Here is a 230,686-nt window from a genome sequence, read left to right as displayed (position 1 = left end):
GCTTCTCATCTTTGTACTGTTTCATGTGGACGTTACAATTGGCTATAGGAGATAAATAGAATGAATTTAGAGGGGCGGAGTTGTTATCTTGCAAACGAAGACGATATTACAGACCATCATTGAAGACGAGGGATCACGAGATTATCCGCTTTTTAGACAGTACTGTGAGAGAAAAGAGCAGGGTCTGCGTAAAGATGCGCTTAAAGTTCTTCAGTCCTTTATTGCGGAGATGAAGGAGAACGAGGTTGAAGCAAAGCGTGTATTTGTTGCTTGGCTGTTTGAGTGGATTGAACGGTTTGAGGATGGTCATCATTTGCTTGTGTTTCCATTGGTAAATGAGGTGATTCAGCCCGTTCTGCAAGAGTGGGAGAATGTTGATCCAATGGATGTGAGACCATATCGCTGGCAAGGCTTGTACGTGCATCAGGGAGAAGGGCTGCCTTACTTATTGAAGGCACTAGAGCTTGGAGGCAGCAAGGAGCAGCGTGTGATAGTTCAAATTTGTGAAACCTATCTATCGGCCTTATGGTATTCGTTTCATCATATACATGAAGATCTTTATTTAAGCACCTATGAGAAAGATGAAGAGCGAATTCAGGGCATTGAAGATGTCATGACACTGATTGAAGATAAGAGGATTCGTACCAATGTTGAAAAACATTCGGTCTACTATAACCAGCTTTTATCGGATTGGAAGGAATTTCAGCAGACGGAGACAAGAGGCTTTATGAAATGGTGTGCGGAGCGTAAGAAGCCCTATGAGTGGGTAGAGGCATTTTATTATCATCAATAGATGAGGAAACGGCAGAATTCATTCTGCCGTTTTTTTACTTATGCCATATTCGCTCTATTTCTACATGATCTGGTCTAAAATATTGCAGAACATAGACATCTGGATTGCTTAGCTGATCCCACTCCTTGAATCCAATCGTGGGATCGGCGTGTTTTAGAAGCAGGCTCATAATATTGCCATGTGTGGCGAATAAGGTATGATCTTTTCCTAATTTTATTTGTTCATAGAGTGCCTCTACAATACGGTTCATCGCTTCTTGGCTCGATTCTCCGCCTTCACAGGTCATATGTAAGTCCGAAAAACTGAGCTTTAGTTTCTCATACCAATCGTCCATTGGTTTGCTGCTTAACACACGTTCAGAAAGACGCTGATCAATTTGTACCTCGAGCTGTTTCACATGAGCAAGGGGCTCAGTGGTTTGGATCGCTCGTTTATAAGGACTTGAGATGATCTGATTGAGGTGGATACCGGAAAAGAACTGTGCTAGTTCGTGAGATTGTGCGATGCCTTGAGGCGTTAAAGACGCATCCTCGGATTGTCCATTTGCTTGGCAATGTCTGACGATATAATATGTTTTCATGGGGCACACCTCTCATCGAGTATAAAAAAATCATCCAGGATTGGATGAGGATTCATGAAGGTCTAGGTTCATTTGTTCGGATCTGTTTCTTTATAGGGATCTGTTAGCTTCGAGGTTAGGTCTAAGTTGAACAAAAAATCGTCTACGGTGTCTGTGCCAAAGGGAAGTGTGGAGAAGTTGATTGGGATGCTGCCTTCTTGCTTTTCTGAAGTGACCTGCTGTTTAGGCTGCTTTTTTCTCCAGTACTTAAACAAGCGCATGTAAAGCCCCCTTTTCTATGAAAAAGATGGATTTATACATAATATACGGGGAGAGTTGTCCAGGCGTCAAATGTTTTCTTAGAGAACGATGAAAAGAGCCACAGGAAAGTGCAGCTCTTTTTGTACATTTACATAGCACGACGTAATGCTTTCAGCACTTTACGTTCGCATTTTAAGTTATATCGCTTGTGATGGAGTTTATCCGTGTTACATCTGCCAATGACTTGTCTGACATCTGGATGATAAATGATGAGATTCCTGAAAGTTGGATCATTTAATAACGTGTGAAACCAGCTGAATTTTTTGAGATGCGCTGCATTTCTAGAGATATCCTCTTCATCTACCTGTAGAAAAGGGATATACACAGCAAGTGAAAAGATATCGAAAATGAATCCCATTTTGGTTCCTCCCCCCATATTATTTCCTACGCTTAGAAGAAGGAAAGGTTTCATTCAATAAACCTTTAAAAACAATCCCAGTGCATCAACCATTCTTTTTTGTCTTTGTCGTAATAGAAATACATCGTGCCGTTATCACCAATCATAAACCGAGGTTTTTCTTCTGGGGCGATTTGCAGCATGAATTCTCCTGGTTGATGACGGGGTGGGGATTGAATATATGCGCCATATCCATCGATTTTTGTGAATGAATAATTTGTGTATTGCTTAAAGAAGTGTTCTGTCGCTTCCTCACTTTCATTTACTTCTGATAAATCAACATATGACCACGCTTTTTCCCAGCAAGGGAAGTCCTTTTGCTCACTTTCATTCCATTGAATTTGAAAGGGTTTGAGTCCTCTCACTTCTTCTGGAGTCTCAACTACTTCGAATCCTTCCATAGTTGCGTATTCAATAAGCTTCCAGCCTTCGCCGTTTTTGGTGATATCAATCGGAAGTGCTTTCTGATTAAGAAAGATTTGAATCATCTTACATTCATTGAATCCGTTCATTCCTCCTGGCACTTCAGGTAAATAAATTTGTAAGATCGGAATCATGACACCATCTTGATCTGCTGGCCAGCCTTGATCGGGGTGGATGAAGAAATGACCGGCAAACCAGCTGTGTGCTGCTGGATCAGGACGAAAACCGCCAATCTTAGCCACGATGGGTGTTTTTCCTAGTTGTTCTAATTCGTGAAAAGCCTTTATCTCCATTACTTATCCCTCAATCTTTAGCCAGCAATGTGGGCATCTTGAAACGTGCCATTGATATTGCCTGAGACAATGATGACATGTCCCCAAAATAAATCACCGTCATGACAGTACACTTCAAACTCTCCATCTGGGTAAGCATGAAGGCTTTCGAGTGAGATGCGGCTCATAAATTGATCCAGTGTGAGCTCTTCTTGTTTTTCAGCGGAGTCATCTTGTGCCTGCCAGTCTTTAGCTAGTTCAATCAGTTGATTTGCTGCAAATGATTTAATGGAAGAGTTCCATGTGGTCTGCTCTTCCATGAGTTGTCTAGCGGTTCGAAGAGAGTCGTTTACTTTTTCATCTTCTTCGAGGTTGAAGTAGAGCAGGCAATCTTGATTGCTCCATTGGATCGTTGTTTCAAATAAGTCTAGTCCTTTCACTAATTCAAAGGTGCCCAGCATGTCATCATGGTAAAAGACAGGTTTTTGAGCTTCTTCTCGTATCTCTTGAAGCTCTTGATCCTGTGTATCTGTATCGATGAGTGATACAAGCATGAACTCACCTTCACCTTTTCGGACCTGAAGTGTCACGATTGATTCTTTATGTAATTGTGCCTGCTTTTCCCGCAAGCCCTCTTCATCTGTTAACCAGCAGAGCCTTATGTTTTCGGTTGTGATGAGGTCTTTTTCCTTCCATGCAATCAGTGGAATAGAAGCGGTCCAAAGAGATTCCTGTCCGGTTTTTCCTGCGCCTACTCCTGAAGGTCCTGTGACAACAATGATGTGATCTATTTCTTCTGAAAATCTTTCTTTAAATGCGCTTATTTGTTTGTTATTCTTCATGTGATGTCCTCCAGCCTGCTTTTTGAAAATCTATATCTTTATCACACCGCACATCAGGAGGAGAAATCAAGCTTTTTTTTGCTTAAAACTTTTTTAGATTGACAGAGGGAGAGAAAATACATGGATTGCTGGAGGGTGAGTCACAATAAAAAACAAATGGATTATGTATCGAATTTTGTATAAATTTAGGTGAAAGAGTCGAAAGGCCTAGGTGATTCTTCCTTTTCTTTATAATTACTTTGACACGAATAGATGAAAAAAGTAAAGTAGTACTGAGTGATTTACAAACCCTTCTTCATCCACTAAAACATGAAGTGTGTGTAAATGAAGTGTAAATGGATATTTTTCCTTTTATTTACTCGTATTTTTTTTGAAACCTTTGAAGCTTCTCATACGTTATATTAAAGGAGCACATATATCCGGCGGAAACAGAGCATCGGAATGCTTGGTGAAGAAGATTTACATTTGCAAAATCAATGTAAATTTTTTATGATTTCATTTAAATCAGAACGATAACTAAGAAAGAAGAGGTTTTATGAAAAAAATATTTGCGAACAAATATAGCTTTTTTGTATTGGCTGTCCTTTTATTTTGGGCGAAATCGTACGCTGCCTACAAAATGGACTTTAATTTAGGAGTGAAAGGTTCTTTTCAAGAGGGGCTTCTCTTATTAAATCCATTTAGTTCAGCCATTGTGTTTTTGGGACTGGCTCTCTTTTTGAAGGGTCGTAAATCTGCCATTGTTTTAATTGTTATTGACTTTATTATGACCGCACTTTTATATGCGAATGTAGCGTACTACCGTTTCTTTGATGACTTTTTGACTTTCTCCACAATGAAGCAAGCAGGCAATCTTGGAGGAGGCATGACTGGCGGCGTATTATCTAGTATTAAGCCGCATGACCTTTTGTATTTCCTTGATATCATTATCTTGATTGCGATTGTGATTTGGAGACCAGAAGTGAAGAAATTCCAAATGAAAAAGACATTTGCACTGCTGATTGTGGCTGCAGGTGTAGGACTGTTTTTTGTAAACCTTCATTTAGCTGAAAAGGACCGTCCAGAATTATTAACAAGAACATTTGATCACAAGTATGTTGTCAAATACTTAGGTGTTTATAATTATACGATTTATGACGGAGTACAATCAGCACAAAATGCAACACAGGTAGCAAATGCGAGCAGTGAAGATTTAACGGATGTTGTAAACTATACGGCTTCTCACTATGCGAAGCCAAACGCAGAGTATTTTGGTAAAGCAAAAGGGAAAAACATCATTAAAATCCATTTAGAAAGCTTCCAGTCTTTCTTAATTGACTACAAACTAAATGGAGAAGAAGTGACGCCGTTTTTAAACAAACTAGCTCATGGTAAAGAGGATTTTACGTATTTCGACAACTTCTTCCATCAGACAGGTCAAGGAAAGACAGCTGATGCTGAGCTAATGATGGATAATAGTATGTTCGGCTTGCCAGAGGGAGCAGCGTTTGTGACAAAAGGTGAAAATACTTACCAATCACTCCCTGCCATCCTAGATCAAAAAGCAGGCTATACGAGCGCAGTGCTTCACGGGGACTATAAATCTTTCTGGAACCGTGACACGATTTATAAGCATATGGGATATGATCAATTCTTCGATGCTTCATATTACAACATGGATGAAGAAAATCTTGTGAATATGGGTCTGAAGGATAAACCATTCTTCAAAGAATCAATCCCGATGCTAGAATCAATGAAAAAGCCATTTTATGCACATTTAATGACATTGACTAATCACTATCCATTTAATTTAGATGAAAAAGATGCGACAATTGCTAAGGCAACAACTGGTGACAAAACAGTAGATAACTACTTCCAAACAGCAAGATATCTAGATGAGTCATTAGAGCAATTCTTTAAAGACTTGAAAAAATCAGGTATGTATAAAGACTCGGTCATTTTATTATATGGTGATCACAACGGTATTTCTGAAAACCATAACCGTGCAATGAGCGAAATTCAAGGGAAAGAAATTACACCTTATCAAAACGCACAAAACCAGCGTGTACCACTCATGATTCGTATTCCTGGCAAACAGGGCGGCGTGAACCATACGTATGGTGGTGAAGTAGACGTGATGCCTACGCTTCTTCACTTACAAGGTATTGATTCAAATGAGTATGTGAATTTTGGAACAGATCTATTCTCTAAGAAGCATGATCAAACTGTTGCATTCCGTAACGGAAACTATGTGACACCAAAATATACACTCGTAGATAACACTGTCTACGATACAAAAACAGGTAAAGTTGTGAAACAAAATAAAAAGACAGAGGCGATTAAAGCCCGTGTCGATAATCAGTTAAGCCTTTCAGATAAAGTGCTTTATAGGGATCTTCTTCGATTCCATAAGCTGTCTGACTTTAAACCAGTGAATCCATCTGATTATTTCTATGGTAAATCAAAAGAAAAAGAAGAGGATTCTTCTGCTAAGTAACTGAGTTTTGGGCAAGCACAGAAGGGTGCTTGCCTTTTTCTCTCTCACCGCTTGATTTGTTGGCAAAATATGTTTATATTTAGGGTGATACAAGCGTGATGCTGGCGTGCAGCTGGCGGAACTCATTTCGTCCTAGGGGATTTCAGGAGGAGCTTATGACAACAAATACAAAAACACAAAAAAAGAAATCAGAAGTATGGGGCTGGCTCAAAGCGATCTTAATCGCATTCATCGCTGTTTTTATCATTCGTAACTTTTTATTCGCACCGTATATTGTAAAAGGGACCTCTATGGATCCAACATTGCATAATACAGAGCGGGTTTTTGTGAATAAAACGGTTGATTACTTCGGCGATTACAAACGGGGACAGATCATTGTTCTTGATGGGGAAGATCGCAGCACTCATTATGTAAAACGATTAATTGGTTTACCCGGTGATAAAATTGAAATGAAAAATGACCAGCTATATGTCAATGGACAAAAAGTGGCGGAGCCTTACTTAGCGTCAAACAAAAAGAAAGCAGCCGCAGATGGGACCTTGCTGACACCTGATTTTGGTCCTCTTACTGTTCCAAAAGGAAAGTATTTTGTCATGGGTGACAATCGTCAAAACTCAATGGACAGCCGCAATGGCTTAGGTCTTTTTACAAAGAGTGATATTCAAGGAACCACTTCATTTGTGTTTTACCCTTTCCAAGACATTCGACTTCTCAATGATTAATGACTCATAAAAAAAGCACACAGAGGTGTGCTTTTTCTATTTCATTCAGCATGGCTTTTTGTGATCGCCTGTTCAAGATCTGCAAAGATGTCTTCAATCGCTTCTGTTCCAACAGATAAACGAATGAGTTCTGGTGTGACGCCTGTCGCTTTTTGTTCTGCTTCACTTAATTGTTGATGTGTTGTGCTGGCAGGATGAATGATCAGTGATTTAGAATCGCCGACATTTGCGAGGTGTGAGAAAAGCTTAACGGAATCAATGAGCTTTTTACCAGCAGCTCGCCCACCTTTAATACCGAATGTGAGAATGGCGCCTTGTCCTTTTGGCAAATAGGTTTGAGCAAGCTCATAAGATTCATGGCTTTCAAGACCTGGGTAGCTTACCCAATCTACAAGAGGGTGATCTTGTAAAAATTGCGCTGTTTTTAACGCATTTTCACTATGACGCTCGAGACGCAAATGCAAAGTTTCTAGGCCTTGCAGAAGTAAAAATGAGTTGAAAGGTGACAAGGCTGCTCCTAAATCCCGTAAGAGCTGCACACGTGCTTTTGTGATATAAGCGGCTTCTCCAATTGCTTCGGTATACGTCAGGCCGTGGTAACTTGGATCTGGTTCAGTCAGCCCTTTGAACTTATCACTGTCAGCCCAAGGAAACTGGCCGCTATCGACAATGACACCGCCGATTGATGTACCATGACCGCCAATGAATTTCGTAGCGGAATGGACGACAATGTCTGCACCAAACTCGATCGGTCTTAATAAATAGGGGCTTGCGAGCGTATTGTCCACAATAAGCGGAATATGGTGCTTGTGTGCAATGGCTGAGACGGCTTCAATATGTAGAATGTCGCCTTTAGGATTCCCAATGCTTTCTGCATACACTGCCTTCGTTTTGTCTGTAATCGCTGCTTCGAGTTCTTCCAAGTTGGATGAATCAACAAATTTCACTGTAATGCCGAGCTTTTTGAGTGTATGGGCAAATAAATTGTACGTGCCTCCATAAAGGCTGCTGGAGGATACAATTTCGTCACCAGCTCCTGCAATGTTTAAAATAGAATAAGTTGTCGCTGCTTGTCCAGAAGAGACAGCAAGTGCACCAATGCCGCCCTCAAGCTCAGCGATCCGTTTTTCAAAGACGTCATTTGTAGGGTTCATAATGCGAGAATAAATATTTCCGGGTTCCTGCAGTCCAAATAAATTCGCCGCATGCTCACTATCTCTAAAACCGAAAGAGCTTGTTTGGTAAATAGGCACGGCTCTTGAATAGGTTGCTGAATCAAGCTCCTGACCTGCGTGAATGGCTTTTGTTTCTAAACGGAATGGACGTTCTTCTGACATGTGTGTATCCTCCTTTTGTTAGATAAAACCAACTACTTTGATAAGAAATATTTAATAAGACTATAAATCTTGTTTCATGCCTGGTCAATCATTTTTTAGATAAATCTGAAAAAATAATCAATAAAGTTGATGAACTTTTTTATTTCAATTGGAAGGGTGTATATGTTGGTGAAAAGAGAGATTGTTTCCTTAGAGAGTGCGGATCAGTTTTTTTAGAAAGCAGCAAATCATTCAAGTGTTGTTTGAAAAGATCATGCTCGCCATCGTTTTAGATGAATTCTATAAGCGATTAATCTAATTTGAAGCACAAAGAATGCCAGCTGGTGGAATCATGGGGAAAGCCTATGCTGTAGGTTGCTTTTTCATAGAAAGGAGCGTGTCATATGTTGGATGTTACTCAAGAAGGCAAGGGCTTTTTTCCCAATGATCTCTCTTGTATATACATATTTTAAGTGACAAGAGAAGAAGGAAAATATGCTCACTTTTTTGTCGGAATTATCAGTAAATATTTCATAAATGGAGTTATAACGACATATAATCAGGACTTTTATATCTGATATATCGGGGGAATTCTTTCTATCTCACAAAAAAGAAAGAATATATAAAGGAGATGATAAAAATGGCCTATTTCAAAAAAAGAAGAAAAAAGAGGGTTTAATTGCCATTATATGGGTTTGGTGGTTCTTATGGAGTGAAAAAACCTAGTTAATAAGAGAGGGGTTATACACTTAAAAGTGAATAATTGAATAAAAAGTCACATTTTACCCAAAAGTATGTTCGGTCAAAAATGGGATCTTCTGTTGATGTTTGGAGAGTGACGCCTATGATACGATCATCATAAGCTGGGAGGTGAAAAGTATGACTTATGCAGCGCCGCAAGTTGACTATTCCACTATGGAACCTGCTATTATGGACCAAGCTTGGTTCTTAGTATTTGTTGCTGTCCTTCTTGGATTGGGAGCAACAGTTGTTCTAGGAGCAGCAGTTTGGTGTTTAGCAAACGGCAAGGGTAGCTTTACAGGAGCCGTTCAGTGGGAAAGTGGCTTAAAAGTCCAAATTGAATGTAAGTAGCTATACTTAGGATTCATCTTTTTACTTCTATGAAATGACACCAGGGCTAAACCGTCTGTGGCGGGCGGTTTAGCCTGATCTGTTTTTAAAGAATATGCAGACACTTGGAGGTTATATGTTTACGATCGAGAATTTAACTAAGACGTATAAAAATAACGTGACTGCTGTCAATGATTTTCATCTACAGATCGACCCTCATCAAATCGTTGCTGTTGCTGGACCGAATGGTTCCGGTAAAACAACGATGATTAACTGTATACTCGGCATCATTAAGCATACAGAAGGAACGATTCTCTTGCAGGACGTCACAAATGACGAACCATCCTTTAAAAAACAAGTAGCCTATGTTCCAGATGATCTGCTACTCCCTGAAGCTTTGACTGGTGCTGAATATTTAGATTTTGTTTCTTCTATGTATGAATGTAAAACAATTCATAGAAGAAATCAACTAATTGAACTGTTTGATATGGACTCGGCTTTATCAAGACCGATCGAAACCTATTCACATGGTATGAAAAAAAAGACACAGCTGATTGCCGCCTTTATGCTTGATAGTCAATTGGTGATCATGGATGAGCCCTTTAGAGGACTTGATATTGAAGCGGTTATAAACACAAAGAAACTGATGAAGCGTTATGCCGAGCACCATGGTGCGATCTTGCTTTCAACGCATGATATGCTTTCAGCGGAAGAGCTGTGCCACAAAATCGCCATTATTTCTAAGGGAAATAAAATGGATGAAGGAACGGTCTCAGCCTTAAAGGAGAAGTATCAATCAAGCACATTGGAACAGGTGTTTCTGAAAGCTTCAATGTTAAGTGATAGGGGTGCACATTTTGATGAAATCATTAATCATTTCTAGAATGATGCTTAAAATGTGGCAGCAGGAGATGTATAAGCTCTTTGATACTCAGACGAAGCGGATCATTGTGATCTTATTCTTTTTGTTTGCCGTCACAATGGGCGCCATCATCGGATACAGTTTTACGGGTGTCTTTATGAAGGCTTTCTTAAATGGAGATGAACGTTCACTTGGATTACTCGTTGTGTCAATGGCGATCAATGCATCCATATTTACAAGCTTGTTATTCATTTTGATCAAGGTCAGAACGCCTGAGCAAGACCGTTTTTCTATGCAGCTCAGCTGGTTCCCGCTTTCTACCTTTCAGAAAAGCCTTGGATACTTTATTCCGATGGTGACAGTGGTGGCAGGACTTGTGTTATTTTTTATCGGTATCCTGCTTTTACCTAACTTTATTGCCCAGGGAATAGGTATTTTCTTTATCTTTACGTTCTTTTTAATGGTGATTTTGCAATCGCTTTTTGTGTTAATGCTTCTGCAACTCATTTATAATATTACCTATTTGGTCGTTCTGAAATTAAAATTACCGTTGCAAAAATTTGCAGCGATCTTTGTTTTATTAGCACTGGTTGTGGCGTATGGAATGACGCATTTTGATATCAGTCAAATTCAGCAATCATATATACAGTTTGATTATCATTTGATGTATTTTACAACACCGTTTTTCTTAGCGGCTCAAGGAATGTCTCCTGAAGGGGTAAATTATGCAATCTTGATCCTGTTCATCCTTTTATCGGCGGGCGGCGCATTTCTTTCTCTTGCGATGATGCCAATTATGGCAGAGAAAAAAGCGTTAACCTTTTTAAACAAACTGCCGTTCTCTTCTTCAAAAAAATGGTCATTTATTGTAAAGGAAATGAAATCACAGGTGCGAAATGAAGAAAACATTTTAAACTTTCTCATTCTCCTCATTGTGATCTTATTCGTCCGTTATCAGTTTGGATTCCGCTTTGAAGAAGAAGCGTTTTTTGTTCTCTGCGCTCTTGCTGGATTAACCGCCTTCAATTCATTTGGCAATGATAAACGAATGCTGGGGATGTACAAAACATTTGGTCTAAGATCGTGGGAAGTGGCTCTGTATAAGTTTATCGGGCTTTTGCTTGTTGGTATACTGCAAATTGCGTTATTCATGCTGACAACGCTGACGCTTCCTGATCAGATTTGGAACGTATTGATTGGGGCTGCTGTTTTATGCAATGCCACTGCGCTTTTTTATGTGGTAGGTATTTTACTTCCGCTTGACCGAAACAATCCCTACACAGGTATTTTTTCATTTGGAGCACTTATTTTACTCATGATTCCGATTGTTTTTATTGGAAACTATGTCATAGGGGAGTCGAGTCAAACACTTCAGTGGCTGCTTGTAGCTACATTTGAAGGTCTGCTCATCTTTGCCATATACAAAGGTTTTTCATGGAGGTATTCACATGATTCAACTTCTTAACAATAAGCTAAAGATTGAGCGGGTACCGGCACTCGCGCCGTATGTGACCTTACAAAAGAGGCATCTCACTGATACGCAGTATGGAAGCACACTCCCGATTAATGAAAGTGCCTATCATATGTTAACGAAAGTAGATGGCAAAAGGACAGAAGCAAGTATTACCGCAGAGCTCGCCGATTTGTTTCAGGTCGATGAATCTGTGATTTCTCGTGACTTTTATCAACTGATAATGGGGTTAAATCAGCATCACTTGCTGTCTATTCATTATCAATCACCATATCGGATTGTGACAGCCTGTTGTCAATTTTTCAAACAGTATCAAGTGAAAATGAAGGAACGATTTGATTGCACTGGTCACTCGTTCCTGCACATTTTGGGGACGGCTTTGCTCATGGTGACGCGTAAAATCATCTTTTTCTGGATGCTTTTTATGGTCATGGCAGGGATCGCTTTTTTATTCATTCCTGATCAGTCGATTGCAGCCATTGCGATTTATTTTACTATTATTTATTTTGGATTAATTACCGGGACCGCCTTACATGAGGCAGCACACGGCTATGCGCATCGGAAATTTGCGGGACGGGATGGTCCTCAAGGCTTTTTTGCGAGTGATATGATGTCTGTGAAATTTGTGAGACCTGTATTAGATCCGTTTCAGAAAAAGCAAGTATGGATTACTCTGCTTGGGCCGCTTGTCCCGGGTGTGATCGGGGCAGCAGGGATCATTGTGACCGTATTATTTCTGAAAGAAAATCCAATTTCGACAGGTTTCTTTATTTTTTCAATCACGTATTTTATTCAATTACTCTATCTTCTTCCATTTATGGGGGATGGTAAATCCATTATGAAGCAGCTATTGCTTGGGGGAATGGGAGGACAACGATCATGAACGTACAGGCGATGAAACAAGGCGCTATTGTTGGTGGCTTTCTAGGATTTTTAGGCTTTCCGATGCTGACAATTGGTGTATTGTTCTATCATTTATTTCAATCAAAAACGAATGATGCCTTATTATTTAACAGTCTCGCTTTTGAGATGGAAGGTTCATCCGCATTTACTTTTCAGATCAAGCCAAACTTTTTTATTTATATGATTGTGATTTTTGCCGCGAGTTTTCTCATTGTGGCTTTCTTATCAGCAATGAAGCAGAAAAAAGCAAAAGATTAGGAGAATCCTCCTAATCTTTTTTTGTATAATCAACCAAATTTTAGTATAATAGAAAAAACATCAAAGGGGATCTCAATGTTAAAAAAATGGAGTGTTCTTATATTCACTGTTTTTCTATTAGCAGGATGCGGCGAGAAGGCCGAAGAAACCACGACAACCGAGAAGACGGTATCTACAATAAACACGGAGTCTGCTACTAAGAAGCAAGTAACCATCGAACAAATGAAACTGACAAAAAAAGAAAAAAACTTACTAGAAGCATCAGCCCCTAATGAAATGGTGGCTTTGACACTAAAAGGATTAACGAAGAAGGATAAGAGTATTACGTTTATCGGGAGTCATTACAAAAATGGTCGATTAGCTAATCAGGAAGCATCATCTGCCACCTTTACTTTACATCAGAATGGAACCGACCAAACGATGAATGTGCTCTTGCAATTAAAGCATGAGAAAGATACATATGAATCACAATTTAGTATTTGGTCAGACAAAAAGAATGAGGGAATGACGAAAGCGACATCAAGCTTCCCGTTCAAAGTAAGTGACTATGTTTTTTCTGCACAATCTGAAACTGTCAAAGTCTCTTCTGGAGGGAAGGCATTGATTGCATATACAGCAGCAATGGGGAAAGACGGGAATTCACCTATGCTTGAAGAGATTGAGAAGAATCCAAAGCAAGCACTGAAGAATAAGTCACATGCATACTTATTTTATATTCAGCTAGATAAATAACTATCGTAATATATACGGAGAATATGAAGTTTTTTGACGAAAAATCTACATATTCTCTTGACGAATTGTTAAGAAAGTTGTAACATAATAAAAGTCAACGCGATGACGTTGCTTTTGAAAAATTGATGCGGGTGTAGTTTAGTGGTAAAACCTCAGCCTTCCAAGCTGATGTCGTGAGTTCGATTCTCATCACCCGCTCCAATACATAATTTTGTTTATAACGCAGTATTTCGTTTCATAGATAAACGAAGTGTTGCGTTTTTTATTATGTCAGTATAATGTGAAAAAGCACTGTCAAGCTACAGTGCTTTTTCAATAAGTTCATATTTACTTTCTCCACCATGTATTTGTACAAACATCTTCGTCAAGGATTGGATTAGAGCTTCACTCTTTTCCCGGGAAATAGATGGCGGAAAGAGGATGATTTGCAGAATGTTTTTTGTGTCTTGAGAAATTTGTGCTTTACTTGCATGAGAAAATAATCCCTTAAGTCCCGCGTCGTCCTGCCATTCAATGTGGCCAGTCTCATGTTTTGCTAGTGAAAGCGGCTCTTCTATGCGATCAGCATCGAATGTCAGGATGGGCAAGAAATATTTTAAAGAGAAAAATATCGACAAATCCTGTACGGAATTGGTCGAGTCAATAAATTGTTCCTTTTGGATATCAGCAAGAATTGGCAGGAAAGGAACGTCTTTTAAAAGATCCGTCCATTCTTTGATTGCTGGTACTTCTTCTAAGACTTTATCTTCGTATTCAAAGAATAAAGATTCTTGAAACAGGCGTAGTCGGCCTTTTAACATTTGAGGGGATGTATCAACTTCAATATGCGAATATTCAATCTGTCCAACATGGATAGACGGGTTGTCAGGATGAGAAATTTCCATATGTATCTTCACAGTGACTCACTCCAATCGGTCATGATACACTCGTATTATACTGAAAACAACAGAAGAAACAAAGAAAGGAGGTTTGCAAGGTGATTCATGTTGGAGAATTAAAAGAAGAATTGATTCAATATGCGAAAGAAATTGGTGTCGATAAAATCCGATTTGCAAGTGCTGATACATTTGATTCATTAAAGGACCGCCTCATCTTACATGAATCGTTAGGGTATTTGTCAGGCTTTGAAGAGCCTGACATCGAAAAACGAACAAACCCTTCTTTGCTGCTTCCGAAGGCCAAATCAATTGTTGCGATAGCGCTCGCGTATCCTTCCAAAATGAAAGATGCTCCTCGAAGTACAAAGGATGCAAGAAGAGGGATCTTTTGCCGGGCTTCTTGGGGAACGGACTATCATGTTGTGCTGAAAAAAAAGCTCGATATGCTCGAGGAATTCTTGCGAAGCAAACATATCGATATACGGACAAAATCAATGGTGGATACAGGGGAACTGTCTGATCGTGCAGTAGCGGAACGCGCTGGCATAGGTTTTAGTGCAAAGAACTGTATGATTATCACGCCGGAGTTTGGATCTTATGTGTATTTGGCTGAAATGATCACAAATGTCCCATTTGAACCGGATGAAAAAATTGAAGACCAGTGCGGAACGTGCAATAAATGTGTAGATTCGTGCCCAACTGGTGCACTTGTGAATCCAGGACAGCTGAATTCTCAACGATGTATTTCATTTTTAACGCAGACAAAAGGATTTTTGCCTGACGAATTTCGTTCGAAAATAGGAAATCGATTGTATGGGTGTGATACGTGCCAAATCGTCTGCCCGATCAATAAAGGAAAAGACTTTCATTTGCATCCTGAAATGGAGCCGGACCCTGAAATTGCGAAGCCGCTCTTAAAGCCGCTTCTTACGATCAGTAATCGTGAGTTTAAGGAAAAATACGGTCATGTTTCAGGTTCATGGCGGGGGAAAAAGCCGATTCAGCGAAATGCGATTTTGGCACTTGCTCACTTTAAAGATACATCTGCCTTACCAGTGTTGATTGATTTGATGCACAAGGATCCACGGCCTGTTATTCGAGGCACGGCTGCTTGGGCAATAGGGAAAATTGGCGACGAGCAGCTGCTCCCAGAGTTGGAAAAAGCTCTTGAGCGGGAAAGTGATGAGGAAGCGAAACAAGAAATTGTCAAAGGGATTGAGTTTTTACAGACACCTTTAAATACTAAATAACATCCCTATGAACATAGAATGAACCAAACAGAGATTTTAAAAAAAGTTTGGTGGTGTCTGTGTGAAACAATTATTAGAGCAAACATTAGAAGACAGGCTTGGTTATTTATTAAATGGGAGTGCAATTAAACAGCCGCAGCTCATGTCTGATGTGGAAGCAGTTGAACGGAAAAAAGAGCTTTTTGCTAGAAGACAGGTGGAGATTGTCAAGGCGAAAGCCAAAGCAAAACTTCTTGATTCATCGATTCAGGATGACGGGGCTCAGCATGTGCAGTATCTCGCTCATCTCACTTATGTATGCAAGGATGCAGACGACTCTTTTTATTTAGAGGAGCAGGTAGAAAAAAGAGAAGCGTTCCTTTACAACGACATGCTTGTCAAAGATCGGATGATGCTAGAAAAACGGCAAATGGAAGAGCAGGTGGATGAGCGCTTTCACACCGAAGAACAGTTTGGGAGAGCCTTTCACTATGACCGGCGGGCAGCTGTGCAATATGCGGAGACGTACTGGAATAAACGAAATCCCGCCTATAAAAATTTTGAAGATAACTGCACAAATTTTATTTCACAATGCTTGAAAGCAGGGAATGCACCAACGAGAGGGTATCCGAACCGCGGATCTGGCTGGTGGGTGCGTCCTCATACGTGGAGCTATAGCTGGACGGTGGCTCATTCGATGAAAAATTATTTAGCGAATTCAAAAGCGGGTTTAAGAGCAAAGAAACTCAAAGAAGCGCAGGAGCTTCAAATTGGTGATGTCATTTGCTACGATTTTGAGGGAGATGGCAGGTATAATCATACAACCATTGTCGTCGATCATGATAAAGGCGGAATGCCTCTTGTGAATGCACAGACATATGACAGCCGTATGCGTTATTGGTCGTATGAGGATTCGACCGCCTATACACCTGCTATTCGTTATACGTTTTTTCACATTTTGGACGATGCCGCGAAGGATAGTTAATGGTATAATGTTGAGCGGAAAAGAAAATTAGAGGTGAACTTTTTTGGGACTTCATGTCGTTTTATATCAACCAGAGATTCCAGCTAATACTGGAAATATTGCGCGTACATGTGCAGCAACAAATACAACTCTTCATCTGATTCGTCCGCTTGGTTTTTCGACAGATGACAAAATGCTGAAGCGTGCAGGACTCGATTATTGGAAATATGCCAATGTGGTCTATCATGACTCGCTTGATGAATTGTTTGAGGCTCATCCGAAGGGACAATTCTTCTATATCACAAAATTTGGCCAAAAGCCGCATACGACATTTGATTACTCTCAGTTAGATGAAGACTACTTCTTCGTTTTTGGCAGAGAGACAAGTGGATTGCCGAAAGATTTGATCGAACAGAATATGGACCGCTGCCTTCGTTTACCGATGACAGAGCATGTTCGTTCTCTGAATCTATCGAATACGGCAGCAATTCTTGTGTATGAGGCACTTCGCCAGCAGCAATACCGAGATCTGATTTAAGGTCATAATGAAAGCCGGGATACCTATCTTGGCTTTTTTTATATGAGATAAGAAATATAAAGAAGGAAAATACGACCTTTTTTATACTTTTTTACATGTAAAAAATAGGTAGTATGATAGATTGTAATCGCGTTTTCAAAAAATAATGAATCCATTAAATGAGATGAAAAAGCTACTGATCACTAGTGCCATTAGCTCTGCTATTTTAATGGGGACGATTCCAGTCAGTATCCCAGGTCTCTCTCAGACGCAGGAAATAGAAGCAGCGCAATTATCGAAAGGTATCGGCGGGCGTACTTATATCAATAGCAATGGATCAATATTGGTCACAAAGATTCAACTCCCTCCCGCAATGAGTGTGTCAAATGGGACAGCTTATATTTATTCTGGATTCACAGGTTCAAAAGAAGCAGACATCGGTCTTCAATACAGTCCAACCTATAATGTGTGGAAACCTACGATGAAAGTAGGAACAAATAATCAAGAGACATATATCGAAGGAAAAAATGATTTTACGTATACAAATGGATTTAAGCCTGGAAGTACTGTGCAAATGACCATTTATAAAAACTTGAATGGACATACAAGAGCGACGTTCTGGAGGACAAATAATGTTGGTTATACCGGGCGTATCATCACAGAAATTCAAAACTCAAACATTGGCTCTGTGACTAAGTGGAAATTACTGTCGACAGTAGCAGTGACTGACGATATCTACCGGAAAGATATTCGGGCAAACTTCTCTACTCGTTTTACTGACATCACATTAGACAGTCGTGCCGTCACACCTGTGATTGATACGCAAGACTTTACGTCCATTCATGTATCAGGGAATACAGTGAATATGCAGGTGCTAAAAACAACGAATTAAATGAAAAAAAGGATGTTCCGCTAATGGAACATCCTTTTTTTCATTTACCAGGCTTGCCTTCGTAGCCAGCTGTGAAAATGGATACTAAAAACGTAATGATGACGCCCATCATAATGACCGTTCTCATATAAGCTTCCCCCTTATCCCTTTGTTTCTATCGCTGCCTGTTTCATATGGTGTGAAGTTCGCCTTGAAAAGCAAGAGAAGAAGATCATTTTTCTCCTGTTTTTCCTTTATTATGAAGGGTCTTGCGGATGGTTGTCAATTCAGTTTGCCAATTCGTCATTTTGAAGAACGAAAGCATGTAATAGGACGCCTCCGCATAGATTGTAAAACAGTATCTGATTACTTGCTTCAATCTTGAAAGAGGAGGTTCATATGGATATTTTAAAGAAAATCGAACAGCACAGAGAAGAAGAGCAGCGTCTCAAATGGGAAGGCACATTCAGCGATTATTTAGACATTATAAAGGAAAATCCACTTGTCGCTCAATCTGCTCATTCTCGCGTTTATCATATGATTAAAGACAGCGGGATTGAAGAGGAGAATGGGGTCAGAACGTACAAATTTTTTGATCAGGAACTTTTTGGGTTAGAGGAATCATTGGAAAGATTAGTAGAGGAATATTTTCACCCTGCTGCCAAGCGGCTCGATGTGAGGAAGCGTATTTTGTTATTGATGGGACCAGTAAGCGGCGGGAAATCTACGCTTGTTACTAGGCTGAAAAGAGGACTAGAAGAATATTCACTGACAGATCATGGCGCAGTCTATGCGATCAAAGGCTGCCCGATGCATGAAGACCCGCTTCATCTTATTCCGCAAAATCTGCGGGAGGATTTCTATAGAGAATATGGCATTCGTGTGCAGGGGAATTTGTCCCCTCTGAATATGATGAGGCTAGAAGAGGAATATGGCGGACGAATTGAGGATGTAAGGGTTGAACGGATCTTTTTCTCAGAGGATAAACGAACTGGTATTGGTACCTTTAGTCCATCTGATCCGAAATCTCAGGACATTGCTGATTTAACAGGAAGCATCGATTTTTCAACCATTGCTGAATTTGGATCAGAGTCAGATCCAAGGGCCTACCGCTTTGATGGAGAACTCAATAAAGCAAACCGAGGGATGATGGAGTTTCAGGAGATGTTAAAGTGTGATGAGAAATTTCTATGGCACCTTCTGTCATTAACGCAGGAAGGAAATTTTAAAGCAGGCCGTTTTGCCTTGATTAGTGCAGATGAATTGATTGTCGCTCATACGAATGAAACCGAGTACCGGTCGTTTATTTCAAATAAAAAGAACGAGGCCTTGCACTCAAGAATTATTGTGATGCCGATTCCTTATAACTTGAAGGTGACAGAGGAGGAACGCATTTATCATAAAATGATTTCAGAAAGTGATGTTTCTGATGTGCATATTGCCCCGCATACGCTGAAGGTGGCAGCGATGTTCTCCATTTTGACAAGACTCAAAGAGCCGAAGCGTTCTGATATTGATTTGGTGAAAAAAATGCGTCTGTATGATGGAGAGAGTGTCGAAGGCTTCCAATCTGCTGATATTGATGAGATGAAAAAGGAATTTCATGATGAAGGGATGAGCGGAATTGATCCGCGGTATGTGATTAACCGAATTTCCTCCACTATTATTCGAAAGAATATGGAATCGATCAATGCGCTGGATGTCCTTCGTTCGTTAAAAGAAGGACTCGATCAGCATCCGTCTATCTCCAGCGAGGACCGGGAGCGCTATTTGAATTTTATTTCTGTTGCGCGAAAAGAGTACGACGATATTGCGAAGAAGGAAGTTCAAAAGGCATTTGTGTATTCCTATGAGGAGTCTGCGAAAACATTGATGGATAATTACTTAGATAATGTCGAGGCGTACTGTAATAAAAACAAGCTGCGTGATCCGTTAACTGGTGAAGAAATGAATCCTGATGAAAAGCTTATGCGTTCAATTGAGGAGCAGATCGGTATTTCTGAAAATGCCAAAAAGGCATTCAGAGAAGAAATTCTGATTCGTATTTCGGCTTATGCGAGAAAGGGCAAACGCTTTGATTATAATTCTCATGAGAGATTGCGAGAGGCGATTCAGAAGAAGCTGTTTGCTGATCTAAAAGATGTGGTGAAAATTACGACGTCAACGAAGACACCGGATGAACAGCAGCTGAAGAAGGTCAATGAAGTAGTGGCTAGATTGATTGATGAACATGGCTATAATTCAACAAGTGCAAATGAACTTTTAAAATATGTAGGCAGTCTTCTCAATCGTTAATAAATGAAGGAGGCATTATTGGCGCACCTGCACCGGTAATGTCTTTTTTAGAAATGATCGTCAACTTGGGTGACGAGCAGCATAGGATAAAGGAATCGGTAGTTAGAAGAATTGTGCAAACAGGTGAGGAGGGGGATGGATGTCCCGGCAAGAAAAAAGTCAGTTTATTGTATCTCAGGAAGACTGGTCCCTCCATCGAAAAGGCTATGACGACCAGCAGCGTCATCAGAAAAAAGTCAAAGAAGCGATTAAAAATAATTTGCCGGATCTTGTCACAGAAGAAAGCATCATCATGTCTAATGGAAAAGATGTTGTCAAAATTCCGATTCGTTCGTTAGATGAATATAAAATTCGGTATAATTACGACAAAAATAAGCATGTGGGTCAAGGCGATGGAGACAGCGAGGTTGGAGATATTGTCGCGCGCGATGGATCAGACAGTAAGCAAGGGCAAGGAAAGGGGCAGGGCGCTGGAGATCAGGCTGGTGAGGATTATTACGAAGCAGAGGTCTCATTAATCGATCTTGAGGAAGCGCTGTTTCGGGAGCTAAAGCTGCCAAACCTTAAACAAAAGGAGCTTGACGACATCATTGTCGAGCAAATTGAGTTTAACGATATTCGCAAAACCGGGTTAACAGGCAATATCCATAAAAAACGAACGATGCTGTCGGCATTTAAACGAAATGCGATGACAGGCAGTCCTTCCTTTTATCCAATCTACCCAGAGGATATCAAATATAAGACGTGGAATGAAGTGACCAAACCAGAGTCGAAAGCCGTCGTTTTGGCGATGATGGATACGAGCGGAAGTATGGGGCTTTGGGAAAAATATATGGCGAGAAGTTTTTTCTTTTGGATGACACGTTTCTTACGGACAAAGTATGAGACGGTCGATATTGAATTTATTGCCCACCATACGGAGGCGAAGGTTGTAGATGAAGAGCATTTCTTCTCGCGGGGCGAGAGCGGAGGGACCATTTGCTCTTCTGTCTATCGAAAGGCACTAGAGCTCATAGACGAACGATACCCGCCGTCGCAATATAATATTTATCCTTTTCATTTTTCTGATGGAGACAATTTGACCTCAGACAATGCACGGTGCGTGAAGCTTGTTTCTGAAATTATGAAAAAAGCCAACTTATTCTGTTATGGTGAAGTGAATCAATACAACCGGCATTCTACATTAATGTCAGCATATAAGCATATACAGGATGAGAAATTTAAGCATTATATTTTGAAGCAAAAATCAGATGTTTTTCTCGCACTAAAAAAATTTTTTCAGCAGGAAGAAGTTCTTTCGTAAATAGCACATTTGAAAAAACCTTTCAGCATAAGGGCTGAAGGGTTTTTTGTATGGAGAAGGAAGGGATCACCAGAAAAAAAGTAAAACTTTCTCTTTGACATTTCAATTTTCATTTATTAATATTTAATCTTGTTAAATATAAGTTTTTCAAAAAAGATGCCGATCGTCTTTTCTTCTTTTTCTACTCTTTGCTCATGAGTGAACAATAAGTATAAATGGGCTGCACACCATTTTTCAGGCGGAGTAGATGAAGGAGAAATAACAGCTTTATGAGCTTGTTTCATATTCTGTCAGATGATGGGCATTCTAAGTTTGCTAAAGCAGATGACACTATATTTTTATACATGAAAGGAGAAACAAAACATGAACAGAGGGCGTTTATTGCTAACGAACATTATTGGCCTTATTGTGATTCTTGCCATTATTGCCGGAGGTGCTTATTACTACTACGAAAGCACAAATTTTGTCAAAACTGACGAGGCGAAAGTGACAGGTGACATGTATCAAATCACAGCACCAGCAGCTGGACAAATCAAAGGCTGGGATATCAATGAAGGTGACGAAGTGCAAAAAGACAGCACAGTTGCAAAAGTTGAAGGAGAAACAAAAACAAACATTAAATCAGTGGCTGATGGCACATTAGTCAAAAAAGAAGTACAAAACAATCAACAAGTGCAGCCTGGTACAGTTCTTGGTGAAACCATTGATTTAAGCAAGCTTTACATCACAGCGAATATCAAAGAAACAGATATTAAAAGTATTGAAAAAGGCGACAAAGTCGACATCGTGGTAGATGGTGATCCTGATACAACATTTGAAGGAACAGTTGAACAAATTGGTTATGCGACAAACTCAACATTCAATATGCTGCCAGCAACAAATTCAAGTGGTAACTATACAAAAGTCACACAAAAAGTAGCAGTGAAAATTTCAATTAAAAATCCATCAGACAAAGTACTTCCTGGTATGAATGCTTCTGTCAAAATTTCATCTTAATGATGTTTGATATCAAAAAATGAAAGGAGGTTGTCTGAGATGGCAAATCAACCTGCAGCAACAAAACAGGGAGCAGGCTCCTTGTCTTTACTGATCATTTTAATGGCCGGCTTGTTCGTAGCGATTTTGAACCAAACGCTTCTGAACGTAGCCATGCCCCATTTAATGACTGAATTTAATGTGAGTGCAACGACGATTCAGTGGCTTACAACAGGTTATATGCTTGTCAACGGTGTGCTGATTCCGTTATCTGCGTTTTTAATCACACGCTTTGGACAGCGCAGCTTATTTCTAGTCGCCATGATCTCGTTTACACTAGGGACCTTTATTTGCGGGATTGCGCCGAACTTTTCAACGATGCTCATCGGTCGTTTGATTCAGGCAATCGGCGGCGGTATCCTGCAGCCGCTCGTGATGACAACAATCCTTTTTATTTTCCCTCCGGAAAACAGAGGGAAAGGAATGGGGATTTTCGGTCTTGCGATGATGTTTGCTCCTGCGGTAGGACCAACATTATCTGGTTATATTATTGAACATTATTCTTGGCGTATTATGTTTTATGGACTTGTACCAATCGGAGCGATTGTCATTATCGCGGCTTTCTTTATGTTTAGAAATATTGTAGAGCCTAAAAAAATCAAGCTGGACAGCCTTGGTGCGATTCTTTCCATCGTTGGTTTTGCTTCGCTTCTATACGGAGTGAGTGAAGCGGGAAGTGATGGCTGGACAGATCCGATCGTCTTATCGACGATTATTGTTGGTGCGATTGCGATCATTCTCTTTATTTTCCAACAGCTGAAAGCTGATAATCCGATGCTTGATTTCCGCGTGTTTAAATACAGCATCTTCTCATTATCAAGTGTCATTAATATTATTATTACAGTTGCCTTATACACTGGGATGTTCTTACTTCCGATTTATCTGCAGAACCTCGTTGGGTTTACGGCATTGCAATCCGGGCTATTAATGCTTCCAGGGGCACTTGCGATGCTGATTATGTCCCCGATTTCAGGGATTTTGTTTGATAAATTTGGACCTCGTCCGCTTGCGATTGTGGGGATGCTCATTACCGTTGTCACCACATTCGAGTTTACAAGGCTGACCATTGATACATCGTATAGTCACATTGTGCTCATGTATGCAGTTCGTGCATTCGGTATGTCACTCCTTATGATGCCGGTGATGACAGCTGGGATGAACCAATTACCACAGCACTTAAACAGCCATGGTACAGCGATGTCTAATACATTAAGACAAATTAGCGGTTCGATCGGTACGAGTTTGATCACAACGATTTATACGAATCGGACAACATTCCATTATTCCAATATGGCGGATCAAACAAATACAGCGGACCCGTTCTTTATGAATTCATTCCAGGCGGCTGTGTCGAATGTGATGCATCATATGGGCATGACAGCTGAAGCTGCTCAAAAATATGTATCCACCCAGCTCTTTACGAAAGCACAGGTCGATTCAAACGTAATGGGCATCAATGATGCTTACATGTGGGTAACGTTATTCTGTGCCGCTGGTGTCATTCTCAGCTTGTTCCTGCGTGATGTACGTAAGGATAAAAAGCGAAAAGATCAGCAGCATAAAAAACAAGAAATGACACTGCTTCCAGCACCTAAGGAAGCAAACCAAGATGCAAGATAAGTGTGGAGGGACCGTACATGAAAATTTATGTCGTATACGATAGTGAAGGTGACCATACAAAAGCACTGGCAGAAGCAATTGCAGCAGGCGCAGGTGAAACAGAGCAAGCTGAAGTATTCGTCGATCACGTGAAAGATGCGGATATTCGCAAGCTGGATCAAATGGATGCGATCATTTGGGGCTGCCCTGGTCACTTTGGTACCATTAGTTCTGGGTTAAAGACATGGATTGACCGTCTTGGCTACCTATGGGCAGAGGGAAAACTGATCGATAAAGTCGGTGCCGTTTTCTGTACAACTGCTACAACGCACGGCGGTTTAGAAATGACGATGCATAATTTGATTACACCAATGTTCCATCAAGGGATGCTTGTCGTTGGCCTTCCTGGAAATGTGCCAGAGAATGCTTTATACGGCTCTTACTATGGAGCAGGTGTGACATGTCCGATTGATTCTGATGAAGTGATTTCTACAGAAGGCATTGAACTCGGCAAAGCATTAGGAAGACGTGTAGCATCAGTCACTGCGTCATTTAAGCGATAAGGAGAGGGTTCTTTTGGCGACGATTATTGTAGCGTTAGTAGCTGCTGTTCTAGTCATTATCGGATTAGTAGCGTTCAATGTCAGACACGCTTCGGTCGAGAAGAAAGAGATCAAAGAAGATGTGCCCAATCAGCCTGACGTGCCGCACAGCGAGTCAGAAGTTGCGGCGAGACCTGTAGAGCCTGAAGAAGAAGAGGAAGCGTCAAAGCCTTCTCAAACGGATGAACGATTGTCTGGCGATGATTTTTATAGACAGGCGCTTCAAAAGTTTAAGCAGCCAGAACCACCTGTCAAAGAAGAAGAACCAGAGACAAAAATGAATGATGATATGTATCGTTCTGCTTTACAGAAGCTAAAGCAGAAGGACAAATAAAAAAGAGAACCTCTCGCAGGTTCTCTTTTTTTATGGCACAAAAAAACCGCCGGCAGAAGCCGGACGGTTTTCCTTCACTCTATAAAGTGCTAAAGAGCAGATGCTCTTAAATTACGCTTTGTTAACGTTAGCAGCTTGTGGTCCACGGTTACCTTCAACGATTTCGAAAGAAACTGCTTGACCTTCTTCTAAAGTTTTGAAGCCTTCGCCTTGGATAGCAGAGAAGTGAACGAATACATCGTCTTGACCTTCTACTTCGATGAATCCGAAACCTTTTTCAGAGTTGAACCATTTTACTTTACCTTCTAACATGAAATTTCCTCCTAAAGCGATCTTAACGCTTAAATTCACTATTCTTGCTCTTACACAAACTTCAAAGACGAAAACTCTTTCAAAACTTTCTTCTTAAAGATGATACGAACAAAAATAATTACCTTTACTTTACCAGTGTTTGCGGGAAAAAACAACTGTTATACGAAAACTTTTTTAAAAATAATTAGCGCTAACAAATTGAGGAAAAAGCCTATATTAATTGGCCTCTTTTTCTCTCTGAGAAGCTCACTTGATTTCGGCCAGACTGCTTCGCTTTATAGAGCTCCTGATCAGCCATAATCGGTAATTGTTTGATGTCTGCACTTGTTCCGGGGTAATAAGCACACCCAAGTGATACTGTGATATGAATGGACATGCCATTTTGTAAATATATCGGCTGATCTGCTATTTTTCTCCGTAAGCGTTCTGCAATCTGCCATGTTTTTTCAACTGTACAATTTGGTAGAAGGACAGCAAATTCCTCACCGCCGATCCGGCCAATATAATCAGAGCTTCTTGTGTTTTTCATCAACCTTTTTCCGATTTCTTTTAAAACCATATCTCCCTCATGATGTCCATATTGGTCATTGATGGATTTGAAGTAATCGATGTCTAAGTAAATAAGGGACATTTGATGGATAGGCTGCTTAAATTTCATAGAAAAAGCATCACTTAAGACCTCATCGAACTTCCGTTTATTTAAAACACCTGTTAAAAAGTCATAATGAGCTTGGAATTTATACAAATTTAACAGCTGATATGCTTTTGTTTGATGCTCAATGACGTAAAAGTTAAACAGTCCTGCAACATATGAGAACATCCAATAGGCAGAATGGACTTCAATAGAGGTCTCATGTGCAATCGTAATAAACAAAAAAGTTGCAATCACATTGCTGATCGTAATGGACAAAAGCATTTTCGCAACTTGATTCATATGGCGCTCAGCAATTAAAAAAGAGGCTGTTGCAATGATCATCATGGAAAAAATATTGATGAAAGAACCAACGTTGGCATCAATTAATAATCGGCCAATGATCACAACACAGGCTGCAATGATGGTTTGGACGATGCCTCCATAAAAGGCCGTTAAAATAAGGGGGATATGTCTTAAATCGATGATGGCTGGACCTGCTTTGATAGAGAAGAACATTAAAAGGACACCGAGTAATCCAGAAAGAATGCCTTTGCATAGCTGTCTGAGCAGGGTATCTTCTTTCTTCAGAAAATTCTCTTTAAACACAAGCATAAATAAATAATGGAAAGTGACAAGAATTGTTAAATTAATAAAGAGGTCTCTTAGCAAAATAAAATCACCTTTTTAAAATTACTAAAATTTGTTGCAAAAGAAAAGGGGAAAAAGGATAATTAATAAAAATTTCACTTATGAGGGGATCGAAACACATGCGAGGAAAACGCTTCCCAGATGAAACGGACTGGCTTTCTTTTTTTGAAACGGAGCCTGATGAAAGGTTCGAGAGAGGTATGCCTATTGAATATCAAAACCTGACATTTCGATTTGAAAATCAAGACGAGCGCTTCGTTGTCACGATGTACCTTGGAAGTCAAGAATTTACGTTAAAGGCTGTTCGAAAAAAAGAGGCATCTGTTTTAGGCATATATGATTTTAAAACCGTGCAGCATGTAGAGATAAAAAAGGACAGGCCAAACGAGAAAGAGCTCTTAATCATAGTAGAAGCTTATGACGATTTTATCACAACAGTTGAAATCACCTTTTTACCTTTCTTCTCTGTGATGGTGAAAGAACATTTTTCAGGAGAATAAACAGGAGCCTCTATTTATGAAGGCTCCTGTTTTCTTATTTGTGCTCGATGTCATTGATTACTTGCTGGATTGATTCATCATCCATCACATTCATGACACTTTCATCAATATGGAGAGACTGTGCATAAGACTCTCTTGGCTGATGGTTTCTTGATGTCGATTGGTGCTGATTCGTATGATTTGGCTGTACAGCAGTGAATGCCTGCTTCATCATTTGTCCGATTTCCGCAGTTCCCTTTGATTCATTCTGTGCGTGTGACTCGTGACGAGATGAGTCATGGTGCTGATGGCTTTTTCCTTTCATCATTGAAGACATATTCATTTGCGTCATGCTTTTCAGCCTTCTTCGTAAAACCGGAGAAAATAATGCAATGATGGCTGTTGATACTGCAATCATTGCGCCAGTGCTCATGCCTTTTCTTTTCTTAAACAAACGAATCCCTCCATTTGATCATGATGATACTTCTTCATCATGTTTAGGATGACCAAAGCAGGCTGAATTATGAATTCATTTTATGAAATAGAAATGTGTGCATAAAAAGCCGGCTGGATGAAAAACCTATGAGCAAAAGGAGGGAATAATTGATGAATAAGAAATGGATGCTATCTTTACTACTCGTTCCAACATTGATCACCACTGGATGTGGCATGAACAACCAGGGCGATGAGCGAAGAGGAACAATGAAACGACAGTATGAAAATGTCACATATAAGAATGACAATATGAGACAGGACGAACCAAATGTTCAAACACCTCAGAAGGTCAAAGTGGCAGATAAAGCGTCAGAGCTTGTAGCCAACATGTCTGAAGTGAAAACAGCGAACGTGCTTGTCACAGGAAAAAATGCATTTGTTGCCGTTATGCTTGAAGGCGATAAAAGCGGTAATGTGACGGACGATCTGAAAAAGAAAATTTCAGACAAAGTCAAATCAACGGATCAACAAATCGACAACGTGTATGTATCTGCGAATCCAGACTTTATCGATCGTATGGAAGGATACGGAAAACGTATTAGAAGCGGAGAGCCAATTTCAGGATTTTTCGATGAATTTACTGAAACGGTTCGGCGTGTCTTCCCTGAATCAAAATAGCTACGACAAAAGCCGTATGTCATATGCGGCTTTTTTGTTTGGAACCGCACCTTGCACACCTGACTGCATAAAGTAAAAAATATATCACCTCTTGTTGATCTTTGTTTCTTCATAGAAAGAGAAAGAGGCTGCAGGATGAATTCAGGTGGGGAGCAAATGAAAGCCAAGCCGTCATTGATTCATAAAAAGCTTGTAGGCGGAATGATTGCAGCAGGTCTCATTTTTTATGCTTTCACCGCGTACTTGATTTATGTTGCGTTTCAGCTGACAGGACAATATTTAGAGCAGCAGTCTTCTCCTAAAACCATATTAACGGAGGGACTCAATAAGCAAGTTTATGAACATATTAGAATATACTATGCAGAGGAAGAGGACGCTTTTGTTGACCTGACAATCGAGGCCATGGATCAGGCAAAGAAGAGGACAGCGTCAGTGTTTCAGTTTGAAACTGACAAACCTTTAGACATTATTTATTTTGATGATAAAGAGACGATCGAGCAATTTGCCGGAATCAAGCATATTACGGGTTTTTACTCCGATCATGATCAAATGATTGGATTATATCCAGATAAACGGGAAGCATTATTGAAGAAAGAGACACTGCCTTTATACTTTTTCAACACGTTATTTATTCATGAATATGCTCACTTTGTTTTCTATGAAAAAGCTCATTCTTATGAAGTGTCTCCAGTGATCTTTCCGCTTTGGTTCCATGAAGGAACAGCAGAATGGACGGCCTATGACGTGTTAAATGCCACGTCTGAACGGTTCGACGTCATTCCCTTTCAATCTCTTCATTCCGATCAAGATTGGCAGGACGCCCGGATGACGTATGAGACAGATGTCTATTTGCAAAGCTACTATATGGTCTATGAGCTGGTGCAGCTTTACGGACGAGACATCATACATGAGATCATGCAGGAAACGGCGAAAACAGGTCAATTTGCTAAAGGCTTTGAACAGGCGACAGGGGAGCGGCTCGCAGATTTTGAAGATCAGTTTAACAAGATGTATCAAAGAAAAAACGGCTGACCAGAGAAAAGGGGTCAGCCGTTTTTTTAATGAAGGGGCTTTTGCTGATTGGCTTTGCTTGGCGGCATTTGAACCTGCCCCTGAAGCGGCGCGAAAGCTGACGTCATGGCTGTCATGTCTTGTCTGGAAAGCTGGGGAACTTGATAGTAGCCATGCTTGTTTTGATACAAGAAAATTTCATACGCCATTTCAATAAAGTTCGGGATTTGCGCAGCAAGCACACGTCTGACAACTGGATTTGTTACTTCTAATGCAGACATGGAAAGTAATCCAGCATGTGATTTGACCAGGCTGAGCATATGCCCTGTGATGCCCAAGTCTTTTACATCCTGTAATGACTGATTCGGCTTCTTCGGCTGAGAAGGCTTGATCCCATACGTCACTTGTGTGTGCTCTTTCATCATATAAGTAGCGGTTTCTTCACTAGGCTTTTGTCCAGTAGAAAAACAATCTACAGTGACATTGTACTGAGATAAAACGAATTGGTATTGTCGATCCAAGATGTCGGATAATGCAGGATCCTGAATAAACTGCCGCAGGATCATATACTGATCCAAAATATTAATCGTGCCGGCTAAAATTTCATGTAAATCGAATAACTCATGTCCGCCATGATTGAGCTCGGACTGGGGAGCGCTTCCTTGAAACATTGGTTGCTGATCGTTTTGCATTGAGATTCCTCCTTCTGTTTATACAATCTGTTTTAATGTGAGGATGTTTTCCTTCTTTCATGCAAAAACATTATTTACAATTAGAGGGTTTTCTTCCTTTTTGTCGAAAAAAAGTATCAGACGAATGAACATGGGGGTACCAGATGCAGGACAAAATCATTAATCGTTTGATAGAAGACGAACATGTGCAGGCACCAGTGATTGGCATCGGTGTTTCGCCGTTTGAACAGCATCATCTTGAGGCTTTTTTTCAATCATTTCCACATGAATTAAATGCCTCTTTTATTGTTGTGCAAAATCATGTGACGGACGATTGTATAACTGATTTGGAAGCACTTGTTTTACCGATTGGCTACCGGGCAAAAACGATTAAACATGGTGAGAAAGTCATGAAGAAGACGATTTATTTTTGTCCACAGCATGCGGTTGTGACGTTAACAGAAGATCAGCGGCTGCACCTATCAGAGCAGCTGCCGGCGTGCATGGCTTGCTCTGTGGACTTGCTTTTTCAGTCTCTTGCCAGCGTTCAAAAGGAAGAGGCTTTTGCGATTTTCTTTCAAAAAGGTCATTGTGTGGGAAGTGGCTTGCTTCAGTTGGTTGAGCAAGGCGGTACAGCTTTATCGTGCAGTGAGGTAGAAAGTGGTTTTGACACCTTGTATCAACAAACATTCAAAGACCCTTCAACCCTTGCGGCATATATCGCCAATATCATCAACGTCCCGCATGTCGATGAGGCAGATCCTGTTTTACTGAGAATTATTGAACGTCTTGAAATGTATAAAGGCATTGCCTTTTCAACCTATCAAAAGAAAAGGCTGCTATCTGTCATTCAAAAACGAATGAGGATTGCAAAAAAACGGATTTCATTATTATCAGAGTACGACTGCTTATTAGAAAGAGAACCAGATGAGCTTGATCGCCTGCACGCACAGCTTTTAAGCGGCATGACGTCTTTTTTTAGGGATATGGAGGCTTTTCGTGTATGTGAACATCAGATCATTCCGTCGACCATTGAAAATGCGGTGAAAAACGGGAAATCTCGATGCCGTATTTGGATTGCGGGATGTTCGACAGGAGAGGAGGCCTATTCTTTTACGATCTTATTTTTAGAAGAAATGAAGCGAAGACAAGTGACCATCGAACTTCAAGTATTTGCAACAGATATCAACCGGAAAGCCATTCAAACAGCTAGTAAAGGTCTTTACTCAGTAGAGTCTATGGCAAGGATGCCGGAAAAATGGCGGGCGCGATATTTCGAAAGGAAAGGTGACGCTTTTATTGTGAAGCAGTCGCTTAGAAAACATATTGTCTTTGCACCTCACAATTTATTGATCGATTCACCTTTTATCCACCTCGATTTTATCAGTTGCCGAAATGTTCTGATGTACTTCCAGCCTGAAGTGCAAAAACGAATATTGTCCCGATTCCAATATGCTTTAAAAGATCAAGGGATGTTGATATTAGGGCCAAATGAAACTGTACCCAATATCCCTCGTTTGTTTCATTTGTTCAATGAAAAATGGAACATTTACACCCATTCAAACGTTTCTAAACCACATGTCCCTTGGGCACTAAACGCTCGTGATATCGAGTTGAAAGCGCGAGCCGCACAATATATGCAAGAAGTAAGCGAGGATTATGATGCATGTATGATTATCAACGATAGTGACGAAATCCTGGCATTATCAAATGGTGCGTATTCTTTTTTAGACCATACAGAAGAGTCAGATCAAGCATGTGAATATGTAACACCTGATTATATGAAAGAGATGTTGAGTCAAACCTTTCAAAAGGTGTGGACAGACGAGACAGAGGTTGTGTCTCAACATGTTCTCATTTCGGAAAAAGGCAGCAAGCAGTATGCAGATTTTACCGTGAAAAGTTTTGACCGCCGTTTTAAGGGAGTTTACGTCATTCTCATTCGAATGAATGAGAGAGGAAAAAATCAAAATAACGGCAGGGGCAAAGGAATGTCAGATCAGAATTCAGTCTATCAACAGCGTATTGTCGATTTAGAAAATGAACTCAATGAAGTCAAACAAAAGGAGCAGGAGGCAAGGGCTCAATTAAAAGCGAAACACACGCAATTAGAGGAGTTTGAGAAAAAACACGAGCATTTTATTAATATCATAAACAACTTAAGGGTGACAAGAGAAAAACTGTACAGACCCTCTGTCAAGCCGGAGCTTGCGACGTTGTTTGTGGACAGGGACATGAATATTCGCTATTACACTCCTACAGCTGCCTCTTTATTTACTTCAGCGAAAATCAGGCATCAGCAATCCTTTCAGTCGATGGCTAAAAAGCTTACGCAGGAAACGCTCTATCATGATATCCAATCCGTCATATCGGATAGGCGCGCGATCGAACGTGAAATTGAAACGAACGAAGGAGAGCAATTCACCGTTCACATCACACCTATCTTCGATCAAGAGCATGAAGGAGCGGTGATGACTTGGATTAAAATGACCGAAGTAACGAAAATCAAACAGTCGCTTCATCTAGCGGTGACGGCGCTTGATAACAGCCATATTCATATTGTAGTTGCAACGGAGGAAGGGGTTATCCAGTGCGTGAATCAGCGTTTCTGTCAGTTTGTCCAGCAGCATGAATATGACCTGATCGGCAAAGATATTTTTTCTGTCTACCATTCGCTATGTCAATGTGATGATTTAGAGAAGCAATGGAAGGTTTGTTTAAAAGAGGGCAGCTGGACAGGTGAGCTGTACTTTCAAGATTTATCTGGGCGCGAACGATGGGAGAGAGTCTCTTTACATCGAATCGATGATCCTGACAAAATGCAGTCAACCGTGATGCGGATTTCAGAGGATATCACCAATCAAAAGCAGTCAGAAAAGATGCTGATGAAATCAGAGATGCTGTCGGCAGTAGGGCAGCTTGCAGCAGGTATCGCTCATGAGATACGGAACCCGCTGACATCGTTAAAAGGATTTTTACAGCTGATGATTCAAAGTAAGAAGTATCAGAAAGATTATGCAGATGTGATGATGTCAGAGTTTAATCGGCTCGAGTCAATTATTAATGAATTCCTCGTTCTTTCTAGAAGCAAATCGGTGAAATTTGAACCGGTACATGTCAATCTTCTGCTCGAAGAAGTGATCATGGTTGTTGAATCCCAGGCGGTCTTAAAAGGCGTGTCCATTCAGAAAAATCTGTCTCCGTCGCTCCCTAACATTCAAGGCATTCCGAATGAATTAAAACAAGTCTTCCTGAACATCCTTAAAAACGGAATTGAAGCGATGGATGGTGTGACAGGTGTCATCAAGGTGACCTCTCTCATGAAAGATCATCAAATGATGTTGATATTTGAAGACCAAGGAAAGGGAATACCAGAGGACGAAATAGGGAAGCTCGGTGAACCTTTTTATACTACAAAAGAAAAGGGGACAGGCCTTGGTTTAATGATGACCATTAAAATCATTGAAAGCCATGGCGGCACCATTCGTTTTGAAAGTAAAAGCTTTGAGGGAACACGTGTGATTATTACCTTTCCGATGAGTTAAAAAGACAAGTTTTACATGAAATCCATTCAACATCAATATTTACTTTGTACACTATGAGAGATGAAGCGCAAAGGGGAGAGGTCTAATGAAACGAATGCTATCTATTCGAATGATTTGTTGTTTGGTTTTGATGATCTTTAGTTTGCAATCCTTACTGCCTGGCATGATCACAGGAGGCGAGGTCAGTGCATCTGAAAAGAAGGAAATGGTGTGGAAGCAAAAAAAGATCGTGCAGATCAAAAAAGCCCGTCAGCTAATAGGAGAGACCGTGACGGTGAGCGGAATTGTGACAGCAGATCAATCCGCTGTAGGCAATGGGAAATTGTCCACATACATTCAAGACAAATCAGCTGGAATCAATATTTATTCAGCGCAGCCCAATCACTTCCCGGAACTAAAAGCAGGCATGAAGGTGACAGTGACTGGTAAGATCACGTCTTATAAAGGAATGATTGAAATTGTGCCAGATCAAGGCCGCCTGAAGATAGATGCTGTGAATCAAACTTTGCCAAAGGCGAAGCGAGTGTCCGTTAAACAACTAGAAACGGATCAAGCCGGTAAACATGAAGGAAGACTAGTGAAGATTAAAGGCTATGTTGAGGCAAAACCAGCGCAGCCGGCTGGCGGTGGATACAATGTGGTGATCATTGATAAAAAATACCACAGCACCATCCTGAGAGTGATGGTCGATACAAATGCTATTGATAAAGTAAAGACAGGGAAATGGTACGAGTTTACAGGGGTGTTAAGCAGGTATGATACGCTGCAGGTGCTTCCAAGACATAAGGATGATATCAAACTGCTGAAACGCCAGCCAAAGCCGCCAAAGATTAAGAAGGAATACAAAGCAACAGTTGACCGTGTGGTGGATGGAGATACGATTCATCTAAAGAAGCCTGTTCTTGGTACAACAAAGGTGCGTTTTGTGAATATGGACACGCCGGAAACGTATCATAAGCCAAAAAATGAATTAGACCAAAACCAATTGCGTTTTGGACAGCAAGCGACTGACTATTTAAAAACACTTCTTTCAAGCGGTGACCAAGTCACATTAAAGATTGGTCCTGAAGCGAAGGACAGCTATGGACGTCTTTTAGCTCAAGTGAAAACCAAAAAAGGGCTAAATACAAATCTAGAGCTTGTAAAAAAAGGATATGCCCCTACTTATTTCATCTGGCCAGTTGGAGATGAAAAGGACTATCATACGTTTCAAAAAGCAGTCAAAGAAGCAAAAGAAAAAGGACTGGGCATATGGAACGAAGCGGATCCTCTGATGGAACAGCCGTTTGAATTTAGAGCACGAGAACAGAAAAAAGGACTGACACGCTATGTTGGTGACTCAGCTGTGAAAACCTACGTGTCCCCTGACAAATGGAAAGAAATCAATGTGGATAAACGGATCTTTTTTGCTTCCAAAGAAGAAGCAGAGCAGGCTGGCTATCAGCCGGCAAAGGATGCAAGCGAAGTACCATTAACGATTTTAAGTATGAATGATTTACACGGTAAAATTGATCAAGAATACGAGCTGGATCTCAAAGGTGATGGCAGTAAAGGCATGTACGGACGAATGGATTATGTCGCGGCCTATATGAAGCAAAAACAAGCAGCACACAAAAATACGATTACGGTCCATGCTGGAGATATGATTGGCGGGAGCTCTCCTATATCTTCTCTTCTGCAGGATGAACCAACCGTTGAACTCATGGAGAACATTGGCTTTGATGTGGGCACGGTCGGCAACCATGAATTCGATGAAGGGGTCGACGAGCTATTGCGTATCTTAAATGGCGGAGAACATCCTAAAGGCACAAAGGGGTATGACGGACAGAACTTCCCGCTCGTTTGTGCGAACTGTGAATACAAGGATACAGGTAAGCCACTTTTACCGGCTTATGAAATCATCGATGTCGAAGGAATCCCAGTCGCATTTATCGGTGTTGTGACCAAGTCAGCCGCAGGAATGGTCATGCCAGAAGGGATTAAAGACATTCAGTTTACAGATGAAGTCAAAGCCGTGAATGAAGCCACGAAGGAACTAAAACAAAAAGGGGTTAAAGCCATTGCAGTTTTAGCTCATATGACAGCCTCTCAAAATGGCGATACGATCACTGGAGAGAGTGCAAAGCTTGCCAAAGAAGGTGATGATGAAATTGACGTCATCTTTGCAGGGCATAATCACGAAGTGGTCAATGGAGAGGTCAATGGGAAATTAATTGTGCAAGCCTTTGAATATGGGAAGGCGATTGGCGAAGTCAATGTGACACTTGACCGCAAAACGAAGGATATCGTCAAAAAGAGTGCAAATATCCAGTATGTAGATCAAGCTGGTATAGAAAAGGACAAGGAAGCAGCAGACATCTTGGCTCATTACGGGAAAGAAGTGGAGCCGATTATTAGTGAGGTTGTTGGAGAAGCTGGGGTCAAAATGGAAGGCGGCTATTCAAATGATGGAGACACGCCGCTCGGTAATTTGATTGCGGATGGTATGAGATATTCAATGAAAAGTGACTTTGCCATGATGAATGGAGGCGGCATTAGGCAAAACCTTGAAAAAGGGCCGATAACGTGGGGAGATCTCTTTAATATTCAGCCATTCGGCAACGTTTTAGTCAAACTGGAGATCAAGGGAAAAGACTTAGTTGAGATCATAGAAGCTCAAATTTCTCCACAATTTGGACCAGATTATAGCATTTCAGGCTTTTCATATTCCTATGATCCGGTAACATATAAAGTAGTCGACTTGAAGCTGCCAGATGGTTCAGCCGTAGCTTTCGATCAAACGTATACACTCACTGTGAATAACTTCATGGCAACTGCAACTGGCAGTAAATATGCACCAATAGGCAGACTTGGGAAAAACCCTGAAACAGGCTCAGAAGACTTAGAAGCCACTGTCGCTTTTGTCAAAAGCTTTGAGGGAGCTTCCATTGTGTATCAAAAAGAGGGGCGAATTCAAATAGCAAAACAAGAAGAAAAAGCAGCAAGCTAAAGAGCGTATCATCTAAGAGAAATGTAACAGGCAAAGGAGTTTAAGCATGAAAAAGTGGCTTGCACTGACTGTGATGACAGCCGGGATTGTTCTGCTCGGCTGGGGGATTTGGCAAATCGCCTCTACTCATCTTCAAACAGCCCAATCATTAGACGAAGCGAAGAAGGCTGTGGCGGACGATCAAGGGATGTCCAAAAAGCAGTTTGCTCCAGAAGTGGGAAAAGCTTCTGGCATCCTGACGATTCCAAAATTAAAAGCAGACCTTCCCATTGTCGAAGGGACGGATGCGGATGACCTTGCAAAGGGAGTAGGACACTACAAAGGCAGTTATTATCCTGATCAGAATGGACAAATCGTCCTATCTGGCCACCGTGACACGGTGTTTCGCCGGACAGGTGAACTGGATATTGGAGATCAGCTGAAAATCACTGTGCCGTATGGTGAGTTTGTGTATGAAATCACGCATACGAAAATTGTCGATCAGCATGATACATCCATTATTACGTTGCAGAATGAAAAGGAAGAGCTGATTTTAACCACATGCTATCCTTTTCATTTCGTCGGCAATGCACCAGAGCGGTACATTATTTATGCAAAAAGAGCGTCTGTCTAAAGAAAAAGAGCCTGCGTATGAAAGCAGGCTCTTTTGTTAATGGATGATTTGACTCATGAGCTGGTCCATATCAGGTGGTAGAGGTGCTTCTATGATCAGATGCTCACCTGTAAAAGGGTGTTTCATGTCTACTTGCTTGGCATGAAGAGCACACCTGTTGATGTAATCTCGAACTCCGTCATATAATGTATCCCCAGCTAGTGGATGCCCGAGACTGCTAAGGTGGACACGAATTTGATGCGTTCTACCCGTCTCTAATTGCAGTTTAACGGCTGTCATTTGCAGACGTTTATTCATGTCCATGACCTGAAAATGAGTCACAGCTTTTTGTCCAGTAGGGGAGATTCTTCGTCTGACTGCATGGTGTTTGTCACGGCCGATCGCTGCATCAATGGTGCCTTTCTTTTTTTTGAAAAGCCCCTCTGCGATGGCGATGTATGTTCGGCTGATTGTTTTTTTAGAAAACATTTGATCAAGAGCCGCATGGGCTAATCTATGCTTTGCAAAAATGACGGTGCCGCTTGTGTCTTGATCCAGCCTGTGGATATGTCTCACCCTCTTTTCTTCTCCATTTGCTTGAAAATGGAAGGCCACAAGGTTAGCCAGTGTGCCCGTTTGTCCTTGTTCATTCGGATGAGTTGGCCGTCCGGCAGGTTTTTGCACAATTAATAAATGCTCGTCCTCGAAGAGCACCTCTAATTCACCGTATTCTGGTGCCACATCACTTTCTTCTGTTTCAAATAAATCAATGATGATCTGATCGCCTTTACTGACTTTAGCCGCGTGATGGGCAGGCTTTTGATTTAAACGGACTTTTTGATGCTCCATCCAAAAATGAATAATTGGTTTTGATGCAGATACGGCTGTCTTTAAAAAATGACTGAGTGATGTGTAATGATACTGCTCGTCTACTTTGAGTGAGAGCGTGTGCCCTTTTATGATCATGATATCCGTTCCTCTCTATGGGTATATATAGGAAACACTTACCTTGGCGAACGCCTTTTTTTCTGTGCTATTCTGAATGGAGAAATAACGACAGAGAGGTAGATGACACGTGAGATTAATGAAAGCTGCTACAGACCTGCAAGAGCAGGCAATTGAAGAAATATCAAAGGATGTTGAAGATCTTCTTTCTCATGCTGTCAATGGACAGCAGCGGGATATGCGTCAAAAAGATCGCTCCCTTACCTTTATTGATGGCGTATATAACGGGACGATGGATGATGCTTTTCGTATTTTATCAGGACTTCAGCTATTACATACCATTATTGTAAAACCGAAACGTCATATCACCAAACGTGATCGTGAGTTATTCGAGCGAAACCGTGAGCAGGTCAATGCCTGCGGCTTTTCTTTTCCGTTTGATCTAGACGATTTTGCCAGCCGTCACCTTCAAAATGCGTAAAAGATGGTGTGAACTTCCTTGTTAACTTACAAGGCCCTCGCACATACTATTTTTAAGGGAACGGAGAAACCTTTAAGATCTGTAATACCAAACCCGCTCTTTTTCAACATTGCCTATTTCTCCACGAATCGGAGCGCTTGGATCTCTTGCAGAATGAACCGAACACGGGTAGGAGCCTGACAAAATGGTGCAGGCTCCTTTTATACATAATCATTTTAGCAGACATTCATCTTTGAAAGTCAATTTTATTCACGATATGATAGCATGGAGTATATGTTTAAGACTTTTGTAAAAAAAAGGAGTGGCCTCATTGGTAAAGGCGATTATATTTGATTTTGACGGATTAATTTTAGATACAGAAACACATGAATATGAGGTTTTACAAGAAATGTTTGCGGAGCATGAGTCAGATCTGCCTCTTTCCGTATGGGGCAAGGTCATTGGCACGCAGGCAGGCTTTAAGCCATTTGAATATTTGGAAAAGCAGCTAGGGAAGACGCTGGATCATGAGACACTCACAGCAGATCGGCGTTCTCGTTTTCAAAAAAGAATGAAGGACGAATCAGCAAGACCTGGCGTAGAAGCTTATTTAGAAGCAGCAAAGGAGCTCGGGATCAAGATTGGACTTGCTTCCAGCTCAGACTATAAATGGGTGTCAGATCACCTAAAGCAGATTGGTCTTTTCGACTACTTTGAATGTATCCGCACGTCAGATGATGTGGAAGAAGTCAAACCAAATCCAGAGCTCTATTTGCAAACCGCACGCTGCTTAGGGGTAGAGCCAAAAGATTGCGTGGCATTTGAGGATTCTGTGAATGGATCAGTAGCTGCCAAACGGGCAGGTATGAAATGTGTCATCGTCCCAAACAAAGTGACGAGCACGCTGCAATTTGAAGAATATGATGTCAGATTAGAATCCATGGCTGAAATCGAATTGCTCCAGCTATTCCATCAGCTTGAAAAAGAGGATCAGTAAGGGGGCAAAAACATCATGGCAGAAAAACTAGACTTAACGCGGTTTGAAAAAAGAATGGTGATCCGCAATATCCGTGAAGAGGATATTGACCGAATCATTGCCTTGCAAGAGGTATGCTTTCCAGGCATGGACCCTTGGAAACGAGAGCATCTTGAAAGCCACCTTGAGCATTTCCCAGAAGGACAGTTTTGTGCTGAATTCGAGGGAGAAATCATTGGCTCTTGTTCAAGTTTATTAATTAACTTTGATGAATACGATGATCGCCACACGTGGCAGGACATTACAGATGATGGGTACATCACAAACCATAATCCTGATGGGATGAATATGTACGGAATCGAAGTCATGGTGGGTCCTGAGTACCGCCGCATGAAAATTGGGCATCGTTTGTATGAAGCAAGAAAAGACTTAGCGAGAAGATTAAATTTAAAAAGCATCATCATTGGCGGACGCATTCCGAATTATCATAAATACCAAGAGGAAATGACGCCTCGCCAGTATGTGGAGCAGGTGATGCTTCACCAAATCTATGATCCCGTTTTATCTTTTCAGCTGTTAAATGAATTTAGTCTCATGCGGATCAATCCGAATTACCTGCCGGATGATAAAGCATCCAGCACATATGCGACGTTAATGGAATGGAACAATGTCGACTATCGCCCGCAATCGAAAAGATATTATAAATCGGCGTTCCCCGTTCGAATTTGTGTGATTCAATATGCGATGAAACAAATTCATTCCTTTGAGGAATTTATGAATCAGGTGGAGTATTATGTGGATGTCGCATCAGATGCATCAGCTGACTTTGCCGTATTCCCAGAAATTTTTACGACGCAGCTCATGTCTTATTTAGAAGAGCGTTCACCAAGTCTTGCCGTACAGCGGATTACGGAATATACCGAGGACTACATTAATTTGTTCACAGACCTTTCTGTGAAATATAACATTAATATCATCGGCGGGTCCCACTTTGTAGAAGAGGAAGGGAAAATCTACAATATCGCCTATTTATTTAGACGTGATGGAACGATTGAAAAGCAATATAAACTTCACATCACGCCGAATGAAAGAAAATGGTGGGGGATTTCTGCTGGTGACCAGGTCCGGGTATTTGATACAGACTGCGGCAAAATTGCGATCCAAATTTGCTACGATATTGAATTTCCTGAGCTTGCACGGATCGCGGCTGACAAAGGAGCGAAAATTATTTTTACTCCGTTCTGTACAGAAGACCGCCAAGGCTATTTAAGAGTACGTTACTGTGCACAGGCGAGAGCGGTTGAAAATCAGATTTATACCGTCATCTCGGGAACAGTTGGCAACCTTCCGCAAACCGAAAATATGGATGTTCAATATGCACAATCGGCTATATTTGCCCCATCAGACTTTGAATTTGCAAGAGATGGGATTGTAGGAGAGTGTAATCCAAACATTGAGATGGTTGTCGTTGGTGATGTCGATTTAGAAATTTTAAGAAGACAAAGGCAAGACGGGACCGTACGTCAGCTGAAAGACCGAAGAAGAGACGTGTACCATATTGAATATAAGAAATAATGAAAGGAAGCGCCTATTGTTGAGGCGCTTCTTTTTGATGACATTTTTTAAAGAGACAATGTGGCGCAATGAGCGATCGCTTTCACTGCTAAAAAAGGGACATCTGATTGGATAAGATTTTTTCGATTGACAAAGGGATGCTGGAGCAAAAGCAGAATATACTGAAAGGAGATCATGTGTTCAAAAAGGAGAGGAATATGGGGCGACAATCTAAACATCTGTATATCAATTTGCCGGTAAAGCACGTGAAGGAATCTATCGCTTTTTTTGAGCAGCTGGGTTTTGACTTTGAGCAGCAGTTCACGAATGATCAGGCGGCCTGTTTGGTCATTGATGACACGATCACCGTCATGCTGTTATCTCTTAGGCATTTTCAATCCATCTCAGAGAAACAATTAGTGGACGCAAAAGAGGCATCAGAGGTGATTATCTCTATTCGTGTCAATTCACGAGAAGAGGTCGATGAGCTTGTCGAGCAGGCAATGGCAGCAGGCGGTTCACCGTTTAAGGAGAAGCAGGATCATGAGTTCATGTATGGATGGAGCTTTCAGGATCTTGATGGTCATTTGTGGGAAGTGTTTTATATGGATGAGGAAAGAAGCGGCCTTTCATAAGGGTGCTTCTTTTTTATTGTTTATCAGTGGTATGATAATGAGGAAGCAGAAGGAATCTGGAATTCAACTAGAGAAAAGTAGGTGCAGCATGGAGTTTTTACTTGTCTTACTGCCAGTGTTCGGCATATTTCTGATTGGGTATATCGGGCAGAAGGCGATTGGTTTTGACATACATACGCTCTCATCAATGTCTTTATATTTAATGTCACCATTTCTTGCGTTTGAAACCTTTTATCAAAACAAAGTGTCGATGGACTATGTGTATTTATCCATTTTTGTTGTCGGGCTTTGTCTTGCACTTATTTTATGTGTCTTTATATTATCTCGTATTTATGGTTATTCGAATGAAACGTATTGTGCCATGATTCTGTCGTCATCCTTTATGAACAATGGAAACTACGGCACGCCCGTTGTGCTGCTTGTCTTCGGAGCAGCAGGTTTGGATATTGCGATCGTGTTGATGGTGCTGCAGCAGCTTGTCATGAGTACAATCGGCATGTATTATGCAGCAAAGGGCGGAGAGGATGCGGGAGATGGAAAGGTCGTGCTGAAAAAAGTGCTTCGTATGCCGGTTGCTTACGGGGCGCTCATCGGTCTATTATTTCAGCTGATTGACCTTTCATTACCTAAAGAGCTGATGACGGGTATTCAGCTTGTAGGGAATGCTGCCATACCGACGATTATGCTTATTTTAGGTATGCAGCTTGCCGTGATCTCTTTTAAGCAAGTGGATTATCGAAATATTTCTTATGCTGTATTGCTGAAGCTGTTTATCTCCCCACTCATCGCATTTGGCTTTACGGTTATTTTACCGGTAGATGATATGGTGAAACAAATTATGATCTTAGTGGCAGCCATGCCGACAGCAGCAAATACCACGCTGATGGCTGTACAATTTCGAACGAAGCCTGAGTTTGTCTCAAGCACGACATTTCTCAGTACAATCTTAAGTATCGTGACATTACCAGTTTTATTATGGATTTTATCCATGCACCCTCTGGGATAGGGGATAGGCGGCAAACAAAGGGGGACATATGAATGAATGTAGATGTTCATTTCCAAGTGAGTGACGTGTTGAAAACGAAGCATTTTGCGCATGCAAAAGTGTTAGCAGGGGAAAAAGGATTGTTTCGGCAGGTCAAATGGATCCATGTGTTAGAAGTGCCTGATGTAGAGGATTTGTTAAATGGAGGCGAGCTTATATTAACGACAGCCGCAGGCTTCCATGATCAACTGGATGTGTTTCAAGCGTTTTTACGGCAGCTGATTGATTCAGGGGCAGCCGGCTTGTGTATTGAATTTGTGCCGTTAAGATTCGATGTGCCGGAAGAATTGCTGATCTATGCAGAAGAAAGAGATTTTCCGCTTATTCTGTTTACAAAAGAAGTGAAGTTCGTCAACATCACGCAGCATCTTCATACGATGATGATCGAGCGTCAGTATCAAATGATGGCAGATTTAGAAGCACTATCATCAAAGCTGAATGAGCTTTTACTGACCCCGCATCCACAGATGGATATTTTGGATCAAGTGTATCAGCACGTAAGGGGGATTCTTTTACTCCTCCCTGTTCAGGGCGAGCCGATTATTTTATGTGATTCTTCCAAACCAACCGAAGAACTGGTCATGAATTATTTACAGTTTGCTTCCGTGCCAAAAGGATACGAAGTGACGCAAAAACAAGTGCTTGCACTCAAACAAACATTTGCAGATCTTGTGCTCATTCATCAAGCGGACACACTCTCTGAATTTGAACTGCTCGTGATGGATAAAGGAGCGAATGCTCTTGCCCAGCAAACATTAAGAGAGCTTTATACAGAAGAGCTGAAGAAAACAAAAGAGAATGAATGGCTGCAAAAATGGTTCCAAGAAGAGCATACAGAACGAGAGATCATAGAGCACCTTGAAGAAACAGAAGGGTTGAAAAAGCCAACTGGCTGCGTAGTTTTGCTCTTTCAAAAGCATCATCAAATCGAAGAAATCGCAGGGAATCTTTACTTTCTTGTATCTTGCCGCTCCATTTTTCAGCGTGCGGGTTTCTATCTGATTGCATATGAGCATCAAGGACAAACCTTGTTTATTTTATTAAACACGAGAAAGAAAGAGGACTGGAAAGAGCGTGCAGAAAAGGCTGCAAACGACATCAAACAATTGTATGACCGGGAGCAGCCCCGAGGGGCCGAGATCAATTTTGGTATCGGTCAATATTGTGAACAGTTTCAGCACATGAGAAAAAGCTTTCAAGCAGCCAAAGAAGTGCTGCATTTAAAAAAAGTGATGCCTCAGCGGGTGGAAAGTCCATTTTACCAAGATCTACATATGCTTCGTCTCATGCCTATGATGAAGGAAAGCGGTCTGCTTGAATGCATGGTGAAAGAGTATTTAGAGCCCGTGATTGTATACGATAATCAAAATAGCGGGAGACTCTATCAAACGCTGAATATCTTTTTACAGACAAACGGTTCTAAAAAAGAAACCGCAAGCCAGCTCTATATTGTTAGGCAAACCCTTTATCATAGACTGGATAAACTGCATGCCTTACTTGGTGAGGATATGATGCAAGCGCCGAAACGCCAGGCACTTGAATTTGCGATTCTTGCTTATGAATTCCTGCAAGGAAATCGACGTTAGCGGAGTGTGTTCAATTTGCCAAGGCATCAAGAAAAGTGTCTTATGATGGTGTTCAATCAGTTGACGATCTGTCTAATGTAATCGGCCTGCCCCCTTTTTTATAATGAAAGAAACTGTCAAGTTCCAGTTTCATATGCCTCACGTTTCATCCATATAATGAATGGAGAGGCAATGTGCTGCTTGAACTGGTCTAAGCTTCTTTAATGATGAAAACGGATACATGGGGGCGGGAAGATGAAAATACATGAGCAGGCGCAAAATCTTCAGGCGAAAGATGATCAGTTGATCTGGCATCATATGAAAGGGACAAACAAGGAAAATGAAAGTATGGTTATTCACGAGGCAGAAGGCGCATGGGTGACAGATATTCATGGAAATCGCTATTTAGACGGGATGTCAGGCCTTTGGTGTGTAAATGCCGGATATGGCCGCAAAGAGCTTGCAGAAGCGGCGTATAAGCAATTAAAGACAATGCCTTACTATCCGCTTACACAAAGCCACGTGCCGGCGATTCAGCTGGCTGAAAAGCTAAATGAGTGGCTTGGCGGGGACTATGTCATCTTCTTTTCTAACAGCGGTTCTGAAGCCAATGAAGCCGCATTTAAAATTGTCAAACAATATCATGCGCAAAAAGGAGAGAGTACAAGGACAAAGTTCATCTCCCGGTACCGGTCGTATCACGGCAATACAGCAGCTGCTCTTGCCGCAACCGGTCAAGCGCAGCGTAAATATAAATATGAACCATTAGGTCAGGGCTTTATCCACGTTGCACCTCCTGATGTGTATCGTCATCCTGAGGACCAAGAGAATTTGGCGAGTGCTGCGGCGATTGATCAGGCTATGACGTGGGAACTAAGCGAGACCATTGCTGGGGTCATTATGGAGCCGATCATTACGGGCGGAGGTATCTTAATGCCGCCAAAAGGGTATTTGAAGAAGGTCAAAGACATCTGTGAAGCTCATGGGGCGCTTCTTATCGTAGATGAAGTCATCTGCGGCTTTGGCCGGACAGGGAAGCGGTTTGGTTTTATGCATGAGGAAGTAAAACCGGATATTATCACCATGGCAAAAGGGATTACAAGCGGCTATTTACCGCTTTCTGCAACGTGCGTGAAACGAGAAATCTATGAAGCTTATGCAGGGGAAGATACGTATGACCGGCTGCGCCATGTGAATACATTTGGCGGTCACCCTGCTTCCTGTGCGGTGGCACTTGCCAACCTAGAGATTATGGAAAACGAGCAATTAGTGGAACGGTCAGATGCGCTGGGGCGAGATATGCTTGAACGTTTGCAAGAGTTAAAAGAGCACCCATTTGTCGGAGATGTCAGAGGAAAAGGCTTGCTGTTTGGCATTGAGCTTGTTCAGGATCAGCAGTCCAAAAAACCAGCTGAGCCACATGTTGTCGGTCAACTGATCGCAGAATGTAAAAAACGCGGGCTGATCATCGGGAAAAATGGTGATACAGTTGCCGGCTATAATAACGTTGCCCAGCTTGCACCGCCGCTTAATATCACAGATGATGACGCCTCATTTATCATCAATACCTTAAAAGAAAGCCTGGCACAGCTATAGCAGAGAGACTTCTCTGCTTTTTTCTATGGAATAAAAGCATGCTTTCCAGCATTGATGATGTGAGGTGAAATCGGTATTGGACACACTAGGTGTATTGAAAAATAGAAGAGTTTCTATTACTGTTAGGAGAAGACTGATCCAATACACTTTTGAAGGAGACGGCATATGAGTTTTCATGATCAACCTATTCTACCTGCTGTTCGCAATATGAAGCAATTTGAGGAATTTTTAAAAAGTCCATTTACATATGGTGTCTTACTTGATGTTCACTTAGGCCGGCTAAAGGGCATCATGAATGAGGCAAATGCTCATCACAAAAAAATGTTTGTCCATGTCGATCTCATTCACGGGATTAAACATGATGAGTATGGAACGGAATTTATTTGTCAGGAAATGAAGCCAGCAGGAATTATTTCTACTAGGTCTTCTGTCATAGTAAAAGCCAAGCAAAAAAAGGTATATGCCATTCAGCGAATGTTTTTACTTGATACGAGTGCCATGGAAAAAAGCATGGAGTTCGTCGGGAAACATCGTCCAGATTTTATTGAAGTGTTGCCGGGAGTCGTACCAGATTTAATTACAGAAGTGCGCGAGCGAGCTGGGATCCCAATATTTGCAGGTGGATTTATCCGTACAAAAGAAGATGTAGAAAGAGCGCTTGAAGCAGGGGCTACAGCTGTGACGACCTCGAATACCACCCTTTGGAAAGCGTTCCAAAAGTGAAGAAGAGAAAATGTGAATATTTATTGACAACGTTTTCATCCTCTGATACTATTGCACTAAGTTAATATCATGTGATGGAGAAACGGAGATCCACAACAGCGCTTTACTAGGTGACAAATGACCCTGATGTAAAGTATGTTTGTTGTGGATCTTTTTCTTTATCTTTTCTACACATTCATAGGGGATGGCAACTGAACCAGAGGAGGAATTTTTCATGACACCATTTTGGGGAGAAGTCGTAGGTACAATGCTGCTCATCATATTTGGAGGCGGTGTGTGTGCGGCAGTTAATTTAAAGAAATCGCTCGCATATCAATCCGGATGGATTGTAATCGCTTTCGGATGGGGATTTGCAGTGGCCATTGCAGCTTATGCAACGGGTGGAATCAGCGGAGCGCATTTAAATCCCGCACTAACAATTGGGCTTGCGCTAGAAGGAAGTTTTCCTTGGGCTGATGTTCCAATGTATATTGTTGGTCAAATGCTTGGCGCATTAATAGGGGCTATTATTGTCTTTTTACATTACTTACCGCACTGGAAAGCAACAGATGATCCAGGTGCAAAGCTAGGTGTATTCTCAACTGGTCCTGCGATTCCGCATACTTTTGCAAACGTACTTAGTGAAGTCATTGGTACATTTGTATTGGTTCTAGGAATCTTAGCGATTGGTGCAAATAAATTTGCAGACGGAGTCAATCCGCTGATTGTTGGTTTCTTAATTGTTGCAATTGGTCTTTCTTTAGGTGGAACAACTGGTTATGCAATTAACCCTGCACGTGATTTAGGTCCGAGAATTGCACATGCGATCCTGCCGATTCCAGGGAAAGGCCCATCGAATTGGAAGTATGCTTGGGTGCCAGTTATTGGTCCAATTTTAGGAGGCGCATTTGGCGGTGTTTTCTACAATGCAGCTTTTAAAGCGAACGTCACTCCAGCCTTTTGGATTGTAAGCGTTATTTTAGTTGTGGTATTGTTAGGACTCTATGTCTCTACGAAAAACCAAACAAATGCTGTAAATGAAAGTATGTAAGGGGAGGAAAACATCATGACAAAAGAAAAATATATTCTTGCATTAGATCAAGGGACAACAAGCTCAAGAGCGATCTTATTTGATCAAGAAGGCAAAATTGCACATACAGCTCAGAAGGAATTTAATCAATATTTTCCGAACCCAGGCTGGGTAGAACACAATGCAAATGAAATTTGGAGCTCTGTTCTATCGGTCATTTCAACTGCTTTAATTGAATCAGGAATTGAAGCAGATCAAATCGCTGGTATCGGAATTACGAACCAGCGTGAGACAGCTGTTGTTTGGGATAAACATACAGGCGCACCTATTTACAATGCAATTGTTTGGCAGTCAAGACAAACGTCTGGCATTTGTGAAGATTTAAAAGCGCAAGGACACAATGAAACGTTTAGAAATAAAACAGGTCTTCTCATCGATGCTTATTTCTCAGGTACAAAGGTAAAATGGATTTTAGACAATGTAGAAGGTGCCCGTGAGAAAGCAGAAAATGGCGACTTACTGTTTGGCACAATCGATACTTGGCTTATTTGGAAGATGACAGGCGGTAAATCACACGTCACAGATTATTCCAATGCGTCAAGAACGTTAATGTTCAACATTTACGATCTGAAATGGGATGAAGAATTACTTGATATCCTTGGCGTACCTGCATCTATGCTTCCGGAGGTTAAACCATCTTCACACATTTATGGTGAAACAACAGACTATCACTTCTTCGGCAGAAATATTCCGATTGCAGGAGCGGCGGGAGATCAGCAGGCTGCTTTATTCGGTCAGGCTTGCTTTGAAGAAGGAATGGCGAAGAACACATATGGTACAGGATGTTTCATGTTGATGAATACAGGGGAAAAAGCCATTAAGTCGGATCATGGTTTATTAACGACGATTGCATGGGGCATTGACGGCAAAGTTGAATATGCTTTAGAAGGAAGTATTTTCGTTGCTGGCTCAGCGATTCAGTGGCTGCGTGACGGACTGAGAATGTTTAAAGACTCGAAAGACAGCGAAGCATATGCAGAGCGCGTTGAGTCAACAGAGGGCGTATATGTCGTTCCGGCATTCGTTGGTCTAGGCACACCATACTGGGATAGTGATGTCAGAGGCGCTGTTTTCGGGTTAACACGCGGTACTTCTAAAGAGCACTTTGTCCGAGCAACGTTAGAATCACTTGCTTATCAAACGAAAGATGTGTTAGATGCGATGGAAAAGGATTCAAACATTTCATTAAAAACATTGCGTGTTGATGGCGGAGCTGTGAAGAATGATTTCTTAATGGGCTTCCAAAGTGATCTGTTGGATGTGCCTGTAGAGCGTCCAGAAATTAATGAAACGACGGCACTCGGTGCGGCCTATCTTGCGGGAATAGCAGTTGGCTTCTGGAACGACCGTTCAGACATTGCAAAACAATGGAACCTTGACAAGCGCTTTGACCCTAAGATGGAAGAGGACAGCCGTGACTCGTTATACAGCGGGTGGAAAAAGGCTGTAAAAGCAGCTCAAGCTTTCAAATAAACCAAAAGTATGGTATACTTCAAGTAAGTTAATAGAACGGTTGGAGAACTGGAGAGACCGCAGGCACCGAAGTGTAGAAATACGCTTTGGGTGTTTGCGGTCTCTTTTTCTTTACCGTACAACATGGGAGGAACAAGAGATGACTTTTTCTAGCTTAGAAAGGGAACAAATGCTGCAGGAAATGACAAAAAAACCATATGATGTGTTTATCATTGGCGGGGGTATTACAGGCGCTGGTACAGCACTTGATGCGGCCTCACGCGGGATGCGCGTTGGTCTTGCAGAAATGCAGGATTTCGCAGCAGGTACGTCTAGCCGCTCAACGAAACTAGTGCACGGTGGACTTCGTTATTTAAAACAATTCGAAGTGAAGATGGTCGCAGAGGTCGGTAAAGAGCGTGCCATTGTATACGAAAACGGTCCTCATGTGACAACACCAGAATGGATGCTTCTTCCGATGCATAAAGGCGGGACATTCGGTAAGTTTTCAACATCCATTGGGCTTAGAGTGTATGACTTTTTAGCTGGTGTCAAGCATAGCGAACGCAGAAGCATGCTAAGTGCGAAGGAAACACTTGCAAAAGAACCGCTTGTGAAAAAGGACGGCTTAAAAGGCGGCGGCTACTATGTTGAATACCGTACAGATGATGCACGCCTGACAATCGAAGTCATGAAAGAAGCTGTGAAATTCGGGGCAGAAGCGGTCAACTATGCGAAAGTAAAAGAATTTATTTATGATAAAGGCAAAGTTGTCGGTGTTGTCATTGAAGATGTCATGACGCAAAAAACCTACGATGTATATGCGAAGAAAATCGTCAATGCGACAGGTCCATGGGTCGATCAGCTAAGAGACAAGGATCACTCAAAAGAAGGGAAGCACTTACAGCATACAAAAGGTATTCACTTAGTATTCGACCAATCAGTCTTCCCATTAAAACAAGCGATCTACTTTGACACACCTGATAAACGTATGGTCTTTGCGATTCCAAGAGAAGGCAAAACGTACGTAGGAACAACAGATACAGTGTACAAAAAGCAGCTGGAACATCCGCGTATGACAAAAGCAGATCGTGATTATGTCATCAAAGCGATTCAATACATGTTCCCTGATCTCAATATTACAGAAAAAGATGTTGAATCTAACTGGGCTGGTCTTCGTCCACTCATTCATGAAGAGGGCAAAGACCCTTCAGAAATTTCTCGTAAGGATGAAGTATGGACATCATCTTCAGGCTTAATCACTATTGCTGGCGGTAAATTAACAGGCTACCGCAAAATGGCTGAGCACATTGTGAATCTCGTACGTGATGGACTGAAAGAAGAAACGGGCAAAGACTTCGGGCCATGTAAAACAAAGCATATGCCAATTTCAGGCGGTCATGTAGGCGGGTCTAAAAATATGGCATCCTTTGTCCAAGCGAAAACAGCAGAAGGAGTATCTGTTGGTTTAACAGAACCGATTGCTCAAAAACTCGCTGAAAAATATGGCTCAAACGTCAGCAGTCTCTTCAAGCGTGTAGAGCAGCTTCAAGGTGAAGCAGACAAACGAAACATTCCAGCGTATGTACTGGCAGAGCTTGTCTATGCAATCGAAGAAGAATTAGCTGTTACCCCTGTTGATTTCTTCTTAAGAAGAACAGGAAGCCTATTATTTAATATCAACTGGGCGAAAAAATATGCACAGCCTGTCGTTGACTATATGGCAGAGCGTTTTGGCTGGGATGAAGCAGCAAAACAGAAACATCAAACACAATTAGATCAACTATTCCATGAAGCAGTTGTACCACTTGATGCTGAATAAAAGAAAAGCCGATCAAAGCCGATCATGTATCGGCTTTTTTATTTGTTCAGCATTTTCTTCATCTGCCAATGATATAGCATGACATAAAGGATGATTCCATATAAAATAACAGTAGATGTATTTTATTGATGATAAGAGCTGGGAGGACGACCATGAGTTGGAAGACGAATTATGAGCGATGGATCAATGAGAAGCACCTGGATGCTGAGCTAAGGGAATGGCTGGAGGCACATCAAGATGATCAACAAGCACTTGAAGACTGTTTCTACAAAAACCTTGAGTTCGGCACTGGAGGAATGCGCGGGGAGATTGGTGCCGGCACGAACCGAATGAATGTGTACACGGTTCGTAAAGCATCTGCAGGCCTTGCTGCGTATATTGCGAAACATGGAGAGGATGCAAAAACAAGAGGCGTCGCCATTGCATATGATTCACGCCATAAATCGCCTGAATTTGCAATGGAAGCAGCCAAAACACTTGCTTCACAGGGCATTCAAACGTACGTATTTAACGAACTGCGTCCAACACCAGAGCTCTCCTTTGCTGTTCGAGAGCTGAATGCATTTGCTGGGATTGTCGTAACAGCAAGTCATAACCCACCAGAATATAATGGCTATAAAGTATATGGAGAAGACGGCGGGCAGCTGCCTCCACTTCAAGCAGATCAAGTCATTCAAGAAGTAGATGCAATAGAAAATGAATTGTCGATTTCAGTTGATTCAGAAGAAATGTTAAAACAACAAGGGCTGATCAACATGATCGGAGCAGAAATCGATCATGCTTATATTGAAAAATTAAAAACCATCAGTGTGCACCCTGAGCTGGCAGGTGAGGTCGATGTCAAAGTCGTTTTTACCCCGCTTCATGGTACGGCCAACCAGCCTGTCCGAAAAGGGCTTCAGGCTCTAGGCTATCAGCATGTGACTGTTGTGCCTGAACAGGAAAAACCAGATCCGCAATTTTCAACAGTGACATCGCCAAATCCAGAGGAGCATGCAGCATTTGAGTATGCCATCAAGCTTGGCGAAAAGCAAAATGCTGATATCCTCATTGCAACAGACCCAGATGCGGATAGGTTAGGCATTGCGGTCAGAGATCATAATGGAGAGTTTACCGTCTTAACAGGCAACCAAACAGGAGCCCTGCTGCTCCATTATTTATTGTCTGAAAAACAAAAGCTTGGTCAGCTGCCGCCTCGTCCCGTTGTGATGAAAACCATTGTCACAAGTGAGCTTGGGCGTGCTGTTGCTTCAGCATTTGGTGCCCATACGATTGACACGCTTACTGGTTTTAAATTTATCGGAGAAAAAATCAAGCAATTCGAAGAGAGCGGAGAATACACGTTTCAATTCGGGTACGAAGAAAGCTATGGCTATTTGATCGGTGACTTTGCCCGAGATAAAGATGCGGTGCAGGCTGCGCTGTTAGCTGTCGAAGTCGCTGCTTTCTATAAAAAACAAGGCAAGTCCTTGTACGACGCGCTTGTCGATATGTTCAAGGAGTTTGGATTTTACCGGGAAGGGTTAAAGTCGTTAACCTTAAAAGGAAAAGAAGGAGCAGAGCAAATTTCAGCGATCCTTCATACCTTTAGAACAAATCCGCCAGCAGCCATCGCGGGTCAGCGCATCACTGTCATCGAGGATTACCAATCAAGTCAAAGACACCTCGTTGCCGAAAAGAAAGAAGAAACCATTCACCTGCCCGCTTCAAACGTGCTGAAATATTTCCTTGAGGATGGCTCGTGGTTCTGCTTAAGACCTTCCGGCACTGAGCCTAAAGTGAAATTTTATATTGCAGTCAAAGGTACATCTTTAACAGATAGCGAAGAAAAGCTGAAGCATCTGTCAAAAGAAGTGATGAAAGTCGTTTATGAGATTGTGGAAGAAACGGCTAAATAAACAAACAAGGCCATCGTGTGAATGCATGATGGCTTTTTCTCAGTCAAAAGGATGAGAAAAAATCATCCTTTTAGAGAAAGAGCCGGCAGAATGCTCATGGTATAATGAGCGTAATGAAAAGAGAAGGCAGCAAATGCCGGGGGTAAACAGTATGGGAGAATACCAAGAGAAGGTTGAAACATTAAAAACGTTAAAAGAAATTGCTGAAAAGCTAAATGAAGGCATGGAAATGAAAGATACGCTTCATGAAGTGCTCCATATGCTGATGGATATCACAGGCTTTCATTCAGCATGGATTTATTTTATAGAAAAAGACGGCTCGTATGAACTGATGGCAGAGGTCTCCTTACCCGAAGCGCTGGCAAAGCATCAAAAGCAGCTGATGTGTCAAAACGATTGCTATTGCATCAATCGATACACAAAGGGCTCACTGCAATCAGCCACCAACATTATTAACTGTAAACGGATCGAAACGGCGATTGAGCAAAAGCTTGGGGATACAGAAGGGATTACGCATCATGCGACCGTTCCTCTCAAAGCGTGTAAGCGTACGTTTGGGTTATTAAATGTGGCGGCAAAAGGAAAAGTCACATTTAACCAGGAAGAACTGAATTTGCTTGAAAGCATTGCGCTTCAAATTGGTACCGCCATTCAACGGATGAAGCTTGTGCAAAACGAACATCAGCATGCTCTTTTGGAAGAAAGAAACCGGCTTGCACAGGACTTACATGATTCCGTCAACCAGATGCTATTTTCAGTCAGTCTGACTGCTAAAGCTGCCCGTCAAATGACTAATGATCAGAATCTAGGGGAAATGATCGATTTTATTCAGCATTTGTCACAAGATGCACTGGTTGAAATGCGGTCACTCATTTGGCAGCTAAGACCAAGAGGACTTGAAAAAGGATTCACAACAGGGATTCAAGACTATGCAAAGCTTTTAGGATTACGCTGTACATTATCGTTATCCGGCTGTATGGAGATGGATCATTCGCAGCATGAAACGTTGTTTCGGGTATGCCAAGAAGCGCTGAATAATTGTCAAAAACATGCGGAAGTAGAGGAAGTCAAGGTCCAGCTTGAACAATCAAAAGACACGTTTGAGATGAAAATCATTGACCGCGGAAAAGGGTTTCAGTATGACGAGCAAATGAGCCTCCCTTCACTTGGTCTGAAAGGCATGTCTGACCGTATCAAAAGAGCTGGTGGAACATTTTGTATAGAGTCTGAGCTCGGTAAAGGAACCACCATTCAAGTGAAGGTGCCATTTTCTCAAGAAAGGAAGGGGTCGTCATGAGAGTCGTGATTGCAGATGATCATCATATTGTGAGAAAAGGGCTTGTGTTTTTCTTGCAGACACAGCCTGACGTCGAAATCGTTGGTGAGGCTTCTAATGGAGAAGAAGCATTAGAAGTTGTCAGACAAATGCGGCCTGACATTGTTCTAATGGATCTATCGATGCCTGTGATGAATGGTATTGAAGCCACGAAACAAATGATGCTTGAAATGCCCGATACCCGCATTGTGATTCTGACAAGCTATGCGGATAAAGATTATGTTATTCCCGCTATTCAAGCAGGGGCAAAAGCCTATCAGCTCAAGGATGTAGCGCCAGAAAAACTCCTTACGACAATGATTGACGTACAAAAGGGCACCTATCAATTAGATGCTCATATCACCAACTTTCTTGTGCAGCATTTGACCGAGCCAAAAGGGCAAAAATGGAAGTTAATGAAAGAGCTGACCAATAGAGAGCGAGATGTCTTATTCGAAATTGCAAAGGGGAAAAGCAATAAAGAAATTGCCTCATCACTGTTTATTTCTGAAAAGACTGTCAAAACACACGTATCTCATGTATTATCAAAACTAGAGCTGGCAGATCGTACACAAGCGGCTCTGTATGCAGTGGATTATCAAAAAAATCAGCCGAAAGAGCTGCTATGACAGAAGGGAATTTAGTCGTTATGCTAAAACTTTTAAACGCACATTCAATTCAATGAATTGAATAAAAAAGAGCACAGATGTTGGTTTATTTGACGTGCCCTTTTGCGTGAAAAGAAGCATGTCCAGTCTAATTTCTAAGAATGAAACGATAAAAGGCTTGATGAGTATATGCTCATCAAGTCTTTTTTTATTTTGAGGGAGGTGATGAACCGGCTGAAAGGTGAATTTAAAAAAGGAGGGCACAAAGTGGAGACATATGAATTAGTGAATGGTTATCGCTATGATGACAAATTGAAAGAAAGCTTTAATGCGTTAGCGATCAATACATTTGATTTGGATTTTAGTGACTGGTATAAAAGAGGGTACTGGGATGAAAAATATATTCCTTATTCCTTTGTCCATCACGGGAAAGTGATCTCAAACGCTTCCGTCTACCTCATGTCACTGATCATTGATGGCCAAACGTATCGAGCTGTTCAAATTGGCACGGTGATGACGGATCAAGCCTACCGCCATAAAGGATTAGCGACAAAGTTAATGCAGCATATTATGGATACGTACGAAAATGACTATGATATGATTTTTCTTTTTGCCAATGACACTGTACTGGATTTTTATCCAAGATTCGGCTTTACCCGTTACCACGAAAGCGAATTTAGTCTAAATATCGGCAAAAGCGCCATTCAAATGAAAAAGGACATGCGCAAAAAGCAGCTGACGTTGGAACATGACCTGCCATTACTTGAACAGTTCGCAGAAAAACGTCAAACGGGCTCAATGAAATTAGATGCTGAGGACCATGGCAGCTTATTGATGTTTTATTTTACATTCGTTTGGCCGGATGCCATTTTCTATATTGAAGCGTTGGATACCATTGTCCTGATGAATGAAGAAAATGAAACCATACATGTCTTTGATATCATTTCTCTCCAGCCGCAAAATATAGAGGAAGTTGTTGCACATATTGTGAATGAAACGACGGAAAAAGTGATATTCTATTTTACACCTGATACGTCAATTGACGGCTTACATGTGGTTATGGCGCCAAATGACGAGGATGCGCTGTTTATTTATACAAAAAAAGAATGGGTAAAAGACCACTTTATGCTTCCAATCACTGCGCACTGCTAAGTGTATGTAAAAAGGCTGATAATCAGCCTTTTTCTTTATGTGTACATCGGTTGTGAATAAACTTCAGAAGCAGCAGCCTCTGAAGCATGGTCAATGTACTGCAGGAGCCCATATAAACATTTTTCAACATCAGCATCGTTCCGGTTAAATTGATACGCGTGTAAGAAATGCTCAATACGTTTCGAGAGCAAGTCATCTTGCGTACGTACCATAAGAATAAGTAAATTATCCCATTGCGAGCGATGCGTATAATAAAGTGCTTTATCATAATCCGCCACATTCATCAAACCTTCTCCTTTCCCTTGAGAAGTCCTCATTAGTTTGCTCGGAACATATCGACATTTTCAGGGGAAAAGTTGGTGTCCGCATTAATCATGTACCGGGAATTTTAGGCTGAATAAATGCTTCATGTATGAAAAAGGATCGACCAGCAAAACATAAACAAAATATACATGAAAGTGAGATCAATGATATTATGCAGCCGAAATGGTGGATGCCTTTTGCAGCAGGAATGGTTTTGTATGGCATTTTCATGATCTATCCTGCAACAAATGCAGCGATGCAGCCTGAAAATTGGGAAAGACTTGCGTACACAGCGTTGCAAGAGGAATATGAAGGCGCCGCTTTAAACGATTATCAATATATTGGGCGTACACAAGTAAATGAAGATCAGACAAAAGATGTGTTTCGTGTCACCGTGAAGGAAGGTTCAACGCTTTTTGCCGCACATGCAGAAATCTATTTTCAACCGGTGACCGGTCATTTGATTAGTATTAACGTATTCCGGCTATAAAAAAAAGCACCTCTAATAAAGAGGTGCTCCAGCGTGTAGACAAACCCTCGCATTCGGTGTCAGTCCTGCGTGCCGGTGCTCACGAATGTCAAATTTGCTCCGCGCCAGTACTCGTCCTTCCTAGACTGCAAAGGTTTTCTATCACGCTGAAAAGAAGACAAAGGTTAAAATAAAGATCATTTTAACCCTTTGTCAACAATATCAGCCCCACTTTATGAAGAGGGCTCATTACGGATCAATTATTTCATGCTTCCTTGAAGGTATGAGCGAATATCCACACCAAGTGAATCGGCTAATCGTTGTCCGTAGTCTTCATCTGCACGATAGAAGTTGCAGATCGCAAGTAATTTTGTTTTGTCATTTACATCTTTCAGGTCAGCTGTTAGGTTTTTGATCAATGCTTGCTTCTCTTCTTCAGAGTAGCTTCGATATTTTTTCCCAGCTTGTTTGAAATCGTTCGGTTTTTCAATTTTTTGTCTCACCATACGGTCACCGTGAAGAACTTGCTCACTTTCTTTGTAGTGAGGATTTTCTTTTGGCTGATCATCGTAACGGTTTGGTTCATAGTTAATATGACCGCTTGGACGAGTCGTTGTCATAAAGCCATCCTGCTGATTATTGTGTACTGGTGCATAAGGACAGTTCACCGGAATGCGCATGTAGTTTGCACCAAGACGATGACGCTGCGTATCAGGATATGAGAACAGACGGCCTTGAAGCAGTTTATCTTCAGATGCTTCGATTCCTGGAACAAGTGCACTTGGCGTGAAAGCAGATTGCTCTGTTTCAGCAAAGAAGTTCTCAGGATTGCGGTTGAGTGTCATGCGTCCTACTTTTTGAAGCGGATAATCTTCCTCGCTCCATGTCTTTGTTGGATCACATGGATCATAGTCAAGGTCATCATAATCGCTAAGCGGCATCAGCTGGACATATAAGTCCCATGCTGGGTAATGGCCATTTTCAATGCGGTCATACAAGTCTCTTGTCGCATGCTGGAAATCATTCGCTTGGATTTCTGCTGCTTCTTCCATAGATAAATTGCGAATACCTTCTGAAGGTCTCCAGTGATATTTCACATATTTTGTTTCTCCATATTTGTTGACCCATCTAAATGTATGCACACCAGAACCGCGCATTTCAGCGTAACTCGCAGGGATTCCTTCATCAGAGAAGAGCCATGTGAGCATATGAGTGGATTCAGGTGTTAAGGTCATAAAATCCCAATAACGGTCAGGATCTTGGATATTGGTTACAGGATCTGGCTTGAGAGAGTGAACCATATCAGGGAATTTCAATGCATCACGTATAAAGAAGATCGGCAAGTTGTTACCAACTAGATCATAGTTACCTTCTTCTGTGTAAAATTTGACAGCAAAGCCGCGCGGGTCGCGCAATGTTTCAGGTGAACCTTTAGGATGAATAACTGTTGAGAAGCGAACAAAAACGTCTGTCTGTTTTCCTTCTTCACTTAAGAAGGCAGCTTTCGTATGTTTCTCCATGCTGTTTTCAACTTCAAACACACCATAAGCGCCGGCGCCTCTTGCATGAACGACACGCTCTGGAATACGTTCACGATCGAAGTGTGCAAGTTTTTCAATCAAATGGTAATCATCAAGAAATGTAGGTCCGCGGTGACCAGCTGTTCTTGAGTTTTGGTTATCGCCAACAGGCACGCCTTGATTCGTTGTCAAATTTTTATGATTTGAATTTGTCATTCTTTTCTCCTCCTGTAAACAAAAAAATGATTTCTAGTAATCTATATACCCTAATTATATTAAATCAAACCTGATAGTCAATATTTATTTATAATAATTTTAAATTAATTATTATTACAAGAAGGTAAAGAAAAAGACGAAAGAATAGAATTCTTTCGCCTAAAGGAGGAGCTCTCTAAGAGCATCTTTGTTTTGAGTTAAATCTTTTAATGTGTATTGATCAAGAACGCGTAAGTAAGCAGTAAGTGCTTCATGAAGTACATGCTTTAATGAACAAATCGGAGAGATGATACAGCTGTTTTTCTTTGAATCAAAGCATTCAACCATGACTAAATCATCCTCAGTATAACGGACAACTTCTCCAATATTAATGCTTTCTGGGCTTTTCCCAAGCCTAATCCCGCCATTTCTTCCACGGATCGTTTCCACATACCCGCGTTTTCCAAGATGATAAATCACCTTTGTCAGATGATTTTTAGAAATGCCATAAACATCGGCGATCTGCTGAATATTTGACAGTTCATTGTTTTCTCTTGATGCTAAATAAATGAGTACTCTTAATGAGAAATCTGTATAATTCGTTAGTTTCATTTTGACGACCTCTAAACCTGATAGAGTTTTGTATCATCGTAACACATTTTAGACAAAAACTGTTCGAGAAAGTGTTAAATGTGACAACATTTAAAACATGTATTATAAATATTGCTTTTATAAGCTGTCATCCATTACGATAAAGATGTATTTAAAATACACCTTTTTGAAAGAAGGAATGACGATGTTATCTAAAGATCAAATGAATGCCATTAAACAATCAGCCCCTCTATTAAAAGCTGAGGGAACCAAACTTGTGACTGTTTTTTATCAAAATATGATTCGGCAGCACCCAGAACTACTCAATCAATTTAATCAAACAAACCTCATGAACGGAAGTCAGCCAGAGGCGCTTGCTGTGACACTATATCAAGCAGCACTGCACATCGATCGATTAGAAGAATTACTTCCTGCGGTCAAACAGATTGCCCATAAGCATGTCAGTGTGATGGTCAAAAAAGAGCAATATCCAATCGTCGGATATCACCTCATTGAAGCGATGAAAGAAGTGTTTGGTTTAACGGAAAAAGATGACACGCTTTTAGCTTGGAAGGCCGCATATGACATTATTGCAAATATTTTTATCACGATTGAAGCAGAAATGATGGAGGAGAATGTAAAGCAAACTGGCGGATGGGCAGATGTGAAGCCGTTTGTGATTAAGAAAAAGGTACAGGAATCTTCATCGCTGATCTCCTTTTACTTAGTACCAGAAGATGAATCAGAGCTGCCAATGTATGAAGCAGGCCAATATGTTACGGTACAGGCAGATATGCCGGGTGAAGCTTATATGTGCAGCAGACAATATAGCTTATCAGATCAGCATCATCCTTCTTATTACCGCATTACAGTAAAGCGTGATGGTCATGTGTCTACATTTTTGCATGATGGAATGGAAGAAGGGGACGTTCTTCAAGTGAGTATGCCACAGGGAATGTTCTGTTTGCAAGAAGACACTAAAGAGCCTGTTTATTTTATTAGTGCTGGTTCTGGTGTCACACCAATGATCGGTTTAATGAAAACAGCAGCGCAAAACAGCCAGCCATTTACGATGATTCATGCAGATCGATTAGAGGATGTAACTGCTTTTGAAAATGAATTTGAACGCGTTCTAGCTGCAGCTTCTCATGGCCGCATCATCTTATGTAATGAACAATTTGCGCAGCCTGGTAAGGGTGAGCTTGTTGAGAAGGCAGCTTCCCGCATTGACCGTCCATTCCTTCAATCAGTGATTGGAGAAGGGAAAGGCCAATTTTATCTATGCGGTTCCCCGGTGTTTACACAGGAGATGATTCACATGCTAAAAGAGCTGGGAATTCCAGAACAGAATATTCATTTCGAGTCATTCGGCGGGCAATCCACGAAAGAAATGGAAGTCGTCTAAACGAATGGCGGAACATCATGTTTTTTTAGGTGCGCTCATATAGTAGGGATAAGTCCGATGAGGAGGGATGGTTTCCTTGAGCGTATCTGAAAAACGTCTTTTACAAAGAGCCATTGATGAAATTACAGAAATTGCAGAAGGATTTGGTCTAGATTTTTATCCGATGAGGTATGAAATCTGTCCCGCGGAAATTATTTATACGTTCGGTGCATACGGAATGCCAACACGATTCAGCCACTGGAGCTTTGGGAAGCAATTTCATAAAATGAAGCTTCATTATGATTTAGGGTTAAGCAAAATTTATGAGCTGGTCATCAATTCAAATCCTTGCTACGCCTTTCTACTTGATAACAACACGCTTGTTCAAAATAAATTAATTGTGGCTCATGTACTGGCACACTGTGATTTCTTCAAAAATAATTGCCGTTTCCAAAACACAAAACGAGACATGGTAGAAAGCATGTCAGCAGCGGCAGAGCGGATCAAAGAATATGAGCATCTTCATGGAACAAAAGAAGTGGAATCCTTTTTAGACGCCGTATTGGCTCTACAGGAGCATATTGATCCGTCTCTTGTTCGTTCAAAACTAAGCTGGAATATGGACGATGAAGAAGAATATGAAGATGATAAACCAAAACGTCAGACGCCGTATGATGATTTGTGGGGAATGGATGAGCCGAAGACGCATGAGAAAAAGAAAATCGTCAAACAATTTCCACCAAAGCCGGAAAAAGATATTTTACTCTTTATTGAGGCGCACTCCCGGGAGCTAGAGCCGTGGCAGCGGGACGTCCTCACCATGCTGAGGGAGGAAATGCTCTATTTTTGGCCGCAGCTGGAAACAAAGGTTATGAATGAAGGCTGGGCTTCGTATTGGCATCAGCGGATTATGCGTGAGCTTGATTTAGATTCAAGTGAATCGATTGAATTTGCCAAATTAAATGCAGGCGTGGTGCAGCCATCTAAAACAGGCATCAATCCTTACTATTTAGGTCTGAAGATTTTTGAAGATATCGAAGAGCGCTATGACAACCCATGTGAAGAATTAAAAAAAGCAGGGGTGACAGAAGGATCGGGCCGCAGCAAAATGTTTGAAGTCAGGGAAATTGAATCAGATATTTCCTTTATTCGAAATTACTTAACAAAAGACCTTGTGATGAGAGAAGATTTGTACTTGTTTCAAAAGCAGGGGAGAGACTATAAAGTCATCGATAAAGAATGGAAGGCTGTTCGTGATCAGCTAGTCAGCATGAGGGTCAATGGCGGCTTTCCTTATTTGACCGTGATGGATGGCGACTATTTGAAAAACAATGAACTCTATATAAAACATTGGTATGAAGGCATTGAACTTGATCTGAAATACTTAGAAAAAGTACTCCCTTATTTGCATCAGCTATGGGGAAGAAGTGTGCATATCGAGTCAGTTCTTGAAGGAAAAGAAGTCATGTTTTCGTATGATGGAAAAGGGGTTCATAGGAAATATCTCGCTTAAAAAAGACCAAAAAAAGATGTCTCTTAGCAGACATCTTTTTTGCCCGTTTTATTGGTTTTTCAGCAGTTTGAAAATGTGTTTTGCTTGATCGGTGTTTTCCATCAGACCTTTTAGCTTTTGGCTTGTTGGGCCATATGCAAAGAATGGAACTTCATCACCCGTATGACCTGATGTTGTCCAGCCTGTATGTGATCTCATGTTGATCACTTCTTCAATCGCATCATCAATTTTAACAGCATCCTTTGTTTCAGAAGCCTTTTGAATGGAGGCTATTTCTTCTTTTGTAAATTCAAGATCGATATATTGTTTCAGCGCTGATTCAACAGGCATGCCGCTGACAATTTTGTTTGCAATAAAGTCAGGCGTCTTTTTCGCTGCTTTTACCGGTTTGTAATCCCAGCTGCTCGAGCCGTCTGCTCCGAAGGAAAGTCCGCCAGTTGAATGATCGGCAGTGGTGATGACTAACGTATTTTTATCCTTTTTTGCAAAACGAATGGCTTCTTCAAATGCTTTTTCAAAATCCTTCATTTCACTCATTGCACTGACAATATCATGATCATGTCCAGCCCAGTCAATTTGGCTGCCTTCAACCATAAGGAAAAATCCTTTTTTGTTTTTAGACAGCTGTTTAATGGCTGAGGACGTCATGTCTTGCAGGGAAGGGGTCTTTTTATCACGATCAATCGCTTTATCAAGACCACCGTCAGCAAAAATGCCTAGCACCTTTTGATTTTTGTTTTTTTGTAAGGCATCTTTATTGGTGACATAATCATATCCGGCTTGCTTGAATTCTTTCGTCAAATCACGATCCTTCCGGACAAAATCGACAAGACCTCCGCCAAGCATGACATCGACTGTATGCTGTTTTCCGATTTTTTCATCGAAGAAATCATCAGCGATGGCTGCTGTGTTTTTTCTCGATACATCGTGAGCCGCATACGCAGCAGGAGTGGCATTTGTTAATTCAGAGGTCACGACAAGACCTGTAGATTTTCCCTTCCGTTTTGCTTCTTCTAGAACTGTTTTTAATTTTTTGCCGTTTTTATTTACACCGATCGCATTGTTGTAAGTCTTTTTACCAGTTGCCATAGCTGTACCAGCTGCGGCAGAATCGGTGATATTGCTTTTAGAGTCGTTAGGGTATGTTTTGTGCATGCCAGTGAGGTAAGGGTCAAACGCTGTTTGTTTTGAAAGGTCTCCGTTGTGTTTAAATGAACGGTAAGTTGAAAGATAAGGAGTTCCCATGCCATCCCCGATCAGCACGATCACATTTTGCACGTCATTTTTTGGCTTCTTTTTAGCCTCTGCTTTGTCAGCCTGTCCAAATTCAATCCCTGAAAAAATGCCAATCGATAGCACAGATGCTGCCGCTACTGCAGCGATTTTCGTTTTCGAGCTTTTCAACACACTCATTCATTTTGCCTCCTCATTGTTTATGTATCGCTCTTACGTTTACAATGGTAGAGCAGAATTGTGGATTCCCATTTACAGGATCGTAAAGTTCACTTTAAAATTGTAAAGGTCCACTTTACATAGAATGGACCAAAAAGAGAAATGAATGTATCATTTATCCATGACAAGATGCGTTTATTTTGTCATGATTGTGTAATGAAAATGAAATATAAAGAACCCTAAAAAAAAATAAATTTTGCCGAATTAATAAGCATAATGTCGTAGGAAGTCAAGACTATTTCTTCTGGTATTTGATCCTTATAATAGTAAGTAGATAAAATTCGGATCACGATAGATACATACAGGAGGAACAAATGAAAAAACAATTGATCACAGCTGCAAGTGCAGTTCTACTTGGGACGACATTATTTGCCGGAGCTGCCTCAGCACAATCAGTAAAAGTTCAAAAAGGTGACTCTCTTTCTGTTCTAGCGAAAAAATACAAAACAAGTGTGAGCAAGATTAAATCAGATAATAAGCTGAAATCTAACACGATTTATGTTGGACAAACTTTAAAAGTAAATGGTACTTCCTCAAAAAAAACTACGAAAACATCAAAAACAACAACAAAAGTAAAAGCGGCGTCAGCGACAGCTACTCATAAAGTTGTTAAAGGTGATACATTATCTAAAATCGGCAAAAAGTACGGCATGACTGTAAAAGAGCTGAAATCGTTAAATAAACTCAAAACAAACCTGATCAAAATTGGGCAAAAGCTAAAGGTCAAAAAGACATCTAAAAAAGTGAAGACAACACCTGTTAAAGAAAAAACAGTTTCTGCTTCTTCTTTAAACACGTCTAAGCTTGTAGCAGATGCTAAAGCGCACAATGGCACACCATATAGATGGGGTGGAACGACACCAAAGGGCTTTGATTGCAGCGGATTTATGTGGTATATCATTAACAAACAAAAAAAGATTTCAAGACAAACAACTGAAGGTTTCTGGGGATCAATGAAAAGCGTATCAACACCAAAGGTTGGCGATTTTGTGTTCTTTACAACATATAAATCGGGTCCATCTCACATGGGTGTCTACATTGGGAACAACAAGTTTATTCATGCTGCTTCTGATGGTGTGACGATCAGTAATATGAATTCAAGCTACTGGAAGCCGATTTACCTTGGAGCGAAAACATTTGTGAACTAATTTATTCTAAGAGACTGCTTATGAAGCAGTCTTTTTTTATTTGCGCTGTAGACTTACCGTTGGGTATATTTAAGAAAACACCAAAAAGCCAGTGCTGCTTGGCGTTAGTCAAGTAACACTGGCTATTCATCTAATGAGATTTAAAAACCTAATTGAAGATCGACATCGATCGATACGATGGTGTAGACACAAACAATAACAAAGATATTCAGTACGACACCAAGGAACCCTGGGCCCGTACGGCCTTTTTTAATGAACAGTTCAATAATGCCAAATGGAACTGCGGCCATTGCAAAAGGAAGCATCTGAAAAGAATAAAATGTCACGTTGCTGATAATGGCGAGGTTCAGCATGAGCAGGGATAATATCGCTGTACCGACGGAAATCCAGCCAAATACATTATGCTCTTTAAAAATTCTTACCAATTCCATAATTCCACCTCGCTCACTTTTGCCGTTTTAATGCGTTTTGTCTTCACAAATTTCTCGATTTCTTTCGAAGGACCTGTGATCACAGAGCCATAAATCGTGACACCATTTTGGTTGATATAGCGTATTCGGTTTGACAGATCCAGTTCAGGTCTGCCAGAGATCGTTTTTGCCCAGGTTGGGTGCTGATCGACATAAGCAAGGGCATCTTTAAATTGATCTACCTCTGTTTTTGATGTGTGCTGAAGCTCTTTTAAGAATTCAGAGTCTTTCCCAGGGAAGCCGATTGGCCGCTGATTCCCGCTTAATGAATCCTCTGTTTTAATCGCATTCCAGAGCACTTTCATATCATATTTTTTAGCAAAGGAATAAACGTCCTTTGGTGTATAAGCTTTGTCATAGGATACATACACTTCACTGACTGTTCCTTCAGGAAGCTTGTCTAAAGTAGTGAGTGTTTGTTTTTTTGATGCATCTGGCTGCGCCGAAGGATGGGTAAAGAAATCCTCCGTATCGCGTGCGCTGTCACCATAATAAGAGATGGTAGGCTGCTTTAATTTATCGAAAAACATCTCGATTTGTTCACTGCCAATGGCTTCTGTTTTATTGCCAATTTGTTTTTGCAGCTTCAATTCGGTGTTCATCCCAAAAAGCTTGACTTGGCCTTTTAAATCCTTCATATCAATCGCCACGTTTGGTTTCGTCAAAGCGACGGTGACAGCGGCTGTTTCCATGAAGTGATTCCCTTTGCTCTCTGCTCCGCCCACACCGTAGTATAGATAACTTCCTAATGTACAAAGCGGTAAAATAATGAGTGTCGATATGACAGCAAGCACGGAAATCCGTAAATAAGACTTTCTTTTTCCGTATTGTAAGATGGCTTTTTGCTTTTCAGGACTGATGGAAAAATCTGTCCAATCCGAGTCGTTCAGTTCCTGACTTAAGCGTTTTTCGTTTTCTTCAAGTTCTTCTTCAAACGCCATCATTTCTTCCTCGTTCATCTCACCATTATTATATTGTTCCCATCGCTTGTTAAACTCTTCATTCATCATTAACACCTCTGTTGTAAAGTGCTTTTAGGCGCTGCCTTGCACGAAATAAAACACTTTTAAAATTTGCTTCAGTAATATTCATGACCTTGGATGCTTCCTTGTAATTCAGTTCTTTTAAATAATACAATGTCAACGCTTCCTTGTAGTTATCTGGAAGCTGCTCTAAATACATGTTGAGGACTTCTTTTATTTCAACCTGTTCAGCAGGGCTTTGTACAGACGTTTGTAAAAGGCCGCCAATTAGATCATCCGATATGGTCACTTCTTTTTTATGTTTCCTGACATAATCAATAAAAGCATTTCGTGCCACCTGAAATAACCAAGGTTTCACTTTGCTATGGTCGTAGGAATGAATATGTATATAAGCACGCATAAAGGTTTCCTGCAATAAGTCTTCTGCCAAATGTTTGTCTTTTGTCATGGAGAGCAGAAACCTGTAAACATCGTTCATATACATTTGATAAATTTCATCGATCGTCACTGATTTTTCTCCCCTCTATGTTATACACGCATAAGAAAGGCATAAAGTTGCACGAAACTTCTCAATACCGTACATTACTCATCTCTTTCGCCGAATCAAAATCATTTCTCCTTATCATAGCGAAATTTACGCCATTTATAAAGCATTTTCAATAGAACAAATCAGGAAAAAACCTTAAAAAACGACAAATTTGGACACAATTCCTCTTCTATTCTCTCCTAAAACCATGGACCTGGATACAGAAAGAACGGTGATTCTTAACGAAAAATGATGTGATGGTTTGGCTGTTTCATGAAATTTTTAGTACCAGGTAATAAAAAATTTGTTATAATAGAAACAAATCCTTCATTCTTCAAACAAAGGAAGTGCACTATGTATAAATTTTCAGGCTATACCATCAAAGTATTATTTTCTCTCCGAGGCGGAATCAAAGTATATCAAAAAGAGAATCTGCCAACGGATCGGGGGTTTGTCATTGCATGTACACATGAGGGTTTTGTGGATGTTCTTGCATTAGGCGCAGGGATTCTTCCGTTTGAGATTCACTACATGTCGAAAAAAGAATTGTTTGCAAATAAATGGATCGGTGGATTTTTAAAGAAGATTCATGCCTTTCCAGTTGATCGAGAGAATCCTGGGCCAAGCAGTATTAAAACGCCCATTAAATTATTAAAAGAGGGAAAGATCGTCGGGATTTTTCCAAGCGGAACACGTACAACAGAGGATGTACCTTTAAAAAGAGGTGCGGTCACCATTGCCCAGCTCGGTAAAGCGCCAATCGTTCCAGCAGCGTACAAAGGACCGTCCAATGCGAAAAGTCTTTTCAAAAAGGGGAAAATGCGCTTAATTATCGGTGAACCGATTGAGCAGTCAGAATTTGAGCATCTGCCGCCAAAAGAACGGTTAGGTGCCATGACGGAAGTATTAAACACGAGAATTAAAGAACTTGAAGCTCAATTAATGGAAAAGGCATAAGAAAAACGACCGCTTGCTTTGGCAAGGGTCGTTTTTTTCTTAAGAAGCGCCTTCTTCAGCGGCTTCTGCTAATTGTTCATTTAACTTTTTGACTTCGATATATACCACATGGTGTCCATCGACTTCATTAATGATAAATTCATAGCCTTGTTCACGAATGGTGTCATTTTTCTCAACTTCATATTTCTGTGTAAGGAACCATCCGCCGATCGTATCGACCTCTTCGTTATCAAGCTGCGTACCTAAGAGCAGGTTGACTTGGTCAACTAGAACCTTTCCATCAAAGATGTAATGGTCTTCTCCAAGTTTACGAACTTCGTTGATTTCATCAATATCGAATTCATCACGAATTTCACCGACGATTTCTTCAAGAATGTCTTCTACAGTCACAAGACCTGCTGTACCGCCGTATTCATCTGATAAAATCGCCATGTGTACACGTTCACGCTGCATTTTGAGCAATAAATCATGTACAGGAACTGTTTCAATCACATGAATAATCGGGTTGACAAACTTTTCGATTGTATCACTTGTAGAACACTCACCGCTAATGCAGGCAGTGAGAACCTCTTTAATGTTTAGAACACCAATCATGTTATCTTTATCGCCATCTTCAATTGGATAACGTGTATATTTCTCTACCTTGGTCACCTTCAGCATTTCCTCAATGGTAATATCATGAGGGAAGCTGACAACTTCAGTACGAGGAATCATAATTTCTTTCGCCAGACGGTCATCAAATTCAAAAATTTTATTTACATATTTGAATTCAGACTGGTTAATTTCGCCGCTTTTATAGCTCTCTGATAAAATAATCCGCAATTCTTCTTCAGAGTGCGCCATGTCATGCTCAGAAACTTGCTGAAGACCGAACGCTTTTGTTAACAAACGAGCAGATCCATTTAATACCCAGATAAACGGGAACATCACTTTGTAAAAAATCATGAGCGGTCTAGCAAAAAGAAGAGATACTTGCTCCGCCTTTTGAATGGCGAGTGTTTTTGGTGCAAGTTCTCCAACCACAACGTGTAAAAACGTCATAATACTAAACGCAATAATAAAAGTGACAATAGAACTAGCTGATTGAGGAATGGACAGCTCTACAAATAGTGGAGCAAGCATGTGCGCAATTGTTTCTTCCCCTAACCAACCAATACCAAGGGCGGTAATGGTAATACCGAGCTGACAGGCCGACAGATACTCATCAAGGTGAGTCGTGACATGCTTGACAGCAACTGCTGTTTTATTACCTTCTGCGATTAACTGATCAATTCTTGAGCTCCTTAAGCGAATGATCGCAAACTCTGATGCTACGAAAAATGCGGTTAAAGCTATAAGCAAAGCAACTATAAGTAAATTAACTATGTCCAATTAAGGCCTTCGTTCTGACTTTGAGAACGAAGGTAACACCTCCTGTTTAGTAAAAATTTTAACTTAACAGCAGTAAAAATGATTGGACAGCCGTCATCTTTTCAGGTGTAAGCTGCTCTTTTAATTTTTCACGTTGTTCTGGCTGAAGCTGCTTACAACGTACCAAAATGCGGTCCATATGCTCGTTCATCCGATCGATATCAGAGGTTAAATGGACAAGTTCATCAGGATCTTCCTTTTGAGAAGGGAATTGTTCATCTAATCTGGATTTGATGTCAGAAAGAGCCAATCTCTGCTGTTTGCAAAGAACGATTAATTGTAATCGTTTTAAAGCATGTTCATCGTAATAACGATAATTTGAGCAAGATCTAACAGGCGCAAGCAAACCTAGATTTGTATAATAATCTACAGTTCGTTTCGTCACCTGTGCAATCTGTGCTAGTTCACCAATACGATACTTTTTCTCAGCCCCATCTGAACATCTCCTCCTAACCGTCACGTTATAGTTTATGAAAATAGTTTAATATAATTCGAGTCTGAAATACAAGTTAATTGTTCATATTTCCTGCCGATATGAACATTAGAGAGGGATTTCTCAGTCTAGATTGTCCTGTCAAATTTAACATAGTGATACAGGAATTTTCAGATTATTTATGGTAAGATAAAATGAATACCGTTTCATATATATGTAGAGAAGCGGATTTATACGTGAACCGGAGGTGGTTAAGTGGGGCCCTCAATGTAGTCTTATTTAATCAGTTAACCGTTTTGCAAAATATAACATCATCAATCAGGAGGTGACTCCTTGTTCTTCTAAGAAAGAGCAAGGTTAAATGGACGATATTGTTAATCTGAGTATAGTTGGTGTTTTGATTGCTTTAACAGCTTTCTTTGTTGCATCTGAATTTGCCATAGTAAAGGTGAGAAGTTCAAGAATTAATCAGCTTGTTGCCGAAGGGTCCAAAAAGGCCATCGTGGCGAAAAAGGTGACATCAAGGCTAGATGAATATTTGTCAGCCTGTCAGCTCGGTATTACAGTGACATCCCTTGGTTTAGGGTGGATTGGTAAGCCGGCTGTAAAAGAACTTTTGGTTCGAGGTTTTGGTTTGACAAACATTCCTGATTCAGCAATCAGCCTGATCTCAGCAACACTTGCGTTCTCTATTATTACCTTTTTGCATGTAGTCGTCGGTGAGCTTGCACCAAAAACGCTTGCGATTCAAAAGGCGGAAAAAATGACGCTCTGGCTGTCAGGCCCGCTGCATGCATTTTATATCCTGATGTTCCCTTTCATTTATGTGTTAAACGGGTCAGCCCGTGTTCTAACCAAAATGATGGGCATCGATATGGGGTCTGAAAAAGAACATTCCCATTCTGAAGAGGAATTGAAGATTTTATTATCTGAGAGCTTAAAAAATGGGGAAATCAACCCATCAGAATATAATTATATGAACAAGATTTTCGACTTTGATAATCGAATTGCCAGAGAGATCATGGTACCGCGGAGAGAAATTTGTGCCATTCCAGAAGATATGCCGCTAGATGATATCCTCTCCATCATGACGCAGGAAAAGTATACACGCTTTCCCGTGTTTTCAGGGGATAAAGACCATGTCATCGGCATGCTGAACAAAAAGCAGCTCTTTGCAGATCTTGTGTATCAAGGAGAAAAAGATCAACTGAAGATTCAAGATTATATATATCCAGTGATTGAGGTCATTGACACGATTCCTATTCAGGAGCTTCTCGTCAAGATGCAGCGCGATAGAATGCATTTGGCGATTTTAACCGACGAATATGGCGGAACGTCTGGACTTGTCACAACAGAAGATATTTTAGAAGAGATTGTTGGAGATATTCGAGATGAATTCGATGAAGATGAGCAGCCGGTTATTCAAAAAAGAGCCGATCATCATTATGTTTTAGATGGCAAAGTAAGATTAGATGAAGTTCAAGATTTGATCGAAATGTCATATCATGATGAAGAAATTGATACAATAGGCGGGTTAATCTTAAAAGAGAATATTGATATCCGAGAAGGACAATCCATTTATCTTGATGATATTCGGATGAAGGTCTTGGAGATGGATGGACGCTATGTTAAAAAGATCGACCTGAAGAAAGGCGTCATATCATCAGAAAAAGGAAATGCACGCACTGGGCTTGATATAAAAGAGCCGCTGTTAGTAAATGAAATGACCTTGAGCGAAAAATAAGCTCAAGGTTTTTTTAGGTATTTAGTCTCTTTTTACGAATGTTTGTTCGAGTTATAATAAGAACAAATGTTCGATAGAGGGGGATGGACATGCTTTGGTATGAAACAGCAAGTATCACAGAGAAAAAAACCTCAATGAAACGTATTGAGTTTCATTTGAAGAATTTCAAAAATTACCAGGCAGCGATTTTAAATATCGAAAGACAGCTTGAAAAAAGAAGCCCGCATCATCTGGATCACATGACACGGAAGAAGTTAGAAGAGCAAAAAAATCAGTATGAACTCATCGTTGCATGTATTAAAACAGCATTAAAAGAGTTGGATGAAATAGAGCAGCAGCTCATCGATTACAAATATTTTCGAGATTGGCGGATGGCCAAATGTGCGATGGAAATCGGCTACAGTGAAAAAACACTCTTTTTAATGAAGCGCCAGCTCATGGATCAACTGCTCATCAGCTTAGCCGCCATTACCAATATTTAAAAAAGGTGATGTCCTATTTGATAGAACGCAGCAAAGAGACAGAAAGACCCGATGATCGTCATCAATAAGTAGACAGCAAGTTTTCCGATTTGCCGCTGCTCTAGCATGGTCGCAGACTCTACACTAAACGTAGAGAATGTTGTAAAGCCACCGAAAAAACCTGTTCCAATGATCATAAGCAGCGGATGATTGGCAGTCACGGCACCTGTCAGTATACCTAAACCGGCAGCACCTAATAAGTTGATGAGAATAATACTATACGGGAAACGAGCATGAGACTTGGTTTTCTGTATTAATTGGCTAATGAAAAAACGAAGGGCGCTGCCAATCCCGCCGGCAACAGCTGTATATAAAACGATCATTTATCTGCCTCCTCTCTGCTGCTTATTTTGATGAAAGAGCCGCTGAGCAAGCATCAGTCCACATAAGGCAGCGGCTACTCCGGCAATGACTGAGAGCAGGATGTAGATCACACTTGAGGTGAATTGCCCAGTCTGTAATAAAAGAACCGTTTCTTTAGAAAAAGTGGACATTGTCGTAAAACCTCCGCAAAATCCTGTTCCGATCAAAGCGGCAAGATATTTTTTTCCCTTCTGGAACATAAAATATCCTGTTGAAAAACCAAGAAGCAGACTACCTGTTACGTTTTCGATTAGCGTTGCATAAGGGAATGTTTGGCTGACAATCGATTGGCTTAGTTCATATCTGCAAAGTGTCCCAAGCAGTCCGCCTATAAATACAGCAAGATACGCTTTCATTTACATCATTTCTCCTTTAGAAAAAATGGCGGGTGATCCGTCACCACTCCATCAACGGGATATTTTTTGATCCGATCGGCTGTTTTTTGGTCTTTCACAGTCCATATAAACACATCCATCCCGAATGAGTGGATGCGGTCTATCCACCATCTGTTGATCAGCGTTTTCTTCATATTAAGACAATCAGCAAACGAGCTGTATGCAGTTAACTTTCTTTTCGCCAGTTTATATGCAGTAGGCTTTATAATCAAAGCTGTTCGAAGAGAAGGGGCGAAAGCTTTGATTCTTTGAAGTGCATGATCATCAAAAGATTGAATCATGATATGACGAGAATAGGCAAACCGATTGATGATGTCGACAACTGCCTTTTCAATTCCTATCTGCCGTCTTGGGTGTTTGATCTCGATCAATATCCCGATCCGCTGACTGTATCTCTCAAGAACTTCTTGTAATGTTGGAATTCGTTCATTCGTGTACTGCTGGTCAAACCAGCTTCCTGCGTCCAGTTTTTTCAGCTGATCAAGTGTATAGCTTTTGACTAAACCGTTTCCGTTCGTCGTTCGGTCAACTGTATCATCATGGATCACGACTACGTGCTGATCCAATGTGAGCTGTACATCTAATTCAATATAATCTGCACCCTGCTGAACAGCTAAATCAAACGCGGCAATTGTATTTTCTGGGGCAGCACTTGATGACCCTCTATGCGCGATAATATACACATGCTCCAGCTCCCTGACATAAGTTCTGGTCTTATCATATCAAATGCTTTACCGTTTTTCCTTCTTTACTATATGGAGGGAAGAAGAGCTGTATGTAATGGTGAATCGCATTGCTAAGAAAGTATGATGATTCAAATGTGAAAAGTTGCAGGAATATCCCAAGCCATGATTGAGTAAATCTGAAGTACATCAATTTTTCTTCGATCAATTTTGTCCAAATCGTCAGCGTTCGCCAAAATATTAGTGCTTTCGTCATGTTGACTGAAAATTCTGATGTTTTATAATGATGAAAAGGAGGCGAGATGATTGGGTAAAGGGAGAATTAGAGTGGAAGAACGTATTAAGGTCGAAACGGATGCTGAAATGTTTAAAGCGACTCTCCTTGATCAGGCTCAGAAGAAAAAGTAGTTTGCTGCCCGTCGATATGTCTCTAGCCAAAATTTCATAATTGAACATCATGCCTCGGGACTGGTCCCGAGGCTTTTTATATAGAGGTCAGACATTTATGAGAGGACATAAACGAAGGTTATATTATAAACTAGAGAGGATTGTTTTAAAGGAGAGAGACAAACATGATTACACAAAAATGGATGGATACATATTTTACAGTAGATGTTGCGATCCAAATCGGTATTAGCCTTTGTATTTTATTGCTTTTTTTATTGCTTCGGAAAGTATTTACGAAGTACTTATTTCATCTTCTCTTTAGGCTGACCAATCGGTCTAAAACGGAGGTCATTAACCAAATTGTTGTGGCTTTCGAAAAGCCAGCCAGACTGTTTTTTGTCGCACTTGGGTTATATTTTGCGTTAAGACAGGCACCATACTTTGAGCATCATATGGATGTCATCGTCAAATTATATAGATCCTCCATTATATTGATGCTGACATGGGGGCTTTGTAATTTAACCGCAGCTTCTTCTTTCTTATTTCAAAAAGTAAATTCGAAATTTGAATTGGAAATGGATGATATTTTAGCACCGTTTTTATCAAAGGTACTTCGCTTCATTATCATTGCACTAAGTATTAGTGTCATTGCACAAGAATTTAATTATGATGTAAATGGACTTGTGGCAGGTCTTGGTCTAGGTGGTCTAGCCTTTGCGCTTGCTGCCCAGGATACGGTGGCGAACTTTTTTGGAGGGATCGTCATCATTACAGAGAAGCCTTTTACAATGGGTGACTTTGTGGAGACGCCAAGTGTTCTTGGAACTGTCGAGGACATTACATTTCGAAGCACAAAGTTTAGAACACCTGCTGAAGCTGTTGTGACAGTTCCGAATTCTACGCTTTCAAAGGAACCTATCACGAACTGGACGAGAATGAATAAACGCCAAATTACGTTTTCCGTACGTGTATCCTATAATACACCAAAGGAAAATCTTGACCGATGCATCAAACGTCTCAAACAAATGCTTTATGAACATGATGGGGTGCACAAGGAGACGATCATGGTAAATCTCGATGTACTGGCAGACAGTTATTTGAATTTATTTTTCAACTTTTACACAAACACGACGGCCTGGGCTGAAAACCTTGATATTAAACAGGACATTAACTACCGTATCATGGATATCTTCCATCAAGAAGGTGTAGAATTTGCCTTCCCTGGACAGACCATTTATATGAAACAAAAAGGCGAAAAACAGCTGGGTGAATAAAGGAGGAATGGTGAGTGGATCAAACAAAGGTGGCAGCGCTAAGCGAGAAATTAACGCAGGCTTCACATATTATGGTACTTTCAGGTGCGGGTATGAGCACGGAATCAGGTATCCCCGATTTTAGATCAACGGGCGGCTTATGGACTGAAGACACCGCCCGCATGGAGGCGATGAGCCGGTCCTACTTTTTATCACACCCTCAGCAATTCTGGCCGAAATTCAAGGAATTGTTTCAGATGAAAATGAGCGGAGAGTACGAGCCCAATAGTGGACATACCTTTTTAGCCAGCCTTGAGAAACAAGGAAAACATGTGGATATTTTCACCCAAAATATTGATGGCTTGCATAAAAAAGCAGGAAGCCAGCATGTATATGAACTCCACGGCTCCATTCAAACAGCTACTTGCCCATCGTGTCATGCGACATATGAACTGCCTTATTTATTACAAGAAGAAGTGCCTGTATGTCTAAAGGTTTCCTCAGACGGACGGACATGTGGGCGTGTGCTGAAAACAGATGTTGTCCTTTTTGGAGACAGGATCAAACATTTTGATCAAGTAGAGAAATCACTTCAGCGAGCGGACCTTCTGCTCGTCATGGGGACTTCCCTAGAAGTGGCGCCAGCAAGATATATTCCAGAAGATGCCGCTCAAAATCCTTCCATCTTCAAGGTGATGATGAATTTGAGTGAAACAGAATACGATCCACTGTTTGATCTTGTCTTTCATGAGCGAATTGGCGATCTCGTGAAAGCTTTATAAATCATCAAAGACCCCGCATCCAAAAAAGGTGCGGGGTCTTTCTTTATTGTTGCAGCGGCTTCATCGATTCATCAAGGACTTCAAATGTATAGCCCTTCGCTTTTAGCTGTGTGATTAAACTGTTTAAGTATTTTGCTGTCGCTGGCTGATCGTGCATTAAGATGATTTTTGGTTCTTTTGGATGTTTTGTCTCAAGCACTTGCAGCTGATTTAATACCTCTGGTACATATTTTGAGCTTTTATATTTCCAGTCAAGACTGTCAATTGTCCAATCCCAGTATACAAAGCCTTTTTGTTTTAAACGTGCCTTTTGCTGATCCGTTAAATTTGGGGCGCTGCCATAAGGTGTTCTCACAAGATGTGTATACTCACCTGTGACAGAAGCCAAAATGCGCTGATCTTCCTTCATCTCATTGACGGGAGAATCACTTTTTTGATAAAAGCGTTTCACATCATGTGTGATACCATGAAGCCCTAACTGATGACCTTCTTGATGAAGTCTTTTCACAGCTGCCGGGTGTTCCTTAATCTGCGGCCCAAGCATAAAGAATGTGGCCTTTACTTGATGCGCTTTGAGCACATCTAAAAGCTGATTTGATGTCGCTGACGGACCATCATCAAAGGTTAAAAAGATCGTTTGATCCGTTACATGTTTGTTTGGGTTGATCTTAAAATGTGCATCTAATGTTTTCGTAGAATCATCTTTTGCTTTCAGACTTGCGCTTGTGTCTCGGAATTGACTGCTCGCAGACATTTTAGCCGGCTGATCTGCTGCCTGCATATTGGTTTTAGATATATCCCAAATAAAAAAGAGGATCAGTGACAGAATCACTAAACCAATCGCCTTTGAGAGCAGCATCGTGTTTGAAGGTGTCTGTTTTTTCGTAACCCGTTGCATTACAATCGCTCCAATAAATCAAAAATTTGTGTCGAATCATGTAGTAGATTCTGTCTTTTTCCGCTGTTTTTTGTCGTGCTCATATCGATTAAGTATACAGGAAAAAAGAGCCTATGAATATAGAAGATGCTAAAAAATTGGAATCTTTTTGGTTATGAGTCTATGTTTGTTACAATAGAAAGTTGACCATTTATCATGATGTGAAATAATTCTGAATAATCATTGAAACGTACTCATTTATCCGCTAAGATAGCATCAGACTCAACCATTAATGCGAAGCGAAGGGGAGATTCCGTATGAAAGTATTGTATAATGGCGATTTCATTGAAAAAAAGGATGCACATGTTGATATTGAAGACAGAGGCTATCAATTTGGTGACGGCGTCTATGAGGTCATCCGTGTATACAATGGGACTTTGTTTACATTAAAAGAGCATACAGAGCGTCTGTTCAAGAGTGCAAAAGAAATCGGCATTCATCTTCAAGGTGCAGTATCAGATATGGAAGAAAAGTTAAAACAGCTCGTCGCCCACAACCAATTAACAGATGGAGGTGTGTATATTCAAGTCACGCGGGGCGTCGCACCTCGTAAACATCAATATGGCGATTCTCTCACTCCTCAAATCACAGCATATACGTTCCAGGTGAAAAAGCCTGTTCATGAGCAGACAGCTGGTGCAAAGGCCATATTATCTGAGGACCTTCGCTGGTTAAGATGTGATATTAAAAGCTTAAATCTCTTATATAACGTCATGGAAAAGCAGAAGGCATCTGAAGCTGGTGCATTTGAAGCCATTCTCATTAGAGATGGTTTTGTGACTGAGGGAACCTCCTCGAATGTATATGCCGTCATTGATGGCGTGATTCGCACACATCCAGCAAACAATCTTATTCTAAACGGTATTACCCGTAGAAAGCTTCTTGAGGTATGTAAAGAAGAGGGATGCAGTGTTGAAGAAACTTGTATAAGTAAAGAAGAGCTGCTGCGCGCGCAGGAAATCTTCATCAGCTCGACGACGGCTGAAGTCATTCCGATTGTTGAAATTGATGGCCAGCCAGTAGGGGAAGGCGTTCCAGGAGAGTTGACAAAGCGTGTACAGGAAGGCTTCCAGCAAAAAATTAAACATGAAAGTGAAGCATCTATTTCTTCATAAATAAAGAGAGGCTGTAAACCAATGTTTACAGCCTTTTGTGATTCTTTTATTTTACAATAAGCACAGGTATATCTGATTTTGATGATAACTTTTCACTTACACTGCCAAAGAGCATTTTTTTCAATCTGCTTTGGTCACGTGCTCCCATGACGATGAGGTCTGCTGATATGTCTTCAGCATATTCGATAATCGCTTCCGCTGGTTCCCCCTCAACAATTTCAATGGCAGCTTCAAACTGCTCCTCATTTAAAAGCATTCTTGCTTCTGCAACGACTTCTTCTGTATGATCTTCAAAAATCAAGGGACTTTGCTGTTCATCATGAGGTACATACACAGGGGGTGTTTGAAGGTCTGCCATGCCGCCGCCGATATAAGCTCCGCCAGTCATTGGGCGTGGTGCATCAAACACCTGTCTGCTTGATTTGCCATCATGTGCATAGGCAACAGTCAGCTTGGCATTCAAGGTTTTGGCTAGAGCGATTGCCTTTTTTAATGCTTTCTTACTGTCTTCATGTCCATCAAACGCAACGACCATCCGATCAGCTTGAAACAATGTCCTCATTCCTTTCAAAAGGAGTCTTTACACTCATGGTATACCCGTTATCTGAAAAAGATACACATGAAGGCGGTGAACTTTTTGTTAGAAAATTTCATTTATTGAAAAATATTTATTGACAAAATGGTGACAGCCACTATAAGATAAAAAAAGATTCAAGAGCCAAAAGGAGGAAATGTCATGTGCAACATTGGAAGAATGAAATCAAACTGCATGAATGGGTTGATTCACGTGACAATTACACCTTCATTGGTCATTGAAAAGGGACTCGTATGTTCCAATTGATCGGATGAATCAAGGCGTATGTTGCGTATTTGTCAACATGCGCCTTTTTACATGACTAAAAGAGGCGTACCAGACAGCTGGTTGCCTCTTTTTTTGTTGTATTCATTTCGCATTTCGAAATAAAGGGATGGAGATCAACAAGTAAATGAAGAGGAGTGAAAGCATGTGAACATGCCAAAAGCAAGACAAATGACAAAAACCAAAAAAACGAAACAAGGTGACAGCCAGGAAAATCTAGAAAGCGGCTAGCTTTAAAAGGAGAGACAAACATGTTTTCAGTATTTGCGAAATTAGGCTGGTTCTTCAAACAAGAGTGGAGGCGTTATACGATCGCCATTACGCTTCTGCTCATTGTGAATGTGCTTGAAATGCTGCCGCCAAGATATCTTGGGCAGGCAGTTGATGACATTCGTTCTGGTCAATTTACAACATCCAGTATTGTGTTTTATGTAACCATTTTTTGCTTGCTAGGTGTCGTCGTCTATACGCTGACATATTTTTGGATGTATCAGTTATTTGGCGGCGCAAATGTCATGGAGCGTGTGATGCGCGGGAAGCTCATGCGTCACTTACTTAAGATGACACCCACCTTTTATGAAAAGAAAAAAACCGGTAATTTAATGGCATTAGGTACAAACGATTTAAATGCTGTGGCTTTAACGACAGGTTTTGGCGTTCTGACATTGGTTGATTCCACTGCTTATATGCTGATGATCTTCTTTACGATGGGGCTGACGATTAGCTGGAAATTAACCTTAATGGCGATCATCCCTATGCCGCTGATGGCGCTCTTGATTGCGTATTATGGCAGCAAGATTCATGATCGCTTTACAGTTGCTCAAGATGCATTTGGTGATATGAACGATCGCGTCCTTGAATCAGTCGCAGGTGTCCGGGTTATTCGGTCTTTTGTACAGGAGAAACAAGATGTCGAACGCTTTCGCCAAATGACAGATGATGTATTTCAAAAAAATATGAGAGTGGCGATCATTGATTCATTGTTTGAGCCGACAGTGAAATTACTTGTCGGTGTCAGCTACTTAATTGGAATCGGCTACGGAGCCTATCTTGTGTTCCAAAGTGATTTAACCATTGGTGAGCTTGTCGCATTTAACGTCTATCTTGGAATGATGATCTGGCCAATGTTTGCGATAGGCGAATTGATTAATATTATGCAAAGGGGAAATGCGTCGTTAGACCGGTTGAATCATACACTCAGCTACAAGCCGGATGTCACAGACGCTTCTCAGCCAAAAACGTTACAAGAGCCTGGCGATATTCAGTTTGACCGCGTGACATTCAGGTATCCAACTTCCCCTAAAGATAATTTAATTGATGTGTCCTTTACGGTTCGAAAAGGGCAGACAATCGGAATTACAGGCAAAACAGGAAGCGGTAAAACGACTATCGTAAAACAGCTTCTGCGCCAGTATCCAACAGGTGATGGTCAAATCCTGCTATCAGGAGTCCCAATCCAAGAGATCGAATTGGATCAGCTATTTCAATGGATCGGATACGTACCGCAGGATCATATCCTTTTTTCAAAAAGTGTAGAAGAGAATATGCGCTTTGGTCATCGGGACGCAAAACAAAATGAATTAGCACAAGCGATCAAAGATGCTTACTTTGAAAAAGATTTACGTCTTTTGCCAGAGGGTCTCGAAACCATGGTGGGGGAAAAAGGTGTGGCACTGTCAGGTGGACAAAAGCAGCGAATTTCCATTGCACGCGCTTTATTAATAGACCCCGACATTTTGATACTGGATGACTCGCTTTCTGCGGTAGATGCAAAAACAGAAACCGCTATTTTAGAAAATTTAAGGCAAAATCGTCATGGGAAAACGACGTTTATTACGACTCATCGTCTATCAGCTGTTGAGCATGCGGATCTCATACTTGTCATGGAAGAAGGACGCATTGTCCAAAAGGGCACCCACGAAGAGCTCATTCAGCAAGATGGGTGGTACAAAGAACAATTTCTGCGTCAGCAGCTGACAAACCAGCTGGAAGGAGGGGATGAGGCATGACAACAGGAAGAAGACTCCTTGCCTACGCACTCCTTTATAAGAAAGTACTGTCTGTTGCCTTGATCTTTCTCATCATTGCAGTAGGTGCTGAACTGACAGGACCATTTATTGGGAAGAAAATGATTGATGATCATATTTTAGGTGTAGAAAAACCATATGTCGAGGTCAATGAAAAAACAGACAAAACAGTTTATTACCAGGGAAATAACTATATACGAAGCGATCGATTAGACAGTGATATGAAATCCGGAAAACAAATCAATGTGGTGCAAGTCGGATTCGGTTACTATTTTGTAAATGAGCCGATTCGTTTTGATGGAAACCGAAAGATATCCGGAGATCAGCTTACCATTGAAAATGGGAACGAGCGCGAGACATATCAAGTACAGCGTTTATCAAAAGAGGAAATTTTCTCTTTTTATGAGCCGGAAATCAGTGGTTTGGTGCAGCTTGTTCTATTTTATCTAGGGCTTCTCGTCATTGCGATTTTCTTTCAGTATGCGCAGCATTATCTGCTACAGCGGATAGCCAATCGAATTATTCAAAAAATGAGGGTTGATGTATTTGAGCATATTCAAACGTTGCCTATCCGGTATTTTGATAATTTACCGGCTGGAAAGGTCGTAGCGAGGATTACCAATGACACAGAAACCATTCGTGATTTATATGTGACAGTCCTCGCTAATTTCGTGACGAGTGCTATTTACATGATTGGAATTTATATTGCCATGTTTTTATTAAATGTGAAGCTGGCACTCATTTGTTTGGTGGCGGTACCGATTATTTTCCTATGGTCAATGACCTACAGAAAGTTTGCATCAGTGTACAACCACCGCATTCGTTCGATCATTAGTGACATCAATGCCAAGCTAAATGAAGCCATTCAAGGGATGACCATTATTCAAGCGTTTCGTCATGAAAAAGTGACGAAAGAGGAATTTGATGAACTGAACAACAATCACTTTCGATATCAGCGAAAGATGCTGCATTTAAATTCACTTCTGTCGCATAACTTGGTTAACCTGCTTCGGAATTTAGCATATGTGGCACTCATTTGGTATTTTGGCGGTGCGTCCTTAAGTGCGACGGGCATTGTGTCAATTGGTGTGCTCTATGCGTTTGTCGATTATTTAAATCGATTATTTCAGCCGATTACAGGCATTGTGAACCAGTTCTCGAGATTGGAATTAGCAAGGGTTTCATCGGAAAGGGTTTTCCGATTATTGGATGAGCCAGGAACAACAGTGGAAGAACCTGTTCAAAAGAAAATGGAGGGACACGTTCAGTTCCAAGATGTCACCTTTGCTTATAATGAAGGAAATAATGTATTAAAGAACATTACGTTCGAGGCCAAAAAAGGCCAAACAGTTGCACTTGTGGGGCATACCGGTTCTGGGAAAAGCTCGATCATGAACTTGCTGCTGCGTTTTTATGACATTCAGCAAGGAGACATTCTCATAGATGGGGAAAGCATTTATCACCAGTCACGCCAAACGTTGCGTAAACAAATGGGCATTGTGCTTCAAGACCCGTATTTATTTTCCGGAACGATTGCATCCAATGTCAGCTTAGGAAATGAAGACATTAAAAGAGAAACGATTGAATCATCATTAAAGCAAGTAGGCGCAGTAGAGTTATTGAAGCACCTGCCAAAAGGATTTGATGAACCAGTCGTTGAAAAGGGAAGTACTCTTTCCTCAGGAGAACGTCAGTTAATCTCATTTGCCCGTGCATTAGCGTACGATCCAGCGATCTTAATTTTAGATGAAGCCACCGCAAACATTGATACAGAAACAGAAGCGATCATTCAGCGGGCGCTTGATGTCGTCAAAGAAGGACGAACGACTTTTGTCATTGCTCACCGATTATCCACCATTAAGAAAGCCGATATGATTTTGGTATTAGAAAAAGGTGAAATTGTCGAGCGAGGCAGTCATGATCAACTCATGCAGCAAGAAGGGCTGTATGCGCAAATGTACGAACTGCAAAAGGGTGCTGTTGCAAACAGCTGATGAATAACAAAAAAGAGCCTATTCACTTTGAATGAGGCTCTTTTTATTTGCATAAAAAGTCGAGGATTCGTTTTTGACCTCGACCTTTACTAGTTATATCGTTTACACGAGCTGCATCATCAGTAGGCAATGCCGACGCGTTGATGTACAAATTCCTTCGAATTTAACTGCTGATATAAAAAGTGTGCGGTATCTTCAACTGAAATTTTCTTTCCATCTATAGGGAGAAAATCTTTCTCATAGCGATATGACCGTGTCACTTCTCCATCTGGTAAATAGGTTGGACAAATAATGGTCCAATCTAGATCAGTCGATTGAAGGATTTCAAACGCTTTGGCATGCTCTTTAGCTGCTCGGGAAGTAGTCCGCCTTGATTCATTTGTTTCAAAACGGTAAAGCTCCGGCTGCTGCCTTGCCTTTAAAATACCTGCCGTACCAATTGTAATAATTCTTGAAGTATTTGATTGCTTCATGGCTTGTACGATATGCTCCATTGAAACAGATAATGTATCATCACCATCTGTTGATAGACAGCTCACAACAATATCTGCTCCTTTGATCGTCTCAAGCACATCTTCTCGATTTCTTGAATTGCCGGTGACTTGAAACATACCCGCAAGCATTTCTTCTCGGTTTGTCCGAATCAATGAACGAACTATGTAACGATCATCTACTTGAACGAAACGAAGAAATGCTTGTCCTACACGTCCATGAGCACCGAAAAGAGCTATTTTCATCTGTTCGATCCCTCCACTACATACTATAAGTGAAAAGAACCCAAAATGGTACAACTTTTATGTGATGCTTTTTTTATAAAGGTGAAAGGACCGAATACTATGAGCATATTCACATAATAGAGAGATCCCTACAAATTGTAGAAGTTCAAAGTTCATACCGGAAATAATGTCCATGAAGATCCGCTCCTTTCTACTACATGATATGAGCTGGAAAGGAGATTGGTGAGGGATAAAAATAAAAAAAGAAGACACCTTAAGAGGTGCCTTCTATGATCCAAATATGAAATTAAGCTTGTGTTCCACCCATGTGTTGTTGAGCGTAAGATACAAGACGCTTAGTGATTTCTCCACCAACTGATCCGTTAGCGCGAGATGTTGTTTCTGCACCAAGGTTTACACCGAATTCAGAAGCGATTTCGTACTTCATTTGGTCGATTGCTTGCTCTGCTCCAGGAACTAGTAATTGATTTGAACTATTAGAATTTGCCATGATGTGAATCTCCTTTTTGTATATGATTTGGTTTTTGGTTGGGTTTGCTGGAATCGCACCAGCGAAATGAGCAAGTCATTTGCCACTTGGCGAAACCCAATGCAGTAACTGCTTTGTACTAAGTATTATGGTGATTTCTGAAAAAAACATACGAGAAAAGAACATGGTAAATGTTGTTCAACATGCAAAAAAACCATCACTCAATCATGAGTGATGGTGCTGCTTAGATCTCTTTAATCAGCAGAGCGAATGCGAAGTTCTGTATCCGAATCAAAGAAGTGGGCCTTGTTCATATCAATAGCAAGAGGGATAGACTGTCCAGCCTGAACATCAGTACGAGAATCAACACGTGCAATAAAAGACTGACCATCGAGAGAAGAGTAAAGCATCGTTTCTGCTCCCATTAATTCAGCAACTTCTACACTGGCATCGATCTTTGTGCCCTCAGATGCCTCTATAAACACGGGTTCATCATGAAAATCTTCTGGTCTGATACCAAGGATGATATCTTTTCCGATATAACCTTGGCTGCGTAATACCTTCATCTTTCCTTCTGGTACACGAATATGCGTTTTTCCAACTGCAATAGCACCGTCAGAGAGTTTTCCTGTGAAAAAATTCATCGCAGGAGAGCCAATGAATCCGCCTACAAATACATTCTCTGGATTTTCATATACATCCTTCGGCGCTCCAACCTGCTGAATAAAGCCATCTTTCATCACAACAAGGCGAGTAGCCATTGTCATAGCTTCAGTCTGATCATGTGTGACATAGATAAATGTCGTTTGCAGACGCTGATGAAGCTTAGATATTTCAGCACGCATCTGAACGCGAAGTTTTGCATCTAAATTAGAAAGCGGCTCATCCAAAAGAAAGACCTTTGCATCACGCACAATTGCTCTCCCAAGTGCAACGCGTTGTCTTTGACCGCCAGACAGAGCTTTTGGTTTTCTGTCTAAATATTGCTCAAGCCCCAATATTTTCGCAGCATTTCGAACCCGCTCATCAATTTCTGATTTCGGGAACTTCCGCAGCTTTAATCCAAAAGCCATATTATCGTATACATTCATGTGAGGGTACAAAGCATAGTTTTGGAAAACCATTGCGATATCCCGGTCTTTTGGTGCTACATCATTCATCCGTTTTCCGTCTAACAGAAAATCCCCTTGTGAAATCTCTTCAAGTCCTGCAATCATGCGAAGGGTTGTTGATTTTCCGCACCCAGATGGACCAACAAACACAATAAATTCTTTATCTTCTATATGTAGATTAAAGTTGTCTACTGCTGTTACCTTGTTATCATACACTTTATAAATTTGATTGAGCATCATTTCAGCCATAGATGATAACCTCCCCATCCTCTTATTGAAAGCGCTTTACTTGTAAATAAAGTGTATAAAATGGGGAAGCGTCTGTAAATGGACAACGTGCACAACATCTCATTTTCACTTTTGGGCAGGATGCTCATGTCATTGATTGTTATGAAAGGTCGAGAAGATTCATCATAAAATAAACAGCAGATGCTTCTGGAAAATGCCGTATATCGATTCCTGTGCGCTCAATAAATTTATCGATTCGATATTGAAGGCTGTTTCTGTGAACATATAAAGCTTTTGCTGCCTTGGATGCATTTAAGTTACATTGCATATAGGTCATGAGGGTGCGGTAAACGTCCCGATCAAAGACCGCCTCTTTAAAAGCATCTGAAATAGCATGAGAGAGCGCGGATTCATCATAACGTATGAGTGATGGCAGACATTCATAAAATGTGGAAATCCCTGATCTAAGCTTGCCTCGCTGCACATGGTCCAAGAAAAGCTGCTGTTCATTTAACAATTTCTTCTGTAAATGTTCATTTGGCAAATGGAGCTGTCCTTGTAAAAAGACTGAGTCTGTTAAAAAGTCACTTGTAATGGCTAGAGACAAATCGTTTAGCAGATCTAATTGACCATTTTCTGATGTAGCGTTTGTTTGAATCAGCATCGCTGTATCAGCGCCTGTCCAAATGAAATGAGTATGTTCGAGGCTGTGAACCACAGCCTCTTTTATTTGCTGCCTTTGTTCTGCTTGATGGGACATTTTAAAATAATATACACGGACGGGGTGCTGAACGGTTAGTGGTTTGTTATCAAAAAGATAGCTGTACCATTTTTGTTCATCCTCAGTCTGCTTTGTATGAGAAAGATCAATTGGTGTAAGGAAAGTATTGAGAAGAAGTGTTTCTCTCGCTGTAAGCTCTGATTTGTCTACTCCAAATAATTCGCCTTCGTCTGTTTGATACCAAAGAATTTGATGATCATTTGTAGGTGAGCTGATGATATGCTCTCCGTAAACAAGCTTTAATTTTTCTAACATGGCGAAGCTCCTTAAACAGTTTAATCATAGACATGGAATAGCATTAATTCGTGGATTTCTTCTTTTAAGGTTGGTTCGACTTCATGAGGTGGAAGCTGAGAGCCCCATTCAATATCACCTGTTTTGTGGTAGATGCCTTCGTAGTGCGCACCATTGTGAAAAAAGGATATTTTCCAGCCTGGCAACTGTGCTTTCTTAAAGAGAGGTTTCCATTGAAAATGAGAAATCATATCATCATTGCCTCCTTGCTTTTATTGATGAAACAATAAATAAACACGACAATACGGAAACAACCTTGAACTTGATTTTATTGTATCTCATCTGATGAAAAGAGCATAGGAAAAGCATAGATTTCATAACACCATCAATTTAAAACGAAAAACAGTTAGTAGACGTTCGTGTGGTCTGTAGTTGTTGAGGTCGTTCGTGAAAGATAAGATGCATAATCCATGATTCTTTTCCCAATCAGCCTTTCTGAGTTTCGCAATGAAACATGCTGGAAAATCTCGCGGCCAGGGCGAGAATTGGCTTCAAACATCCAGATAGCTCCTGTCTGATCAATGCCTAAATCAAAACCGATTTCACCAATATGACCGGACATTTTTTCATCTATCACCTGACTAAGCGTGATGGCAGTATAAGAAAGCTGCTCTAAAGTTTTCAAACGCTTCTTCTTTTCTGGAAAAACATCATAAAGTGTTTTTACTAAGCCACCATGTAAATGGTGAGTCGTTACTGTGTGATTGCCAGAGACTTTTGCTGCTGCTGCTGTGACTGTCCAATGGCCGTACTTATTTTTATTCGTATGAACTCTGAAATCCATTGGTTGATTGTCTATTTGAAGAAGTGCAATGCCTTGTTGAGCCATAAAGTCTTGAATTGCGTGATCTTTCCGGAGCTTGGTCACGAAATGCTCTATTGAGTCATATGGAACAGCGCTTCCGTGATTTGAGCATACAGTGATTCCATGAGCCGTCTTCTTTAATTGATAAATACCGTCGCCGTGACTTCCGTTCGATGGTTTTAAGTATATGACCTGATGTAGATGGAGGAGTGTTTCTATTTTATTTAGAGCGTCCACCGGATCCAATTGTATGGAATGTGGAAGAAAAGGACATGTTTTTTCATCTGTTAACAGTTGTTCATGAATATCCCATTTATTAAAAAAATAAGGGTTGAACCAAGGAATATCATAGTCTTGTGTGAGTTTACGCTTTGTTTCTTGAATAAATGCCGACTGAGCAGCCTTTCTATTTGGAAGACGGTCGTAAATGACTGACGGCAGAGGCATCTGTTTTTTAACCCATGTTTGCTGTTGGTACAACAATCCTTCTACTATTCCTTTATCCCAATCAATAGAATGTGTACCAAAAAGGTAGGCAAATCCAGCATGCTGCCTGAAAGAGTGCAGCAGTTTGATAAAAAAGTCTGATCTCGTTCCTAGTGGCTGCGTGCTTTGCCCAAAACCTGCTGTGAAAATGCCAAGCAGCGGCCCTATAAACAGTGTATGATCAACGGCAATCACATCAGCTTTTGATTGATAAGGAATTAGTAAATTTCTATATAGATTTTCTGATAATAAAATTTTATTTGGATGTTGATGATAGGAAACGGTGAAGTCATCTACTAAACGGGATCCTAAAGCAAGAGAATAGATCGCATCCTGCTGTTTAAAATGGGCGGGAAGATGAACTGTTTTTTCACTTGTGAGATGAGGGGCGATGATGAAGCGATTTTTGTTCATAAGAAACCTCCTTCGGTTGAGACGTCATCGATTGAGCATGTGCAAGAATGGTACGAATCAATTGATCTTCCTTGTCAGGATAAGCTTTTAAAAAAGCGGATCGCCCTGGCTTTGATCTTATATTTGATATGAAAAGCCTGCCTTCACTTGTATGGAGTAAGTCTACAGCGAATTCAAAGCAAGGGGAGAAGGTTTTATCTATATATGCTGGGAGAGATGCTTGAATGGATGCAATATCATCTAAAAGAAGCTCTTTGATGTGCGGCTGCAATGTGTTTAGATAGTGATCAAAGCCTATCATGGGAGCTGATTTTTGTGTAATGTTTAAATGACTATTTTCTGTAGGTGATTTTGTGTGAATCCCTATGCGACTCCATTGATTTTGTGAATCTTTCATAAGGAAAATCCTTATTTCATTGAATAAAAAGTCTTTTTGATCACTCGTCTGAAAAAATTGAAGGAAATATCGGCCTACGTACTTTTTGCACCAGCGCTCTATATCTGATGGACGCGAAAATGTGATGACTTGCTCGGGACTTAGCTGAACAGTGAAAGTGTTGTCTTTTAAGAAAATGAAGTAAGTAGATGCTGCATGCTGTTGAGAGAGCGGCTGCATTTTACAATAACCGTCTTTCCTTACCATGTTGAGAAGTTCTGATGGCTCTTTTAATAATGAGCAGACAGGTAAATATGGCTGTAAAGAAGGGAGGAGACGGAGCTGCTCAAATAGCATCATTTTATTTGAAATACCTGTATTCAAAAAATCTGTTTTCGGATACTTTTTCAGCCATTCCATGATTGGTTTTGCTTTTTTAGATTGTGCGTCATGCTTGTAAAGGCATCGATCGTAAATCAAGTCAGGAATCTCAAATTCTGCTGCGGCAAATCCTTGACCATTCGTATAAGTTTGACCTTGTATCAAATTTGAAGCCGGCTTTAAATCAAATGGTGTAAAACGAACAACCTTTAAACCATAAGAAGGGGCAGCTTTGGCTAACCCACGAGTGAATGCCTCTTCATATTTTGAAGAAAGGGTCACAATACCTAATGTTGATGTCATTAAAAAACACCTTCTTTTCAACTTCTTTTTTTACCAGCACAAAAACACTTTTTCATGATTTTACATAAAGATTGCGCTCCTTTATCATTACGACAGATCGATTGATCATATGTCTAGCAACATGCTTCATTTGCTTGGGGACTTGACAACAACTATAATACGTATAGATTAAACCAATAAACTTCGGGTGTTGTTTGAAAGGTAGATGACGACTTTGAATATATTCACAACGTTTATCTTTATGATTGTTATAGGCGCAGTCATAGGAGCAGCGACAAACCATCTTGCAATTAAAATGCTTTTTCGCCCTTATAAGCCGTATTACTTATTCGGGAAACAGCTTCCTTTTACACCAGGGCTCATTCCTAAAAGAAGAGACGAAGTAGCCAAGCAGGTTGGTGTCATGGTTATGGAGCATTTGCTTACGCCAGAAGGAATTCAAAAGCGATTTGAATCATCGGAGGCAAAGCAAGAGATCTTGCATACAGTCCATCGATATATTGACAAAGGCGCTGAAATGGAGATAACAGTGCTAACTTTGCTTGAAAGAGTCGGCGTATCACAGGCTGACGTCAAAGCAGATGAATGGATCCATCAGTGGTCTGATCAGAAGCTCAATTCACTGCTTGAAAAATATAATGAGCAAACTTTATCTGAATTGCTTCCGCTAGATGTGGAAAACAAAATATCTTCAAAAATTCCAGATGCAGCTGATTATATTTTAAAGAGGGGCATTCATTATTTTGAAAGCGAGGAAGGTAAAGCAAGGCTTGGTAATATGATTGATGATTTCTTAAAGGAACGAGGCATGCTTGGCAGTATGGTTCAAATGTTTCTAGGGAATTCAAGCTTAATTGATCGGGTACATCCTGAAATCATCAAATTTTTAAGAAACGCAGAAACAAAAAGATTTTTATCAGATTTGCTTGTTCAAGAATGGGACAAGGTGAAGCAGTTTTCTCTTCAGGAGCTAGATGAAAAATGGAATGTGAAGGAGCTTGCTTATAGTGTGAAAAAGCAATTGCTTTCACACTTCTCTACAAAGCTGATATTAGACAAGCCAGTTGGATATTATGTCAGTGCAGTAGCGCTTGATCTCAAAACACACTTTGCACCAGTGCTTGTCGACAAGGGGATTAAAGCAGCATCGAATGCTTTAGAGGGACTGCTCGCAAAGCTCAAATTTGAAGATATCATTCGTGAGCAGATTGAACATTTTCCGCTTAAAAAAATGGAGGAGCTTGTGGTTAGCATTTCCAACAATGAACTTAAAATGATCACGTTTTTAGGCGGTTTTTTAGGCGGATTAATCGGCGCAATTCAAGCAATCTTTGTCACGCTATTTTAAGACAAGCTAGAGAAATTTTGATGAATTCATTGTATATATGTGAAACGAAAGCCATAGTTTGTTATAGTGGAGTGGTGTCCGCCGATCATATCGGTGATAACGGATAGAAAGGAGACATAACATGTCTGTAAATGTTTATGATGTTGCATATGACCTTGAAAAAGCTCTGCGTCATAGCGAAGAATATTCAACTTTAAAAAATCTTTATGATGAGGTAAACGCGGATGAGTCCTCTAAAAGAATGTTCGAGAACTTCCGTGACATTCAAGTGAACCTTCAACAAAAACAAATGACTGGTCAAGAGATCACACAAGAAGAAGTGGAGCAAGCTCAAAAAACAGTGGCACTTGTTCAACAGCACGATAAAATCTCTCAGTTGATGGAAGCAGAACAACGTGTGAGTGTTCTCATCGGAGAATTAAATAAAGTGATCATGAAGCCTCTTGAAGAGCTTTATGGGAATCCAGAAGAAAATAATTAATGAAAAGGGCGATGATATTCGCCCTTTTTTTATTTCACATGTTCCCTGTCCAACTTTTCAAAAAAAGGTTGTCGAAGCTCATAAATTCTGCGATAATACTTATATTGAAAGTGCTTTCAAATGAGCGCTCTCATGGGACAATTGGGTGCGTTTCACTTGGGATTTAAGGCGATTAGCCAAACGAGAGAGAAGCGCTTCTGGGAGAAACGCAAAGCATAAGGGGATCTGATATAAGCAATGCTTTGGTGTGTGAAAGATAAGGGGATCATGGGGAGCTTCATCACCTCATTGTGACGCATCCAAACCATACATAAAAAAAAGCCTAGGGGTAGGCTTTTTTTATTTGCAAAAGATTCATAACACAGGGCTCTTTCAACTGCATGTTCTAAAGCACCAAGCTAGGGCATATCCTTATCGTAAGTACAGTCATCAAGAAGGGGGATGCCTCAGTGTCAAAAAAACTACTTGCACTCAATATAGATGGAACGTTACTTCGTTCCAATGGAAAAATCCATTCCGCTACAAAAGAAGCTGTGGAATACGTGAAGAAAAAAGGGGTTTACGTGACGCTTGTCACCAACCGGCATTTTCGTTCCGCACAAAAAATAGCCAAGGCGTTGAAGATTCCAACGTCAACCCTTGTGACGCATAGTGGTGCATTTATCGCGAATAAACTCGATGAGCCGCTTCATGTGAAGAAACTAACGGAAGAAAAAACATTTAATCTTGTGCAAATTCTTGAAAGCTTTGATTGTAATGTTCGCCTACTGCATGAAAAATTCTCAATTGGCAACCGGAAAAAAACGCAGTCACAGCTGATGGGAAAGACGTTGATTCATCCGTCTGATCCAATTTTCTATCCTGTGCAATTTGTTGAATCGCTAAGTGATATGCTGATGGATGAACCGGTCAGTACACCAGTCATTGAAGTATATTCGGCCGCAGAGCTTCAGCCTGAAATTCACCGAACCATTCAACAAGCTTTTCGATCTGTCGATCTTATTCAGATCAGTGATGAGAAAATGAATATCGTATGCAAAGGCGTATCGAAAGAAGCGGGGCTTTCTCTTTTGACTTCAGCATTAGGTTTGACTTTAGAAGATACGGTGGTCATTGGGCAGGGGACAGATGACATCCCAATGCTCGAATTGGCTGGCTTAGGCGTTGCGATGGGAAATGCCCCTCATTCTGTTAAGCGTAAAGCCGATTGGGTGACACGTTCGCACGATGAACAGGGAGTCGCTTATATGATCAAAGAATACTTTAGAATGCAGCAAAGAGAAGGATTTTTACATCAATTCGATATTAAACGATAATATAGACGAAGGCCCTGTCAATCAAGAAATGGCAGGGCCTTCAACTGTTCCAGTCATTGCTTTTCCTACATAGATTTTGTAAAATGAAACAAGTTTGAAGATAAAGGTGATACGATGCGAATTTTAATTAAAGGGCTGTCAGATGAACGATTTCATCGCCCGCTTGTTAATATAGCCAATTTATTTGAAGAAGATAGTGAAGTGCTGTTTGATACAGGAGAATTAGAAGATGGCTTAACCATGGTGTTTAGCTGGAAAGAAGAAAATGGAACGGTGGAAGCATCTGGTCACATCGCTGGATCAGACATCACTAGTCGTTTTTCGCGAGACGTCCCAGAGGGCTTGAACGATAAGGAGCGCTGGAAGCAAATCAAAAACACAGTGCTGTCTGTTTATTTACATCTGCTTCAGGAGCACACAGGAATGACGCAAAAGTGGGGGATTCTCACAGGGATACGTCCTACAAAATTACTCCATAAGATGCTGAGAGAAGGCATGACACAGGAAGACGCGCATGCCGCATTAAAGCGTGATTATTTGATTCATGATGAAAAAATCGATTTGATGCAGGAGATTGTCGACCGTCAGCTTCAAGCGATTCCTGACCTGTATGACCTTCAGCAGGAAGTAAGTATTTATATTGGTATTCCTTTCTGCCCAACCAAATGCGCTTATTGCACGTTTCCTGCTTATGCGATTAAAGGACAAGCTGGAAGAGTGGGAACGTTTTTGTTTGGTCTGCATTATGAGATGCAAAAAATCGGTACTTGGCTAAAAGAACATGGTATCAAAGTGACGACTGTTTATTTTGGCGGAGGTACGCCGACGAGTATTACTGCGGAAGAAATGGATTTGCTGTATGAAGAAATGTATCGCTCGTTCCCTGATGTGAAACATATACGGGAAGTGACTGTCGAAGCAGGACGTCCTGATACGATTTCACCTGATAAGCTAGAGGTGCTAAACCGATATCATATTGACCGGATTAGCATCAATCCACAATCGTATGAGAATGAAACACTGAAAGCCATTGGCCGGCACCATAGTGTAGAAGAAACGATTGAAAAGTATCACTTATCAAGACAGTATGGCATGAATAATATTAATATGGACTTAATTATTGGTTTGCCGGGAGAAGGCCTAAAGGAATTCCAGCATTCCTTGCAGCAGACTGAAGAACTTAAGCCTGAATCTTTAACCGTGCATACGCTCTCCTTTAAAAGAGCTTCTGAGATGACGCGCAATAAGGACAAATATCAAGTAGCAGACCGGGAAGAAATCACACGTATGATGGATGAAGCGGTCGCTTGGACGAAAGCACATGACTATCATCCCTATTATTTATATAGACAAAAAAACATCTTAGGGAACCTTGAAAATGTCGGGTATTCATTGGATGGGCAGGAAAGTTTGTATAATATCATTATTATGGAAGAAGTGCAGACAATTATAGGGATTGGATGCGGTGCTGCTAGTAAATTCATTGATCCGCGTTCAGGAAAAATTACGCAGTATGCCAATCCAAAAGATCCAAAATCGTATAATGACCGCTATGAACACTATACCGAAGAGAAAATTGAATTTCTTGAGTCATTATTTGTTCCTCACGTTTAAACACTGCGGTGACGCAGTGTTTTTTTCATTTGTAAAAGGGTATATAAGTGATAAAAAGTTAAAGCAGGTGTACATATGATTGATGTGATCGGAATTGGGATTGGGCCCGCCAATTTAGGTTTGGCGGCTTTGTTAGAGGAGTATGAAGATGTTTCATGCTGTTTTTTTGAACAGGAGTCCGAGTTTGCCTGGCATCCTGGTATGCTGATCAAAGGAACGGATTTACAAGTCTCCTTTTTAGCTGATCTTGTGACGATGGCGAATCCAAGGAGCAGGTATACATTTTTAAATTATTTACATGAATCAAATAGACTTCACCGGTTCTATACATTTGAACAGTTTGACATTCCGCGAAGAGAATTCAATGAGTATTTATCATGGGTCGCAGGTGAATTAGATAGCTGTCAATTTGGGATGAAGGTAGAGGAAGTGACGGACTGCCAAGGTGGTTATCTTGTGAAAGTCCGGCGATTGAAGGATGGATCGCTTTCTGAGTATCGGGCAAAGCATGTCGTGCTTGGAACAGGGAGCAAACCGATGATTCCTGTCGATGTGCCTGATGCTGCACTGCCATATGTGACACATAGCAGCCGTTATTTAGACCAGCAGGAAGAACTTCATGAAGCTGAGTCGGTGACGGTGATTGGCTCTGGGCAGAGTGCAGCCGAAATCTTCTTAGACCTGCTTCAGCATCAAAAGAAAGGACAGCAGCTTTCGTGGTTTACGCGATCTAGTGAATTTAGAGAGCTGGAGACGGCAGAGCTTGGCCAGGAGCTATTTACACCGAAGTACGTCGAATATTTCCATTCGCTTCCTTATGAAGAACGAATGAACACATTGCCTAGGCTGACTGGATTAAGAAATGGTATAGATGCATCGACGCTCTCGCGTATTTATCAGGAATTGTATCATCGGTCTGTTACAGGTGAAGAGCCATCTGTGGTGATTCAGCCAATGACCGAGCTTGAAGCGATTCAGGTGGAGGAGAATCAGTCCCTGAAGCTGCACCTAAAGCAGTGGCAGCTAAAGAAAGAAAAGAGCATAACAGCTGATCGTGCCGTATTGGCTACAGGGTACACTCCGAATATCCCGGCGTGGTTTAGTGCGTATGAACCTTTGATTGAATGGGAAAGTGAAGAGCATTTTAAAGTGACAGAAGACTTCAGGCTTGTGTTCAAAGACAAGCGCCCTCATCATTTCTTTACATTCACGCATCTTGATCACTCTCATGGAACAGCGGCGACCAATTTAAAACTATCCATCTACCGCAACCAGAAAGTGATTCAAACCATTCGCGGGGTCAAGGAAGCGCCAGTCAAGCAAGAAACAGCATTTCAGCAATTTGAATGAGATATGAAAAAGGGCCCAAGTATAGGCCCCTTTTTCATTAGATCGTTGTTTCCTTTTTCACTTTTGGCTTTTCTGTTTTCCATTTGAAGATTTTGTTTAGAATTTGATAAATTCGCTTAGATTCCTTCGTCACAAGCGGTCCTAAAATCGCAAGGATTAAGACGTACAATGCAGCAAATGGCTTTAAGGTAGCGGCAAGTCCGCCCGCAATACCGAGCTCAGCTACAATGATCGAAAACTCTCCGCGTGATACGATGGTTAATCCAATATTAGAAGAGGCTTTATGAGAAAAACCAGCTCTTCTTCCAGCGAACATTCCAGCAGTGAAGTTCCCAATGAAGGTGAGAATCACAGCGCCGATCGCAAGCCAGAAGGCATCACCTAATGTAAATGGATCAATGCTGAGACCGAAGCTGAAGAAGAACATGGCCCCGAAGAAATCTCTAAATGGAACCACAAGATGTTCGATGCGGTCAGAGTGCTCTGTTTCTGAGAAAACAAGACCAAGTAAGAGTGCCCCAATGGCCTCTGCTACATGGATTGTCTCTGAGAAACCAGCGACAAAGAATAAAGCCGCAAAAATCACAATGATGAACACTTCGTTCGAACGGATATCGAACAACTTGTTTAATCGTTTTGGCAGCTTACGTGCGATGATAAAGAAAAGCATCATATAACCAAAAGCAATGAAAATGGATAATAAGGCACCGCTAACCGTTGTGGCATCTCCAAGGACAAGACCAGATACGACGGATAAATAAACAGCGAGGAAAATATCCTCAAACATAATGATCCCAAGAATTAACTCAGTTTCAGGGTTCGCAGTCCGTTTCAAATCAACAAGGACTTTGGCCACAATGGCACTGGATGAAATCGTGATAACCCCTGCCATAATGAGAACCTCAAGGAATCCAAACCCTGTGATAAAACCGTAAAGCAGTCCTAAGCTGAAGTTAATCAAAATATAAATAGATCCGCCGACAGCAATGGATTTGCCCGATTTAATAAGCTTTCCGACAGAGAACTCAAGTCCAAGATAGAAAAGAAGGAACAAGACGCCCATTCTGCCAAAAAACGAAATAATTTCGGTGCTTTCGATAAATTTTAGATCAATGATCCCGATGGTTGGAGCATGCGGCCCAACGATCATACCGAGGACAATGAGAAAAGGGATGATAGAGTATTTTATTTTATTGGCGATTAAGCTGGCGATGGCGATGAGAATCAGCGCCGTCCCAACTTCAAAGACTAAATGATCCATTCATCACTCTCCCCCTCTAGAAAGAAAATCACGTATCAATCGCTTTAAGTGTTTTCTTTCGCCTGAAATGACCATCGTATCATTTGCTTCAATAATCGAATCGGCACCAGGGTTCAGTAATTTTTCATTTGTATGTTTAATGATCGCAATGACGGTGACTTCATAGTTTTGCCGCACATCTAAATCACCGAGTGTATGTCCAACCGCTTTTGCGCCTTTTTCCACCTTAAACCATTCAATCATCAAGTCATTGAAGGCCATTTCAATGGTTTCAAGTGCCTGCGGTTTATACACCATGCCGCCGATAATCGCAGCGATTTGCCTTGATTCAGCATCATCGAGAGAAATGGTGGACAGCACTTCATCTGGATCATCATCGTCAAAACGATAAATCTCCCGTCTGCCATCATCATGAATCACTATCGTCATTTTTTCTCTATTTCTCGTTTCAATTTCAAATTTCTTTCCGATCCCAGGAAGATCATTTTCTTTAATATTCATTTTATCCCTCCGAATATGATAGGTTGTGTTTTTCATATAGTAATACGGATGAAATAAAATGAATCAGTAGAGGTAATTTGATTGACACATAATGGGGATCGCACACTTCATTTCCAAAAAACATAGATCAATGGATAGCGCAGCTGATGGAGCAGGCTTGAGAAAAAAAATCTTTGAATCAGCCAGTGATAATCTGTTCTTTAACAGAATAGAGGAGGCATGTTTTTTTGAAAATGGAGGTGTCTTCACAGCTTGAATTTCTTCATCGTAGATGGATGGAGAAATAAGACTAGGTGCACTCGCTTCTGCCTGTGGAGCAAAAACGACATTTGAAAAAGGAGAAAACATGACGATGAAACTAACCAATATGAATATGGAACACCTTATCAATCATCCTCCCCCTTTCAAAATCATTTTCTTTCTTCATTTACTATATAAAAATATATTTCTTGTTTCAACAATTATGCTTGTTTTGGTATCAATTGATCTTGAAATTTTTTATGAAGAGGAAAAGGGATTATTCGGGTTGAAATGGAATTAAGTCATGAGTTTAAAAGAAAAGGGGGATGGATGATGACATATATCAATTGTCAGTTAGACGGGGATATTTTTGAAATCGTTTTCAACAGGCCTGATGCTTATAATTCATTTCATGTGGACATGTTTGCTGAATTCAAAGAGGCGTGTGATGCAGCGGAAGAAAGCAGTGCAAAAGTCGTTGTGATCAAGGGAGCGGGGAAAGGGTTTTCAGCAGGCGGAGATATTGGCATGATGCTTAAGCAGGAAAGTGAAGAAGATTTCCATCGTGTGATGGATTTGATCGAGGGAATTACACTTTCTCTAGCCGGTATGAAAAAAGTGACGATTGCCCTTGTCCACGGGTCAGCGGCAGGCCTTGCTTTTAGCTTTGCTTTAAGCTGTGACTACTTGTTTATGCATCAGGATGCACAGCTCGCCATGAATTTTAATGGAGTAGGGTTAATTCCAGATGGCGGAGGGCATTTTTTTCTCACAAAAAGAGTCAGTGAACAAACCGCGAAACAATTGATTTGGAGCGGACAAAAGCTGCCGGCTGAAGAAGCGTTAAAACTGCGCCTTGCAGACGGGGTGTTTCAGGATGAAGTCGATGCGTATCAAAAAGTATGTGTGAAGCCGTTTATGAACATGCCGCTTCAAGCATTTATTGAAACAAAGCTGATCTATTTTCAGCAGTCAGAACCTGAGCTGCTAGCCGTTCTTCAAAAGGAGAGGGCAGCACAGGCAAGACTGAGGCAAAGTCATGATCATAAGGAAGGCATTCAGGCCTTTTTAGAAAAAAGACGACCTGTGTTTCAGAACGTATAAACGAATGTGAGGCCGGCGAATGCCGGTTTTTTTAACGTTCAAATAAAAGAAGCTTGCCTGCATCATCAACGAGCCGGTGGGAATGCTTCGTGTATTGCTGTTCGATTAAGCGATGGCGCCCTAATTCCTTTGCCTTTTCATCACTATCCGTTGTGATTTTTTCATTTAATAAGGTCTCACCCGACCGGTCAAATACAGTTAAAAAGTATGTCTTCTCCATTCCTCATCTCCCTTTCCTCTGCTTTTCTATGTAATTAAACAATGAATAAGGCAAAACCTCTTTTTTAGCTCTTAAAACTGTGTTTTTTAGAATGAGAGCTATAGAACGTGCATTCGTAAAAATGGCATGATAAAATATGGACAATGACAGTATCGGACAAGGAGATAGACGTTTGACTAAGCTCACCTTTATTCATGCCGCAGATTTACATTTAGACAGTCCATTTGCAGGAATGTCGAATATCCCTAGCTTACCATTTAAGCGGCTCAAAGAAAGTACATTTCAAAGTGCGAAGAATATGTTTGATCTCGCCATTGCTCGAGCAGTAGACTTTGTGCTGCTGAGCGGAGATTTATTTGACGAATCCAATCGCAGTCTGAAAGCACAGCTGTTTTTAAGAAATCAGTTTCTAAGACTGCAAACTCAAGGGATTGACGTCTTTATTATTTATGGTAATCATGATCATTTAGGCGGTGAATGGACACCGATTGAGTGGCCTGAGAATGTGCACGTTTTTTCAAGCAGTACACCAAGTGAGCAATCCTACTATAGAGGGGGGCAGCTTGTTGCAAGTATTTATGGGTTTAGCTACAAAGAGCGGGCTGTCTATGAAAATATGACATCTCATTATGTCAAAACGACAGATGCTGCCTATCACATTGCGATGCTTCACGGTACATTAGCCGGACAAGAAGGGCATGATGCGTATGCACCATTTCAGCTTGAGCAGCTTCTTTCACGGGATTTCGATTATTGGGCGCTTGGACATATACATAAGAGAGCCCTTCTGCATGAAGACCCGTTGATTATTTACCCTGGTAACATGCAGGGCAGACATATTAAAGAAACAGGAGAGAAAGGCTGTTACGTTATTCAACTCTCCGAGGATTCTGAGACAGCGGAATTTATTAGCTGTGCGGATGTGATGTTTGAGACACTTGCAATAGACATGACAGAAACGGTTCATATGACGGATCTTGTGACACTTGTGGATAGCAAAATCAGTGAGCTGAAAGAGGAGGGCGTCCCTCATTTTGTGAAAATTGAATTGACGGGTGATGCTCCTCCTTACTTTGAGCGTACTCAGCTTGAGGTACTTGAGGAGCTGTTGACCGTTCTTCATGAACAGGAAGAAGATGAAGAGGTATTCGTTTGGGTGATATCGATTGACTGCCGAACAAACGAGGATGTCGTCTATCCAGAAGATTCTTTTTTGAAGGAACTCACTGCTGAAATTTCACAGTTTGAGGCATATGAAGAGCTTCTATCACCGATCAAGCGTCACCCAACCTATAGAAAGTCAGGAAAAGCTCTCACAAAAGAGGATGAAGTGGATATAAAAGAAGAAGCACAAAGGCTGCTGACAGAACAGCTAAAGCAATTATGAGAAAAGGAGAGGCACAATGAAAATACGTTCACTCCATATCGCCCATTTCGGGAAATTTTCAAATCGGACCTTTCACTTTTCTGATGACGGTTTTCAGCTAGTTTACGGCCTGAATGAATCGGGGAAAACGACATTGAAAACGTTTATTGAATCGATGTTATTTGGTTTTCCGAAAAACAAGATGTACAAGACGAAACAGGGTTCTTTTTATGGTGGTTCCCTTACTTGCCAAGATGATGAGTTAGGCGTTATTCATATTGAGAGAACGTCCGATCGCGGTGGGCAAGCACAGGTATTTTTACCGAATGGTGAAGTGAAAGACGAAGCTTTTCTACAGACACTTTTAAAGGGAACGGATCGCAGATTATATCAATCAATCTATTCATTTGATGTGTTTGGACTGCAAAATGTCCAAGCCTTAAACCAGGACCAAATAGGCGAATTTCTACTTTTCTCAAGTTTATTTGGCTCGGATGCAGCCACCAAGATGGATAGCAGGCTGCTAAAGCAGCAGGAGCAGCTGTTTAAACCAAATGGACGCAAGCCTGAATTAAACCAGCAGCTTGATCGTTTAAAAGAGCTGACAGGTCAGCTGAAACAAGCGAGATTGGTAGAAGGCAGCTATACCGAAAAGAAACGGGAGCAATCTGAATTAACAGAGACGATCGAAAAGCTTCAAAGTGAAATGAAGCAAGCTGAGGAACACATTCAGAAACTGGCTGAATCCATTCAAGTTTATCCCATGATTGAGAAAAAAGTGGAATTAAAAAAGGAATTAGCCCGCTATCCAGACCGAGTCAAACGTTTTAGAGCAGAAACAGAGCATGAGCTGGATAAACTAGAATCACACCTTCACCCGAAAAAGGCTCAATTGACTGCACTGAAGCAGAAGTTAGACCATTTGCAAACCTCACTCGTACAAGTTCAACCGCTCTATGACAAGGATACCATAATGGAGATGAAACGAGTCGTAGATGAAGCAGCTGATGCTGAGCTTGTGAAAAAGCACATAGCAGAGTGTCGAGCAAACCGTGATTCATTGAAACAAAAAATAGACGAAGCGGTAGCAAAGCTAAAGTGGGAGCGCCCGATAAAGCTCGAACAAATTGACGATTCGCTTGAATTTGAGTGGGAATTAAAGGAGACTGTCACTCAATACGTTCGTCTCATGGATAGAAAAGCGCAGTTAGATGAACGATTTGATCACGCAAGACATGAGCTGGACGAAGCAGAAGCCGCTCTAAAAGGATTAAAGGAACAGCAAGTCAGACAGCACGGAGCAGAAGATGATGCGAAGGGGACAAGATCGAAAAAGAAACCGATTCATTCCCGGGCGTCGTTATTCCGAGGCTTGATCGCATTTGATGTGGTGCTTCTGCTTGTTCTATTCTTTTTAACAGAGTGGTGGATCACGCTCTTGTTTGCGGGATTTTCTGTTTTTCTCTTCTTTCTCATTTACCCATTAAGTCAAATGAGCCCTATGAAACAAAGAAGCGGCGAAGGGGCCTTTGATTCATTTCAAGTGCAGGCAGCTTCAGCTGAAACACTTATGAGGCAGAAGGAGCTTCTGTACGAAAGAATCATTCGGCAATATGAAGACTGGGAGCTAGAGCTGGAACCTGTCCAGCAGCAAGTAGAGGAAAAGAAGAGACAGCTTGGCTTGTCGTCTGAGCTTTCTTTCCTAGTAGAGGCCTTCCATATCCTAAAACAATTAAAAATGAATACAGCGGCATATGAGGAGCTTCATCGTGAAATAGGCATGCTTTCCGATCAGCAATCGATTTATGAGGGCAGGGTTTCAGCGTTAAGCAGTATCCTTCAAAAAAAGGAAGGAACCATTCAGGAGAATATCTCAGCTTTTCAAGAGATATTGAAAGATGAGGCGAGAAGAGAAAAAGAACGCCAGACATTGCACGTATCTATTCAACATGCGATCCAGCAGCTCACGACACTAGAAGGGGAAATTCAATATTACGAAAAACAAACTGGCGAGCTTTTTCGTCAAGTAGAAGCAGAGTCCAAAGAAGATTACCAAGTGCTTTCTCATCTATCTAAAGAATACCGGGAACGGCTTTCCCATTTGCAGCAGCTAAATCAAGAGCTTCATAGAAGCGGTTGTTTTGATGAGGAGGAATGGATTGTTCGCAAAGGATTACCTCTCCTTGAAGAGGAGTGTGCAGAAGCAAGGCAGCACCTTCATGACGTTCAATTGAATGCGGAGAATATGGAAAAACGTTTAGCAGAACTAGCGGTGGAAATCCGGCAAATAGAAGCTTCTGGAACGGTGTCTGATTTGACTCATCAGCTTGCCGCAGAGCAGGAGCATGCGAAGCACCTCGCAAAAAAATGGGCGGCAATTCAGCTTGTCCGCTCCGTCATACGAGAAAAATTGAATGAGCATAAAGAAACAAGGCTGCCTGCATTGCTTCAAACAGCCTCAAGTTTTATTCAACCGTTAACAAATGATCGTTATGAAGCGATTTTATTTTCACCTGAAGATGACTTGCTGATGGTGAAAAGAATGGATGGACGAATATTCCGTCCAGAGGAGCTTTCACAGGCAACGTGTGAACAGATCTATCTGGCGATTCGTTTTGCGCTCGCTTTGTCTCATCAGCAAGATTGTCAGCTTCCGTTTATGATGGATGACAGCTTCGTTCATTTCGATCACGTTCGTCTAGGAAGAGTGCTGGAGATGATGAACGAGCTCACACGTTTTGAAACACAGCTGTTTTATTTCACCTGTCATGAGCATATGAAGCAAGCAGCAGAAGATGGACAGATTACGAGTTTAGCAGTTGAATGATTGACAAATAATGACTTATGTTATACTTATATGAGCAGAAACATGGAAGGAGCTTTTATTGAATGGCTAAAGGGATCATGACCTATGATGTCGGCGAACAAGTTGACCTGCATTTATTAATTAAATCATCTACTAAAGGGATTGCGAGTAATGGCAAACCATTTTTAACGTTAATTCTTCAAGATCAAAGTGGAGATATTGAGGCGAAACTATGGGATGCAAAGCAGAATGATGAACAAACCTATGCCGCGCAAACCATTGTGAAGGTAGTAGGCGATATTCATCATTATCGCGGGAGGAATCAGCTGAAACTTAGGAATATACGCCCTGTTGCTGAAAATGAGCAAATTCGAATTGATGATTTTCTCGAAACAGCTCCTATTCCAAAACATGATATGATGGATACGATTATGCAATATATCTTTGATATGAAAAACCCTAATATACAGCGTGTTACAAGGCATTTGCTGAAAAAATATGGACAGGAATTCGCTGACTATCCAGCAGCGACAAAAAACCATCACGAATTTGTCTCTGGTCTTGCTTATCACGTGGTGTCCATGCTGCATTTGGCTAAATCAATTGTTGACCTATATCCATCATTAGATCGAGATCTTTTATATTCAGGCATCATTCTTCATGATTTAGGAAAAGTCAAAGAGCTTTCGGGCCCAGTCTCAACCACCTATACGGTGGAAGGGAATTTAATCGGTCATATTTCGATTATGGTGACAGAAATTGCGAAAGCTGCAGAAGAGCTTGGCATTGATTCAGAAGAAATTCTGATTTTACAGCACTTAGTACTGAGTCATCACGGAAAAGGAGAGTGGGGCAGCCCGAAACCACCAATGGTGAAGGAAGCCGAAATACTCCACTATATTGATAATTTAGATGCGAAGATGAATATGATGGATCGTGCGCTTGAGCATGTGAAGCCAGGAGAATATACAGAACGTATTTTTGCGCTAGAGAATCGTTCATTTTATAAACCAACCTTTCATCACGAATAACCATGTCAAAACGTCCGTTTATTGCGGGCGTTTTTTTCATAACTTGTCTTCTTTTCGCATAAGCATGTAACACAAAGGAAGAGAGAGCTGTTCTGAAAAAAGGAGGCGATGAAAAAATGTTGTTTTTTCCATGGTGGGTGTATGCATGTATCATTGGCATTATTTTCTGTGCGTATAAATTAATGACAACGGCCAAAGAGGAGCAAGAGATTGATCAATCCTTTATTGAAAAGGAAGGAGAAATTTTTATCGAGCGAATGGAACAAGAAAGAGAGCGTAGACGTCAGGATCAGCAAGTGAAAAGATCACATGATACGGCGGCACATGAAGACTCGATTGCTTAATCAGGTCATATAAAAACCCCTCTGCACGATCACGGCAGAGGGGTTTTTGTGATTACTGGTTTTGTTGAGGTTGTTGATTTTGTGCGGGTTGTTGAGACTTTTCTTTGAATGTGTTTTCAAGTTCTTTATCTTTTACTTTCACATCGGCATCTTTCACCAATTTGTTTAAGATCGTTTGGATTTCATTTGTGTCTGCTTGTTTTTGATTAAGCAGTTCTTTTTTCAAGTCTGCTTTCATGTCATCGTATTTACCGCGTTCTTCGGTCTTTTTAATGATATGGTAGCCGAATTGTGATTTCACTGGTTTGCTGATTTCATTCACTTTTAGTTTGAAAGCAGCTTTACTGAAGTTCTCGTCCATTTGGCCTTCTTTTGCGAACCAGCCTACATCGCCGCCTTGTGCTGCTGAAGCGGTATCAGTTGAATATTCAGACACAACGGCATCCCATTTTTCACCTTTATCTAATTTCTTTTCCACTTCGTCAGCTGTTTTCTTATCAGCTACTAAAATGTGGCTTGCGCGGATTTTCCCTTTTAGGTCATCGTAATACGCTTTTACTTCTTTATCAGTGATTTTGATGTTAGCTTTGGCAGCCTTTTGAGTCAGCAGCTCATATTTCACTTGATCTTTGATGTAATCTTTTCCGAATTCATCTTGAAGTTGTTTTAAACGATCTTCACCAAGTGTCTTTTTATATTCTTCCATTTTCTTATCAATTTCTTTATCAGATACTTTGTATTTGTCAGCAAGAACCTTTTGTTGAACAAGTAGATTTAAAGCATCTCCACCTGCTTGTTTCTTAAGAGTTGTATAAAGCTCTTCTTTTGTGACATCTCCTGATTTTGTTGTTGCGATGACATCTTTATCACCGCTACTGCATGCGCCAAGAGTTAAAACACTAACTGCTGTTACAGCTGCTAAAGCCATTTTTTTCATTCAAAAAACACTCCTAATCTTTCCAATTTATTTATCATTGCTTGTATCATAACATATTGTGACACGCTGTAAAAAGAAATGCAAATGGGAGGGCATTCGTCTAGTCAAAAATTTGCGCGCGACATACACATATAGTGATCACAAAAAGGAGGCTGAATTATATGGGAGCAGGATATTCTAATGGGTTTGCTTTATTGGTCGTGCTATTCATTTTGCTGATCATCGTTGGTGCAGCATATCTTTACTAATTAAATCGCTGTGACAGAAAGGAGCCGTCCTGCCATGCGTGCGGGCGGTTCTTTTTTCAAACGATGACAGGTGCCTAAACGTTTTCATTTTTTTTGCATACACTGAGCTTAGAACAGAGCAAGAACTGGCAGGAGGTGTTTTACATGGGAGGAGAAGTCTTTGCTGGCGGTTTTGCACTAGTCGTCGTGTTATTCATCTTATTGATCATTATCGGTGCATCTTGGATTTGCTAATCAATCAATATACACAAAAAGCTGCCCTCAAACTGGCAGCTTTTGCTTTGATCTTAAATAGAAATGGTAATTTCAACAAATGATGAGATCAGTAAGATCAGTATCGATACATTGATAAAGCGAAACACCTTATCTTGCCGTTCTTCAGGAATCTCTCTGACAAGGCATAATGTATTAGTAAGCCTGTTTATTGAATACACAATAAACGCGGCAAAGACGATGAAGTAAAATAAAACTATCGGAGATCCCCCCTCTCTATGCTATTCCCATACTACATTACCAAATTTTTTATGAAAAAGATAGAAGTTGGCTTTAAAAACCTCATGATGAGGAAGTTTGGTCAACTAAAATATCAAACTCGTCTTGGGCTTGATCGATGATGCAGGATTTAGGTGCTTTGAGCAGTTTCCATGCAAATAAAAAGTCAGGCAAACAATAGCCTGCATGAATACTTGCGATGATGATAAAATAGTGTGCATACATTGGAAACGCCACGCCTAACACAAAGTAAAGCAGTGAAATCAAACAAAATGGACTGAGAAGTGAATAAAGCATTACTTTCTTTGGCACACGCTTCCAGCAATTTCGTTTAAATAGCGTCATTTTTTTCTTGTTTTTCATCACTGGGATCAAGTGAACCACACGGTGGACAAGCAATGTCACAAGTAAAAGCACAGCAAAAAGCGGTGCGTTGTGGCTGCTTAGTCTCGTTTCAGGATGAGTCAGTTGAAAACATAAAAAAGCCATAATGAAAAAAAGTATAGCAAGACTTATGGCTGAAATCAGCAGTCTCGTATAACCATAATCCTTTTCAAGATTAATGGTCTTCCAACAATTCATTTTTCATCCTTCCAATCTTAAAAAACTAATTGAATATCTCAAGATAATTTACTCTTCCTAAGGATAAAAATCAATGGTTTTGTTGAAAAAAAATAAAATGTTGCCTTCATATGGAATAAAGAGAGGAAACTTTGGGTTTTTCAAGAAAAAAAGACAGAAGAGGGAGGTTCGTCTCTTTCGTCAATGAGTAATTTCGGCTAAAATAGAAAGACTAAGAGAAAGAGGGAACGTACATGAGTATTGAGGAACGAATGAGCCAGCTCGAATATTATATGGAACTTTTGCTGACGGCGACCGATATGAGCCGTTATCCATATTATGCATTATTGATCAGGCAGCGGGTATCGAAAGAAGAGGCGAAGGAAATTGAGCGTATTTGTGCTGAGCTTTCAGAGGAAATGGACAAGCAAAAAGCACAAGGCTACGTCATGTTTGACGATATGCTTGCGCTTTTTGCAGGACAGTTAATTGAAAAGCTGGATGTGCATGAGACGATATTTGCATTGCATGATCAAGGGCTGTTTCAGCCGTTAATGAATGAATTTATAAAGATCATTAAACAATTTGATTTGCTTTAGCCGCTTTTTCTGCTGCATCAGCTGAGTCTTCAAGTTCCTCAGGCTTTTTCGTGACTTTTCCTCGCTCATTCAAAAAGTCCTTCTCAATGTTTGAAAACGATTTCTCAAAAATCTCCATGAAATCCTCACCATAGATGTTTCGGATAATACACATCATTTCTAAAATCTCAGGGAACTTTCCGTAAATGTCATGAAGCGGCTGTGCGCCTTTGACAATACCAGTTCGTGCCGGGTCATAATCTTCAAGTAGTTTATGGAATGTCTCTTCGCCTTTTGGCGTTAGCTCAATATACGTATTGCGTTTATCGTTTAACTTTTTAGAAAATTTTAAAAATCCTCGTTCCTCCAGTTTCTTGGAGAAGTTAAACGCCGTTGATACATGCATGACGCCAAACTTTGCAATTTCTGATATTGAAGCTCCTTTTAATTGATACGCAATCCACAAAATATGATGTTCATTGATATTTAGGTTATACGGTTTGATCCACTGCTGCCAGTCCTTTTCAATGGATTTCCAAAGAGCTTTGCTCAATTGGGCCATTCTTTGACTGAATAAAAGTGCTTCTTTTACATCGAAAGGCTGTTCCGAATGATTCATCCATTTCACCTACTTCTCTTTTTCTTGTAATTCTATTATGCCAATAAAATAAAGATTAATAAAGCTGAAAATTCAAGAATTTTTAAAACTCATGAAAAACATTGACAAAATAACCTTTTTTCAACAAAAAAAGTGCGGGATACGCACCCCGCACACTTTTGTAAACGAATATTTTTTCGTGAGTATATTAGTTTTGTAAGGTTTTCTCCAGTTGTTTGAGCTTTTCCTCAATTTCCTGAATTTCCTTTTGCAAGTCCTGCTGGTGAGGTTTGATTTCTTCGCGCCATTGCTGAATCGATGCTTGTAATTCAGTTCCGACTTCTTTAATGACCTCTGCGCTTTCTTTTGCTGTTTCAACAATTTGCTCTTTTAAAGCTTGTCCATCTCTTTTTAATCTTGTCAGCGTATCTTCGAATTTGTCATAGCCGTCTTTCATCTTTCCGCGCACATCTCTGCCAGAAGAGGGAGTCGTCAGGAGCACTGCCGCACCTCCGAGGAGACCGCCTACAAATAATCCTGTTAATAAAGAACGTCCACTAGCCATTCAAATCACCTCTAGTCAAATTTTACACATTCGCATGTTCTCTCTGAGCTGACGATCAGCTTCATTGAACTTCCATACATAGCTTGCTTTATTTTAGCATACTTTTGAAGAAAAGGGAGGGGAGAAGGTTGTCTGTCTTTCTGTTCGTTTTTACGTGTATCGGTGTCGTTTTTACAGGTGGTTCTATTCATTATGCAAGACAGCTGGGGTATGCAGGGTCTTATCCGCCAAAACATGTATTAAAGCAAAAAGCACTTGTGTGTGCGGCAGGTGCAGGGATTTCGCTCCTCATTTTGCTGCTGACCCTTTTTCTTTTATAAAAGCATGAAAAAACCTCTTCATCTATTATGAAGAGGTTCGATTATTCGTTAAGCAACTTCTATCATTCTTGCACGCCTTAGAATGGACTGAGCAATTGGGAAGACAAATACCATGGCAATGGTATTAATCACGGCTGCTGGAAGGACAACGCCCACAAGAAGTGCCGGTAATGCAGCTGGCAGTCCAGTAATCAGTAAAGCGGCAGATAGGAAAATCACGCCGGATACGATGGTTCCAATCGCAGTTAACACAGCGGTCAGCACCACTTTGTTCTTTATCTTCAAGCAAGATAAGAAAAGGGCTAGGAAGATAAAGGCTGTCACTGGTTTATCAATCATATTTGGAATTTGTCCGCCTGGGAAACCCGTTGTTAATGCAGAAATGACGCCAGTCACTAGGGCAATAACCACTACATGCTGTACCTTTGGGAAAAGGATGATGCTTAAAAACATCATGACCAGCATCATATCAGGTTTCATTCCGAAAAAGATGGGCGGGAAAATCGTATGCAAAACAGCTCCCATTGCTGCAAGCAATGACATAATCACTAATTCTTTTGTTTTCATTTCTATGCTCTCCTCTGCTAAGCTCTTAGGACTCTTCAATAATATGGCTCATCATTTATTGCAAGAGTCATCACTTTATATTTCTCGTTATTATAACAAATTTATTTCTCTATAGAAAAGCTTTTTTACTCATTTTCTTGCTGGAACTTTTTCATAAAGTCCGCAAGCTTTTGGCAGTCTTCAATCGATACCGCATTGTAAATAGATGCTCTGCATCCACCGACAGAACGGTGGCCGGCAAGTCCAACCATTTGTTCCTGCTTTGCTTTCTCTACAAAGGAAGCAGTGAGCGCATCATCACGAAGGGTAAACGTGACATTCATATGCGAACGGCTGTCAGTGCGTGCGTGTCCTTTGTAAAAACCGCCGCTTTGATCAATTGTGTCGTAGAGAATGCCTGCTTTTTGTTCATTGCGTTTTTCCGCTGCTTCTACGCCGCCAGCCTGTTTGACATGCTCAAGGACAAGAGACAGCATATAAATCGCAAAAGTCGGTGGTGTGTGATAAAGAGAGTTGGCTTTTGCGTGTGTTGAATATTTTAATATTTTCGGTGTGCTGCTTTTCTCTTTCTCTAATAAACGTTTGCGCGCGATCACAATCGTGATACCAGAAGGCCCTAAGTTTTTTTGTGCCCCAGCATAAATGAAATCAAATTGAGAAACATCGATTTTTTTGCTGAGAATATCACTGGACATATCTGCAATAAGCGGTAATGATGTACCAGGGAACGTTTTCCACTGAGTGCCGAAGATCGTATTGTTTGATGTGATGTGTAAGTAAGCGCCATCTGTTAAACCGGAGGCATCTACTTCTGGAATATACGAGTAGTTGTCGTCTTCACTTGAAGCAAACACAGATGTTTCACCAAACCCTTTTGCTTCTGATAATGCTTTTTCTGACCAAGCGCCTGTTTGAATGAAATGAGCCGTTTCGCCTTCATGTAAGAAGTTCATAGGAATCATCGCAAATTGAAGACTAGCTCCGCCCTGTAAAAAGAGGACTTCGTAATCTTCAGGAATGTCCATCAGTTCCACCAACAGTGCTTTTGCCTTATTGTGGACTTCTTCATATTCACCGCTGCGATGAGACAGCTCCATCACAGACATCCCAGTTTGTTTAAAATCAACAAGTTCTTCCTGTGCTTTTTGAAGCACTTCTAGCGGCAGTGCCGCCGGACCAGCATTAAAATTCGTCGTTCGCTTCATCACAATCTCTCCCTATTTCTCGCGTTAATGGATCAAAAGATAAAACCATCCTATCACAAATTTGAAGCAATTGGACGAAAAATTTGAATCGTTTTAAATATCTTACTATTAAGAGTTGAAAGCGATAAAAAGGGGCAGAAATAAGAAAAACCTCATCTATTAAGATGAGGTAAGCCGCGTGTGGATGGCAGAAGAAATATCTTTTAAATCCTCTGACGTGTATTGCTCTTGATGTGATTTCCATACAGCACCAAAGCCATCGCCTTTTCCGTAGCGCGGAATGATATGCATATGGTAATGGAACACAGATTGTCCGGCTTTTTCGCCGTTGTTGTTTAGAAGGTTTAACCCAATTGGTTCAAATTCCTGTTTGATTGCTCTTGCAATTTTCGGAATCGCTTGGAAGTAGTGATTAGACACTTCTGGTGTCATCTCGTAGATATTTTCTTTATGTATTTTCGGGATTACAAGGGTATGTCCTTTTGTTACTTGGCTAATATCTAGAAAAGCCAATACATGCTCGTCTTCATATACTTTTGCACATGGAATGTCTCCATCAATGATCTTGCAAAAAATACAATCGCTCACGTCATGTCACTCCTCATTCATTTTCCTTCATCGTATCACAAAAAGAAGCAAAAAAGAAAACAGGACAAGCGAACTCCTTTGGTCGCTCATCCTGCTCCTGCAGAAGAAATGCTGATGCTTTCATTCGATATGCCTTTTGAATTCTCTATTTACTGAAATAAAGAATTCGTATGCCTGCTATTTCTGCCGTAAACACCTCATTTGACGTTTTGGTTTGTCGTATACATATTGTATAGGACACAAAAATCAAGAATCAGTGAAGCAAAACAGAAGCTAAGGTTTTTAGATGAAAAACCAACTTGTCATGCGGTTCTTTGCCTTTAACAAACACCTCATTTACTTATTGGTCATCAAGTTCATTTCTTCTACATACATTATGATGACCAAAGCGCCTATTTTTTATTCATGCCGCGATTAAGGTAAACATTTCAAATTACCTTTCGTTTTTGTTACTATAAAGGAAAAAAGAAAGAAAGGAACGAATTCATGTCCCTTCTCACTGTAAAAGATGTAACGGGTGGATATACGAAGAATCCCGTTCTAAAAAATATCTCATTTGAATTAGAAAGAAATCAAATCGTCGGTCTCATCGGCTTAAACGGGGCGGGGAAAAGCACAACCATTCGCCATATCATCGGGCTCATGAAACCGCATAAAGGTGTCATTGAATTGAATGGACGAACTCTTCAAGACGATCAAGAGGCGTATCGTTCGCAATTTACGTTTATTCCAGAAACACCTGTATTATATGAAGAATTAACCTTAAAAGAGCATTTAGAGCTGACAGCGATGGCTTACGGTCTGTCAAAGGAACAATTAGATGAACGTCTGCCGTCATTGCTGAAAGAATTTCGAATGGAGAAACGTTTGAAATGGTTCCCTGCTCATTTTTCAAAAGGAATGAAACAGAAGGTCATGATTATGTGTGCATTCCTTGTTGAACCAGAACTGTATATCATCGATGAACCGTTTTTAGGGCTTGATCCTCTTGCGATTAATGCACTCCTTGAACGGATGAATGCTGCGAAGAAAAACGGCGCAAGTGTCCTGATGTCGACGCATATTTTGGCGACAGCTGAGCGCTATTGTGATTCCTTTATTATTTTGCACGAAGGGGAAATCAGAGCGAAAGGAACACTGACAGAGCTGAGAGAACAGTTCAATATGAGAGATGCGACACTCGATGATCTTTATTTGGAATTAACAAAGGAAGAAAGCTATGAGTAAAATGACGCAAACCATTTGGAAATCCCGATTAGAGGAACACATGCAAGATACAAGAAAATATTTAAAATACATGTTCAATGATCATCTTGTCATTGTGCTCATTTTTTTCCTTGCAGGCGGAGCGAGCTGGTATAGTAACTGGCTCAAACAGATTCCGGCTCACTTCCCATCCTACTGGGTCATGGCAGTTGTTTTTTCATTGGTGCTGACAAGCTCTTACGTGCGTACGTTGATCAAAGAAGCAGATCTCGTGTTTTTGCTTCCCTTGGAAGGGAAGATGGAGCCTTATTTAAAACAAGCTTTTAATTTTAGCTTCATTTCTCAGCTGTTTCCTCTTATTGCCGTATCCATTGTTGCACTTCCGCTTTATTCTGCGGTGTCTTCAGGCGGTCTCAAGATGTATGTGCTGATATTGGCGCAAATGATTTTGATCAAGGGTGTGAATACAGCAATTCAATGGAGGATCACTTATTTTCAAGGAAAACAGATCAGATGGCTTGATGCAGTCCTTCGTTTTCTATTGAATATGATTTTGGTATATACCGTTTTACAGGCATCCTATGCAATCGCAATCGTTTTTTATCTGATCTATGGTGTCTATCTCGTTTACTTAACCAATGCAGTAAAAAAACAGCCTTTTCAATGGGAATTGCATATTTCTGACGAATTAAAACGAAAACAGCGCTTTTATCGTCTGGCAAACTTATTTACAGATGTGCCTCATTTAAAGAAACAGGTGAAAAGAAGAGCATACATGGACTGGCTCTTGCAGTTTGTTCCGTATGACCAGCGTAAAACTTTTTCTTACATGTATGTGAGGGCGTTTTTACGTTCAAATGACTATTTTGGTCTCGTGTTTAGGCTAACCGCCGTGTTTGTGCTGATTATTTTGTATACAGGTGCAGCAGGCTGGGTGGGTGCGCTGCTTGTCTTGTTCACCGTGTTTATCACAGGTGTACAGCTTGTGCCGTTAACGAAGCACTTTTCCCATCTTTCATTACAGGCACTTTATCCAGTTGCTCAGCAAGAAAAGGATCGGAGCTTTTTTGTTCTCGTTCGTAATGTGCTTATTATTCAATCGATATTGCTGAGCTGTGCAGTACTCCCGGCAGGAGGATGGCAGGGAAGTGGACTTGCCCTTCTGATTTCGCTGGCATTTGTACTTGTCCTCTTCAAGCCTTACGTACTCAGTCGATTAAAAAAGATGAGATAAGCGGAGATATGTTTCTGACAGCAAGCGTATGATGACATCAAGGAGGGGTCCGGATGAATGCAGCTGAACGGGAGTTGTATGAAGAAGCCATTTTTTTTCAAACGCGTTTTTTAAGAAAACCTTCGAAGATCGAACGGTTTTCAAAAGGAGTTCAGCAGCAGGTGAACCGCCGAATCCCTGCTCGATTTCATCAAGTCATCACAAGTGCGGTCAAAACAATGGTTGAATCCACCGTATCAGGATCGCACTTCACTTCATTTTCGGTGATTGATGAGCAATTATCTATCATCGAGCGAAATGAACTGGCAAAGGAGAAAGTGAAGTACTATCAAAAGGCAGCTGCGATCGAAGGAATTGGAACAGGTGCAGGTGGTATATTGCTCGGTATGGCAGACTTTCCGCTGCTGCTTAGCATTAAGATGAAATGTCTTTATGAGCTGGCATGTATTTATGGCTTTGATTTGTCTCAAAAAGAAGAAAGACTCTTTTTGCTCTGTATATTTCAACTCGCCTTTTCCGGCAGTGCACATCGTCAAAAAATGATGAACATCATAGATGATTGGGAAACGAGCTGCGAGGAAATGGATTGGTACAGCTTTCAGCAGGAGTATCGAGATTACATTGACCTAGTGAAGCTATTTCAATTAATGCCGATCGTCGGAGCCGCTGTTGGCGGTGTGGCAAATCATCAGCTGACAGGACAGCTCGGAGATGTCGCTCGTCATGTGTTTCACTTACGAGTGTTGAAAGAAATGAAATAGAAAAGCCGCTGGCGACAGCGGCATCAGCGTGTAGACAAACCCTCGCATTCGTTGTCAGGGCTGCGTTCCGGTGCTCACGAATGTTCAATTCGCTCCGCTCCGGTACTCGTCCTTCCTAGACTTCAAAGGTTTTCTATCACACTGAAAAGAAGACAAAGGGCTAAAATAAAAATCATTTTAGCCCTTTGTCAATAATCTAAAGCCGCTGGCGACAGCGGCTTTTTTTTCATTCATCGTAGGAAAGGACGGCACGGGCGAGTACCTTTGCTGCGACAGGCATTGCTTTTTCGTTGATATCAAATTTTGGGTGATGATGGGGATACACGTCTTGGCTGTTTTCAGGCATGGCGCCTGTGTAAAAGAAGGTACCAGGGACATGCTGAAGGTAGTAAGCAAAATCTTCTCCACCCATTTGGGTTTCCGCTTCTTTTACTTCTGTGACACCTTCTGTCTGTTTTGCGATGTCAGCAATATATTCAGTCGGCTTTGGATGATTTTTAACAGCAGGATATCCTCTCACATATTCATATGTGTAGTCGGCATCATGCATGTCGCACACCCCTTTCACGACCTGTTCAATTTCTCGTTCGATGGTGTGTCGTGCACTTTCTTCAAAGGATCGTGCAGTACCAGTTAAAACAGCTGAATCTGCAATGACGTTAAAAGCATTCTCTGCCACAAAACCTCCAACAGATACAACAGCAGAATCAACTGGATTGACTTTACGGGCAACGACTTGCTGCAGGTTTGCGACGATTTGTGAACCGATGAGTACGGCATCTTTCGTTAAGTGAGGCTGTGCGCCGTGTCCGCCTTTCCCCTGAACTCGAATAGAGAAGCGGTCGGCGGCTGCCATAAAGTTCCCGCTTTTATAAAGAACGGTGCCACAAGGCTCTGGAGACCAAAGGTGCGTACCGAATATGACATCGACACCGTCTAAGCAGCCGTCTTCAATCATTGGTTTTGCACCGCCTGGCGCATATTCTTCTGCGTGCTGATGAATGAGGACGATTTTCCCTTTTAATTGATCGCGGTGCTCATTCAAGATTTTCGCTAAGACAAGTAGTGTCGCTGTGTGCCCATCGTGCCCGCATGCATGCATCACACCTGGCTTTGTTGATTTGTAAGGCACTTCCTTTTCATCATGGATGGGAAGTGCATCAAAATCAGCCCTGAGGGCAATCGTCGGCCCCGGAGAAGCTCCTTCGATAAAGGCGAGTACACCATGGCCGCCCACCTGTGTACGTGTTGGTATATGTAATGTGTCATAGTAGTTGGCGATGAAAGCGGCTGTTTCTTCTTCCTGGAAAGAAAGTTCAGGATTCATGTGGAGATGGCGTCTAATTTCAACCATTTCCTCATAATGTTCATCAAGACGTTCATTAATGCTTTTTTGTAAAGTGGATATTGTCATTGAGTCGAAAACCTCCTTCATGCTCTTTTACTGATTGTATGGTAATTGTTAGAATCTTTCAACAGAAGAGGATTTCGCATGCTGCATCAAAAGGTCAATTTACATAAAAGTCGAAGTTGATATGAAGCGGGGAAAGGGAGGAATCGTGTTGGGAAGCTGTCCAAATTGTTCAAAAGCATTTTCTTTCGTTGAAAAGTTTCAATTATCACATACGAAAATGATGATGTGTCCAAGCTGTCGTCATCAAGTCAAAGAAACCTTTGTCTCCAAGATGAGTTTTTTCATGATCTGCTTGATTCCGCTATTGGTGATGCTCATTCAATTGAAAGGTGCTTCACCTATGTTGAAGTGGCCGATCTTATTAGGATGGATACTATTGAATTTCTATGTGCTTCAGCCGATCATTCATCGGTACGAGCTGACATCACGACGATAAAATGAAAAGCCCAGCTATTGGGCTTTTTTTCATGAAAAAAAGAAGTGCTGCTTTCAGCACTTCCTTAATTGTCTGTAACGGCATGATAGGATGTGAGAAAAGCAGGACGAGAGAAGATGGAGCCAGTATCCTCGTTTGGCTGAAAGAACGCTTCTGATTCTTGAAAGTCTTCAAATAAGTCCTCTGATTCCCAAAGTGTCATAATCAAATACACTTCTTCATCTTTTTTCGGTCTTAACACTCGAAGAGCCTGGAAGCCCCGCTGATGTTCTGAGATGTTCGTCTTCTTCTGAAAAGTAGATTCAAAAAGTGCTCTGCTTTCAAGCTTCACAGGGATATGATTCAAGGTGACGAAGCCAGATTGGAATAGCTCACCTTTCGCATAAATCACATCATAGGCATGAGGGGCTTTAAAAACAGTCTCGCCCTCCGTCTCATGGAAAAGAGCTGCTTGTTCTTTTCCGACCATATAAAGCAGATTTTCCTGATCGTGTTTCTTTGCGATTTTATGCAAGAATTCTGCTGTTCCATATGTGATATAGACATTCATCTAAACCGCCTCCTGCTTGATAGTATAACAAAAGAATGATATATAATTCTTTGGTAGTCAATCCATAAAACATATTATGAAGCAATACATCCCATACTATCCGTATAAAGGAATGAGGTGACCTAATTTGAAGAAAAAGAAAATAATCATTCCATTAGTCATTGCAGGAAGTACCATCGTACTTTCATTTATTGGCTATCTGACCATTTTATTTTTAGGACATTATGTCATAGATGAAAAGAAGCTTGTTTTTCACGCTTCATCCCAAATCATTGATCAGAATGGAAAAGAACTTACAAGTATGTATTCAGAAAATCGGGACCCTGTCTCATTAAAGGAGGTACCTGATAAAGTAGAGAAAGCTTTTGTGGCTGTCGAGGACAAACGATTTTATGAGCATCATGGTATTGATGCACAGTCAATTTCAAGGGCGGTTTATCGAGATATATTAGCAGGAGGAAAGGTAGAGGGCGGCAGTACAATCACTCAGCAGCTCGCAAAAAATATTTTTCTCACAAATGACAAAACCTTTCTTCGAAAAACAAAAGAAGTCATTATTGCCATTAATTTAGAAAGAGATTATTCAAAGGATAAACTGCTCGAGATGTATCTGAATCAGCTTTATTTCGGTCATGGCGTCTACGGTATTCAGGCAGCAGCCAATTATTACTTTAGTAAAGATGTGAAAGATTTAACTGTCAGCGAAGGGGCTACACTCGCTGCGATGCCAAAAGCGCCGTCTACTTACTCGCCTGTTTTACACCCTGATAAAAATAAACAAAGGCGGGACACCATCCTTAATTTAATGAATGAGCAAGGATATTTATCATCAACAGAAACAGTAGAAGCAAAAGGGAGAACACTAGGCATTCATTTGAAAAAGAAATCAGAAACGCCTTGGGTCGACAGCTATGTCGATCTCATCATTAAGGAGGCAGAATCAGAGTATGCCATTTCACATGAGCAATTGCTTCAAGGTGGTTATACCATTACAGTTCCGATCGATATGAATCTGCAAAAGGTCGCTTACGATGCGATGAAAAACAACCGTTATTTCCCGGGAAAAAGCGGTTCTCCTGAAAGCAGCGCCGTCTTTATTGATAACGAGTCTGGCGGAGTAAAAGCAGCAATCGGAGGACGAGAATATCAAGCGAGGGGCTATAACAGGGTGACCGCTGTTAGACAGCCTGGATCTGTTTTCAAGCCGATCGCGGTATATGGTCCGGCAATGCAGGAGAAAAAATTCCGACCTTATTCCCTGCTTGAAGACAAAGAAAAAAGCTATGACGGCTATTCACCAAAGAATTACGATGGGCAGTATGAAGGCAAGGTCACAATGGTGGATGCGCTCATGAAAAGTAAGAATACAGCTGCGGTGTGGACATTAAGCGAGCTTGGTATTGATACCTCGAAATCATATCTCGAGAAAATGGGAATGGAGATTTCGGATAAAGGACTTGCCATGGCACTTGGCGGCTTAGAAAAAGGGGTTTCTCCACTTCAAATCGCTGGAGCTTTCCACACATTTGCAAATGAAGGCGTATATAAAAAGCCTTTCTTCATTCAAAAAATCACCAATGATGAAGGAGAAACGGTAGAGAAGAATCGCAGTAAGCCAGAACGAGTGTTTAGCGTGCAGAATGCTTGGAATATGACAAGAATGCTGCAGCAAGTCGTCAAAGGCGGAACAGCCCAGAGCGGTTCATATGCTGGAGATTTAGCAGGTAAAACAGGCACAACCACATATTCAGGTGTGAAAGGTGCAACAAAAGATGCTTGGTTTGCCGGCTATACGCCTAGTACAACGGGTGCGATCTGGATGGGGTATGACAAAACCGATAACAGTCACTATTTAACTGGCGGCAGTCAATACCCAGTGCAGCTGTTTAAAGATATTTTAACGACAGCCCAAATCACCAATGAAACGTTTGAAAAACCAGAGGGAATTAAAGAACTTCAATCGCCAATCCATTTAGAGGGACTTTCAGGATTTGAAGCCCGCTATGCGTTTAAAATCAAAGGATTGTTTACATTAGAGCTTTCTTGGGACAAGCAGGAGGATAAACGGGTTGAATACCGTATTTATGAAAAGAGAAATGGAAACGAGACGCTGATCGATTCAGTGACAGGCGTGGGCAGCTACACAATGCCGTATGCCAACGTGTTTTCAGATGCGGAGTATAAGGTTGTTCCATATAATACTCAAACGCAAGAAGAAGGAGAAGGCAGTCCGTATGTCAAGCCAGAGGCTTTTGGACGTTAATATTCGGCGATTTTTTGAACATTGAGCCGCTTTAGTATACCGTGCCTTGAAAAAGCGGTATAGTAAAAGCAGTGTTTGAGCCTTATACAAAGAGCGTGTAAGGCGAAAGGTGGAATGAAAGGTAATGGGAAAAACGAAGGCTTTTAATGACACGTTCTTAAAGGCGTGCAAAGGGGAAAAAACAGACCATGTACCAGTTTGGTATATGAGACAGGCAGGACGCTCACAGCCTGAATATCGTGCCCTTAAAGAAAAATACGGGCTATTTGAAATTACGCATCAGCCAGAGCTATGTGCTTATGTAACAAGACTTCCTGTAGAACAATATGGTGTAGATGCCGCTATTTTATATAAAGATATTATGACCCCGCTTCCGGCTATTGGAGTGGACGTTGAAATTAAAAATGGAATTGGACCTGTGATTGATTCACCGATTCGGACAAAAGCAGATATTGAACGTCTTGGGGAGCTTCATCCTGAAGAAGACCTGCCATATGTGCTTGATACCATTCAGCTTTTAACGAAGGAGCAGCTGAATGTACCGCTCATTGGTTTTGCCGGTGCACCATTTACGATGGCAAGCTATATGATTGAAGGCGGCCCATCTAAAAACTATCATAAAACAAAAGCGCTGATGTACAGTGAGCCTGAGACATGGATGCTGCTCATGAACAAATTAGCTGATATGACGATCACGTACATACGTGCGCAGGTAAAAGCAGGGATCAGTGCGTTTCAAATCTTTGACTCATGGGTTGGTGCTTTAAATGCAGCAGATTACCGGACATTCATTAAACCTGTCATGCAGCGAATTTTCACAGAGTTGAAGAGTGAAAATGTACCAATGATCATGTACGGAGTTGGGGCAAGCCATCTGGTGAAAGATTGGCATGACCTGCCGCTAGATGTCGTTGGACTGGATTGGCGTATGAGTGTAGACGAGGCTCGAAAAGAAGGGCTCACAAAAACGTTACAAGGGAATCTTGATCCAACGATCTTACTTTCTCCTTGGGAAGTCATTGAAGAGAGAGCAAAAGATATTTTAGATCAAGGGATGAAATCAGATCACTTCATCTTTAACTTAGGTCATGGGGTATTTCCAGATGTTTCACCAGATACGTTAAAGAAGCTGACCGATTTTATTCACGACTATTCAGCTAAACATAAAAAAACATCCATCTAAACTATTTCAAATGATCTGAAGGAGTGTTGGTTGTGGAGAAAAAGAAAATGGGGCTTCTTGTCATGGCATATGGCACCCCATATAAAGAAGAAGACATTGAGCGTTATTATACACATATTCGTAGAGGCAGAAAGCCGGAGCCAGAAATGCTGCAAGATTTAAAGGATCGCTACAAGGCAATCGGCGGTATTTCTCCTTTATCAAAAATTACAGAGCAGCAGGCAAATGGTTTGTGTGAGCACTTGAATGACATTCAAGACGACATTGAATTTCATGTCTACATTGGCTTAAAACATATCGAGCCTTTCATTGAGGATGCAGTTGCTGAAATGCACAAGGACGGCATTACAGAAGCTGTGAGTATCGTTCTTGCGCCGCATTTCTCAACCTTTAGTGTGAAATCGTATAACAAACGTGCACAAGATGAGGCAGACAAGCTGGGCAATTTACAGATTACGTCTGTTGAAAGCTGGTACGATGAGCCGAAGTTTGTGGACTATTGGGTGAAACAAGTGAAGGATACGTATGCATCAATGAGTCAAGAGGAACGAGATTCCGCGGTACTTATTGTGTCTGCACACAGTCTGCCTGAAAAAATTATTGCAGCAGGAGATCCATATCCTGATCAGCTCGCACAATCGGCCAAAATGATTGCGGAAGGTGCGGGAATTGAACACTATGAAATTGGCTGGCAAAGTGAAGGCAACACGCCGGATCCATGGCTTGGACCAGACGTGCAAGACTTAACGCGGGATTTATTTGAACAAAAAGGCTATCAAACATTCGTGTATGTGCCTGTTGGTTTTGTCGCTGATCATCTTGAAGTGTTATACGACAACGATTATGAATGTAAAGTCGTGACAGATGAAATTGGTGCAGCCTACTATCGTCCAAAAATGCCAAATGCGAAACCAGCATTTATTGATGCTCTGGCAACAGTCGTATTAAAGAAGCTTGACGAAAGCAAGTAATCATATAAAAGAAGGCGATCCTATGCATGACAATCAAAAACACCTTGTCATCATTGGCGGTGGCATCACTGGTTTAGCCGCCGCCTTCTATTTGGAAAAGGAAGTCGAAGAAAAAGGTCTTCCGATTCAAATATCTCTTATTGAAGCGAGCCCTAGGCTAGGTGGAAAAATACAAACATTATATAAAGACGGCTACATCATCGAACGTGGACCTGATTCATTTTTAGAAAGAAAAGTCAGTGGACCGCAGCTGGCTAAGGATGTCGGTCTGTCCGATCAGCTCGTCAATAATGAAACTGGGCAAGCGTATGTACTAGTCAACGAAACCCTTCATCCGATGCCAAAGGGTGCTGTGATGGGTATTCCAACTCAAATCAGCCCATTTATTACAACTGGTCTTTTTTCAGTTGCGGGAAAAGCGAGAGCGGCGATGGATTTCGTGTTGCCAAAAAGCAAGCAGACCGAAGATCAGTCGCTTGGTGAATTTTTTAGAAGACGTGTGGGTGATGAGGTCGTTGAGAATTTAATCGAGCCGCTTCTATCAGGCATTTACGCAGGGGATATTGACCGCCTGAGCTTAATGTCCACCTTCCCGCAATTTTATCAAACAGAACAGCAGCATCGCAGTTTGATTCTTGGGATGAAAAAATCACAGCAGCATGCGAAAGCACAGCAAGTGACTGCGAAAAAACAAGGACAGTTCCAAACGATCAATCAAGGACTGCAGTCGCTTGTGGAAGCAGTAGAAAGTAAGCTCAAGCTGACAACGGTGTATAAAGGGACAAAAGTGAAGCAGATTGAAAAAACAGAGGGAGGCTATGGTGTGCAATTAGACAGCGGTCAAACGCTTTTTGCCGATTCAACCATTGTCACGACTCCGCATCAATCGATCTATTCCATGTTTCCTAAAGAAGCAGGGCTTGAGTATTTGCATGACATGACCTCTACTTCTGTTGCAACGGTAGCACTCGGTTTTAAAGAAGAGGATGTTCATAATGAATATGACGGCACTGGTTTTGTCATCTCAAGAAACAGTGATTTCTCTATTACGGCCTGTACATGGACAAACAAAAAATGGCCGCATACAGCTCCGAAAGGAAAAACGCTATTGCGTGCGTATGTCGGAAAAGCTGGCGACGAATCGATTGTCGAGCAGTCAGACAGTCAAATCGTCAGCATCGTGCTTGAAGATTTAAAGAGAATCATGGATATTAAAGCAGATCCAGAATTGACGACAGTGACTCGCTGGAAGACCAGTATGCCGCAATATCACGTCGGTCATCAAAAAGCTATTTCGAACATGCGAGAAACGTTTAAGCAATCATATCCTGGTGTTTATATCACAGGTGCTGCTTTTGAAGGTGTTGGAATCCCTGATTGTATTGATCAAGGAAAAGCCGCCATCTCAGAAGCTGTATCGTATCTATTTTCATAAAAAACAACTCCCTTTTCTGTCATGGAAAGGGAGTTTTTCATGTTCGAATCATTCGAAAAGAGTTGGGAATCATAAATGTGAACAAAGTTGTTGCATCCGGGGAAAGGGATATGGTATATTACTTTCTGTACTTAATGACCAAAACGTTCAAATAGTCATTTCGGGAGTGAGATCATGAGTGTTGATAGGAGACAAATGATTTTAGATGGTGCGACGAAGGCATTTACTCAATTCGGGTATAAAGCGACCACAATGGACCTCGTGGCGAAGCTTGCCAACGTCGGGAAAGGTACCATTTATACATTTTTCAAAAACAAAGAAGAGTTGTTCGATGAAATTTTCACATCCCTTTTACTAGAGATGAGGAAAATTGCGGATGAGGCGATTGATGAGAAGAATAGTTTCTCTGAAAACCTTCACTTAGCACTCTTTGCAATTTTAGAATTTCGAAAAAACCACCAGCTCACAATTAAGATTTTTCAGGAAAATGCGGAGCTTGGCACGTCAGCGGTCAAGGAAATGATCGAAAAGATGGAGCAGATGATCATTCGCTATATCAAAATGAAAGTACAAGAAGCGATGGATAAAGGCGACATTAAGCCTTGTGATCCTGAATTGACTGCATTTGTGATGGTGAAACTATATATTGCACTGATTTTTGATTGGGAAAAGCGATACGAGCCTTTAACAAAAGAAGAGGTAGCCGAATCGCTGGAGCTTTATGTCTTAAAAGGACTATCTGCAACAACATAATTTTTTTTGAGTTCATATGACCAAATTTTATATTTAGTCATTCATCTATGGGAGGAAAACAGCAATGAATTTAATTCGGAATCAATGGAAAGACATTGTAACGAGCAAAAAACTACTGATCCCGATTTTAGCTGTCTTATTTATTCCGCTGATTTACAGTGGTGTATTTTTAAAAGCATATTGGGATCCATATGGTACAGTTGATCAACTGCCTGTAGCGGTTGTCAACTTGGATGAAGGCAGTCATTATGACGGGAAAACCCTTCATGTCGGCGATGATTTAGTGAAGGAATTAAAGAAAAACGATAATTTCAAATGGAATTTTGTCGATAGTGAAGAAAAGGCCGTAAAGGGATTAAATAACGAGGATTATTATCTCGTTGTGGAAATACCAAAAGACTTCTCGAAAAATGCAAGTACAGTGTTAGATAAACATCCGAAAAAATCGAATCTGAAATATTATACGAATCCAGGCGCAAACTATGCGGCGTCACAAATTGCGAATAATGCCATTATCAAATTAAAAGATTCGGTTTCAAAGGAAGTCACAAAAAATTACGCCGAGGTCATCTTTGATAACTTCAAAACGATTGCAAAAGGATTAGATCAAGCAAGCGATGGCGCGAAGAAAATTGATGACGGAACAAAAAGCGCAAAAGATGGCAGTACAAAGTTAAAAGACAACTTAGCCAAATTGGCTGAAGGTACGTTAACCTATAGCGAAGGTGTTCATCAGTTCGCAGGGAAAATGGGTGAACTGAACACAGGCATACAGTCTCTAGACAGTGGGCTCGGTCAGCTCTTAACAGGCTATCAAACCATTGATCAGAAATTTGGAGATCTTGGTACAGGAATTGATACATTAACCGAAGGATTAAACACAAGCCGTGAAGGACATCAGCAGCTCGCTTCTAAAATGCCGCAATTCACAGCGGGCATTGAGCAGCTAAACAATAAAGCACAATCCTTTTCAGAAAAAATTGCAGCAGTAGAAAAAGTCTTATCGTCACCAGAATTAGCGAATCTTGAAAAGATGGCGCCTAAACTCGATCAGGTGAAAAAAGACGCAAAAACGTTCAGTACAAAACTTGCTTCATTAAAAGAAGCATTATCAAATCGAGATGCTAAAGTAAAAAGCATTATCCAAAACAGTTCCATGACAGATGAAGAGAAAAAGGCGGCAATGGATCAGCTGAACAGTCTGCCTAAAATCGAACTGCCTGATCTGTCTGGACTCGAACAAAGCTTAGCGGCCTTGCAGGAACTGCCTGATGCAAGTGAGGTACAGTCTGCGGTTGCATCTGCAAAAGCGCAGCTGCAGCAAGTCAAACAGCTGCCAAAGAAAACAGAACAGCTGTACACGTCTACAGTCGCGATACAAAATGCGATCGACCAAATGACATCTGGTACAAATAAATTGTATCAAGGTGCATTGAAGCTTCAAACAGGTCAAGGCCAATTACAAGATGGCCTGCAAACAGCAAATGGAAAGCTTGATACGGCGAAAAGCGGAGCGGATAAGCTTGCAAATGGATCAAGCCAGCTTAGCGCAGCGTTAAATAAGCTGGAAAGTGGTTCAACAAATATCCAAAGCAATACATCTAAGCTTGCCGAAGGCTCAAAATCGCTTGATAAAGGATTGGGAGATTTAAAGAGCGGTACAGGTAAGCTGTCCAATAAATTGAAAAGCGCCGCTGATGAAACAGGGGAAATTGATGCAAATCAAGACAATTACAATATGATTGCAAGCCCTGTTAAAACAGAGAATGATACAGCGAAAAAGATTGATAATTATGGAACAGGGCTCACGCCTTATATTTTATCCATGGGACTCTTTGTTGGGGCTCTGATGCTCACCGTTGTATTCCCAATGAAAGACCCTGCTGGACGCCCTAGAAATGCGTTTGAATGGTTTGTCAGCAAATATAGCGTGCTTCTGCTTGTCGGTATCCTGCAAGCAGTCATTGCAAGTACGATGCTCATCTTTGGGCTTGGTCTTGAGGTGGAAAGTCTCTGGCGCTTCTATCTCTTTGCAATCATCGTCAGTCTGACATTCTTAGCGATCATTCAGCTGCTAGCGACAACAATGGGGAACCCAGGACGCTTCATTGCCGTCATTATCTTAGTTCTTCAGCTCGCAGCAAGTGCTGGTACATTCCCGCTTGAGCTTGTCCCTAAATTCTTCCAAGTCATTCATAGTCTGCTTCCAATGACATATACAATCAATGGATTTAGAACGATCATTGCAAGCGGTGATGACAGCTATTTATGGCACCAAGCAGCGATTCTTGGAACAGTTGCGATCATCATGATGGCGGCAACAACCGCATACTTTGCTTGGAACGTAAGAAAAATGAAACAAGACGAAGCTTAATCAAGAAATCCTTTCTCTTTATAGAGGAAGGATTTTTGATTTGAAATTAGACATCTTGAACCCGAAGCGATATATTTTAAGAAGAGATGCTATAAAAGGCATACATGGAAGGAATTGCTTTCAGACAAAGGAGGAAATGCCGAATGACAACTGAAGTAAACGAAACCGTTCAGCTGATTCAAAAGCTCGTATCGATCCCAAGTCCGTCAGGGAATACAGAAAAGGTGATTGGCTTTGTTGAACGCTTTTTACAGGATGTAAATATTGAGACAAAACGAAATCGAAAGGGCGGCTTAATTGCCACTATTAAAGGAACCGATGATAAGGAACACCGCATGCTGACAGCACATGTCGATACGCTTGGTGCGATGGTAAAGGAGATTAAATCAAATGGACGGCTTCGTCTTGCACTCATTGGAGGCTTTCAGTATAACTCAATCGAAGGTGAATACTGTGAAATTGAAACCGCTTCAGGCCATACATACACAGGAACCATTCTCATGCATCAAACGTCAGTTCATGTCTATGCGGATGCGGGAAAAGCAAAACGAAACCAAGAGAATATGGAGATCCGACTCGATGAAAAGGTGCAAAATGCAGACGATGTCAAAGCACTTGGCATTCAAGTAGGGGACTTTATCTCATTTGATCCTAGAGTGGAAGTGACGTCTTCAGGTTTTATTAAATCAAGACACCTTGATGACAAGGCAAGTGTGGCGCTCTTGCTGCGACTCATCCACCGCATTCAAAAGGAAAACATCACATTGCCGCATACGACGCACTTCTTAATTTCCAATAATGAAGAGATTGGCTACGGTGGAAATTCCAATATTCCAGAAGAAACGGTGGAATACCTCGCTGTCGATATGGGAGCTATCGGCGATGGTCAATCAACAGATGAATACAGTGTGTCTATTTGTGTGAAGGACTCAAGCGGTCCTTATCATTATGGATTACGCAAGCGTTTAGCCGCATTAGCAGAGGAGAACAATATTGATTACCGTCTAGATATTTACCCTTATTACGGCTCTGATGCATCAGCAGCCATTAGAGCAGGGTATGATATCATTCATGGACTGATTGGTCCTGGCATAGATTCCTCGCATGCATTTGAACGAACACATGAAGATTCTCTCGTCCATACAGCGAATCTCCTTTATCACTATGTTCAATCAGAATTAATCACGGCATAAAAAAAGAACCCCGATAGATGGGGTTCTTTTTCGTTAGCTTGAAAGCTGTGTCGGTTCAGGTACTTCTTGTCCAGTCATCACGCGATGTCCTTTTTCAGGGTCATATTGTCCTTCCCATTTAGACATCACAACAGCTGCAAGTGCATTTCCTGTTAAGTTAACAACTGTTCGCGCCATATCCATGATACGATCCACACCTGCAATAAATGCAAGACCTTCAGCAGGTACACCGATCGTTCCTAATGTTGCGAGTAATACAACAAAGGAAGTGCCAGGAACGGCAGCCATTCCTTTAGATGTCACCATCAGTACAAGAACAAGTGTGAGCTGCTGGACGATCGTGAGGTCAATGCCATATACCTGTGCAAGGAAAAGCGCAGCAATAGCTTGATACAGTACGGAGCCGTCTAGGTTAAACGTATAACCGATTGGGATAACGAAAGAAACAATTCCCTTCGGACATCCAATGCGCTCCATTTTATCCATGACTCTTGGTAAAACTGTTTCAGAGCTGGATGTACTAAAGGCAAGAAGCATTTCGTCTTTCATGTAAGCAAGAAATCTGAAAATATTGACGCCAATCATCTTTCCAATAATTCCGAATACAACGATAAGGAAGAGAGCGAGCGCAAAATAAACAAGACCTACAAGCTTACCTAATGAAATAAGAGATTCAAGACCAAATTTTGATACAGTCACACCAATGAGTGCGAAGACACCAAATGGTGCAGCTTTCATCACAACATTGACGACATGGAACATGGCGTGTGATACACCTTCGAAGAAGGCGAGCACTGGTTTGCCGCGTTCACCAATGGCTGAAACGCCAAGACCAAATAACACAGTGAAGAAAATAATCGCAAGCAAATCACCTTCCGCCAATGATTGGAAGAAGTTCGTTGGAACGATATGAAGGAACGTATCAGCAACTGATTTGCTGCTTTGCTCTTTTTCCGTTTCAACATACTGGCTAATATCTTGTTTTTCCGTATTTCCAAAGTCAACGCCTGCACCAGGTTGAACAAAGTTTGCAAGCGCAAGACCAAGAATAATCGCAAATGTTGTGATAATTTCAAAATAAAGAATAGTTCTAAAACCAAGTTTCCCTACTTTTTTACCATCACCGGCACCTGCAACACCTAAAATTAAGCTAGATACAACAATTGGTATAACAATCATCTTAATGAGTCTTAAGAAGAAGTCTCCAATTGGTTTTAAATAAGTCTCAACGCCTGGGTTACCGAAAAAGATTGCCCCAACAACGACACCGAGAATAAGACCGATTAGGATTTGTGTAGCTAATCCAAATTTTAATTTTTTCATAGATTTCCTCCCTAACATATTCATTAAAGGAATATTCCCATCATATTAAGTTTTAATATATGAATTAAAGTATAACTAAAATTAAAGAGGCTCGTCCACGATTAAATTATATTAAGAAAATACAAAATTGTTTGAAAAAATGAACATTTAGAACCTCCTTTATTGATTCAAGTCAATAAAAAGTGTCTTCAGAACTAAAACTCATCATATAAAAATACTAAAAAACCCTTTTAGGACAAGGGTTTTACCTTTTTACCTATTTTTCAGAAAAAATAAAAAGCACTTTTGACTCCAACTGACGATGGAGGAAAAAAGTGCTTTTTAATTCAATTTTTTACCTTATTTAAGATAACTTACTTGTGAGCATTCCTCACATTCATTACCGTAACACTCGTGTTGTTCCATTAAATCATTTCCACATTTTGAGCATTTCTTTGAGGGCAAATTTCTAAAAAACTCAGTGATTTTTCCTAGCATTTGTCATCCTCCAATACGTTTTGTTGCTATTATTGTATTATAACAGATTAATAATTGTCAATCTGTTTTGTAACAATAGGCAAGAAGAATGCTTTTTTCATGAAAAATGGGTATATTGTAAGAAGGGGATTTTTAGAAAAGGAGGGAAAAATGACGATGAAATTAACTGTCATTGGATGCTACGGAGGGTTTCCGGCCGCTGGTGAAGCGACGTCAGGGTACCTTTTTGAATCAGATGGCTTTCGTCTGCTTGTAGACTGCGGGAGCGGTGTTCTTTCCAAACTGCAGCAATACATTGATATAGAAGAACTAGATGCTGTTCTCCTTTCTCATTATCACCACGATCATATTGCGGATATCGGACCACTCCAATATGCGAAGCTAGTGGGATATCATTTAGGAAAAAGCAGCGGTCCGCTTCCGATCTATGGACATACAGGTGATCAAAAAGCATTTGGGCGACTTGCGGATGATGTACATACTAAGGCAGAGGCTTATCAGCCAGAAGAGGGTATTCAAATTGGTCCATTTCAAATTGATTTTTTGAAAACGGTTCATCCGGCAGAATGCTATGCTATGAGAATTCAGGCAGGGGATGCTGTGGTGGTGTATACAGCAGACTCAAGTTATCAGGACGCATTTATCCCATTTAGCAAGGATGCAGATCTACTGATTGCTGAAAGCAATTTTTATGCTGGACAGGACGGATCGAGTGCAGGACATATGAACAGTACAGAGGCGGGCAAGCTTGCAAAGGAAGCAAATGTTGGGGAACTCATCATCACGCATCTGCCCCATTTTGGTCGTCATAAAGACCTAGTCAATGAAGCACAGGCGTTATATACTGGCAATATACAGCTTGCCCATTCAGGGCTTAGATGGAACAAGGAAGGAAGATAGAGATGCTGTTTATCGATAACGAACAACATTATGATCCAATGATTAATTTGGCAATAGAAGAGTATTGCTTAAAATATTTAGATCCTGATGAAACGTATTTGCTGTTTTACATCAATCAGCCGTCGATTATTATTGGAAAGAACCAAAATACAATAGAAGAAATCAATACGAAGTATGTAGAAGACAACGGCATCAAAGTTGTCCGCCGCCTGTCTGGTGGTGGCGCAGTTTACCATGACAAAGGAAACTTAAACTTCAGCTTTATCACAAAAGACGATGGGGACAGCTTCCATAACTTCAAAAAGTTCACCGAGCCAGTCATCAAAGCGCTTGAAAAGCTTGGTGTCAAAGCGGAATTAAGCGGGAGAAATGACATCATGGCAGATGGGCGAAAAATTTCTGGAAATGCCCAGTTCGCTACAAGAGGACGTATTTTCAGCCATGGCACGCTGCTATTTGATTCAGAAATCGAACATGTCGTTTCGGCTTTAAATGTGAAAAAAGAAAAGATTGAATCAAAAGGCATTAAATCCATTAGAAGCAGGGTTGCCAATATTAGTGAATTGATGGATCAAAAGATGACAACAGAAGAATTTAGAAAAATTCTTCTAAGTTACATTTTCGATACGAATGGGGATGTCCCTCAATATCAGTTGACTGAGAAGGATTGGGAAAAGATTCACGAGATTTCTCGGGATCGATATCAAAAATGGGAATGGAACTACGGCCGTTCACCGAAATTTAATTTACAGCATTCTAAAAGATTCCCAGCCGGCTCCATTGATCTTCGATTAGAAGTGAAAAAAGGCATCATCCAAGACTGCAAAATCTTTGGTGATTTCTTTGGTGTAGGGGATATTGCTGATATTGAAAAAAGACTCATTGGGGAGCAATATGATCGCAAAACGATCAGCGGCGTATTAGAAGATATGGATATGCGCCACTACTTCGGCAACGTATCAAAAGAGGATTTTCTTGATTTGATTTATTAAAAGGGACAAGCACGGCACGGCTAGAGATAGCGGTGCTTTTTTGATTGAAAGAAATGAAAGCGATTCACATTTGATCTTGTGGATTTTTTCGATTGTCTATTATAATAGAAAGGAGGAATGTTTGGCTATAAAATGAATGGCTATTCATTCATTGATGACATGTAAGGGGTGGGAGAATGGATTTGATCAAAAATCTAGAGCAGACGGCGATGACGAAAGGAGAAAATATCGCATTGATCTTTGAAGGAAATAAGTGGACCTATCGAGAGCTGATGACAAGTATCGAGCGATTTGCAGATGGAATAGTCAACGAAGGGTTTCAAGCTGGGGATCATATCGCGCTTATTTTAGGAAATTCACCGCATTTTGTCATTTCTTTTTTTGGTGCCTTAAAGGCAGGACTTGTCGTAGTACCAGTCAATCCAACATACACACCTAGTGAAATTGGCTATATGCTGATTACAGGTGATGTAAAAGGGATTGTTGCCCCTGAACAGCTACTGCCAGTGTACGAGCAGGTGTACGAACAGCTTCCGTCTATTGAACGAGTGATTATTTGTGCAGAAAATGAATCTGCATGCAGATCAAGTTTTAAGGAAGTATCTGATCGTCTTGTCTTCTTTGGAAAGCTTGTGTCTGGTCATGCGAAAGAGAACGTGCATCCTTCTATTCATCAGGACGATACGGCAGTTATTCTATTTACATCTGGCACGACAGGAAAACCAAAGGGTGCGATGCTGACTCATTTCAACCTTTATTCAAATGCCAGAGACGTCGCTGAGTACCTATCCATTGATGAAAAGGACAAGGTCATTGCCGCTTTGCCGATGTTCCACGTATTTTGTTTAACGGTTTGTATGAATGCACCATTGATTCATGGCGCGACCATTTATGTCATGCCGCATTTCAGCCCATCGGAGCTTTTGCGTATGATGGAAAAAGAGAAGCCAACGTTATTTGTTGGTGTTCCGACTATGTATAACTATTTGTACCGCCAGGAAGGGCACGAGGAAGCGATGTCCTCAGTGAGGATTTGTATATCTGGCGGTGCCTCAATGCCTGTTGCCTTACTTCACGGTTTTGAGAAAAAATTTGGTGTCACGGTGCTGGAGGGTTACGGATTATCAGAGGCTTCTCCAGTAACTGCATTCAATCCTCTTGATGGAAAAAGAAAACCCGGTTCAGTTGGGACCGACATTATGAATGTGAAGAATAAGATCGTGAATGAACTGGGAGAAGAAGTCGGTCCAAATGAAGTCGGAGAGCTGATAGCAAAAGGACCAAACATTATGAAAGGCTATTATCAAATGCCAGAAGATACTGAAGCTGCACTAAGAGGCGGCTGGCTGTATACCGGTGATTTAGCGAGAAGAGATGAAGAAGGATACATTTATATTGTCGATCGGAAAAAGGATATGATTCTCGTTGGCGGGTATAATGTTTATCCAAGAGAAGTAGAAGAAGTGCTTTATCAACATGAAGCTGTAGCAGAAGCCGTCGTCATCGGTGTGCCAGACCCGAACACCGGAGAAGCTGTCGTCTGTTACATTTCCCCTAAGAAACATGCTCACATCAATCAAGAAGACATCATCACACATTGTTCACGCTTTTTAGCGAAATATAAGCAGCCCCAAACGATCCATTTCATAGATGATATTCCAAAGAACACAACAGGTAAAATTTTAAGAAGAGCACTAAAGGAAAAGTATCAAGCAGAGGAAAGTAAATAAAAAAAGGGAGTCTCTTATGAGGAGGCTCCCTCAGCGTGTAGACAAACCCTCGCATTCAGGTCTGAAAAGGTTTTCTATCACGCTGAAAAGAAGACAAAGGGCTAAAATAAAATTTTAACTCTTTTGAATCGCTTCTTTTAGCTGTTTCTGAAAAGAATTAGACTGTTTTTGATTCAGTTCATAATAAGTCCCATCTACTAAAAAAACGACCTGTGATCGGCTCGTCCAGAGCTGAAAGGTGGTGCCGTTTGTTCGGCCGTACATCACCTTGGCGATATAATCTGGTTCCTTTAAATTTTTCTTAAGATGATTGCTTGTTTGTTTGCCTTTGTTTAATTCTTCTATTAAATCTTCTGCTGTGTCCTTATCATCTATTTCATAAGATATGGACTCGTTTGCAGGTGAAAGCAGCAATTTTTCTGCTCGATTCTCATCAAAGATTTCGCTCGTCCGGCTGAACACATAAAAGAAGGTAATGAGTAAAAGTCCAAAGATCACAACTCCTGCAAGGATTTTCTTCATTTTAATCCTCCAACTCTCTGTTTTATATGTAGCATCTCCGATTTTCGAGTAGCATAATCATTTTTTTCGCGAAAGCTTTTTCAGATGGGGCATGCTATGATGGAGCCACATGAGACAGGTTCTAAACAAAAAAATGGTTGATTAGAATAGAGAGAGGGATGGAAAGGAGGCTGACCAGTGCGAGTACGTAAATGGGTAGCTCTTGCAACGGTAGCTTACATATTGTACGGTCTTTTTATTTATTCTTATTTGTTTCTATTTGGGGATTCATCGGTTCCTGAAAGTGTAAAAGGAACAAGTGCAGATCCGCATACCTTTATGACAAGCCATGAACTTGTCATCAGCGAGAATTTCTCGAACATACGTAATCTGCTGTATTTCATGACAATTCCATTAGATTGGTATGTTTTTTTTCTTCTGCTCATTTCAGGGTTTTCACGAAAAATAGCAGACTGGAGCCTGGCAGCAGCTCGTTTCACATTTTTAAGCAAACTTGTATATGTGTTTGTGTTGTCGCTTTTGACAATGCTGATTTCATTGCCCATTAAGTGGATTGGCTATCAGCTGTCTTTGCACTACGGAGTATCTGCTCAAAGTACGGCAAGCTGGTTTAAAGATCAAATACTGGATTTCTGGATTCAATATCCACTTCTTGCCCTATGTGCTATTGTATTCTTTTGGCTCATTCAAAAAAGAAGAAAGCGTTGGTGGCTGTATGCTTGGTGTTTGACAGTCCCCTTCACGCTATTTCTCTTCTTTATACAGCCGGTCGTCATTGATCCGTTATATAACAATTTTTATCCACTAAAGGATCAAGCTCTTGAGAACAAGATCTTAACGCTTGCAGACAAAGCACATATCCCGGCAGATCATGTATATGAGGTCAATATGTCTGAGAAAACGAATACAATGAATGCTTATGTCACAGGGATTGGTGAAAATAAGCGTATTGTGTTATGGGATACGACACTGCAAAAGCTGAAAGATCGCGAAATTTTATTTATTATGGCACATGAAATGGGACATTACGTCATGAAGCATGTCTATATAGGATTAGCAGGATATCTAGTGCTGTCACTTGCCGGATTTTTTGCGATTGACCGTCTCTATTTTTATTTTTATCAAAAGGGAGCAGTTCCATTTCGGCTGAGGGTGTCAAACGACATCGCTGCTCTTCCGCTTCTTCTCATTATCGTATCGATGCTGTCATTTGCAACTTCACCTTTTACAAATGCAGTTTCAAGACATCAAGAACGAGCAGCTGACGAATATGCGGTAAACCTGACAAAAGACGGAGAGTCAGGGGTGACGTCTTTTCAAAAGCTTGCAAAATCAGGGCTGTCTCAGGTGAATCCACCGCTTTTAGTGAAGGTCTTCCGCTATGGACACCCAACCATGATGGAGAGAATCATGGAGATGGAAAATGCAGCGGAAAAAGAGGAAACGTCGAGGAAGCAATAAATAAAAAAACCGGCTGGATCAGCCGGATTTTTTTCGCGCTTGTTTAGTTAGAAGCCGCTTGAGCGTTGATTAACCCTTTGCCGTAATAGAAGGAGTTACCAAGCGGTGTTGCCGTGTTTTCTAAGCGCTGGCGAACCTGTGAATTTGATAGGTTCGGATTTTTAGAAAGAATAAGCGCTGCTGCTCCTGCTACATGAGGAGACGCCATAGAAGTTCCAGTATAAGATGTGTATCCACTGCTTGGTACTGTACTTAAAATAGAAGTACCAGGTGCAGAAACATCTAATTCAGGACCTGCGCTGGAAGACGAGTTTCTGACATTGCTGCTGTTTACATTGGCAACGGCAATTGTAGAATCATATTTTGCTGGATAGCCAACTGTACTTGTAGAGCCAGTGGAACCTGAATTACCTGCGGCCGCCACAACAACGACTCCGCGGTTATTTGCTGTATCAACGGCATTTTTAAGCGCTGTTGAACCGTTTGGTCCACCTAAGCTCATATTGATGACATCCATGTTATTGGCTACAGCCCATTCAATACCGCTAATGATCCAGCTGTATTGTCCGTCGCCATTGCGGTCTAATACTTTAACAGCATATAGGGAAGCACTTGGAGCGACCCCAAGAACACCAATTGTGTTATCAAGGGCAGCAATGGTTCCGGCTACGTGAGTTCCATGTGATTGAAAGTCTTGGGTGGCATTTGGCTCTGAAGGGACGAAGCTGGCACCGCCTGCAACATTTAAGTCAGGATGTGCAGCGTGGATTCCAGTATCAAGGACAGCTACTTTGACATTAGCACCTTTATAACCTTGAGCGTGTACAGCTGGAGCTTTGATTTGAGGGATTCCATAAGGGACGGTTTGTGCATATGCTTCTGCTTTGTGGTCTTCTTCTACGTAAGCAATGCTAGGGTCATGTTCAAGTTTTTTTGCGGCTTGTTCGGACATCTTTACTTGTGCGGCATTAATAAGACGATATTGCTTTTCTAGTTTTCCGCCATTTTGAGTGACGGCTTGTTTCTTAGAGCTGTTTGTGGTGGCAGAGGCTTTAAAGCCGACAATATAGCTCTTTTCACTATCTGACTTTGAGACCGTCTCGGCATTTGCCATGGAGCCTCCAAACCCTGCTGAAAACAGAAGAGGGACAGCCAATAAAACACTTGTCATTACATTTTTCTTTTTCACGCACAATCCACATCCCTTTTTTCTTATTTCAGAATAATCATTCGTAGTCTATAAGAATGATTCGTTTGATTATTCTGTATATTCAGTTTAAGGGAAGTAGGCAAATAAGAGTAGACCCGAATTTTTGTGAAAGTCCTAGCGAAAATTGGGGAATTAAGTCACTTGGAAACGTTGGGAAAATATGTTTGTTCTACTGTTTCAGCGGTTATCTATTAAAAAGGAAGTGTGCTTTTTTTCTTATGATCCATTTTCGGACAAATATTCGATACCCGAAAAGCCTTAAAATAGGTAGAAACGTCTAACATCTATTTCGAATTTCGATATAAAAAATATTATTTTATTTTGTTTTTGTCGTTTAAAAAGAACCTGTTACAATAACAGGTTCTTTAAGAAGGGGAGGATTGAGTTAAATGGCTGACCACGTTGTAATCAAGGACCTTCCATTCACCATCTTTCCATTCCACATAATTTAAGCAAGCATTGACAAGTCTCGTGTTCTCTAGACCCAGATGTTCATCCGCTAAGGTGGTAAGTAAAGCATGGATAGCAGCGCCGTGTGCCACGATCAGGACATGTTGATTTGGATAGGCTGCTCTGACTTTCTCAATGCCTTCTACCATTCGATCTTGAATCGCCTCAAGCGGCTCCATGTTTGGATACTGTTTATCTGGAAACAGCTTTTGGCGCTCCTCAAACGACATGCCTTCAGCGTCACCATAATCACGTTCAATGAAATCATCCATGATGACAAGAGGCGCATCTACATGTTTTAAAATCAAGTGAGCCGTTTCTTTTGCCCTTGTGAGTGGACTGGAAATGACAACATCCCAATGGACATTCTTTAAGTAAAGTCCCGTTTGTTCAGCCTGCCATTTACCAGTGTCGTTTAAAGGGATATCTGTTCGTCCTTGAATTCGTTTCGCTGCATTCCAATCTGTTTCCCCGTGTCTGACTAGGCAAATTGTTGTCAAGCAAATCCCGCCTTTTCTATCTTTTCTTCTATTATACTAAAGCAGAAAAAAAAAGACTGGATCAGCGATTTGTGAGACTTGTTAAGGATTCGACTGAGCTGGCAACTTGGGACACCGTTTGTTTGACTTCCTTCAATTCGTTAAGGAAGGTTTGAAGGTCGATTTCAATTTTTCCATTTTGGTTTTTACTTAAGTTCATGCTGCTGACGATATCATCGAAGAGCGAATTGATTTGAGTCATTTTTTCTTTACTGTCTGTCACGAGTAAATTCACGTCCCCAATGTGCTGAGACACAATGGAGATTTGTGAATTGGTATTGTTGACGAGTTCAGACACGGTTGAAACCGTTTTCTTTGTGTCCTCTGACAATTTACGAACCTCGTTTGCGACGACAGCAAAGCCTTTACCATGTTCACCAGCTCGTGCAGATTCGATTGAGGCATTTAAAGATAACAAATTCGTCTGCTCTGCAATGCCTGTGACAATCCCAAAGATTTGTTCAATCTGTTTGGCGATTTCTTCTAAACGCTTAATTTCTGTTTCAATCTTTGTCATGCTGCCATCAATTTGGTTCATTTGTGTTTGTTGAATTTCTAATTCTTTTTTACCGCCGATCGATTTTTCCTCGACCTGTGCTGAAATTTGCGTTCCAGCTTGCGACATGTCCGCCATCTCATCAGATTTTGATACAAGCTTGTCCACTGCATTTGTTGTGTTTGAGAAGAGAGAAGCAAGCGAATTTGATGTTTCTGTGATTTTTGTATGAAGCTCCTGCTGCTGCTGTTCTGCTTCATCACGAATTTTAGAATATTCATTTTGGAATGTATCCAGGACAAGCTGCTGCTCTAAATTTAAGATTTTCGTCGTCGCTTTGACTGCTGTCTGATATTCTTTGAAATCTTGGATATGCTGAGCAAATAAATCCATAATCGATAGCAGAAGATCCTGGAATGCTGCCATATACCATTTAGGCTGGAGGCCAATCCGTAAATGAACTTGCGCAATTTTAATTCGTTTTGCCACATAGGCTTCATCAACCACACCTGCAAACATTTCACTAATATGAATGCGGAGTGTTTTTTTCAAACGTTCGACAGAACTATTATCTTGAATGATATGCATCAAGGAAGATTCGACTTCTAAATTTTTATAAAATTTATCAACGATATGTGCAATATCCTCCTGAACAATTGGATTGAGCTGTTTTAGAATAAAGAGGTCATGCTGCGTCAGGTCTATCATTTTGATTTGTTTCGCGATATCCGTATTGTTTAAAAAGTTGATTCGTTTTATCCCATCATCCTGCTGTGTGAAAAAAGCAGTGTTTTTTCTTTTCGTCTCTTTTTTAAATAACAATGTTTTGGTCCCCCCATAATCATCACAAATTATCAGACTTTATATTATTTATCGGATAATATTGGATTTTTTAAAGGGAATCAGTAAAATTTTACTGTTCTTTATAAGACCTTTTTAGTGGTTTCTTTGCTGGGCCTTCTACTACCTCTCCAGTAATGGAAAAACGTGAGCCGTGACACGGGCAATCCCAAGTGTGGTCGCTATTATTCCAAGCGACTTCACAGCCTAGGTGAGTACACGTTGTATCCACAAGAAAGATATTCCCGTCCTCTGATTTAAAGGCGCCGCATTTTTTATGTTCGTAAGATACAATACCGCCTTCACCTGGCTTTAAATCATCAATTGTTTGATCGGTTCGTTTTAATTTACCACTGATCAGCTTGGCAGCGACATTGCTGTTTTCTTTAATAAAATCTTTGACGAAAGAGTCAGAAACAGGTCTTGATGGCGTAAAAATCGATTCGTATGGATTCGATTTTCCCTCAATCAAATCACCGATAAGAGTGGCTGCGACATGGCTTGTCGTCATGCCCCATTTTCTAAAACCGGTTGCAACGAAGATATTTTGGTGGTGTTTGGTCAGGCGGCCAATGTAAGGGATTTGATCCATTGTGACCATATCGTGTGTCGACCAGCGATACAGCACCTCTTCAATTCCAAGGGTGGCGTCTCCAAACCTTTCTAATCCTTCATAGTGAGCAGATTCAACCCCGCCTTGTCCAGTTTTATGGCCTTCTCCTCCGATGAGAACCACTTCCTCACCATGCCATTCTGCGGTTCTTAAAGAATGAGCAGGCTGGTCGATTCCTAAATACATCCCGTCTGGAAGCGGCTTCGTTGTTTTGGCTGCTACCACATAAGATTGTTCTGGGTGAATTCGTGTGAAATAAAGTCCTTTCCCGTCATAAAAAGGGAAGTGCGAACAGGAAATGATATAGCGTCCTGTCAGGTGATGTCCGTCTTGTGTGACGACAGCAGGCCGGTTTCCTTCTTTCACGTCAACAGCAGTTGTCTGTTCATAAATACGTACACCTCGCTCTAGGAGCTGGTCGATTAGTGCATTTAGATAATGAAGGGGATGAAACTGTGCCTGCTGCGTCATTGCTAGGGCAGCTTTGATGTCAGCATCAAAAGGAAGCGCTGTTTTCCATTCTCGGTCAATCCCAAGCTGTTTGTAGGCATCTAATTCCTTCTTTAACTTTTTTACACCGCTTTCTTCCTTTGTATAAAGGTAAGCATCTTTTATCTCTAGCTGACAATCGATGTCGTACTCTTTGACACGAGCTTGAATCAGCTCTTTTGCTTTCTCGTTTGCTTCTACATACAATCGAGCTTTGGGCATGCCAATTTGCTGAATCAGCTCATGGTAGTACACATCGTGCTGTGAGGTAATCTTAGCTGTCGTATGTCCGGTCGTACCTTGCAGCAGTTGATCGGCATCAATGATGATGACATCCAGCCCGCGCTCTGTCATTTCAAACGCAGTAGCGATACCGGTAATGCCGCCGCCAACAATGATGACATCTGCTGTGAGATCCTCATGTACAGCAGGAAAAGAATGCTTCTGACTTTCTGCTATCCATAACGATTTTGCCTGTTCCGATCCTTTATGTTCTTGCTCCATATTGTCGCCTCCAGTTAGTGACTTGTTGTGTATAATTTTTCCACAATGATGAAAATCATACATTCGTAAGGAAACTAGTTTGACATACATAAAAAAATAGCCAACACATAAAAATAAACAAGATAAAAGGAAGGAGTGGACAGACGTGTCAACAAAGCAGCCGAAGAAAACATTGCCGCCTCAGCATCAAAATGAACGTCCAGGTCTGGAATATAAAATGAACCCTAGACCTGTTTTTGATCGAGAGGTGCCGGATAAAAAGTTAGCAGGGAAAACAGCCATTGTGACAGGTGGAGACAGCGGGATCGGAAGAGCAGTCTCGGTCTTGTTTGCGAAGGAAGGAGCCAATGTCGCCATTGTTTACTTGAGTGAACACCGCGATGCAGAGGAAACGAAGGACTATATTGAAAAGGCGGGAGGCCGCGCCATTTTAATTGCAGGTGATTTAGGAGATGAGGCGTTTTCAAACGAGGTCGTCAAAAAAACGAAAGATGCTTTCGGTTCCATCGATATTTTGGTGAACAACGCCGGGGAACAGCATCCGCAAAAAAGCATTGAACAGATTACCTCGCATCAGCTTCTTCGAACATTTCAAACGAATATTTTTGCCATGTTTTATTTAACAAAAGCGGTTCTTCCTCATTTAAAGAAAGGAAGCAGTATCATTAATACCACATCTGTTACAGCCTATAAAGGGCATGAAACCTTGATCGACTATTCATCTACAAAAGGGGCAGTCGTGACATTTACGAGATCATTATCTTTATCGCTCATTAAACAGGGGATCAGAGTGAATGGGGTAGCCCCAGGGCCTATTTGGACACCGCTCATTCCATCGACCTTTACGGAAAAGGAAGTCTCAGAATTTGGCGGAGATGTTCCAATGGAACGTCCTGGTGAGCCAGTAGAGCTTGCGCCGAGCTATTTGTTTTTAGCGAGCGAAGACTCCTCTTATATGAATGGACAAATCCTGCATGTAAATGGCGGAACCATTTTAAATGGATAAACAAAAAACTTGCGGTAAAGAGACGAGTTGCTGTCTCTTTGCCGCAAGTAAAATCATCATGATTGATGTAAGCAGTGTTCTGCATATTGAGCTGACAGGTCGTTGAATCGCTTTACATCACGCTGATCCAGCGCCTTATCAATCTCTTCTCTAAGGAAGGTTAAGCGCTGTTTATAAAGCGCCTCATCTAAAACCATTTGAATATAGATGTCTAAAATAGTGACGCCGTTTTCTTCGGTTTTTTGGGTGTTGCGGGACTTCATGAGCTCAGCATACGTTTTTTTCTCTTTCATAAAGAATCCCCCCGATGCCTTTTTTATAGTATATGGATTGGCGGAGAAAAAATCAACAAGAATTTATAATTTTTAGACAATTTATTTTTGAGCGAAATCGACATCTCTTGTCCGATCGACAGGATGTGATATATCATTAAAAAAGGCTTTTCGATAGATCGAATGGACTAAAAAATACGATAAAAAGATGATTTTTAATAAATTTTGAAAAAATCCTGTCGTTTCTTATATGTTGGTGATAGATTAATAGTATCTAAAATAACCAAAAATTAACACAGGAGGAAATGAAGTGTCAGGAATTAGTGAAACACCTTTAGATTCATACGTCATTAATCAAACAACAATGGCGGTCCTTCCGGTTGAAGAAGGAAAAAGAGTATATTCAAAAGTCATAGAAAGAGAGACAAGCTTTTACGTTGAATTAAAGCCCCTGCAAATTATTGAACGCAGTTGCAGATTCTTCGGCTCAAGCTATGCGGGCAGAAAAGCGGGAACATATGAAGTAACAGGAATATCTCACAAGCCTCCAATTGTGATTGACTCATCCAATCATTTGTATTTCTTCCCAACCTATTCATCCAACCGTCCTCAGTGCGGCTGGATCTCCCACAAATACATTCATACCTTCCAGGAATCATCCCTCGGAGACACGGTGGTCATCTTTACAAATGAGCAAACCGTCGAACTCGATGTCTCATATAAATCATTTGAGAGTCAGGTGCACAGAACAGCGTATCTCCGAACGAAATTTCAAGATCGCCTTGATGGAGGTCTTCCTAAAAAACAAGAATTTATGCTGTATCCAAAGGAACAACAGCTCAACCTTGTATACGATTTTATATTAAGGGAGCTTCGGAACAGATATTAACTAAAACCAGCGGCAGGACAGCCGCTGGACTCCTTATGAAGCGAGGGTTTAGCATATCGTCTTTCTTTCTCGAAGAAAAAAACATTGATAATTATATAAAAAATTATATAATTCAACTATAACGTATAAAAATTTATATAACGAGCAGCAGTGAAAGGGGATATGATAATGACTTATGATGAACTAGATACACCGGCGCTATTAATTGATAAACGGGTAATGATGGAGAATCTAGCTGCTATGCAGCAGTATGCGGACCGTCAGCAAGTCAAACTGCGTCCTCATACGAAAACACATAAAACACCTAGTCTTGCGAAGGTGCAGGAGGAGATGGGCGCATCTGGCTTAACTGTAGCGAAAGTAGGAGAAGCGGAAGTAATGGCGGCGCATGGGCTGACAGATATCTTTATCGCCAATCAAATTGTAGGCGAGACAAAGCTCAAGCGAATTCGAAAGCTGGCAGAGTCGATACAAATTTCATTTGGAATAGATTGTGTAGAGCATGTGCATCAAATTGAACATGTCTTTCGTGGAGCAGAGAAAAAAGCGGAGGTTCTAATTGAGATAGAAGTTGGAGAAGAAAGATCTGGTGTCATTGAAGAGAGTGATTTCCGTCAAATCTTGCAGGCGATTCAAACATGTGACTTCGTTCATTTAAAGGGGATTTTTTCTCATGATGGACATACATATAAGGCGGAAAGTAAAGCGCATTGTCACACATTATACGAAGACGCTGTGAATCGCACGCTTCAGTTTGCACAGATTGCGAAAGAAACAGGCATGCTGCTAGAGGTAGTGAGCATAGGATCAACACCGCCGTTCTTATTTCAATTTGATATTCCAAAGGGAGTCACCGAAATCAGACCAGGCACTTACATCTTCATGGATGCCTCTCAATCCAATGTGGATCGGCACTTTTTCACATTGTGCGGCAGCTGTGCTGACGACGGTGATCAGTAAGCCAACAAAGGCCCGTGTCATTACAGATGTTGGAGCCAAAGGGCTCACGGCTCAAACCCGTACAAAAGGGCTGACGAAAACAAAAGGACTAGGCAAAGTAAAAGACTATGATGATGTATTTGTTTCAAGTGTATTTGATGAGCATGCCATCATCTATCACGAAGGCTTCCGTCAGACTGTCCAGATCGGTGAGAAGGTGCAAATCATTCCAAATCATATTTGTCCCGCTGTCAATCTCCATGAAAAAGCATATCTCATTCAAGATGGTGAAGTAGTCGAAGAGCTTGAGATTGCTTGTAAAGGTAAACTTCAATAAATCAACAGGATGTATAATTTAAGACTTGGAAAATACAAGGCGACTTCGTTTGGCATCATCATGATGACACGAACGAAGTATTTCTTTTCATTAGAAAACATCCACCATGAACTTATTGAAACCAAATCCATATATCCAGTCGTCTATTAAGTGTATCGGTAGACTGTCAATCAAATGACAGGAAAATGTGGATCCTTAGACGTATTTTCATCCATTTACTCATAAATCGCAGAAGTGACACGAGCCGTCTGTTACAATAAAAGAAATCATTTCTTGCAAAGTGTTCGTATGTGGTAAAGGATACTCCTATTTTGACCGATATGAACGAATGGGAATAAGAAATGGAGGCTCTGTATGAAAAAACAATCGCATTTGATGCTGTTATTCACCTTGACAGTGATATTACTAGCAGCCTGTCAGCAAGCAGGTCAATCGCCTTCAAAACAAGACACAAAAGAAGCTGCGTATGAACAATGGGTTCAGCGTTATATGGATGAGTTAAATGAAGCTTATGAAAACATGACCGACCAATTTATTTCAGATGGACATGGAAAGATCCAAGTAAATAAAAAATTGAAAAAAGCGACGAAAGCCTTTGATCGTGTGATTCAAAAGGGGCTTGCTCATCAAGAAGTTCCAGCCGCTTATCAAAAGGCGGATCAACAATTAAAGACAGGTCTTCATTCATTTGAAAAAGGAATCGGTCAGGTGGAGCAGCTATTAAAGCACCCAGGTCAAGAAAAGCTGTTTATTTCCGCTACCCATCATCTGCAAGATGGATTGCAGCAGACAGCTGCATTTATTGAAGAAGTAGGCCGCATTCAGCAATCAACGTAAAAAAGCTTGGAAGGCGGACTTCCAGGCTTTTTTTACATATAAAGTATTTGCTTTAAGCGGCGGACACCCTCTTGAATCATGTTTTCGTCCGTACAGGCGAAGCCTAGCAGTAATCCCTTTCGATTGCTCTCAAAACAATAAGGACTTAATGGATAAATGCCAACGCCCGCTGCTTTGGCTGCTTCAATACTGCCTTTTTCGTCAAAGTCTGGCGCTCCTTCTAAAAAGACATGAAGACCCGTATCGGTTCCATAGATATGAAAGTGCTTGTCAAAGTGTTGTGTCAAAAGGGCATCCATCATAGCAGCCTGTCTTTTTTTATACAGCTGTCTCATTCGCCTGACATATCGCGTGAATTCTCCTTCTCTGAAAAAAGAAGCGAGTGTGATCTGTTCCATAATGGGCAGCTGTCTTTGAATGAGTGATTGCAGGGAAGCGCTTTCTTTTATGACCGCTTTGGAGCCGATAATGGCAGCAAGGCGGATGCCGGGAGTCAGCACCTTGGAGAAGCTTAAGATGTAAATCACATGGTCGGGTGCTTCTGAAAATAATGAAGGAAGCGGTCCGCCATGATAACGATAATCTCCATCAAAATCATCCTCTAGTATATAAGACTGATGGCTGACAGCAAATTTCAGCAGCTGCTGCCTTCTGTTGACACTCATACATACACCGGTTGGACGCTGATGGGAGGGCGTCACCGCAATCAGCTTTGTTTGCCGTGGCAATGTATTCACCATGATTCCTTCTTCATCGACGGGTGCGGGATAAATGTTCATTTCACGATGCATAAATGAAAGCCTTGCCCCAGGAAAGCCTGGATCTTCAACAGCTACTGTATCTCCTTTTTTAAGCAATACCTGTGAAATCAAATCAATGGCTTGCTGCGTGCCACCTGTTAACACCATTTGATCTTCTTCTACATCGATTCCGCGTTCTACAGATAAGTATTGGCGTATTTCTGAACGTACTTCCCATAATCCGTGCGGGGAGGAATAGCCCCAATCTTTCATATCTAATCGCTGTAATGCTTTCGTGAGCGACCGTTTCCATATATTTTGAAAATGTTCATCGATGGCTGGCTCCTGATGTCGAAAATCAATATCGAGTTTCTCATGAAATTGATTGGCCGACAGCCAGTGGTCCATTTGTTTCTCCGCCTCTTGAAAGTGTGGTCTTACCGGAAGAGGGAAAGGCGGCTCACTTTGATGGGGAGTGGAGGCTGCATAGTGGTCACTCGAAATGACCTTTGTACCGCCTCTTCTAGATGTGCTGACATATCCTCTTGCCAGCAGTTCATCATAGGCAAGCTGTATAGTTGATCTTGATACATTGAGCTCCTGTGCTAATACCCGTGTTGGTGTTAACTGATCGTCAGGATTCAGTTTTTGTGAATGAATTTGTTGAATGATCCCAGTCACGATTTGCTGCCAGAGCGGGGTTGTACTTGAGCGGTCTAAATAAATATACATCGGACACCTTCTCTCATTGTCACATATAACATGATGATGACACGGAATTATGGAGTGGTCAATAGCATCATTTTTGGATATAGGAAGTAAGCCAAAAGGTGTGTACACTGTTCTCATATGCTTATGACTAGAGGAGAGAGTCAAATGATCCCTGCATCTAAAGAAGAAACAGCACACCTATCCATCATTCCATTTATATTCGTTTTATTTGGTCTTTTTATGATTACGACCGCTGTGAATCTGCAAGTGCCCCTTTATACGTTGTATGCCGAACAAGCAGGGTACGGAAAGGCGGCTACAGCACTTGTATTTGCTGCATATGTCTTCGGACTGATTCCAGTCTTGCTTTTTCTTGGCGGCATATCTGATCGGGCTGGACGCAAACCGGTTTTATTGGTCGCGCTAAGCTTTTCGTTATGTGCTACCCTATTGATGATCGTGCACCCTACCATACAAATGCTCTTTGCGGCCCGGCTGCTGCAAGGGGTGGGGCTTGGCCTGAGTGTTGGCACATGCACCGCTTATTTGATTGCTTTATATCCAGAAAAATCAAGCTGGATTCCAACTTTTATTGCGTTATGCAGTTCGGTTGGCTTTGGGGGCGGTGCTCTTTTTACGGCACTGCTTTCTTTTCAGCGTATGTCGCTTGCGCCTCTTAGCTATTGGATTGTGCTGGGCCTTTTAATCCTAACCATCGTGGGTGTCTTCTTTTTCGTTCCGCCTGTACAAGGAGATTCAGGTAAACCGATGATGAACATGCCAACATTTCCAAAAGGAACAATGCCGGCGAATGCAGCGATTGCCATCGCGTGGTCGGTGTGCGGCCTCGTCATTTCGGTTTTGCCAGCACAGCTTAAATTGAATGGATATGAATTATGGGTAGGGCCGGCACTCTTTTTGATTAATATGGCAGGTGTCCTGATGCAGCCTTTTGTTCGCAAGATGAATAGCACAGTAGCGCTCTTTGCCGGGTTTATCTGTCTTCCATGCGGATACGGCCTTTTGCTATTTGGAGCAAATAGCGGGTCCATCCTTCTTGTGCTTGCCGGAACGATGCTTGCGGGTACTGCCTGCTATGGATTTACTTATTTAGGTGGTCTTCAGCTTATTGTCGAACGGGGGAAAAAGGAGGCAGCTAGAGCCGTTGCAGGGTTTTACTTGTTTGCCTATTTAGGCCTGGGTATTCCGAGTGTTTTTATCGGTCTTTTTGCTGATCTGTACGGGACCCAGATGGTGTTAACCGTCTTTTTCTTGGTCGTTTTGGCTGCTTGTCTCATCCTTTTGATCTCAAGTGTCAGACAGAAACAAAAGTGAGGAGTCCCGCTTTCTCTTTTTCCTTCTGTTCGTTTAAAATAAAGGCATGAGAGGGGAAGATGACATGAAAAAAGTGCAGCTGGACGGCGCATCGTGCAGGTCGCAAGAAGAGCTTCATGACCAACTAAAAACAGTTTTACACCTTCCTGACTATTACGGGAAAAATCTTGATGCCCTATGGGACTGTTTGACAGGAGAAGTAAATCTTCCAATAGAGCTGACATGGGTAAATTTTGAAACGAGCAAAGACGCTCTTGGCGAGTATGCAGAAAGCGTAAGGCAGTTATTTCAAGAAGCAGAAGAGGAATTGAAAGGACAATTTCAAGTGAGCATTCAATAATGGTGAAAAAGCAGCCGCTGCCGCAGGCTGTTTTTTCATGAGTTTCCGTCTTTCTCAATCTGCTATTGAATATTTTACTAGATATGATAATATATGAACTGTCGCTTAATTGATAATGATAATCATTTTTAGCGGAAAGAGCTTGATAGAAAGAGAGAAACCAGTATGAAGTTGTATCAATTAAGTTTATTATTTGTATGTTTGGCATGTGTATCACTGTTTGTCGGTGTACAGGATCTGTCCATTTTACAGATGTTTCATTTAACAGATGAACAATTACATACGTTAGTTTCAAGTCGCATCCCGCGTCTCATGAGTATTGTGCTTGCTGGCATGAGCCTTAGTTTATGCGGCTTTATTATGCAAAGCATGACGAGGAATAAATTTGTTTCACCAACCACTGCAGGAACGATGGATTGGGCGAAGCTTGGTATTTTAGCAGCAATGCTTGTTTTTACACATGCGAGCCCGCTCATGAAAATGGGAATCGCGTTTCTATTTACTTTAGCTGGGAATCTTCTTTTCTTAAAAATCCTGCGGCATATTAAGGTGAACGATACGATCTATGTACCGTTAGTCGGCTTAATGTTTGGCGGGATTGTCAGTTCAATATCTACGTTTATAGCCTATAAATATGATCTGATCCAAAACGTATCTGCATGGCTTCAAGGGGATTTTTCTCTTATTGTTCAGGGGCGTTATGAACTGCTCTATGTGAGTGTTCCACTATTGATCATCGCGTATTTATATGCTGACCGCTTTACAGTGGCGGGTATGGGTGAGAGCTTTGCCATCAACTTAGGTTTAACGTATAAACGTGTGATGGCGGTTGGTTTGGTGATCGTTTCGATGATTACATCTGTCACCATATTAACTGTCGGAATGTTGCCATTCCTAGGCTTAATCATTCCGAATATTGTATCGATCTACCGCGGCGATCACTTGAAAAAGAGCCTTCCGCATACAGCCTTACTAGGAGCCATTTTTGTTCTGATTTGTGATGTGCTCGGAAGGGTGATCATTTATCCATATGAAATTTCAGTTGGGCTCATGGTAGGCATCGTCGGAAGTGCGATCTTCCTGTACATGTTATTAAGGAGGAAACGCTATGCATAAGAAACGTACATTATGCCTGATTGCAGCCATTGCAGCCGTGCTGATCGTGATTTTCATTACCTTTCAAATGGGGTACTGGCCGTACACAGTGCCAAGTCGTTTAAAGAAAGTGCTGGCGATGACATTGACGGGAGGCGCGATTGCCTTTTCATCTGTTGTCTTCCAAACCTTGACCAACAATCGAATCTTAACGCCGAGCATACTGGGTTTAGACGCACTGTACTTGTTTTTGCAAACAGCGATTATTTATCTGTTTGGCTCGACCAATTTTATGATCGTCAATAAAAACCTGAATTTTTTCCTTTGCGTTGGGCTGATGATTCTATTTTCTGTGCTGTTATATACGGTGATGTTCAAACGCAAAAATAAACACATTTTCTTGCTTCTGCTTGTTGGTATTGTCTTTGGGACATTGTTCAAAAGCCTTTCTTCTTTTATGGAAATGCTGATTGATCCAAATGAATACCAGGTCGTACAAGATAAATCCTTTGCAAGCTTTAATCACATGAACACAGATATCTTACTCATTGCTTCTGTTTTATTTGCGGCGCTGTGCCTTTACATTTGGACATTCCGCTCCAAATTAGATGTCATGTCACTTGGGAAGGAGCATGCGGTGAATCTGGGAATTGACTATGACAGCATCACAAAAAAGATGCTGATCGTGATAGCCGTTCTTGTGTCCATCGCAACAGCACTTGTCGGACCGATTACGTTCCTTGGCTTACTCGTCGTGAACGTGGCAAGAGAGCTATTTCGTACATACCGGCATACGTACTTGCTGCTAGGCTCTTTTTTCATCAGTGTGATTGCCCTTGTAGGCGGGGAGTTTCTTGTAGAAAAGGTATTTACTTTTCAAACGCCGCTGAGTGTCCTGATTGATTTAGTAGGCGGATTGTATTTTATTTACTTACTTTTAAAGGAGAGTCGTTCATGGTCGTAATGAAGGGAGTCAGTAAGACATATAACGGAAAAACAGTGCTTCACAAAACAACTGTCAGTGTGAAAAAAGGACAGCTGACCTCTCTCATTGGTCCAAATGGTGCGGGTAAGAGCACGCTTTTGTCCATCATGAGCCGCTTGATTCAGCCAGACACAGGTGCAGCTTATTTACAGGACAAACCATATAGCGCGTATCCTCCGCAGGAGCTAGCGAAAAAGATGAGCATTTTAAAGCAGGCCAATCACATGAGTGTGCGCCTGACCGTACGGGAGCTTGTCAGCTTTGGCCGTTTTCCTTACTCACAGGGCCAGCTGACAAAAGAAGATGAGAAGATGATCGATGTGTCTCTTCAATACATGAGGCTTGCCGATATCCAGCATCAATATGTAGATGAACTGAGCGGCGGACAAAGGCAAAGAGCCTTTATTGCGATGGTGCTGGCTCAGGATACGGATTATATTTTCTTAGATGAGCCTTTAAACAACTTGGATATGAATCATTCTGTTGAGATGATGAAGCTATTTAAGCAGCTCGTCAAAGATCTTGGGAAAACAATTGTTGTGGTTCTCCATGATATTAACTTTGCATCTGTGTATTCCGATCATATCGTCGCTTTAAAAGATGGACAGGTGATCAAAGAAGGCGGAGTAGAAGAAGTGATTCAAACAGATGCACTTGAACAAATTTATGACATGCGCATACCGATTGAAGTCATTCACGGTGAGCGTATTTGCTTATATTTTTCCTAAAAAAATGAAGAGGTGATCAAGTATGAAAAAATGGATATGGATGATGACTGTATTAACAGCGATTGTTGTACTCGCTGCCTGCGGGAACCAAGGAAAAACAGAAGGAACAAAAGAGGAAACCGTCACGGTAAAAGACATGCTGAATAAAGATGGTGTGAAGATCAAGAAAAACCCGAAAAAAGTCGTCGTGTTTGATATGGGAAGTCTTGATACGCTGGACAAACTAGGTGTGGATGTGACAGCTTTACCAAAACAAGTCGTGCCTAAATATTTATCCAAATATGAAGGTGACAAATATGAGAATGTCGGCGGTTTAAAAGAGCCGAACTTCGAAAAAATTGCAGAGATTAAGCCCGATTTGATTATTATTCAGTCTCGTCAATCAGATGCATTCGATGAATTTTCTGAAATTGCTCCTACGATTTTGATGGATGTAGACACTGCCAACTATATGGAATCATTTAAAAAGAATGCCACGACGTTAGGGGAAATTTTTGATAAGGAAGACGAAGTCAAAAAAGAACTAGCAGCCATTGATCAAAAAGTAGATGCATTAAAGAAACAGGCAAAAGAGTTGAAACAGAATGGTTTAATGATCATGGCCAACGACAGTAAAATGACAGCCTTTGGTGCTAAGTCAAGATACGGACTCATCCATGATGTGTTTGGTATCACGCCGGCAGATCAAAAGCTTGAGCCATCTGACAAACACGGACAAAGCATTTCATATGAGTACATGGTCAAAACGAATCCGGATTACTTATTTGTCATTGATCGAGGCGCAGCGATCGGAGAAGAAACTTCTGCGAAACAGCTTGTTGAAAATGATTATGTGAAATCAGTCAAAGCGGTCAAAAACAACCATGTGGTGTATTTGAACTCTGACATGTGGTATTTATCTGGCGGCGGCCTTGAATCATTGACTGCCATGATTGATGAAGTAAAACAAGGAATTGACCAAAAATAATGGAAGAAAAGCTGCTCATACTGAGCGGCTTTTTTTATTGTGGATTCATAAAAATATGTTGCATGCAGGAAACTTTCATCAAAATATGTTATAGTTGAACCTACATTGATAGACTAAGATAGAGTGAGGGTTCGGAAAGGATGAAGGAAAAAACAAGATCAAAAAGAAGGCTGAGACCTTGGGTGAAAGCCGTGCTGTTTATCATGGCTTTTGTCATGGTGATGGCAGTGTCCGTGACAGGATATGCTTACTATAAAATTTCAAAAGCGTCGGATAAGGCGCAAGTGTCATTAGAAAGAGGAGACACCTCGCAAAAGCGTGTGAAAGCTTTTGATCCAGGAAAAGACAGCTTCTCGGTGCTCTTGCTTGGAATTGACAGCCGTCCAGGTGAAACGGTAGACGAAGCAAGAAGTGATGCGGTCTTACTGGCGGCGGTGAACCGAACAGAGAAAACCATCAAGCTCCTCAGTATTCCTCGTGATTCTTATGTTGATATACCGGGAAGAGGATATGATAAAATCGCCCACGCCCATGCGTTTGGGAGTGCAGATTTGTCAGTCAAAACGGTCGAAAACCTGCTGAACATTCCTGTAGATTATGTGATTTCAGGGAACTTTAAGGCATTTCAAGACATTGTGGATGAGTTAAATGGAATTGACGTCACGATTGAAGATGAAGGTATCGCAAAACAAATGGAAAAGGATTCAAAGGGAAAAGTTCATGTGCAGACAGGCGCCCATACATTAAATGGTGAAGAAGCATTAGCCTTTGTGAGAACGAGAAAGGCAGACAGTGACCTCATGCGCGGAAAGCGCCAAATGGAAGCACTTCAAGCCATCTTTGAAAAATCTAAATCCATTTCTTCGATCCCATCATATGATAACATCATTGATACACTTAGTGATAACGTCTCAACCAATCTGACTATGAAGCAGTTTATCGGTCTTTTCCCGTTATTGAGCTCATTGAAATCAGTGGATACCATTCAGCTGAAGGGCCATGATTATCAGCCTGGGAATGTGTATTACTTTGAGTTAGATAGCGCTGGATTAGACGAAGTGAGAACAGAGCTGAGAGAACAGCTTGAATTATCATAAATAAGTAGGAGCCTGCCGCTGTGGCAGGCTTTTTGCTTTGAATGGGTAAGCGCGACAATGAAGCAAATTCAGTTCGCTTGATGAAGAAAATACTGAGTCAGCAGTTCCTCTACCCGGTGGCGTATACGTGGATTAAAGTATTTATGCTTTTCTTCATAGCCATCCATGATAAATAGATAAGTTGTAAATCCTTCATCGTGTTCAATTTGCTGTACCTTCATTTTTTCTTTACGTAAATGCTGCTTCAGTTCATAATGTGCTTTCTGTGCTTCCTTTAAGGCAGAGGTCACAAGCTGAATGTATGGTTCATTTAGTTTAAATGTTTGATGTTGTTTTAAGTGAGTCAAATCACGATTGAGGATGGAGATGACCATTGGAAGAAAGATGGCCTGTTCCATCATCTGAAGCTGTATTCTTGATAGTCTCGTCATGTCCAAGCCTGCTTTCTTTATTTATGGAACACCTGTTCTTATTTATTATATCGGATGAGTCAACCAATCTCAAGGGGGATTCATTTGTATATTTTTATGTTTTCCATGTAAAATGAAAAGTAGACAAACCTTGAAGGAGTCAAAGAAGTTGACATCATTTCTTTCCCTATTTACTCATGAAAATATCACATCATTTTTTGAAAGCTACAAGGCCTTTGGACCGATTGTGGCCATATTGCTACCCTTAATAGAAGCATTTCTTCCGTTTTTACCACTCGTTGCGTTTGCTGTAGCGAATGCAAATGCATTTGGCCTTTGGGAAGGCTTTTTATTGACCTGGATTGGCGCAAGTGCAGGGTCTATTCTTGTCTTTTTGCTGATCAGAAAATTTGGACAGATGAGAATGCTCAACTTTATCAGTAGGCATCCTTCCATTAAAAAATTGATGCTTTGGGTGGAGAAGCGAGGGTTTGGTCCGTTATTTATTTTACTTTGCTTTCCTTTCACGCCCTCTGCTGCTGTCAATGTTGTAGCGGGTTTATCAAGAATTAGCTTTTGGCAATTCTCATTAGCTGCTTTATCTGGCAAGTGTGTCATGCTTTTTATCATTAGTTTTATTGGCTATGATCTTTCTGCTTTAGTTAAGAATCCGTTAAGAAGTGTTTTTGCGGTTCTAGTTATCGCGTTATTATGGTATGTTGGAAAGAGAGTAGAAAATAGGTTGAACATTCGAATGAGCAAGCGTGAGGACAAAGGAGGCTCTTAATGAAAAAGAAGCCATTGCTATGGTTGATGATTATTACAGGCATCGTCTTATTGTTCCAAGTAAAGAATTTCATGTTTGTCACGTACAAAGTAGAAGGGGTTAGTATGGACCCAACTTTTACAGATGGAACAGAATTATTAATCAATAAGTTCTCGCCAAAACTCACGAAAATTAGCCGGTTTGATTATGTGTTATTTCACGGACCTAAAAATCAAATCTTGATCAAACGGGTCATTGGACTCCCAGGAGAAACGATCAAGTATGAAAATGATCAGTTATTTGTCGATGGTGAAAAAAAGAAGGAACCTTATTTAAAAGAGCAGAAAAAACATAAAATGGGGAACGTCCTGACAGGAGATTTTCAGCTGAAAGCCATCACAGGAGACGATAAAATCAAAAACAATCATTACTTTGTGGTTGGAGATAACCGAATACATAGCTTTGACAGCCGGCATTTTGGCACCATTTCAAAGGATCAAGTCGTCGGTGTCAAAAGGAATACCAGCGAATAAAAAAGGCGCTCTGCATATGCAAAGCGTCTCTTTTTATTTTGCGGCTTTATAATCAGGCTGCCTTTTTGCCCAGACATGATGTAAGAACCGGAAAAACGGTGGCAGCATTGCAATGACGAGAATAATTCTGACGACTTGTACAGCCACAACAAAGGTAGAATCCTCGTGAAGTGTGACCGCTGTTGTTGCCATCTCTGCAATACCGCCAGGCGAAAAGGCAAGAATGGCTGTAATGACAGAAATGCCTGTGATCTCAGCAATGGCAATAGAGCTGAGGACAGTCGCAGCAATTAGCCCGGCTGAGCTGACGACAGCCACAATGAGAGTGTTTTTTAGTCCAACAAACATCTGTTTATTCATTTTTGATCCGATGGTTGCACCTAGAAATACTTGAGACGCAATGTTCGCTTGTGCCGGCCAATAAGGAATCAAATCATAACCTATGAGTGCGCCCGCACCAACTTGAAGAGCTGCGACGCCTAGCATGCTGCCGATCAGCCAAGGGGCAGGGAAATGAAGACGAACTGCCAGGCGTGACATGAGCCAGGCACCTAAAATAAGTGCAGCGGTCCAAGAGATGTTTGACAGGGTGAAAACGCCCGAAGAGAAGGCACTTCCTTGCGTAGCTACAACCGCATCCGCTTCGTTTTTTGTATTTAAATAAAACACTGTAAAAGGGATAGTGAGTACAACCATTAATACACGTATCGTTTGCACGAGACTCACAACAGCTGTATTTGCTCCCACCTCTTGGGCAATCCCCGGCATAGCGGATAAACCGCCGGGGGCAGTTCCGACAAAGCTTGTCAGCATATCTGTTTTGCTCAGCTTCCATAAGACAAAGCCTGAGAGCATCGCCAGTAGAATAGAAAAGACGAGCATGAAACTCACAGGGAGCCAATTTTCAGCGAAAATGTGAAGGACCTTCATATTCATTTTCTGTCCGAGTTCGATTCCGAGAATGAATTGACCAAGGAGCAGCCATCTGCTGTGAATACGTAAGGTGCTGGTTCCTTTACGCTGAAACAGGGTGGGGCGGCGCATGGCAATAAAAGCTGCTGTGATTAATGTACCAACCATCCAGCCAATAGACATTCCTGTTAAAGACAAAAGAAATCCACCTAAACCGCTTATCGCAATCAGAATGAGATCGGTTCGAAGGCTGTTTCCTTGTTTCATCACATGTAAACCTTCTTCCTATATGTTTGTTCAGTAAGTGAAATGTTGTTATCTTCACTATAATACAAAAGTCTCTATAAATATAATACGATTTTTTTTACCATTTTCATAAGATTATCTTATCAATAAATGGTTAGCAAATTCTTATAAAGAAAGAAATAATTTTTACCAAAAGCAAAGTCAATATACAACGATTTTCCCCTATTTATCTTATCAGTTGACTATCATTTTCAATTACACTACAATGCTTAGTGTGGGGTGATAACATGAAAATTCCTTCTTTTAAATATAATGAAAAGGGATTGAATCGTTTTTTTGGTCCTTTAGAGGGAAGAATTATGGAGATCCTTTATCAAGGTGAGGATATGCCGATTAAAGAGGTGCAGCAGAAGCTGTCAGATGAAAAGCCGATTAATTTCAACACGGTGATGACTGTGCTGAACCGCTTAACCGAAAAAGGAATTGTGGAGAAAAAAACAAAAGGGCGCTCATCTATTTATAATCCCATTTTAACAAAAGAAGAATTTCTAAATGAGCAAACAAAATGGATTACGCAAGGATTGATGGACGATTTCGGTCCATTGGCAGTGAATCATATGGTGGATGCGATTGAAAGTGCTGATCCTGAATTACTCAAAGTTCTAGAAGCAAGGCTAGCATCTAAAAAAGAGGAGCAGCAAAATGAATAAAATGAAGTCGAGTCTGCTGTTTTTAGGCGGTATATTGATTGGTTTAGCCATTTTTTATCAGATGGGGTATTACGTGCTTTCAAGCTTTTTTGGCTGGAACCAAGCATATAACCTGATCCATGTATGCCAGTCCGTGCTCGAATTTTATGGATTCACTCCTTTAAAGTATTTTCTAGATGCCTTAGTCCTCTACACATTGGGATTTGCAATTTTCTATATGGCAAAGCAAATCAGCAAGTACATTCAATTCAAACGACATATGATGTTGGCATTCGAACAACAGTCAACCGAATTTCTGTCAGAGAAATATCAAAACGATATCATTGTGTTTCACTGTCAAGAACCGCTTGCCTTTGCAATGGGGATGCTTCACCCAAAGGTTTATTTATCAACAGCCCTCATGGACATGCTGGATAAAGAGGAGATTGACGCTGTTGTTCATCATGAATTGCATCACAAATACAGCTATGATCCCTTAAAAGCTTTCATGTTCTCAATGCTCACAAAAGTCATTTGGTACATTCCAGTGTTAAAGCATATGAGACAAAGCTACTCTGTTTTTCGCGAAGTGATTGCAGATGACTATGCCATTCAGCAGACAGGTACTGAGCTTGGAGTAGGGCAGGCCCTTTTGAAACTGATTAAAAAGAAAACCCAGTTTCAAAAACAAACAAAGTTTGCGGTGTCCTTTGGAGATCGGGCATTGAATTTAAGAATACAAAAAATCTTAAATCCAACTTACAATATTCCTTTTAATGTACCAATTTTTCCAATTGTCACATCAGCCATTCTGATGGTGGTCTTAATGATTATGCTCAACTTAAATTACTAATTTTTTTTACTTATTAACATTACATTATGTAGTGTAAAAACAGGAGGAATTCACTATATGAAAACGAATCAAGAAATAGGAACACTTTTTGTACGCGTTATTTTAGGTATTATTTTCTTTTTACATGGACTTCAGGCATATCAAGGAGGACTGGGAGGAACAGCAGCATTCTTTGGGCAAATCGGTTTACCCGAATTTATGGCCTATATTGTCAAGACAATTGAGCTAGTCGGGGGTATCGCTTTGATTTTAGGTCTAGGAACACGTATTTTCGCAGCATTATTTGTACCAATTATGGCTGTAGCGATTATTACTGTTGGTTTTTCTAAAGGATTTGTTGGCGGTTATGAATTTGAACTTTCGCTGCTCGTCATGGCGCTTTATTTAACACTTAGCGGCAGTAAGCTGCTGTCAATCGATGGGGTTCTCAAGCATCAGCAGCAAAGCAATGAAGCAAAATTTCATTAAAAGATCATGAAAAAACTCCTTCTGCTATTTGTGGCAGAGGAGTTTTTTTAATGGTCAAATTCTCATTTTCTCGTTTGAAAATGAGGAAGGGATGTGAGACTTTGCTACATTTAGCGCTAACTTTGACATATTGAAGGAACGAAAAATCGATTTCATTTTTTGACGGAACATACGATCTCCTATTAAAATAGGACTATCTAAGACACATGGTGCGTTAAAAGGTATAAAAACCATACAGCATGCTGCTGTTCATCTTGAGCGATACGTTTCATTAGCTCTTTTGTTCCTTGGTCACGGACATAGTCTGATACGCTTAAGTAAAAATCGACCGTTTTTTGTTCATCTTTAAAGGCAAACATAAGTCCTTCTCTGAATTGTTCTGGACAAGCTTCTGTTACGCTTGGTTTGTGGTTTCTACCTGTTAAAGAATAATATAGCTTTGAAAATAGTTGATAGTGTCTGACTTCATCCTGACGTATTTCTTGAATGACCTTTTTCGCCTCAGGGTTTTTTGCTTTTTGGGCAAGTTTTTCGTAGCATTGGATCGCAGAATATTCACCATTGATCGCCTTCTCAAGGTCTGAAATGATCCTTGTGTTTTGGCGCATGTCATATGGCGAGTAGTCATAGTAATCGTAATACATGATATTGCCAGCCTCCTTTTTGTTCATGATGGTTTATGATATGAAAAGAGTGAGGAAAGGTGCCTATGTTATTTCAATCAGATAGGAGAACGGGAACGTGATAGGAAAATAGCTATTTCCCTTTATTTTCGCTAGAATATGAGTACATAAGAAAGGTGTTGTGGAACGTGGAGATTCAGTTTTTAGCAGGCAGATCGGGGAGTGGAAAAACGACTGCAATCTTAGAGGAAATCAAAGAACAGCTTCGGCTTGATCCGTTGGGTCCGCCAATCATTTTTTTAGTCCCGGATCAAATGACATTTTTAATGGAATATGAGCTTGCAAAAACGTCTGAAGCTGGCGGAATGATCAGGGCCAAAGTATTTAGTTTCACACGTCTTGCTTGGTCTATTTTACAGCAGACTGGCGGAGCGAACCGGCAATTTGTGACAAGCACAGGAATTCAAATGCTTTTAAGAAAAGTGATTGAAGAGCAGAAAGAAAAGTTTAAAGTGTTCAAAAAAGCGAGTGATAAGCCGGGATTTGTGGAGCAAATTGAAAAGACGATGGCTGAATTCAAAAGGTATTGTATGTTGCCGGAGGATATTGAAAAAATTTCAATGTCGAGCATGTATTCAGAGTATACAGAAGAAAGACGGGCAGCCGAAAAATTGCATGATCTGCATGTTCTTTATCAGCAGATGGAGCAGCATTTACAAGATGAATATGTGCACTCAGAAGACTATTTGACACTTCTCACGCAGCAAATTCCTTCATCTGAAGAAATAAAAGGAGCACACATTTATATAGATGGTTTTTATCAATTTACACCGCAGCAACTTCTTGTCATTGAACAGCTCCTGCTGCATGCAGCAAAAATAACTGCTGCTTTCACAGTGGATCGCTCCTATCATGATAGGCAGCCAAATGAACTTGATTTATTTCGTATGACAGGGAAAACGTATTTCCAGCTCTATCAGCTTGCTAGAGAGTGCGGAGCTGACATTTCTGAAAACGTTTTGGAAAGAAATAAACGGCACATTTATACAGCAGATCTTGCTTATTTAGAACACCAATATGAGCAGAGACCAGTGCAGCCATATCAGGAAAACACCCCTCATCTCACAGTGTCTAAAAGTGCAAATAAACGAGCTGAAATTGAGGGTGTAGCCAGAGATATACTTGATTTAGTGAGAGAAAAAGGACTTAGATTGAGAGATATCTCGATTGTTGCACGACATGTAGACGACTATAAAGATACATTAAAAGAGGTTTTTCGAGATTACGATATTCCTTTTTTTATTGATGGAAATGAATCGATGCAGTATCATCCGCTCATTGAATTGATTCGTTCGAGCTTGGATGTCATAAAGGGAAACTGGCGGTATGAAGCGGTATTTCGCTGCGTGAAAACAGAGTTCTTATTTCCGCTTGAACTCGCTAAGAACAAAGCGAGAGAGCAGGCAGATCAGCTCGAAAACTATTGTATTGCTTATGGTGTAAAAGGAGAACGCTGGACAAACGGTTCCCGGTTTCATTACAGGCGCTTCCAATCATTAGATGAGGATTTTGGACAAACAGATCAAGAAATTGAAATGGAACAAATGCTAAATGACGTCAAAGAATGGATCGTGCCCCCGCTTTACCAGTTGCAGAAAAGGCTCAAAAAAGCGCAAAAGGTAAGAGACATGGTAGAGGCTGTCTATGTCTTTTTAGAAGAGATACAAGTACCAGATAAGCTTGAAAAAGCGAGGCTTGAGGCTGAAGAAGCAGGGAGATTAGCTGAAGCAATGCAGCACGGACAAGTATGGGATGCGGTTATTCAATTAATGGATGAATTTGTTGAAATGCTAGGTGAAGAAGAGCTCTCATTTCCTTTATTCCAACAAATGATGGATACAGGATTAGCTTCTCTAAAATTCGCTTTGATTCCGCCTTCACTCGACCAAGTATTTATTGGAAGTATGGATTTATCGAGAATGTATCAAGTGAAGTGTACGTTTATCGTTGGTGTAAATGATGGCGTTATTCCCGCACGCCCCTCTGATGAGAGTGTATTGTCTGAGGATGACCGTGAATGGTTAAAACGAGCAGGAGCAGAGCTGGCAGAGACAGGAAAGGAACGGCTGCTAGATGAGCAATTTTTAATTTACCAAGCGTTATCGAGTCCATCACGTCATTTGTATCTATCCTATTCGGCTGCTGATGCAGAAGGACGTTCTCTTTTGCCTTCGACACTTATCAAGTATTGCCAAGAGCTTATGCCAAATCACCAGCAGGCTCTTTATGTGTTAGATCCAGAACAACTGGATGACGAGGAGCAATTAAAATTTGTAGCGAATGAGCATGTTTCGTTATCGTATACCGTCTCACAGCTGCAGCAATGGCTCAATCAATATCCCATTAGTGGTGTATGGTGGAGTGTCTATAACTACTTAATGACATCTCCTCATCGGGATGTATCAAAAAACATCATGTCAAGTTTGTTTTTTACAAATCGAGCGAAGCCATTAAAGCCTAATGTCACAAAAGAGCTTTATGGTGATCATATTCAGGGCAGTGTTTCAAGAATGGAGAAATTCAATGCGTGTGCATTTTCTCACTTTGCTTCCCATGGGTTAAAACTAAAGGATCGACAATTTTACAAATTGGAAGCACCTGATATCGGCCAGTTGTTTCACTCGGCTTTAAAACATATTTCAGATACGCTTGTTGAACAAAAAAAGGATTGGAAAAACCTAACGAAGGAAGATTGTGTCACTTATTCAAAACATGCGATTGAACAGCTTGCTCCGCGTCTTCAAAAGGAAATTCTATTAAGCTCTAATCGGCATGCTTATATTAAAGAAAAGCTCCAGAAAATCTTGATTCGAGTCTCTTCTATATTAAGTGAACATGCCAAAGTGAGTGGATTTTCTCCAGTAGGGCTAGAGTTAGGTTTTGGGGGGCAAGGGCCATTGCCGCCGTTTACTTTTCAATTAAAGAATGGCTGCACGATGGAGCTTGTCGGAAGAATTGACCGGGTAGATAAAGCAGAAGGTTCAAAAGGGCTGCTCTTGAGAATAGTCGACTACAAATCCAGTGAGAAAGGTCTTGACTTAGCAGAAGTATACTATGGGCTGGCCTTGCAAATGCTCACTTACTTAGACCTGACCATTACGTATTCGAAAGAGTGGCTCGGGGTTGAAGCGACGCCTGCTGGCATTTTATATTTCCATATCCATGATCCGCTTATTCAAGCACCTATTCCGCTTGCAGAGGATGACATTGAGCAGGAAATATTCAAGAAATTTAAAATGAAGGGTTTATTGCTTGAAGATGTAGAAGCAGTAAAGCTCATGGATCAAACGCTTGATTCAGGTAGATCACAAGTCATTCAAGCCGGCTTGAAAAAGGATGGGTCTTTCCGTTCTGACTCTGCAGTTTTAAGTGAAGATCATTTCCATATACTCACACAACACGTTCGGCGCACATTTGAAGAAGCAGGCGAAAGAATTACAAATGGAGAGGTCGCAATTAATCCATATAAATTGAAGGATCAAACACCTTGCCGCTTTTGTTCATTCAAGTCTATTTGCCAATTCGATGAATCAATAGAGGATAATGATTTTAGGGTGCTCACCTCTGAGAAAGATGATGTTGTGATAGACCGGATCAAAAAAGAAGGGGATCAGTATGCAAATACCAAAACCGAATAACAGTACGTGGACGGATGACCAATGGGAAGCCATCGTTTCAGAAGGACAAGATATCTTGGTTGCGGCGGCGGCAGGGTCAGGAAAAACAGCTGTTTTGGTTGAACGGCTGATTCGAAAAATGACCCGGCCTGAACATCCAGTTGATGTGGACCGTCTGCTCGTTGTGACTTTCACAAATGCATCTGCGGCAGAGATGAAGCATCGGATTACAGAAGCACTTGAAAAAGAATTAGCCAAAAACCCTGGGTCCCTTCATATGAGAAGGCAGCTGTCCCTCATGAATCGTGCCAATATTTCTACCTTGCACTCCTTTTGCTTGCAGGTTTTGCGCACCTTTTACTATGAAATTGATCTTGACCCAGGCTTTCGTTTGGCAGATCAAACAGAAGGAGAATTATTAGGAGATGAAGTGTTAGATGAACTGTTCGAGGATGAATATAAGGCTGGAAAGCCATCATTCTTTGAACTGGTTGATCGTTACACTTCTGACCGCCATGACTTAGATTTGCAATGGCTTGTGAAGAGAATTTATGAGTTTTCTAGGTCTCATCCTTTACCTGAGCAATGGATGAGGGCATTCCTTTCACTTTATGATGTAGATGCACAAACAAAAGTAGAAGAATTACCGTTTTATCCATATATCAAAGAAGATCTTTCTCTCGTTCTCCGGAGCTGCCAGGAGCTGCTTGAACGAGCTCTTTCGCTATCAAAAGAGCCGGGCGGCCCAGCACCGAGAGCAGAGAATTTTATAGATGATTTAGAGCAAGTCAATGAATTAATCCGTCATCAAGATGATTTTGAGAAGCTTTATGAGCTTTTGCCGAACGTCAATTTTAAAAGGCTCAAAACGTGCAAAGGTGACGAATATGACCCTGCTTTATTAGAAAAAGCCACTGATGCACGTAATCAAGCAAAAAAACAATTAGAAAAACTAAAAGATGAATACTTCATGCGCAGTCCTGCCCAGCATTTAAAAAGCTTAGCTGAAATGAAGCCAGTTGTGGAGACGCTTGTAGAGCTTGTGATCCAATTTGGTGAGCGTTTCGAGAGAGCGAAGCAGGAAAAGTCAATTGTCGACTTTTCGGATTTAGAGCACTATTGCTTACGCATTTTAGCGGAGCAGGATGCAGAAGGACATTTGATCGAAACAGAAGCTGCCAAGTACTATCAACAGCAGTTTGAAGAAGTGCTCGTTGATGAATACCAGGATACAAACCTCGTACAAGAAACGATTTTAAAGCTTGTGTCTAAAGGGGAACATTCTGCAGAGGGCAATCTGTTTATGGTTGGTGATGTAAAGCAGTCCATTTATCGTTTTAGACTGGCTGAGCCCATGCTCTTTTTAAACAAATATAAACACTTTCAACCAGACGGCAAAGAAACAGGGAAGAGAATTGATTTAAATAAAAACTTCCGAAGCCGTTCAGATGTTTTAGATAGTACGAACTTTTTGTTCAAGCAGCTGATGGGGGAAACAGTTGGAGAAATTGAATATGATGAACAAGCTGAATTAAAGCTTGGAGCGAGTTATCCAGAAAGCAAAGATACAACGACAGAAATGCTCCTTGTCCACTTAGATCAGCAGGAAGCGGAAACCGGCGAAGAGCGAGAAGAACTTGAGACCGTCCAATTTGAAGCGAGAATCATTGCTAAAAAAATAAGAGAATTGGTGGAGCAGCCATTTCAAGTGTACGATGCAAAACAGCAAATGACCCGTAACTTGCAGTATCGTGACATTGTCATTTTGCTTCGGTCTATGCCGTGGGCCCCGCAAATGATGGAAGAATTAAAGAAGCAGGGAATCCCAGTATATGCGAATCTTTCCTCTGGTTATTTTGAAGCAACAGAGGTGTCTGTCATTCTTTCTTTGTTAAAAGTCATCGATAATCCGTATCAGGATATTCCGCTTGCAGCTGTTTTAAGATCACCTATTGTTCATTTAGATGAAAATGAAATGGCACTTATTCGAACGAGTGATAAAAAAGGCACTTATTATGATGCTGTAAAGGCATTCATGAGTGTGACGCATTCTGATCACCCTACATGCAAAAAATTAGAGCGATTTTTCCAATTGCTGCGTAAGTGGCGTGATTTCTCCATCAATCATTCGGTGGCAGAATTAATTTGGGAAGTATACCGAGATACGCAGTATCTTGATTATGTTGGCGGGATGCCTGGAGGTAAGCAGCGGCAGGCGAATCTTCGTGCCCTTTATGATCGAGCCAAGCAATATGAAAAAGCTGCCTTTAGAGGGCTATTTCGATTCCTTCGTTTTATTGAAAGAATGCAGGAGCGTGGAGATGATCTTGGTGCGGCAAAAACGTTCAGTGAAACAGAGGACGTTGTGCGCATGATGACGATCCACAGCAGTAAAGGATTAGAATTTCCAGTCGTCTTTACTGCAGGACTCGGCAGGAACTTTAATATGATGGACTTAAACCAGTCCTACTTACTTGATAAAGAGCTAGGCTTTGGAAGCAAGTATATCCATCCAGAGCTGAGAATTAGTTATGCGACATTACCGCTTGTGGCGATGAAAAAAAAGATGAGAAAAGAGTTATTATCTGAAGAGCTGAGGGTCTTATATGTGGCGCTCACAAGGGCTAAGGAAAAATTATTTCTGGTCGGCTCTGTCAAAAATCAGGTGAAAGCATTAAGCAAATGGCAAAATGCCGCGACTGGAGAAGAGTGGCTGCTCCCTGATTTTGAACGTTATCAATCGAAAACATACTTAGATTTTATTGGCCCTGCCCTTATCCGTCATCAAGCGATGTCATCTGTTTTAGAAGAAACAGGCGATGTTGTTCTTTCGCATCCGTCTACATTCACTATCTCGTTTACGCAAGCTTCTGATCTTCTAAAGGAAGATATGTCACTTGAAAAGAAGCAGCAAGACGAGGTAGTACAAGCATTGATGGATGGTCTGCCTGTTGAAGGATATGGTGATGCTGATGAGAAGGTGGCAGAGAGACTTTCATGGAAATATCCATATCTAGCGGCCTCGCAAGTCGGCACAAAGCAGTCTGTTTCCGAGATAAAAAGGATGAAAGAAATACAGGATGAGTACAGTGTTCCTTCTTCTATTCGAAAAGCTCGTGCAACATTGTATGACCGGCCGGCTTTCATGAAGAAAAAAACACTCACTGCCGCAGAACAAGGCACCGCAATGCATACAGTCATGCAGCATATCACGCTTCCTTCTGAGGAGCCCTATGATGAATCACGTATAAGGCACCTGCTCGAATCCTTACAGCAGCGAGACTTGCTAACAGATGAGCAAGTCCAGTCAATTGATCAAGAAGGAATTGCTGCTTTCTTCTCTACTTCAATTGGTCAAAAACTGCTGAAAGCGGACTGGGTAAAACGAGAGGTATCATTTAGTATGGTGTTACCTGTTAAAGAGGTATACAGTCATATTGATACTGAGGGAGAGCCTGTTCTGATTCAAGGAATGATTGACTGTTTATTTGAAACAGATGGAAAGCTATATTTACTAGATTATAAAACGGATAGAGTGCAAGGCAGATATACAGGTGGACTTGACGCTGCTGAACCTATCTTGAAAAAGCGCTATGAAACCCAAATAGCGTTATATGCAAAAGCAGTAGAGCGTTTGACAAACAGAACATTAGAGGAGAAAATTCTCTATTTCTTCGATGGGAATTTAGAAATCTCTTTATAAATGTATCGGAATGAGAGGTGAATCACATGAGGATTCTGCATACAGCGGATTGGCATTTAGGGAAAACCCTTGAAGGTCGAAGCCGGCTTGATGAGCAAGCACAGTTTTTAGATGAACTGTATCAAATCGTGAAAGACGAACACATTGATGTCATTGTGATGGCCGGTGATGCCTTTGATACAGTGAATCCGCCTGCTAGAGCAGAGCAGCTTTTTTATGAAAGTCTATCTGCCTTATCTGATAAAGGAAAACGGCAGGTAGTGGTCATCTCAGGCAATCACGATAATCCGGATCGCTTATCAGCCGCATCTCCTTTAACAAATGATCAGGGTATTCATTTAATTGGATATCCGACAAATGACATCATCCGTGTCGATGTTCCTTCTTCGAGTGAACGTTTATCCATTGCAGCACTCGCTTATCCGTCTGAGGCTAGACTAAATGAGGTGCTGGCTGAAACATTTGAAGAGAAAGTGCTTCGTGATCATTACAATTTAAAAATTCAACAAGCGTTTCAACATTTAAGTACTCAATTCCAGCCGGATACAGTTAATATTGCAACAAGCCACATTTATGTGGCAGGAGGAAGTCAAACAGATTCAGAAAGACCGATTGAAGTAGGCGGCGCATATACCGTTGCGGCTGAAAGCCTGCCAGAAGCAGCTTGCTATGTTGCACTTGGTCATTTGCACCGCCCGCAAACGATCAAACGTGCCAAAACGATTGCCCGGTATTCTGGATCACCTCTTGCTTATAGCTTTTCTGAATCAGGCTATGCCAAATCATTCACAATTGTAGAGGCAAAACCTAATGAAAAGGCAAGCTGGAAAGAAGTGTTTTTATCAAGCGGAAAACCACTTGTGAAATGGAAGGCGACTGAGGGACTGAGTCAAGTGCACGAGTGGCTGGATGAAAAACGTGATCTTCAGGCGTGGATTGATTTAGAGATTCATTTAACAGACCAGCTCTCTATTGAAGAGATTCATCAGCTCCGTAAGCAGCATAGTGGGTTTGTTCACATTCGACCAAAGTTCAAAGAACTACAGCAAATAGAAGAGCAAAAGCAAGTGGAAAAGCTCTCGATCGAAGAGCGGTTCGTGAAATTTTATGAGCGCCAGACAGGTGGCGGTCTACCCGATGAAAAAACAGTCAAACTGTTTTTAGAGCTAGCCAATGAAATGCAAGAGGAGGAAGCGACTTGAAGCCGATTACGCTGACCATTAAAGGACTTCATAGCTTCAGAGAAGAACAAACAATTGACTTTAGCTCATTATGTGATGCAGGTGTGTTTGGCATATTTGGACCGACAGGAAGTGGAAAGTCGTCCATATTAGACGCCATGACCCTGGCACTCTATGGCAAAGTGGAACGTGCGTTAAATAATACACATGGTATTTTGAACCAAGCGGAAGAAAAGCTGTCGGTTTCCTTTACATTTGCTTTGCAAAAGGAACACCATATTTCTTATAAAGTTGAACGTGCTTTCAAACGAGCGGATGAAATGAAAGTCAGAACGACATTATGCCGCCTGATTGAAATCGGTGATACGCAGACCGTTCTCGCAGATAAAGCGAGTGAGGTCAATCGTAAAGTAGAAGAATTACTCGGATTAACCATTGATGATTTTACGCGAGCGGTTGTCTTACCTCAAGGGAAATTTGCAGAATTTCTCTCCCTAAAAGGGGCAGACAGACGTCAAATGCTTCAGCGGTTGTTTAACTTGGAAAAGTATGGGGATCAGCTCGTCAAGCGTTTGCGTGCAAAAGCTCAGAATCAATATGGGCAAAAAAATGAACTGCTGGCTGAACTGAATGGTTTAGGGGAAGCTGGCCCAGAGGCGCTGGCAAAAGCAAAGGAAGCAGCAGAGCAGGCAAAAGCCATTTTTCATGAGAAAAAACAAGCGCGGGACGAAGCGTTCACTGCTTTTACAAAGGCGCAAGCGATCTGGCAGTATCAAAAGGAACAAGAAGCTTATGAGACTGAACAAAACAAACTGAATCTACTGGCACCATCAATGGAAGAGAAAAAGGCCAAGCTCAATATCGCAGAGCAGGCAGAGGCGCTAAAGCCCTATGCGGATGCATTAACAAAGGCTGAAAAACAGCTTTCTCAAGCATCAAAGGAGAAGCAGGAAGCAGAAAAGCAGCTGCTGCATCAACGAACGATCTATGATCAAATGACGCATGAGTATGAGCAAGCCCGGCAAAAGAAAATAGAGACTGAGCCAGAACTTCTCCAAAAGAAAGAGCAGCTGATTCATCTAAAGGAAATTGAACGAAAAAAAGAGACAGCTTTTCAGGAAAAGACAGGAATAGAACAGCAAAAAAATGAAAAAACGCAGCAATTCATACAAAAGAAAAAAGAAGCGGACAATCTTCAATCTCTATTAGAGCGTGCACTGACGAAACAAACACAGCTGAAGCATGAGCTGGAGCAGTTACAAGTCTCAGTAAAAGAACGGAAAAGTGTACAGGATGCTTTACGTTTAAGTGAAAATGTTGAAAGAATAAACCGCAGCATTCAAAAAGAAAAGCAAAAGCTGGAGGAGCTCAAAAAGCGAGCCTCACAGACTTCAGAAGCATATGAAAAGCTTCAAAAACAGCAAAACGACCATCATGAAAAAATAGACCAATCGTTTCAAGCAATTGAACACCTCTATTTTTATGTATGTGAATTCGAACGAGCTCTAACAGAATGGAGTAAAAAAGAACAACATCAGAAGCTCGAAAAATTAAAACAGCGTGATGTTGTAAGGGCGGCTGAATTAAGAAAAGAATTAGCGGCAGAGCTAGTAGATGGTGAGCCATGTCCGGTTTGTGGATCAATTCATCATGATCCAAAGGCTTTGGAATCCAATGACCATGAAGAAACCGTGGCACAAGTCGATGAAGTCATTCAACGGATGGACAAAGAGCTCAAGCAGGCAGAGGAGTATGCGAGAGACATGTATGCCGCAAAGCAGCTCCTCGAAACGAATGCCAATCAATTAGTGAAACAATTCGCTTTCTTATCTCAGAAAGCCCCGGGAGCAGAAGTAGCTGCAGCAGTAGAAACCGTACAAAATCCGCAGTCTTTGCAGGATCTGATGCAAGAATGGAAAGGCATAAAGCAGGATATTCAAGAAGTTGAACGTAAACGAGCTCGTTTAATGGATGAAACGCATAATCAAGCAGCAGAGATGAGCAAGATGAAAGAGCAAATGACTTTTGAACAGCAGCGCATCGAAGAATTAGAGGTGCTGATCAAAGAGCTTCAATCTGAGCTATCAGAGCAAACGACTCAATTTGAACAGGCCTTCCCTCATTTTACATTGAATCAAGTACAAGAGCTGCAAAAGCAAATCGATGAAAAGGACCAACAAGCGGAAGGCTATAAAGAACGTATTGAGAAAAGCATTTCGTTTTTGGAAGAAAAACAGCTAGCAAAAGAGCAGCTGCAGACAGCGATATACAATGTCGAGAAAGAACTTGATAAACTAGCGCATCAGCTAGAAAGTCAGCATCAGCTTATCCATCAATATGAAACAGATTTAGGCCGATATCCATTAAAAGCTGCCTCTATTTCTGATGAACTTATTGAGGTTGAACATTCTCTTGCTCTTCTTAATGAAAAAGAACAGCAATCGTACAAGCAATTGCAGCACGCGCAGCAGTTGTTTAGTGAGGCGCAAAGCCATTTTTCAAGCAGTGAGCGTCAGCTTCAAGAGGCGAACCGGCGAAAACAAGAAGCAGAAGCAGCATGGGAAAAAGAAACAGAATCCTCTCCTTTTCATATGCCGCAGGAAATTGAGTCTGCTTCAATGGAACAGGCAGTACGTCAATCGGTCAAACAGGAAATGGAGGAATTTGAGGATAAAAGAAAGGAATGTGCCGCAAACTTAAAGCGAATTTCTGAATTACTGAAAGAAGAGTCACTGGATGAAAAGCAGTGGACTGACATTCAGCACAGAAAAGATGCAGCTGAAAAAGCATTGGAAGAAGCGACAGCAATGAGTGGATCCGCACATGAACACCTGCGTGTGATTGAAGAAAATCATCAGCGCTTTGCAAGTATTCACGAACGCTTGGAAGCACTGCAGCAAGAAATTGATCGCCTCGATAAACTGCAAACCGTTTTTAAAGGGAATACGTTTGTTGAATTTTTAGCAGAAGAACAGCTGGAAAGTGTCAGTCGTGATGCATCCGCCCGCTTGGGTATGTTGACGAGACAAAGATATGCGATTGAGGTCGACTCAGAAGGCGGCTTTGTTATGCGTGATGATGCAAATGGTGGTGTCAGGCGTCCTGTGTCCAGCTTGTCCGGCGGGGAAACCTTCCTGACATCGCTGGCGCTTGCCCTTGCTCTTTCTGCACAAATTCAGCTGAGAGGTGAATTCCCGCTGCAATTCTTTTTCCTTGATGAAGGATTCGGTACGCTCGATCAAGACTTGCTTGATACGGTCATTACCGCATTAGAGAAACTGCAGTCTCACAATTTAGCAGTTGGTGTGATTAGCCACGTGGAAGAATTGAAAATGAGACTGCCGAAGAAACTGATTGTCCATCCAGCAGATCCAAGCGGGAAAGGGACAACGGTCTCAATGGAATTAATGTAATTGTTGAGGTGATGACAGGGTGGCAAAGCAAACCATTGGATTATGTGAGCTGTGCGGAAGACAAAATGTCCTGCTCACAGAACACCACTTAACACCAAGAGAAGAAGGTGGGGCTTTTTTAGCGACTGCCTTCCTGTGTATCCCCTGCCATAAACAAGTGCATGCACTCTTTACAAACCAGGAGCTTGCCGCACGCTTGAACACACTTGATGCACTAAGGCAGGATGAAAAGCTTGCTTCGTACATCAAATGGATTCGAAAACAGCCGGCAAGCAAGCTGGTTAAAACAAAAAAATCGAGACAACGCAGAAAAAAATAAGCATAAAAAGCGCTCCTCTAAATGAAATGACTGTAGAGGAGCTGCTTTATGCATTGCCTACCATATTCTGATCATTTAAGTCAGGATCCACATAGTTGGTGGCGCTAATGCCATTATTTAATATCAAGAAATCTCCGGTATTTCCCGCTCCAGAGCCTAAAGCAGATTTTGACGAACTTTTAGGCGACAGGTAGAATGAGTCACCGACGTTTACGACGCCTCCAGAAATAGAGTTAATGTAAATGGGTCCGACAATTGCTGGCATAATCGACATCCTTTATTCGAAGTCATATCACCATCATATGCGTAGGTAGATCCATTTGTGAGTTTGGCGGACTTTCGTCGCTGCTAAATAACTCTCGAATATGCTTCACTCTTGCAACGCCATTCACTCCACACGTAGAGCCAATTTGAAACACAGAGGAGGAAGACACCCCTTCTACATGTATTGAAGACACTTTAATCACAGGCTTTTCATGGTAAAATGCTGTTCTGACGGATCGTTCCGGCAGCATCAATGGAATAGGCTCATAATACACTTCAAATTCTTTCGCATTTAAGTTTTCTGCTTCATTACCATAAAACAAACTAATGGTTCGTTGAACAGCTAACACCTTAACCTTCGGGCATAGCTCCTGCGTATCACCGATTTGAACAACACTTGAAATCCCCACAGAATTCACCTTCGTGAAACTCACTTGAGATGTGCGCTTTATCATTATCGAGGTGCCAGAGGAACAAACGGGCCAATGATAAGAGATTCTGGCGGTGTATCAAAAATGGAGGATAATTGTACATGATCTGTGTCCCCGATGATAAATAGGGAAGAGGACGAAACCCCAACTACTTTAATGCATCCGGTCTCGATGTTGCGGTTGACGACTGTGAAATTCATCCGTTTTCCTCTCCTTTCGTTTCATTTGGAATATGGGCTAAGAAATGCTCAATCGCTCGTTTGACATCATGCTTCACATATTCAGCAATTTGCTCTGAACGCTGCAGCGGGGTCATATCTTCCCGGTGCGGGAGCTGTCCTGCATAGTATTTGATTCTGCTGTCAATTTGCTTGCGAATGTCCTCAATGATGTGGTGTTTGTTGCTCTCATCAAGAGACCCTTCATATCGCTGCTCTAGCTCTTCAAGAAGTTCTGGCGCTTCTTCATTTAAGAATGCGTCGACAAGCTGGCGTGTTTGATTGAAAAATTGATCAGCCATTTCTTGCTGCATCATTCCAATACCCGGGGTTGTTGTTTGGCCCACTTCAAAGTTTTGAACACTGTTTGGATCAGATGGATTGAGGCCGATATTCAGTGTACCTTCAAGCCGCTCGATTTTCAGTTGATCAAATTGATAATCAATCCGTTCAATCGTCGTTGTCGGTTTATCTTTGATCATTTGCATTTCCTGCTGAAGCTCGTTAAGCCTTTTTTCAAGCATCATAATTTGTTGTGTTTGCTTTTGAATGATGCCATGCACCTGTGAAGCGTTGCTTTGATAATCATACATTGACATACACCTCCGGGGATAGCAGATGAACTTAAGTTGTTGGTGACTGAAGCGGTACAAAAGGTGTTGTGATTGCGCCTTGGGATTCTTCAATTCCTTGTGTACCTGCTGCGGCAGGTGCTGCTTCTACGTAGCTGCCCGTGTTATACAGATTAGAAAGAGCTTTAATTGAACCAGCGCTCCCAATTTGCAGCACAGAGGAGTTACTGACAGACTCTACACGCAAATAATTAATTTGTATCGCTTGATTAATATAGAAGTTCAACGGATTCTCACTCCTTACAAGTTACCAACAAGCGGTTGATCAATGACATCACTGTCGTACGTATTTGTCACACTTTTATAGTTGCTAATGCGCAATTGATCACCAGTGTTAAAACTGCCTGCGCCAGCAAACGTTTTAACCTGACTATTTGGAGAAATGGTGATGCAGTCTCCAACATGAACGACTCCGCTCGTTCCGACGGCATTTACTTTAAAGGCTCCAACAATAGCCGGCATAGCGGTGCACATCCTTTATAAAAATAAGGCACTTTGTTTTTGGGCGTTTCACCATAGCTTATGATGGGTCTTTTAATGTGTGATTGTCTTTTTGAAAGCTTTTGATGAGAGGAATTAGGTGTATGGTTTACCCTTTTTTAGAGCATTCATTCGAGGTGTATTTGATGCCTTTATTTAAGAGTGTATCAAGCTCTTGACTGCACCTGATGGTTTCTTCGGCATTCATCCCGAATTTTTTTGCTGTCTCAATTAAATGTAATCTTTTTTGTTCAATTTCATAATTGATCATAACGGACGCCAACTCTCACATTTTTTATATAATAGAAGGATATGGTTAGTATACCCTATTTTTCTATAAAAAAAGCTGTTTCGTCAATATGAGTAATAAAGTGACAAAATTCGAAAGCGTCCTTACGTGCCATATATCTCTTTTCTTATTTCAGCCTGTAAATAACGTCGTCTTTTGTTGATATACTGCCGGATGACCTCTCGTTCTGATTGTAGGATGTCTTTTCGATCTCTCGTATAAGGATCATCTCCAATTCGGTTCTCGATAGAGGCATGCCATTTCTCGATGATTGGACAAAGCCGGTCTTCTAAAAAATGTGTATCGAGTACATGCTGAAAAAGCGTGTAATAGGCTCTCTTAAATGAAGGGATATCTAGTAACCTAGCAGTTAAAGTATTAAAGCCGTTTACTGGAATATAATCAAATGCCATTTCTTCTCCATGAATGTCACGGCCCCATGTCGCATCATAATCCCAAGGAAGTACTTGAAATTTTCCTTGTTCATTCACATAAAGAGCGTAGTTATGGACAAAGCCGTCAAAGTTTTGTGTGCACACGACACCAATGAGCCAGCGGAAATACTGTGTTACATCTAGGTATTGCTCAATTTTTTCTGCAAATATGTCATCTTTCGCTGTGTTGAGAAAGTAAATAAATTCACTCAGCTGCTGATCGTGTTGAGAAGTCCCCGTTTTTTTCTCGTACCCGAGGAGAAGGTGTTTTTTGGGCTTTTTATCAAACGAACTCAAAAGGGAGAAGTTGGCATCGTCATCGACTGCATAATAAATGCCGCCTCCTGAAAGCTGCCTTTTCTGAAAAAAGTGCTCATCGACGGATTCTATTTTTAAATAAATGCCTTCTTTTCTACCATTTATAGTGAGAAACACATGAGAAGCAGCAGGGCTTAGCACCCCTATCTGCTCGAAGAAATAAAAGGACAGCCTGTTTCGGATAAACGAAGGGTCATTGTACTCTGCATTTAAATGAAAGATAGATTCGCCTTGTCTTTGCTTTGGCTTACGATATTCAATTTGATAGGACTTTTTTTTCAGCTTTCTAATGTGAGACCCGCGGTATGAAGCATAAATATGTGATTTGATCTGGCCGGTTTTCAAAATGGCCTCAACAGGTTCGTCGTTCCATATGTCTTTTCTTAATTCAATCAAGTCCTTTGGATGAATCCAAATATCCATTTGCTTTAAAGGTTCTGTGGTCATGCGTTCATCATCCTCCTATGCTCTTCTTTACGATATGAAAATGAAGGAATGTCCTGTACCCGTTTGTTAGGTATTCATGGAGTTTTAAAAGAAAGGGGCATCCGCCAAGAACACTTGTCTACCAAGTCTCGTAACATAAAGCAGAGAAGATAAACAGCTTGATCTGTTTGTTTTGTCAAAGTATAGACTGGGAGGGGAATCGTTCGTGAGCACATTTGATCATTCACATATTGAACATGCAGTGGATTCACTTCGAAGTGAAGGACGTGATCATCACTTAGATCGTGAACCAGAATCGAAACGATCGCACAAGTCAGCACGTTCTCGCCATTCAAAACGCCGTCATTGGTTCTTTGGTGGAGGCGGATGCCGTAAATCACACCGCAGTAAAAAAAGCTACAAGAGCTATCGTTCGAAAAAAAGTCGCTGTTCAAAGAAAAGCGTGAAAAGTGAGAAACCATGCAAAAGCAAAAAATCGTGCAAAAGCAAGAAATCTTGCAGAAGTAAAAAGAGTGAACCGAAAAAATCATGCCGCAGCAAACACAGATCCCATCATAAGAAAAGCTGCCGCAAGTCACATCGCAGCCATCGATCTAAACGATCTCATCACCATAGAAGCTGCCATCGATCTAAACGTTCTCATCACCATAAACGCAGCCGCTCTTGCAAAAGATGTGGAAAGAAAAAGCATCATTCCCACAGCAGAGGAAATGTTGATCGCAAATGGGACCAAGGGAACATGTGGGAGTATCGCCGCTACCGCTAAACATCAGATCATCTTTTTTGAAACCCTTTTTAAAAGAGAGTATGATAAAAAAGGGTTTTTTTTATTTCATAGAGAAATAAAATGAGACATCATCACTTAGCGAAATGAAGATTGTGAGGGGAAGACATGAAGTTTTTTACAGGTGAGATACATAGCAGAATGTTTATTGGGGTAGTGATTGATGATGAATGGGTCATGGACGTCAAAAAGGCAGAAGCCAAATTATTTGAGCTTGAGACACTGCCAAACTCTTTAGCTGAATGTATTAATATGGGGGACAAGTTTGTTGAGCATGTCAAACAGCTCCTTGACTGGGCTGAGAAAAAAGAAGAAGACCGCGGTTCTTATGTATATCCGCTTTCGGAAGTGAAACTCCATGCGCCGATTCCAAAGCCAGCTAAAAACATCATGTGTGTTGGAAAGAATTATCAAGATCATGTCATGGAGATGGGAAGTGCAGCGGATATCCCTAAAGATGTGATGATCTTTACAAAGGCACCTACTTCAGTCGTTGGACATGAAGCGGATATTCTCCTTCATGAAGATGTGACCAGTGAGCTGGACTATGAAGGGGAGCTTGCGATCGTGATGGGCAAATCAGGGAAGAATATTGCACCTGAAGAGGTCCGCGATTATCTATTCGGTTACACCATTTTAAATGACGTAACGGCAAGAGATTTGCAGAAAAAACACAAACAATTTTTCATAGGTAAAAGCTTAGATACAACCTGCCCGATAGGACCTTATATTGTGCATAAGTCAGTGGTCGAGGATCATGGTGCGCTCCATGTGGAAACAAAGGTAAACGGAGAGGTTCGTCAGTCTGCCAGTACAGAATTAATGATTTTCTCCATCGAGAATATTGTTTCTACTCTTTCAAAAGGGATGACACTAGAAGCTGGTGACATCATTGCAACGGGAACACCTTCTGGGGTTGGCAAAGGCTTTGAACCGCCTAAGTTCTTAGCTTCAGGGGATCGAATTGACATCACGATTGAGCCGATTGGAACGCTATCGAATCGCGTCAAATAAAGAGTGCGATGACACAGGATTGTCGCTTTGTGTTCGACTTATTTCGTGGTACGATGAGAAGGTAATTGTTCTGATAAAGGGGGAAATAACAGATGGGAACGCATTTACATATTACAGCATGGGTGCTAGGGATTATTTTATTCTTCGTGGCCTTTGCTCTAGCAGGTAAAAATGACAAAGGTGCTAAAATTGTGCACATGATTGTCAGACTATTGTACTTGATCATTATCGCAACAGGCGTAGAGCTGTATGTTCGCACAGGAATGAAAATTCCAGGTTTCGGTGGCGAGTATATCGGTAAAATGATTCTCGGTATCCTTGTGATCGGCTTCATGGAAATGGTTCTTGTACGCAAGAAAAAAGGAAAATCGGTGACTGGTGTATTGATTGGTTTTATCGTGTTCGCGATTGTGACCATTCTTCTCGGTTTACGTCTGCCGATCGGTTTCCATATCTTTTAACATAAAAAGGGCATTGCTTATACGAAGCAGTGTCCTTTTTATATGCCATCAAATTGCGAAACCGACCGGTAACCGTCAGAAGTGGTCCATTCAAAACGAATTTGACCTGCGGCGGAGTCATGGTGACATTGAAGGGCAAGTGATTGTGAATCTGTCGAAAACTGAAAGAAAGAAACTCGTTGAAAAGAATGAAAGGAGGAGAAAACACAATCGTAGACGGAAAAACCAAGCTGCTCTACCTGTGCAATGATTTCAAAAAAAACGTTTTCAGGAACGAACATCAGTAGGTCAAGCCATCCTTTCGCAAGTGATGCCGTATATTGAATCACTTCACCGCCTTGTACTTCTACTAGCTGCCCACTTTCATGAAGTATCATGGACCCGAGCAGTTCCCCTTTTGTCCACCTGCCATTTTCCTTCAAACAGATCATCGTGCTTTGAAGACTTTCTGGCAGCATGATGTCTCCTTCTTCATCTTCAATCAAGCAATGCCCGTTTTCAATCAGTAAATACCCGCTGCACCATCTTCGACTGCAGCGTTCAAGCTGCTTCATTCGTTTTTCCATTTGCAAAAGCTCCTTTCCTCTTTCTTTTCTTACCAAATCATGCTTGTCCTATACGCCCGAGAAAAAAAGGACAAATCAACTATCAAGGAGACGATGCATAAACTAAGAAAGGCTGAATGAGAACACTTGAGGAAAAACGGATGGGAGCTGATGATGATGTGTGGAATAACAGGCTGGGCAGACTTTAAAAAGCAGCTCATCCAACAGGATCATGTAATCAATCAAATGACAGATACATTATCTAAAAGAGGGCCAGACGATACAAATACGTGGAAAAGTGAGCACGTTCTATTTGGGCATAAAAGGTTAGCGGTTGTAGATGTAGAAGGCGGAAAACAGCCGATGACATATACACATCAAAACCATGCTTATACCGTTGTATACAATGGAGAGCTCTATAACACAGAAGATATAAGAAAAGAATTGTTAAAAAGGGGCCACCGCTTTCTTGGACATTCTGATACAGAGGTTCTTCTTCACGCCTACACAGAATGGAAGGAAGAGTGTGTGACCCATTTTAATGGTATTTTTGCATTTGTGATCTGGGATAGTGAGCGTGAATTATTATTTGCAGGGAGAGACCGGCTCGGCGTCAAGCCATTTTTCTATACAGAACGTCATCATTCCTTTTTATTTGGTTCGGAAATCAAAGCGCTACTTGCTCACCCTGATATGAAAGCAAAAGTCGATCATGAAGGATTATCGGAGATCTTTGGTTTAGGACCGTCTAGAACACCAGGGCAAGGAGTGTTTAAAGGGGTAAAAGAGCTGAGACCTGCTCATGCTTTGACTTTTTCAAAAGACGGACTGCGTGTGTGGAGATACTGGAATGTCAAAAGCAAGGCGCATACGGACTCACTTGATGACACCGCCCAGCACGTCAAGCATCTCTTTACAGATGCCGTCACAAGACAGCTCGTTTCTGATGTGCCTGTTTGTACATTTTTATCGGGTGGCGTCGATTCGAGTGCCATTACCGCCATTGCCGCTAAGCACTTTGAGAAAATAGGGAAAGCACCGCTTCATACGTATTCGGTTGACTACGAAGGAAATGATCAATTCTTTGAAGCAAGTCAATTCCAGCCGAATGCTGACGGTCCATGGATTGACCGCATGACCAAGGCGTTTCAAACGAATCATCACAGCTGCGTCATTGGACAAAAGGAGCTGGCTGCTTATTTGAAGGAAGCGGTTGAGGTCCGAGACTTACCGGGTATGGCAGATATTGATTCTTCTTTGCTTTGGTTCTGTCGAGAAATTAAAAAGGACTTTGTTGTCGGTTTGTCAGGTGAATGTGCGGATGAAATTTTTGGAGGTTATCCTTGGTTCCATGCGGCAAATGAAACGAATGGTTTTCCTTGGATGAGATCGACGGAAGCTAGAACGCAGCTCTTACAAGATTCGTGGCAAAAGAAGCTGTCACTAAGAGAATATGCACAAAGCAAATATGAAGAAACCGTGGCTGAAACGCCTCTTTTAGATGGAGAAACTGGAGTGGATAAAGCCCGGAGAGAACTTTTTTACTTAAATATGGTCTGGTTTATGACAACGCTGCTAGATCGAAAAGACCGAATGAGTATGGGGGCGAGTCTTGAGGTACGAGTGCCATTTGCAGACCATCGCCTTGTCGAATATGTGTGGAATATTCCTTGGGAAATGAAAATGCATGGAAATCGTGAAAAAGGGGTTTTACGAAAAGCATTAGAGGGAATTTTACCGAATGAAGTGCTTTATCGCAAGAAGAGTCCTTATCCGAAAACACATCATCCAGCCTATACTCAGGCTGTGAAAGAGATGTTAACAGATTGCCTTGCGCAAAAAGATTCTGTCCTTCACGAATTTCTAGATGCACATCAATTAAACCAGCTGATTGAAACGGAAGGAGCCTCCTTTCAAGTGCCTTGGTATGGCCAGCTCATGAAGGGCCCGCAGTTAATCGCTCATCTGGCGCAGATTCATCATTGGTTTGAAACGTATCGAATTGATATAGAAGCGTAATAAAGGGTCGGCTTTCTTACATTTGTTGAAGGGAAGCCGGCTTTTTTAATACATAACATGAGACGAATAGAGCACATCAAAAGTTGATCTAATCTTTCTAATTTGTATAATTAACTTAAAGTGAATTAATTTGGAGGAAAAAGGATAATGAAAATCATTGTGATCGGAGCAGGACCAGGGGGACTTGCGGTAGCTATGATGCTTCAAAGCAAAGGACATGATGTTCAGGTATACGAAAAACAGCCCTAAGGCCGCACAATGAATTTGATGAATTGGACCATTGCTGGCTCGTAGGAGGAGGGACGCACCCAGGAAGCGGGCTGCCGACCATTTTAGAATCAGCACGTATCACGACAAATGCGATTCTTTCAAAAGAGAAACATACGCACAAAACATTGCCGCACCAAGAAAAGGGGAGCGCCTCATGAAAAAACATATATTGATTGCAGGTGGCGGGATTGGCGGGATAATCTCAGCACTTTATTTTAAAAAAAGCTGGACATGATGTCACGCTTGTCGAAAAAAATGAGCGACTTGGCGGAAGACTTGCTTTTGTACGTGAGAAAGGATATAAAGTAGATGAAGACCCGACCATTGTCCTACTTCCTGATATGTTAAAAGGTATTTTACATGAGGTTGGAATGGACGAAGCGTCTCTTGATCTTTTGCAGCTTGATCCGCTGTATACGATTCAATATCAAGATGGAACCTTCTACACGAAGTACTCTGATGCATTTCGTCAGCTAGAGGAAATCAGACGTGTATTTCCAAAGGAAGATCAAGGATTTCTAAGGTTTATGGAAGAAATGACAGACCGGTTTCAAGAAGGGCAGCAAGCCTTTCTAGAGAAATCATTTCATGAAAAGTGTACATTTTTTACAAAAGCAAACATGAAGATTTTAATGAAATGAAAGGCGTATCGCACGGTTCAAAGTGCTCTGAAAATGTATTTCTCAGACGAACGTCTGCGAGATGCATACGCACTGCAAACCCTCTATGTCGGAGGGAACCCGTATGAAGCATCTGCTATTTATTCGCTCGTTTCATATAGTGAGCACGCACATGGAATCTACTATTTAAAAGGCGGCTATGCGAGCTTAGTAGATATACTAGAGAGGCAGCTCATAAAAATGGGTGTGCATATAAGAAAAAATGAAGAAGTCACGGAGCTAGAGTTTGAGGGAAAGCGCGTGGTTACAGCAAAAGTCAGTGACGACCGTATAGCAGCTGATGCATTTGTGATCAACGGAGATTATCCAGCTGCGTTAAAACAGCTTGGTTTAGACGAACAAGATCGGCGTAAATACGTGCCGTCTTCTGGCTGTGTGATAATGTATCTCGGGTTAAACAAGGTGTACCATGATGCGCCTGTTCACCAATTTTTTATGGGCGAACACTTTGATCAGCATATGAAAGAGGTTTTTCAAACGAAGACGATCCCTCAAGATCCGTCGTTTTATACGTTTAATCCATCGATTATTGATCCATCTCTTGCCCCGGAAGGCTGTAGTGTTTTATATATGCTGATTCCCGTTCCCTCAGGAGATCATATCAACTGGGAAGAGGAGACGGATTTTGTAGAGAAAATGGTCGATCGTCTTGAGAAAAGAGGCTTTCCAAGATTGCGAGAGTCGATTGTCTGGAAAAAAATCAGAACACCAAATGATTCCTTGCGAGAAGGATTGTTTGAAGGCGGCAGCTTTGGACTTGCGCCTAACTTGTTTCAATCAGGTGTCTTCCGCCCGCAAGTGAAGGTAGCTGAGACGGGCAATCTTTATGCGGTAGGTGCTTCCATCCATCCTGGCGGCGGGGTGCCGATCGTGATGCAAAGTGCGAAGCTGATGGCTTCTGTGCTGTTAAAAGATTTGAATGACAGAAAGGAAGTGAAACTAAGTGGTTGATGTACAAACAGCATTGAAATTGTGTGAGGAGACCATTCAAACCCATTCCAAAACGTTTTACCGTGCCTTTTCCATGCTGCCTAAAAAGAAAAGACAGGCCGTCTGGGCTGTGTATTCCTTTTGCCGGAGAGCAGATGATATTGTAGATGAGTCCCCCTCACCAAAAGAGGAGCTTGCCTCCTTTCGAGAGACGTTTGATCGATTTTTACATGGTGAGGTAGATCGGAATGATCCGATGTGGGTAGCGCTAGAACATACATTTCAAGAGTTTCGTATGGATGAAGCCCCGTTCCGTGACTTGCTCCAAGGTCAGGAGATGGATTTAGAGCAGCACCGGTATGAAACGTTAGATGAACTGCTCATCTATTCCTACCATGTGGCTAGTACCGTTGGACTCATGCTGCTTCCCATTATTGCACCGCGTAAAAAAGAGCAGCTGAAAGAAGCAGCGATTTCATTAGGGATTGGCTTGCAGCTGACCAACATCCTTCGTGACATCGGCGAGGATAAGGCTGAAAGAGACCGCATTTATTTGCCAAAGCAAGTCATGGATCAATTCGGATATACAGAGCAAGAATTGCAAGAAGGCATTGTCAATCAAGCATTTCAGCACGTATGGGAGTACATTGCCTTTGAGGCAGAGGCATACTACGAGGAGTTTTTTGACCATCTTCATGAATTCCCGCTTTATTCACGTATACCAGTGAAAGCAGCTGCTCACTTTTATAAAGCCATTTTAGATAAAACAAGAGAAAATGAATACCGCGTGTTTACACAGCGATTATTTATTTCAAATCAGGAAAAAGCACTTACTTTAGAAGATATTACGTAAAAAAGGACTGCACCCGCAGTCCTTTTTATGTGGAAGAAAAGCGATACTCTGTCCATACCCTTGAACGCCACCGCCTATACATAAAGATGCCTCTTACCCATTCATCCACGATAAAAGAAATCCAAACTCCAATGAGACCCATCTCAAGCTGAATGCCTAAAAAGTAAGCGATCGGAAGCCCAATGCCCCACATTGAAATCATCGCCATATACACTGGAAACTTCGCGTCACCAGCAGCCCGCAAGGAATTAATAATGACCATATTAAAAGAACGGCCAGGTTCCAAAATAATTGTCAATAGGAGGAGTGTGGCGGCGATTTGAATGATCTCGCTGTTGCTAGTGAAGAAAGCAAGCAAATGCGTCGATGATAAAGATAAAGCAGTGGAAGAAAGAAGGGAGATGCCAATGGCCCAGTATAAGCTTTTCATGCATCTGTGATAGGCAGCATCGAATTCCTTCGCCCCAATATGGCGCCCGATTAAAATTTGTGTCCCTTGGCTAATGGCTGCACCAAATAGCATAATGAACATCATTAAATTTTGAGTATAGACCTTTGCTGCTAATGCCTGCGTCCCCATAAACGTAATAAACAGTGTAATGATCATTTGAGAGCCGTTATAAGAAAGCTGCTCTCCAGCAGAAGGAATCCCGATTTTCAGAAGCTTTTTTAAATGTGTCCGCTGGATGTGAAACATCTTCTTCAGTGAAAAGCGTAATCCAATTCGGCGGCGTACAATGAGGATCATTGCCATTAATCCGATCAACCGAGCAAGTGAGGTAGAAAAAGCGACCCCCATCACACCTAATACGGGGAAGCCAAACGGACCGAAAATGACCAGATAGTTACCGGCAACGTTTAGCAAGTTCATTCCGATGGTGACATACATCGTATCTCTTGTATATCCGTAGCTTTTTAAAATAGCACTATACGTCATAATGAGCGCTTGAATAAAAGAAAGCAGTCCGACAATTTGTAAAAATACCGCCGCATCCGGCATGAGCTCACTTGATAGGCCCATCAGGTGTAAAATGGGAACAGCTAATACAAACATGAGAAGACTAATGACAAAGCTAATCAAGAAGTTGGTTCCTAGTGAGACATAGGCGACTTGAGTCGCTTCCTGCCTGCGGCTAGCTCCTAAAAGCTGCGCAATCACAATCGTCGTTCCAGTTGTAATGAAACTGAACATGACAATCAATAAATTCAGGAGCTGGTTGCTTACACCAACTGCGGCAACACTATTATCGGAATATTGACTGAGCATGAGGGTATCCGCGCTTCCCATGAGCATATATAAAGAGATTTCAATAAAAATAGGCCAAGTTAATGCAAATAATGAAGGATGGGTTTTCTTACCCCTAGCTTGAACCTTTTGAATTGGCAGTGATTGAGGTTTCATCAATCAACCTCCTTTCGTATAAATCCGATTTATAGTGTACCTTGCATCGACTATAATAAGAAGAGATGAAACCGAAACTTATTGGAGAAATCCGACTTCATAAGGGGATGAATATGAATCGATTTATTACATTTACTGTACCGCCGTTCCCGGTTTATATTGCTTCAGGCAAAGGTGTATTTCATCAAGGAGAAAGACATATCTCTAGAACCTTCACTGTGTTTGATCTTCTTTATGTCACAAAGGGGGAACTATGGATCACAGAAGACAGAGAGGCTCATCACGTAAAAGAAGGAGAATATATCATTCTCTCACCTGGCTTGTCTCATGGGGGACACCTGCCATGCGAAGAAGAAACTCACTATGAGTGGCTGCATTTTTCAATTGATCCATTTGAGTTGACGAATCGGCTGAGAGAACACTGGTTTGATATGAAACAAAATCAAGCCACCTTTGAAAAGCCGGCAACATATGAATTTAGCCTGCCTCGTATAGGAAAAGTGAAAGGAAGAAATGTGTTCGAAAAACATCTTTCAGCAATGCGTGCACTAAATGATGACGCGTCTGAACTGCCGCTGAAAAAGCAGCTTCAGTTTGAGGAAATGCTCATTCATTTACAAAAAGAAGCATTTCATATTCCAAGTGCAAAGGAGAATGTCGCCTCAGAAGTGGTTCATTATCTTGAGCGTCACTTTATGAAGAAACTACAAATGGAAGAGCTTGCAGAGAAGCTGCATTATCATCCTGATTACATGACAAGGTGCATGCAGACGGTATATGGACTGACGCCAAACCAATACATCAATCGTCTCAAGGTCGAAAAAGCCAAAAGCATGCTTGCCTCAACGAATGATAAAATCGCAGCTATTGCTGATCACGTAGGCATTGACGACCCTACTTATTTTTCTAAACTGTTTCGGCAAAACGAAGGCATGACGCCTATCGAGTACCGTCATCTAGCAAAAAGAACGACAAAGTAAAGGAACGTGAACAGATGAAAAGGGAAAAGGAAGAGCATGTGAGCATACAAGCATTAAACGAAGCCGATTTAGAGATGGTATGGCATTTAAAATTCAAAGCACCAGATCAGTCCTATCGAAAGTGGAATGCCCCATATTTTTATGAACACGAAATCCCGCTTGCTGCATTTAAAAAACGATACTTACAGGACACATCCATTCCGCCAAAGCTATATGGCATTGAAATAGACGGCGAAATCAAAGGCACCGTGTCATATTATTGGGAGAATGAACGTACACGGTGGCTTGAATGCGGCATTCTCATTTATGACTCGCGCTTTTGGAGCGGTGGCGTTGGGACAAAGGCGTTAAGTCTATGGACTGATGAGTTATTTACACACATTGATATCCCTCGAATTGGTCTTACCACATGGTCGGGAAATGAACGGATGATGCGGTGCGCAGAGAAATGCGGATTTGTCCTTGAGGGGAGACTGCGAAAGGTCCGTTACTATCAAGGAGAATATTATGATTCGATGCGCTATGGGATGCTGAGAGAGGAATGGAAAAGCCTCCCGCGACATGCTACTTAACAATGATGAATCGTTTTAGGACAAAAGGATCGAATGTTTGAATAAACTGAAGAAGAAGGGGGGCTAAAAAGCATAATAGAGAACATGTAATTTACATAAGGAGGAGTTTGAACGTGAGAATTACGGGGTTATTCGTTTCACTTGCTGTTGCCATTTATTTATGGTTTGATGCGCCAAAGCATGATAAAGACAAATGGCTGTGGGCCATTTTAGGTGTCCTATTTAGTACCATCGTTCTCGGTATTTATTTGATCAAGACAGAGAGGAAGGGACTTGGCTGGACCATTCTCATTTTAACGATCTTGTTTTATCTCATGCTGCTCATCTCTGTTTTGATCGGTATCATTCTTTTTTATCAGGTGAGTCCTTCATGAAGAAGGGCTTTTTTCTTTTACCTTTTGCGCAGGCACACCTGCAATAACAATCTTCTCCTCGTGAAAAGAACGGTTTACAACAGCATTTGCTCCGATTGAAATATGATTTGCAATATAGATGTCCCCAAACAGCTTAGCACCAGGGCCAATCCATACATGATCCCCAATGGTTGGCACATCCTTTTCATGATGGTTCTGACCAATATTCACCCCTTGATGAATATCACAAAATGCCCCAATTTTTGCATGCTTGTTCACAATTAAGAGACCCGTATGATTGATTCTAAGGCCAGGGCCGAAGACACCAATCGGAATATCAAAGCCAAGCTGCATGCCTTTCTTTTTATGTAAATAGCGATAAAACCATTTGCGAAGTGTAGCGCCGCTATTAGAATAGTATTCATATTTTCGTAAAATCCTTTGATATTTCCATATATCATCCCCAAACCACTTAGGTCTTTTGCGCTTAATGGCTAATGCTTTCTTATCCTGTGCCAAGTAGTGGTGAAGATCGTGCTTCGTTAAAATCATCAGATCCCTCTCCATTCCCTTTTGTTTCAGAGAAATTATACCATTATAACCATTTATATCAATATAGATAGGCGTTTATTTCTTTCTTTTTCTACATCATTTTCATCCAGTTTCCTGTATAAAATAAGAGCTTCGTCATGAGTAGAACAAAAGAACCAGGAAGAATGATTTGTAATTTTTTTCTACATCATTCCGTCTCATCCGTTTGATCTCCTTATGGCAGTAGAGGTTTGTAAAAATTACACGAAAATACTCGCTAAAAAGAGAATATAGCATTCATATGCTTTTCGAATCATCTTTTTGAATACAATTGACTTTCATATCTCACATCCTCTAGGCTAGTAAATGAAAATGATAATCTTTATCAATTGGAGGAGTGTTTTATTATGTCCATCAAAACCGTTTCTAAAAATCAGCAATTTTTAGAGCAGCAAAGTCAAAGAGAATCTAATGCAAGGTCTTACCCGAGACGGTTCCCATTAGCCATGCAAAAAGCCGAGGGTATGATCGTGACAGATGCGGATGGCAGAGAGTTTTATGACTGCCTGGCAGGCGCAGGAACACTTGCACTTGGTCACAATCATCCAGTTGTGATAGAAGCTATTGAACGTATGCTTCATGAAAAAAGACCGTTGCATACGCTGGACATAACCTCAGAAATTAAAGAAGAATTTGTGAATGAAATCTTTTCTCACTTGCCAGAAGAGTTTGCAAAAAGAGCCAAAATTCAATTTTGTGGGCCAACTGGTGGTGACGCCATAGAAGCAGCTATTAAATTAGTCAAGACAGCGACAGGTAATCGTTCCATTCTTTCATTCCACGGTGCGTATCACGGTGCGACACATGGCACGATGTCATTAAGCGGGAATTTATCTCCAAAGGAAAGAGTGCAAGGGTTAATACCTGATGTTCATTTTATGCCTTACCCATATGAATATCGCTGCCCATTTGGAATTGGAGGGAAGGATTCGCACCGCATTTCAAGTTCGTATATTGAGCGCGTATTAAATGATCCTGAAAGTGGTATTCTTCCGCCAGCAGGTATGATCTTTGAAGCAGTGCAGGGCGAGGGAGGCTCCATTCCAGCATCTATTGAATGGATGAAGGAAATGAGAAGAATCACAAAAGAAAAAGGGATTCCGCTCATTATTGATGAGGTTCAATCAGGCATCGGCCGAACAGGTAAGATGTTTGCCTTTGAACATGCAGGAATTGTACCTGACGTCATTGTGCTGTCAAAAGCCATTGGTGGAAGCCTGCCGCTTTCAGTTGTGATTTATGATAAAGATTTAGATCAATGGAATCCAGGTGCACACATCGGGACATTTAGAGGGAATCAAATGGCGATGGCTGCAGGAACCGCTACGCTTAAATTTATAAAAGAAACCAACCTGCTTGATCATGTAGAACAGTTAGGAAATCGTATGCAGGCTCACCTAAAAGACATCCAAAAACAAGTACCTGCTCTCGGTGATGTTCGAGGAAGAGGTTTAATGATTGGCGTTGAAGTAGTCAATCCAAATGAGAAACAGGATGTGGACGGAAGCTATCCAGCGAATCCAGAGCTGGCCAGTCTTATTCAAAAGAATTGCTTCGATAAAGGCTTAATTGTGGAGACAGGAGGCCGTTTCGGAAGTGTGATTCGATTCCTGCCGCCACTCATTATGACAGAAGAACAGCTTGAAAAAGTCATCGCTATTTTTAAAGAGGCCGTGTACGATGCAATCAACTAAAGCTTCTGTGGATTCATTATTTATGAATCAAAGCCAGCTTGGAAGAGAGTCCTTCCAAGCGGCTCTTCATACATCTATCGACAGCTTACTGGAGCAATGGCAAAAAGACACAGGACCATACAGCGGAATATTGCCTGGGAAATTAGCGGCTAGTGTCGAATCGTTATTCCGATTTCAACCGTCTGGAGAATCAATTGAATCTGTCTTTCAAGATATAAAAGAACATCTTTTGCCGCATTTGATTGATGTATCGCATCCTAAATGCTTGGCACATCTGCATTGTCCGCCGCTCATTCCTGCACTTGCCGCAGAGGTGATGGTGAGTTCCTTTAACCAATCAATGGATTCCTTTGATCAAAGCGGTATTGCTTCTTTGGTTGAGGAGGAAATCCTCAAGTGGCTATGTGCAAAGTTTTCTTATGGCGGCTTAGCAGATGGGACATTTACAAGCGGTGGAACCCAATCTAACTATATGGGGCTGCTTCTGGCGAGAGATGCCTTTTGTGAAAACACATGGCAGTGGAATGTTCAGCAGAAAGGCTTACCAAGTGAAGCTCACCGCATGAGAATTCTTTGCTCTAAAAATGCTCATTTTACGGTGAAAAAATCTGCATCCCAGCTCGGTTTAGGGGAGCAGGCTGTTGTACTGGTCGAGACGGATGAGCATCACCGAATGGACCTCAATGATTTGAAAAAGAAGATGGTTGAATTAAAGGATCAGAACCTGCTTCCTTTTGCGGTAGTAGCGACTTGCGGGACAACTGATTTTGGAAGTATTGACTCGGTTCGAGATGTGTATGACATCGTCAAACCAGACGGTCTGTGGATTCACGCAGATGCTGCCTACGGCGGAGCACTTGTATTAAGCGAAACCTACCGAAGTAAATTAGCCGGTATGGAGCTTGCTGATTCAATCACGATCGACTTTCATAAGCAATTTTATCAGCCGATTTCTTGCGGGGCATTTTTGCTGAAGGATAAAAGACATTTTGGTTTGATCGATTATCATGCAGATTATCTTAATCCAAAGGAAGATGAACTAGATGGTATTCTACATCTCGTCAATAAATCTATCCAAACGACGCGCCGGTTTGATGCTCTGAAGTTACTTCTCTCTCTTCGTCTAATTGGAGAAGAAGGATTTGGTGACATCATTGATCATACCATTCATTTTGCGAAGGATGTGGCCGCGCTTATTGAGAGAAATGATCACCTTGAAGTAATCAATCCTGAGCCAGAAATCAATGCGATTGTGTTCCGATTTAAGGATGAGCACCGAACAGATGACATCAATAAAATCATTCATCGGACATTGTTCAAAACGGGAACTGCTGTCATTGCGAAAACAGTGGTTGATGGCCGAACATGCTTAAAATTCACTTTGTTAAATCCGAGAACGACAATCACACATATTGAGGAAATCCTTTCTGACATCGTTGATATCGGGATCGCTCATATTCAATCCGGGAGGGTACTACGTTGAGTCAATATAAACAAATGGCTGAAAATGCAACTATGCAAAGCTTTTTAAACTGTTTTTTACGCGAAACAGGAATCGATCGATCTGCAAAAAAAGAGACGAGAGCAGATGGCTCGCTTGTATTCATCGCAAAACTAGCAAAGCAAGATCTAGAGCTTGTGATTCCGATCCGATATGTTTCATCTGTTGGCCGCCATCTCTTTGATTTTCCGATTCGCTTCCGTCCGCAAGGCAGTGAACAAGAGGGCGCAATCGCCGATTACACGACACTTGTTGCTCTATGTTCAAAGGAGCTTCTCATTGAATATGGCCGCACAGATGCAGAGGATGAATTCATGCTTCGCATCATTTTAAGCTGCCGAAATATTGAACGATTCTTAAAGGAGCGAGAAAGTGATCGAGCAGCTCTTTCTGAAGCCGATTTTGAGTATATCGAGGCTGAGCAGTCACTTCTTCTTGGACATTTAACGCATCCCACTCCAAAAAGCAGACAAGGGATGACGGAGGAGGAAGAAGCGGTCTATTCTCCTGAGCTGAAAGGGGCTTTCCAGCTTCATTACTTTAAAGCGCACCATTCGATTGTGCTTCAGGATTCGTCTATTGCACAGTCTGCGGCAAGCCTCATGTTAGAAGAGCTCTTGCGCCAGGTACCAGAAGAAACAGAGAGACTGAATACGTTAACAGAAAACGGAGAATATGTGCTCATTCCGATTCACCCGTTGCAAGTCAAAGTGGTCATGGAGAAAGCGTTCGTCCAGCGTTATATAGAGGAAGGGAAACTGACTTATTTAGGACCGCTGGGGTCTGAATACACAGCGACCTCATCCTTTAGAACTGTCTATCAAAAAGATTCTGCTTACATGCTCAAATTCTCTGTTCCTGTGAAAATTACAAACTCCTTACGTGTCAATAAACAAAAGGAACTGGATCGCGGAGTTGAGATGTCTCGCATTTTAAAAACAGAATTAGGCATTTCTTTATACGATAAATTCTCTGGATTCCGGGTCATTGAAGATCCTGCCTATTTATCCATTCAAGGAGAAGAGGCGGAATCTGGCTTTGAAGTAGTCATTCGTCAAAATCCATTTTTGCATCGTGAAAAAGGGGCAAGCTTAATTGCTGGATTATGTCAGGATCATGCGTATGGTGGAAAATCGCGATTAGCAGGGATCATTCATGACCTTGCAGACGCAGAAGGCCGATCAACAGATGCTGTGAGCCAAGATTGGTTTAAGCAATATTTAACCATTTCGTTAGAACCGATGCTCTGGCTGTTTGAAACATATGGTCTTGCACTGGAAGCCCATCAGCAAAATGCTGTTGTGCAAATGAAGGCTGGTTACCCGGACACCTTCTATTATCGTGACAACCAAGGCTACTATTATAGTGAATCGAAAAAGGATAAACTCGCAAACCTTGTCCAAAACTTGAGCGTGAGAAGTGAAACCATTTGTGCAGATGATGTAGCCGTTGAGAGACTGCGTTATTATTTCTTCTTTAATCATTTATTTGGTCTCATTAACGGCTTTGGCACAGAAGGACTGGCAAAGGAAGAAGACTTGCTGGCACTCGTGAGAGACACATTGCTCGCTCATGAGGAAACATACGGGGCATCTGAACTGACAAACAGCCTTCTCCGCTCAAAGGAGCTGCCTTCAAAAGCGAATTTGCTGACACGGTTTGAAGATATGGATGAGCTGACAGGATCTCTGGAAACACAGTCTCGTTACACAGCTGTCTTGAATCCGCTCTTTTTACATAAGGAGGCGCTGATTGGATGAGGCATCGTATTAGGTTTATTCGCGCTGAATATGAAAGGGATGTCCGGCTTGTCCACAAGTGGATGCAAGAAGAGTATGTTCACCCATTTTGGCATTTGAATATTCCGTTTCCTGCTTTTGAAAAGCATTTTTATCAGGCGATTCATGATCCGCATCAAACTCTTTATTTAGGAACAATTGATGGGACGCCAATGAGTTATTTTGAGGCATACAACGTCAAAGGTGACGTCATTGAATCCTACTATCAGCCTTCTCCGCATGATCAAGGAATCCATCTATTAATAGGGGAGCCGGATTATGTGGGGAAAGGATTTGCGGCCCCGCTGCTTCAGGCAATGACAGCCTTTCAATTTGAGCAGAACAAACGAACAGAAAAAATCGTCGCTGAGCCGGATATTCGCAATGAAAAAATGATCCATGTATTTGAAAAATGCGGATTTGAACGTGTAAAACCAGTCAATTTACCCGATAAAACAGGTCTTTTGATGTTTTGTGATCGAGAACGATTCGAAAGGAAGTATAACCATGACGCGGTTCAACAAGCAAAATAATGTAGTGGATGTAATTGGAATCGGCATTGGTCCGTTTAACCTGGGACTGGCCGCATTATCTGAAGAGGTAAATGAAATCGACGCTTTGTTTTTTGAAAGAAGTGAAGCCTTTCATTGGCACCCAGGTATGCTCATTGAAGGGACGACACTGCAAGTCCCCTTTTTAGCGGACCTTGTCAGCATGGCAGATGTGAAAAACAAATATAGCTTTCTTAACTATTTGCAGGAGCAAAACCGTTTGTATTCATTTTACTTTCTAGAGGATTTTCATATCCCGCGCAAGGAATATAGTCATTATTGCCGCTGGGTCGCAGATCAGTTAGACTCTTGCCGATTTGGCATGAACGTCGAATCTGTCTCATTGATTGAGAAAGCAGGAGAAAAGCGATATGAAGTGCATGTCCGTCATGTGAATGATCAAACCGTAGAGGTATTTGAAAGTAAGCATCTCGTCTTAGGAATTGGTACACAGCCGGCGATACCAGCATCGCTCCAGCCAGCTTTAGGAGAGAAAGTTTTTCACTCTGCTGACTATTTAAAACGAAAGAAAGAAGGCTGTTTTAAAGGGAAATCTGTGACAGTTATCGGCTCTGGCCAAAGTGCGGCAGAAGTGTTTTATGATATTTTATCAGATGATGAGGCAAAGGATATTCACTGGTTCACACGCTCTAAAGGATTTTTCCCAATGGAATATTCAAACCTTGGTCTTGAATATTTCTCTCCAGATTATATTGATTTCTTTTATGAGCTTCCCCAAACAAAAAAGGATGCTTTGTTAAAGCAGCAAGACTTGCTGTATAAAGGCATCAGCTCTGCAATGATCCGTGATATTTACCATTTGCTTTATGAACGTTCTGCCTGCGGAGAGCAGTTGAACACAGTGCTTCAAGCAATGACAGAGGTCAACTTGATTGAGGAAACAGCGGACGGCTTGTCCCTTTCATGCATGCAATGGGTCAAAGAGGACACCTTTACCCATGAGACCGATATTGTTGTGCTGGCGACTGGCTATCAATCGGTACTGCCGCCGTTTATCAACCCAATTTCTCATCATATTCAATGGGACGATCAAGGACGATTCCAGGTCGAACGTGAATATCGTTTAAAAACAAATACAATGGGTGAAAATGATATTTTTGTGCAAAATGCTGAGCTTCATACACATGGGGTTGGCGCTCCGGATTTAGGGCTTGGCGCTTACCGAAACAGTGTAATTATCAATGAACTTGCTCGTCAAACCGTGTATCCACTTTATCAAAAGCACGTCTTCCAGACATTTGGTACACACAAGAACGTTAACACATTTGAAGAAATCAAAGGTTAAGGAGGATGAAGCGATGAGTGTACAAGATGAATTGAAAAAAGCGGTGAATCCTGCTGCTTGGAAAAAGGCAAACCAGCGAATGGTGGCAAAAATGCTGTCTGAATACATGTATGAGGACATGCTTCATCCCGTGCAGCTAGATCGTAAGGATGGCATCGCTCAGTATGAATTAATCATTCATGAACATAAGAAATATCGCTATCTCGCAAAACCTCGTTTGTTTGATAGTTTTGATACAATCGCTGAATCAATCGAGTGCTGTCAAGACGGAAAATGGTCAAAGGATGTCAGTGCGATTGTGTTTTTACTAGACATTCAGCCGCTCATTCCAATGTCTTCTGATACAACAGGCCATCTTATCAAAGAGCTTCATCATACCCTGTTAGCAGATGTACATTTGCTGTCGAAAAAAGCACTTCGTGCGGATGAACTGACAGATACAGATTACGCTTGGATTGAAGGAGAGATGACAGGCCATCCTTGGATTGTGTATAACAAAGGACGAATTGGGTTCAGTTACGATGACTACCTAGCCTATGCACCTGAAAGGCAAGAAAGTGTGCAGCTGTCTTGGATTGCTGTTCACCGGGACCTTGCGACATTCCATGCGGTCGATCATGAAAATTATGAGCAGGTGATCGCCAAAGAATTAGATGAAGTCACGATCCGTCAATTTCACCGCGTGTTAAAGGATGAAGGATTGAATGCAGCTGATTATTATTTGATGCCTGTTCATAAGTGGCAGTGGACGCATATGATTATTCAGCATTTCCCGGAAGATTTGGCCTTGCGCCGGATTGTGTATGTAGGAGAGGGACTGGATCAATATATCCCGCAGCAGTCCATCAGAACCTTTACAAACATCTCAAATAAAGGCAAGCATCATATTAAACTGCCAATGAGTATTTTAAATACACTCGTGTACCGGGGACTTCCGTCAGAACGGACAGTCATTGCCCCTCGTATTACAGCGCATATTAAAGGGATTGCGGATCAAGACTCATTTTTATCGGATGTCTGCCGCGTGATTTTACCTGGTGAGAACGCAAGTATCAATGTCGATCATCCTTACTACAGCAAACTGCCTGGTGCGCCGTATCAATATCTTGAGATGCTCGGTGTGATTTTTAGAGAAAGCATTTATACGTATTTAGATGAAGGAGAGAGCCCTGTTACACTTGCAGCACTCACTTATGAGGATCATGAAGGTGAGCCATATGTGAAACAGCTGATTGAAAAATCTGGTCTCTCAGCAAAGGAATGGATGGCGAAATTTTTCCATGTGGTGATGCCGCCGCTGCTGCACTTTATGTATCAATACGGCACCGTCTTTTCACCGCACGGACAAAATACGATTCTTGTGTTAAAAGATCATCAGCCGCATCGTTTGGCGATCAAAGATTTCGTTGATGATGTGAATATTAGTGATCAGCCGCTGCCTGAATTGGCTTCATTAGAAGAAGATTTAAAAGAAGTGCTGCGGAGTGAGCCGCCGGAAGGGTTAGTGCAGTTTATCTTTACAGGACTGTTTATTTGTAACCTGCGTTACGTATCAAATGTGTTAGACAATCATCAATTGTTAGATGAAACGACTCTTTGGCGCTTGCTTGCAGAAGAAATTCAGCATTATCAAAAACAATTCCCGCAGCTGAAGGACCGTTTTGAACTATTTGATCTATTCCAGCCGAAGCTGACAAAGCTGTGCTTAAATCGTAATCGAATGATTGATTATGGGTACGGAGATGGAGATGACCGCCCGCATGCGTCAGAGCATGGGAAGGTCAAAAATGCACTCGCTCATGTTCTTTCGTCCGCCTGTGAGAAGTAATAGAAAAGCTGTAGACATCAACTGTCTACAGCTTTTATTTTTTACGAAAATGCTTGAGAGGCAAGGAAATAAAGAAGTGCGGGATCGTTCTGTTTTTCTTTTCCGCGAATCATCATAAAATGCGCTTTGTTTGTTTTCGTAAAACCTGCTTCAACAAGTGTTGCGTGCAGGCGCTCAGCTGTTTCCTCCTGCATATCTAAACGAATCGCACCCGAATAAGACGAGATGAGCGAATGGATGAGCGAAAGAGCTGTAAGTTCATCAATTGCTGCAAGCGGTCCAATCATTAAATTGGCAGGCGTTTCAACGCCAAACGCAAAGCCAGTTGTTTCGTGATGTTCATTCTTTGCAATGATACGCCGTGCTGCCCGGTTCATCCGGTTTTTTAAAAAGCTTGTTCGATTTGTACCTGCGCCTTTTTCATCAAGTGCTTCAATGGACGGAAGGTGCGTTTCATCGGCAGGAGACAGGTGAATGTCATCTGACACACGAAGCGCCTCTGGGTTCGGTTTTTGCGCTTTGTAAGTATGAATGTAACCAGCCGTGTGAAACCCGATTTTTTCGTAAACAGGCCGCCCTTGGACAGTAGCAGTTAAAACGACAGGAATGCTTTGATCACTTTGACCTATCAGGGTGTCAATCATTTTCCGTGCAAGACCTAATCCGCGATGTGTCTCAGATACAATGACTGCCCCAATTGACGCCAATTGATCATATTGGAAAAGTCCCGCACATGAGATGACTTGTCCGTCCGTTGTTGAAAAACCTGTGAAATATCCATTTGTTAAAAGAGATGTGAGTTCTTCCGCATTGTAATCAGGCCATTCTACCTCTTTAGACAATGCGATGAGATCTGGTATGTCATCAATTGTTAATGCTCGTTGAACAACGTTTGTCATGACACGCAACTCCTTCTTAGCTGAATTCATTTATATGTATCGTACCATAAGAAGCATAGTGTAAAAATTGGTGTTTACAATCAAAAAAGAACCTCCAATTCCGGAGGTCCTGCATTAATGAACATTAAAATATCGAGCTTCAGGATGAGAAACGACGATTGCTGAAACAGATGCTTCAGGTTCCATCATGAACCCTTCTGTCAGATGGATGCCAATTTTTTCAGGCTGAAGCAGCTTGAACAGCTTTTCTTGGTCTTCAAGATTTGGACAAGCGGGATAACCAAAGGAATAGCGCTGCCCTTGATATTTTGCCTGAAATCGTTTTTCCATTGTGAAATCGACTGGGTCAGGGAAGCCCCATTTGTCACGAATCACTTGGTGGGTTCTTTCGGCTAATCCTTCTGCAAGCTCAAGCGCCAGAGCTTGGACCGCATGCATTTTTAAATAATCTCCTTCTTGCTTAAATTGCTGCGCAACTTCACGTATACGCGCACCAGCTGTGACGGCAAATAAGGCAATATAATCCTTCTCGTTTTCGCCGCTTTTCCGCACATAATCAGAAATAGAGCGGTACGGAAGCTTCTCCTGTCTTGGGAATTGGAACGTTTCAAGGATACGGTCAGGCGCTGCGGGATCATAAATACGCAGATCATTTCCGTTTGAACTGGCAGGGAAAAATTGATAAACAAATGCAGGCGCAAACCAGTTTTTCTCTCTGCCTTCGTTTAGAAGGTCTGTGACAAGCTGCTTTAATTCCAATGCTTTTGGATGCTGGTTAGCTAACAATGTTTTGACCTTTCCTTTTAATCCAAGGTGGTGACCAATGAGCATTTGTTCATTCACATAAGGCATAATGTGATGCAAATCGATGTCCCGCACATAATGACGTGCCATAGTCTCTGGCGTAAAAATAGGTGCCTGCGGGAGTGCCGCACGTTTTTCTAGTAATTCAATGACAGCTTGTGGCTGCTTTGCTTCTTTCTCTTTGAAAGGTGCCACAGGCTCTTCTCCGGACTTTGTTTGAAACTGAAGAGGATTCGCTTTTAACTCATTGGCTAAAGATAAGCCGTCCATGGCATCTTTTGCATAAAGAACCGGTCCGTCATAATGAGGCGAAATCTTCATTTTCGTAAATTTCCGAGAAAGTGCAGCGCCGCCGACCAAAATGGGCACGGAAATATTCGCTTTTTGTAAATCCTGAGCGGTGAGTACCATTTGCTGAGCTGATTTCACAAGCAATCCTGATAATCCAATCATATCTGGTTTTTCCTTTTGCACAGCTTCGATCAATGTTTGAGGTGTCACCTTGATGCCGAGATCGACCACTTGAAAGCCATTATTGCTCAAAATGATGTCGACAAGGTTTTTCCCGATATCATGAACATCTCCTTTTACAGTTGCAAGTAGAATCTTACCTTTCCCGCTTGCATGCTGCTTTTCCATATATTGCTCGAGATACGATACAGATGCCTTCATCACCTCTGCCGATTGAAGCACTTCCGCCACAATCAGCTCGTTTTGATTAAAAAGACGTCCAACCTCAGCCATTCCCTGCATTAACGGACCATTGATGATATGAAGTGGTGATTCAAATTGCTCTAGAGCAAGAGATAAATCATCGATAAGTCCTTCTTTTGTTCCTTCGACGACGTAGAGTGCCAGTCTTTCATCAAGTGATAAGGAGACCTTTGGTTTTTTCTCCGTTTTCTTTTTGCCTCGGTAAAATTGGGTGAATTCAGCAAGTGTTTGATCATTTGTTTCATAGAGCAGCGTTTCAGCCAGCTTGATTTCTTCCTTTGGAATGGAAGCGAAGCGTTCAAGCTTTTCCGTATTCACAATGGCGTAGTCAAGTCCTGCTTGGACGCAGTGGTACAAGTAGACGGCATTCAAGATTTCTCTGCCAAGAGGCGGGAGTCCGAAAGACACGTTGCTGATGCCTAAAATCGTCAGGCACTCAGGCAGATTTTCCTTGATCATTTTGATGCCTTTGATCGTTTCTTCGGCAGCCCCAATATACTGCTCATCTCCAGTGCCTACTGGAAAGACAAGTGGATCAAAAATGATGTCACTTGCGGGAATTCCATATTTCTTCGTTAATAGATCATGAGAGCGTACGGCAATCTCGAGCTTTCGTTCTGCTGTTACGGCCATCCCTGTTTCATCGATCGTGCCGACAACAAGTGCACCGCCGTACAGCTTCACAAGAGGGAAAATTTCTTCAAACCGTTCTTCGCCATCCTCAAGGTTAATGGAATTGATGATGGCTTTCCCTTGGGAATACGTGAGCGCCTTTTCAATCACGTGTTTATCTGTTGAATCAATGACAAAAGGGGCTTTGACTATTTTCATGGCCTCTTGTAAAAAGCCTTCCATGTCAGCTGCCTCGTCACGGTCTGGATCAGCGAGACACACATCAATCACGTGAGCGCCGTTTTTTACCTGTGCGCGAGCAATTTCTGACGCTTCTTCAAATTTTTGTTCCGCAATGAGTCGTTTGAACTTGCGTGAACCAATAACATTGGTCCGTTCTCCTACAAAAAGAGGACGCATTGATTCCTCATACATAAGGGGCTCAATTCCTGATACGGTATGCTGAGACGATTCATGCGCGATGTGACGCGGCTGAATCGTGCGTACTTCATCTGACAAAGCTTGAATATGTGCAGGTGTTGTTCCGCAGCAGCCGCCAACAATATTTAACCAGCCCTCCTTCGCAAAAGCGGCGATTTTTTTAGCAAGAGAAACAGGGGATTCGTGATATTGACCTTCTTCATCTGGAAGACCAGCATTTGGATAGCAGCTAACCGCTGACTTGGCGATGGAGGAGAGCGTGCGGATATGGTCTGTCATAAATTCAGGACCAGTCGCACAGTTAAGGCCGACACTAATTGGTTTCATATGTTCAAGAGAGATATAAAAGGCTTCAATATCCTGACCAGCAAGGGTGGTTCCCATTGGTTCAATTGTACCTGATACCATGAGTGGTAATTGAATGCCTGCCTGCTGAAAGGCTTCCTGAATGCCTTTGAATCCAGCTTTTACATTCAGCATGTCTTGGCTTGTTTCTAAAAGAAGGGCATCACATTTGCCATCAATCAGGGCGTGGGCCTGCTCTTTGTAGTTTGCGACGAGTTCATCGAAGGTTGTGCCGCCTGTCACAGATAATGTTTTTGTTGTGGGTCCCATTGCGCCTACAACAAATCGAGGCTGCTCCGGCGTGGAGTAACGGTCAGCTTCGTCCTTTGCCAGCTGGGCAGCCCGTACATTGAGTTCATAGGCAAGGTGGCCAAGCCCGTATTCATCAAGGACGAGCTTTGTAGCCCCGAATGTATTTGTTTCAATGAGATCGGCACTTGCATCAAGGTATTCCCTATGAATCGTGCGGATGATGTGAGGGGCTGTTACATTCAAATACTCGTTACAGCCCTCATACTCTTCTCCGCCAAAGTCTTCTGCTGTGAGATTGGCATTTTGAATCATGGTCCCCATTGCACCATCAAGGACGAGGATGCGTTTCTTTAGCTGTTCAGTGATAGTTGACATGGATGTTTGACTCCTTTTCTTTCTGATGAATGTAGGTGGTCAGTTCTGCTGTTAAATCTGATCGAAGGAAAGGGGTAATTAAATAAATGCCATTAAACAATTCACAGGCTGTATCTAATAAAGAGCGGGCAATCGCTAAGCCTTCTGCTCGCTGCTTTTCCTTATCCTCGCCAGCCTTGGCCATAATGTCACGAATGGAATCAGATAATTTGATGCCTGGAATTTCATGATGAATAAACTCTGCATTTCGGCTGCTTGTTAACGGCATAATGCCAATATAAATCGGTTTATCCAAATGACGGCTCTCCTCATGAATTTTCACAAGCTGTTCCTCAGAATAAACAGGCTGTGAAATAAAATAATCAGCGCCGTATTCGATTTTTTTCTCAAGACGTTTGACCGCTTTATCAATGTGACGAACATTCGGGTTAAACGCGCCAGCTACTGAAAAATTGGTCTTTTTACCAAGCGGCTTCCCTGAGAAAGAAAGACCTTCGTTAAACTGCTTGATCAGCCGGATCAAATCAAAGGAGGTTAAATCATAAACCGACGTTGCACCTGGGAAATCTCCAATCTTAGAAGGATCGCCTGTAATGGCTAAAATATCAGTTAAACCAAGTGTGTCGAGACCCATCAAATGGGATTGAAGCCCAATCAAATTACGATCACGGCACGTAATATGGACAAGTGAACGCATATCAAGCTGCTGTTTCAATAATGCGCCGCAAGCCACATTGCTAATGCGCGGGGTCGCAAGAGAATTATCAGCTAATGTCAAGGCATCAATGCCTGCATTCTTTAACTCATTTGCCGCGACGAGAAATTTTTCGAAGTTCAGCTTCTTCGGCGGATCAAGTTCTACAATAATCGTCCGTTTTTCCGCAACCAGCTCATCAAGACCTGGTTCAGTCCGCTGATCTTGAATCGAAATGATTTCTTCTTTTAATACTTTCACTTCTTTTTCAGTGATCGGCGCTAAATCCTTGACCGCTTCAGCCATTGCGTGAATATGCTGAGGCGTTGTTCCGCAGCAGCCACCGATAATACGTGCGCCTTGATTTCTAAATTCAAGTGCACTTTTTCGAAAATAATCGTTATCTGTATCATAGACGAGTCTGCCTTCTTCAAGAGAGGGAAGACTGCTGTTAGGATAGACTGATAAATGGGAATTTTCTAAAATCGGTACGCCTTCGAGTGCCTGAATCATATGATAAGGGCCTAGCCTGCAGTTGATGCCGACGACATCTGCGCCAAGAGAGGACAATTCAGATAAACCATCCTTGAGCGGGGTTCCATCCTGCAAAACACCTTGTTCATGCATGGAGACGTTCATGACAATCGGGAGAGTCGTTTCTTTGCGTGCAATTTGGAGAACGGCCTTCGCTTCTTCCATGTCATAGTACGTTTCTAGCAATAATCCGTCAGGCTGTTCATTTAATAGAATGTACAACTGCTCTCTAAAGCTTCGTTTAATTTCTTCAATAGAGTAGGCATTTTTGTTAAATGTTCGAATGCCGCCGATCGTTCCGAGTACATAAGCGGAGCCTGCGGCTGCTTTTGCGATTTGTACGGCCTTTGTATTGATGCGCTTCGTTTCTTCCTCTAAGCCGTAGCGGGATAGTTTAATATAATTCGCACCGTACGTATTTGTTTGGATGATGTCAGCACCAGCCTGCACATATGCCTCATGCACGCGCTTTACTTCCTCTTCTTTCGATAAATTTAATTCTTCAAAGCAGCGGTCAATGCCGTAAGAGTATAAAAGTGTTCCCATTGCACCGTCAGCAATCAGTACGCGGTTTTGTAAGTCTTGTAATAGGCCCATTGGTTTCCTCCTTATTTCTATGTAACAAAAAAAGCCTTCTGATAAGAAGAAGACTTTTTGGCTGTATCGTAATTCTTCTCCTTATCTTCCAAGCAGTTGCTTGCTGGATTTAGCACCTTGGTCATAGAAAATATATTTCTACTACACCGGTTGCTGAGGCTTCACAGGGCCAGTCCCTCTGCCTCTCTTGATAAGAAAGTGATATGAACATGTCAATGAATTGAACTTCCATCAACTGTATCGAAAAAATCGAAAATAATCAATGGAAAATTTGAAATTTATCGAAAATTTATAAATTGAACGTCAATCGGTAAATCTGCCTTGCGCATAAGTGAAATAACCTCTTGTAAATCATCTTTATTTTTCCCTGTTACACGCACTTGGTCATCTTGAAACTGTGACTTCACTTTGATGCCGGATTGCTTAATGAGTGCATTGATCTTTTTGGCGTTGTCTTGATCAATCCCGCTGATCAGCTTCGCGCGCTGGCGTACTGTTCCGCCAAGGGCATGCTCGGTTTTTCCGTAGTCGATGTTTTTGGTAGGAACATCTCGTTTGATCAGCTTTGTCACAAGCACATCTTTTAGCTGCTCCAGCTTAAAGTCATCATCAGAGATGAGAACAAGCTCTTCTTTTTCAAGAGAAATATCACTTTTACTTCCTTTAAAATCATAACGGTTTTTAATTTCTTTCAGCGCTGCTTGAACAGCGTTTTGCACCTCTGGCAGTTCAACCTTCGATACAATGTCAAATGAGCTTTCTTTTGCCATAACACATGACCTCCATGTATAGATATTGCGTCTATTTTATCATGCAAATAGGAGAAGAAGAAACTTTATCGAAGAGACGAGTCAAAGAGTTCAGCCGGCAGCGGTATAAATCGTGTCCAGTTTGTCCACTTTAGCTAACAGAACTAGAGATGTTCATGTGAGGAGAAGTATAGTAGAATAAAGTGAATCAAAAGATGAACGAACGCTCTTTTATGGGCAGATAGGAAGGAAGAGAACATGAGACCAGGTGAGCAACTGACCTTGCAAATAGAGAACGAGATGGAATACGGCTACTTTTTGACAGATGGTGAAGATTCGGTCCTCTTGCACCGCAGTGAGATGACAGAGGATATTGGTGACCGAGATGAAGTAGAGGTCTACTTATATGTAGATCATGAAGAAAGACTGGCTGCCACGATGAAAATACCTACAATCAATGCGCATACATATGGCTGGGTAGAAGTCGTAGACGTGGTAGAAGACATGGGCGCATTTGTCGATGTCGGGCTGTCAAAGGATGCACTTGTTGCAACAGAACACCTCCCGCCTTTTGAGGAAGCATGGCCAAAAAAAGGAGACAAACTCTACTGTATGCTGAAAGTCACAAGCTACGGCAGAATGTTCGCAAAGCCAGCGACTGAAGATGTGATCAGTGAATTGTTTACTGAGGCACCTGAAACCTTAATGAACAAAGAAATCACTGGTACCATTTATCGCTTAATTGCGACAGGCTCTTTTATGCTGACAGATACAGGCGTGCGTGGGTTTATCCACCGTACGGAACGAAAGGAAGAACCAAGATTAGGATCGACCGTGACAGGACGTGTCATTGCAGTGAAAGAGGATGGAACCGTGAACGTTTCTCTGCTTCCTAGAAAACAGGAAGCGTTATCTGTCGATGCAGAAGAAATCTTAACCTATATGAGAACGAGAAATGGTGCCATGCCTTATGGGGACAAAAGTGATCCAGAAGACATCCGCGAAAGATTCCAAATGAGCAAGGCAGCCTTTAAACGAGCATTAGGTCATTTGATGAAAAATGACTTAATCTACCAAAAAGAGGGCTGGACATACGAGAAAAAATGAGCAGCGTGAAAACAAACCCTGACTTCAAGGGTTTTCATATCACACTGAAAAGAAGAAAAAGGGATAAAATCATCATGATTTTATCCCTTTTTTTATATTTGTTATAAATAATGGGTTTTTTCAGTGAAAAAAGTCATGAAAAAAGCTGAAAAACCTTCACTTAATCATTGAAACAACGCCTCTCAAATCCGATAAGAAAGGAGTAAGGATGATAAAAGGAGTGTGTGTGTGGATGAAAGTGAAAATTTCATTGCTTCTGGTGGCAGCCCTGCTTATGGTGCTCGCCGCATGCAGCAATCAGCAAGGGAAACCACCGGCATCAAATGCGAAGCATATTGGCGTTATGCTCACAGATGATGGTCTTGGTGATCAATCATTTAATGATTCATCATTTAAAGGATTAGAAAAAGCACGTGATGACCTAGGGATTGAATTTGATTATAGAGAAATTGCAGAAACCGATACATATGAAAAAGGACTGACCGAGCTCGTAAAAGATGGCAATGACCTCGTCATCGGAGTAGGCTTCAGTATGCAAGAAGATTTAGAAAAAGTCGCAAAGAAATATCCGAAGAAGCAGTTCCTTCTCATCGATGCCATATCTGAGCTGAAAAATGTGACCTCCGTGACGTTTAAAGAAGAGCAAGGCAGCTATTTAGCGGGCGCACTTGCTGCCATGACAACGAAAAGTGATGTCATTGGATTTGTTGGCGGTGTCGATGCGGATTTGATCCATCGTTTTGAAAAAGGGTTCCAAAAAGGCGCTAAATCAGTAAATCCGAACATCAAGATCTTATCCACCTATGCTAATACGTTTAGTGATGCGGGCAAAGGCAGTAAAATAGCCAAAGGCATGATCAAAAAGAAAGCTGACGTTTTATATGCCGCAGCTGGCTATACAGGTGTCGGTGTATTAAAAGAAGCGCAAGCGCAGGGCAAATATGCCATTGGTGTAGATAGTGATCAGTACTACACCGCTGAAAAAGCGGTAATTTCGTCCATGGTAAAAAAAGTCGATGAAGTGGTCTATCAATTCAGCGAACAGCTCGTCAAGAACAATCAAATCAAAAATGGGCATGTTATCTACGACTTAAGCAATGACGGAATCGATATGGCAAGAATTCGGGTGCTGAAGAATGCTGAGACATTGACCAAAAAAGTAAATGAACTGAAGCAGAAACTTCTAAAAGAAGAGGGGGACGCATCATGAGCTTGCGCATCAAAATTTTACTCAACTCACTCGTCTCACTTCTTTTAGCAGTTGGCGTAATCGCCTTTATCATTGTCAGTATGACAAAGATCCAATCATCAAATGAAACAGAAGTTCAAACCTTATTAAACGTTCAAAAAACAAAAGCAAGCTTTGAAAGTGTTGAACAAGCCATGACCAATTATTCAATGACACTTTCTGATGAACAGCTAGAAGTTGTTCAAACCGATATTTCTACAGCAAAAAAACAGCTGCAAACGTTAAACAAACATGCAGGAAATATCAACAAAGATGCACTAACAAGGTTAAATACAAAATATGATACGTGGACCAAGGAAGCGAATGGTGCCATTGGTGAAAAAAATGCATCAGATGCAAGACGGGTCGCTGCAAGAATTGATGGTGTTTTAAACGACGTCCATACAATGAATAAAAGAGCAGAAGAAGCGTATAAACAAAATCAAGAGAATACATCTGATAATGTGCAATGGATCATCACCAGTGCACTCGTTGCAGCCCTCACACTAATTGTCATTGCTGTCTTTTTAAATATTGGGTTAACAAGATCCATCGTGACCCCTATCAAATCACTATCCTACCGAGCGAAGCAGATCGCAGAAGGCAACCTTGCTGTCGAACGGATGGACATTCAGCGCAAGGATGAAATCGGCGGCTTGAATGAATCCTTTAATCAAATGACAGATCAGCTGATTAGTCTGATTAAAGAAATCAGCAATGTCTCAAGTCAAGTAGAGACATTCTCGATCCAGTTAGATGATGAAAATAAAAAGCTGATGGAATCTGCAAATCAAGTATCTGTCTCGACAGACGAAATGGCAAATGGGTCACAAGCCATTTCAGAGGATCTCCAGCATGGCGTCAGTTTGATTGAAAAGATGGATCAGCATGGACGTAAAAATTCTGAACGTTCACAAACAGTCATCCAAAGTACTGAGGATGCCATAGAAGCAGTGGAAAGTGGAAAGCACACGTTAACAGAAACAAAAACGGCGATTGAAAAAAATACACATGCCACAAGGCAAATCGAGCAGTCAGCAGGAGAATTCACGCAATACGCCAGCGGCATCTCGGCCATGGCCAAAACTGTTTCTGACATTGCGGATCAGACAAACTTACTTTCGCTAAATGCGGCGATTGAAGCGGCAAGAGCAGGTGAAGCTGGAAAAGGCTTTGCTGTTGTTGCAGATGAAATTCGTAAGCTTGCCGATGAATCATCTAACGCTACAAGACAAATCTTTGATATGGTCAGTCATATTGAAAGAGGCATTCAATCCATTAGTCAAACTGTCAAAGAAGGAGTCAAGCTTTCACTTCAACAGCAGGATGCGATGGACAAAACCTCACACTCCTTTGAAGATATAGAAACAAAAGCGCAGCACATTAAACAAGAAATGGCTGTCTTAAATGACCAAATTGTTCAATCAACAGAGCTTGGCGGACAAGTGCTGAACTCGATTGAAAATATTAGTGCGGTTGTAGAAGAAACAGCAGCTGGCAGCGAAGAAATTTCTGCCTCTGCCAATGAACAGCTGCAATCATTCCATCAAATGAACAAACAGGTAGAAGAACTGATGAGTATGACGGCAAGGTTAAATGAAACCGTCCATCGGTTTAAACTTTCATAAGTCATAAGAAAAGCACCCTTCCCGTGATGTGTCAGGGAAGGGTGCTTTTTATGATGGTTTGCCTGTAAAGAAGATGGCAAGCGTGCCTGGGCCTGAATGGGACCCAACAGCCGCGCCGACAATCTGAATATCAATTTCTTTTGGATGAAATTCGGCTTCAATCAATTGTCTCATGTCTTCTGCAAGTGCAGGATCATCACCATGACTAATGCCCACCGTTTGATTTGGCCAATCCGTTCCACGTTCTTTCATCAGTTCAATAATGCGTTTCAACAGCTTTTTACGTCCGCGGATTTTCTCAAGTGGTATGAGCTTTCCATCCTCGACGTGTAAAATGGGCTTAATGCTTAATAAACCGCCAACAAATGCGGACGCTTTACTGATTCTTCCGCCTCTTGCTAAATACGATAAATCGTCTACAGTAAAAATATGTTGTAAAGATTCGCAAAAATGCTTTACAGACGTTTCAATTTCTTGTATTGTATTTCCGTCAATGGCAAGTGATTGAGCGTGTTTGACAGCAAGCCCATAGCCGAGTGAAGCACATTTAGAATCAATGATTCGCAAATCAAAATCAGGGTATTCTTCCTTCACTTCGTTTGCCATCATCACAGCTGTTTGGTATGTACCGGAAAGCTCTGATGAAAAGGCAACATAGATTGCAGATGTATGGGTTTGTGCGACAGAAACAAAGGCTTCTTTGATTCGGTTTGGTGAAGCTTGTGACGTTTTTGGGCTGGCACCTTGTCTCATCGCATCAAATACTTGTTTTGGTTCAATGGTGATCAAATCTTCAAATTCCTGCTCGCCAAGTAACACACGCAGCGGAATGAGCGTCATGTTATGTTCATCATAATAAGAAAGAGGCAGATCAGCAGCACTGTCTGCTATGATATGAACAGTCATCAAAATCCCTTCTTTCTAAAAATATCAGCCATATTTTACATCTTTTTAGCCTAACTATATCACAGAAATCATCTTTTCGTGTTCAAATTCTAAATTTTAGGGAAAACCATAGAGAGAATGGTAAGTGGAGGAATGACAATATGTTCATTGGAGAAGCAAAAAAACTCATTGTCGTCGTCATTGGTGCACTGCTCAATGCGATTGGACTGAACTTATTCTTAATCCCAGCTGATGTATACGCGAGCGGGTTTACAGGGGTAGCCCAGCTGTTATCCAGCTTAATGGATCAATATGCGCCATTTTATATATCAACAGGGATCCTATTATTTATTTTAAATATTCCAGTCGGCATTTTAGGCTGGATGAAAGTTGGCCGTTCCTTTACGTTATACAGCATCATCAGTGTTGCACTGACGACCATTTTCCTCGGCATCTTACCAGAAACGAGTGTTTCACAGGATATATTACTAAATGCTGTGTTTGGCGGCGTCATATCTGCACTCGGGATTGGGATCACCCTCAAATACGGGGCATCAACAGGAGGGCTCGACATCCTTGCCATGATCTTAGCGAAGTGGAAGGATAAACCAGTCGGCACATATTTCTTCATTTTAAATGGAATCATCATCTTTACAGCAGGATTATTACAAGGTTGGGAGAAAGCATTATATACCCTTGTCACATTATATGTGACCACAAGGGTCATTGATGCCATCCATACAAGACATGAGAAGCTGACCGCGATGATTGTGACGAAGAAAGCTGATGAAATCAAAGAAGCCATTTATGGAAAAATGGTCAGGGGCATTACGACTGTACCTGCAAAAGGAGCTTTTACCAACGAGCAAAAAGAAATGATGGTGATCGTCATTACAAGGTATGAGCTGTATGAACTTGAACAAATTATTAAAGAAGTCGATCCAAAAGCCTTTACAAATATTGTGCAAACAACCAATATTCTTGGATTTTTCAGACGAGATTAAAAGGTGGGTAGCAAATGAAAAAAGGGTTGGTGCTTCTTCTCGTTTTATTGATTTTAGCCGCTTGTGGACAACAAAAAAAGGATGAACCAGACAAGGAGGTATCCGGTCAAATGGGAGAAAAAACGGTTGTACTCACAGTAGACCCCGTCCAGAAAGGTTCTTCGGTTCAATTTAACATGTCGCTGAAAAATGAATCAGATCGAGATATTGAATTTACTTTTAACACAAGCCAGAAATTCGAGCTCAGTGTGTATGACGAAAACGGAAATGAACAATACCGCTATTCGAAAGACCGTATGTTCACACAGGCCATCCAATCTTTTGTACTGAAGAAAGGCGAAGCCTATGATTTTCAAGATACGTGGTCAAACGGTGTCAAGCCGGGAATGTATGAAGCGGTCGTCACATTTAAAGGAAAAGCAGAAGGGCTGAAGCAAATCACGGAAAAGAAAACGTTCCAAGGTAAATAAGTGCTTCCTGCTTCATGAGAATCAGAAAAAGCTGTCCAATGGTGGACAGCTTTTTTTATGTTAGAGATCATCGAGCAAGTCTTGGAAGGTATGCAGCTGGTTTCTTTCTGCATCTGTCGAATTGGCAAATGCAGAAGATACGGCATTTTTGGCTCGTTTGACCGTCTGTTGACGCTCTAACCCAGATGAAAATGAAGAAGTAAGGGCTTCTTCAGTAAATGATTTGGCTTGATCAAAAAGTTCGTTTCTCACAATGAACCTCCAGAAGCATCAGTCTTCATATTTCCCCTGTCCGCCGCCGCTTCTTCAAGTGTCGAACGATAAGGAAAACGTGCGTCATGCAGACTGACTGAATCTTTACCTTGTTGTATAAAGCGTTTCGATTTGCTTCTTTTACCCATTCGGAATCCGCCCCTTTACACAAGCTGACAGGACAACCTGTCTAACGGTAGTATGCCCGCTTCCTTCGGTTATGTATGAATGGAAAAATTAAAGCGAGAAGTAATTCGTTAGAAACTTTGCAATCCCATCTTGTTCGTTCGTATCAGTGACTTCATTTGAAACACGTTTCACCGCATCGATTCCATTGCCCATTGCCACGCCGCATCCAGCAAATTCAAGCATTTCTAAATCATTGTCTTCATCTCCGAATGCCACAATCCGCTCCTGTGGAACGCCGTAATAATCACTGATCTTTTGCAGTCCAACGGCCTTATTCATGCCTGTTTTAATGATTTCAATCACGTGCCACGGAGCAGCCCACCGCCGATGATCAATCACTTCTGCATGAACATCTGATAAATAGCTTCGAATGGCTCCGACGTCCTCTTCTTTTGCATGGATTAACACGCTCGTCACATTTTCTCCAAGGTTGTCCCGAAGGTCTCCCACGGTGACTTTATTTGCATTCATATTAAATATATCAATGAGCTTCTCATCATGGTAATGGAAATACAAATCATCTAACACTTCAGCTAGCACATTGTGCACTTTGTACTCCTCACTAATGTCTACAAGCTGTTTAACGACTTGGAGATCAAGTGACGTATGAAATCTGCCCCATTTTTCATCAAGAGGATGATGGACAAACGCTCCATTAAAATTCACAATGGGTGAATCAAGCTGTAATTGCTGATAATAAGGAGAGCTGGAACGAAATGGCCGGCCGGTTGAAATACAGACATGATGCCCGCTGTCTTTCACTTTTTGAATGACGTCAAGCGTGTGTGTAGAGATGGTTTTATCATCTTTTAATAACGTGCCATCCAGGTCAAGTGCGATTAGATAAGGTTTAGTCTCCATAAAATCTCCTTTGATCTGTAAGTGATAGGAGGCAGTTCGTGCGGCGCCTCTACCTATAGTGTATCTTTATCACATCTTTGTTGTCTACATGTTAAAATAAACAAAGACGGGAATGATAAAGGAGGATTCATAGGCTGTGATCACCATTGATGAGCAAACTGAACACGATATTCCATTTTTACATATCGTAAAAGCTGAAAATAAAGACAAACCGCTTCCGCTTGTATTTTTCATACACGGATTTACAAGTGCACGTGAGCACAACTTACACTTCGCCTTTCATTTGGCGGAAAAAGGCATGAGAGTGATTTTGCCTGACTGTGCTTATCATGGTGTAAGATCAGAAAACCTCAGCTTAGAGGAACTGGCATCAAAGTTCTGGGAAATTGTCCTGAACGAAATACGTGAAATCGATATACTCAAAACATACTTTCAAGAAAAACAATTGATTGAAGCCGATCTGATAGGTGTTGCGGGTACTTCCATGGGCGGCATCACCACCTTTGGTGCACTGGCCAAGCATGATTGGATTAAAGCAGCAGTCAGCTTGATGGGCAGTCCGAAATATACGACATTTCTACAAGCACAAATCATGGACATGCGGCACAAAGGGTTGATGAAAGAGATTACAGACGAAGAGGTTCATCAGCAATTAGACGCCCTGCGCCCTTATGATTTAACGCTGCAAACGGATCGATTAAACAAAAGACCACTGTTATTCTGGCATGCAGAAAACGATCCAGTTGTCCCTTACCGGCATGCAAAGGCTCTTTATGACGAGTTAGCAGCAACCCAATATAAAGAAGACCCGCACCTGATTCGTTTTATCACAGACGGACAAGCTGGCCATAAGGTCTCAAGACAAGCAATGTTTGAAACGATTGACTGGTTTGTGACACATCTGAAAAGCACAAACGTTTAGTCAAAGGAAAAAGTACGTTATACTAATGGAAAAGGAGTGGATATCATGGATGAAGCATTGAAAGAAAATATTTTAGGCGCCCTAGAACAGGTGATTGACCCTGAGCTGAATGTCGACATCGTCAACCTTGGACTTGTCTATGATGTCGATCTTGATGAGAATGGAAAAGCGGATGTCACCATGACCTTAACATCAATGGGCTGTCCTCTTGCACCAATTATCGTGGATGAAGTCAAAAAAGCATTAAGTGATCTTCCAGAAGTAAAAGAAACAGAAGTTCACATCGTATGGAATCCGCCTTGGACACGAGACAAAATGTCAAGATACGCAAAAATCGCGCTCGGTATTCAATAAGCAAAAATGAAAATGCCTGGTATGAGTTGAACTCATGCCAGGTTTTTTTTATGAAAAAATAAGGTGGAGGAAGAGAACGTATTGATATAATGGGTGTAATATAACAGATCGGAGCCTCATAATGAAACGAAAATGGTTATGGATTGTTCTTTTAGTGGGATACGCTGCTGCATTTTTTGCATCAATCACCATTCGTGAGGAGCAAGCACACAAAAGCCAAGATCTTGAAGCCTTTACAGATGTCAGTCATCTTATGCCTGTCAAAATAAAAAAAGTCGTTCAAGGAAAAGAAATAGACACTTTAAAAGAAGTATTAAAAGAAGCGAAAGCAAAAAACCTGCCGATATCCATTGCAGGGAAACAGCATAGCATGGGTGGCCACACGTATTATGAAAATGGCATCGTGCTTGATATGACCAAATTCCGTCAGATTTTAGCATTTGATGAAAAAAAGAAAACCATCCGTGTCCAAAGCGGCGCTACATGGGATGATATACAAACTTATGTGAACCCCTACGGTCTTGCCGTGAAGGTCATGCAATCACAGAATATCTTCACGATTGGCGGTTCTCTCAGTGCAAACGCACACGGACGTGACATTCGCTACGGATCACTCATTGACACGGTTCGTTCCTTTAGGCTGCTAAAGGCAGATGGGGAGATCGTTACAGTGAAGCCAGGCGATGATTTGTTTACAGCCGTGATTGGCGGATATGGTTTGTTCGGCGTGATTTTAGATGTTGAGCTTTCGCTAACGAGAGATGAATTATACAAAATGGAGACAACCTCTCTTGATTATCGTGAATACACCGATTATTTTCAAAAGCATGTCAAACACAATAAAGAAGTACGCATGCATCTCGCAAGAATCTCAACAGCGAAAACAAACTTTTTGAAGGAGATGTATGTAACGAACTATTCCCTCTCAACTCATCAAGAGCTCGAACCATACCGAGAGCTAAAGGAAGATCAGCTCGTCATGCCATTGAAATTTATGCTCGGCCTTTCAAGAAGATTTGATATGGGGAAAGATCTGCTCTGGAATTTGCAAAAAAAGTATTTCCAAAGTCAAAATGATCAGCTGATCACAAGAAACAATGTGATGCGTTCAGATTCTGCTTTTTTAGAATATGAAAATGAGTCAGACACAGATGTGCTTCAGGAATATTTCGTCCCAGTTGACCGCTTTCGTGCGTATATCGATGAAATGAGAGATTTTTTACAACAGGAAGAATTGAATTTAATGAACATCACGATACGCTACGTACAAAAAAATGAAAAAGCGGATCTCTCATATGCGAAAGAAGATATGTTTGCCCTTGTTCTTTTAGTGAATTGTGGTTTTGAGAAAGAAGAGAAGGCAGAAGCAGAGCGGATCATCCGGCAAATGACAGATATCACGCTGCGGCACCATGGAAGCTATTACTTACCGTACATGCCTTATCAAACGAAGGCACAAATGAAGCGGGCGTATCCTAAAACCGATGTATTCTTCCAAAAGAAAAAGCAAGCAGATCCAGATGGCAGGTTTATCAATTACTTTTATGAAAGGTACAATACACAATGAATGCAAAAGCAATGAAATGGTTCGTCTACTCACAAAGCCTGCTGTTTTTCGCCAGCAGTTTGATTTTCCCTTTTTACATTCTTTTTATTAAAAATGTTGGTTCAAGCTATTCACAGTTTGGTCTTGCCTATGGCCTCTTTGGTTTAAGCGGAGCGTTTATTCATTTACTCTTAGGGAAACTACCCGAAACTACTGACAGGCGTCTCTTTTTAATCATTCATTCGTTCGGTATGGCGTTTCTTTTACTGCTATTTCCGCATATAACAGAAGTGGAGCAAGTGTATATGATTCAGCTTGCACTTGGTGCGTTAGGCGGCTTTCAAAAACACGGGGAGAAACTGCTCGTCACGGAACTGACAACAGGTAATAAAAGAATGAAGGAGGTTGGCCACTATCATTTTTGGACAGCTCTTTTTTCATCCATCGCGATTATGCTTGGCGGTCTGTTTGCTGATTTCTTTACCGTTCATTTCATTTTTTATGCAAGCTCCATATTATATTTATGCAGTGCGCTCATGGTCATCTATATCAAAAACGAAAGATAAATCCGCATGTCTCATGAAGATATGCGGATTTTTTGTTGAAAAAAAATGAAAACAAATATTAAATATACAATTGAATTAATTTTTATACATGTTATAATGTTAAATAATTTCACAAAGATCAAGAGGGTGTATTGACGTTGAAAATAGGTATTATAGGTGCTACAGGGTACGGTGGTGCGGAATTGGTTCGTATCTTCAAGCATCATCCACATGTGGAGGAATGTATATTGTATTCATCAAGTGGTGATGGGCAATTATACAGTCAATCTTATCCGCATCTGACAACTATTACTGATCAAACATTAAAAGCCATTGATCCAGCTTCCATTGTGCGAGAAACAGATGCTGTGTTTTTAGCGACACCAGCAGGCGTATCAAGTGAACTTTCGCCGAAGCTCATGAATCAAGGAGTGCCCATTATTGATTTATCAGGTGATTTGCGCATTCAAGATGGCGCAACCTATGAAGCTTGGTATAAACGAAGGGCAGCTGATCAAGCATCTGTTCAACAAGCTGTGTACGGATTATCTGAATTAAATCGTGAAACAATTGAGCAGGCTGAAGTTATTGCAAACCCAGGGTGCTTTCCTACCGCAGTTCTTCTCGGTTTAGCACCGCTGATGAAACAGAATCTAATCGATGAATCTATGATCATAATAGATGCAAAAACAGGCGTGTCCGGTGCAGGACGATCTGCCTCACTTGGAACACATTTTTCAGAGCTAAACGACAATTTCAAAATTTATAAGGTAAATGAACATCAACATACACCTGAAATAGAGCAAATATTAAGAGAATGGAATCCGCAAACGGCGAACATCACATTTTCAACGCATCTTGTCCCGATGACAAGGGGGATTATGGCGACGATGTATACACAGCTGAAATCAGATATCACAAAAGAGGAATTGATGAAGCATATGAAAGGCTTTTATGAAGATTCCTATTTTGTCAGAGTGAGAGATCACGGCGTGTATCCGCAAACAAGGGAAGTCTACGGCAGTAATTTCTGTGACATTGGCTTTCATTTAGATGAACGTACAGGCAGACTCACGATTGTGTCTGTGATCGACAATCTCATGAAAGGCGCAGCCGGCCAAGCGGTTCAAAACTTCAACATCATCAAAGGCTTAGATGAAGAGGCGGGCCTCACAATGACACCTCTCTATCCATAAGAACAGGGGAGACAACAAACATGATCGAATTGAATGAAAAAAGCATTGTAAAAATAGACGGTGACGTATCATCACCAAAAGGCTTTGAAGCAAAGGGGATTCATATTGGATTACGCTATTCAAAAAAAGACCTTGGACTGATTGTCAGTGAGGTGCCGGCAGCGAGTGCAGCGGTATATACACAAAGTCACTTTCAAGCTGCACCTCTACAAGTCACTCACAAAAGCTTAAAAAAGACAGGGCAATTAAAAGGTGTCATTGTCAATAGTGCCATCGCCAATGCATGTACTGGTGAGCAAGGTTTGAAGGACGCATACGAAATGCAGGCAGCCTGCGCAGATATGTTAGGGGTAGAACCTGATTACATTGCTGTTTCTTCTACTGGTGTCATTGGAGAGTGTCTCGATATGGATAAAGTCAAAAAAGGCATCTCGCAGCTGAAAGAAGCAAAAGCAGGAAATGGTCATTTTGAAGAGGCAATCTTAACAACAGATACAGTCATTAAAAATACAACATACACCCTGACGATAAACGGCAAAGAGATTCTGATTGCAGGTGCAGCAAAGGGCTCTGGCATGATTCATCCGAACATGGCAACGATGCTTGGCTTCGTGACAACGGATGCAAATGTCGAACAGGAAGCCCTGCAAAACGCACTTCGTGACATTACCGATGTGACCTTTAATCAAATTACCGTCGATGGGGAAACATCGACAAACGATATGGTACTCGTAATGGCAAATGGCATGGCAGAAAATGAAGCACTCAATGAAAAGCATCCAGAATGGCCATTGTTCAAAGAAGGATTAAAGCTAGCTTGTGAGGATCTTGCCAAAGAGATTGCAAGAGACGGAGAAGGTGCAACGAAATTAATTGAAGCGCAAGTTGCTGGCGCCAAAAATAATTTAGAAGCCGGCATCATAGCGAAGAAAATCGTTGGTTCAAGTCTCGTGAAAACAGCCGTCTACGGCACCGACGCCAACTGGGGGCGAATCGTTGGAGCCATTGGTCATAGTGCAGCTTCCGTCACACCACAAGAGGTAGAAGTTTATTTAGGCGGACAATGTCTGTTTAAACATAATGAACCGCAGCCATTCTCAGAAGAGGAAGCAAAAGCGTATCTAGAGCAGGATGAGATCACGATTTTGATTCAAATGAATGAGGGAAATGGTAAAGCAGCAGCATGGGGCTGTGACCTTACCTATGATTATGTGAAAATTAACGCGAGCTATCGCACATAATGAAGGAGATAGACATGGATAAAACGATCGTATTTAAGTGTGGAGGCAGTGTCATTCGAGAACTTTCAGATACCTTTTATGAAAATGTCCGCTCACTTCAAGCTGCTGGATTTAAGCTGGCTATCGTCCATGGTGGAGGTCCTGAAATCACTAGCATGCTGCAAAAATTAGAAGTGAAAACAGAATTTGTTGACGGGCAGCGCAAAACAACGAAGCCTGTGTTAGAGGTAGCCGAAATGGTCCTCTCGGGAACGGTCAATAAATACTTTGTGTCAGAGCTCGCAAAGCATGATATCTCATCTGTCGGCGTGTCTGGGAAAGATGGGCAGATGCTTGTCGCGGATTTCCTCGATCAAGACGTGTACGGATACGTTGGTGAAATCAAAGAAGTCCATCCAGAGATGGCAGAAGCATTAATGGAAAAACAATTTATTCCTGTGATTGCACCGCTGTCTATGACAGAAGAATGCCAAACGTTAAACGTAAACGCTGATTTAGCAGCATCAGCTGTCGCAGGAGCCATGAAAGCTGATAAGCTCATGTTTGTCACAGATGTGGAAGGCATTTTAAAAAATGGTGAGCTTTTAGATGTCGTCACCGAACAAGAAGCCCTTTCACTCATTGATGAAGGCATTATTTCCGGGGGAATGATTCCAAAAGTGCAATCCGCTTTGAGTGCTTTATCAGGAGATGTGGATGAAGTCATGATCGTGAATGGCAAAGGCAGTATCTTTACAGGGGAAACCTTTAAAGGAACAAGAATTGTGAAACAAAAGGAGGCGGTCCTGTGAGTCATCTCTTTCAAACGTATGGACGGTGGAATGTTGAAATTAAAGAGGCAGCAGGTTCTTGGGCAGTCGATACAAATGGAAAAAAATACTTAGACTTTATACAAGGCATTGCGGTTACAAATCTAGGCCACAATCACCCAAAGGTCAATCAAGCCATCAAGAAGCAGCTTGATCACGTCTGGCATGTATCGAATCTATTTGAAAATGGACTGCAGGAAAAAGCAGCAGAAAAGCTTGCGGCAAACAGTTCAGGAGACCTCGTGTTTTTCTGCAATAGCGGAGCTGAGGCAAATGAAGGTGCGATCAAATTAGCGCGTAAAGCAACAGGGAAAACAAATATCGTGACATTTTTGCACTCTTTTCATGGGCGCACGTATGCTGGTATGGCTGCTACAGGTCAAGATAAAATCAAAACTGGCTTTGGCCCTATGCTGGAAGGCTTTCATTATGTACCGTTTAATGACCCAGACGCTATTGCGGCGTGTGAAGTCGATGATGTGGCAGCGGTAATGCTTGAGGTTGTGCAAGGAGAAGGTGGAGTAAATCCAGCGACAGCAGAATTTCTAGAAGCCGTTCAAGCGTTTTGCCAAAAGCATGAAGCACTGCTGATCGTAGACGAAATTCAAACGGGTATTGGACGTACAGGAACAGCGTTTGCATACGAACAAACGGGACTTGATCCTGATATTATCTCTTCTGCTAAAGGCTTAGGAAACGGCTTCCCAGTCAGTGCGGTCATAGGGAAAAAGGCTTTAGGAGATGCATTCTCACCAGGTTCACACGGAACAACCTTTGGTGGCAACATGCTTGCCATGGCCGCAGTGAATGCAACACTCGATGTCATTTTCAAAGAAGAGTTTCTTTCAGAAGTCAAAGAAAAAGGCGCTTATCTGTTAGAAAAGCTGCAAGATCTGAAACAACTGAATATTGTAAAAGAAGTACGCGGAAAAGGATTGATGGCAGGGATTGAATGTCATCAGCCAGTCGGTGATTATATCACAGCTCTTAGAGAACAAGGGTTGCTGGTACTTCCAGCTGGTCCAAATGTGATTCGGTTATTACCTCCGCTGAATGTAGAAAAAGCAGAAATAGATCATGCAATAGAAGCGATTACTCAGGTTTTAGCAAATGAAGCAGTGACGGTATAAATTTTTTTACACCAAAACGCATAAAAATGCATTTATATTACTAATTATTCAATTTGGGGTGACACAAGCATGAAAGGTTATTTAAATTTAGAAGATGGAGCCTCTTTTGAAGGAGATCTGACAGGAGAAGCTGGCATGACAGGTGAAGTGGTTTTCTTTACAGGGATGACAGGTTACCAAGAGGTGCTCACAGATCCTTCTTATAAGGGACAAATCATTGTTTTCACATATCCACTCATCGGAAATTACGGTATTAATCATGAAGACTTTGAGAGCAAAAAACCACAAGTGAAAGCTGTCGTTGTGTATGAAGCAGCTGATCATTTCTCTCATCATCTTGCAGCGGTTAGCTTAAAAGATTATTTACAGAAGTGGAACATTCCGCTTCTGACACATACAGATACACGTGCAGTCGTGCAAAACATCCGGGCTAATGGGACGATGAACGCTGTGATCAGTGTAGACGAAAACGAAACACCGCCGGTCATGAAACAAGACAATGTGGTCGCACAGGTGACAGAGGACGAGATCTACACACAAGGCAGCGGCGAGGAACATGTAGCGCTCATTGATTTTGGCTTTAAAAAATCAATTGCAGATTCGCTTGAAGCGCGCGGCTGTAAAGTAACCGTCATTCCGTACAAACAGCTGGAAAAGGTGTTTGAGATCAAGCCAGATGCGATTCTGCTGTCAAATGGACCTGGTGATCCCAAAACAATGAAGCCATATTTAAAAACCATTCATGACATCATGATGACCTTCCCGACACTTGGAATCTGCTTAGGTCATCAATTAATCGCTCTCGCACTTGGCGGGGATACGTATAAGCTTCCATTTGGCCACCGCGGGGCGAATCACCCTGTACAAGATACAGAATCCAAACGTGTTTTCATGACAAGTCAGAATCACAGCTATGTGGTGAATGAAAAAAGCATGAATGACAAAGAAGTGGACGTGAAATTCCTTCATGTCAATGATGGATCTGTAGAAGGTTTCATTCATAAAGAGAAGCTAATTATGTCAGTTCAATTTCATCCAGAAGCACACCCAGGTCCTGCTGAAAGTGAATGGGTATTCGATGATTTTATTGAGAAAGTGAAACAAGCAAGGAGAGAAGTTGCACATGCCTAAAGATCAAAGCATACAAACCATTCTAGTCATCGGGTCTGGTCCAATCATCATTGGTCAGGCAGCAGAATTTGATTACTCAGGAACACAAGGATGTATGGCCTTAAAAGAAGAGGGCTACAAAGTCATTTTAGTGAATAACAACCCAGCAACCATTATGACAGACGAATCATTTGCTGATGAAATCTATTTTGAACCGCTTTCAGTTGATTCAGTGACAAGAATCATCGAAAAGGAAAAACCAGATGGTCTTTTAGCCAACCTTGGCGGACAGACCGCTTTAAACCTTGCTGTCGAGCTAGAAAAAGCCGGTGTGCTGAAGAAGCATGGGGTAACCCTGCTCGGAACGTCAGTTGAAACAATTGAAAACGGTGAAGATCGAGAGAAATTCCGTGCTCTCATGAAGCAGTTGAACGAACCTGTGCCAGATAGTGAAATTGTGGATAATGCGAAAGATGCCCTTCAATTTGCAAAAGAAGTAGGCTTCCCAGTCATCCTAAGACCAGCATACACACTTGGCGGAAAGGGCGGCGGAATTGCTTTAACAGAAGAAGCGTTTAAACCGCTCATTGAAGGAGCCCTTTTAGCGAGCCCGATTCATCAGTGTTTAGTTGAAAAAAGCATCGCTGGCTTTAAAGAAGTCGAATATGAGGTCATGAGAGACCGTCAAAATACGTGTATTACGGTTTGTAATATGGAAAATATCGATCCAGTTGGTGTGCATACAGGAGACTCGATTGTCGTTGCACCTTCCCAAACATTAACAGACCAGGATTATCAAATGCTTCGTTCAGCGAGCCTGAAAATCATTTCAGCACTGGATGTAGTCGGCGGATGCAACATCCAATTCGCCCTTGATCCACTCAGTAAAGAATACTTTGTCATTGAGGTGAATCCACGGGTCAGCCGTTCATCTGCTCTTGCCTCAAAAGCAACAGGCTATCCAATTGCTAAAATGGCGGCAAAGCTTGCGGTAGGCTACACACTAGACGAACTCAAAAACCCGCTCACAGGCACAACTTATGCTAGTTTCGAGCCGGCACTCGATTATGTCGTCGTGAAATTCCCACGCTGGCCGTTTGATAAATTTAAACAGGCAGATCGTCAATTAGGAACAAAAATGAAGGCGACTGGCGAAGTCATGGCGATTGACCGTAATTTAGAGTCAGCCATTCAAAAAGCCGTCGCCTCCCTTGAAATCAAAACAAAGGGCTTCCATCTGCCAGAATTGAAAGACCAATCGACTGAACAACTATTTGAACTGATCAAAACACCAGACGATCGACGTTTCTTCGCTGTCATGGAGCTTCTTTCAAGACAAGAAACGGTCGAAACGATTCATCAAGCGACGAAAATTGATCTATTCTTCTTACATGTGTTCAAGAATATGATCATTCTCGAACAGGAATTGAAGAACCATGAGGGAACGCTCTCAAAAGACACCTTGAAAAAGGTAAAGGAAAAGGGCTTCCTTGATGAAACGATTGCTCTTCTTACAGGCCACAGTGAAGAGGCCATTAGACAGCTTCGTCAAGAATATGACATTACGGCTTCATTTAAAATTGTCGACACATGTGCGGCAGAATTTGATGCAAAAACGAACTACTTCTATTCCACATACTTTGGCAAAAGTGATGGAGAGCATCAGGAGAAAACAAAGCAACGTGCACTCATCATTGGCTCTGGTCCGATTCGAATTGGGCAGGGAGTCGAGTTTGACTATAGTGCAGTTCATGGCGTTCTTACCCTGCAAAAGCTTGGCTTTGAAACCATCATGATGAACAACAATCCAGAGACGGTCAGTACGGATTATGAGATCGCAGATCGTTTATATTTTGAACCCATTACATTAGAGCACATCTTAAACGTTGTCGAAGCAGAAAAAATTGATTTCGTCATCGTCCAATTTGGCGGACAGACTGCCATCAATGTAGCAGAAGGCTTAGAAAAAGCCGGTGTCACGTTGTTAGGTACATCCTTTGACACGCTAGATGCGCTCGAAGATCGTGATTTGTTCTATCAGCTTCTTGATGAACTGAATCTTCCTCATGCAGAAGGAAATACGGCTGACTCAAAAGAAGAAGCACTCGCACATGCCAGAATCATTGGTTACCCTGTGTTAATTCGCCCATCGTATGTCATTGGCGGAATGGGGATGATCGTTGTCCAGTCAGAAGTACATTTGACATCATTGCTTGATCAGCCAGATCATTTGCCGTACCCGATCTTAATTGATGAGTATGTCACTGGAAAAGAAGTTGAAGTGGATCTGATTTCTGACGGAAAAACGACCTTCATTCCAACGATCGTGGAGCATATAGAGAAAGCGGGCGTCCATTCAGGTGACAGCTTTGCCATTTTACCAAGTGTCTCCATCAGCGAAGACATCAAACAGCAGGTGCATACTGCGTCCGAACAAATAGCGAAGAAATTAGCGTTTAAGGGCATTATGAATATCCAATTTGTGATCAAAGGGGATCAGGCGCTTGTACTAGAGGTAAATCCGCGGGCAAGCCGGACGGTTCCAGTCGTCAGCAAAGTAATGGGCATTGACATGATTCCGCTTGCGACTCAATTATTAGCGGGTGCGACGCTTGAAGAACTGAACCCTGCAACGAAAAACAAAGGGGGAACAGCGGTCAAATTCCCAGTCTTCTCATCACATGCCATTCAAGATATTGACTTAAAGCTGACACCTGAAATGAAAGCGACAGGAGAAGGAATGTGTGTAGGCAAGAACGCCGAAAGCGCCTTGAAAAAAGTGTTTGCGTCAATCTGGCATCAGAAAGGCAGCCTCTTTATAAAAGGCAGTGAACAATTGGTAGATAAAGCGAAACATGCAGGCTTTGACGTCTGGACGGACAGCTTTGAAACTTGGCTGCAAAACGAAGATAAGTCGCTTCATATCCATTTAGGGGAAGATGAAGAGGCAAAAGAGCAGCGTGTAAAAGCACTCACACATGGCGTCCAAGTTCTAACCGAATATGAAACAGCTCAAGCATTCCTGCAAGGGAAAAATGGAGATGTATCACCAGTATCGCTCAAAGAATTATATAAAAAGGAAGTGACGGCATGAGTCAAGTCGACGTGCAACCGGCATTATACGGAAAAGACTTTTTAACTTTAAAAGATTTCTCAATCAATGACATTGCTTATTTAATTGAAAAAGCGGAAGAAATGAAACAAAATCCCTATCAGGATTTATTCAAAGGGAAAACGTTAGCGATGATCTTTGAAAAATCGTCAACTAGAACCCGTGTATCGTTTGAAGCGGGAATGACGCAGCTAGGAGGACATGCGCTCTTCCTCAGCTCAAATGATTTGCAAATTGGCAGAGGAGAAACGATCAGTGATACGGCACAAGTGCTGTCTGGCTATGTAGATGGCATTATGATTCGGACCTTTGAACATGAGAAGGTCGAGGAGCTAGCACAATACGCGTCTATTCCTGTCATCAATGGACTGACTGACTACTCCCATCCATGTCAGGCACTTGCTGATTTATTGACAATCAAAGAAGTAAAAGGAACATTAAAAGGAATCAAAGTAGCCTATATTGGTGACGGAAATAACGTGGCTCACTCCTTGATGGTTGGCTGTGCGCAGCTAGGCTGTGACATTGCTGTTGCATCACCAGAAGGCTATGAACCGCTCCAAGAAGTAACAGACACGGCACGTGAGTTTGCAAAACAATCAGGCGCAGAAGTCATCGTTACGACAGACCCTGTCGCTGCTGTTCAAGATGCAGATGTCATTTATTCCGATGTGTTTACAAGCATGGGGCAGGAAGAAGAAACAGAGAAACGTCTTGCTGAATTTAAAGAATATCAAGTCAATGACGAACTAATGAGTTATGCAGCAAAGGATTATATTTTCCTTCATTGTCTCCCGGCACACCGCGGAGAAGAAGTGACAGCAGACATTATTGACGGGCCGCACTCAAAAGTTTTTCAGCAGGCAGAAAACCGTTTGCATGTACAAAAAGCGTTAATCAAAGAGCTCATGTATCAACAAACCAATTAAATGAAAAGTGTCCCTGACTCGTAGGAGCAGGGACTTTTTGCATAAAGGATTGGAGAGGCAAGTGACGGGACATAATAACATCATCGAGAAAGGAGGATGGGAATGGGTCAGAAGCATCAATTTAAATCAGGGAATAAAGCACCGAATAATGGTGTGTATATCGAGATCGGTGAAACCGGCAGTATGGTGAAAGATCCTTTAAAGATTAAGCTTCAAGCAGGCGACGTCTTTCCGGATAACTCGAACCATAATCGTGTTTGGACCTACCAAAGAAAGCCATAAGCAATTGACTAAGAGTCAGAAGGAATAAGTCTTTAGAGGCATGTGTCATGCCTCTTTTTTCTTTATAATAAAAATCAATTAAGTTCCAATTTTCAAAAAATAGTATGACAAAAAGAAAATTTAAGGTAAAATATGTAATTGGAATATATTGTTGAAAGGATTTGTGTGATGGAAAAGACGAATCTCAGTGAAAGTGTTTGGAATAAACGCTTCACCTCATTATTCATATCAAGACTGATTAAAAACACAGGAGAAAGTTTTGCTTTTACATCCGTCCTTTGGCTATTGATTTTGAGAGGGGATGGAGCACTCGGTACAGGACTTCTCCTAGCAGTAACCGTTCTTCCTTCATCTTTGTTAGCCCCAATACTAGGACCTCTTATGAAAAAGCACCATTTGTCTAAATGGATGTTCGCTTCAGACGTCGTTCGAGCAACAATTGTACTCATTATTCCGCTTCTGCATTTTTCGCATCTATTGCCTTTATGGTTATTGATCTCATTAATGGTTATTCAATCGGCAACAGGTGCAGCATATAATCCAGCCTCTGTGGCCATTTTACCGCAGATTGTTCCGAAGCATCTGATTCAAAAAGCAAATGCCATCCTGCAATCTTCTTTTGAGATTGTCGCACTTGCAGCAGTCATGGTGGCTGGTCTCTTGGTCAAATTAATCGGACCTGCAGATACCCTGCTCATCACCACTGCCTTATTCATCATATCCGGCCTGTTTATTATCGGCGTCAAACTAAAGAAAACCGATGAAGAAAAAGCAGCAGGCATTAAACAAGCAAAGAATACATATTTGTATAACTTAAAAAGAGGTTTTCTCGTCGTCAAAAATCATCACATTTTATTTGCACTGACGCTGTATTGTATTTTAATGAATGTCGCCGCAGCACCGTGGCAGGCACTATCTGCTGTATACGTAGCAGAAGCACTGCAAAGCGATTCCATGGTGTATTCCATTTTAAGAGGTGTTGCCGCAGTCGGCGCGTTTATGATGGGCTTTGCTCTAGCGAAAGTGAAAATTAAGAGATTTGGTTTGTTCTTTATTGTCGCTGGTATGATTGAAGGAGCTGCGTTCTTTATCACAGGGATGAGTACATGGCTGCCGGTCGTTCTACTTGCATCCTTTATATTCGGTGCCGCCGTTAGTGCGATCAATGTACCGGAAATGGTCATTATTCAAACGTCTGTCGACCAAGACGATCAGCCGCAAGTATACGCCGTGATCAATGCTTCATCAAATGTTTTTCTCCCGCTTGCAGCTGTCGTATCAGGTGTTCTGGCAGAAAGGTTTGGAGCAGGACCTGTCATTGCTGGCGGTGGGGTCCTTGAAATTTTATCTGGTATCGCGATCTTCCTGTTTACAGGGCTTGCGAAAAGCCATTTGACAGCAGACAAACAGAAGTCCGAAACCGTCGAGGTGTAATCGATAAAAAAACCCCCTGTGGCTGCAGGGGGTTTTAGCGTACCGCTTTTCAATCAAAAAGAAAAAGAGCTAAAATCAACATCATTTTAGCTCTTCCTCAGCAATCAAGTCTTACGTATTAAGAGTGTTTTGTTGAACTTTCCGTTTCTTTCATTGGACTTACTTCAGCAAAGATGAATAAAATAACCGTAAACACCACTGCAAGAATAGAAGTCAAAGTAAAGTCATAAGCAGCGCCATTCATCGAGGCAACGATGTAACCAGCCATATGTGTCAGCAGAAAAGTCCAAATGAGGGTGATAATATAATGCATAATCCCACCGTCCTTTATGTAACAATCTATTGATTATCATACCATAGATACGAGTGAGGGGAAAAGACTGTTTTAGCCTTTATGTGACCATTTTAAGACCTTCTGCTATAAAAATAAAAAGAATTCTTCTCTCTTTAGGGGATTTCCTTATTCCTACAAGAGTTGTTGTTCATATCATAGAAAGCAGAATCACTGAAAGGAGGCTGGCCATATGGGTGTAAGCGAACGGTTTTTCCAGCTTGGTTCCCAGTGGAACGTCATTCACCTTCCTCAAAAACCAAATGGCTTTGGCATTCTTATCCTCGGTGACCGAAATCACTTTGTGCAGGAAAATACATCATTCTGGCTTCAGCACTATGGAAGAAACCAGCTTTTAACTGCCTTAAAGGATGAAGGATATACATTGTTTAATAGTCATCTTCATGGGAATCACTGGGGATGCGAAGATGCTGTTTTTAGTGCAAAGCAGCTCGTTCATCACACATTAAAACAAGAAATATTAAACCGGGAAATTCATGTGCTGGCAGAGGGGATGGGCGCACTCGTTGCCATGAGCCTTGCTGAAGAGATGCCAGAAGTGCTAAGGTCCATTGCGCTCGTGAATCCATGTCTGCATCTCTATGCACAACGAGAAAGAGAAAAGGAACACAAATTCTTTTATAAACAGCTGATCAAAGAATTAGCGAAAAGCTACGGCTGCTCTGAAAAGGAAGCGGAAACGTACCCGCTCCCTGCTTGCCCTGTTCATTCTGCTCATGTACCGATTCACATATGGCAAAGACTAAACGGCGCACCGTATGCATATGAACTGCATGCAAAGCCTTTTATAGATCAGCATATGAAGAATCCAGAGCATTGTCAGATCGATCTCACCTTGCATATGTTTGATCATCCGAGAAGAATCTTTCAATCCATTCACAAGTTTTATAAATCGCATGAAAGAGAATTGTGATGAATAGGATGATAACAGCCCTTCATGGAAAGGGCTCTTCTTTTTATTCGATAAGCTAAAAAAGGGGACATGAACATGGAAACAGGACTGATCATAGGGGCAGATGAATTTTTTGGTCTAGCGCTGTGTGAATATATGATGAAAGAGGGCATTCAAGTGGATATCACATGTCCTCATGATCATACAGAAGAGCAAAAGATGTTATTAGAAGAGCGAATGATGTGGCTCGGCAGAAATGATCTCTTCCGTGTCATTGACCTTCAGGATGGAAAAGACACGTATGACCTCATCTTTATTCAATCAGAGGAATCAGATAAACGACACAAAGACATGAAAGCGAAGCATGGCATGTACCGGGTTCTATACGAAAAACCCGAAGACGAATCGTCCAAACAGAATGCGCCGGCTGTTATTCTTCCTCGCATGTTCGGACCATGGACATTTAATAAAGAAAGGACTAAGCGTGATGAAGCATTTTTTGTAGAAGATGTGGTAAGGGATTTGTTCAAGTGGGCATCGGGCACTGAACAAAGACAGGAAATGATATATGAATTGAAGGTAGAAAGACAAACGGATGACAAACAAGCAGAAGAAATGATGGAAGAATGGAAGAGACAAAACTCAACATTTTTCGACAAAAAGCAAGAATGATCTTCCATCTTATCTTTTTTCAGTATAAAATAAACCTATATTTAACATACAGGTTCATGCCTGCATGTGGCAAAGGGAGTTGAACATGGCATGAAGTATCAGCGGCTTGTCATGATCTTTTCGTTCCTTCTCCTATTATCTGCCTGCTCACAGGCACCTTTAAAAGGACAGATTGAGAAGGTGGGTTTACTCGTCCCCGATACAATTAATGATCAAGTTTGGGGAACGAAAGGTTATAAAGGCTTATTAAATATTCAATCAACATTTGGTGTAGATGTTTATTATAAGGAAGGAATGGTCGACAAAGAGAAAATCGTTGATGCCATTGAAGAATTTCACAAAAAAGGAGTCAATTTGATTATTGGCCATGGCAATGAATACAGCGAAATTTTCAACTTAATTAGTGAAGATTATCCGAAAACACAATTTATCACGGTAAATGGAAACAAGCCTCAGGCGGATAATGTCGCGAATGTGACGTTTAAAGGTGAAGCGATGGGCTTTTTCGGAGGCATGACAGCAGCACATATGTCAAAATCAAAAAAGATTGGTATTCTTGCTACATATGATTGGCAAAGCGAAGTAGATGGCTTTATCAAAGGTGCAAAATATCAAGATGAACATGTACAAGTGCTTGCCGAGTTTGTCGAAAACTGGGATGATGCGGACAAAGCCGTGGAGCTCTATCAAAAATTGAAAAAGCAGGGCGTAGATGTTGTATATCCAGCAGGCGATGGTTATAATATCCCTGTCATTGAACAAATCAAAGCCGATAATTTATCAGCGATCGGATATGTCACTGATCAATCCAACCTCGGCAGTCATACCGTCTTAACAAGCACAGTCCAGCATGTGGATAAAGCGTACACTATTATTGCGAAGAAATTTAATGAAGGCAAGCTAAACGAACAAGGTGACTACTCCTTTGATTTTAAAGAAGGAGTGATCGAAATGGGGAAATTTAGTTCCACCATTGACCGTGCTTTTGTGAAAGATATTGAAAGTGATATTGCGACTTACAAAAAAACTGGCAAACTGCCAAATGAAAAGTGAGGATACGACGATGCAGCACGAAAAATCGATGGAGTTTTTACAAATTGCCATGAAGTATTTTCCGCAGGCAAAAGAAGAATTAGATAAAGCGGGTATTCAGCTTGAGCCCGAAGCTCTTCAGCCGCTTTTATCATTGTTTACATCTGTCATGCAAGAGGCATATGAGCTTGGGAAAGCAGATGCAGAATCAGAAAAAGCCACAGAATAGTGGCTTTTTTTATGATAATTTTTTCTTGAAGGCACTAATCATAGGGCCAACATCTTTAAACACAGGCTTCAGTTCATCGATGGAGTTCATAATGTTCCCAATTTGATTCATGACATGCATGTAATCAATTGAGTCTTCACTTGGAGATGTCTCCTCACGTTCCTCCTTTGCTTCTGTCTTGCTTTTCTCCTTTTCAAGCGGCTGGCCAAACATCATAGCCGAAAAAATATCTTTTTGCGCCATATCACATGCTCCTTTCTACTATCGGTATATCAATAATCTATGAAAAAAGTGAGAGGAAAGGTTAGACGTTTGTATTGCCAAGGAGAAAAAAATAAGGTAAAATTAGTACCAGATACTAATATAAGATCACAATATCACATGCTCGTATGAGTAAAAGGAGTCTTATTCAATGAATGCTGGAATTATTGGCCTTGGCCGCTATATACCTGAAAAAGTGTTAACAAATCTTGATTTAGAAAAAATGGTTGAAACTTCTGACGAGTGGATCCGTACTAGAACAGGTATAGAAGAAAGAAGAATTGCTTCTGATGATGTCAATACATCTCATATGGCGCTTGCTGCTGCAAAAAAAGCATTAGCTGACGCAGATGTGGCTGCAGAAGATATCGATATGATTCTTGTGGCGACAGTCACGCCAGATCAAGCATTTCCGACAGTCGCTTGTATGATTCAAGAGCAGCTCGGTGCACATAAAGCATGTGCAATGGATATTAGCGCTGCGTGTGCTGGCTTTATGTATGGGCTTGTTACTGGAAAACAATTTATCGAATCAGGAACTTTCAAGCACGTGCTCGTCGTTGGCGTTGAAAAGCTTTCTCGCATTACCGACTGGGATGACCGCAATACAGCTGTTCTGTTTGGAGATGGAGCAGGTGCTGCTGTGTTAGGAGAGGTCAGCGAAGGGAAAGGAATTCTCTCATTTGAGCTTGGAGCCGATGGAAGAGGCGGGAAGCACTTGTACTTAGATGAAAAAGATCATACAATCATGAATGGACGAGAAGTATTTAAATTTGCTGTAAGACAAATGGGCGAGTCAAGCGTAAACGTCATCGAAAAAGCTGGACTATCAAAAGAAGACGTTGACTTCTTGATCCCGCATCAAGCAAATATTCGCATTATGGAAGCAGCCCGCGAACGCCTAGAGCTGCCAGTTGAAAAAATGTCGAAGACGGTCCATAAGTATGGAAACACATCAGCAGCATCTATTCCAATTTCACTATGTGAAGAAATCGAAGCCGGAAAAATTCATGACGGCGATGTGATTGTAATGGTTGGTTTTGGTGGCGGATTAACGTGGGGCGCAATCGCTATGCGATGGGGCCGATAAAAGAGTGAGGTGCACAAATTAATGGATAAAAAACGAGTAGTTGTTACAGGATTAGGTGCTTTGACACCTCTTGGCAACGATGTAGAGTCAACATGGAAAAATGCTGTAGCAGGTGTATCAGGAGTTGGACCAATTACACGTGTCGATTCAAGTGAATATACCGCAAAAGTAGCAGCAGAACTAAAAGATTTTAACATTGAAGATTACATGGAGAAAAAAGAAGCACGAAAAATGGCACGCTTCACGCAATATGCAGTCGTTGCTGCTCAAAAGGCGCTAGAAGATTCACGTCTTGAAATCACAGATGAAATCGCACCGCGTGTTGGTGTATGGGTTGGGTCTGGTATTGGCGGACTTGAAACATTTGAAGAGCAGTTTGAAGTGTATTCAAATAAAGGAGCAAGACGCGTAAGCCCATTCTTCGTTCCAATGATGATTCCAGATATGGCAACAGGCCAAATTTCAATTGCACTTGGCGCAAAAGGGGTTAACTCTTGTACAGTGACAGCATGTGCAACAGGGACAAACTCAATTGGTGATGCATTTAAAGTCATTCAGCGCGGAGATGCAGATGCGATGATCACAGGCGGAACAGAAGCGCCGTTAACAAAAATGTCATTTGCTGGTTTCTGTGCGAACAAAGCTCTTTCGACAAATCCTGATCCAGAGACAGCAAGCCGTCCATTTGACAAAAACCGTGACGGATTTGTTATGGGAGAGGGTGCAGGGATTGTCGTTCTTGAAGAACTCGAGCATGCGTTAAAACGCGGTGCGACAATTTATGCAGAAATTGTTGGATATGGTTCAACTGGAGATGCGTATCATATTACAGCGCCGGCTCCAAACGGAGAAGGCGGCGTCCGCGCAATGAAAGAAGCGATTCGAGATGCTGGTTTGTCTGTGGAAGAAATTGATTATATCAATGCCCACGGAACAAGCACACCTTACAATGATAAATTTGAAACAATGGCGATTAAAGAAGTGTTCGGAGAGCATGCGAATCAGCTTGCCATCAGTTCGACAAAATCAATGACAGGTCACTTACTTGGCGCAGCAGGCGGAGTAGAAGCTATTTTCTCTGTTCTTGCGATTAAAGACAGCGTCATTCCTCCAACCATTAACCTTGAAACACCGGATGAAGAATGTGATCTAGATTATGTGGCAAATGAAGCACGTTCAAAAGAAGTACAAGTGGCTCTAAGTAACTCACTTGGCTTTGGCGGACATAATGCGACAATTATCTTTAAAAAATACGAAGCGTAATATTTCCTAAGAAGGCGGCGATCTATAAACAGATCGCCGCTTTTTTGCATATGATGAAAATGGAGGTGTTTAGCGGTATGGGTCTAGTCAATACACAATATCTCATTCATCAATCATCATCATTTCAGGAGCTGGCATCGCGCTTTATTCCTTATTTTAAAGGGGCAGAGGAAAAAGAATGGTCCTCTATTCTCTCCCACCTGCAGCATCACGGAATGATTCGGTCTTTTAGATCATGCAAAGACATGATCGACAAGCTCAAAGAAAAAGGGTACTTCCAGCTCGTCATGAAAGAATACCAAACGCTGCAAAAGCAGTGGAAAGGTCCTGACATTCCTGTCTTTATTTTGCCAGTCAATGAGAGCAGCAAAGAAATTAGAGAACAATTTTATTATCAATCCGGCATGGCATTTGACGACAAGGTCTTTCTCTTTTTGTCGACAAATACTCCGAAAGAACGTATCGGTACATTGCTGACTCATGAATATCACCATGTATGCAGGTTGCATTTTCTCACGAAAGAAGAAAAAGATTTTACATTCCTTGATACAATCATGATGGAGGGGCTCGCTGAATATGCTGTGTATCATAGATACGGAGAAAGCTATACAGCCAAATGGACCACTCTCTATGACGAAACGCAGCTTCAGCACTTGTATAAGAAATGGGTATCCAGTCATCTTGATCAAAAAGTGCAGGACGACGAAAGACTGATACAGAACCTCCTTTATGGAAAAGGGAACTACCCCAAAATGCTTGGTTACGCCACCGGGTTTTATATCGTGAAAAAGTATTTCAGTGAGCACCGAATCAGCGAGGAGTCTATGATTGCAGAGCCGTCCGAAACTTTTTTAAAGGCGGTAGACTCATAAAGTGAATGATTGACATAAAAAGAGACATATTACAAATTTACTAAATTCTTCTTGATTTCGTCATAACAATGTAATAATATACAAATATAAATTTTGATAATTCTTTTTATTCAAAAAAGACAGAATTTTTTATTCATTTCTATTGTCTATGGAGAAAGGGGCGAATGAATGACCAAGCTGCTCGAAGTGCAAAACTTAAAAACATATTTTTTTCGAAAAAAAGAACCGATACCTGCTGTTGATGGCGTTGATTTCAGCATCAACAGAGGAGAAACTGTCGCGTTAGTCGGTGAGTCTGGATCTGGTAAAAGCATTACGTCCTTATCCATTATGGGGTTGATAAACGGCACTGGTGGAAAAATTATGGACGGTTCCATCAAGCTTGATGGAAAGGACCTAGTTACATATGGTGAAAAGGAATTATGCAGCATTCGTGGTAATGATGTATCTATGATCTTTCAGGAACCGATGACCTCACTTAATCCCGTCCTAACCATCGGGGAACAAATAACAGAAATCCTCATCTATCACAAAAAACTTTCAAAAAAAGAAGCGACGAAAAAAGCGATTGATCTGCTGAAGATTGTTGGTTTTTCCAGACCGGAACAAATCATCAAAGATTACCCGCACCGTTTATCAGGCGGCATGCGGCAAAGAGTGATGATTGCCATTGCGCTAAGCTGCGATCCGAAGCTTCTCATTGCAGATGAACCGACAACTGCCCTAGATGTAACGATTCAAGCCCAGGTGCTCACATTGATGAAAGATTTATGCACGACATTTGGTACATCTATTCTTCTCATTACTCATGATCTAGGTGTCGTGTCTGAAGTGGCAGATCGAGTCATTGTCATGTACTGCGGACAGGTTGTTGAAAATGGGACCGTCGAAGAATTATTTGATCAGCCGCTTCATCCTTACACAGAAGGGCTGCTTGAATCGATTCCTGTCATTGACGGAGACATACAGCCGTTAACGGCGATCAAAGGGAATGTCCCTGCGCCAGATCAGCTTCCGGCTGGCTGCCGCTTTGCTCCTAGATGCCCGCAAGTGAAGGAGCGCTGCCTAGGAGAGCTGCCTAAGCTGAGGACATTTGAGAATGGCAGAAGCGTCAGATGCTTCTTATATGAGGAGGCAGACCATACATGACCCTTGCTCAAAATCAACCACAGCCAACAGATCTAACAGAGAAAGAAACCATCCTTGAACTGAAACAGATCCGAAAACATTTTCCGATTAAAGCGGGCGTCTTTCAGAAGAAAGTCGGTGCAGTCAAAGCTGTTGACGGCATAGACTTGAAGATTTATAAAGGTGAAACGTTAGGCATTGTTGGGGAGTCAGGATGCGGTAAATCTACACTAGGCCGGACAATGATTCGCTTATATCAGCCAACTGACGGTCAAATCTTTTTTAAAGGGCAAGATATCTCCCGCGTATCAGAATCAAAGCTAAGACAATCAACACGAAAAAACATCCAAATGGTTTTTCAAGATCCCTTTGCATCACTCAACCCTAGAAAAACACTTCGAAGCATCATCAAAGAACCCTACAAAACACATCACTTATATTCCTTAAAAGAAAGAAATGAAAAAGTAGAACAGCTTTTATCAAAGGTGGGCCTTCATCCAAGCTTTGCAAATCGCTACCCACACGAATTTTCTGGCGGGCAGAGGCAGCGAATCGGCATCGCTCGTGCGCTTGCCATGAATCCCGAAATGATCATCGCAGATGAGCCGGTATCAGCACTTGATGTATCCATTCAGGCGCAGGTGATTAATCTGATGGAGGAGCTTCAGGAGGAATTTGACCTGACATATCTATTTATCTCTCACGATTTAAGTGTGGTCAGGCACATTAGTGATAGAGTCGGCGTGATGTATCTCGGCAAAATGATGGAGCTTGCTGATAAGCACAGCCTGTATGATGAACCGCTCCATCCATATACACAGGCACTGCTTTCTTCTGTTCCTGTTACCCGTAAAAAGGGTCAGATTAAAAGAGAACGTATCATGCTTCAAGGCGATCTGCCAAGTCCTGCGAATCCGCCAAAAGGCTGCGTATTTCACACAAGATGCCCGCATGCGAAGGAAATCTGTAAAGAAAAAATACCAGCATTTCAGGAATTAAAAACAAACCACTTCGTTGCCTGCCACCTCTACGACGCTTAATCAGCTTGGAAGATCTCATCTTTGAGAGGGGGGATGAAGCGGCATCTGTCGTCATTTCTAAAAAAGGATAGGGGGAATTGTATATGAAAGGTAGAAATAGAAAACCCATTTTGGTCAGTTTACTGCTGATCTTTACACTCATGCTTGCGGCTTGCTCTAGTGGAAATAAAACATCTGGAGACAGTGAAAAGAAATCAACTGGAAAACCTGTACAAGGCGGAGACCTTGTCATCGGTTCAATTGCAGAGCCTACGTTATTTAACTCGCTGTATTCAACAGACGTGGCAAGCTCTGA

General features: G+C 41.4%; 225 protein-coding genes, 1 tRNA gene, 5 pseudogenes and 1 riboswitch (1 of these 232 running past the window's edge). Of the genes and pseudogenes, 151 read left to right on the top strand and 80 right to left on the bottom strand.

Annotation, left to right across the window (positions count from 1 at the left end):
- Positions 1-88: 88 nt before the first annotated feature.
- Positions 89-793, top strand: a complete 705-nt coding sequence (locus C6Y03_RS15465; protein ID WP_106039587.1) for a hypothetical protein — start codon at positions 89-91, stop codon at positions 791-793.
- A 34-nt stretch (positions 794-827) separates the two neighbouring features.
- Here C6Y03_RS15465 and C6Y03_RS15460 read toward each other — a convergent pair whose 3' ends face one another.
- The 5 genes from C6Y03_RS15460 to C6Y03_RS15440 form a co-directional block, all read right to left on the bottom strand.
- Positions 828-1,373 (bottom strand): histidine phosphatase family protein, encoded by a 546-nt coding sequence (locus tag C6Y03_RS15460; RefSeq protein ID WP_106031602.1) that lies wholly within the window; start codon positions 1,371-1,373, stop codon positions 828-830.
- A 68-nt stretch (positions 1,374-1,441) separates the two neighbouring features.
- On the bottom strand, positions 1,442-1,633 hold the full coding sequence (locus tag C6Y03_RS15455; protein ID WP_106031603.1) for a hypothetical protein: 192 nt from the start codon (positions 1,631-1,633) through the stop codon (positions 1,442-1,444).
- Positions 1,634-1,761: 128 nt separating this feature from the next.
- Positions 1,762-2,031, bottom strand: a complete 270-nt coding sequence (locus C6Y03_RS15450) for a hypothetical protein (protein ID WP_034663836.1) — start codon at positions 2,029-2,031, stop codon at positions 1,762-1,764.
- A gap of 65 nt (positions 2,032-2,096) precedes the next feature.
- Positions 2,097-2,786 carry a DUF1963 domain-containing protein gene (locus C6Y03_RS15445; RefSeq protein WP_106031604.1) on the bottom strand — a complete coding sequence of 230 codons (690 nt, stop codon included), beginning with the start codon at positions 2,784-2,786 and terminating at the stop codon, positions 2,097-2,099.
- 17 nt (positions 2,787-2,803) lie between these two features.
- A complete protein-coding gene (locus tag C6Y03_RS15440; RefSeq protein WP_106039586.1) occupies positions 2,804-3,607 on the bottom strand; it encodes a DUF2262 domain-containing protein in 804 nt (267 codons plus the stop codon).
- A 535-nt stretch (positions 3,608-4,142) separates the two neighbouring features.
- Between C6Y03_RS15440 and ltaS the strand changes: the two genes are divergently transcribed.
- Positions 4,143-6,083: a lipoteichoic acid synthase gene (gene ltaS, locus C6Y03_RS15435; RefSeq protein ID WP_034663829.1), complete on the top strand. Its 1,941-nt coding sequence runs from the start codon at positions 4,143-4,145 to the stop codon at positions 6,081-6,083.
- A 155-nt stretch (positions 6,084-6,238) separates the two neighbouring features.
- Positions 6,239-6,805: a signal peptidase I gene (gene lepB, locus C6Y03_RS15430; RefSeq protein WP_060595832.1), complete on the top strand. Its 567-nt coding sequence runs from the start codon at positions 6,239-6,241 to the stop codon at positions 6,803-6,805.
- A gap of 41 nt (positions 6,806-6,846) precedes the next feature.
- Here the strand turns inward: lepB (C6Y03_RS15430) and C6Y03_RS15425 are convergent, their stop codons facing one another.
- Entirely contained in the window at positions 6,847-8,142 is a 1,296-nt protein-coding gene (locus tag C6Y03_RS15425; RefSeq protein WP_106039585.1) for a homocysteine synthase, read from the bottom strand.
- Between the two features lie 858 nt (positions 8,143-9,000).
- On the opposite strand from C6Y03_RS15425, the gene C6Y03_RS15420 reads away from it, so the two are divergent.
- The 7 genes from C6Y03_RS15420 (at position 9,001) to C6Y03_RS15390 (ending at position 13,619) form a co-directional block, all read left to right on the top strand.
- Positions 9,001-9,213 (top strand): hypothetical protein, encoded by a 213-nt coding sequence (locus C6Y03_RS15420; RefSeq protein WP_003211695.1) that lies wholly within the window; start codon positions 9,001-9,003, stop codon positions 9,211-9,213.
- 115 nt (positions 9,214-9,328) lie between these two features.
- Positions 9,329-10,075 (top strand): ABC transporter ATP-binding protein, encoded by a 747-nt coding sequence (locus C6Y03_RS15415; protein WP_034663820.1) that lies wholly within the window; start codon positions 9,329-9,331, stop codon positions 10,073-10,075.
- Complete coding sequence (locus C6Y03_RS15410) at positions 10,053-11,519, top strand: hypothetical protein (RefSeq protein WP_106039584.1); 1,467 nt, start codon at positions 10,053-10,055, stop codon at positions 11,517-11,519. Before C6Y03_RS15415 ends, C6Y03_RS15410 begins: the two co-directional genes overlap by 23 nt.
- Entirely contained in the window at positions 11,503-12,408 is a 906-nt protein-coding gene (locus C6Y03_RS15405) for a PqqD family protein (RefSeq protein ID WP_060595835.1), read from the top strand. Before C6Y03_RS15410 ends, C6Y03_RS15405 begins: the two co-directional genes overlap by 17 nt.
- On the top strand, positions 12,405-12,686 hold the full coding sequence (locus C6Y03_RS15400; RefSeq protein ID WP_060595836.1) for a hypothetical protein: 282 nt from the start codon (positions 12,405-12,407) through the stop codon (positions 12,684-12,686). The genes C6Y03_RS15405 and C6Y03_RS15400 overlap by 4 nt, the downstream gene beginning before the upstream one ends.
- 75 nt (positions 12,687-12,761) lie before the next feature.
- On the top strand, positions 12,762-13,418 hold the full coding sequence (locus tag C6Y03_RS15395; RefSeq protein WP_106039583.1) for a putative periplasmic lipoprotein: 657 nt from the start codon (positions 12,762-12,764) through the stop codon (positions 13,416-13,418).
- A 127-nt stretch (positions 13,419-13,545) separates the two neighbouring features.
- Positions 13,546-13,619 (top strand) — tRNA-Gly (locus C6Y03_RS15390).
- A gap of 98 nt (positions 13,620-13,717) precedes the next feature.
- Here the strand turns inward: C6Y03_RS15390 and C6Y03_RS15385 are convergent.
- Positions 13,718-14,314 carry a hypothetical protein gene (locus C6Y03_RS15385; RefSeq protein WP_223250500.1) on the bottom strand — a complete coding sequence of 199 codons (597 nt, stop codon included), beginning with the start codon at positions 14,312-14,314 and terminating at the stop codon, positions 13,718-13,720.
- An 83-nt stretch (positions 14,315-14,397) separates the two neighbouring features.
- Here C6Y03_RS15385 and queG point away from each other — a divergent pair, with 83 nt between their 5' ends.
- The 10 genes from queG (at position 14,398) to C6Y03_RS15335 (ending at position 25,045) form a co-directional block, all read left to right on the top strand.
- Entirely contained in the window at positions 14,398-15,546 is a 1,149-nt protein-coding gene (gene queG / locus C6Y03_RS15380) for a tRNA epoxyqueuosine(34) reductase QueG (RefSeq protein WP_060596035.1), read from the top strand.
- Positions 15,547-15,607: 61 nt separating this feature from the next.
- A complete protein-coding gene (locus C6Y03_RS15375) occupies positions 15,608-16,510 on the top strand; it encodes an amidase domain-containing protein (protein WP_106031608.1) in 903 nt (300 codons plus the stop codon).
- 43 nt (positions 16,511-16,553) lie between these two features.
- Positions 16,554-17,027 carry a tRNA (uridine(34)/cytosine(34)/5-carboxymethylaminomethyluridine(34)-2'-O)-methyltransferase TrmL gene (gene trmL / locus C6Y03_RS15370; protein WP_034282301.1) on the top strand — a complete coding sequence of 158 codons (474 nt, stop codon included), beginning with the start codon at positions 16,554-16,556 and terminating at the stop codon, positions 17,025-17,027.
- 163 nt (positions 17,028-17,190) lie between these two features.
- On the top strand, positions 17,191-17,898 hold the full coding sequence (locus C6Y03_RS15365; RefSeq protein WP_106039589.1) for a YrpD family protein: 708 nt from the start codon (positions 17,191-17,193) through the stop codon (positions 17,896-17,898).
- Between the two features lie 378 nt (positions 17,899-18,276).
- Positions 18,277-20,172 (top strand): PrkA family serine protein kinase, encoded by a 1,896-nt coding sequence (locus C6Y03_RS15360; RefSeq protein ID WP_034663803.1) that lies wholly within the window; start codon positions 18,277-18,279, stop codon positions 20,170-20,172.
- 139 nt (positions 20,173-20,311) lie between these two features.
- Positions 20,312-21,475: a sporulation protein YhbH gene (gene yhbH / locus C6Y03_RS15355; RefSeq protein ID WP_060595839.1), complete on the top strand. Its 1,164-nt coding sequence runs from the start codon at positions 20,312-20,314 to the stop codon at positions 21,473-21,475.
- A gap of 363 nt (positions 21,476-21,838) precedes the next feature.
- Complete coding sequence (locus C6Y03_RS15350) at positions 21,839-22,471, top strand: biotin/lipoyl-containing protein (RefSeq protein ID WP_034663794.1); 633 nt, start codon at positions 21,839-21,841, stop codon at positions 22,469-22,471.
- A gap of 39 nt (positions 22,472-22,510) precedes the next feature.
- A complete protein-coding gene (locus C6Y03_RS15345) occupies positions 22,511-24,130 on the top strand; it encodes a DHA2 family efflux MFS transporter permease subunit (protein WP_034663790.1) in 1,620 nt (539 codons plus the stop codon).
- Between the two features lie 17 nt (positions 24,131-24,147).
- A complete protein-coding gene (locus C6Y03_RS15340; protein ID WP_034663787.1) occupies positions 24,148-24,672 on the top strand; it encodes a flavodoxin family protein in 525 nt (174 codons plus the stop codon).
- 13 nt (positions 24,673-24,685) lie between these two features.
- On the top strand, positions 24,686-25,045 hold the full coding sequence (locus tag C6Y03_RS15335) for a hypothetical protein (RefSeq protein ID WP_106039582.1): 360 nt from the start codon (positions 24,686-24,688) through the stop codon (positions 25,043-25,045).
- 111 nt (positions 25,046-25,156) lie between these two features.
- Here C6Y03_RS15335 and cspB read toward each other — a convergent pair whose 3' ends face one another.
- A complete protein-coding gene (gene cspB / locus C6Y03_RS15330; protein WP_003212277.1) occupies positions 25,157-25,357 on the bottom strand; it encodes a cold shock-like protein CspB in 201 nt (66 codons plus the stop codon).
- Between the two features lie 211 nt (positions 25,358-25,568).
- Entirely contained in the window at positions 25,569-26,660 is a 1,092-nt protein-coding gene (locus C6Y03_RS15320) for a diguanylate cyclase (RefSeq protein WP_034663781.1), read from the bottom strand.
- A gap of 98 nt (positions 26,661-26,758) precedes the next feature.
- Here C6Y03_RS15320 and C6Y03_RS15315 point away from each other — a divergent pair, with 98 nt between their 5' ends.
- On the top strand, positions 26,759-27,139 hold the full coding sequence (locus C6Y03_RS15315; RefSeq protein ID WP_060595841.1) for a hypothetical protein: 381 nt from the start codon (positions 26,759-26,761) through the stop codon (positions 27,137-27,139).
- 34 nt (positions 27,140-27,173) lie between these two features.
- On the opposite strand, the gene C6Y03_RS15310 is transcribed toward C6Y03_RS15315, so the two are convergent.
- Positions 27,174-27,572, bottom strand: coding sequence for a hypothetical protein (locus C6Y03_RS15310; RefSeq protein ID WP_034663775.1), 399 nt, complete (start codon positions 27,570-27,572; stop codon positions 27,174-27,176).
- Positions 27,573-27,724: 152 nt separating this feature from the next.
- On the opposite strand from C6Y03_RS15310, the gene C6Y03_RS15305 reads away from it, so the two are divergent.
- Positions 27,725-28,231, top strand: a complete 507-nt coding sequence (locus C6Y03_RS15305; RefSeq protein ID WP_034663773.1) for a YhcN/YlaJ family sporulation lipoprotein — start codon at positions 27,725-27,727, stop codon at positions 28,229-28,231.
- Between the two features lie 156 nt (positions 28,232-28,387).
- Positions 28,388-29,263 carry a hypothetical protein gene (locus C6Y03_RS15300; protein ID WP_106031645.1) on the top strand — a complete coding sequence of 292 codons (876 nt, stop codon included), beginning with the start codon at positions 28,388-28,390 and terminating at the stop codon, positions 29,261-29,263.
- A 26-nt stretch (positions 29,264-29,289) separates the two neighbouring features.
- On the opposite strand, the gene C6Y03_RS15295 is transcribed toward C6Y03_RS15300, so the two are convergent.
- Complete coding sequence (locus C6Y03_RS15295; RefSeq protein ID WP_106039581.1) at positions 29,290-29,934, bottom strand: spore coat protein; 645 nt, start codon at positions 29,932-29,934, stop codon at positions 29,290-29,292.
- Between the two features lie 143 nt (positions 29,935-30,077).
- On the opposite strand from C6Y03_RS15295, the gene C6Y03_RS15290 reads away from it, so the two are divergent.
- The 3 genes from C6Y03_RS15290 to C6Y03_RS15280 all read left to right on the top strand — a co-directional run bounded on the left by C6Y03_RS15290 (position 30,078) and on the right by C6Y03_RS15280 (position 37,060).
- Entirely contained in the window at positions 30,078-33,458 is a 3,381-nt protein-coding gene (locus C6Y03_RS15290) for a CheR family methyltransferase (RefSeq protein WP_106039580.1), read from the top strand.
- 85 nt (positions 33,459-33,543) lie between these two features.
- On the top strand, positions 33,544-36,447 hold the full coding sequence (locus tag C6Y03_RS15285) for a 5'-nucleotidase C-terminal domain-containing protein (RefSeq protein ID WP_106039579.1): 2,904 nt from the start codon (positions 33,544-33,546) through the stop codon (positions 36,445-36,447).
- Between the two features lie 46 nt (positions 36,448-36,493).
- Positions 36,494-37,060 carry a class D sortase gene (locus tag C6Y03_RS15280; protein ID WP_060595845.1) on the top strand — a complete coding sequence of 189 codons (567 nt, stop codon included), beginning with the start codon at positions 36,494-36,496 and terminating at the stop codon, positions 37,058-37,060.
- 36 nt (positions 37,061-37,096) lie between these two features.
- Here the strand turns inward: C6Y03_RS15280 and C6Y03_RS15275 are convergent, their stop codons facing one another.
- The gene (locus C6Y03_RS15275; protein WP_106039578.1) at positions 37,097-38,005 is read right to left on the bottom strand and encodes an RluA family pseudouridine synthase; all 909 of its coding nucleotides are present in this window, start codon (positions 38,003-38,005) and stop codon (positions 37,097-37,099) included.
- A 109-nt stretch (positions 38,006-38,114) separates the two neighbouring features.
- Here C6Y03_RS15275 and C6Y03_RS15270 point away from each other — a divergent pair, with 109 nt between their 5' ends.
- From C6Y03_RS15270 to C6Y03_RS15195, 15 genes are all read left to right on the top strand, one after another.
- A complete protein-coding gene (locus C6Y03_RS15270) occupies positions 38,115-38,465 on the top strand; it encodes a DUF5365 family protein (protein ID WP_034663751.1) in 351 nt (116 codons plus the stop codon).
- A gap of 310 nt (positions 38,466-38,775) precedes the next feature.
- A complete protein-coding gene (locus C6Y03_RS15265) occupies positions 38,776-39,441 on the top strand; it encodes an HAD family hydrolase (protein WP_003211898.1) in 666 nt (221 codons plus the stop codon).
- A gap of 15 nt (positions 39,442-39,456) precedes the next feature.
- On the top strand, positions 39,457-40,995 hold the full coding sequence (locus C6Y03_RS15260) for a bifunctional GNAT family N-acetyltransferase/carbon-nitrogen hydrolase family protein (RefSeq protein WP_066031113.1): 1,539 nt from the start codon (positions 39,457-39,459) through the stop codon (positions 40,993-40,995).
- 197 nt (positions 40,996-41,192) lie between these two features.
- Positions 41,193-41,609: a VOC family protein gene (locus tag C6Y03_RS15255; RefSeq protein WP_066031112.1), complete on the top strand. Its 417-nt coding sequence runs from the start codon at positions 41,193-41,195 to the stop codon at positions 41,607-41,609.
- Between the two features lie 88 nt (positions 41,610-41,697).
- Positions 41,698-42,615 (top strand): AEC family transporter, encoded by a 918-nt coding sequence (locus C6Y03_RS15250; protein ID WP_066031771.1) that lies wholly within the window; start codon positions 41,698-41,700, stop codon positions 42,613-42,615.
- Between the two features lie 32 nt (positions 42,616-42,647).
- The gene (locus C6Y03_RS15245) at positions 42,648-44,240 is read left to right on the top strand and encodes a PucR family transcriptional regulator (RefSeq protein WP_095284947.1); all 1,593 of its coding nucleotides are present in this window, start codon (positions 42,648-42,650) and stop codon (positions 44,238-44,240) included.
- Between the two features lie 234 nt (positions 44,241-44,474).
- Positions 44,475-45,815 (top strand): aspartate aminotransferase family protein, encoded by a 1,341-nt coding sequence (locus C6Y03_RS15240; protein ID WP_106039577.1) that lies wholly within the window; start codon positions 44,475-44,477, stop codon positions 45,813-45,815.
- 165 nt (positions 45,816-45,980) lie between these two features.
- Positions 45,981-46,538 carry a glycerol-3-phosphate responsive antiterminator gene (locus C6Y03_RS15235; protein WP_034663739.1) on the top strand — a complete coding sequence of 186 codons (558 nt, stop codon included), beginning with the start codon at positions 45,981-45,983 and terminating at the stop codon, positions 46,536-46,538.
- A gap of 214 nt (positions 46,539-46,752) precedes the next feature.
- Positions 46,753-47,568, top strand: a complete 816-nt coding sequence (locus C6Y03_RS15230; protein ID WP_095284949.1) for an MIP/aquaporin family protein — start codon at positions 46,753-46,755, stop codon at positions 47,566-47,568.
- Between the two features lie 15 nt (positions 47,569-47,583).
- Positions 47,584-49,080: a glycerol kinase GlpK gene (gene glpK / locus C6Y03_RS15225; protein WP_060595850.1), complete on the top strand. Its 1,497-nt coding sequence runs from the start codon at positions 47,584-47,586 to the stop codon at positions 49,078-49,080.
- A 139-nt stretch (positions 49,081-49,219) separates the two neighbouring features.
- The gene (glpD, locus tag C6Y03_RS15220) at positions 49,220-50,881 is read left to right on the top strand and encodes a glycerol-3-phosphate dehydrogenase (RefSeq protein ID WP_106039576.1); all 1,662 of its coding nucleotides are present in this window, start codon (positions 49,220-49,222) and stop codon (positions 50,879-50,881) included.
- 152 nt (positions 50,882-51,033) lie between these two features.
- Complete coding sequence (locus tag C6Y03_RS15215) at positions 51,034-52,779, top strand: phospho-sugar mutase (RefSeq protein WP_034663731.1); 1,746 nt, start codon at positions 51,034-51,036, stop codon at positions 52,777-52,779.
- A 151-nt stretch (positions 52,780-52,930) separates the two neighbouring features.
- Positions 52,931-54,076 carry a GAF domain-containing sensor histidine kinase gene (locus C6Y03_RS15210; RefSeq protein ID WP_034663730.1) on the top strand — a complete coding sequence of 382 codons (1,146 nt, stop codon included), beginning with the start codon at positions 52,931-52,933 and terminating at the stop codon, positions 54,074-54,076.
- Entirely contained in the window at positions 54,073-54,723 is a 651-nt protein-coding gene (locus C6Y03_RS15205; RefSeq protein ID WP_034663727.1) for a response regulator, read from the top strand. Before C6Y03_RS15210 ends, C6Y03_RS15205 begins: the two co-directional genes overlap by 4 nt.
- A gap of 246 nt (positions 54,724-54,969) precedes the next feature.
- Entirely contained in the window at positions 54,970-55,854 is an 885-nt protein-coding gene (locus C6Y03_RS15195) for a GNAT family N-acetyltransferase (RefSeq protein WP_106039575.1), read from the top strand.
- A 35-nt stretch (positions 55,855-55,889) separates the two neighbouring features.
- Here the strand turns inward: C6Y03_RS15195 and C6Y03_RS15190 are convergent, their stop codons facing one another.
- Positions 55,890-56,138: a YhdB family protein gene (locus C6Y03_RS15190; protein WP_024426598.1), complete on the bottom strand. Its 249-nt coding sequence runs from the start codon at positions 56,136-56,138 to the stop codon at positions 55,890-55,892.
- Between the two features lie 128 nt (positions 56,139-56,266).
- On the opposite strand from C6Y03_RS15190, the gene C6Y03_RS15185 reads away from it, so the two are divergent.
- Positions 56,267-56,647 carry a YqzG/YhdC family protein gene (locus C6Y03_RS15185; protein WP_106039574.1) on the top strand — a complete coding sequence of 127 codons (381 nt, stop codon included), beginning with the start codon at positions 56,267-56,269 and terminating at the stop codon, positions 56,645-56,647.
- Between the two features lie 239 nt (positions 56,648-56,886).
- Here the strand turns inward: C6Y03_RS15185 and C6Y03_RS15180 are convergent, their stop codons facing one another.
- Together C6Y03_RS15180 and C6Y03_RS15175 are read right to left on the bottom strand one after the other, a co-directional pair.
- Complete coding sequence (locus tag C6Y03_RS15180) at positions 56,887-58,362, bottom strand: catalase (protein ID WP_106039573.1); 1,476 nt, start codon at positions 58,360-58,362, stop codon at positions 56,887-56,889.
- 159 nt (positions 58,363-58,521) lie between these two features.
- Positions 58,522-58,953, bottom strand: coding sequence for an Rrf2 family transcriptional regulator (locus C6Y03_RS15175; protein WP_034663719.1), 432 nt, complete (start codon positions 58,951-58,953; stop codon positions 58,522-58,524).
- Positions 58,954-59,137: 184 nt separating this feature from the next.
- On the opposite strand from C6Y03_RS15175, the gene C6Y03_RS15170 reads away from it, so the two are divergent.
- Positions 59,138-60,337: a globin domain-containing protein gene (locus tag C6Y03_RS15170; RefSeq protein WP_106039572.1), complete on the top strand. Its 1,200-nt coding sequence runs from the start codon at positions 59,138-59,140 to the stop codon at positions 60,335-60,337.
- Positions 60,338-60,404: 67 nt separating this feature from the next.
- Positions 60,405-61,829 carry a SpoVR family protein gene (locus C6Y03_RS15165; RefSeq protein WP_376745155.1) on the top strand — a complete coding sequence of 475 codons (1,425 nt, stop codon included), beginning with the start codon at positions 60,405-60,407 and terminating at the stop codon, positions 61,827-61,829.
- 48 nt (positions 61,830-61,877) lie between these two features.
- Here the strand turns inward: C6Y03_RS15165 and C6Y03_RS15160 are convergent, their stop codons facing one another.
- On the bottom strand, positions 61,878-63,242 hold the full coding sequence (locus tag C6Y03_RS15160; protein ID WP_106039571.1) for an alkaline phosphatase: 1,365 nt from the start codon (positions 63,240-63,242) through the stop codon (positions 61,878-61,880).
- Positions 63,243-63,595: 353 nt separating this feature from the next.
- Here C6Y03_RS15160 and C6Y03_RS15155 point away from each other — a divergent pair, with 353 nt between their 5' ends.
- Complete coding sequence (locus C6Y03_RS15155; protein ID WP_034663692.1) at positions 63,596-64,429, top strand: C40 family peptidase; 834 nt, start codon at positions 63,596-63,598, stop codon at positions 64,427-64,429.
- Positions 64,430-64,569: 140 nt separating this feature from the next.
- Here the strand turns inward: C6Y03_RS15155 and C6Y03_RS15150 are convergent, their stop codons facing one another.
- The 3 genes from C6Y03_RS15150 to C6Y03_RS15140 are packed head-to-tail and all read right to left on the bottom strand — an operon-like array spanning position 64,570 to position 66,390.
- Positions 64,570-64,860 (bottom strand): hypothetical protein, encoded by a 291-nt coding sequence (locus C6Y03_RS15150; RefSeq protein ID WP_034663689.1) that lies wholly within the window; start codon positions 64,858-64,860, stop codon positions 64,570-64,572.
- Positions 64,848-65,906: an anti-sigma factor gene (locus C6Y03_RS15145; protein ID WP_034663685.1), complete on the bottom strand. Its 1,059-nt coding sequence runs from the start codon at positions 65,904-65,906 to the stop codon at positions 64,848-64,850. The genes C6Y03_RS15150 and C6Y03_RS15145 overlap by 13 nt, the downstream gene beginning before the upstream one ends.
- Complete coding sequence (locus C6Y03_RS15140) at positions 65,899-66,390, bottom strand: sigma-70 family RNA polymerase sigma factor (RefSeq protein ID WP_003211938.1); 492 nt, start codon at positions 66,388-66,390, stop codon at positions 65,899-65,901. Before C6Y03_RS15140 ends, C6Y03_RS15145 begins: the two co-directional genes overlap by 8 nt.
- 372 nt (positions 66,391-66,762) lie before the next feature.
- Here C6Y03_RS15140 and C6Y03_RS15135 point away from each other — a divergent pair, with 372 nt between their 5' ends.
- Positions 66,763-67,365: a lysophospholipid acyltransferase family protein gene (locus C6Y03_RS15135; RefSeq protein ID WP_034663683.1), complete on the top strand. Its 603-nt coding sequence runs from the start codon at positions 66,763-66,765 to the stop codon at positions 67,363-67,365.
- A gap of 39 nt (positions 67,366-67,404) precedes the next feature.
- On the opposite strand, the gene C6Y03_RS15130 is transcribed toward C6Y03_RS15135, so the two are convergent.
- A complete protein-coding gene (locus tag C6Y03_RS15130) occupies positions 67,405-68,736 on the bottom strand; it encodes a hemolysin family protein (protein ID WP_012009419.1) in 1,332 nt (443 codons plus the stop codon).
- Positions 68,737-68,794: 58 nt separating this feature from the next.
- Positions 68,795-69,235 carry a MerR family transcriptional regulator gene (locus C6Y03_RS15125; protein WP_034620022.1) on the bottom strand — a complete coding sequence of 147 codons (441 nt, stop codon included), beginning with the start codon at positions 69,233-69,235 and terminating at the stop codon, positions 68,795-68,797.
- 334 nt (positions 69,236-69,569) lie between these two features.
- Here C6Y03_RS15125 and C6Y03_RS15120 point away from each other — a divergent pair, with 334 nt between their 5' ends.
- Positions 69,570-70,952 (top strand): hemolysin family protein, encoded by a 1,383-nt coding sequence (locus C6Y03_RS15120; RefSeq protein WP_060595863.1) that lies wholly within the window; start codon positions 69,570-69,572, stop codon positions 70,950-70,952.
- A gap of 89 nt (positions 70,953-71,041) precedes the next feature.
- A complete protein-coding gene (locus C6Y03_RS15115; protein ID WP_060595866.1) occupies positions 71,042-71,434 on the top strand; it encodes a hypothetical protein in 393 nt (130 codons plus the stop codon).
- On the opposite strand, the gene crcB (C6Y03_RS15110) is transcribed toward C6Y03_RS15115, so the two are convergent.
- Genes crcB (C6Y03_RS15110) through C6Y03_RS15100 form a run of 3 tightly spaced genes read right to left on the bottom strand, consistent with a single transcriptional unit; the run spans position 71,431 to position 72,914 of the window.
- Positions 71,431-71,796 carry a fluoride efflux transporter CrcB gene (crcB, locus tag C6Y03_RS15110; RefSeq protein ID WP_060595868.1) on the bottom strand — a complete coding sequence of 122 codons (366 nt, stop codon included), beginning with the start codon at positions 71,794-71,796 and terminating at the stop codon, positions 71,431-71,433. The two genes, C6Y03_RS15115 and crcB (C6Y03_RS15110), sit on opposite strands and share 4 nt — an antisense overlap.
- Complete coding sequence (gene crcB, locus C6Y03_RS15105; RefSeq protein WP_060595870.1) at positions 71,797-72,192, bottom strand: fluoride efflux transporter CrcB; 396 nt, start codon at positions 72,190-72,192, stop codon at positions 71,797-71,799.
- Between the two features lie 5 nt (positions 72,193-72,197).
- Positions 72,198-72,914 (bottom strand): glycerophosphodiester phosphodiesterase, encoded by a 717-nt coding sequence (locus C6Y03_RS15100; RefSeq protein ID WP_066031101.1) that lies wholly within the window; start codon positions 72,912-72,914, stop codon positions 72,198-72,200.
- 306 nt (positions 72,915-73,220) lie between these two features.
- On the opposite strand from C6Y03_RS15100, the gene C6Y03_RS15095 reads away from it, so the two are divergent.
- The 3 genes from C6Y03_RS15095 (at position 73,221) to C6Y03_RS15085 (ending at position 75,336) form a co-directional block, all read left to right on the top strand.
- On the top strand, positions 73,221-73,322 hold the full coding sequence (locus C6Y03_RS15095) for a YhdX family protein (protein ID WP_008359843.1): 102 nt from the start codon (positions 73,221-73,223) through the stop codon (positions 73,320-73,322).
- A gap of 164 nt (positions 73,323-73,486) precedes the next feature.
- Complete coding sequence (locus C6Y03_RS15090) at positions 73,487-74,575, top strand: mechanosensitive ion channel family protein (RefSeq protein ID WP_060595874.1); 1,089 nt, start codon at positions 73,487-73,489, stop codon at positions 74,573-74,575.
- A gap of 29 nt (positions 74,576-74,604) precedes the next feature.
- On the top strand, positions 74,605-75,336 hold the full coding sequence (locus C6Y03_RS15085; protein WP_375567667.1) for an NAD-dependent protein deacylase: 732 nt from the start codon (positions 74,605-74,607) through the stop codon (positions 75,334-75,336).
- Between the two features lie 43 nt (positions 75,337-75,379).
- Here C6Y03_RS15085 and C6Y03_RS15080 read toward each other — a convergent pair whose 3' ends face one another.
- Positions 75,380-76,234: a polysaccharide deacetylase family protein gene (locus C6Y03_RS15080; protein ID WP_066031100.1), complete on the bottom strand. Its 855-nt coding sequence runs from the start codon at positions 76,232-76,234 to the stop codon at positions 75,380-75,382.
- Positions 76,235-76,530: 296 nt separating this feature from the next.
- Between C6Y03_RS15080 and dat the strand changes: the two genes are divergently transcribed.
- Positions 76,531-77,388: a D-amino-acid transaminase gene (gene dat / locus C6Y03_RS15075; RefSeq protein ID WP_106031624.1), complete on the top strand. Its 858-nt coding sequence runs from the start codon at positions 76,531-76,533 to the stop codon at positions 77,386-77,388.
- A gap of 46 nt (positions 77,389-77,434) precedes the next feature.
- On the opposite strand, the gene C6Y03_RS15070 is transcribed toward dat, so the two are convergent.
- Entirely contained in the window at positions 77,435-77,941 is a 507-nt protein-coding gene (locus C6Y03_RS15070) for a universal stress protein (protein WP_003210990.1), read from the bottom strand.
- Between the two features lie 557 nt (positions 77,942-78,498).
- On the opposite strand from C6Y03_RS15070, the gene bmrC reads away from it, so the two are divergent.
- Together bmrC and C6Y03_RS15060 are read left to right on the top strand one after the other, a co-directional pair.
- A complete protein-coding gene (gene bmrC, locus C6Y03_RS15065; RefSeq protein WP_066031099.1) occupies positions 78,499-80,256 on the top strand; it encodes a multidrug ABC transporter ATP-binding protein BmrC in 1,758 nt (585 codons plus the stop codon).
- A complete protein-coding gene (locus C6Y03_RS15060; protein ID WP_106036603.1) occupies positions 80,253-82,268 on the top strand; it encodes an ABC transporter ATP-binding protein in 2,016 nt (671 codons plus the stop codon). The genes bmrC and C6Y03_RS15060 overlap by 4 nt, the downstream gene beginning before the upstream one ends.
- A 119-nt stretch (positions 82,269-82,387) precedes the next feature.
- Here the strand turns inward: C6Y03_RS15060 and C6Y03_RS15055 are convergent, their stop codons facing one another.
- From C6Y03_RS15055 to C6Y03_RS15025, 7 genes are all read right to left on the bottom strand, one after another.
- Positions 82,388-83,005, bottom strand: a complete 618-nt coding sequence (locus C6Y03_RS15055; protein ID WP_060595886.1) for an NAD(P)-dependent oxidoreductase — start codon at positions 83,003-83,005, stop codon at positions 82,388-82,390.
- A gap of 286 nt (positions 83,006-83,291) precedes the next feature.
- Positions 83,292-83,495 carry an alpha/beta-type small acid-soluble spore protein gene (locus C6Y03_RS15050; protein ID WP_034663637.1) on the bottom strand — a complete coding sequence of 68 codons (204 nt, stop codon included), beginning with the start codon at positions 83,493-83,495 and terminating at the stop codon, positions 83,292-83,294.
- Between the two features lie 233 nt (positions 83,496-83,728).
- Positions 83,729-84,835, bottom strand: a complete 1,107-nt coding sequence (locus tag C6Y03_RS15045; RefSeq protein WP_060595888.1) for an ABC transporter ATP-binding protein — start codon at positions 84,833-84,835, stop codon at positions 83,729-83,731.
- 139 nt (positions 84,836-84,974) lie between these two features.
- Positions 84,975-85,850: a helix-turn-helix domain-containing protein gene (locus tag C6Y03_RS15040; RefSeq protein WP_106031627.1), complete on the bottom strand. Its 876-nt coding sequence runs from the start codon at positions 85,848-85,850 to the stop codon at positions 84,975-84,977.
- A 20-nt stretch (positions 85,851-85,870) separates the two neighbouring features.
- Positions 85,871-86,080 carry a YheE family protein gene (locus tag C6Y03_RS15035; protein ID WP_003211787.1) on the bottom strand — a complete coding sequence of 70 codons (210 nt, stop codon included), beginning with the start codon at positions 86,078-86,080 and terminating at the stop codon, positions 85,871-85,873.
- A gap of 155 nt (positions 86,081-86,235) precedes the next feature.
- Entirely contained in the window at positions 86,236-87,594 is a 1,359-nt protein-coding gene (locus tag C6Y03_RS15030) for a YheC/YheD family endospore coat-associated protein (protein ID WP_106039570.1), read from the bottom strand.
- The gene (locus C6Y03_RS15025) at positions 87,551-88,654 is read right to left on the bottom strand and encodes a YheC/YheD family protein (RefSeq protein ID WP_066031095.1); all 1,104 of its coding nucleotides are present in this window, start codon (positions 88,652-88,654) and stop codon (positions 87,551-87,553) included. The genes C6Y03_RS15030 and C6Y03_RS15025 overlap by 44 nt, the downstream gene beginning before the upstream one ends.
- Before the next feature lie 214 nt (positions 88,655-88,868).
- On the opposite strand from C6Y03_RS15025, the gene C6Y03_RS15020 reads away from it, so the two are divergent.
- The 5 genes from C6Y03_RS15020 to C6Y03_RS15000 all read left to right on the top strand — a co-directional run bounded on the left by C6Y03_RS15020 (position 88,869) and on the right by C6Y03_RS15000 (position 94,763).
- A complete protein-coding gene (locus C6Y03_RS15020) occupies positions 88,869-90,002 on the top strand; it encodes a DUF445 domain-containing protein (protein WP_106039569.1) in 1,134 nt (377 codons plus the stop codon).
- Positions 90,003-90,123: 121 nt separating this feature from the next.
- Positions 90,124-90,483, top strand: coding sequence for a YlbF/YmcA family competence regulator (locus tag C6Y03_RS15015; protein ID WP_106039568.1), 360 nt, complete (start codon positions 90,124-90,126; stop codon positions 90,481-90,483).
- Between the two features lie 449 nt (positions 90,484-90,932).
- Positions 90,933-91,799, top strand: coding sequence for a Cof-type HAD-IIB family hydrolase (locus C6Y03_RS15010; protein ID WP_106039567.1), 867 nt, complete (start codon positions 90,933-90,935; stop codon positions 91,797-91,799).
- A 114-nt stretch (positions 91,800-91,913) separates the two neighbouring features.
- Positions 91,914-93,413 carry a coproporphyrinogen III oxidase gene (locus C6Y03_RS15005; RefSeq protein WP_106039566.1) on the top strand — a complete coding sequence of 500 codons (1,500 nt, stop codon included), beginning with the start codon at positions 91,914-91,916 and terminating at the stop codon, positions 93,411-93,413.
- A gap of 75 nt (positions 93,414-93,488) precedes the next feature.
- Complete coding sequence (locus tag C6Y03_RS15000) at positions 93,489-94,763, top strand: lysine N(6)-hydroxylase/L-ornithine N(5)-oxygenase family protein (RefSeq protein WP_106039565.1); 1,275 nt, start codon at positions 93,489-93,491, stop codon at positions 94,761-94,763.
- Between the two features lie 37 nt (positions 94,764-94,800).
- Here the strand turns inward: C6Y03_RS15000 and C6Y03_RS14995 are convergent, their stop codons facing one another.
- Entirely contained in the window at positions 94,801-96,024 is a 1,224-nt protein-coding gene (locus C6Y03_RS14995; protein ID WP_106039564.1) for a cation:proton antiporter, read from the bottom strand.
- A 3-nt stretch (positions 96,025-96,027) separates the two neighbouring features.
- Entirely contained in the window at positions 96,028-96,525 is a 498-nt protein-coding gene (locus C6Y03_RS14990; RefSeq protein ID WP_034663613.1) for a cation:proton antiporter regulatory subunit, read from the bottom strand.
- Positions 96,526-96,877: 352 nt separating this feature from the next.
- Between C6Y03_RS14990 and C6Y03_RS19205 the strand changes: the two genes are divergently transcribed.
- Entirely contained in the window at positions 96,878-97,066 is a 189-nt protein-coding gene (locus C6Y03_RS19205; protein WP_080869524.1) for a hypothetical protein, read from the top strand.
- 29 nt (positions 97,067-97,095) lie between these two features.
- On the top strand, positions 97,096-97,869 hold the full coding sequence (locus C6Y03_RS14975; RefSeq protein WP_080869535.1) for an enoyl-CoA hydratase: 774 nt from the start codon (positions 97,096-97,098) through the stop codon (positions 97,867-97,869).
- A gap of 31 nt (positions 97,870-97,900) precedes the next feature.
- On the opposite strand, the gene C6Y03_RS14970 is transcribed toward C6Y03_RS14975, so the two are convergent.
- Positions 97,901-98,089 carry a YhzD family protein gene (locus C6Y03_RS14970; protein ID WP_034663606.1) on the bottom strand — a complete coding sequence of 63 codons (189 nt, stop codon included), beginning with the start codon at positions 98,087-98,089 and terminating at the stop codon, positions 97,901-97,903.
- 172 nt (positions 98,090-98,261) lie between these two features.
- On the opposite strand from C6Y03_RS14970, the gene C6Y03_RS14965 reads away from it, so the two are divergent.
- The 4 genes from C6Y03_RS14965 to C6Y03_RS14950 all read left to right on the top strand — a co-directional run bounded on the left by C6Y03_RS14965 (position 98,262) and on the right by C6Y03_RS14950 (position 103,636).
- The gene (locus C6Y03_RS14965) at positions 98,262-99,476 is read left to right on the top strand and encodes a metallophosphoesterase family protein (protein WP_034663603.1); all 1,215 of its coding nucleotides are present in this window, start codon (positions 98,262-98,264) and stop codon (positions 99,474-99,476) included.
- A gap of 16 nt (positions 99,477-99,492) precedes the next feature.
- A complete protein-coding gene (locus tag C6Y03_RS14960; protein ID WP_095284970.1) occupies positions 99,493-102,282 on the top strand; it encodes an ATP-binding protein in 2,790 nt (929 codons plus the stop codon).
- 62 nt (positions 102,283-102,344) lie between these two features.
- Complete coding sequence (gene yhaM / locus C6Y03_RS14955) at positions 102,345-103,292, top strand: 3'-5' exoribonuclease YhaM (RefSeq protein WP_034663598.1); 948 nt, start codon at positions 102,345-102,347, stop codon at positions 103,290-103,292.
- Between the two features lie 116 nt (positions 103,293-103,408).
- Positions 103,409-103,636 (top strand): sporulation YhaL family protein, encoded by a 228-nt coding sequence (locus C6Y03_RS14950; RefSeq protein WP_034663596.1) that lies wholly within the window; start codon positions 103,409-103,411, stop codon positions 103,634-103,636.
- 52 nt (positions 103,637-103,688) lie between these two features.
- Here C6Y03_RS14950 and C6Y03_RS14945 read toward each other — a convergent pair whose 3' ends face one another.
- The gene (locus C6Y03_RS14945; RefSeq protein WP_003211354.1) at positions 103,689-104,573 is read right to left on the bottom strand and encodes a peptidylprolyl isomerase; all 885 of its coding nucleotides are present in this window, start codon (positions 104,571-104,573) and stop codon (positions 103,689-103,691) included.
- A 161-nt stretch (positions 104,574-104,734) separates the two neighbouring features.
- Here C6Y03_RS14945 and C6Y03_RS14940 point away from each other — a divergent pair, with 161 nt between their 5' ends.
- Entirely contained in the window at positions 104,735-104,821 is an 87-nt protein-coding gene (locus C6Y03_RS14940) for a YjcZ family sporulation protein (RefSeq protein WP_008361129.1), read from the top strand.
- 144 nt (positions 104,822-104,965) lie between these two features.
- Positions 104,966-105,055: a YjcZ family sporulation protein gene (locus tag C6Y03_RS14935; protein WP_017360317.1), complete on the top strand. Its 90-nt coding sequence runs from the start codon at positions 104,966-104,968 to the stop codon at positions 105,053-105,055.
- A gap of 53 nt (positions 105,056-105,108) precedes the next feature.
- On the opposite strand, the gene C6Y03_RS19400 is transcribed toward C6Y03_RS14935, so the two are convergent.
- Both C6Y03_RS19400 and C6Y03_RS14925 read right to left on the bottom strand, forming a co-directional pair.
- Positions 105,109-105,294 carry a hypothetical protein gene (locus tag C6Y03_RS19400; protein ID WP_072368131.1) on the bottom strand — a complete coding sequence of 62 codons (186 nt, stop codon included), beginning with the start codon at positions 105,292-105,294 and terminating at the stop codon, positions 105,109-105,111.
- Positions 105,295-105,376: 82 nt separating this feature from the next.
- Positions 105,377-105,895 (bottom strand): DUF3267 domain-containing protein, encoded by a 519-nt coding sequence (locus C6Y03_RS14925; RefSeq protein WP_060595916.1) that lies wholly within the window; start codon positions 105,893-105,895, stop codon positions 105,377-105,379.
- 233 nt (positions 105,896-106,128) lie between these two features.
- Here C6Y03_RS14925 and C6Y03_RS14920 point away from each other — a divergent pair, with 233 nt between their 5' ends.
- Complete coding sequence (locus C6Y03_RS14920) at positions 106,129-106,473, top strand: YhaI family protein (RefSeq protein ID WP_034663590.1); 345 nt, start codon at positions 106,129-106,131, stop codon at positions 106,471-106,473.
- On the opposite strand, the gene C6Y03_RS14915 is transcribed toward C6Y03_RS14920, so the two are convergent.
- Positions 106,451-107,071 carry an HTH-type transcriptional regulator Hpr gene (locus tag C6Y03_RS14915; protein WP_034663587.1) on the bottom strand — a complete coding sequence of 207 codons (621 nt, stop codon included), beginning with the start codon at positions 107,069-107,071 and terminating at the stop codon, positions 106,451-106,453. The two genes, C6Y03_RS14920 and C6Y03_RS14915, sit on opposite strands and share 23 nt — an antisense overlap.
- 187 nt (positions 107,072-107,258) lie before the next feature.
- Positions 107,259-107,615 carry a YtxH domain-containing protein gene (locus tag C6Y03_RS14910; protein WP_034663584.1) on the bottom strand — a complete coding sequence of 119 codons (357 nt, stop codon included), beginning with the start codon at positions 107,613-107,615 and terminating at the stop codon, positions 107,259-107,261.
- Between the two features lie 128 nt (positions 107,616-107,743).
- Between C6Y03_RS14910 and yhzF the strand changes: the two genes are divergently transcribed.
- On the top strand, positions 107,744-107,935 hold the full coding sequence (yhzF, locus tag C6Y03_RS14905) for a membrane protein YhzF (protein ID WP_003211362.1): 192 nt from the start codon (positions 107,744-107,746) through the stop codon (positions 107,933-107,935).
- A gap of 48 nt (positions 107,936-107,983) precedes the next feature.
- Here yhzF and C6Y03_RS14900 read toward each other — a convergent pair whose 3' ends face one another.
- From C6Y03_RS14900 to C6Y03_RS14890, 3 genes are all read right to left on the bottom strand, one after another.
- Positions 107,984-108,502, bottom strand: coding sequence for a tryptophan transporter (locus C6Y03_RS14900; RefSeq protein ID WP_024425455.1), 519 nt, complete (start codon positions 108,500-108,502; stop codon positions 107,984-107,986).
- A gap of 125 nt (positions 108,503-108,627) precedes the next feature.
- Positions 108,628-109,707: a 3-phosphoserine/phosphohydroxythreonine transaminase gene (serC, locus tag C6Y03_RS14895; protein ID WP_060595918.1), complete on the bottom strand. Its 1,080-nt coding sequence runs from the start codon at positions 109,705-109,707 to the stop codon at positions 108,628-108,630.
- 159 nt (positions 109,708-109,866) lie between these two features.
- Positions 109,867-110,295, bottom strand: coding sequence for an HIT family protein (locus C6Y03_RS14890; protein WP_034663580.1), 429 nt, complete (start codon positions 110,293-110,295; stop codon positions 109,867-109,869).
- A 486-nt stretch (positions 110,296-110,781) separates the two neighbouring features.
- On the opposite strand from C6Y03_RS14890, the gene C6Y03_RS14885 reads away from it, so the two are divergent.
- The 3 genes from C6Y03_RS14885 to C6Y03_RS14875 are packed head-to-tail and all read left to right on the top strand — an operon-like array spanning position 110,782 to position 113,496.
- The gene (locus C6Y03_RS14885; RefSeq protein ID WP_003212171.1) at positions 110,782-111,522 is read left to right on the top strand and encodes an ABC transporter ATP-binding protein; all 741 of its coding nucleotides are present in this window, start codon (positions 110,782-110,784) and stop codon (positions 111,520-111,522) included.
- Positions 111,515-112,735, top strand: coding sequence for an ABC transporter permease (locus C6Y03_RS14880; RefSeq protein ID WP_060595920.1), 1,221 nt, complete (start codon positions 111,515-111,517; stop codon positions 112,733-112,735). The genes C6Y03_RS14885 and C6Y03_RS14880 overlap by 8 nt, the downstream gene beginning before the upstream one ends.
- Before the next feature lie 53 nt (positions 112,736-112,788).
- Positions 112,789-113,496, top strand: a complete 708-nt coding sequence (locus tag C6Y03_RS14875; RefSeq protein WP_060595922.1) for an EcsC family protein — start codon at positions 112,789-112,791, stop codon at positions 113,494-113,496.
- 226 nt (positions 113,497-113,722) lie between these two features.
- Here C6Y03_RS14875 and C6Y03_RS14870 read toward each other — a convergent pair whose 3' ends face one another.
- Positions 113,723-114,910, bottom strand: coding sequence for a M20 family metallopeptidase (locus C6Y03_RS14870; RefSeq protein WP_060595923.1), 1,188 nt, complete (start codon positions 114,908-114,910; stop codon positions 113,723-113,725).
- A gap of 283 nt (positions 114,911-115,193) precedes the next feature.
- Between C6Y03_RS14870 and C6Y03_RS19395 the strand changes: the two genes are divergently transcribed.
- Positions 115,194-115,346, top strand: coding sequence for a hypothetical protein (locus C6Y03_RS19395; protein ID WP_223249501.1), 153 nt, complete (start codon positions 115,194-115,196; stop codon positions 115,344-115,346).
- 64 nt (positions 115,347-115,410) lie between these two features.
- Here C6Y03_RS19395 and C6Y03_RS14860 read toward each other — a convergent pair whose 3' ends face one another.
- On the bottom strand, positions 115,411-115,896 hold the full coding sequence (locus C6Y03_RS14860) for an antibiotic biosynthesis monooxygenase family protein (RefSeq protein ID WP_106031634.1): 486 nt from the start codon (positions 115,894-115,896) through the stop codon (positions 115,411-115,413).
- A gap of 127 nt (positions 115,897-116,023) precedes the next feature.
- On the opposite strand from C6Y03_RS14860, the gene C6Y03_RS14855 reads away from it, so the two are divergent.
- The 7 genes from C6Y03_RS14855 to C6Y03_RS14825 all read left to right on the top strand — a co-directional run bounded on the left by C6Y03_RS14855 (position 116,024) and on the right by C6Y03_RS14825 (position 126,068).
- Positions 116,024-118,159 (top strand): transglycosylase domain-containing protein, encoded by a 2,136-nt coding sequence (locus C6Y03_RS14855; protein WP_106039562.1) that lies wholly within the window; start codon positions 116,024-116,026, stop codon positions 118,157-118,159.
- A 124-nt stretch (positions 118,160-118,283) separates the two neighbouring features.
- Positions 118,284-119,342 carry a uroporphyrinogen decarboxylase gene (hemE, locus tag C6Y03_RS14850; RefSeq protein ID WP_060595926.1) on the top strand — a complete coding sequence of 353 codons (1,059 nt, stop codon included), beginning with the start codon at positions 118,284-118,286 and terminating at the stop codon, positions 119,340-119,342.
- A gap of 32 nt (positions 119,343-119,374) precedes the next feature.
- Entirely contained in the window at positions 119,375-120,313 is a 939-nt protein-coding gene (gene hemH / locus C6Y03_RS14845; protein ID WP_106039561.1) for a ferrochelatase, read from the top strand.
- Positions 120,314-120,335: 22 nt separating this feature from the next.
- Entirely contained in the window at positions 120,336-121,748 is a 1,413-nt protein-coding gene (gene hemY / locus C6Y03_RS14840) for a protoporphyrinogen oxidase (protein ID WP_060595927.1), read from the top strand.
- 174 nt (positions 121,749-121,922) lie between these two features.
- Positions 121,923-122,501 (top strand): TetR/AcrR family transcriptional regulator, encoded by a 579-nt coding sequence (locus tag C6Y03_RS14835; protein ID WP_034620016.1) that lies wholly within the window; start codon positions 121,923-121,925, stop codon positions 122,499-122,501.
- 64 nt (positions 122,502-122,565) lie between these two features.
- Positions 122,566-124,875 carry a YhgE/Pip domain-containing protein gene (locus C6Y03_RS14830; RefSeq protein WP_060595928.1) on the top strand — a complete coding sequence of 770 codons (2,310 nt, stop codon included), beginning with the start codon at positions 122,566-122,568 and terminating at the stop codon, positions 124,873-124,875.
- A gap of 143 nt (positions 124,876-125,018) precedes the next feature.
- Positions 125,019-126,068, top strand: a complete 1,050-nt coding sequence (locus C6Y03_RS14825) for a M42 family metallopeptidase (RefSeq protein WP_106039560.1) — start codon at positions 125,019-125,021, stop codon at positions 126,066-126,068.
- Positions 126,069-126,101: 33 nt separating this feature from the next.
- Here the strand turns inward: C6Y03_RS14825 and gltT are convergent, their stop codons facing one another.
- Both gltT and yhfH read right to left on the bottom strand, forming a co-directional pair.
- Positions 126,102-127,391 carry a glutamate/proton symporter GltT gene (gene gltT / locus C6Y03_RS14820; RefSeq protein ID WP_106039559.1) on the bottom strand — a complete coding sequence of 430 codons (1,290 nt, stop codon included), beginning with the start codon at positions 127,389-127,391 and terminating at the stop codon, positions 126,102-126,104.
- A gap of 339 nt (positions 127,392-127,730) precedes the next feature.
- Positions 127,731-127,868 carry a protein YhfH gene (gene yhfH / locus C6Y03_RS14815; RefSeq protein ID WP_081279451.1) on the bottom strand — a complete coding sequence of 46 codons (138 nt, stop codon included), beginning with the start codon at positions 127,866-127,868 and terminating at the stop codon, positions 127,731-127,733.
- 156 nt (positions 127,869-128,024) lie between these two features.
- On the opposite strand from yhfH, the gene C6Y03_RS14810 reads away from it, so the two are divergent.
- The 3 genes from C6Y03_RS14810 to C6Y03_RS14800 all read left to right on the top strand — a co-directional run bounded on the left by C6Y03_RS14810 (position 128,025) and on the right by C6Y03_RS14800 (position 131,490).
- Complete coding sequence (locus C6Y03_RS14810) at positions 128,025-128,768, top strand: MBL fold metallo-hydrolase (protein ID WP_189318333.1); 744 nt, start codon at positions 128,025-128,027, stop codon at positions 128,766-128,768.
- Between the two features lie 2 nt (positions 128,769-128,770).
- The gene (gene lplA, locus C6Y03_RS14805; protein ID WP_095284979.1) at positions 128,771-129,760 is read left to right on the top strand and encodes a lipoate--protein ligase; all 990 of its coding nucleotides are present in this window, start codon (positions 128,771-128,773) and stop codon (positions 129,758-129,760) included.
- A 176-nt stretch (positions 129,761-129,936) separates the two neighbouring features.
- Complete coding sequence (locus C6Y03_RS14800; RefSeq protein ID WP_106039557.1) at positions 129,937-131,490, top strand: fatty acid--CoA ligase family protein; 1,554 nt, start codon at positions 129,937-129,939, stop codon at positions 131,488-131,490.
- A gap of 114 nt (positions 131,491-131,604) precedes the next feature.
- Here the strand turns inward: C6Y03_RS14800 and C6Y03_RS14795 are convergent, their stop codons facing one another.
- Positions 131,605-132,012: a YhfM domain-containing protein gene (locus C6Y03_RS14795; RefSeq protein WP_106039556.1), complete on the bottom strand. Its 408-nt coding sequence runs from the start codon at positions 132,010-132,012 to the stop codon at positions 131,605-131,607.
- A gap of 177 nt (positions 132,013-132,189) precedes the next feature.
- Here C6Y03_RS14795 and C6Y03_RS14790 point away from each other — a divergent pair, with 177 nt between their 5' ends.
- On the top strand, positions 132,190-133,473 hold the full coding sequence (locus tag C6Y03_RS14790) for a M48 family metallopeptidase (RefSeq protein ID WP_106039555.1): 1,284 nt from the start codon (positions 132,190-132,192) through the stop codon (positions 133,471-133,473).
- 43 nt (positions 133,474-133,516) lie between these two features.
- Here C6Y03_RS14790 and C6Y03_RS14785 read toward each other — a convergent pair whose 3' ends face one another.
- The 5 genes and pseudogenes from C6Y03_RS14785 to C6Y03_RS14770 all read right to left on the bottom strand — a co-directional run bounded on the left by C6Y03_RS14785 (position 133,517) and on the right by C6Y03_RS14770 (position 138,614).
- On the bottom strand, positions 133,517-134,662 hold the full coding sequence (locus C6Y03_RS14785; protein ID WP_060595933.1) for a serine alkaline protease SapB: 1,146 nt from the start codon (positions 134,660-134,662) through the stop codon (positions 133,517-133,519).
- 386 nt (positions 134,663-135,048) lie between these two features.
- A complete protein-coding gene (locus tag C6Y03_RS14780) occupies positions 135,049-135,633 on the bottom strand; it encodes a histidine phosphatase family protein (protein WP_106031641.1) in 585 nt (194 codons plus the stop codon).
- Positions 135,634-135,694: 61 nt separating this feature from the next.
- The gene (locus C6Y03_RS19670; RefSeq protein WP_407707228.1) at positions 135,695-136,210 is read right to left on the bottom strand and encodes a methyl-accepting chemotaxis protein; all 516 of its coding nucleotides are present in this window, start codon (positions 136,208-136,210) and stop codon (positions 135,695-135,697) included.
- A gap of 240 nt (positions 136,211-136,450) precedes the next feature.
- Positions 136,451-136,990, bottom strand: a pseudogene (locus C6Y03_RS19665) (protoglobin family protein); the annotation flags it as partial.
- Positions 136,991-137,081: 91 nt separating this feature from the next.
- A complete protein-coding gene (locus C6Y03_RS14770) occupies positions 137,082-138,614 on the bottom strand; it encodes an FAD-dependent oxidoreductase (protein WP_106039554.1) in 1,533 nt (510 codons plus the stop codon).
- 145 nt (positions 138,615-138,759) lie between these two features.
- On the opposite strand from C6Y03_RS14770, the gene C6Y03_RS14765 reads away from it, so the two are divergent.
- Complete coding sequence (locus C6Y03_RS14765; protein WP_060595936.1) at positions 138,760-139,620, top strand: SDR family oxidoreductase; 861 nt, start codon at positions 138,760-138,762, stop codon at positions 139,618-139,620.
- A 56-nt stretch (positions 139,621-139,676) separates the two neighbouring features.
- Here the strand turns inward: C6Y03_RS14765 and C6Y03_RS14760 are convergent, their stop codons facing one another.
- Positions 139,677-139,913 (bottom strand): IDEAL domain-containing protein, encoded by a 237-nt coding sequence (locus C6Y03_RS14760; protein ID WP_060595937.1) that lies wholly within the window; start codon positions 139,911-139,913, stop codon positions 139,677-139,679.
- Between the two features lie 289 nt (positions 139,914-140,202).
- Between C6Y03_RS14760 and C6Y03_RS14755 the strand changes: the two genes are divergently transcribed.
- The 3 genes and pseudogenes from C6Y03_RS14755 to C6Y03_RS14745 all read left to right on the top strand — a co-directional run bounded on the left by C6Y03_RS14755 (position 140,203) and on the right by C6Y03_RS14745 (position 142,894).
- Positions 140,203-140,781: a competence protein ComK gene (locus tag C6Y03_RS14755; RefSeq protein WP_034663525.1), complete on the top strand. Its 579-nt coding sequence runs from the start codon at positions 140,203-140,205 to the stop codon at positions 140,779-140,781.
- Positions 140,782-140,949: 168 nt separating this feature from the next.
- Positions 140,950-142,057: pseudogene (locus C6Y03_RS14750) on the top strand (D-TA family PLP-dependent enzyme).
- A gap of 354 nt (positions 142,058-142,411) precedes the next feature.
- Positions 142,412-142,894, top strand: a complete 483-nt coding sequence (locus C6Y03_RS14745; RefSeq protein ID WP_066031075.1) for a hypothetical protein — start codon at positions 142,412-142,414, stop codon at positions 142,892-142,894.
- A 32-nt stretch (positions 142,895-142,926) separates the two neighbouring features.
- Here C6Y03_RS14745 and pdxR read toward each other — a convergent pair whose 3' ends face one another.
- Positions 142,927-144,366: a MocR-like pyridoxine biosynthesis transcription factor PdxR gene (gene pdxR / locus C6Y03_RS14740; protein WP_106039553.1), complete on the bottom strand. Its 1,440-nt coding sequence runs from the start codon at positions 144,364-144,366 to the stop codon at positions 142,927-142,929.
- Positions 144,367-144,510: 144 nt separating this feature from the next.
- Here pdxR and C6Y03_RS14735 point away from each other — a divergent pair, with 144 nt between their 5' ends.
- The 7 genes from C6Y03_RS14735 (at position 144,511) to C6Y03_RS14705 (ending at position 150,892) form a co-directional block, all read left to right on the top strand.
- Positions 144,511-145,680 carry an MFS transporter gene (locus tag C6Y03_RS14735; protein ID WP_034663515.1) on the top strand — a complete coding sequence of 390 codons (1,170 nt, stop codon included), beginning with the start codon at positions 144,511-144,513 and terminating at the stop codon, positions 145,678-145,680.
- Between the two features lie 64 nt (positions 145,681-145,744).
- Positions 145,745-146,020, top strand: coding sequence for a barstar family protein (locus C6Y03_RS14730; RefSeq protein ID WP_060595943.1), 276 nt, complete (start codon positions 145,745-145,747; stop codon positions 146,018-146,020).
- A 165-nt stretch (positions 146,021-146,185) separates the two neighbouring features.
- Positions 146,186-147,136, top strand: coding sequence for an ABC transporter permease (locus tag C6Y03_RS14725; RefSeq protein WP_066031073.1), 951 nt, complete (start codon positions 146,186-146,188; stop codon positions 147,134-147,136).
- Entirely contained in the window at positions 147,129-148,079 is a 951-nt protein-coding gene (locus C6Y03_RS14720) for an iron chelate uptake ABC transporter family permease subunit (RefSeq protein WP_044140714.1), read from the top strand. The genes C6Y03_RS14725 and C6Y03_RS14720 overlap by 8 nt, the downstream gene beginning before the upstream one ends.
- Positions 148,070-148,828 (top strand): iron ABC transporter ATP-binding protein, encoded by a 759-nt coding sequence (locus C6Y03_RS14715; protein ID WP_060595945.1) that lies wholly within the window; start codon positions 148,070-148,072, stop codon positions 148,826-148,828. The genes C6Y03_RS14720 and C6Y03_RS14715 overlap by 10 nt, the downstream gene beginning before the upstream one ends.
- A 22-nt stretch (positions 148,829-148,850) precedes the next feature.
- The gene (locus tag C6Y03_RS14710; protein WP_034663500.1) at positions 148,851-149,795 is read left to right on the top strand and encodes a siderophore ABC transporter substrate-binding protein; all 945 of its coding nucleotides are present in this window, start codon (positions 148,851-148,853) and stop codon (positions 149,793-149,795) included.
- A gap of 140 nt (positions 149,796-149,935) precedes the next feature.
- Positions 149,936-150,892 (top strand): LCP family protein, encoded by a 957-nt coding sequence (locus C6Y03_RS14705; RefSeq protein WP_106039552.1) that lies wholly within the window; start codon positions 149,936-149,938, stop codon positions 150,890-150,892.
- 68 nt (positions 150,893-150,960) lie between these two features.
- Here C6Y03_RS14705 and C6Y03_RS14700 read toward each other — a convergent pair whose 3' ends face one another.
- The gene (locus C6Y03_RS14700) at positions 150,961-151,323 is read right to left on the bottom strand and encodes a YhjD family protein (protein WP_106039551.1); all 363 of its coding nucleotides are present in this window, start codon (positions 151,321-151,323) and stop codon (positions 150,961-150,963) included.
- A gap of 148 nt (positions 151,324-151,471) precedes the next feature.
- Here C6Y03_RS14700 and C6Y03_RS14695 point away from each other — a divergent pair, with 148 nt between their 5' ends.
- A complete protein-coding gene (locus C6Y03_RS14695) occupies positions 151,472-152,089 on the top strand; it encodes a TVP38/TMEM64 family protein (RefSeq protein ID WP_034663493.1) in 618 nt (205 codons plus the stop codon).
- Positions 152,089-152,601 carry a signal peptidase I gene (lepB, locus tag C6Y03_RS14690; RefSeq protein WP_106039550.1) on the top strand — a complete coding sequence of 171 codons (513 nt, stop codon included), beginning with the start codon at positions 152,089-152,091 and terminating at the stop codon, positions 152,599-152,601. Before C6Y03_RS14695 ends, lepB (C6Y03_RS14690) begins: the two co-directional genes overlap by 1 nt.
- Positions 152,602-152,634: 33 nt before the next feature.
- On the opposite strand, the gene C6Y03_RS14685 is transcribed toward lepB (C6Y03_RS14690), so the two are convergent.
- Positions 152,635-153,780: an AbrB family transcriptional regulator gene (locus C6Y03_RS14685; RefSeq protein WP_060595948.1), complete on the bottom strand. Its 1,146-nt coding sequence runs from the start codon at positions 153,778-153,780 to the stop codon at positions 152,635-152,637.
- A gap of 266 nt (positions 153,781-154,046) precedes the next feature.
- Between C6Y03_RS14685 and C6Y03_RS14680 the strand changes: the two genes are divergently transcribed.
- Genes C6Y03_RS14680 through C6Y03_RS14670 form a run of 3 tightly spaced genes read left to right on the top strand, consistent with a single transcriptional unit; the run spans position 154,047 to position 155,769 of the window.
- Positions 154,047-154,469: a BlaI/MecI/CopY family transcriptional regulator gene (locus C6Y03_RS14680; RefSeq protein ID WP_024425495.1), complete on the top strand. Its 423-nt coding sequence runs from the start codon at positions 154,047-154,049 to the stop codon at positions 154,467-154,469.
- Entirely contained in the window at positions 154,462-155,301 is an 840-nt protein-coding gene (locus C6Y03_RS14675; RefSeq protein ID WP_106039549.1) for a M56 family metallopeptidase, read from the top strand. Before C6Y03_RS14680 ends, C6Y03_RS14675 begins: the two co-directional genes overlap by 8 nt.
- 57 nt (positions 155,302-155,358) lie before the next feature.
- Positions 155,359-155,769, top strand: coding sequence for a DoxX family protein (locus C6Y03_RS14670; RefSeq protein WP_034663477.1), 411 nt, complete (start codon positions 155,359-155,361; stop codon positions 155,767-155,769).
- A 197-nt stretch (positions 155,770-155,966) separates the two neighbouring features.
- Here the strand turns inward: C6Y03_RS14670 and C6Y03_RS14665 are convergent, their stop codons facing one another.
- A complete protein-coding gene (locus C6Y03_RS14665; protein ID WP_106039548.1) occupies positions 155,967-156,413 on the bottom strand; it encodes a ferritin family protein in 447 nt (148 codons plus the stop codon).
- A gap of 167 nt (positions 156,414-156,580) precedes the next feature.
- On the opposite strand from C6Y03_RS14665, the gene addB reads away from it, so the two are divergent.
- Genes addB through C6Y03_RS14640 form a run of 5 tightly spaced genes read left to right on the top strand, consistent with a single transcriptional unit; the run spans position 156,581 to position 168,685 of the window.
- Positions 156,581-160,090, top strand: coding sequence for a helicase-exonuclease AddAB subunit AddB (addB, locus tag C6Y03_RS14660; RefSeq protein ID WP_106039547.1), 3,510 nt, complete (start codon positions 156,581-156,583; stop codon positions 160,088-160,090).
- The gene (addA, locus tag C6Y03_RS14655) at positions 160,068-163,772 is read left to right on the top strand and encodes a helicase-exonuclease AddAB subunit AddA (protein ID WP_106039546.1); all 3,705 of its coding nucleotides are present in this window, start codon (positions 160,068-160,070) and stop codon (positions 163,770-163,772) included. The genes addB and addA overlap by 23 nt, the downstream gene beginning before the upstream one ends.
- 26 nt (positions 163,773-163,798) lie before the next feature.
- Positions 163,799-164,974 (top strand): exonuclease subunit SbcD, encoded by a 1,176-nt coding sequence (gene sbcD / locus C6Y03_RS14650; protein ID WP_106039545.1) that lies wholly within the window; start codon positions 163,799-163,801, stop codon positions 164,972-164,974.
- The gene (gene sbcC / locus C6Y03_RS14645; RefSeq protein WP_106039544.1) at positions 164,971-168,366 is read left to right on the top strand and encodes an exonuclease subunit SbcC; all 3,396 of its coding nucleotides are present in this window, start codon (positions 164,971-164,973) and stop codon (positions 168,364-168,366) included. The genes sbcD and sbcC overlap by 4 nt, the downstream gene beginning before the upstream one ends.
- Before the next feature lie 19 nt (positions 168,367-168,385).
- A complete protein-coding gene (locus C6Y03_RS14640; RefSeq protein WP_060595954.1) occupies positions 168,386-168,685 on the top strand; it encodes a hypothetical protein in 300 nt (99 codons plus the stop codon).
- 46 nt (positions 168,686-168,731) lie between these two features.
- Here the strand turns inward: C6Y03_RS14640 and C6Y03_RS14635 are convergent, their stop codons facing one another.
- The 8 genes from C6Y03_RS14635 to C6Y03_RS14600 form a co-directional block, all read right to left on the bottom strand.
- Positions 168,732-168,950 carry a spore germination protein gene (locus C6Y03_RS14635; RefSeq protein WP_003211468.1) on the bottom strand — a complete coding sequence of 73 codons (219 nt, stop codon included), beginning with the start codon at positions 168,948-168,950 and terminating at the stop codon, positions 168,732-168,734.
- 22 nt (positions 168,951-168,972) lie between these two features.
- Complete coding sequence (locus C6Y03_RS14630; protein WP_106039543.1) at positions 168,973-169,404, bottom strand: spore germination protein GerPE; 432 nt, start codon at positions 169,402-169,404, stop codon at positions 168,973-168,975.
- Entirely contained in the window at positions 169,404-169,580 is a 177-nt protein-coding gene (locus C6Y03_RS14625; protein ID WP_060595956.1) for a hypothetical protein, read from the bottom strand. The genes C6Y03_RS14630 and C6Y03_RS14625 overlap by 1 nt, the downstream gene beginning before the upstream one ends.
- Positions 169,577-170,191, bottom strand: a complete 615-nt coding sequence (locus C6Y03_RS14620) for a spore germination protein GerPC (protein ID WP_066031066.1) — start codon at positions 170,189-170,191, stop codon at positions 169,577-169,579. Before C6Y03_RS14620 ends, C6Y03_RS14625 begins: the two co-directional genes overlap by 4 nt.
- A gap of 31 nt (positions 170,192-170,222) precedes the next feature.
- On the bottom strand, positions 170,223-170,456 hold the full coding sequence (locus tag C6Y03_RS14615) for a spore germination protein GerPB (protein ID WP_060595958.1): 234 nt from the start codon (positions 170,454-170,456) through the stop codon (positions 170,223-170,225).
- 14 nt (positions 170,457-170,470) lie between these two features.
- Positions 170,471-170,692, bottom strand: a complete 222-nt coding sequence (locus tag C6Y03_RS14610) for a spore germination protein (protein WP_003211745.1) — start codon at positions 170,690-170,692, stop codon at positions 170,471-170,473.
- Positions 170,693-170,819: 127 nt separating this feature from the next.
- Complete coding sequence (locus tag C6Y03_RS14605) at positions 170,820-170,981, bottom strand: aspartyl-phosphate phosphatase Spo0E family protein (protein WP_012009503.1); 162 nt, start codon at positions 170,979-170,981, stop codon at positions 170,820-170,822.
- Positions 170,982-171,103: 122 nt separating this feature from the next.
- Positions 171,104-172,198: a CotH kinase family protein gene (locus C6Y03_RS14600; protein WP_106031478.1), complete on the bottom strand. Its 1,095-nt coding sequence runs from the start codon at positions 172,196-172,198 to the stop codon at positions 171,104-171,106.
- Positions 172,199-172,403: 205 nt separating this feature from the next.
- Between C6Y03_RS14600 and C6Y03_RS19715 the strand changes: the two are divergent.
- The 4 genes and pseudogenes from C6Y03_RS19715 to C6Y03_RS14585 all read left to right on the top strand — a co-directional run.
- A pseudogene (locus C6Y03_RS19715) lies at positions 172,404-172,478 on the top strand (CotG/ExsB N-terminal domain-containing protein); the annotation flags it as partial.
- 232 nt (positions 172,479-172,710) lie between these two features.
- On the top strand, positions 172,711-173,049 hold the full coding sequence (locus C6Y03_RS19710) for a hypothetical protein (RefSeq protein ID WP_181185448.1): 339 nt from the start codon (positions 172,711-172,713) through the stop codon (positions 173,047-173,049).
- Between the two features lie 41 nt (positions 173,050-173,090).
- Complete coding sequence (locus C6Y03_RS14590) at positions 173,091-173,996, top strand: fumarylacetoacetate hydrolase family protein (protein WP_060595961.1); 906 nt, start codon at positions 173,091-173,093, stop codon at positions 173,994-173,996.
- A 92-nt stretch (positions 173,997-174,088) separates the two neighbouring features.
- Positions 174,089-174,457 carry a YisL family protein gene (locus C6Y03_RS14585; RefSeq protein WP_034663442.1) on the top strand — a complete coding sequence of 123 codons (369 nt, stop codon included), beginning with the start codon at positions 174,089-174,091 and terminating at the stop codon, positions 174,455-174,457.
- Between the two features lie 38 nt (positions 174,458-174,495).
- Here the strand turns inward: C6Y03_RS14585 and C6Y03_RS14580 are convergent, their stop codons facing one another.
- Positions 174,496-175,023, bottom strand: a complete 528-nt coding sequence (locus tag C6Y03_RS14580) for a DUF2777 family protein (RefSeq protein WP_106039541.1) — start codon at positions 175,021-175,023, stop codon at positions 174,496-174,498.
- Positions 175,024-175,179: 156 nt separating this feature from the next.
- On the opposite strand from C6Y03_RS14580, the gene asnB reads away from it, so the two are divergent.
- The 5 genes and pseudogenes from asnB (at position 175,180) to C6Y03_RS14555 (ending at position 179,754) form a co-directional block, all read left to right on the top strand.
- Positions 175,180-177,021, top strand: a complete 1,842-nt coding sequence (gene asnB, locus C6Y03_RS14575) for an asparagine synthase (glutamine-hydrolyzing) (RefSeq protein WP_034663432.1) — start codon at positions 175,180-175,182, stop codon at positions 177,019-177,021.
- A gap of 147 nt (positions 177,022-177,168) precedes the next feature.
- On the top strand, positions 177,169-177,270 hold the full coding sequence (locus C6Y03_RS14570; RefSeq protein ID WP_106039540.1) for an NAD(P)-binding protein: 102 nt from the start codon (positions 177,169-177,171) through the stop codon (positions 177,268-177,270).
- Positions 177,267-177,449, top strand: a pseudogene (locus tag C6Y03_RS14565) (phytoene desaturase); the annotation flags it as partial. The gene C6Y03_RS14570 and the pseudogene C6Y03_RS14565, both read left to right, overlap by 4 nt.
- A pseudogene (locus tag C6Y03_RS14560) lies at positions 177,446-178,922 on the top strand (phytoene desaturase family protein). The pseudogenes C6Y03_RS14565 and C6Y03_RS14560, both read left to right, overlap by 4 nt.
- Positions 178,915-179,754 (top strand): phytoene/squalene synthase family protein, encoded by an 840-nt coding sequence (locus C6Y03_RS14555; protein WP_106031484.1) that lies wholly within the window; start codon positions 178,915-178,917, stop codon positions 179,752-179,754. Before C6Y03_RS14560 ends, C6Y03_RS14555 begins: the two are co-directional and overlap by 8 nt.
- A gap of 25 nt (positions 179,755-179,779) precedes the next feature.
- Here the strand turns inward: C6Y03_RS14555 and C6Y03_RS14550 are convergent, their stop codons facing one another.
- Positions 179,780-181,156 (bottom strand): MATE family efflux transporter, encoded by a 1,377-nt coding sequence (locus tag C6Y03_RS14550; RefSeq protein ID WP_060595966.1) that lies wholly within the window; start codon positions 181,154-181,156, stop codon positions 179,780-179,782.
- A 113-nt stretch (positions 181,157-181,269) separates the two neighbouring features.
- Here C6Y03_RS14550 and C6Y03_RS14545 point away from each other — a divergent pair, with 113 nt between their 5' ends.
- The 3 genes from C6Y03_RS14545 (at position 181,270) to C6Y03_RS14535 (ending at position 183,082) form a co-directional block, all read left to right on the top strand.
- Positions 181,270-182,136: an AraC family transcriptional regulator gene (locus C6Y03_RS14545; protein ID WP_060595967.1), complete on the top strand. Its 867-nt coding sequence runs from the start codon at positions 181,270-181,272 to the stop codon at positions 182,134-182,136.
- 14 nt (positions 182,137-182,150) lie between these two features.
- Entirely contained in the window at positions 182,151-182,708 is a 558-nt protein-coding gene (locus C6Y03_RS14540) for a GNAT family N-acetyltransferase (RefSeq protein WP_106031485.1), read from the top strand.
- A 113-nt stretch (positions 182,709-182,821) separates the two neighbouring features.
- Entirely contained in the window at positions 182,822-183,082 is a 261-nt protein-coding gene (locus C6Y03_RS14535) for a hypothetical protein (protein ID WP_081311424.1), read from the top strand.
- Here the strand turns inward: C6Y03_RS14535 and C6Y03_RS14530 are convergent.
- Positions 183,077-183,613 (bottom strand): serine O-acetyltransferase, encoded by a 537-nt coding sequence (locus C6Y03_RS14530; protein WP_034663405.1) that lies wholly within the window; start codon positions 183,611-183,613, stop codon positions 183,077-183,079. The genes C6Y03_RS14535 and C6Y03_RS14530 overlap by 6 nt on opposite strands.
- A gap of 386 nt (positions 183,614-183,999) precedes the next feature.
- On the opposite strand from C6Y03_RS14530, the gene C6Y03_RS14525 reads away from it, so the two are divergent.
- Genes C6Y03_RS14525 through C6Y03_RS14500 form a run of 6 tightly spaced genes read left to right on the top strand, consistent with a single transcriptional unit; the run spans position 184,000 to position 192,310 of the window.
- Complete coding sequence (locus C6Y03_RS14525; protein WP_034663402.1) at positions 184,000-185,346, top strand: aspartate aminotransferase family protein; 1,347 nt, start codon at positions 184,000-184,002, stop codon at positions 185,344-185,346.
- Positions 185,333-186,829 carry a pyridoxal phosphate-dependent decarboxylase family protein gene (locus C6Y03_RS14520; RefSeq protein WP_106039539.1) on the top strand — a complete coding sequence of 499 codons (1,497 nt, stop codon included), beginning with the start codon at positions 185,333-185,335 and terminating at the stop codon, positions 186,827-186,829. Before C6Y03_RS14525 ends, C6Y03_RS14520 begins: the two co-directional genes overlap by 14 nt.
- The gene (locus tag C6Y03_RS14515) at positions 186,826-188,607 is read left to right on the top strand and encodes an IucA/IucC family protein (protein WP_106031487.1); all 1,782 of its coding nucleotides are present in this window, start codon (positions 186,826-186,828) and stop codon (positions 188,605-188,607) included. Before C6Y03_RS14520 ends, C6Y03_RS14515 begins: the two co-directional genes overlap by 4 nt.
- Entirely contained in the window at positions 188,604-189,158 is a 555-nt protein-coding gene (locus C6Y03_RS14510) for a GNAT family N-acetyltransferase (protein ID WP_060595973.1), read from the top strand. The genes C6Y03_RS14515 and C6Y03_RS14510 overlap by 4 nt, the downstream gene beginning before the upstream one ends.
- The gene (locus C6Y03_RS14505; RefSeq protein ID WP_060595974.1) at positions 189,133-190,482 is read left to right on the top strand and encodes a lysine N(6)-hydroxylase/L-ornithine N(5)-oxygenase family protein; all 1,350 of its coding nucleotides are present in this window, start codon (positions 189,133-189,135) and stop codon (positions 190,480-190,482) included. The genes C6Y03_RS14510 and C6Y03_RS14505 overlap by 26 nt, the downstream gene beginning before the upstream one ends.
- A 13-nt stretch (positions 190,483-190,495) precedes the next feature.
- Positions 190,496-192,310, top strand: coding sequence for an IucA/IucC family protein (locus tag C6Y03_RS14500; RefSeq protein WP_106039538.1), 1,815 nt, complete (start codon positions 190,496-190,498; stop codon positions 192,308-192,310).
- 41 nt (positions 192,311-192,351) lie between these two features.
- Here C6Y03_RS14500 and C6Y03_RS14495 read toward each other — a convergent pair whose 3' ends face one another.
- The 4 genes from C6Y03_RS14495 to C6Y03_RS14480 form a co-directional block, all read right to left on the bottom strand.
- Entirely contained in the window at positions 192,352-193,209 is an 858-nt protein-coding gene (locus C6Y03_RS14495) for a GNAT family N-acetyltransferase (RefSeq protein WP_106039537.1), read from the bottom strand.
- Between the two features lie 114 nt (positions 193,210-193,323).
- The gene (gene metH / locus C6Y03_RS14490) at positions 193,324-196,752 is read right to left on the bottom strand and encodes a methionine synthase (protein ID WP_106039536.1); all 3,429 of its coding nucleotides are present in this window, start codon (positions 196,750-196,752) and stop codon (positions 193,324-193,326) included.
- Positions 196,736-198,577 (bottom strand): bifunctional homocysteine S-methyltransferase/methylenetetrahydrofolate reductase, encoded by a 1,842-nt coding sequence (locus tag C6Y03_RS14485; protein ID WP_106039535.1) that lies wholly within the window; start codon positions 198,575-198,577, stop codon positions 196,736-196,738. Before C6Y03_RS14485 ends, metH begins: the two co-directional genes overlap by 17 nt.
- 78 nt (positions 198,578-198,655) lie before the next feature.
- Positions 198,656-198,774: riboswitch (SAM riboswitch) on the bottom strand.
- 81 nt (positions 198,775-198,855) lie between these two features.
- Positions 198,856-199,347, bottom strand: a complete 492-nt coding sequence (locus tag C6Y03_RS14480) for a YajQ family cyclic di-GMP-binding protein (protein ID WP_034663377.1) — start codon at positions 199,345-199,347, stop codon at positions 198,856-198,858.
- Positions 199,348-199,584: 237 nt separating this feature from the next.
- On the opposite strand from C6Y03_RS14480, the gene C6Y03_RS14475 reads away from it, so the two are divergent.
- The 3 genes from C6Y03_RS14475 (at position 199,585) to C6Y03_RS14465 (ending at position 203,289) form a co-directional block, all read left to right on the top strand.
- Positions 199,585-200,433, top strand: coding sequence for a CvfB family protein (locus C6Y03_RS14475; RefSeq protein ID WP_066031051.1), 849 nt, complete (start codon positions 199,585-199,587; stop codon positions 200,431-200,433).
- Positions 200,434-200,665: 232 nt separating this feature from the next.
- Positions 200,666-201,643 (top strand): BMP family lipoprotein, encoded by a 978-nt coding sequence (locus C6Y03_RS14470; protein ID WP_106031491.1) that lies wholly within the window; start codon positions 200,666-200,668, stop codon positions 201,641-201,643.
- Complete coding sequence (locus C6Y03_RS14465; protein WP_106039534.1) at positions 201,640-203,289, top strand: methyl-accepting chemotaxis protein; 1,650 nt, start codon at positions 201,640-201,642, stop codon at positions 203,287-203,289. The genes C6Y03_RS14470 and C6Y03_RS14465 overlap by 4 nt, the downstream gene beginning before the upstream one ends.
- Before the next feature lie 48 nt (positions 203,290-203,337).
- Here C6Y03_RS14465 and C6Y03_RS14460 read toward each other — a convergent pair whose 3' ends face one another.
- Positions 203,338-204,195 (bottom strand): DegV family protein, encoded by an 858-nt coding sequence (locus tag C6Y03_RS14460; protein ID WP_034663363.1) that lies wholly within the window; start codon positions 204,193-204,195, stop codon positions 203,338-203,340.
- Positions 204,196-204,335: 140 nt separating this feature from the next.
- Here C6Y03_RS14460 and C6Y03_RS14455 point away from each other — a divergent pair, with 140 nt between their 5' ends.
- Entirely contained in the window at positions 204,336-205,178 is an 843-nt protein-coding gene (locus C6Y03_RS14455) for a YitT family protein (RefSeq protein WP_034663360.1), read from the top strand.
- Positions 205,179-205,192: 14 nt separating this feature from the next.
- Complete coding sequence (locus C6Y03_RS14450; RefSeq protein ID WP_106039533.1) at positions 205,193-205,648, top strand: BsuPI-related putative proteinase inhibitor; 456 nt, start codon at positions 205,193-205,195, stop codon at positions 205,646-205,648.
- Between the two features lie 60 nt (positions 205,649-205,708).
- Here C6Y03_RS14450 and C6Y03_RS14445 read toward each other — a convergent pair whose 3' ends face one another.
- The 3 genes from C6Y03_RS14445 to C6Y03_RS14435 form a co-directional block, all read right to left on the bottom strand.
- A complete protein-coding gene (locus C6Y03_RS14445) occupies positions 205,709-205,900 on the bottom strand; it encodes a DUF3813 domain-containing protein (protein WP_106039532.1) in 192 nt (63 codons plus the stop codon).
- Entirely contained in the window at positions 205,897-206,049 is a 153-nt protein-coding gene (locus tag C6Y03_RS14440) for a hypothetical protein (protein ID WP_034663354.1), read from the bottom strand. The genes C6Y03_RS14445 and C6Y03_RS14440 overlap by 4 nt, the downstream gene beginning before the upstream one ends.
- An 88-nt stretch (positions 206,050-206,137) precedes the next feature.
- Positions 206,138-206,950, bottom strand: a complete 813-nt coding sequence (locus C6Y03_RS14435; RefSeq protein ID WP_012009535.1) for a Cof-type HAD-IIB family hydrolase — start codon at positions 206,948-206,950, stop codon at positions 206,138-206,140.
- Between the two features lie 136 nt (positions 206,951-207,086).
- On the opposite strand from C6Y03_RS14435, the gene C6Y03_RS14430 reads away from it, so the two are divergent.
- The 13 genes from C6Y03_RS14430 (at position 207,087) to C6Y03_RS14370 (ending at position 221,560) form a co-directional block, all read left to right on the top strand.
- Positions 207,087-207,872 carry an alpha/beta fold hydrolase gene (locus C6Y03_RS14430; protein WP_060595985.1) on the top strand — a complete coding sequence of 262 codons (786 nt, stop codon included), beginning with the start codon at positions 207,087-207,089 and terminating at the stop codon, positions 207,870-207,872.
- Between the two features lie 45 nt (positions 207,873-207,917).
- A complete protein-coding gene (locus C6Y03_RS14425; RefSeq protein WP_060595986.1) occupies positions 207,918-208,226 on the top strand; it encodes a metal-sulfur cluster assembly factor in 309 nt (102 codons plus the stop codon).
- Positions 208,227-208,347: 121 nt separating this feature from the next.
- The gene (locus tag C6Y03_RS14420; RefSeq protein WP_060595987.1) at positions 208,348-209,793 is read left to right on the top strand and encodes an FAD-binding oxidoreductase; all 1,446 of its coding nucleotides are present in this window, start codon (positions 208,348-208,350) and stop codon (positions 209,791-209,793) included.
- A complete protein-coding gene (locus C6Y03_RS14415; protein ID WP_034663338.1) occupies positions 209,790-210,338 on the top strand; it encodes an MFS transporter in 549 nt (182 codons plus the stop codon). Before C6Y03_RS14420 ends, C6Y03_RS14415 begins: the two co-directional genes overlap by 4 nt.
- Positions 210,339-210,475: 137 nt before the next feature.
- Positions 210,476-211,513, top strand: coding sequence for an N-acetyl-gamma-glutamyl-phosphate reductase (gene argC / locus C6Y03_RS14410; protein ID WP_060595988.1), 1,038 nt, complete (start codon positions 210,476-210,478; stop codon positions 211,511-211,513).
- A 20-nt stretch (positions 211,514-211,533) separates the two neighbouring features.
- Positions 211,534-212,754, top strand: coding sequence for a bifunctional ornithine acetyltransferase/N-acetylglutamate synthase (gene argJ / locus C6Y03_RS14405; RefSeq protein WP_066031045.1), 1,221 nt, complete (start codon positions 211,534-211,536; stop codon positions 212,752-212,754).
- Positions 212,755-212,768: 14 nt separating this feature from the next.
- The gene (argB, locus tag C6Y03_RS14400; protein WP_034663330.1) at positions 212,769-213,545 is read left to right on the top strand and encodes an acetylglutamate kinase; all 777 of its coding nucleotides are present in this window, start codon (positions 212,769-212,771) and stop codon (positions 213,543-213,545) included.
- Positions 213,542-214,693 (top strand): acetylornithine transaminase, encoded by a 1,152-nt coding sequence (gene argD / locus C6Y03_RS14395; protein ID WP_106039531.1) that lies wholly within the window; start codon positions 213,542-213,544, stop codon positions 214,691-214,693. The genes argB and argD overlap by 4 nt, the downstream gene beginning before the upstream one ends.
- Positions 214,694-214,762: 69 nt before the next feature.
- Positions 214,763-215,824, top strand: coding sequence for a carbamoyl phosphate synthase small subunit (locus C6Y03_RS14390; protein WP_106039530.1), 1,062 nt, complete (start codon positions 214,763-214,765; stop codon positions 215,822-215,824).
- Positions 215,817-218,897 carry a carbamoyl-phosphate synthase (glutamine-hydrolyzing) large subunit gene (gene carB, locus C6Y03_RS14385; RefSeq protein ID WP_106039529.1) on the top strand — a complete coding sequence of 1,027 codons (3,081 nt, stop codon included), beginning with the start codon at positions 215,817-215,819 and terminating at the stop codon, positions 218,895-218,897. The genes C6Y03_RS14390 and carB overlap by 8 nt, the downstream gene beginning before the upstream one ends.
- A complete protein-coding gene (gene argF / locus C6Y03_RS14380; protein WP_106039528.1) occupies positions 218,894-219,844 on the top strand; it encodes an ornithine carbamoyltransferase in 951 nt (316 codons plus the stop codon). The genes carB and argF overlap by 4 nt, the downstream gene beginning before the upstream one ends.
- Positions 219,845-219,946: 102 nt before the next feature.
- A complete protein-coding gene (locus C6Y03_RS14375) occupies positions 219,947-220,126 on the top strand; it encodes a YjzC family protein (RefSeq protein WP_034663316.1) in 180 nt (59 codons plus the stop codon).
- 168 nt (positions 220,127-220,294) lie between these two features.
- Positions 220,295-221,560 carry an MFS transporter gene (locus C6Y03_RS14370; protein ID WP_034663308.1) on the top strand — a complete coding sequence of 422 codons (1,266 nt, stop codon included), beginning with the start codon at positions 220,295-220,297 and terminating at the stop codon, positions 221,558-221,560.
- Positions 221,561-221,678: 118 nt separating this feature from the next.
- Here C6Y03_RS14370 and C6Y03_RS14365 read toward each other — a convergent pair whose 3' ends face one another.
- Complete coding sequence (locus tag C6Y03_RS14365) at positions 221,679-221,873, bottom strand: YjzD family protein (RefSeq protein ID WP_003211779.1); 195 nt, start codon at positions 221,871-221,873, stop codon at positions 221,679-221,681.
- 211 nt (positions 221,874-222,084) lie between these two features.
- Between C6Y03_RS14365 and C6Y03_RS14360 the strand changes: the two genes are divergently transcribed.
- The 4 genes from C6Y03_RS14360 (at position 222,085) to C6Y03_RS14345 (ending at position 224,737) form a co-directional block, all read left to right on the top strand.
- Positions 222,085-222,825, top strand: coding sequence for an alpha/beta fold hydrolase (locus tag C6Y03_RS14360; RefSeq protein ID WP_060595993.1), 741 nt, complete (start codon positions 222,085-222,087; stop codon positions 222,823-222,825).
- Between the two features lie 75 nt (positions 222,826-222,900).
- Positions 222,901-223,476 (top strand): nad binding enzyme, encoded by a 576-nt coding sequence (locus tag C6Y03_RS14355; protein ID WP_106039527.1) that lies wholly within the window; start codon positions 222,901-222,903, stop codon positions 223,474-223,476.
- A 90-nt stretch (positions 223,477-223,566) separates the two neighbouring features.
- The gene (locus C6Y03_RS14350) at positions 223,567-224,529 is read left to right on the top strand and encodes a BMP family ABC transporter substrate-binding protein (protein ID WP_034663299.1); all 963 of its coding nucleotides are present in this window, start codon (positions 223,567-223,569) and stop codon (positions 224,527-224,529) included.
- Between the two features lie 10 nt (positions 224,530-224,539).
- On the top strand, positions 224,540-224,737 hold the full coding sequence (locus C6Y03_RS14345) for a ComZ family protein (RefSeq protein WP_003211983.1): 198 nt from the start codon (positions 224,540-224,542) through the stop codon (positions 224,735-224,737).
- A 9-nt stretch (positions 224,738-224,746) separates the two neighbouring features.
- On the opposite strand, the gene C6Y03_RS14340 is transcribed toward C6Y03_RS14345, so the two are convergent.
- Positions 224,747-224,980 carry a hypothetical protein gene (locus tag C6Y03_RS14340; RefSeq protein ID WP_034663296.1) on the bottom strand — a complete coding sequence of 78 codons (234 nt, stop codon included), beginning with the start codon at positions 224,978-224,980 and terminating at the stop codon, positions 224,747-224,749.
- Positions 224,981-225,149: 169 nt separating this feature from the next.
- On the opposite strand from C6Y03_RS14340, the gene C6Y03_RS14335 reads away from it, so the two are divergent.
- From C6Y03_RS14335 to C6Y03_RS14310, 6 genes are all read left to right on the top strand, one after another.
- Complete coding sequence (locus C6Y03_RS14335) at positions 225,150-226,088, top strand: beta-ketoacyl-ACP synthase III (protein ID WP_012009552.1); 939 nt, start codon at positions 225,150-225,152, stop codon at positions 226,086-226,088.
- A 21-nt stretch (positions 226,089-226,109) separates the two neighbouring features.
- Positions 226,110-227,351 carry a beta-ketoacyl-ACP synthase II gene (gene fabF, locus C6Y03_RS14330; RefSeq protein WP_060595995.1) on the top strand — a complete coding sequence of 414 codons (1,242 nt, stop codon included), beginning with the start codon at positions 226,110-226,112 and terminating at the stop codon, positions 227,349-227,351.
- A gap of 77 nt (positions 227,352-227,428) precedes the next feature.
- On the top strand, positions 227,429-228,223 hold the full coding sequence (locus C6Y03_RS14325; protein WP_060595996.1) for a DUF2268 domain-containing putative Zn-dependent protease: 795 nt from the start codon (positions 227,429-227,431) through the stop codon (positions 228,221-228,223).
- Between the two features lie 168 nt (positions 228,224-228,391).
- Positions 228,392-229,372, top strand: coding sequence for an ABC transporter ATP-binding protein (locus C6Y03_RS14320; protein ID WP_045210037.1), 981 nt, complete (start codon positions 228,392-228,394; stop codon positions 229,370-229,372).
- On the top strand, positions 229,369-230,391 hold the full coding sequence (locus tag C6Y03_RS14315; RefSeq protein WP_066031039.1) for an ABC transporter ATP-binding protein: 1,023 nt from the start codon (positions 229,369-229,371) through the stop codon (positions 230,389-230,391). The genes C6Y03_RS14320 and C6Y03_RS14315 overlap by 4 nt, the downstream gene beginning before the upstream one ends.
- Positions 230,392-230,474: 83 nt before the next feature.
- A protein-coding gene (locus tag C6Y03_RS14310) for a peptide-binding protein (protein WP_060595998.1) crosses the window boundary here: on the top strand, positions 230,475-230,686 show its beginning. The gene runs 1,423 nt beyond the window's last position; the window shows 212 of its 1,635 coding nt (coding positions 1-212); it begins with the start codon at positions 230,475-230,477; the stop codon falls past the right edge of the window.

Source organism: Bacillus sp. LNXM65, from assembly GCF_002998575.1.
GTDB lineage: Bacteria > Bacillota > Bacilli > Bacillales > Bacillaceae > Bacillus.
Note: the sequence above shows the minus strand (reverse complement) of the source record. Positions and strands in the feature narration are given on the sequence as shown.

What these genes read in the sequence shown, in the direction of transcription:
- C6Y03_RS15460 (WP_106031602.1), bottom strand. Translation starts at nt 1,373, where the DNA reads ATGAAAACATATTATATCGTCAGACATTGCCAAGCAAATGGACAATCC.
- C6Y03_RS15455 (WP_106031603.1), bottom strand. Translation starts at nt 1,633, where the DNA reads ATGCGCTTGTTTAAGTACTGGAGAAAAAAGCAGCCTAAACAGCAGGTC.
- C6Y03_RS15450 (WP_034663836.1), bottom strand. Translation starts at nt 2,031, where the DNA reads ATGGGATTCATTTTCGATATCTTTTCACTTGCTGTGTATATCCCTTTT.
- C6Y03_RS15445 (WP_106031604.1), bottom strand. Translation starts at nt 2,786, where the DNA reads ATGGAGATAAAGGCTTTTCACGAATTAGAACAACTAGGAAAAACACCC.
- C6Y03_RS15440 (WP_106039586.1), bottom strand. Translation starts at nt 3,607, where the DNA reads ATGAAGAATAACAAACAAATAAGCGCATTTAAAGAAAGATTTTCAGAA.
- ltaS (WP_034663829.1), top strand. Translation starts at nt 4,143, where the DNA reads ATGAAAAAAATATTTGCGAACAAATATAGCTTTTTTGTATTGGCTGTC.
- lepB (WP_060595832.1), top strand. Translation starts at nt 6,239, where the DNA reads ATGACAACAAATACAAAAACACAAAAAAAGAAATCAGAAGTATGGGGC.
- C6Y03_RS15425 (WP_106039585.1), bottom strand. Translation starts at nt 8,142, where the DNA reads ATGTCAGAAGAACGTCCATTCCGTTTAGAAACAAAAGCCATTCACGCA.
- C6Y03_RS15420 (WP_003211695.1), top strand. Translation starts at nt 9,001, where the DNA reads ATGACTTATGCAGCGCCGCAAGTTGACTATTCCACTATGGAACCTGCT.
- C6Y03_RS15415 (WP_034663820.1), top strand. Translation starts at nt 9,329, where the DNA reads ATGTTTACGATCGAGAATTTAACTAAGACGTATAAAAATAACGTGACT.
- C6Y03_RS15410 (WP_106039584.1), top strand. Translation starts at nt 10,053, where the DNA reads ATGAAATCATTAATCATTTCTAGAATGATGCTTAAAATGTGGCAGCAG.
- C6Y03_RS15405 (WP_060595835.1), top strand. Translation starts at nt 11,503, where the DNA reads ATGATTCAACTTCTTAACAATAAGCTAAAGATTGAGCGGGTACCGGCA.
- C6Y03_RS15400 (WP_060595836.1), top strand. Translation starts at nt 12,405, where the DNA reads ATGAACGTACAGGCGATGAAACAAGGCGCTATTGTTGGTGGCTTTCTA.
- C6Y03_RS15395 (WP_106039583.1), top strand. Translation starts at nt 12,762, where the DNA reads ATGTTAAAAAAATGGAGTGTTCTTATATTCACTGTTTTTCTATTAGCA.
- C6Y03_RS15365 (WP_106039589.1), top strand. Translation starts at nt 17,191, where the DNA reads ATGAAAAAGCTACTGATCACTAGTGCCATTAGCTCTGCTATTTTAATG.
- C6Y03_RS15360 (WP_034663803.1), top strand. Translation starts at nt 18,277, where the DNA reads ATGGATATTTTAAAGAAAATCGAACAGCACAGAGAAGAAGAGCAGCGT.
- yhbH (WP_060595839.1), top strand. Translation starts at nt 20,312, where the DNA reads ATGTCCCGGCAAGAAAAAAGTCAGTTTATTGTATCTCAGGAAGACTGG.
- C6Y03_RS15350 (WP_034663794.1), top strand. Translation starts at nt 21,839, where the DNA reads ATGAACAGAGGGCGTTTATTGCTAACGAACATTATTGGCCTTATTGTG.
- C6Y03_RS15345 (WP_034663790.1), top strand. Translation starts at nt 22,511, where the DNA reads ATGGCAAATCAACCTGCAGCAACAAAACAGGGAGCAGGCTCCTTGTCT.
- C6Y03_RS15340 (WP_034663787.1), top strand. Translation starts at nt 24,148, where the DNA reads ATGAAAATTTATGTCGTATACGATAGTGAAGGTGACCATACAAAAGCA.
- cspB (WP_003212277.1), bottom strand. Translation starts at nt 25,357, where the DNA reads ATGTTAGAAGGTAAAGTAAAATGGTTCAACTCTGAAAAAGGTTTCGGA.
- C6Y03_RS15315 (WP_060595841.1), top strand. Translation starts at nt 26,759, where the DNA reads ATGCGAGGAAAACGCTTCCCAGATGAAACGGACTGGCTTTCTTTTTTT.
- C6Y03_RS15305 (WP_034663773.1), top strand. Translation starts at nt 27,725, where the DNA reads ATGAATAAGAAATGGATGCTATCTTTACTACTCGTTCCAACATTGATC.
- C6Y03_RS15300 (WP_106031645.1), top strand. Translation starts at nt 28,388, where the DNA reads ATGAAAGCCAAGCCGTCATTGATTCATAAAAAGCTTGTAGGCGGAATG.
- C6Y03_RS15295 (WP_106039581.1), bottom strand. Translation starts at nt 29,934, where the DNA reads ATGCAAAACGATCAGCAACCAATGTTTCAAGGAAGCGCTCCCCAGTCC.
- C6Y03_RS15290 (WP_106039580.1), top strand. Translation starts at nt 30,078, where the DNA reads ATGCAGGACAAAATCATTAATCGTTTGATAGAAGACGAACATGTGCAG.
- C6Y03_RS15285 (WP_106039579.1), top strand. Translation starts at nt 33,544, where the DNA reads ATGAAACGAATGCTATCTATTCGAATGATTTGTTGTTTGGTTTTGATG.
- C6Y03_RS15280 (WP_060595845.1), top strand. Translation starts at nt 36,494, where the DNA reads ATGAAAAAGTGGCTTGCACTGACTGTGATGACAGCCGGGATTGTTCTG.
- C6Y03_RS15275 (WP_106039578.1), bottom strand. Translation starts at nt 38,005, where the DNA reads ATGATCATAAAAGGGCACACGCTCTCACTCAAAGTAGACGAGCAGTAT.
- C6Y03_RS15260 (WP_066031113.1), top strand. Translation starts at nt 39,457, where the DNA reads ATGGCAGAAAAACTAGACTTAACGCGGTTTGAAAAAAGAATGGTGATC.
- C6Y03_RS15255 (WP_066031112.1), top strand. Translation starts at nt 41,193, where the DNA reads ATGGGGCGACAATCTAAACATCTGTATATCAATTTGCCGGTAAAGCAC.
- C6Y03_RS15250 (WP_066031771.1), top strand. Translation starts at nt 41,698, where the DNA reads ATGGAGTTTTTACTTGTCTTACTGCCAGTGTTCGGCATATTTCTGATT.
- C6Y03_RS15245 (WP_095284947.1), top strand. Translation starts at nt 42,648, where the DNA reads ATGAATGTAGATGTTCATTTCCAAGTGAGTGACGTGTTGAAAACGAAG.
- C6Y03_RS15240 (WP_106039577.1), top strand. Translation starts at nt 44,475, where the DNA reads ATGAAAATACATGAGCAGGCGCAAAATCTTCAGGCGAAAGATGATCAG.
- C6Y03_RS15235 (WP_034663739.1), top strand. Translation starts at nt 45,981, where the DNA reads ATGAGTTTTCATGATCAACCTATTCTACCTGCTGTTCGCAATATGAAG.
- C6Y03_RS15230 (WP_095284949.1), top strand. Translation starts at nt 46,753, where the DNA reads ATGACACCATTTTGGGGAGAAGTCGTAGGTACAATGCTGCTCATCATA.
- glpK (WP_060595850.1), top strand. Translation starts at nt 47,584, where the DNA reads ATGACAAAAGAAAAATATATTCTTGCATTAGATCAAGGGACAACAAGC.
- glpD (WP_106039576.1), top strand. Translation starts at nt 49,220, where the DNA reads ATGACTTTTTCTAGCTTAGAAAGGGAACAAATGCTGCAGGAAATGACA.
- C6Y03_RS15215 (WP_034663731.1), top strand. Translation starts at nt 51,034, where the DNA reads ATGAGTTGGAAGACGAATTATGAGCGATGGATCAATGAGAAGCACCTG.
- C6Y03_RS15210 (WP_034663730.1), top strand. Translation starts at nt 52,931, where the DNA reads ATGGGAGAATACCAAGAGAAGGTTGAAACATTAAAAACGTTAAAAGAA.
- C6Y03_RS15205 (WP_034663727.1), top strand. Translation starts at nt 54,073, where the DNA reads ATGAGAGTCGTGATTGCAGATGATCATCATATTGTGAGAAAAGGGCTT.
- C6Y03_RS15190 (WP_024426598.1), bottom strand. Translation starts at nt 56,138, where the DNA reads ATGAATGTGGCGGATTATGATAAAGCACTTTATTATACGCATCGCTCG.
- C6Y03_RS15185 (WP_106039574.1), top strand. Translation starts at nt 56,267, where the DNA reads ATGAAAAAGGATCGACCAGCAAAACATAAACAAAATATACATGAAAGT.
- C6Y03_RS15180 (WP_106039573.1), bottom strand. Translation starts at nt 58,362, where the DNA reads ATGACAAATTCAAATCATAAAAATTTGACAACGAATCAAGGCGTGCCT.
- C6Y03_RS15175 (WP_034663719.1), bottom strand. Translation starts at nt 58,953, where the DNA reads ATGAAACTAACGAATTATACAGATTTCTCATTAAGAGTACTCATTTAT.
- C6Y03_RS15170 (WP_106039572.1), top strand. Translation starts at nt 59,138, where the DNA reads ATGTTATCTAAAGATCAAATGAATGCCATTAAACAATCAGCCCCTCTA.
- C6Y03_RS15165 (WP_376745155.1), top strand. Translation starts at nt 60,405, where the DNA reads ATGGTTTCCTTGAGCGTATCTGAAAAACGTCTTTTACAAAGAGCCATT.
- C6Y03_RS15160 (WP_106039571.1), bottom strand. Translation starts at nt 63,242, where the DNA reads ATGAGTGTGTTGAAAAGCTCGAAAACGAAAATCGCTGCAGTAGCGGCA.
- C6Y03_RS15155 (WP_034663692.1), top strand. Translation starts at nt 63,596, where the DNA reads ATGAAAAAACAATTGATCACAGCTGCAAGTGCAGTTCTACTTGGGACG.
- C6Y03_RS15150 (WP_034663689.1), bottom strand. Translation starts at nt 64,860, where the DNA reads ATGGAATTGGTAAGAATTTTTAAAGAGCATAATGTATTTGGCTGGATT.
- C6Y03_RS15145 (WP_034663685.1), bottom strand. Translation starts at nt 65,906, where the DNA reads ATGAATGAAGAGTTTAACAAGCGATGGGAACAATATAATAATGGTGAG.
- C6Y03_RS15135 (WP_034663683.1), top strand. Translation starts at nt 66,763, where the DNA reads ATGTATAAATTTTCAGGCTATACCATCAAAGTATTATTTTCTCTCCGA.
- C6Y03_RS15120 (WP_060595863.1), top strand. Translation starts at nt 69,570, where the DNA reads ATGGACGATATTGTTAATCTGAGTATAGTTGGTGTTTTGATTGCTTTA.
- C6Y03_RS15115 (WP_060595866.1), top strand. Translation starts at nt 71,042, where the DNA reads ATGCTTTGGTATGAAACAGCAAGTATCACAGAGAAAAAAACCTCAATG.
- crcB (WP_060595868.1), bottom strand. Translation starts at nt 71,796, where the DNA reads ATGATCGTTTTATATACAGCTGTTGCCGGCGGGATTGGCAGCGCCCTT.
- crcB (WP_060595870.1), bottom strand. Translation starts at nt 72,192, where the DNA reads ATGAAAGCGTATCTTGCTGTATTTATAGGCGGACTGCTTGGGACACTT.
- C6Y03_RS15090 (WP_060595874.1), top strand. Translation starts at nt 73,487, where the DNA reads ATGATTACACAAAAATGGATGGATACATATTTTACAGTAGATGTTGCG.
- C6Y03_RS15080 (WP_066031100.1), bottom strand. Translation starts at nt 76,234, where the DNA reads ATGCAACGGGTTACGAAAAAACAGACACCTTCAAACACGATGCTGCTC.
- dat (WP_106031624.1), top strand. Translation starts at nt 76,531, where the DNA reads ATGAAAGTATTGTATAATGGCGATTTCATTGAAAAAAAGGATGCACAT.
- bmrC (WP_066031099.1), top strand. Translation starts at nt 78,499, where the DNA reads ATGTTTTCAGTATTTGCGAAATTAGGCTGGTTCTTCAAACAAGAGTGG.
- C6Y03_RS15060 (WP_106036603.1), top strand. Translation starts at nt 80,253, where the DNA reads ATGACAACAGGAAGAAGACTCCTTGCCTACGCACTCCTTTATAAGAAA.
- C6Y03_RS15055 (WP_060595886.1), bottom strand. Translation starts at nt 83,005, where the DNA reads ATGAAAATAGCTCTTTTCGGTGCTCATGGACGTGTAGGACAAGCATTT.
- C6Y03_RS15050 (WP_034663637.1), bottom strand. Translation starts at nt 83,495, where the DNA reads ATGGCAAATTCTAATAGTTCAAATCAATTACTAGTTCCTGGAGCAGAG.
- C6Y03_RS15045 (WP_060595888.1), bottom strand. Translation starts at nt 84,835, where the DNA reads ATGGCTGAAATGATGCTCAATCAAATTTATAAAGTGTATGATAACAAG.
- C6Y03_RS15040 (WP_106031627.1), bottom strand. Translation starts at nt 85,850, where the DNA reads ATGTTAGAAAAATTAAAGCTTGTTTACGGAGAGCATATCATCAGCTCA.
- C6Y03_RS15035 (WP_003211787.1), bottom strand. Translation starts at nt 86,080, where the DNA reads ATGATTTCTCATTTTCAATGGAAACCTCTCTTTAAGAAAGCACAGTTG.
- C6Y03_RS15030 (WP_106039570.1), bottom strand. Translation starts at nt 87,594, where the DNA reads ATGAACAAAAATCGCTTCATCATCGCCCCTCATCTCACAAGTGAAAAA.
- C6Y03_RS15025 (WP_066031095.1), bottom strand. Translation starts at nt 88,654, where the DNA reads ATGACATCAACATTAGGTATTGTGACCCTTTCTTCAAAATATGAAGAG.
- C6Y03_RS15015 (WP_106039568.1), top strand. Translation starts at nt 90,124, where the DNA reads ATGTCTGTAAATGTTTATGATGTTGCATATGACCTTGAAAAAGCTCTG.
- C6Y03_RS15005 (WP_106039566.1), top strand. Translation starts at nt 91,914, where the DNA reads ATGCGAATTTTAATTAAAGGGCTGTCAGATGAACGATTTCATCGCCCG.
- C6Y03_RS15000 (WP_106039565.1), top strand. Translation starts at nt 93,489, where the DNA reads ATGATTGATGTGATCGGAATTGGGATTGGGCCCGCCAATTTAGGTTTG.
- C6Y03_RS14995 (WP_106039564.1), bottom strand. Translation starts at nt 96,024, where the DNA reads ATGGATCATTTAGTCTTTGAAGTTGGGACGGCGCTGATTCTCATCGCC.
- C6Y03_RS14990 (WP_034663613.1), bottom strand. Translation starts at nt 96,525, where the DNA reads ATGAATATTAAAGAAAATGATCTTCCTGGGATCGGAAAGAAATTTGAA.
- C6Y03_RS19205 (WP_080869524.1), top strand. Translation starts at nt 96,878, where the DNA reads ATGAAACTAACCAATATGAATATGGAACACCTTATCAATCATCCTCCC.
- C6Y03_RS14975 (WP_080869535.1), top strand. Translation starts at nt 97,096, where the DNA reads ATGATGACATATATCAATTGTCAGTTAGACGGGGATATTTTTGAAATC.
- C6Y03_RS14970 (WP_034663606.1), bottom strand. Translation starts at nt 98,089, where the DNA reads ATGGAGAAGACATACTTTTTAACTGTATTTGACCGGTCGGGTGAGACC.
- C6Y03_RS14960 (WP_095284970.1), top strand. Translation starts at nt 99,493, where the DNA reads ATGAAAATACGTTCACTCCATATCGCCCATTTCGGGAAATTTTCAAAT.
- yhaM (WP_034663598.1), top strand. Translation starts at nt 102,345, where the DNA reads ATGGCTAAAGGGATCATGACCTATGATGTCGGCGAACAAGTTGACCTG.
- C6Y03_RS14950 (WP_034663596.1), top strand. Translation starts at nt 103,409, where the DNA reads ATGTTGTTTTTTCCATGGTGGGTGTATGCATGTATCATTGGCATTATT.
- C6Y03_RS14945 (WP_003211354.1), bottom strand. Translation starts at nt 104,573, where the DNA reads ATGAAAAAAATGGCTTTAGCAGCTGTAACAGCAGTTAGTGTTTTAACT.
- C6Y03_RS14940 (WP_008361129.1), top strand. Translation starts at nt 104,735, where the DNA reads ATGGGAGCAGGATATTCTAATGGGTTTGCTTTATTGGTCGTGCTATTC.
- C6Y03_RS14935 (WP_017360317.1), top strand. Translation starts at nt 104,966, where the DNA reads ATGGGAGGAGAAGTCTTTGCTGGCGGTTTTGCACTAGTCGTCGTGTTA.
- C6Y03_RS14925 (WP_060595916.1), bottom strand. Translation starts at nt 105,895, where the DNA reads ATGAATTGTTGGAAGACCATTAATCTTGAAAAGGATTATGGTTATACG.
- C6Y03_RS14920 (WP_034663590.1), top strand. Translation starts at nt 106,129, where the DNA reads ATGAGTATTGAGGAACGAATGAGCCAGCTCGAATATTATATGGAACTT.
- C6Y03_RS14915 (WP_034663587.1), bottom strand. Translation starts at nt 107,071, where the DNA reads ATGAATCATTCGGAACAGCCTTTCGATGTAAAAGAAGCACTTTTATTC.
- C6Y03_RS14910 (WP_034663584.1), bottom strand. Translation starts at nt 107,615, where the DNA reads ATGGCTAGTGGACGTTCTTTATTAACAGGATTATTTGTAGGCGGTCTC.
- C6Y03_RS14900 (WP_024425455.1), bottom strand. Translation starts at nt 108,502, where the DNA reads ATGAAAACAAAAGAATTAGTGATTATGTCATTGCTTGCAGCAATGGGA.
- serC (WP_060595918.1), bottom strand. Translation starts at nt 109,707, where the DNA reads ATGAAGCGAACGACGAATTTTAATGCTGGTCCGGCGGCACTGCCGCTA.
- C6Y03_RS14885 (WP_003212171.1), top strand. Translation starts at nt 110,782, where the DNA reads ATGTCCCTTCTCACTGTAAAAGATGTAACGGGTGGATATACGAAGAAT.
- C6Y03_RS14880 (WP_060595920.1), top strand. Translation starts at nt 111,515, where the DNA reads ATGAGTAAAATGACGCAAACCATTTGGAAATCCCGATTAGAGGAACAC.
- C6Y03_RS14875 (WP_060595922.1), top strand. Translation starts at nt 112,789, where the DNA reads ATGAATGCAGCTGAACGGGAGTTGTATGAAGAAGCCATTTTTTTTCAA.
- C6Y03_RS14870 (WP_060595923.1), bottom strand. Translation starts at nt 114,910, where the DNA reads ATGACAATATCCACTTTACAAAAAAGCATTAATGAACGTCTTGATGAA.
- C6Y03_RS19395 (WP_223249501.1), top strand. Translation starts at nt 115,194, where the DNA reads ATGATCTGCTTGATTCCGCTATTGGTGATGCTCATTCAATTGAAAGGT.
- C6Y03_RS14860 (WP_106031634.1), bottom strand. Translation starts at nt 115,896, where the DNA reads ATGAATGTCTATATCACATATGGAACAGCAGAATTCTTGCATAAAATC.
- hemE (WP_060595926.1), top strand. Translation starts at nt 118,284, where the DNA reads ATGGGAAAAACGAAGGCTTTTAATGACACGTTCTTAAAGGCGTGCAAA.
- hemY (WP_060595927.1), top strand. Translation starts at nt 120,336, where the DNA reads ATGCATGACAATCAAAAACACCTTGTCATCATTGGCGGTGGCATCACT.
- C6Y03_RS14835 (WP_034620016.1), top strand. Translation starts at nt 121,923, where the DNA reads ATGAGTGTTGATAGGAGACAAATGATTTTAGATGGTGCGACGAAGGCA.
- C6Y03_RS14830 (WP_060595928.1), top strand. Translation starts at nt 122,566, where the DNA reads ATGAATTTAATTCGGAATCAATGGAAAGACATTGTAACGAGCAAAAAA.
- C6Y03_RS14825 (WP_106039560.1), top strand. Translation starts at nt 125,019, where the DNA reads ATGACAACTGAAGTAAACGAAACCGTTCAGCTGATTCAAAAGCTCGTA.
- gltT (WP_106039559.1), bottom strand. Translation starts at nt 127,391, where the DNA reads ATGAAAAAATTAAAATTTGGATTAGCTACACAAATCCTAATCGGTCTT.
- yhfH (WP_081279451.1), bottom strand. Translation starts at nt 127,868, where the DNA reads ATGCTAGGAAAAATCACTGAGTTTTTTAGAAATTTGCCCTCAAAGAAA.
- C6Y03_RS14810 (WP_189318333.1), top strand. Translation starts at nt 128,025, where the DNA reads ATGAAATTAACTGTCATTGGATGCTACGGAGGGTTTCCGGCCGCTGGT.
- lplA (WP_095284979.1), top strand. Translation starts at nt 128,771, where the DNA reads ATGCTGTTTATCGATAACGAACAACATTATGATCCAATGATTAATTTG.
- C6Y03_RS14800 (WP_106039557.1), top strand. Translation starts at nt 129,937, where the DNA reads ATGGATTTGATCAAAAATCTAGAGCAGACGGCGATGACGAAAGGAGAA.
- C6Y03_RS14795 (WP_106039556.1), bottom strand. Translation starts at nt 132,012, where the DNA reads ATGAAGAAAATCCTTGCAGGAGTTGTGATCTTTGGACTTTTACTCATT.
- C6Y03_RS19670 (WP_407707228.1), bottom strand. Translation starts at nt 136,210, where the DNA reads ATGAACCAAATTGATGGCAGCATGACAAAGATTGAAACAGAAATTAAG.
- C6Y03_RS14770 (WP_106039554.1), bottom strand. Translation starts at nt 138,614, where the DNA reads ATGGAGCAAGAACATAAAGGATCGGAACAGGCAAAATCGTTATGGATA.
- C6Y03_RS14760 (WP_060595937.1), bottom strand. Translation starts at nt 139,913, where the DNA reads ATGAAAGAGAAAAAAACGTATGCTGAGCTCATGAAGTCCCGCAACACC.
- C6Y03_RS14745 (WP_066031075.1), top strand. Translation starts at nt 142,412, where the DNA reads ATGAAAAAACAATCGCATTTGATGCTGTTATTCACCTTGACAGTGATA.
- pdxR (WP_106039553.1), bottom strand. Translation starts at nt 144,366, where the DNA reads ATGTATATTTATTTAGACCGCTCAAGTACAACCCCGCTCTGGCAGCAA.
- C6Y03_RS14735 (WP_034663515.1), top strand. Translation starts at nt 144,511, where the DNA reads ATGATCCCTGCATCTAAAGAAGAAACAGCACACCTATCCATCATTCCA.
- C6Y03_RS14730 (WP_060595943.1), top strand. Translation starts at nt 145,745, where the DNA reads ATGAAAAAAGTGCAGCTGGACGGCGCATCGTGCAGGTCGCAAGAAGAG.
- C6Y03_RS14725 (WP_066031073.1), top strand. Translation starts at nt 146,186, where the DNA reads ATGAAGTTGTATCAATTAAGTTTATTATTTGTATGTTTGGCATGTGTA.
- C6Y03_RS14720 (WP_044140714.1), top strand. Translation starts at nt 147,129, where the DNA reads ATGCATAAGAAACGTACATTATGCCTGATTGCAGCCATTGCAGCCGTG.
- C6Y03_RS14715 (WP_060595945.1), top strand. Translation starts at nt 148,070, where the DNA reads ATGGTCGTAATGAAGGGAGTCAGTAAGACATATAACGGAAAAACAGTG.
- C6Y03_RS14710 (WP_034663500.1), top strand. Translation starts at nt 148,851, where the DNA reads ATGAAAAAATGGATATGGATGATGACTGTATTAACAGCGATTGTTGTA.
- C6Y03_RS14705 (WP_106039552.1), top strand. Translation starts at nt 149,936, where the DNA reads ATGAAGGAAAAAACAAGATCAAAAAGAAGGCTGAGACCTTGGGTGAAA.
- C6Y03_RS14700 (WP_106039551.1), bottom strand. Translation starts at nt 151,323, where the DNA reads ATGACGAGACTATCAAGAATACAGCTTCAGATGATGGAACAGGCCATC.
- lepB (WP_106039550.1), top strand. Translation starts at nt 152,089, where the DNA reads ATGAAAAAGAAGCCATTGCTATGGTTGATGATTATTACAGGCATCGTC.
- C6Y03_RS14685 (WP_060595948.1), bottom strand. Translation starts at nt 153,780, where the DNA reads ATGAAACAAGGAAACAGCCTTCGAACCGATCTCATTCTGATTGCGATA.
- C6Y03_RS14680 (WP_024425495.1), top strand. Translation starts at nt 154,047, where the DNA reads ATGAAAATTCCTTCTTTTAAATATAATGAAAAGGGATTGAATCGTTTT.
- C6Y03_RS14675 (WP_106039549.1), top strand. Translation starts at nt 154,462, where the DNA reads ATGAATAAAATGAAGTCGAGTCTGCTGTTTTTAGGCGGTATATTGATT.
- C6Y03_RS14670 (WP_034663477.1), top strand. Translation starts at nt 155,359, where the DNA reads ATGAAAACGAATCAAGAAATAGGAACACTTTTTGTACGCGTTATTTTA.
- C6Y03_RS14665 (WP_106039548.1), bottom strand. Translation starts at nt 156,413, where the DNA reads ATGTATTACGATTACTATGACTACTCGCCATATGACATGCGCCAAAAC.
- addA (WP_106039546.1), top strand. Translation starts at nt 160,068, where the DNA reads ATGCAAATACCAAAACCGAATAACAGTACGTGGACGGATGACCAATGG.
- sbcD (WP_106039545.1), top strand. Translation starts at nt 163,799, where the DNA reads ATGAGGATTCTGCATACAGCGGATTGGCATTTAGGGAAAACCCTTGAA.
- C6Y03_RS14635 (WP_003211468.1), bottom strand. Translation starts at nt 168,950, where the DNA reads ATGCCAGCAATTGTCGGACCCATTTACATTAACTCTATTTCTGGAGGC.
- C6Y03_RS14630 (WP_106039543.1), bottom strand. Translation starts at nt 169,404, where the DNA reads ATGATAAAGCGCACATCTCAAGTGAGTTTCACGAAGGTGAATTCTGTG.
- C6Y03_RS14625 (WP_060595956.1), bottom strand. Translation starts at nt 169,580, where the DNA reads ATGAATTTCACAGTCGTCAACCGCAACATCGAGACCGGATGCATTAAA.
- C6Y03_RS14620 (WP_066031066.1), bottom strand. Translation starts at nt 170,191, where the DNA reads ATGTATGATTATCAAAGCAACGCTTCACAGGTGCATGGCATCATTCAA.
- C6Y03_RS14610 (WP_003211745.1), bottom strand. Translation starts at nt 170,692, where the DNA reads ATGCCGGCTATTGTTGGAGCCTTTAAAGTAAATGCCGTCGGAACGAGC.
- C6Y03_RS14605 (WP_012009503.1), bottom strand. Translation starts at nt 170,981, where the DNA reads ATGATCAATTATGAAATTGAACAAAAAAGATTACATTTAATTGAGACA.
- C6Y03_RS14600 (WP_106031478.1), bottom strand. Translation starts at nt 172,198, where the DNA reads ATGACCACAGAACCTTTAAAGCAAATGGATATTTGGATTCATCCAAAG.
- C6Y03_RS14590 (WP_060595961.1), top strand. Translation starts at nt 173,091, where the DNA reads ATGAAGTTTTTTACAGGTGAGATACATAGCAGAATGTTTATTGGGGTA.
- C6Y03_RS14585 (WP_034663442.1), top strand. Translation starts at nt 174,089, where the DNA reads ATGGGAACGCATTTACATATTACAGCATGGGTGCTAGGGATTATTTTA.
- C6Y03_RS14580 (WP_106039541.1), bottom strand. Translation starts at nt 175,023, where the DNA reads ATGGAAAAACGAATGAAGCAGCTTGAACGCTGCAGTCGAAGATGGTGC.
- asnB (WP_034663432.1), top strand. Translation starts at nt 175,180, where the DNA reads ATGTGTGGAATAACAGGCTGGGCAGACTTTAAAAAGCAGCTCATCCAA.
- C6Y03_RS14570 (WP_106039540.1), top strand. Translation starts at nt 177,169, where the DNA reads ATGAAAATCATTGTGATCGGAGCAGGACCAGGGGGACTTGCGGTAGCT.
- C6Y03_RS14550 (WP_060595966.1), bottom strand. Translation starts at nt 181,156, where the DNA reads ATGAAACCTCAATCACTGCCAATTCAAAAGGTTCAAGCTAGGGGTAAG.
- C6Y03_RS14545 (WP_060595967.1), top strand. Translation starts at nt 181,270, where the DNA reads ATGAATCGATTTATTACATTTACTGTACCGCCGTTCCCGGTTTATATT.
- C6Y03_RS14540 (WP_106031485.1), top strand. Translation starts at nt 182,151, where the DNA reads ATGAAAAGGGAAAAGGAAGAGCATGTGAGCATACAAGCATTAAACGAA.
- C6Y03_RS14530 (WP_034663405.1), bottom strand. Translation starts at nt 183,613, where the DNA reads ATGATTTTAACGAAGCACGATCTTCACCACTACTTGGCACAGGATAAG.
- C6Y03_RS14525 (WP_034663402.1), top strand. Translation starts at nt 184,000, where the DNA reads ATGTCCATCAAAACCGTTTCTAAAAATCAGCAATTTTTAGAGCAGCAA.
- C6Y03_RS14520 (WP_106039539.1), top strand. Translation starts at nt 185,333, where the DNA reads ATGCAATCAACTAAAGCTTCTGTGGATTCATTATTTATGAATCAAAGC.
- C6Y03_RS14510 (WP_060595973.1), top strand. Translation starts at nt 188,604, where the DNA reads ATGAGGCATCGTATTAGGTTTATTCGCGCTGAATATGAAAGGGATGTC.
- C6Y03_RS14505 (WP_060595974.1), top strand. Translation starts at nt 189,133, where the DNA reads ATGACGCGGTTCAACAAGCAAAATAATGTAGTGGATGTAATTGGAATC.
- C6Y03_RS14500 (WP_106039538.1), top strand. Translation starts at nt 190,496, where the DNA reads ATGAGTGTACAAGATGAATTGAAAAAAGCGGTGAATCCTGCTGCTTGG.
- C6Y03_RS14495 (WP_106039537.1), bottom strand. Translation starts at nt 193,209, where the DNA reads ATGACAAACGTTGTTCAACGAGCATTAACAATTGATGACATACCAGAT.
- metH (WP_106039536.1), bottom strand. Translation starts at nt 196,752, where the DNA reads ATGTCAACTATCACTGAACAGCTAAAGAAACGCATCCTCGTCCTTGAT.
- C6Y03_RS14485 (WP_106039535.1), bottom strand. Translation starts at nt 198,577, where the DNA reads ATGGGCCTATTACAAGACTTACAAAACCGCGTACTGATTGCTGACGGT.
- C6Y03_RS14480 (WP_034663377.1), bottom strand. Translation starts at nt 199,347, where the DNA reads ATGGCAAAAGAAAGCTCATTTGACATTGTATCGAAGGTTGAACTGCCA.
- C6Y03_RS14475 (WP_066031051.1), top strand. Translation starts at nt 199,585, where the DNA reads ATGAGACCAGGTGAGCAACTGACCTTGCAAATAGAGAACGAGATGGAA.
- C6Y03_RS14470 (WP_106031491.1), top strand. Translation starts at nt 200,666, where the DNA reads ATGAAAGTGAAAATTTCATTGCTTCTGGTGGCAGCCCTGCTTATGGTG.
- C6Y03_RS14465 (WP_106039534.1), top strand. Translation starts at nt 201,640, where the DNA reads ATGAGCTTGCGCATCAAAATTTTACTCAACTCACTCGTCTCACTTCTT.
- C6Y03_RS14460 (WP_034663363.1), bottom strand. Translation starts at nt 204,195, where the DNA reads ATGACTGTTCATATCATAGCAGACAGTGCTGCTGATCTGCCTCTTTCT.
- C6Y03_RS14455 (WP_034663360.1), top strand. Translation starts at nt 204,336, where the DNA reads ATGTTCATTGGAGAAGCAAAAAAACTCATTGTCGTCGTCATTGGTGCA.
- C6Y03_RS14450 (WP_106039533.1), top strand. Translation starts at nt 205,193, where the DNA reads ATGAAAAAAGGGTTGGTGCTTCTTCTCGTTTTATTGATTTTAGCCGCT.
- C6Y03_RS14440 (WP_034663354.1), bottom strand. Translation starts at nt 206,049, where the DNA reads ATGGGTAAAAGAAGCAAATCGAAACGCTTTATACAACAAGGTAAAGAT.
- C6Y03_RS14435 (WP_012009535.1), bottom strand. Translation starts at nt 206,950, where the DNA reads ATGGAGACTAAACCTTATCTAATCGCACTTGACCTGGATGGCACGTTA.
- C6Y03_RS14425 (WP_060595986.1), top strand. Translation starts at nt 207,918, where the DNA reads ATGGATGAAGCATTGAAAGAAAATATTTTAGGCGCCCTAGAACAGGTG.
- C6Y03_RS14420 (WP_060595987.1), top strand. Translation starts at nt 208,348, where the DNA reads ATGAAACGAAAATGGTTATGGATTGTTCTTTTAGTGGGATACGCTGCT.
- C6Y03_RS14415 (WP_034663338.1), top strand. Translation starts at nt 209,790, where the DNA reads ATGAATGCAAAAGCAATGAAATGGTTCGTCTACTCACAAAGCCTGCTG.
- argJ (WP_066031045.1), top strand. Translation starts at nt 211,534, where the DNA reads ATGATCGAATTGAATGAAAAAAGCATTGTAAAAATAGACGGTGACGTA.
- argB (WP_034663330.1), top strand. Translation starts at nt 212,769, where the DNA reads ATGGATAAAACGATCGTATTTAAGTGTGGAGGCAGTGTCATTCGAGAA.
- C6Y03_RS14390 (WP_106039530.1), top strand. Translation starts at nt 214,763, where the DNA reads ATGAAAGGTTATTTAAATTTAGAAGATGGAGCCTCTTTTGAAGGAGAT.
- carB (WP_106039529.1), top strand. Translation starts at nt 215,817, where the DNA reads ATGCCTAAAGATCAAAGCATACAAACCATTCTAGTCATCGGGTCTGGT.
- argF (WP_106039528.1), top strand. Translation starts at nt 218,894, where the DNA reads ATGAGTCAAGTCGACGTGCAACCGGCATTATACGGAAAAGACTTTTTA.
- C6Y03_RS14375 (WP_034663316.1), top strand. Translation starts at nt 219,947, where the DNA reads ATGGGTCAGAAGCATCAATTTAAATCAGGGAATAAAGCACCGAATAAT.
- C6Y03_RS14370 (WP_034663308.1), top strand. Translation starts at nt 220,295, where the DNA reads ATGGAAAAGACGAATCTCAGTGAAAGTGTTTGGAATAAACGCTTCACC.
- C6Y03_RS14365 (WP_003211779.1), bottom strand. Translation starts at nt 221,873, where the DNA reads ATGCATTATATTATCACCCTCATTTGGACTTTTCTGCTGACACATATG.
- C6Y03_RS14360 (WP_060595993.1), top strand. Translation starts at nt 222,085, where the DNA reads ATGGGTGTAAGCGAACGGTTTTTCCAGCTTGGTTCCCAGTGGAACGTC.
- C6Y03_RS14355 (WP_106039527.1), top strand. Translation starts at nt 222,901, where the DNA reads ATGGAAACAGGACTGATCATAGGGGCAGATGAATTTTTTGGTCTAGCG.
- C6Y03_RS14350 (WP_034663299.1), top strand. Translation starts at nt 223,567, where the DNA reads ATGAAGTATCAGCGGCTTGTCATGATCTTTTCGTTCCTTCTCCTATTA.
- C6Y03_RS14345 (WP_003211983.1), top strand. Translation starts at nt 224,540, where the DNA reads ATGCAGCACGAAAAATCGATGGAGTTTTTACAAATTGCCATGAAGTAT.
- C6Y03_RS14340 (WP_034663296.1), bottom strand. Translation starts at nt 224,980, where the DNA reads ATGGCGCAAAAAGATATTTTTTCGGCTATGATGTTTGGCCAGCCGCTT.
- C6Y03_RS14335 (WP_012009552.1), top strand. Translation starts at nt 225,150, where the DNA reads ATGAATGCTGGAATTATTGGCCTTGGCCGCTATATACCTGAAAAAGTG.
- fabF (WP_060595995.1), top strand. Translation starts at nt 226,110, where the DNA reads ATGGATAAAAAACGAGTAGTTGTTACAGGATTAGGTGCTTTGACACCT.
- C6Y03_RS14325 (WP_060595996.1), top strand. Translation starts at nt 227,429, where the DNA reads ATGGGTCTAGTCAATACACAATATCTCATTCATCAATCATCATCATTT.
- C6Y03_RS14320 (WP_045210037.1), top strand. Translation starts at nt 228,392, where the DNA reads ATGACCAAGCTGCTCGAAGTGCAAAACTTAAAAACATATTTTTTTCGA.
- C6Y03_RS14315 (WP_066031039.1), top strand. Translation starts at nt 229,369, where the DNA reads ATGACCCTTGCTCAAAATCAACCACAGCCAACAGATCTAACAGAGAAA.